Below are 220358 nucleotides of genomic sequence, written 5' to 3' on the forward strand. Positions count from 1 at the left end.
CCACCTGCAGCTGTGGTCGTTTTCGGGTTACGGCTCGGTGGCCGGCGAGGACGCCCTGGCCGGTATGGCGACCGAGCAGGTCCGCGACTCCTACGAGGAGCTGGCCCTCGACTGGAAGAGTACCCACAGCAAGTAGTCTCCGGGCTGGCCCGCCCCAGTCGTTGACACAACGCGAGCACAGCGCGCCCTGCGGTCGGGCAGGGCGCGCTGTGCTCGCCGAAATGGAGTCAGCGGCGGTTCAGCTGCACTTCAAAGCGCTTGCCCTTTTGCTTCACTTCCAAGGTGGCGCTGGACGTGCCCTTGCGGAATTCTCCGCGAATGTGATTGCCGGTCTGGCGCATGCTGACCTGGCTGTAGCCCTCGGCGCGGACACGGGCGGCGAACTCGGCGTACACCTCGCCGAGGTTCCCGCTGCGCTCCACGGTGGTCTGCCACTCGCGTCCGGCAGGCAGGGGCTGCGGGGTATTCGTGGGGGTGGCGGGCTGCACGGTCACCGACAGGGCCGAAGCTTTGGGGGCGACGGGTTGAATGGGCGTGCCGCGCGGAGGTGGAGCCGTGGCCGTCTGGGCCGCTGTTGCGGGCGTCTGCAGGGGAGCGGCCGCGCTGGGCTGCGCCACGTTGTAGTAGGCCGTTGCGCTGATCCAGTTTTCGGCGGGCACAGGGTTGACCACGATGCTCAGCGCCTGCGCCAGCTTTTCCTGGCCCTGCAGGTTCACGGTGGCGAAGCTGTCTTGCTGCGCCTTGAACGTGGCGATCTGGTCGAGCTTGAGAGGCGTGCGGCTTGCCAGCGCCAGTACCTTGTTCAGACCGTACGGCGCGGCAATGTTGAAGGTAAAGGGGTCGCTGGCCGCCGGAAAGGTCCGGGTGGTGTTGGCCTTCAGGAAGTTGCCCCCACCCTGAAAACGGTTGGGCAAGATCAGGTCCACATGACCCTGGGGGTCCACGTTGAACAGGTACACGTAGGCGTCCTGGTTCACGCTGGTATAAAGCCGGATGCGCTCGCCCGGCACGTATCCCGGCACTTGCGTGCCGCTGCCGCGGTCCGTCCACACCTTTACCGTCAGGGTGGTCTGCGCGGGGTTCACGATGATGCTCTGGGCACTGATCACGGGCGCCGCGCCAGCCGCACCCAACAGCAGGCCGGTTCCAACGAGGAGGGGAGAGAGAGACGTCATGGCCCGCACTCTGCGCGCTCCGGGTGACCCCTGCCTGACCCGCACCGGCGCAGAGGGTGGATCAACCTTCACCCTTTTCTCAAATCACCGGCGGTGCAGGGCGGGGGAAGGGCGGGACCTGCCGAGAGAGGGATTGAGGAGTTCTTCCGCGCCCTCTAGAGTGGGGCGTGCGCCTGCGAGTCCTCGTTCTGCTGTCGCTGGGCCTGGGAAGTGTGGCCTGGGGTGTGCCCCGCAGTTCGCTGCCCATGGCCTTTCCCTATGTGCGCGGTGGGCAGGCCATGTCCGCGCCTCAGCCCGGCGAGGGCGTGCTGCTGACGCTGGAGGGCCGCGCCCGCCCGCTGCGCCTCACCCGGGCGCAGTTGCTTACGCTGCCCACCGTGCGCTACACCACCCACCACGCGCAGCTGGACCGCACCTTCACCTATGAGGGCGTCCCGCTGCGGGACCTCGCCGTTCTGGGCGGCTTCGGAGGCAAGGACATGCGGCTGTACGCGAGCAACGGCTACGTGACGACCCTTCACGCCCGCGACTATCTTGAGGCGCCCATCATGCTCGCGCATACCGCGAACGGTCACCCCATCTCCGTGCTGGAAAAGGGACCGCTGACGGTGGTGCTGCCCGATGACCCCGCGCGGTTTCCGCGCAAGCAGTACGGCTCGGCGTGGGTGTGGTTCGTGGAACGCATCACCCCCGCGCCGTGACGACGAAGCGGACGCCGCAAGGGCTACCGGAGCGGTCTCCGGGCCCTCGCCCGCCGGGAGCGGTGCGGCGTTGGGTGGTGTGGCGCGAGGCGCTGCTCGCCGCGCTGCCCGCGCTTATGGCGGCGGCGCTGCTGACGCTGGCGGCCCGGCCGGCCTACGACACGGTGGTGCGGCGCAGCAGTGGCTGGAGTCCCTACGCCTACCAGGGCCTCGCGCAGGACGTGCAGGCGTACCAGGTGGCGCTGCTCGATCCAGAGGCGTCGGCCGCCGAGCGGCAGTTGCGGCGTGACATCGTGCTGTCGAGCCTCAATGCCCCCGGACAGTTCTCGCTGCTGCCCGTGGTGGAGACCTACGGGGAAGCGCGGCTGAGTCACATCCGCGCCCTGCTGCGGCGCGGCACACCCGGTTCGGCCGCCGCCGCCGCCCGCGAGGCGGTCATGCTCAACGCCCAGGCGAGCAGCCTGACGCACGACACGCAGGCGCAGGCGCTGGAGGTCCTGACCTTTCTGCGCTGGGTGCTGGTGGTGGCCGCCGCCTTGACCGGCCTGCTGAGCATGTTGCTGACCGCCCGGGCCCTGCTGCGGTGGCGCGCCGAGCGTGAGCGTCAGGCCCACCGCGAGGCCCGGCAGCGCGAGGCGCTCGACTTTGCCAGCCATGAACTGCGCCGTCCCCTGCAGTCACTGCTGCTTGCCAGCGACCTGCTGCGGCAGGCCGAGACGCCCGAGCAGCGCGCACATCTGCTGACCCTGATCGAGGACAGCGCGGGCCAGATCGCCAGCCGGGCGGACCTGAGCCACCTGCAGGACCTCTATCTCGACGCTGTGCTGGACGTCACGCAGCTGGATCTGCGCTCCCTGGTGGAGCGGATGGAGGCACCCCGCGTGAGCGTCGAGGTGCCCGCGCAGCCCCTGGTATGGCTGGTGGACGCCGCCCGGCTGCGTCAGGTGATCGAGAACCTGGTGGAAAACGCGCTGAAATACACCGGCGGTCCGGTACAGGTGCGCCTCGCCCAGGTGGACGGCCGGCCCGAGATCACCGTGCAGGACGCGGGCCCTGGCATTCCCCCCGCGCTGCGTGAGCGCCTTTTCTGGCCCTTCGAGCGCGGACAGGGCCACGCGGCGGGCGGGCAGGGGCTGGGCCTGACGCTGGTGCGCCGCCTGGTCCGCGCCCACCGGGGCGAGGTCACGCTGGAAGACGCCCCGTGTGGCGGCACGCTCGTGCGCGTCACCCTGGGTGGGCCGCGTGGCGGGAGCGGGGAGGCGTAGGGGAGAGGCGGCTCAATCCGCCGGAGTGGCAAACACCTGCGTCCAGTAGTGGGTGTATTTCGTGTAGGGGCGGCCCACGTACGACACGCCCATGTGGCTAAAGTCTCCCATGATGTTGCGGCAGTGCCCGGGACTGCGCAGCCACGCCCGCACCACCTCATCGGGGGTGGCCTGCCCGGCGGCGATGTTCTCGCCGCTCGCCTCTGCGCGCACCCCCGCCGCCTCCACGCGCGCCGCGGGGGTGCTGCCGTCCACCGCACTCAGGTGATCGAAATAGTCGTTCAGGGCCATGCCCGCTGACTGGGCGAGCGCCGCCACCTCCAGCTTGGAATCGCGGGTCAGCGGTGCTCGGGCCGGACCGCCCTCCTTCAACGTCGTGCAGTTCCAACCGCGCGCCCGCGCCCGGTTGGTCAGCCGCAGCACCTCGGTCTCGAAGGGCACGCTGGCCGTCAGCGGGGCCATCCGGAACCGAACGCTGCGGCTGAGGTTGCCACCCTCGCCGCTCAGGTGAAGGCTGGCCCGGTACTCGCCCGCCACCACCTGCACTGGCCCCGCGCCCACGGGACGGTCATTGAGGGTAAAGGTGGGCGTGGTCCGGCGGTACACCACGCTGCCCGCCGCCGAGAAGCGCACCTCGCCCCGGCCCAGCAGCACCACCATCTGGGCCCGCTCGCTGCCTGCGCTCTTGACCTCCAGCGTGCCGGTGGCCCGCGAAAGCACCTGTCCGGTGGCCGTGCGCAACGTTGAACGCACGGTGTAGGTCCCGGGCCGGTAGTAGGTGTGCGTCTGGGTCTGGCCCTGGCCCGCCGTCCCGTCCCCAAAGTCCCATTCCACCCGCTGCTCGGGGCGTGCCCCCCCCTGAAAGGTGACCTCCAGCGGCGCGAGCCGGTCCTCGTTCATGGAGAACCGGACCTGAAAGTCGCCCGCCGCGGCCTGCGCGCTCACCAGCGGTTCCCACGGCGCGGCCGCCAGCAACAGCGCCAGCAGCGCCCCCCGTCTTTCCGTTGCCCCCATGCGTCCAGGCTAGCGGGGAAAGGGGGCAACGCGCCGTGAGGAGGCGCACGAGGCGTGGCCGCGCAAAGAGCGCAGGGGATGGGCCCGCTTGAGCGGGAACTTCTCTGGCCTTCGGCCCTGCGCCGAGCGCAGTTGTCCGAATGGCGCCGCGCGTGGAGGGCGCAGCCCTCACGGCGCCCCATCCTCCCCCATGCGCATTGCGCTCGCCGGGCTCGGTCAAAAAGAAGTTCACACGTTGACAACTGCTCTAAGTGCACCGTAGTTGATCTTTAGATCAACCGAGCGGAGTGAGAAGCGGAAAATGTGCAGCTCACCGGGAGTGGAGACTTTTCGGTGCCCTCCTGAAAAGTCGCAACGTTAGGTGCGGTGTACTTAATTCACGTCCGCCACGCCTGAGAGCAGCTCTGCCAACTGCTCCTTGGCCCTAAACACGCGGCTCTTGGCTGTGCCCACCGCCACGCCCTGAATGCGGGCGATCTCGTCATAGGCGAGGTCTTCGACAAAGCGCAGCACCACGGCCTCGCGGTATTCCTCGGGCAGCTGCATCAGGGCGCGCTGTACGCGGTCTTGCGCGTCGGCGCTCTCGGCGTTTTGCACGGGCGAGCGTGCGCCGCTGGTGACCTCGAAGCCCACCTCCTCGCGCGCCTCTTCCAGGCTGAAGCGCTGGAGCTGCTTGCGGCGGTGCGACTCGATCTGGGTGTTGCGCGCCACCTGGTACAGCCAGGGCAGCACCCGCTCGCCGGGCCGGAAGGTCCCGATGCTGCGCCACGCCCGGTAAAACACCTCCTGCGTCAGGTCCAGGGCGTCTTCCGAGTTGCCCTCCAGGCGGTACAGGTAGCCGTACAGGCGCCCCTCGTAGGCGCTGACGAAGCTGTACCAGGCCTCTTCCTCGCCGCGGCCTAAGCGGGCAAGCAGTTCGGGCGTCAGGACATCCGGCTCGGCATTCACGTCGCTTCCCACCATACCGCCTCACCGCGGGGGAAGCGTCAGCCTTTTGGCGGTGGCGCTGAGTGGCGGCGCTGGGCGGTGGGCGCGCTACCATGCCCCGCACGTGTCTGCGCCGCCCGACTCCTCCGTTTCCCTCCTCGACGCCCTGCGGCCCCTCCTGCCCGATTTTAGCGTCGGCGCGCTGCTGGGCTTTGCCACCGGCCTGGCCCTCAAGAAGGTGGGGCGCGCGGTCCTCCTGGCCCTCGGCCTGCTGTTTATCGCGCTGCAACTCCTCGCCTATTTCGATCTGGTTACGGTCAACTGGCCGCGCCTGCAGGCCCTTTCCGAGCCGTGGTTGCGTCAGGGCGGCGAACTGGGCAGCCGCTGGCTGATGCGCGTGCTGACGGCCAACCTCCCCTTTGCGGGGGCTTTTACAGCGGGCCTGCTGCTGGGCCTGCGCGCGCGGGGCTAAGCGGGCTTCGGCCTGATGGGGGGGACGCTCACGGCTGCCTCGCCGAGTTGACCGAACTGCTGGAGGGCTTGGGGTACGAGGTTCAGGGCGCGGGGGTTCACGCTCCCTCAGGGCGGCAGGTCTTTGTGGGGGATCTGGTGGACCGTGGTCCCGGCGTACCCGGTGTGATGGCCCGGGTGATGGAGGCGGTGGCCGACGGCGTGGCCCTTTGGGTGCAGGGCCACCACAACCGGCGGCTGGCGCAGGCCATGGCGGGGCGTCTTCCAGCCCCGACGTTTTCCTGCGGCAGTCACCGGTTGTGGTTGAACACGCCGTCAAGGAGGTGCGGAGCGCGCTCTCGGCCTTGCCCCCACGGCTTGAGCCAGGCGGCGAGCGGCGTGTGGTCCACGCGGGCGATCTTTCCGGGGCGGCCGCCGACGTGCGGGCAGAATACAAATACACGGGCCGGGGAGATGCGCACGGCGTGCGCGAGCGGGCCGGCTGCGTGGGAATGTCCGCCGGACAGCCCCCATCCTTGCGGGCGCTTGACGGCCCTGCATTTTCCCCAACGGGAAGTGTGTTCCGCTCCTGCCGCGAGGGCCGACGCGCAGGGAAGCGCCGACCGGGCACAACGAAAGACCCTGGCCTCCAGGCCAGGCTAGAGGTACGCCAGCGCCCAGTCGCTCGCTCCATGGGCCTGCCCCGCCCGCAGCAGCGCCAGCCCGTCCGGCGTCACGTCCCCCAGGTGCGGAAGTTCCGCCGCCAACGCCCCGAATTCCTCCAGCGTCTGCTTGGTGGGAGGGTGGATCACCCGGGCCACCACTCCGCCCGCCACCCCGTACACCGCGCCATAGACGTTGCCGCGCCGAGCACCGAGCGATACGGCCACCGCTCCGTCTTCTGCGCCGCCCACCAACGCTTCCAGCGTGGGCACGCCGCGCACCGGCGCTCCCCAGACCCGGCCCAGCCCCAGGGCATAGCTCGCCCCAACGCGCACGCCCGTGTAGGACCCTGGCCCGGTGCCAATCACGATTTCCGAAGCCCGGAAGGGCAGGCCCGCCTCCGCGAACAGGGCGCGCACGCCGCCGGGCAGCCGCTCGGCGTGCAGTCGGCCCACCTCCTCGGCCGACTGCACCGCGCCGCCCTCCCAGGTCAGCGCCAGCGTCAGGAAAGGCGTGGCGGTATCGAGGGCGAGCGTGACGGCGGCGGGAGGGGCGGACATGCGTGGCATTGTAGGGCCCGCTTCCAGGCGCGCTGTCACCGCTGCGGGAACGTGACACGCAGGCGGAATTGGAGGCCCGCCCCCCGGTGGTATGGTAGGCGCAACATGACCAATACCGCCAACATCGCCAAGGGGCTGGAAGGCGTTCTGTTCACCGAGTCGAAACTCACCTTCATCAACGGCTCGGAGGGCATCCTGACGCACCTGGGCATTCCAATTCAGGAATGGGCCGAGAACAGCACCTTTGAGGAACTGTCGCTGGCGCTCCTCGAAGCCCGGCTGCCCACCGCCGAGGAACTCGCCCGTTTCGATGCGGACCTCAAGGCCAACCGCGCCGTGCCCCAGTCCCTCCTCGACGTGATTCAGGCGATGCCCCGGGGCGTTCACCCCATGCAGGCGCTGCGCACCGCCGTATCGTACCTTGGGCTGCTCGATGCCCAGGCGGAGGAAACCACCGAGGAGGCCCGCCGGGCCATCTCCGTGCGCATGATCGCCCAGTTCGCCACCGTGATCGCGGCCATCAACCGCGCCCAGGAGGGCCAGGAAATCGTCGCGCCGCGCATGGACCTGACCCACGCGGGCAACTTCCTGTACATGCTTACGGGCAAGGAGCCGACGCAGGAGCAGGCCCGCCTGTTCGACATTGCCCTCGTGCTGCACGCCGATCACGGTATGAACGCCAGCACCTTCACGGCGATTGCCACCGCCAGCACCCTCAGCGACATGTACTCGTGCATCACCTCCGCCATCGGCGCGTTGAAGGGACCGCTGCACGGCGGAGCCAACGAGGCGGTGATGGACATGCTCGACGAGATCGGCACGCCGGAAAAGGCCGCCGAGTACATCGGGGGCAAGCTCGACCGCAAGGAAAAGGTCATGGGCGTGGGCCACCGCGTCTACAAGTACTTCGACCCCCGCTCCCGCGTGCTGCGCGACTACGCCGAGCACGTGGCGAACAAGGAAGGCAAGAGCCAGTACTACCAGATCCTCGAAACCATCGAGCGCGTCGTGGTGGAGCGCATCGGCTCCAAGGGCATCTACCCCAACGTGGACTTCTACTCGGGCACGGTGTACTCGGATCTTGGGATTAAAAAGGAATACTTCACCCCGATCTTCGCCCTGGCGCGCATCAGTGGTTGGTGCGCCTCGGTGATCGAGTACACCCGCGACAACCGCCTGCTGCGCCCCGACGCGCGCTACATCGGTGAGACGGATCAGCATTACGTGCCGCTTCAGGAACGCTGAGCGCGCAGAAAACCGGGAGCAGAGCGCAAAAAGAAGCCGGGGTGCAACTGCCCCGGCTTTTCCCGTTTGCCCCTCTGTTCTCGGCCTTCTGCCCTCTGCGCGCCGTCAGGCGCTCATGCCCTTGCTGCCGTGCAGCGTCCGTTCCACCGCTTCCGTGACCTCAGCTTCGAAGCGGCGCAGGTGTTCGCGCAGCCGGGCCAGTTCGTCGGGACCCAGGTCGCGCAACCACAGCACGGCGCGGCCCAACACGGCGAAGGTCAGGGGGCTGTCGTCGTCCGCGTCTTCGTCTTCCACGGGGTCAAGGTTCAGCGCGCCGTAGTCCAATCCCTGGTTCATCAGGTTCATGCCCATCAGGATGTCGGGGAGGGCGTCTTCCTCCACGAACAGGTCGAGGTCGAGGTGCAGCCGCACCACCACGCCGCCCGCGGGGTCAGGTTCCGCGAACAGGGCCAGCCGGGTTTCGCCGTCTTGCACGAGCGCGCCGTCCTCCACCGCTTCGACGGTCAGTCCACTGTCCTCCAGGGCGCGCATGATGCGCTGAAGTTCTGTCTGCGAAACCGTCATGCGGGCGAGTATAGAGCGGGGCGTGCAGACAAACGGGCCGGGTGGCACGCTCGGAGCCCCCGGCCATCCGCCCTCTGCCTTTACCCGTGGTACACCCACGCCTCCCCTTGCCACGTTCGGGCGAGTTGCCCCAGCAGGCGCAGGTGTTCGGCGTGGGCCAGCGTCTCGGCCAGGGCAAAACGCCGCCCAGCCATGTTGAGCTCTCTCGGAAACATGGCGAGCGAGAGTTCGTAGGCGCTGCGGGCCTCGCGCCCGGCCTCGGCGCGGATAAAGTCCAGCCGCTCGTGGTGGTGGGCGCGCAGTTCGCGGGCGCGGGCCTGCACCCCGTCCATCACCGGACCGTGGTGCCCCACCACCGCGCGGGCGGGGTTGAGGGCTTCGAGTTTGCCCAGCGTCTGGAGGTAATCCCCCAGTGGATCGGGACGGGTGTAGGCGTACAGACCGATGTTGGGGCTGATGCGCGGCAAGACGGCGTCCCCGGCGATCAGCAGGCCCCCGCTCTCATTCCACAGGCCCAGGTGCCCGTCGGCGTGGCCAGGCAGCCACAGCACCTCCCACTCGGCCCCTGCCAGGGGCAGCATCGCGCCCTCACGCAGGGGTTGGACGCGGCTGGCGGGTTGCACACGGGCGCGGGTGCGGCGGCTGTCAAGTTCCAGGGTATCGAGCAGTTCCTGGGGCAGGCCGTGATCCGCCATATGCTTGAGGTGGCCGGGCAGCCACTCCTCCCACAGGTGCCAGTAGCGCTCTCCGCGCCCGATCTCCACGTCCAGCATCTGCACCGCCGCGCCGCTGCGTTCCTCCACCAGCCCCGCCAGTCCGTAGTGGTCCGGGTGGTGGTGCGTGATAATCACCCGCTCCACGTCCGGCCAGTGCAGCCCCAGCGCCGTCAGGCCGTCCTCGATGGCCGCCCGCGCCTCAGGCGTGTCCAGCGCTGTATCGATCATCGTAACGGGGGCCGAGGTATCGATCATCACCGTGACCGTCTTCATGGGGTAGGGGATCGGCACCTGCAGGGCATGCAGCGTGCCGTGAACGCGCTGGAGGGTGGAAGGGGAGGAGGTCATGCCCGGAGGCTAACACCGGGGGGAACACTTCGCTGGACTGCCGGCCCCGGACAGGGACGAAGGCAAAGTGACGATCCGGGCGAGAAGCCGTTCCGCGGGATGCCGTTTCCATTCAGGCCGTTTCCGCACCGGGAAGGATGCCGCTGCGCTCACCCCTTCAAGGCTTGAATTTCCGGACGGCCGCCCCGCCGACAGACGTGAAGAAATTGATCATGTTGCCGTCTGGGTCCCGGAACAGCAGCCAGCGGTTGCTCCATGGGTGGGTGGTCGGCGGCAAGGCCACGTCGCCGAGAACCGGCCTGGTCCGCGCGTATTCTGCGTCGCCGTCATCCACCTGGAACTCGGTGATGGCGCTGTGGTTGTCGGCGGGGTGAGCGGCCCCTGCGCCGAACAGGGCGGTGGTGCGCGTGCTGGCAATGGTCAGGGTACAGGGCGGCGCGACCAATTCGGCAAACTCTGGGGTGGCCCAGAGGGCGCGCGGCCCACGCACATGGTTTCCGGGGAAGCCGTTCCATCCCCTCCGCTCCGGTGATTCCACGCCTCTCCGCCTGCGTTTTTCCTGCTCGCTCTGCTGCGTAGCGTTGCCCGTCCGCTCGGGTTGGCCAGTGGTTTCATCACGGATGAACCGGAATTCTGATGATTCCTTCCCCGCTCCCAGCCTTTATTCCAGCAGTGTCACCGGCTCCACGCGCACCTGTGCCTCCGCCACATGCAGCCACGCGCAGGCGACGGGCAACCGGAAGCGGCGCGGCCCCACCGAACCTGGATTGAGGGACGTCACCCCGCCCCGCTCCTCCAGCCGGGGTACGTGCGTGTGCCCGCTGATCACCACCCGGATGCCGGCCACTTCCGGCGAGAGGTCCAGCGCCTTCAGATCGTGCAGCAGGTAGATCCACACGCCTTCCAGCTCGAGCAGCAGCGTTTCGGGCAGCCCTGAAAGGGGAGGGGAACGGTCCACATTTCCCCGAATGGCGTGAACGGGACCGGCCGAAGCTCCGCGGAGCGTCTCCAGCACCTCTACTTTGCCCACATCTCCGGCGTGCAGCACAGCGTCCGCCTCCCGCACGAGAGCCAGCACCTCCGGGCGCAACAGACCGTGGGTATCGGAGAGAACAAGGACGCGCATGGGGAAAGTGTAAAGGGAGCCGTCGGCCACCGGGAGTGTGCGGGGAACAGCCAGACGGCCGAAGGCGGACCCCTCACGGCGCCATGAAAACGCCCCCACTTCGGTGGGGGCAAGACGTTTTGAATGACGTTTACAGGCGGCTCTTGATCGCCTGCAGGCTGGAGCTGTCGGCCCACGCCATGCCCTTGTCCACGTACATGGAGGCCGTGGCCTTGTCGCCGCGCTGCAGGGCGAGGTAGGCGAGCTTGGCGGCGGCCAGCGAAGCGTACTGCTTCTCGGTGTCGTTCAGGTCGCCGAGGCGGGTCCAGGCGTTATAGGCGTTGATCCACCACTGGGTCTTGGTGTACAGCTGCGCGAGGTACGCCTGGTAGTCGCGGTTGCCCGACTCCATGTTGGCGGCGTAGTACGCCGAATTCACGGCGGCCTTCCACAGCGTGCGGTCGTAGAAGGGCACGGGGTAGGCCACGTCGGCCTGCACAGCGTACTCCTGGGCGCGCGTGAAGTTGTCGCCGGCGCTCATGGTGGAGGGATCAGCCATGTTCATGTTGTCCATGCCGGTCCCCGCGTCCGTCGTGGTGGCGGTATCGGTGGTCGTGCTGGTGTCGGTCGTCGTGCTGGTATCCGTCGTCGTGCTGGTGTCGGTCGTGGTGCTGGTATCCGTCGTCTCGGTGGTGCTGGTGTCCGCCGGAGGCGTGGTGGTGTCCTGCGCGGCGGCGAGGCCGGCGAGCGCGAACGCAGTCAGCATGAGAATCTTTTTCATAACCAACCGCATCTTAGGACGCTACCCTTTGGGCCGTCCACGCGACGCCCTTCTCATAAAGGCAATGTAAAGGAGCTTACCTTCAGATGAGGAAACCTCTTGCGGTTATCACCTTGACACTCCTGGGCAACCTGGCATTTGCCCAGTCCCAAAAGGCCCCCCAGGTTACCTGGTACAAGGACCTGAAAGTCCTCTCGCCCGTCGCCGTGACCGACGCGGGTGACCTCGTGTTCGTCGGATCGGACGCCCGCATTCACCGCACCGACGCGCGCGGCGTCGAGAAATGGAACTTCGCCACCGGCGATATCGGCCGCGCCCACCCGGTGATCACGCCGCAGGGCAACGTCATCGCCGCCTCCTACGACGACACCGTGTATGCCCTGGACCCGTCGGGCAAGCTGCTGTGGAAGGCCAAGCTCGACGGCGACGTCTTTGCCAGCCCAGCCCTGCGCCCCGACGGCAGCGTTATCGTCGCCACGGCGGGGGGCACCGTGTATGCCCTCGGTCCCCAGGGGCAGCCACTGTGGAGCTACAAGGTCGGCGCGCCCGTCTTTTCCAGCCCCGCCGTCGCGGCGGACGGCACAGTCTATTTCGGTGCGCAGGACTTCGGAATGCACGCCCTGACGGCCGAGGGCAAGCCGAAATGGATTTTTCGCGCGAAGTCCCTGGTGTTTTCCAGCCCGGCGCTCGACCGTCAGGGCAACGTGTACTTCGGCTCCAGCGACCGGCAGGTCTACGCGCTCGACCAGGGCGGCAAACTGCGCTGGAAACGGGCCACCGGCCTGTTTGTGAACGCGAGCCCCATTGTGACGGGCGGGGACCTCGTGGTGGTGGGGAGCTATGACGGCACCGTCTACGCGATCAACACCACCGGCGAGGACGAGTGGACCTACAAGGCCGGGGCTCCGGTGGCGGCGGCGGCAGTGGAACTGGCGGACGGCTCCATTGTGGTGCCGGACCTCGCCGGAACCCTGCACGCCATCAGCAAGGCGGGGCAGACCCTCTGGGAGATCAAGACGGGCAAGAAGATCGACGTAAACGTCTCGGTCAGCAATCAGGGCACCCTGTACTTCGTCACCGAGGGCGGCGGCCTGAGCGCCGTGGCGAAGCAGCTCCCACTGGCCGACGGTCCTTGGACCACCTTCCGGGGCGTGCCCACCGGCTGGGGCCGGATGCTGAGTGCGTCGGAGGCGCAGGCGCTCACGCAGTTCCGCAGGGCGGCGGCCGCGGCGGTGCTGGGGCAGCGTCCCACCCCGCCCACCCCGGCTCCATCCAGGCCAACGCCCACCGCGCCGCCCAAGCCCGTCGCGTCCCCCCCGCCGGTCCTGACTCCCGAGCAGAGCGCCCAGGCCGCGGCGCGCGGCGCGCAGGTTCTGGGCGGCGCGGTGTTCTTGCCGCTCAGGGAAACGGTGGGCGCCCTGGGCGCGCGGCTGCAGGTCCTGACGCCCCGCACGGCCACGTTGGCTTGGAACGTTGCGGCGGGTGGTGCGGGCAGCGTGGTGTCCCTGCCAGTCCGTATGGTGAAGGGCAGCGCCTTCGTCCCCCTCAGCGCCCTGACGAAACTGCCTGGGGTGCAGGTGGCCGCGCGGCGCGCTCCGGCGGGCCTGACATTTACCCGCGCGGGGCAGAGCGTGACCTTTCCGGTGAACGTTCCGGCCCTCACGCCGCTGAAACGCCAGCCCGAGTTTCCACCCGTGCTGGGGCAGTAGCCGCCGCGGCAAAGAAGCTGGGCCAAAGAAAAAGACCCGCCTGTGAGGGCGGGTTTTGTGTGGTGGAGTCGAGGGGGATCGAACCCCTGACCTCGTCATTGCGAACGACGCGCTCTCCCAGCTGAGCTACGACCCCACGTCTGCAACTTCTTGAAAGACGGGCACCCAAATGGGCGAGGCAGAATCTAGCATGGCTTTGTTGGGCGCGCAAGGGGGCGAGGGCCGTTCCTGCCGGACAGGCCACGGTGTTCCACAGCCCCCGAGGGTAGACTCGGGTGCATGAGCGCTCCCGCCACGCCTGCCCAACCCGTCTCTGCCCCCACAGAAGACCGCTTCGCCTACAAGTTTGCCCAGGAGGGGATCACCTTCGACGACGTGCTGCTGCAGCCTCGGCACTCCACGGTGTTGCCGCACGAGGTGGACGTGTCGGCCCAGCTGACCCGCCGCGTGCGGTTAAACATTCCCTTCGTCTCGGCGGCGATGGACACGGTGACCGAGACGAATATGGCCGTGGCGATGGCGCGTGAGGGCGGCATCGGCGTCATTCACAAGAACATGCCCGTGGACGCCCAGGCCGAGATGGTCCGCAAAGTCAAGCGGTCCGAGAGCGGCATGATCGTGGACCCCATCACCCTGCCTCCCAGCGCCACTGTAGGCGAGGCGGACCGCATGATGGGTGAGTACCGCATCAGCGGCGTGCCCATCACGGACCCCACCGGCAAGCTGCTGGGCATCATCACCAACCGCGACATGCGCTTTGTGGACGACCTCTCCACCTCCGTCAGCGACGTGATGACGCGCGAGAATCTCGTCACTGTGCCCGTGGGCACCACGCTGGAGGAAGCGCAGGCGATCTTCAAGCGCCACCGCATCGAGAAACTGCTCGTGACCGATGCCGAAGGCTTTTTGCGCGGCCTGATCACCATCAAGGACCTGACCAAGCGGGTCAAATACCCCCGCGCGGCCAAAGACAGCCTGGGCCGTCTGCGCGTGGCCGCCGCCATCGGCGTCTCAGCGGACCTGATGGACCGGGCGGGAGCGCTTGTGGCCGCCGGGGCGGACGTGCTGGTGCTCGACAGCGCCCACGGCCACAGCCAGGGCATCCTGAACGCATTGACGCGCGTGAAGGAGAACTTCGACGTGGACGTGATCGCGGGCAACGTGGCGACGGGGACTGGAACGCGGGACCTGATTGCGGCCGGGGCAGACGCCGTAAAGGTGGGCATCGGGCCCGGCAGCATCTGCACCACCCGCGTCGTTACGGGCGTTGGTGTGCCGCAGATCACCGCCATCTTCCAGGCCTCGGAGGCCGCAATGGAGGCGGGCATTCCCATCATCGCCGATGGCGGCATCAAGCAGACGGGCGACGTGCCCAAGGCGATTGCCGCCGGAGCGAGCGCCGTGATGATGGGCTCCATGCTCGCGGGGACCGACGAGGCCCCCGGCGAGACGATCCTGCGCGACGGCCGCCGCTACAAGAGCTACCGGGGCATGGGGTCCCTCGGCGCAATGGACCAGGGCTCCAGCGACCGCTACTTCCAGAGCGGCAGCCGCAAGTTCGTGCCCGAGGGCATCGAGGGCATCATCGCCTACCGGGGCACGGCAGGCGAGGTGATTTACCAGTTTGTGGGCGGCCTGCGCAGCTCCATGGGCTACTGCGGCGCTCCAGACCTCCAGACCCTGCGCGACGCGGCCCAGTTCGTGCGCATCACGGGGGCCAGCCTGATCGAGAGCCACCCTCACGGCGTCACCATTACCAAGGAAGCGCCGAACTACGGAGGGAAATAACGGCCCCCTGAATTCCGTCCCAATCCCCACGGCGCACCCCCTCGTGCCCCTTACCCTGGAGGGGTGAAGCGCCTCCTCACTGCCCCCCGCGAACCCGTCAATGCCCTGACCCACTGGGCGGGGGCCGCGGCGGCTCTGGCGGTGCTGGAGCCGCTGCTGTCATGGGCGCACGGGCGGGGGCTGGCCCTGTGGCCCTTCGTGGTGTTCGGCCTGAGCATGGTGGCCCTGTATGGGGCCAGCGCCAGCTACCACTCGTTTCGCCCGGGTGAGCGCGGACTGCTGTGGCTGCGCAAGTTGGACCACGCGGGCATCTTCTTGCTGATTGCGGGCAGCTACACGCCCGTCGCGTATTGCGGGCTGGAGGGCGAGTGGCGCGGTGCGGTGCTGTGGTTGGTCTGGGGCATCGCGGCGGCGGGGGTGCTGCTCAAGGCCTTCACCATGAACCTGCCGCGCTGGGTCAGCACGTTGCTGTACGTGGGCATGGGTTGGCTGGCGCTGGCCTTCTTGCCGCAGCTCAGGCGCAACCTGCCGCCCGCCGCGCTGCTGTGGTTGGCGGCAGGCGGCGCGCTGTATTCCATAGGTGCGGTGATCTACGGCACCAAACGCTGGAACCCCCGCCCGGGCTTCGGCTTTCACGAGATCTGGCACCTGTTCGTGCTGGGCGGCACCGGCGCACATGTGGCGATGATGTTTCACCTCCGCTGAGGGGCAAAAGCAGCGCCCCCGGGGTTGAGGCCGGGGGAGGGTGCTGATCGCTGAGGTTACAGGCCCACCAGTCCCTCCACCCACCCCTGCACGCTGCCGATGATGCCGTCAATGGCGTCGCGGGCGATGAAGATAAACAGCATCACGATCACGAAGCTAAACGGCTGGGCCTCGAACTGCGCGAGGCTGCGGCCCAGCGAGGGCACCAACGCGCCCAGAATCCGGCTGCCGTCCAGCAGCGGAATGGGAATCAGGTTGAACACCGCCAGCACCACGTTCACGCTGAGAATGACCGCGAGGATCTCCGCGGCATAGGGCACGCTCACCAACATCCGCATCAGCAGACCCGCCAACACGGCGATGAGCAGGTTGCTGATCGGTCCCGCTGCCGACACCCACAGGGTGCCCCAGCGGCCCAGGTTGCCCGGGTTGATGGGCACCGGCCGCGCGAAGCCGAAGCCCGCGAACAGCAGCAGCAGCACGCCGAAGGGATCCAGATGTTTGCCCGGGTTGAGGGTGACGCGCCCGTAACGCCTCGGCGTGGGATCCCCCAGGCGGTCTGCGGTCCAGGCGTGGGCGAACTCGTGGACGGTCAGCGACAGCACGAGCGCCACCGCAATGATCACGAACGCCACGGGGTTCGTGGTCAGGAGATTGATCAGGCCCATAGGGGTGCATTCTACGGGCCACCGGGGAAACTGACCGGATGGCGGATGGGCCGTTACGGGGAGGAGGATCCCTGCAGGTACGCCGCCAGGGCCGCCCGCTCGTCCTCCTGTGACCGGAAGTGCCCACTTCGCCGCAGCTCTGCCAGGTGGGCCAACGCCGCCCCCACCGCCCGGCCGGGAGGCACGCCCAGCGCCACCACATCCCGCCCCGTCAGGGCCGCGTAGGCATCCGGGCGCAGCAGCGAGCGGAGAACCGCTTCCGGACTCCCTTTGGCGGTGGGGACGTCCGCGCGCGCGCGGGCCAGCAGGCCCCCAGGCTTTTCACCCAGGCCCAGCCGACCGGCCAGCGCGGCAGGCTCGGGCGAGGCCGAGAGGAGGGCCGCCGCGTAGACCTGCGCGGGGAGCTTCTCCCCGGCGTCCTGCTGTCTGTCCAGGGCTTCGAGCCGTTCCACCGTTCCATTTGGAAGGAGGGAACCTGCGCCCCACTCCGTCAACTTCCGTGCGGCCCGGCCCGGCCTGGGCTCCTGAAGCAGCAGCCGGAGTTCGGCCCACAGGCGGGGCGTGCGCTGCGCCATCTCCAGCGCGTCCGGCACCTGCCGGAGCAGTTCGGGGGCGGCCTCCAGCGCCAGCCTGCCACCGAGCCGCGCGGCCCGGACGAGGCGGCTGGCGTCCTCACGCAGTGACCCGGCGTGCAGGGGCCGCAGCACGCGCGCGCTCAGGTCCTTCAGGCCGCCCGCCTCGTCGAGCAGGGTCACGCTTCCACCGGGCCCGATCTCCATGGCCAGCGCATTGAGCCCGAAGTCACGCCGCTGCAAGTCGTCCTGCAGGGTACCGGGAGCGGGGACGGGGTTGTGGCCCGGAACCGGATAGTGTTCCCGCCGCGCCCGCACGAGGTCCGCGTGCCGCCCGTCGGGCAGGGTGACGGTGGCGTTGCCGAAGGCGGGGTGGACGAGAAAGGGCAGACCCGTGGCCACCGCAAGCGCTCCCGCGTCCGTGCCCTCCACCACCACGTCGAGGTCCAGCGGCGTCTGGCCCAGCAGGGCGTCGCGCACGGCTCCGCCGACGAGGGCCACCCGCGCTCCCGGTCCCGTCAGGCGCGCCAGTTTGGTCAACCAGGCGCGGTCCCGGGGCTGAAGGTTGGCCCAGGCGGGGGCTCCCGATGGGTCGATCACTGAAAGGAACTCCCGTCGAGCGTGACCTTTACGTCGCGCGCCTTGCCTGCGCGCGACACCTTCAGGGTCACGCTGTCGCCCTCGCGCTTGTCGATAAGCGCCGCCTGCAGGTCTTCGAGGGCGTCTACCGGCGCGCCGTCGATGCCCACGATTACGTCGCCGCCCGTGGCCACCTGGCCGCCTCGGAAGTCCTGCGTGCCGCTCCCTCCCCGCAGTCCAGCATTCGCTGCGGGAGAGCCGGGCGTCACCTTTCCCACCACCAGGCCCGAGTCGGGGAGGCCGAGTTGCCGCTTGCCCTCGGCCGTGAGGGTGCTTAGGCCCACGGGCACGATCTGGCCCTGGCCGCCCTGCACCACCAGGCCGGGCTGAATCCCGATGCGCGGCGCCGAGACCGCCCCTCCCTTCGCTGCCTGAAGCCTGGGCAGCAGGTTCTTGGCCGTGTTGATGGGAATGGCAAAGCCGATGCCCGCGTTTTGCCCCACGCCGGACGCCGCGCCGCTGGGCGAATAGATCTGGGTGTTGATGCCGATCACGCGCCCGGAAGAGTCCAGCAGCGGCCCGCCACTGTTGCCGGGATTGATCGCCGCGTCGGTCTGGATGGCCTTTTGGGTGATGCCCTGGCCCGTGGCGGAAAAGCCGATGGGGATCTGGCGCTGGGTGCTGCTCACGATGCCCTCGGTCACGCTGAAGTCCAGGCCGAAGGGCGCGCCCATCGCAATCGCCTTCTGCCCCACGCCCAGCCGCGCGCTGTCGCCGAGAGGAATGGGCTTGATCTCGTTCTGGCTCAGGCCCTCGGGACGAATCAGCGCGAGATCGTACTGCGGCGCGAGGCCGATGATGCGGGCAGGTACGCCCTCTTTGGCATTCATCACCCGGACCTGAATGCGGGTGCTGGGGTCCGGCGCACCCCCGCCCTCACCCGCCACCACGTGGTAGTTGGTCAGGATGTCGCCCCCTTCGTTCACGAAAAAGCCGCTGCCCACGCCCCGCTGCACTTCCCGCTGCCCCTCTTGCCCGAACATCCAGCCCATCGGGTTTTGCTCCACCACCTCCTGCTCGGTGGAGATGTACACCAGCCCCGGCTCGTAGCGGCGCACGATGTCCATGGTGTTCTGCTCGTTTTGCAAGCGGGAGGCGGCTTCGGCCTGCACCTGCGCGGTTTCGCCCGTTGGGGACCATGCGTCCGAGACGGGCACCGCGTCGCGCAGAACGGTGGCCCCCAGCCCCAGACCGAGGAGAACGAGCGTGACTGCGAGAACCCGGCGTTTCATGCGGCCCATTATCCGCAGCCAGATGGGGAGAATCGGGAGCGCCGGGCCGGGCTTTCTAGTGAAGACGTTCACCCTTGCGTACAGCCTCCGTCACATGCGCGTGACGTGGGAATGGGAGCCGTGCTCTGCTGGTCTGTGCCCATGCCTGACCTGTCCCTGGCCTCTTTTGACCTGTCCCGTGCCCTCGGCTCCGTGCTGGACCGCTCCGGAGCGGAAGGGCGTCTTTCACGTCACGCTTGGTGGTCCCGGCAGCGCGCCCGCCCTGGCCGATCTGGACGTACCCGAGCCGCATCTGGACTTGCTGCCGGAGACACCGACACCCGAGCAGCAGGCGCTGCTGACGGCAGACTGTGGGGCCGCGGGGCAGTACCGGGGCGTCTTTGCCCGTGAGGGCCGGGAAGCCGCTGACAAAGCGCGCAAGGCTGGCGCCCTCGCGCACCACGCCCGCGGCTTTGCCCCCGTGCGTTTCGTCGCTGAGGAGTTGGGTCCCCTCGGACAGCCCCGGATGGTTGCCGGGGGACTGACCCTTGCCGGGGGACTGGCCCTGGACCTGTTTCTGGGGAATCCACCCGTCCCCACGATGATCTGGACGTGGTGTGGCCCCGCGCGGCGCAGTTTCAGGTTCGTGACGCCCTGGCCGCGCAGGGCTGGCGGCTCGACGCCTGCGAGATCTGGAACGCCCCGATCGAAGCCCCCGCTTTTCAGGCCCACGCCCGGCACCCCGACTTGCCAGGCGCCCTGTTGCTGGACCTGATGCTGAGCGATCTGGAAGGTGGGCTGTGGCGCTACCGCCGTGCCCCCCGCGTGACCCTGCCGCTGGAGCGGGCGCGGCACATCTCCCCGGAGGGCTTGCCCCACCTCGTCCCCGAGACCGTGCCGCTGTTCAAAAGTGGCGCGGGCGCGGTACCGGGGACAAGGACGCCCGCGCCACTTTCGCCGGGTGCTTTCAGCTCTGGGAAATGACCGAGGGCCAAAGGTACACGGCCATCCGCCCCTGCCGCCTCCCTTAGGCCTGCGCCCGTTCCCGGGGCGCGTCGAGGCCCGCGATCTCGCTCGGGGTCATCTGGTAGTGCTCGCCGCACCAGTGGCACACGATCTCCTGGCCGCCTTCGTCGATCATCTCCTGGCGCTCGTCGGGGCGGAAGAACTTCAGGCTGTCCAGCGCCTTTTCACGGGAACAGCGGCACTGGAATCGGGCGGCCTGGGCCTCGTCGGCCAGCGTCAGGTCCAGGCCCGCTGCCGCCGTCTGCATGGTTTCGAGCAGGCTGCCTCGGCGCAAGTGGTCCGTCAGTTGTCCCATGCCGCGAATGTTGGCCTCCAGCTGCGCCAGTGTCTCGTCACGAACACCGGGCATCGCCTGCACGAGCAGCCCACCCGCCCGGTACACCCGTCCGCCTTCCTCGTACACGCCGAGCAGCACCGCGTTGGGGATCTGTTCGGACACGCCCAAGTAGGTGCTTACGTCCTCGGCGATCTCGCCGCTCACCAGTTCCACGCTGCCGGTGTAGGGCTCGCCGTTGTCGAGGAGCCGGGTGACGGCCAGTTCGCCGTCTGTGCCCACGACGCCGCTCACGTCGAGCTTGCCGTCACGCTCGCGCAGGGGCAGGTCTGCACCGGGCTCACGCACATAGCCGCGAATCTGCCCGTCCACGCTGCCCTCAGCCACGATCCAGCCCACCGGGCCGCCGCCCTGGATGCGGACGTTCACGCGGCTGTCACCCTTCTTGCCCAGCACGGCGGCCAGCAGCGCCGACGCCGCCAGCGCCCGTCCGAGCGCCGCGGTGGCCGTCTTGCTGAGGTTGTGCCGCAGGCGGGCGTCTTCCACCACTCGCGTGGCGTCGATGCCAACAAAGCGCAGGGTTCCCCCCGCCGCCGTGCCGCGCAGCAGGAAGGAAGGGGAAATGGCGTCCAAAGTCATTAGGAAACCTTACACTGATGCGCTCAAACCCGGTGTGGGAGGGCTTTCAATCGGCGGGAACAGCGGAGGACGGAGGCTGGGGTGGGGGGAGCGGCATGGAGAGGCGCTCAGTTTGCGCCCGTGCCCGTTGTTGGCACACCTCGTCTCTTTCTGACGGACAGCTGTGGTCTGAGCGTTTCCTTCTTGTCAGGGAACGCGGGATACCCTCATCGCAAAGGGCTAGTCTCACGGCGTTTCCCCAGGGTGAGAGCGGTGCGGCCCGGGCGCCTTGCATGGTGTTCTGCTCCGCCCGATTGGGGTCGCCCGCGCCGTGGGGACTGGCCCTTGTTCCCGCTGGCCCTCTCCGTTCTGCCATGGTCGGACGTCTTCCGGCCGGTTCATCTCGTTCCCTGCGGGTCTCCCGGCCCTCTGCAAAGGAGTTTCATGTCCCTTCCTTCCTCCCTTTCCCGCCGCTCCCTGGGCCTGCTGGCCTTGCTGCCCCTGACCGTCATGCTGGCAAGCTGCAACAAGAAGGCCGATGCCAACGGCGGTCCCGTCCTCGTGGTGCAGGAAAGCGCCGATATTCCCACCCTGGACCCCGGCACCAGCTATGACACGGGCAGTGGACAGATTGTCGAAAACATCTACGAGACGCTGGTGACCTACAAGGGCAGCAGCCTCAGCCAGTTGCAGCCCATGCTTGCCACCGAGTGGAGGGTCAGCAACGGGGGCAAGACCTACACCTTCACGCTGCGCGACGGCGTGAAGTTTCACTCGGGCAACGATTTCAAGTGCGCGGACGCCGAATACACCTTCCGGCGCAACCTGGTGACCAACACCAGCCAGAGCGGCAACTGGTTCCTGTCCGAGAGCCTGCTGGGCACCGGGGCGAACGCGAACGACGACAAATCCATCACCTGGCAGAAGATCGCCGGTGCCGTCAGGTGCGACGGTGAGACGCTGGTGTTCACGCTGCCGCAAGGGGACCCCGCCTTCCTGTCCAAGCTGGCCTACCCGGGCCAAAGCGTCGTGGACAGCGCCCACGCCAAGAAGATCGGTGAGTGGGACGGCACGGAAGCCACCTGGAAGGCCGCCGTGGGCAAGGACCTGACGGGCAGCCCACTCTCGAATGACCCCAGCGGCACCGGGGCCTACCGCCTGGCGGGGCGCGACGCCACCAGCCTGCGCGCCCAGGCCTTCGGCGACTACTGGGGCGAAAAGCCGAAGATCCCCAATGTGCTGATTCAGAAGGTCTCGGAACTCGCCGCGCGGCAGCAGGCCTTTCTGAAGGGTGACGCCGACATCATCGAGGCGGGTACCCGCGCCAACATCGAGTCGGCCCTCAAGGGCAAGCCCGGCGTCGCGGTTCTGGATGATCTGCCCGACGTGTCGGCCTTCGGTATCTTTATGAACCAGTCCATCAAGGGTGGGCAACTGGGCAGCGGCAAGCTCGACGGCAAGGGCATCCCGGCCAACTTCTTCAGCGACGCCGACGTGCGCCGGGGCTTCGTGTCGGCCTTCGACGTGCCCACCTATGTTGCGCAGGTGCAGGGCGGGCAGGGCCAGCCGCGCAACTTCCTCTTGCCCGAGTCCTTCCCCGGCTACAACCCCGACATTGCTCCGGCCGAGTTCGACCTTGGTGCTGCCCGCGCCGCTTTCCAGAAAGCCTGGGGCGGAGAGTTGTGGAAGAGCGGCTTCGTTGTGAACGCCACCTACCGCGCAGGCAGCGTGGGCGCGCAGACGGGAATGGAACTGCTGAAAAAGAACATCGAGTCGCTGAACCCGAAGTTCAAGGTCAACCTCCAGGCCAAGGAGTGGAGCCGCATCCTGGACGACGCCGACAAGGGCCGGGAAATCCTGATCATGACCGGCTGGGCTCCCGACTACGCGGACCCCGACAACTTCGTGAACACGATGTACAGCTCGACCGGCTTTTACCACCCCCGCGCCAACTTTGTGGATCCGCAGATCGACGGCTGGATCGCGGAGGCCCGTTCCACCGACGATGCCAGCAAGCGCAACGAACTGTACGGCAACATCGCCCGCCGCGCGCTGGAGCAGGCGTACTACATCGTGATGCCCAGCAATCCCGGCATCCTCGCCTACAACGACAAGCTGACGGGCATCAGCAAGGACGACTTCAACCCCATGCTGTCTTTCCCGGCGGGAGCACGCTGGAAGGACCTGAGCAAGTCCTGAGGCGCTGCCGGTCCCCGTTGAGGCAAGACATTTCGGGTCAGCCGCTTCCCTCTGTGGAGGCGGCTTTCTCCCGTTCTGGCCCGGGGGCGCGTATTCTTGGGGGCATGGACTCTGCCGAAGGCACGCCCACCGATCCCATCCGGCCCATCCGCTTGTTGCTGGTTGACGACCACCCGGTCGTGCGCAAGGGTACCCGCGAATTGCTGGAGGGCGAGGCGGACCTGCGGGTGGCGGGCGAGGCCGAGAGCGGCGAGGAGGCCATCGTGCGGGCACGTGAACTGAAGCCCGACGTGATCTTGATGGACGTCTCCATGCCCGGCATGAACGGCATCGAAGCCACCCGCGCCATCAAGGCCGAGCAACCGGGCGTGGGCGTGCTCGTGCTGACTTCCTACGACGACGACGCCTATGTGTTTGCCTTGCTGGAGGCGGGTGCGGCGGGCTACCTGCTGAAAAACACGTCCGAGGATGACCTGCTGGGCGCAGTGCGGGCGGTGGCGGCGGGGGAAAGTGCGCTGCACCCCAGCGTCGCGCGCAAGGTCTTGGAGCGTTTCAGCGCCCAGCAGACGCCCACACCGCCCGAGGACGCCCTGAGCCCCCGCGAACTCGAAGTCTTGCGCGTGGCCGCCACGGGCCGGACGAACAAGGAAATCGCTCGCGACCTCGACATCAGCCCGCGTACGGTGCAGGTCCACCTCGCCAACATCTTTTCCAAGCTGGGCGTGGGCAGCCGTACCGAGGCTGTGCTGTACGGCATCAAGCGGGGGTGGATCGATCCGAAGACGCTGTGAGGCGACGCGGAAACGGTCCAGGGGAAGGCGCCGTAAGCGGCCCCACTTGTTGATTCCCCAGCAATCCTGCCGCCCCGCCCCCTGGGAGCACCCCCGCCCATGACGCTTCCCCCCTTCCCCCCCGAACTCAGCGCCGCGCCCACTGTCCGGGCGTTTGGCACGGCCCTCGCGTCGTTCGCCTGCCACAACGTTCGCGCGCACGGCGTGCAGGTCTGGGCGGTGACCGGCGGCTCACTCACCGTGGTGGGCGAGGAAGGACGGGGCCTCGGCCTGAGTGATGGCACCCTGGCCGCGCGGGCACTGGCCGGGGGGCAGCCCGTGGAGGAGGGGATGCTCGCCTGCCTGCCCTTCGGCACGGGGGTGCTGGAGTTCGTGGGGGCGGACCCGGCGGGGGTGACGGCCCTCTCCGGCCTGGGTCCGCTGCTGGGGTTGGCGCTGGAAGGCGTGCAGGCCCGCGAGGCGCGGCGGGGCCGGGGCCGGGTGGCCGAGACGGTGGAGCAACTCGTCCGGCGGCTGGGCGGCAGCCTGGATCTGCCCGAGGTGTTGACCGCCACCGCCGAGAGCGCCGCGCACGCCCTGGGCTTCGGGCGGGCCTTCGTGGGGTTGTTCAGCGAGTTCGGCGAGCAGGGCGCGTATACCGGCGAGGTCTTTACCTATGGCCTGGACGAGGGCTTCACGGGCGGCATCAAGATCGGCCCGGTGTCCTTCGAGCGGTTGGTGATGCACGGCGAGGTCATCCGCTACGAGCGGGTGCGTGACGCGGGCACGCCCCTTGCCCAGGGCCTGTCCGAACTGGACCCCGAAGTGGCCCTGATCGCGCCGCTCAGCGCGCGGGGCCGTCCGCTGGGCGTGCTGTATGTGGACAGCCGCTCGCGGGGCGCGCGGGCCAGCGAGGACGACACCTGGCTGGTGCTCGCGCTCGCCGAGCAGGCGTCCCTCGCCATTGACAACGCCCGCCTCTACGCCACCGAGACCCGCAAGCGCGAGGCCGCTGAGGCGCTGCGCGAGGCGGGGGCGGCGCTGGCCGGCAGCCTCCACCTCCCCGACACGCTGGAGCGCATTCTGGAACGGGGCGTGTCGCTGTTCGGGGCGGACGCGGCGGGCGTGTACGAGCTGCAACCCGACGGCCGGACCCTCAATATCCGCAGCGCTGTGGGCCTGCCCAGCGAGTACGTGCTGCGGGTGCGCGCCAAGGTGGGCGCGGGCGTCACCGGGCGAGCGGTGGAACGGCGTGAGATCGTCACCGCGCTGGACCTCACCCGCGAGCATCTGGGGGGCGGCAGCCGCTACACCCGGCAGTTGCTCGCGCAGGGGAAGTATCCGTACCGGGGCGTCGTCGGCCTGCCGCTGGGGACGCGGGCGGGGGTGTTCGGAGCGCTGACCCTCTACTGGAAGGAGGTGCTGCCGCTGGTGGGCGACGAGCTGGCCCTCACCGAAGTCTTTGCCGCCCAGGCGTCCCTCGCCATCGAAAATGCCCGCCTGTACGAGGAAGAGCTGCGCCGCGAGCGCGAGGCGGCGGTGCTGCTGAACGTCGGGCGGCTGCTGGGCGAGGACCAGGGCGACCGGACGCTGGCCGAAGCGGCGCGCCTCGCGACCCTGGCCCTCAACGCTGGCCGGGGGCTGATCGCGCTGACGGGTCCGGATGGCCAGGTGACCCGCTGCGCGACGTATAACCTCCACCCGCCCTCTGAAGCCGAACGCGCCTCGCTGCTCTCGCAACTCGGTCGGGGGCCCCGGCCCCTGACCCGGCGGCACGCGCTGCCCGTGGCCGGAAGCGCCCTGATCGTGCCGCTGCGGGGCGACGCGGGGGGCGATCACCTGCTGGGCTTCTTGTACGCGGACGATCCCGGCACCGAGGCCCCCAGTGACCGCGTGCTGGCCCTGGCCCGCTCGGTGGCCGATCAGATGGCGCTCACCCTGACCCGCGAGCGGCTGCTCTCGGCGCTGGCGCGCGAGGAGGCGCGCTACCGGCAACTGGCGGAGGGCGCGCACGATCTGATTCTCAGCGCCGATCCGGCCGGAACCATCACCTACGTCAACCCGGCGGCGGCGAGGTTGCTGGAGCCGCTCAGTGGACTGCTGCTCGGCGCGAACCTGCTGACCCTGCCCACACCCGCCACCCGCCCTGCCCTGGCCGCCGCCTGGGACGCCGCCCACACCCAGAGTGCCGGGGGCCGCGCCGAGATCGAGGTCGGGCCGCACCGGCTGGAGGTGCGGCTCAGCGCCGTGCGGCAGGCGGGGGCACCGCACAGCGTCCTGACGGTGGCGCGGGACCTTTCCGAACTCCAGACGCTCGCTGCCGAGATTCAGCGGCGGGGCCAGGCGCTGGAGGCCGCCACCAGCCGCCAGACCGAGCTGCGGACCTACCTCACCCTCTTTACCCAGGCGCAGGAGGAAGAGAGGCGGCGCATCAGCCGCGAGCTGCACGACGACACGGCGCAGGTGCTCATCGCCACCACCCGGCGCGTGGCCCGCCTTGCCCGCGAACTGGAGGGCCCGCAGCGTGAGCGGGCCGACGACATCCTCCTGGACCTCAACGCCGCCATCGAGAGCGTGCGCCGCTTTGCCCGCAACCTGCGCCCCAGCGTGCTCGACGATCTCGGGTTGCTGCCTGCGCTGGAGTGGCTCGCCACCCAGGCCCAGACCGATACCCGGTTGGAGGTCAGCGGCACTGAGCGCCGCCTCACGCCTGCGCTGGAACTCACCGTGTTCCGGCTGTCGCAAGAGGCCCTGACCAACGTGGACAAGCACGCCCGCGCCCATTCGGCGGCGATCCGGGTGGCCTTCGAGGACGGCTGCGTGCGCGTGGCGGTCAGCGACGACGGCCAGGGCTTCACGCCCGAGCAGGCCCAGGCCCGCGCCCAGGCCGGGCACCTTGGGCTGATTGGTCTGCGCGAGCGCGTCACGCTGGCCGGGGGTGAGCTGGACGTGGAAAGTGAGCCGGGGCGCGGCACGACGCTGAGGTTCACGTTTCCGGGCTAGCCGCGCTCAGTCCGGAAAACCGCCCCCTCCTGCTGGGCTCCAGCGGTAACGGCCAGTGCCGAGAAGACGTCGATCAGGGGGCGCTGCTCACCCAGCCGCTGGACCAATTCCACGTCGCTCGTCACCGACACGCCCCGTAGGGGAAGGCAGGCGAGGGAGGGAGGCGCAATCTGCGCCACGCACGCCGGCGCGATGGAAACGCCGAGTCCGGCGTCGATCAGCTGGAGGATCGTCAGCCAGTGCGAGGCCTCCTGGGCGATGCGGGGCCGAAAACCATGGGTTTCACACAGGCTCAGCGGTTTCTCAAACGCCCGCGCGCCCGCATCGCGCGGGTAGTAGACGAAGGGCTCGTCCTTCAGGACCGACGCGGAGATTTCCGGCTGTGAGGCATACGGGCGGTTGCGGGGCACCACGGCGACGAACGGTTCGGAAAACAGGCGGGTCACTCCGATCTCCTCGGCCGGATCGCTGTCGCGTACCAGTCCGGCGTCCAGCGTTCCTTCCCGCAGACCCGCCATGACCTGCGCGGTAAAGGACTCCTGCAACTGCAGCTGCACGCCCGGAGAGCGCGCGCGGTAACGCTGCAGCAGCCCTGGCAGGATGGTGAGGGCCACCGAGCTGCTGAAGCCCAGCCGCAGGCTCCCCTGTTCCCCCCGGCCGATCATACGGGCCTCGGTCACATCGTCTTCGAGGGTGCGCAGGGTGCGGCGCGCCCGTTCCAGAAACGTGGTCCCCGCCGCCGTGAGCTGTACCGAACGCGAGGTGCGGACCAGCAGCGCGCAGCCCACGATGTCTTCCAGCTGCCGGATCTGTTGTGAGAGGGGCGGTTGGGCGAGGTGCAGCCGCGCGGCCGCGCGGCTGAAATGGAGCTCCTCCGCCACCGCGACAAAGTAGCGCAGATGACGCAGCTCAAGCCTTCGGTCCATATGCTGACCATCTTAATGGCCGCCGGCAAGATATTGGACGTCTGATTCCGGGCCTTCCATACTTTGAAAAGAGGACCCCCATGACCCATCTGGATTCGACGCGAGGAGAGTTCACCTTCGGCCCCCTGCACACCCTGGAAGACATCCGCGCCTTTCGGACGCTCAACGAGGAGTGGATCACCCGGCTGTTCTCGCTGGAAGCGGCCGACGAGCGCACCCTGGGAGACCCGCAGGGACAAATTCTCGACCGGGGCGGCCAGGTGTACATGGCCTGGCGCGGCCAGGAACCTGTCGGCTGCGTGGCCCTGCTGCCCATGGGCGAAGGGGTGTTCGAGGTCTCCAAGATGGCGGTTGCGCCCACCCTTCGGGGTCAGGGGGTGGGCCGCCGGTTGCTGTCATACGCGCTGAACGAGGCGCGGAGCCTGGGCGCGAGGCGACTTTTTCTGGGCAGCAGCACCCGCTTGCCCGCCGCTGTACATCTCTACGAGTCGCTGGGCTTCAGGCACCTGCCGCCCGAACGCCGCCCCCAGTTGCCTTACGCCCGGGCCGACGTCTTCATGGAACTCCCGCTTGAGCGGGCGTAGCGCCGTTGTCAAAAAGGGACCTGCCTTTTGACCCAGCAGGGCGGGGAAAACGCACAGGGCGGTTCCATTTGCCCAAACGCCCTGTGCGCTTTCCCGCCTGTTGCGGAACCCGGACCCCACGTTCTGGTCCACCGCTTTATAGAGCATTTGTCAGAAAGATGCCTTCTTTTTGATCGAACAGAACGGGCTTGAATGCGCATGGGGAGGATGGATCTGTGAGGGGTGCCCTTCCTCGCGTACGCAGCCCAATTCAGACAAATGCTCTAAGGGTTCCGGAGAGTCGTTCCGCTTGCTCTGGTGGTTCCGCGCCTCTCCGTCACTGCTTTTCCTGCTCGCTCCGCTCGGGTGGGTCCGTGATTTGATCACTGATTCACCCGAATCCTTATTACCCGTGCCGCGCCAGAAACGCCTCCCGCTCCATCCACGCCAGTTTCGGCTCGGTTTCGGAGGGGGCGTTTGTGGTGCCGTACACGAGGCGCATCACGCGAAAGCCCAGGCTGTACAGCCGGGCACGGGCAGCGGGCAGGGGCACGAGCGTGAAGCCGTGCTTTTCCAGCGGACCGTGAAAGAGGGTCACCGCGTAGACCAGCTGGGCATTCGCCAGTTCGGGCCGCTCACGCAGGGCAGCGGCCACGTCCCGCAGCGAGCGGTGGTAGGCGCGGTAGGCCCCCAGGGCACTCCTCGCGGCCAAACCCACGAGGCGCGGGCTGTGCAGGTGCAGCTCGGCGGCGGGCGTGCCGGGGGTGAGCGGCGTGCCCGCCGGCGCAGGCTGCGCGGCCACCCGCATCACCGCGTCTGCCCGCTCGGTCAGCGGCACCACCCCGTGCGCGCGGGCGAAGCGTTCGTCCACCAGTTCTCGGTAGACGCGCATCAGCAGGTCACGGGGGCGGGCGGGGCGCAGGTCAGGCAGTTCCCGCACCCGCACGGGGCGGTAGCCGAGGGCTTTCAGGCGCGGCAGGGTGGCGGCCAATTCCCCAGGTGGGACGCGCAAGGTCAGGCCCAGCTCCGGCACCGGCGAGGGGACGGGCAGGGGCCGCACGCTGCGCGCGGCCAGGAAGCGCAGGGCCGCTCCGGTGAGGTTCCTCTCCTCCAGCGCCCAGGCCGTCACCGGCTGTCCTGCCACCGCCTCCAGCAGGGTCAGGTCCTCTGGCGGGCCGTTCCCGGCCACCTCATGCCCCGCCTGCGTAGCGGCCCGCACCTCCTCGGGGCACTGCCGCGCCAATCTGGGCGGAAGGAGGAGGGTGGCCCGCACGTCCGCCGCCCTCAGGGCGCGCAGGGCGGGGGACAGCGCCCCGGCTTCGGGGATGGGCACCGTCAGACCGATGCGCACGTCTCCGGGGTGACCGCCATGCAGGGTCCCGAAGGCCCCGGCGCGCATGAGGGCCCGCCAGAAAGGGAGGGAAGAACGGGGCAAGCGAACCATGAGACGACTCTAGCCTCCGGCCAGGATGTGGGGAAGCGGGCCAGGCGCGTGGAAACGCGCGACGCCCTCCGGAGTGTGCCGGCCCGGGCGCGCGGATCAGGCGCAACTCTCATGCTCGGCGTCGTATGCTGCCGGGCAGTGATGCTTCAGCCTTCCTTTATCCAGGCCACCCGCGCTCGGCGCACCCCCGCCGGGCAGAGGCGAGCAGCATGAAGCCTCTTCGCATCGGCCTCTTTACCGACACCTTCTTGCCGGACCAGAACGGCATCGTGACCAGCGTCGGGCTGCTCAGCGACGAACTGCGCGCGCGCGGGCATCACGTGGATGTGGTGGCCCCCTTCTTTCCCGAGCAGGTGGACGACCGCGCGGACGTGCTGCGGGTGCCCAGCGTGCGCTACGTCTTCCTGCCGACCTACCGCCTGGCCTGGCCAACGCGCAAGGACTTCGAGCAGAAGTACGATCTGATCCACACCCACACGCCGCTGACGCTGGGGCTGGCGGGCGCACGGCTGGCCCGCAAGTGGAACGTGCCGCACGTGGCGACCTACCATACCCATATCGAGTCTTACACCCACTACGTGCCGGGCCTGCCGCTGCTGCAAAAGCAGACCCGCATCGTGACGCGGGTGATGGGCCTGTATTACGGCCGCGCGCACGCCGTCATCACGCCCACCGCCGGAATGCTGGACGTGATCCGCGAAATGGGCGTGCAAAACCCCGTCGTCATTCCCACCAGTGTTGAGCCGCAGGTGTTGCGCTCGGCCCCGGCCATCGAAAGCCCCTGGCCTGCTGGAACGCGCCGCCTGCTTACCGTGGGGCGGCTGGCCCGTGAGAAGCGCTTTGACCTCGTGCTTGATACGCTCGCGGGGCTGCCGGATGGGCACCTCGTGGTGCTGGGCGAGGGCCCGGAACGCGAGCACCTCCTTCAACACGCCGAACGCCTGGGTGTGGCGGAACGGGTGACCTTCCTGGGCGTACGGCCCTGGACCGAGATCGGCGCGTACTACCGCCTGGCCGAACTGTTCCTGTTTGCCAGCGACACCGAGACGCAGGGCCTGGTGCTGCAGGAAGCGCAGCTTATGGGCGTGCCGGTGGTGGCGGTGGGAGCGCGCGGGACGCTGAGCGGTGTGGACCACGGAAAGAGCGGATACCTCGTCTCGCCCGGCGACGTGGCGGCCCTGACCCGGCACGCGTCCGAGATCCTGGCGAGCCCGGCGCTGTGGACGCGGCTCTCGCGCGGCGCGCGGATCTTCGGCACCGCCTGGACGCCCGGCAATGTGGCCGAGCGGGTGCTGGACGTGTATGCGGGAGCGCTGGGCCTGTCGAGCGGGATGCCCTTTCTTGGCGAGGCCAGCGCCCTGGGGCACGCGGTGGTCAGTCCCCGAAATACCCTCGTCTATGACCGGTGAGGTTAAGCAGGTGCCGCCACAAGAAGGGCACCCAGCCGCCTTCAAGCCGCCGGGCGCTCGTCTCCACCAGGGCTCCGGGCACATAGGCCACGTTCCCCAGCTCTCCCAGGGCCCGTCCCAGCAGCACGTCCTCGTAGGCCTCGACGGCCGGATACCCTCCGGCGAGCAGGGCCGCCTGGCGCGAGAAGGCCATGTTCGCCCCAGCGAGATTGGGGCGTCCCGCCAGCGCGCAGGCGTGCAGGAAAGCGCCGTACCCCAGCTCAGACAGCACCGTGACGGACGTGGAGACGCCACAAAAGCGCATCGGGCCATACAGGGCGACGCGGCCCGGCTTTGCGGCCTCGCTGAGCCGCGCGAGCCATTCGGGGTCGGGCAACGAGTCCGCGTCGGTGGAGGCGATCCAGGGCGTGCGGGCGGCGTCCACGCCCGCCTGACGCGCCCCGGCGATGCCCGGCACGGTGCAGGCCACCACCCGGGCCCCCCAGGCGCGGGCGACCTGCGCGGTGGCGTCAGCGCTGGCGTTGTCCACCACGATGACTTCCGTGGGGAGAAACGTCTGACGCTCCAGGGCGCGCAACGTCAGGGGCAGGTACGCTTCCTCGTTGCGCGCGGGGATCACCACCGTGAAGTCCGGCACCGCGCCAGGGTAGCAGGCCGCCGCCGCGTCTGCACCTGCTCTCCATTTTCCGGAAGGCCCGGAACCGTGCAAAGGGTGGCCGGGCCACACGTGGCGGGACAGCAGGCCAGAGTGTGGGGCTTGTGACGCGCCGCCTGCCGCCACTGCCGCTGCGCCCGGGGACGGTGGGTGGGGTTTCCGCGGCGGCCCTCGCGCTCGCCTGCGGGGAGTTCGTCCGCAGCGGGCTGTACGCCGCCTACCTGCCCCAGTACGCACCGCACGTGCTGCACCTGCCCGTCACGGCCGTGGGGGTGGCCTGGACGGCCCACTTCGTGGCTGACACCCTGATGCGCGGTCCGGCGGGTGCGCTTATCGCGCGGCAGGGGCCACGGCTGGTCATGCTGGGCGGCTCGGCGCTGAGCCTGGGGGCGCTGGCGCTGCTGCCGCTGGCACACAACCTGTGGACGCTGCTGCTGATCGCCGCGCTGCACGGAGCCGGGTTTGCCACCCTGTGGCCCGGAACGATGAACCTGACGGCCGACGCCTCGCGTGAGGGGTACCAGGGCCGTGCGCTGACCCTCGTGAGCATGACGGTGGTGCCGCTGATCGGGGCGGGCTTCCTGCTGTTTGGGGCGTTCGCAGACCGCCCGGACGCCTGGCCGCTGCTGATCGCGCTGGGGGTGCAGGCCCTGGGGGTGCTCGCCGCGCTGGTGGTGCCCGTCCGCCGTCCCCGTGCAGCGGGGGCCGGTGAGGGGACCGAAACGGACGCGCCTCCGGCCGCGCGCGCCCGCACGGCCCTGCGCGCCCTCGCGCCGCTGTTGCCCGCCGCCTTTATGCAGACGCTGACCATGACGCTCCTGGGACCGCTGCTGTTTACCCTCGCGCCCCGTTTCGGACTGAACTACTGGGGCATGGTGGGCGTGCTGGTGCTGGGCGGCGTGGTGGCCTACGCCAGCTTTCCCCTCACGGGCCGAATGGCGGACCGTGGGCACGCCCGCCTCGCCGTCACGGTGGGCTTCGCCCTGCTGGGCGTTGCCCTGGGCCTGCTCGCCACCACGCCGCCCGCCTGGGCTGTGTACGCCTTGGCGGTGCCGGCGGGGCTCGCCTACGCCTTCATATCGCCGGGCTGGGCCGCCCTGGTGAGCGGCACCCTGCCCGAGGCCGAACGCCCCGCTGCCTGGGGCGCGCTGATGACGGTCGAGAATGCGGGCACAGCCCTGGGACCGCTGGTGGGCACCTTCGCCTTCGAGCGGCTGGGCGCGCCCGGGCCCTTCGTTACGGGCGCGGTACTGGCCCTGATCACCGCGAGCGGCTACGTCTTTTTTCGCCGGGCCTTTCCCCGCCAGCAGGGCACTGGGGCAGCATGAGGTGGGGGAGGTGGCTGCTGGGCGCTGTGGGCCTGGCCGCCTTGCTCGCCGACGTGGCCGGACGCGCGGCGGGGTGGGGTGCCCTCGGCCCGGGAGAGCGGGTGGGCCACCGGGTGGCCCTTACCTTCGACGATGGCCCCAGTGAGCGCACCGCCGAACTGCTCGCGGTGTTGGCCCGCCACGGGGCCCAGGCCACCTTCTTCGTCACGGCCCCAGCGGTCGAGGCCCGGCCGGACGGCCTGCGGGCCCTGATGGAGGCTGGGCACGAGATCGGGGCCCACGGGCGCTGGCATGTCCCAGCCCTGCTGCTGCCGCCCTGGCGCGAGTGGGCCCAGGTGCGCTGGCATCCCCGCGCCGGCGGACCCGGGCCATACCTATACCGGCCGCCCTACGGCGGACACAGTCCCCTGACCCGGCTGCTGGCCGGCCTCGCCGGGCGGCAGGTGGCCCTGTGGGACGTGGAGGGCCGCGACTGGACCGATACCCCCGCGCTCACGCTGGCCGCGCAGGCCCTCGCCCAGATACGCCCCGGCAGCGTGGTCTTGCTGCACGACGGCCCCGCTGTCACGCCCGAGTTGCTGGAGCGGCTGCTGAGCGGCCTGCGTGGGCAGGGCCTGACCCCCGTGCGCCTGCTCGACTTGCCGCCCCGGCCCATCGGCCTGCGGGCAGGTCTGGCGAGGTTGCGGGCGAGTTACGGGCGCTGAGGACGGACGTCAGCCCCGTTCTGCCAGCAGCCCCCCAAGCTCCGCAGCGATGACCGGCAGCGCTCCCGCTGGGCCGATGCGCTCCAGCCCCGCGCGGGCCGCCCGTGCCCGCCTCGCTCCGTTCTCCAGAAGGGCGCGTACCTCCGCCGCCACCGCGTCGGGTCGGGCCGGAACCACGCTCAGCGCCTCGCCCAGCAAGCGGGCCTGCCGACGCGCGAAACCGGGTGTAAATTGCGGCCCCCCGGTGGCAAAGGCCACCACCGGTACGCCCAGACCAGCGAGCTGCTCGTTGGCGGTGCCCGCCGTGCCCACCGCCACGTCCGCCGCCCGGGCCACTGTGCCGAATGCGCCGCGCAGCAGGGCCGCCCGGGTGCCCTCGCCGCCCGCAAAGGCGGTCTCGCCATCCTCCACGCTGAGGTGCCAGCCCCGGGGCAGGGTCACGGCTTCCCAGCTGTGCGGCCAGGCGACCAGAGAGGCCACGCCCGGCACCCGCGCCGCCGCTTGCAGCATCAGGGGCAGGCTCTCGCGGTGGTCCTCTCGGGAGCCGGGCAGCAGGGCCAGTACCCGCCTTCCAGCAATCAGTTCCGTGAGGTCCCGTTCGGGCGGGGGCAGCACGTCCATCGCGAAGCTGCCCACCCAGCGCGCCTCCACGCCTCGTTCGCCGTAGTAGCGGTCGGTGGCCGCGTCGCGCACGTACACCGCGTGGGCACGCGCAGCCAGGCGCAGCTCGTAGGGCAGTGGCACGTTCGCTCCTATGGCATTGGGTTCGGTGAGCAGGCCGCGTGTGCCCAGTCCCTCCAGGTAATGCGCGCTGAGCAGCGGTTGCAGATGCAGCAGGGGCACACCCGCGCGCTGCGCCGCCAGCGTGCCCACCATCAGCGCGTAGGCATCGCCCACCACCACCACCGCTCCAGTTCCCCGTGCCGCGCGCGTGGCCTCCCGCCACTGGCCGAGCGAGGCCCCGATAAGTCCGGCCCGCAGGTCCGCCCGCAGGTTCGCCAGACTCCCGAAGGGAAAGCCGCCGCTGGGCAACTCCAGTGCCCGGCCCAGCCGCGTCACGCCCGGCACGTTCCGGTAGGCGTGCCCCGCGCCCACGAGCGGCAGCACCCGGATCCGCGTGCCGGGAAGTTGCGCGGCGAGGTAACGCAGCAGCCGCGCCCCGATCATGTCTTCAGCGGTGCCGTTGGAGAGGAGCAGCGCGGGGCGGGGGAGGGCAGCGGCAAGGCTCACGCCGAGCAGGATAGCGGCCGATCGGCGTCCCCGCGCACCCCGTTTCCAGTGCCCGGGGCGTTCTCCCGGTGAAAAGGACACGGACGCTTCCGCGGTTCGTGTGGTAGGAATAGGCCGTGACGGATTTCGATGCGCTGCAAGCCGCCATCGAGCGGTACGCGCACGAGCGGCAGGCCGAGCAGCGCGCCTGCGAGGCGTTTCTCAACGCGCTTTATCACGCCCTGCGTAGCGCGAGCGGCCCAGGGCTGCCGCTGAACAACGTGGCAATGGAGCCGGTGGCGGACTCCCAGACCCGCCTGCGCCCACCCCCTCCCGGCAGCTGGCACGCCGTGTGGCTGCGGCTGGGGCTGTGCGAGGTGCTGGTGCGTGTACGGCGGGACGCGGGCGCGTTTGTGGGCGAGTACGGCCAGAGCAGCGCTTTTCGTCTGACGTCGGTGGGTGAGAACGACCTGCTGGTCCTCGCCCGGCGCCTGCTGCGCGATGTGGCCGCGAGCTACGCAGGCGGGACGAACCCGAGCCTGACGGGCACGCGGCTTAACTGAAAAGACTCAGGAGTTCCCCGGTCTCGTTCGTCACGCTCGCCGACAAATCAAAACGGTCGTGAGAAGGAAGAGGGGAGTATTCGGGCGCTGGTGGTCTTCTTATGGGGAGGCTGTTTTTCTCCAAGGACTTGGAAGTGTAGGGGGAAACCGCTCCACCGCACTCCACTCAGGCATGAATCTACATAAAAACCCTGTGTTGGGGGCGGATATGTTACGAGCGACGAAAGGGACCGAAGTCCAAAAGGTTCTGGCTGTACAGAAGGCCTGGCTGGCCTGAAGCAGTGGCTTGGGCAACAGTATATGTTGCGATTTTGAAAGCGCTGGGGTGGCCTAAAAGTAGGCACAGGCATATTAAGCGGAGAATTCAATCTTGCTCGCCCAGGAATGAAGAAGGCGGAAAAAATTCATTCAGATACCGAGAAACTTAATTCGGCGACGGCAACCAATGAGTATAACGGAGGGATGCACAAAAAACCCGCTCTCTACGATGCAGACCACTGTTAAATACACGATTTGTTAGAGTCTCCTGCTCGCGTATTCAAAAACTTGTCCTTTGATGCGGTCAGGGCGTGAAATTCAATGGGTGGCGAATGTGCCGTCACAGGTGGAGGGCGGAGGGTCGGCCCACCTGTGGCAAATTTGCCCTCTCGGTATCACAGCGCGTGTCACGATGATGTCATGTCCGAAGATGCCCACGCCCAGGCAAATGCCGAGCAGGTTCGGGTATTGCAAGAAGCGCTCGCGGAGGTCTCCCTCTCCCCCAAGGGCGCCATTTTTCCTTCCGTGGAGCAGGGCGAGGGCTCCATCCCGGTCACAGGCGAGCTTGAGATCAGCGTCTCCTGAAGTCTGCCCCGGCCTGCGTTGAGCCTCCGCTCACCCCGCACAGAGGCCCCCAGCGCACCCTGGAGTCATGCCACACAAGGACAACTACAACAAGGGCGAGCGTGACCACAGCCCCAAACCCGGCTCCAACCACGGCAGTGCGGACGACAAGGCCGGTGACGGCCAGCGCAACGGCAGTGAGAGCGGTGGGGGCAAGGACGGCGGCAAGGGTGACAGCGGCAAGGACAAGAGCTGAGGGCGGAGCGCCAGGACAGGGGAGACGGGGCAGGGTCCGTTTCCCCTTCTGCTGCCCCGGTTGCTCTTCCCCGGTCTCAACTCCCCTGAAGTTCCGCCTCACCCAGGCGGTCTTCCGCTTGCCTACGGTGGGCGGATGACCCAGGACCGAATCCAGAACAGAGCCTTCACAATGGTGTTGCCCGGTGGGCGCGTGCCTGCCCGTTTCGTCACGCTGGAAGACGGCACACCCGGCGTGGAGGTGGAGGGCGTGACGTTCCCCCACGTCACCGACGAGGTGCCCCACGGCATCAAGGGCAACACCGACGAGCAGCGCCGTGTGGTGGACGAGCTGCGCCTGCGCTTCCGCATCACCTCCGAGCCCACCGTCTTCGCCTTCGAGGTGGAGTAACTGTTCCCGCCGCCCCTCCCCGAGGCCCATCTGCGCGTGTTGCGGGCCCTACAAAGCGGTGCTGACATGGTGATGCACCGCCGCCCAACCCGTGGACCCTACTACACCCTCGCCGGACGCCGCCTGAGCGTGCTGCTGTTCAAGGAATTGGAGGCGCGCCGGTTGATCTCGCCGGCCACGTCCGGCCGGGAAAAGACCACTTACATTCTGAGTGCCGCGGGGGAGCAACTCCTCGCGGAACAGGGCCGGACCGAGGGCCTGCAATTGCCGTAACGGAGCGGGTGGGGCGGCCCAATCCCCCTTGACGGCCCCTTCATTTACCCCTGCAGCCGACTGAAAGGGCCTGGGCCTGCTTCAAACCGCTCCACGCCGCTCCGCCGGCATACTCGGTGCAGCGTTCCTGGGGAAACAGACGACGCCCACCTGCTCAAAAACGGGCGCGCAAGCGGGGATGGGTCCTGGGTAGGTTCAACTCCAGCGGCTCCCGTTGCGGGCGGCTGGGGGCTTTCGCGGCCTCCTGTCTTTTTGCCTGTTCCTGTCTCCCGTCCTCCCAGCGCTTGTGCTGCCCATGTCAGAGTCGGCACTTTACCCTTCAACCATGCCCCGCCCCGTCTCTACCCCCCTGCTGATCCTTCTTCTCCTTGCGGGGGCGCTCCTGACGTTTCAGGCCGTGACGGGAGGCGTTCTTCAGGGGTAGGGCCTCTGTTTCGGTAGAAAAAGACCCCATTTGGCAGTACGGCAGGCGGGACACTTTGATGGCAACGGTATTGATGTCCGCAAAAGGCGGCACATAGAAAATCAGTCACCATTTACTGCGAGAGTCACCCTTGCGGTGAGCGGCGACGCTGTTTGTACGGTTTCCTGAAGGTGGAGCTGGCCGCCGCATATACGGCCAGCTCCACCTTCAGGTGTGGCCAGCTCTCCCAGATCAGGAAGGCGAAGGCCTCGTTGGGGATGGAGAGGATGGCGGGGCAGGCGGGTCGACCGGGCGTGAATGCGGGACTTTCGGCCCAGGTCTCCAGCAAGAGCTGGGGTCTTCTGCTGTGGATGCGGCGGCTCACCGCCTCACGAGTGCAGCGTCGGTGTACATCAATCCCTCTGGCGGGGAACAGGCAAGGCGCCCTGACCTCCGTGGACGACAAGAGGCGGCCCCCGCACCCGAGGTTTTGGAGGAAAGTCAAGGGAATAAGTAGGCGGAGGTCAGGTGGGCCAGTCAGCAGAAGCCACCGCGAACTCCATCAGGGCGAGCATGGATTTCAAGACGTCTCCTTCCTCGACCCGGAGGAGTCGCCCTCCTGGATGGCTTCCAGAATAACTTCGGGATTGCTGACCTGCTGCATCACCTGGGCATCCTCGTCATACCGGTTGCGGACGTTGGGCAGGTCCCGTCTCAGCTCCTCCAGCAGCGCAATCGTCTTGGCCGAGCGCTGTTCGGTCAGCAGCACGATCTGAAGTTGCAGCTGCGCCCGCTGTTCGGCGAGCTGCCCTTGCCGCGCCTGCCCAACGAGAACGGTGGTGGTCACGATGAGGCCCAGCAGGCCGATGAGGCCTTGCAGCCAGTAGAACGGGGCTTCGTCCCAGGGTTTACGGCCCAGGTGCTTGAGTTCCAGGTTGAGGGCGATCCAGAGGAGGAACAGGACCAGGGTGGTCACGATGAAGCCGGGGTGGCTCAGGAACATGCTCATCCGTTCCAGGGGGCGGTGGAGGTGGGTCAGCTCGCGTTCGCTCTGTTGCTGGAGGAGGGTGTGGATCTCAGCGGTTTCGTGGACGAGATCGTTGAGCCGGTCGTGTTCAGGTAAGGTCATTGTGCTTCCATGCTGATGCCTCCGACCCCTGCAGGCTGGACGTTTCCTTTCACTCGTCCATCCGAAAGAGGATTTCGACCACTTCCTGACTTCGCCCGTTTGCAAAATCACGCTCTTGGCCGTACCCGATGAATCCGCACTTCCTCAGGACGCGGTGGGAAGCCGCGTTGTTTGGTACGGCGCGCCCGTAGAGAGGTCGCTGCGGCTCCAGCGGTGAACTGACCGAGGGCTGCCATCGCCACGCCACGGCCCCAGAAGGACCGGTCAACCCAGTACTTGACCTCGCGGTCATCCCCATGGTCAAAGGCCCCGGTGTCCCGCGACTTCCCCTCAGGCCAGAATCGTGAGGGTCAACATTGGACTGTTGGTGCGGATACGCCAGAGCGAGGTGTGCCTGGGCGGCCGTGTCATGGCGCAGATCACGCCTGTCAGCAACACACTTTTTAGAGCGCAACCAGCACGACGACAAAGAAGAGAGAGGAGCCTTTCGACTCCCCCCGTGTGTTCAGTTTCCCGGGTGTGCCCCGTTCGTCTGTTCGCGCGCCCGTCTTTACCTCTGAGGTGGACGCCACCCTCGTGTGCTGTGGACTGCACGACTCTTGCGAGCCAGAAAAACAACTATACAGCTTCTCCTTAGACATAACAAGGGGCCAGGGCGGCCAGCGTGGTCACCTCAGGTTCCGGCCAGCAAGCGTCCCTGCGGTCAAGGCCAGGACAATCCCCAAGGAGCTGCCGAGGACAACGCTATCCAAGACGTTGCTTAAAGAAATGCTCATGCCTATGCCCACGCAGAGCCAACTGACGAGGGCTTCCTTCTTGGTCTCCATGTTCCGGAGTGTAGTTGCCCTAAGTCTGATGTCCGTCAGCCAAAAGTAGGCCGTACATCCACCGTTTTGATTCTGTTGCTCGCCTCGCGCGCCCGGGGGCGCCGCACTTGTCTGCTCCCAAACGCACCCTTCCCGTGAACTGGCGCAAGCTCCGCACGCTGGAGGGCGCCCGCACTGGCTCCGTGAGCAGCAGAGCAGCGCGAAGCCAGGAACCAAGCCGAAACGCTGGTACCAAGCCCTCCAGCGCCAGGAGACCGTCACCCGTGGCGCGGAAGTCCCTCACAGCACCCACCGCGGCAGCGGCCCTGCAAGCGCAGCGCCGATCGCTGCCTCGGTGGCGCAGCAGGTCCTCCTGCCCCCGCAATCGACAGCCAGGTTCCTGCTGCTCCCGGGGCAATCGCCGCCTATGCTGTTCAGGCGGTGTCCACGTCCGCTGCGGCAATTTCGAGCGCTGTAGGTGCGGCTGTAGCATCGGCAGCGGCCGCCATTGCCGATGCAGTCACCGCTGCCCTGGCCAATCCCTTTCCCCAGCCCCTCCGGTCGACAACTCGCCACGGCCTATTGCTCCTCTCACTCCCCGAACTTGAGTGCCCGGCGCGCCACGTACAGCGGCGTAAAGGAAAAAAGGCCCCACCCGCCGTGAGGCACGGGTGGGGCCTTTTTTGCATACAGGGTGGGGAAGAGGATGTGGATAACCAAAGGACTCTTTTGCGTTTTTTACCTGTTTCCCCTCCCCGACCTTAATCCGGCTGGGGCGTTCTGCTGCCCTGCCACGCGCGGCCCAACTCTTAAGCCGTGCGCGGCCGCACTTTCTTCCTGCCCAAGTTCACCCCGGTACCGGGCACTTCGCCATACTGGGAGAAAAGGTACAAGAAGGCAGCTGGTTGTTGTCTTACTGATGGAAATCTCGTGCTGGAGGTCGCAAAAATATTCAACCATGCAACTTTTGCCCTCTTTGGTGTGGGCTTGGATCGCGTGAAATGTGCTGGCCCTCCTGGGCGTGGGAACCCGTGCATGGCTTCGCCGAGATGGGCCCGTTCCACCCCACGACGGGTAATGACACTCTTCCTGCCCCCAGAAGGGGAGCCTTGATGTGGTGACTTGGTCACGCCAGTCTGGTGTCCAGGGTTTCTGTGGCCGCTTCGGCTGAGCACGAGTCGTCGCCCATCTCCCAGTCCTCCACCTCTTCGCGCGGCTTGAACCATTGTTTTGGCCGAATGTATCGGTCCACACGCCGTGTAGACCAGATCAATTCGTCTGCTACTTCCAGCTCCACGCCCAAGTCGCTCGCCCTGATGATTCAGATAGGTGAGTCGATCGTCGTCAGCTTGATCAAGCTGTGCCCTCCCAATGTCCCCTGTCCCCGGCGCGGTGGGGTTCTTGCTGCTAGGACGGCGGTTCGGCGCAGAGCGTCAAGCCCAACGGTGGACCAACCAGGGCACGCCCTCCTGCACGGGGCGGCTCAAGCGGTAGACGTGCCCAATCACGTCCTCCCAGACTTCCACGTACTCCGTCTTACGTCCCCCATCCTGAATGAACTGGTGGTTGTAGCGCTTCAGACACTGAATGAGGCGAATGGTTTTCCCTTGGCTCTCCACGACCACCGTATTTCCGTAATGGGCCTGTACCTGCATCGCTTTCAGCGTAGGGGAAGTCTCCTTTCCGCGCCGTGAACAACCCATCTTTCCCGCCAGCGCTCCGGCCCGCTTTTGTAGGGACGCCGACAGGTCCACCGGGCCTTGCATGACACTGTGCCGCATGGCATTTAAAGTTGGAGACCAGGTGAAGTGGAACAGTCATGGGGGCGAGGCGCACGGGAAGATTGTGCAGATCGCCCACGAGGACGGCGAGGTCAGCGGATTTCACTACAAGGCCAGCAAGGACGAGCCCCGCTACATCGTTGAACTGGAGGGCGGCAAGCATGCCGCGCACACGGAGAGCGCGCTTTCGAGGATGTAGCCCGCCAACGCCCAACCCAGCCCCCGCCCTGCGTGGGGGGGGTGTCATTCGGTCTGTCACGCCCGGCCCGACGCTTAGCGCATGTGTCGACGTGCGGACTTTTAACCGAGCCCGGCGAGCGAAATGCGCGTGGAGGAGAATGGAGCGCCGTGAGGGTGCCCCTTCCACGCGCGGCGCCCCATTCGGACAACTGCTCTATTGATCCCGGCGTAAGTTCGCACCGGTTCTACCCGACTTGAGGCATGAGGAACCTGGCCAGCACACATGACGTTCCACCGTGATCCATACCGGTTTATGCCGGGATCAATAAAGTGCGTCTGAAAAAGGTCAGGGTGGACCTTTGGCCAAACGGCGGACCATCAAGCGGATCCTCACCTCGTAGACAAGGTTCTCAGCCGTCTCCGGCAGCGCTTCATCGTCCCCGGCCATGCGCCTGGATTTCCAGGGCCAGGCAAAGGTCCGCTCCACGACCCGGCGCCGTTTCAACACCACAAATCCCGCAGGCACCTCCACGACGTGTGGAGGTGCGCCCTTCGGTGCCCAGGTGGTCTGCCGGCCTGACCAGGGATGCTTCACGATCTCCAGCGTCCAGCCGAGAAACGTTCCCTGTTCTCCTGCCAATTTTCCGGTGTGTCCCGCATCCGCCCACGGGTGCTTCATTCGGGGAAAAACATTCGGCGCCCCCTTGCAGGAGGAGGACCGCGCCCGCGCGGGGGAAGGATATCCGCTTCATGCACTTTGATCGCCATGACGAGGCAGGGCGTATCCACGAGCAGATCACGCTTCCTTCCATTGACCTTCTGACCGCCGTCGTCACCACGTGGCCCCCCCACCTCGGTGGTTATGACCGATTGGCTGTCAATCATTCCAGCACTTGGTGTCTCAGGACGTCCTTCTCGCACCCGGACGACCTTCACGCAATTTGATCTGCAACGTTTCCCACACGCCTTGCCGCCTCCACATCCTGTGCGCGTGGTCGGTTGTTTGCCAGGGGGAAAGATCGTGAGGCCGTCGCCCGCCAGGCCACGACCTCCGCGGAGGACGGAGAAGATGCTCTCCAGAATTTCTTGCAAAGACCACTTGCGCGGTCGACCCACAAGCGATTCAGGTGGGGTCAGCGGCTGGAGGACGTTCCACTCGGCATCGGTGAGGTCGTTTAGGAGGTCACGCCCGCGTCACGCGCGCACCACCTCCGCCCTATCATCCCTCCATCCTCTAAGCAGGTAAAACCCGTTCCAGCACGTTTTTCAGACGCACTTTAGGCCATGCGCGTCCTCAACCTCTTCCTGCCCAGGTCCACCCTGGCACCTGGGCAGTTCGTCATGCCGGGAAAAAAGAGGCCCCCCTTGCGTGCATCCTTCCGCCGTTCCACAGCGGCTCTGCTCGAAACCCCTGGGAAACGTTCGCTCTTGTCTCCGCTGACTTTGGCGTCATCGTTTACGGCGGCTTGTCCTACCCCAACGTCTACTCCGTCTCAAAGGGTTACGCCGTCTTGGTTCACCTCGTCGCCACCCGGTACGGTCGGCCTGGCCAGGTTCTGAAGACGCAAGTGGGGGAGAAGCTGTATGTCACGGCGGCCTCACAAGACGACCTTACGGAGGCTGCAGCGCGTCCTCGCGCCTTGCCACCCCTGGAGGGCTCTACACGCTTGTGCCGGGCACGGCAGGCTTCTGCGTGATCCTGGACATCTACCTACACGCCCACTTCACCGGTCGGGAAGCGCCGATCATGGGTGGCGAGCTGTCGACGGCGGTTCCCGCGATGCTTGGCGTCCATACCCTGCGCGGGATCGGCGCGGACCGAGCGAATGCGGCCAGTGGCATCGCGCCAGTCCCGGTGGACCCACAGAGCCAGTGCAGCGGGTGACGACCCCCTCTCCCCAAGCGGGCGTGCTGCCTGATCTGCGGCCCCGCCATTAGGGGAATGGCATAACTTCCATGACAGTCATGGTGCAGCCTGTTACGAGGATCTGTACGCATCGGCAGTACCTTTCCTCATGGTGGAGTCTCCATGGCGCTAGCCCCCTTTTCCCGTAAGCTCACGCTAGAGGACGCCGCCCATCTGTTGCGGCGCACATCTTTTGGTGGAACGGACGCCCAAATTCGTGCGCTTGTAGGCGAGGACGCCCGGCAGGCAGCTAAAAAATTGCTGTCCTTCGATCAGACCCGAGCGCCAGGAAATCCATTCGATCCGTCTCAAGCAGTTACGCCTTCTGCAGGCATTGAGCTCACGCGGGCTGGGTGGCTGTTCGAGATGCTCTACGGTCCCCACCCTCTGCGTGAGAAGCTGGCCCTAACTTGGAGCAACCACTTCGTCATCGGCACGGACAAGGTACGCAACATGCCAGCGCTAACGCAGTATCTCAACTTGCTCCGCGCCAATGCCGCCCCCATCAGTTTCTCGGCGTTCGCTCTGGCAGTTGCCCAATCCCCGGCCATGCTCAACTATCTGGACAACGATCAGAACAAGAAGGGCAAACCAAACGAGAACTTCAGTCGCGAACTGCTGGAGCTGTTTACCACGGGAATCGGTCACTACACTGAGGACGACGTACGCGAGGGAGCCCGCGCTCTTACGGGCTGGACCTACGAGGGTGGGCGTGGTGACGATAACTTTCTGCAAACCCCTCGCTTCATTTTTCGTCAAGAGCAATATGACGCGGGTAAGAAGACCTACCTGGGACAGACGGGTCACCTGAACGGTGAGGATGTGGTGCGCCTCGCCACCACCCACCCGCAGGCTGCAGTGTTTGTGGCGCGTAAGCTGCACCGCGCCTTCGTCGCAGACACTCCTGATGAGAAGGCCGTTGCGGGCAGTGCTGAGACGTTCCGGCGAACAAACGGCAACGTTCACGCTGTATTGGAAGAACTGCTGTCCAGCGAAACTTTCTACTCCATCCGCGGCAGCATCATTCGGAGCCCGATGGACTTCATTGTGGCGGCGATACGGGCACTGGGAGGGCCGGCACTGGAGGCCAAGCAGATCATCGGCCTGACGTGGACGGCTGGCAAGATGGGCCAGTTGCTCCTCCAGGCCGATACAGTGAAAGGCTGGGAGGGGGGACGCGAGTGGGTCAGCGATTCCACGCTACTGGTCCGGATGCAGTTGGCCGCAGCCTTCGTCCTCTCCAAAACGGCTCCCAAGCCTCGGGTGATCCCTACATCCCTCGTGCTGTTGGGCAGCGAGCGTACCCTATTGCGCGCAGCTTTGGATGGACTGGATGACAAGCAACGTACGTATCTAACGTTGATCAGCCCTGAGTTCCAGTTGGTCTGATGGGCAGGAGGTGTCTGGCTGCCGCCGTTCACACGGGCGCTCAAGGCTGGTGCAGTGCCTGGGCTGGAAGTTCGGTACAGGGCCGTGGTCAAGAAGCGGTGGGCACCGGACAACCCGTGCGCATACGCCCCCTCTTTCCTCGGCTGTTCGCAATACTGGAACGCATGAAACGGCTCGCGCTGCTGGCCCTGCTTGGTGGGACGATAACTTCATGCTCCACCCTGCCGCCTCGCCCTGCCCTGCGCACACTGAGGGTGGTCACCTTGGCGACGGCACAACCAGTCCCCCTTGTGGTTCGCAACATCACGAGGAATAAGGTGGTGTTCGAGGGTTCAGTAACAGGGTCCAAGAAGATTTCCGCGTTGCCTGGGGACGAAACGTATTTCGTGATTCCACAACCTGTTGAGGGATATGCCGTACCTGCAGGACAGCAGGTGGTGTTGACCAGCGACATCACGATAACCTTCGCCTATACCGTACCTGTTTCCCGTTGAGTAGGAGGATGAGGTTCTGACTCTCGGACAACTTGTGCCAAATGAACGGCCCCACCTTGCCTCCCGCGGGTGACACCTCTGTCAGTCAATGAGGCATAGCTTCCAGGCATGCCGCGTCCCTTCTCGACTCCAATTCTGGTCCTTCTCCTGGTAGCAGTGGCGCTCCTCACGTTAGACGCCGTGAGGAGTGCCCTGCTCTCCATCTGAGGCGCGGACAGCTTTCGCGTTTGGGTTGCTCCCGTTCCAGGGCATCGATCAGCAGGCGCGTGAGCCATCGGCCGGTAGGCCAATGCCGCTACCCGCTTCCGAAGCCCTCCTCGTCCCCTCGAAAGAACACGTACCCTGGAAGAGTGAGTTACCGAATTCCCATCAGCAGTGAAACCTTCCGTGGTCTGAAGGCCGAACTCTACGCCATCTGCAAGGTGAGCAACCAACTCGTGCAGGGTCCCGCTGGGGGAACGCCCAGCTTCCGTGAGGTCTACACCGATACCGGGACGCGTCAGATCAAATTCACGTTGGAAAACGACAGTGTGGTGCTGGAGCCGGGCATCCTCTCCTACTCGCACGGTCGGCTTCAATTCGAGGTGATGCAACAAGACCCAAGCCGCAAGGCGGGTTTTCTCAAGCGGGCCGTCCAGAGCGCAGGAACGGGAGAATCGGCCTTCGGCACCCGTGTGACCGGCACGGGAGAAGTCTGGACCGAGCCCACCCGGCAGCATTTCATCTTCGCCACCCTTGAAGGGGGCGACAGTATGCTCGTGGACGACAAGGCGTACTACGCTGCCCAGGGCACCGTGAAGCTCAGCACACACACCCATAGGAACTTCCAGGGAGCCGCCAGCGGCAACGGTCTGGTGCAGCCGCGCCTCGACGGCACTGGCTTATTTGTCATTGAGTCTCCGGTCAGCGTGCACGAGATCGAGGTGCTGGACATCCGGGCGGGTGAGAGCGTCGTTATCGATGGTGACATGATGCTGATGTACACGGCGAGCATGAATCCTACGCTGTCCGCGTTGGGAGGCGGTGTGCGCAGTGGCGTGCGCAGCGGTGAAGGCCTGGTCTACACCCTTACCGGCCCCGGGCAGGTATTTCTAACGCCCACACATATTTCTGCAGGCAGCCTCGCTTAGCTGTACTTCGGGGAAATTTAGAGGGGGACCAGGGAAGCCAGCATCAATGCTGGCTTTCAGCTCTGCCGCGTTCTGTACCCCCTTGGACCCGACACTTTCCGACCTGGTTTGCGCCCTTTCTGACGCACTTTCGCCACCGGGCCCAGCGGGCTTGGGCCCCTCTGTACGTCCGTGGGTTGTGAAGTACGGTCGACCGAAAAAGCATGCAGCCCTTGGCAGGCGTCGTCGCGCCTGGGAAAGGGGACCATCTCCAGCAGTTCATCACGGACAGCCCCTGGTGGACCGAGCCCTTGGAAATCCTGCTCGCTCAGCGGGCCCAACAGATGATTGGCGGCAAAGACGCCGTGCTGATCATTGACGACACGTGTCTGACGAAGTTCGGCACCAAGTCTGTCGGCGTCGCCCGTCAATATTCTGGGCAGCTCGGGAAAGTGACCCCCTGTCAATGCCTCGTTTCCTTGACGTTGGCCCAGCACGACGTGCCAGTCCCCCTGGCCTTACGGCTCTTTTTGCCGCAGGAGTGGACCAGCGATCCCGCTCGACTCACGGCAGCTGGTGTTCCACAGGAACACCAGCTGCCACAAACCAGGTGCGAACTGGCGCTGAAAGAATTGGACCGGGTACGTCCACATGTCACCTTTGGCGTCGTCTTGGCGGATGCTGGGTACGGCGTGAACGCTCGGTTCCGGCAGGCACTCACCGAACGAGGCCTGCTGTGGTCCGTGGGCATCACCCGCGCACAGACCGTCTACCCCAAGGGCGTTCGCTTGATCCCTCTCCCTCGGTTCTTCCGAGGGAGAGGGACCAAGGCGCCCCACTCCTTCTGAAGACCGGCAGTCGGTGGAAGAAGTGCTGGCGGGTGCTGCGTGGCAGCACCTGGTGTGGCGGCACGGGACCAAGGGCCCGCTCTCAGGACGCTTCGCAGCCGAGTATGTTCGCCTGGCGGATGGGGAGGAATACGCTCGGAGTCGACATCTTCCTGGTCAAGCGGCCTGGATCATCGGGGAGCAGCGGCGAGGTGAAGAGCGCAAATACGACGTCTGCAACCTGCCCCCTGACACGCCGTTATCGCGGTTGGTGGAAGTGACCCAGTGCCGCTGGGCGTGTGAACTGACCCACCGGGAGCTGAAGCAGGAAGTGGGGTTGGACCACTTCGAGGGCCGGTCCTGGAAAGGTCTGCACCATCACGCCGTGCTGTGTATGGTCGCCCTGACCTTTCTCCAATGGCTTCCCTCACCCAGCCTGACGACCTCAGAGGCGACACCGTTCCCGCTATTCGAGCGGAGGTGGCGGGGGTAAGTCCCCGGCCACCTCCATGCCAATTCTGTCCCGCCTGCACAGCTCTATTCAGTGGTCGCTGAATCTCCCCGAAGTACAGCTAGTGGGTCACTTGGCATGGTTGTAGGTATTCACTGGACGACCTGAAGGGTCGTCGCGCCAGACCCACCTAGAGGATGTCGCCTCGCATAGGCTCGCTGACGGCGAGCCCTTCTTTTTCCTCCCCAAACGAACGGGGTCGGGTGCGCATTCCATCCTCGAGCCGCCCTCTCCAACCACTGGATGATTTGAGTTGGGCTGCTCGGACATTGACCTGCCAACGCACGACGAGCCAAGATGCGCTGAATCGACTCCGCCATATTGAGCCAACTCCCGGCCACAGGGGTGTACAGCGGCATGATGCCCTGCTCCATCAACCAACACACCAGTGCTGGCGTCTTATGTCCGATGAGATTGTCGAGGATCAGCAACATGCGAAGAGGCGGCAAGGTGTCGAGCAGCGTGAACTTGACGCACAGTCCTTCCTGCCACCTTTCCCACGCGCCACGGTTGTCTGCCGGTGGCAACACCGTTGCCACCGGCAGGGGTTGGAGTACTTCGGAGAGGGTCTGTCGCATCCAAGGGTGGAGCACGGCGTTCGTGCAACGGGTCACCCCACGAACACGCACCCCACCACTGGCGGGGTGGAAGAGGGTCAGCAACTTTGCTGTTCCCGCCCGGACATATTCGTGTGGAAGACGCGTCGGTTGCCCTGCGGGTTGCCAGGCGCTGCCAGGCTGGGGAATCGTTTGGTAGGGTCCAGCTTCATCCTCGACCCACACGGCCAGACCACCTTGCTCACCTTCAAGATAGCCCCGCTCAATCAATTTTTTTTGGCCTCGGTATCTGGGTCCCGCACCACGACAACGCCTGTTTTGCGTTGTCGTTTGGCGTTTCCTGTTTTGCACCAGGTTCGGTCCCGTTGCGAGGTGAGCCCCGCGTCGTGTCAGACACCCAAGATGGTAAAGGTGCTCAAGCGTTCGAATCCGGCCTCACGGCGCAGCACCTTTTGCAAAGTCACCAGAGACCAGGTCGCTGTGCCGTCCTGCTCCCGATCTGGGGCACGACGTGCTGTTTCTAAAATACGGTTCCGCTCTGCGGAACCGTAGACGACGGGAGGACGCCCACCTGGACGAGTTTCGAGTGCTTTTAACCCGTGTTGATTGAAGCGGGAGACCAGACGCGCGACCCCCTCACCGGATCGTCGTCCACACCATCGAGCCGCTTCGGTATAGGTCATGCCAGTCGATACGGCGAGGATCGTCTTTGCCCGTCCGACAATGATCGCGGCGGTGTGATGCGACCGGCTCAATCGCTCCAACGTCGCGCGCTCCTCTTCGGTCAGGGAACGCAGCGGGTTTTTCTGGACACGAGGCATCCTGAAAGCTTATTGGTACTCCGTTGAGTCTGAAAGTGCTGGCGAAGAACACGGGGGATTCCCACTCTTTCCGTACCGCGCTGACCCCAGAAACACGGGCGCCATCCATCAGGTTCCCGCCAGTCAACGGAGTACCATTATACGGAATAATAATTATTCTTGCTCATATGGTTATGAGAGTCATATCTATTTAAGTCGTCCTAGACGTGATAGGTATCCTCGTCATACATCTAGCTATATGCAGGAATCAAAGTGATTCCGTGTTACACCTATGGCAAGTGACCTACTAGGACAGAACTTCGACCTGCACATCGGCTTCATCCATATTCTCACCGGCCCAAACAACTTTCAGGACGCGAAAGCGCCCGTAGCCATCTACGAAAAGGGTGTCACCGGGCTGACACAGCAACACGCCTGGCTGGAGGTACAGGTGGCCAGGGATCTCGTCCAGCACAGCCTTTCGGACACGTATACGGGGCAAGGAATGAAGCGCCATCTGAGCAGTCAAGCACAGGTGAGCAGGAACTTCGAGGCCACCCGTATCGCACCCGCTCAGGGCGGACAGGAAGGCGGTGCGCTGTGACCTCAGGCTTTGCGGACTTGAACGCGCACTTCACCGATGCTGGGAAGCACCTTGGTTACTTTCCAGGTATCGGTCGAACCGATTAGGAGGTCACCAACTTCGAGGCGCCCAATTTCCAACACCATAGTGAGTTCTGTCTGCCCCTCATTGAGATGCTTGATACGCATCAGGTGCGTGTCGGGCAGGAAGAAGTCCATGGACGCAGCTTAAGCGTGAGGGGGAGATGCAATTGGTATCAGGGCGGTGCCTCGTGACGCCCTCGCTATTTGCGGATGCGGTACAACCCCTGACCGACGCGTTCAATCAATTTGCGAATGACCATGTCGCCTATGGCGTAGCTGAACCTGCTGTTTGTCCCACTCGGATGACGGATCTGCATTTCTTTGACGATGTCGCGGGCCCGGACAGTGCGTTGAGGGTGGTCGCGTTCGAGGCCACGCATGAGTTGGAGGATTTCGTGCGTGTACAGCATCAGGTGCTCAAGTTAACGCAACGGCCCCTAACGCTACTGGTACCGTCCGGGCAAGATCAGTGGGGTGCCTCGCGACGCCCTCTCTGACAGTCTGGCCACCTTGATGCGGACGGCCGCGCGGCCAGCAAGGACGAAATGCACCTGCTGGAAGAAGTGCACGCCGAGGTCGAATCCCACAGGTGTGTCTCAGCGCCCGCAGCTCAGTCGGACGTGCAGGCCAGTTTGGAGGATGCTGGAAGAGTGGGAGGAGTGTCCCGAGGAGGACATTTCCGGGGCCTGGCGGTTGGTCGAGGCGCTCATGCGGGGCATTGGGTACACCGACCCGCAGGAAGCCGCCCTCAAGGTGATCCGGCGGGAACTGCGGTTTGTCAGGTGCTGCTGGGCCTGACGCAGGCCTCACCTCCCTGGGCGGAGAGGGCTGATGTCAGGCAAGGACGCCTGGACCAATCAGCGGCGCCGCGCCTACAAGCGGCCGGACGGGAAGTACGACGGCAAGAAGCTCGCGCCCATCGTTCAGGGCGACCGGGAACGCCGCATGACTCTCCGGGAGGTGGCCGCGCACATGAGCCTGTCCGTCGCTGTGGTTCGGAATGCCACCTTTCATGCGGCTGGCGCCCCTGCACGTGGAGTGCCCACGTCGCGCCTGCTGACCGAGTTTGGCGTAAGTGACAGCACCGTGCGGGATAACATCAAGAGTTGCGGCCTCGGTTTTACCCGGTATGGAAGGCAGATCGTTCTTGACGATGCTGCCGAGAAAATTACGGCGCACTTCCGGGCCCAGGTGCCAGCCAAAGGAGCGGACGATCCCAGCCTGTGGTGGAACATCGCGCAACAGGCGGCCTTCTTTGGGGTGTCTTTCGGGACGATGCACCAACGCTTGCGGCGCTCGCCGTATGGCTCGATCCGCCATGCCCAGCTGCAAGGGGCAGGGGGTGTACCCACCGTTACCGGGTGGAGGATGCCCGTCGTGTGGCCAGTCAACTGTCTATCGGGCTCACCTTGCCGCCCGCGGGCACCTGGAGTGCGATTGCAGATGGCGGACGTTTTGGGCGTGACGTCCAGCACTGCGCGGGTATCGGCGGACGAGGGCGCACCGCATGCCCGCGTAGGGCAGGGGAGATTCACCCTGCGTACTTTTACCCGGACCGGCTGGCGGTGTGGTTGCAGGGCCAGCGCAGCCCCGTGCGCCGCAGCCTGGGCAAGACGCTCGCCAAGCACCTGGAGCAGCAGAGGGAGGCCGCATGACACGGTAGGTCAAACCACCGGTCCACGTGAGCCAGCATGCCTATGGGTGGGGTGCTGGAGCAGGACTGCCCCCGCTGGTTGTCCCGCACTTCAGTGTCAGCGTGATGACCTCCTGGCGGTACATGAAGGCGGGTGAAGCCCTGGACGCGGGCAGAAAAGCCAACCGGAATTTGACCGGCCTGGCAACCGAGCAGCTTGAACAGCAGCGAACGCCGGGGCCAGCGATCGACTGGAACCAGGATGCGTCAGGAAACGTGGCCTCTATGTGGCTATAGTGCCCGAATGCGAGGCAGCAGAAGCTTCCTGCCTGCTTTCGCCAAGAAAGCAGGCTGTTGATGACAAGCACCAAGTACAGCCCCCTTGCTCGTACCGCGACTCCGAAAATTCTAGAGCTTCTCGAAAATAAGCTGGCCTGGGGGGCAAGTGAATTGATGGCGGTCCTGAACCTTCCAGCGCCTGTCTTCAAAGAATCGATCTCCGATCTCATCGGTCAAGGGAAGGTTCGTCAGCGCTTTTCTAACCCCTTTGCCTCTCCGCCTGTTGAGGCGACGTACAGTCGAGTTGCGGGGACGTTTTTGCCAGCTTCGGGGTATGTCCTTTCGTCCGGAGAGGAGCAGGTGTTGGAGTGGCTTGTGGGGCGCAAGGAAACTCTGGCGACCATCTCAACTGCTTTACGCCTTCCCAAAAGGGAGATCGCTGAAACGTTGGTCCTACTCGACGAGAAAGGGTTGATCGTCTGTAGGTACGTCAATCATCTCCCTATTTTTTCTCTGGCATAGTTGCTTTAATGGCCTGTTCGCGCCCTCCTGGGTGCGTTTTTCGTCACTCCAGACGTCACACTGAGAGGGTATGACAAGCACGCTCAAGGGGCGCGCTGCCAGGCCACTGGCAGTGAATCCACCACATTCGCTGAGGCCCTGGAACAACTGATGGGGATTCCAATTCATCAGTTATGAAATAACGGGCCAACCCGAGCGGAGCGAGCGGGAAAAATGGGGACAGGTGGGCGTGAAATCACCGGAGCAGAGGGAATGTAACGGATGATTTGGAAAACATATCAACACTCGGCGCTGCGCTTTCGTGCAGACGTATTTGAAGCGGCCTAATGCCACACGGGCCGCTATCAAAGCTGGGTACAGTCCACGCAATGCCTACAGGTGTCCTCTCTTCTCAAAGGGCAGGACGTCAAACTTGCTCTGAAGCCCGACTGGGCGGAAAATGGGCCGTTTCCTGAAGAGGTCATCGTCCGAACCACGGAAGTCATGCGTGCCAGCGTCGAAAACTTTTACAGTTTCGAGCAGCGGCAGGTCCGTCCCTAGCTGTACTTCGGGGAAATTCAGGGACCACTGAATAGAGCTGTGCAGGCGGGACAGAATTGGCATGGAGGTGGCCGGGGTAAGTCCCCGGCCACCTCCACTCGAATGGTGGGGATGGTGTCGGCCCTAAGGTCGTCAGGCTGGGTGAGGCGAAGCCATTGGAGAAAGGTCAGGGCGACCATACACAGCACGGCGTGATGGTGCAGACCTTGCCAGGACCGGCCCTCGAAGTGGTCCAACCCCACTTCCTGCTTCAGCTCCCGGTGGGTCAGTTCACACGCCCAGCGGCGCTTGGTCACTTCCACCAACCGCGATAAGGGCGTGTCAGGAGGCAGGTTGCAGACGTCGTATTTGCGCTCTTCACCTCGCCGCTGTTCCCCAATGATCCAGGCAGCTTGACCAGGAAGATGTTGACTTCGGGCGTATTCCTCCCCATCCGCCAAGCGAACATATTCGGCTGCGAAACGTCCTGAGAGCGGGCCCTTGGTCCCGTGCCGCCACACCAGGTGCTGCCAGGCAGCACCCGCCAACACTTCTTCCACCGACTGCCGGTCTTCAGAAGGAGTGGGGTGCGTTGGTCTCCTGCCTCGGAAGAACCGAGGGAGAGGGATCAAGCGAACGTCCTTGGGGTAGACGGTCTGTGCGCGGGTGATGCCCACGGACCACAGCAGGCCTCGTTCGGTGAGTGCCTGCCGGAACCGGGCATTCACGCCGTACCCAGCATCCGCCAAGACGACGCCAAAGGTGACATGTGGACGTACCCGGTCCAATTCTTTCAGCGCCAGTTCGCACCTGGTTTGTGGCAGCTGGTGTTCCATTGGAACACCAGCAGCCTGGAGACGCGCCGGATCGCTGGTCCAGTCCTGTGGCAGGAAGAGCCGGAGGGCCAGGGGAACAGGGACCTCGTGCTGGGCTAAGGTCAGGGAGACCAGACACTGACAGGACGTGATCTTGCCCACCTGTCCCGAATACTGGCGAGCAACCCCCACGGATTTCGTCCCAAATTTGGTCAGGCAGGTATCGTCAATGATCAAGACGGCGTCTTTGCCTCCAAGCATTTGCTGGGCCCGCTCGGCCAGCAGCGTTTCCAGGGGACGAGTTGGCCAGGGACTGTCGGTGATGAAGTGCTGGAGGTGGTCTTCTTTTCCAGGAGCCACCACAGCAGCCAGAGGTTGCATGCTTTTCCGGGACGCACCGCTGCACAGTCCACGCACGTACAACGGTGCCCAAGTGCGCCCTGCACGGTGGCGAAAGTGCGTCAGAAAGGGTGCGAACCAGGTGGGAAAATGTCGGGTCCAAGGGGGCAAAGAACGTGGCATAGCAGGAGGCCAGCATCACCGATGCTGGCCTCCCTGGTTCCTCCTGAATTTCCCCGAAGTACAGCTAGAGGCTGCCAAGATCACTCTCCAACTTGAACGGTATGATTTTGGTATTTGCGTAAACACTCGACCCAGAGCGTGTTTTCTTGGTGGCCAGCGAATGGGCATTCGAGCAGATTTGAGCACCCTTCCCCACTCTCTTCTGCCAGATCGAATATGGAATCGAGGAACTGGAGATGCGGCCACTTGGTCATCAGTAAACGTCCTACCCGTACTTTTTCAAGTCTGTTTGTTCGCTGACAACAGAACCAGACACCCTATTTTGGATGGACATCTTTTCAGCCTCTACATGTACCGCCCCGTGCGAGAACTGCTCACCAAACTCTTTGCAGAGGTCGACTTTGAGGAGCGTTTTGCCGAGTGGGCGGGGTTGGCGAAGAAAGAGCTGGAGGCCCATCAGAAGGCGCAGGCGTTTCGCCGTCGGGAAGCGCTCCGCCTGGAAATGGAGCTGATTCCCGACGCTGTGCGGTGGGTGTCAGGACTGCCGGTCATCCGTGAAGAGGAACGGTTGGACATTGCCAAGGCGTGTGAACTGGGCGTATTGCATCTCGCAGAGGCCATCAAGCGGACGAAGTTCGGGATGGCTGTGGAGCTGTATGACGGCCAGCACGCCCGTGAGATGATCGGGGAGATGTACGGCCTCTGGCGTGAGGACGATGACGGCGGAGGTGATGCCTCCGGCCTTGATGACTTCGTGAAGCTCATGCCCGACGCGACGAGGAGCGCAGCTGCTGTATGCGCCCATCGAGGTGACACCTGAAGATTCAATCCTGGACTCAGACGCCCGCTTCAACATTTGGGGCGGCCCCGTGCGGTCCGGCAAGACGGTTCACAGCATGATGCTCCGGTGGATGATCGGCAAGACCCTGGGCAGCCTGGAACGCAACATCCTCGCGCCTTTGCGGGGGTTGACCAGCGCGGCTTTCGGCTACTCCTTCTCGCAGGGCAAGACGTAGGTGGGCTGCCGGGAGCTGTACATCATCGGGGGGCCAGCAACAAGGACGGGGAAGGGGGTATTCGAGCTAGCACGGCGGCCGGCTTCTACGGAGACGGGCTGACGTTGTGGCCTGCGAACGTATTCCGGCAGTGCGGCATGCGCGTGAGTGTGGAAGGCGCGAAGCTGTTTGGGACCACGAACCCGGACGGCCCCTTTCATTGACTGAAGACGGACGACATCGACAAGCGCCGTACCCGGGAGGATCCCGACGGCCTGGGCCTGAACTACTTCACCTCGCCGATTGATGCGAGCACGACGCTGCCTCAGGCCTACGCGCAGGACGTGCATAAGGGAATATGTGTGCCTGTGGTTCAAGCGGTTCATCCTGGAGGTGGGGGTGCCTGCTGAGGGCACCGTGGACCACTTCTGGAATGAAGACATGCACGTCATTGAGGACCACCCGGAAGCGGATTACCACTATGGGTCCATCGACTACGGCACGGGCAACGCGACGTGCGCAGGCCTGTTCAGCATGCGGCGCGTTGCTCCGATCCTTGGGACCAGACGGCCGCCGCCTCGCGTCTGGCTGAAGGCCTCCTACTCCAATGGGCGCGAGACAGGCCGGCAGAAGACAGACGGCGAATACGCTGATGACCTGGTGGTGTTTGACCGGGGAACAGGAGTGAAGTACCTGTATCTGGACCCGAGCGCGGCCAGCCTCACGGCGGAACTGCAGCAGCGCGGCTTCACAGTGTTGGCTGCGCACAAGGACGTGCTGAACGGGATTTGGAGGCAGGCGCAGATGCTACGTAGCGGGGAGTACCAGGTGTGCGTGGAATACGCAAGGGATCCGGGAGTATTCGGCGTGCCTGTGGGATGAGAAGGCGAGTGCCAGAGGTGAGGACAAACTGTGCAAACAGTACGACCACGGCAAGGACATGGAGCGCTACGCCCTGATAAGCGAGTTTCCTCCGGAGGAGCCGGAGATGGAGTACGGGGTACCAGGCAGCTGCTCCTATGGGTTCAGGCAGGGGTAAGTTTCTGTATGCTCAATAGATGAATCAAGATCGTGGCGAGCACAAAGGCGTTCCGTATTCCTGGCAGATCAAGCCCGCTGCGTCACAGCAGGTAGGAGGTGTATCCATATTCACGCCTGAGCGCCGCCAAGTCATTATTGGCGGGCGAAACTTAACGCATCACTTTTCCTATTCGGCAATCAATGCCTCGACACTTCCAAATCTAATCAAGAATTATATAGAAGAGAACCTATCGTTTGTGACCGTGTAGGCCTCCTCTAATTTTTCATCGACACCTAATACGGAGTAATAATGATTCTCGCTCATATATTTATGAGAGTCATATCTATTTAATTCCTCTCAGGCATGATATGTATCCCCATCGTACATCTAGCCATATACAGGAATAACTTTAGTTCAGTATAATCGGTAAACCCCACCCGCGGGCGGGGTTTCCGTTTTTCTATTAAATGAGATCCCCTTGTGGATGATGGCTCTCTTTGTGTTTTTTCGCGCGTAATATGGAAGCAAGAGTCACGGCATTTCTCAGCAGTCGGAGATTGACTACAGTATCGCCCTGTATGTCTGACTTTATTTCATTATACTTTATGCGCATAAAGTATAATGGCGCACCCTTTTCCAGTCTCATATGGCAAGTAGTAGAGATGGACCACTTTTCAAGTTGCAGTAAAAAGGCGTCCGCTTGAGGCCCCAATTCCTGCCGCACATCTTCCATAGGGACTTCAAATTCGACCATACTCCACCTTTACATAAAAAGGTATCTCCTATTGGCTGTGGGGCCGGTTTTCCCCGTCATCCCTCCGGCTACCCTTGAGGCATGACTGTGCTGCCCTCATTGTGCCCCCGTCGCGCGGCTCCTGAAGGCCGCCCAAGGTAAGCGGGCTGACGACCAGGACCCTGAAACTGTCCGCAGAGCTTTATGTTGGCGACCTATGGGCCGAGGGCAAAGGCTGGAGCGGCCCCAGACTTGACCCAACAAACGGCGAGAACCCGCTCAATGCGGCAAAAGTGGGCCTCGAAATTGAGCGGTCCTTCGTCTTGCGCAACCCCGCCAAAGCCATCAGCGACCGGCATCAGGCGGGCGTAACCGGGCGTGAGCCATTGCTGACGCTGGCCTCTCGCCGACTGCTGAAGAAGGGCGAGAAGCCCAAAGCAGAAGAGCAGAAGAAGCTCGGTGAGTACCCGGGGGCCCTCACCAATTGGTGGGACGAGGCTAATGCCTGGGCACCCATCCAGGAAGCGGTGCGGACCTGGGCGGCTTTGTGGATCGCACGATCCTGAACGCGCAGATGCCCGGTGTCTGGAAGGAAGATGCCAGCGCATCTGGCGCCAAGCGGTTTGTGCCGGACCCCTGCAGCGTGGACGTGGGGCTACAAACTTCCTGGATGGCGTGGCAGTGACGCAGCGGGACGAGAAGGGCAAGATGGCCCCGAATTTATCCATCAAGGCCCTCAAGCAGGAAGTCCTGGCCATGACTGATGCCTCCCTCAGCCTCCCGTGGACACGCAAAATGGCTGGCTTAGAGCATTTGTCAAAAAGGTGATTTCTTTTTGACCGAACAGAACGGGCTTGAATGCGCATTGGGGAGAATGGATCTGTGAGGGGTGCCCTTCCTCGCATGCGCAGGGCAATTCAGACAAATGCTCTAATGCGTTGAAGTGACCTGAAGCAGAACTTATCGGTCTGTTATTGGGCAGCTCACTTTAGGATGGACCGGATAAGATCGAGCACCAATACGCGGCTAAAGCTCGAAATCGAACCAAATTCGGTGTGTCCCATCACCGTCGATTGCCATTCCACCCTCCCCATGAATTCCCTTTAAGTCCTCTGTGCCACTCCCAAAGACTATTGAAAAGAATTCATCCGTTCGATTATTTCCTTGTGTAGAAGCGGAGTGAATGAAGTTAAAAGCACCATTTTTGTTGAGTAGTGATCCTGAGAACGCCTCTAGAGCTATATAGCTACCAATTCCACTTGATAGATCAAAGGCGGCAGTAAACAAAGTGGATGAGTGACCCGTAACATCGCCAGAGTAGACCTTTTCCATATTGGAAACGCTGCTGGGCAAAGCCGTTTCAATCATCGGGACGAGTGTAGTTGTAGTTGGTTTGAAATTCTTGGTTGTGAAGGTACCTTGTGCGCGCATATTCATAATATAATCCACCAAATCTGTCAGAACATGACAGATTTGGTGGATGACGGGGAATGATGCTGTTCTCAATCCAGGCGTTCAGCACTGCACCCCGCTCAGGCCCTGGGCAGGCTTCCTTTGTTCACGGCCCTAGAGGGGAAGCTCACAGTAGGTCCATCAGTTTTCGATAAGCTTTGGGACCAATGGAACACCTCTCCTCCGGCCTGATGGCCTGGGGCGGATTCAATGCACTTGTTCTGGCTGCGCTGGGACTCGCTGTATTCGTCCGCCGCCACGAATCTGTAAGCGTTGACGACGCGTAACCCCGCTCCCCCGCCTCGCGCGGGGCTTTTTCATTCCCCACCGTTCGCGGCGCGGTGGGGTTCTCGTTTGCCTGGAGAAGAGGTGCCCATGTCCCCACAACTCCGCACCTGGCCCACACACTTGCGTGCGCATCTCCACGACCGCTACATCCTCGCCCGCTTGCTCATCGCGGGGCATACCCCCGGGTTCGGGCTGATCTTCCTGCTCCAAAAGGACGACTTGATTCACAACCCCCACCGGCAAGAGCTGCGGCCGCATGGCCTGGTTGCCGCAAGTCGTCTGGGCTGGGGGCCGTACTGACCGGCCTGACGCTCGAGCTCAGCGCCGCAGACCTGGGCAGACGCACCGCAGACCTGCTGGCCTCCTTCTGCTGGATCGGCGCTGGGCATTTCCTCATGGCTATTTCGGGAGGTGTCCTCGCCGGAGCAACATTCATACTGATTCGGTTTTTCCTTCTTAAACAGAGGCTTGGCTGAGCAGTTTCGGTGGCAACAGTTAAAGGTCCCATCTTGCCTCGCGGGGGTGGGGCCTTTTTTAATCCTCTCCCTGTGTTGGCCTGAAACTGATGGTGGGCGAGATGTTCTGCAGCTGTGATGGAAGATCAAACTGAGCCATACGGGGATTTATATTTGAAGGTATACCTAGAAGATTTATCTATTTGAAGCGGCAAGTATACGTGTATCCTGTTCCATTATTATGATATGCAATGGTGACGCCTGATTTTGTGGTTGAACCCATGTATGCCATGTACAGATCTTTTTGAGCAAATTTACTTTTAAAAATAATTTTTCCACCGGATTGATTTGCCACCGACTGAAAGGAGTGGTCAAGAGCATTCATTGAAGTTTGAAAGTCTTGTAGGCTGAGTCCGGCGACGGGTTCTTTGGCATCTACTCGAGCGCAGTGTTTTCCAGCGAAAGCAAAAGCTTGAGTATCCACGCTTTTGAATATGACTTGACTAACGGGAAGAGCCAGAGTCATTGAAGTGCCAAGCAGGAAGCATGAAATGCTGAAAAATATACGCATAGAATCATGCTAATGAGAAATTCATCACCTTTTTCTTACTGGCTTTTGAAAGTTGCCGTCGCTGAAGCCAAGCTCAGCCTCGTCTTCGTTTGGCGCCACACCGGCTTAACGACTATTTTTGTTTATAGGGCGGGGTAAACCTGTGCACAAACCTCAGTCGTTCAGGTACTCTTCCGCATCAATCCCTTCCATCACGTTCCCCATCATCTCGCCGGTATCCTTGCGCACGTCGCCCGGCTTCTCCGGCTTCCACCCGTCGAATCGAATCTCCTGGGCACGCGCCCTGCTCCCGCTCCAATGCCTCCATCAGCAGGCGCGTCAGCTAGGGGCCGGTGGTGACCTCGTGCGGCTTCCTGTTCCAGGGGCTGCCGCTGTAGCTCGCGGCCATCCAGAGCCGCCCGTACTCCACCAGGGCGGCCCGGTCCGTCTCCACCCTGGGCAGCAGCTCGGCCATACGCGCCCGGCGCTCGTCAGACGTCACGCCAAGCCTCCCCAGGTTCCACGTGCCGCCCGGTAGGCAAGGGAGACCCCACACAGGTCCCGCTGGTACTGGGCCGCATCCCAGGCGATCAGGAGGGCACCGGTCCGCCCAGCCCAGCACCGCCCGCTCATGTCCCGCGCCCGGCTCACGTCGCCACTTCCGCATTCACGTTCACGAGGATCAGGCTCTCGTCGGTGGCCCGGCACGGTGCCACCTCCACCGTCATGCCCTTCAACTCGAGCAACGCTGCGAGGAGGGAGGCGCGCATCTCCGCACCCTCTCCTTCGGCGGCCGCCGCCAGGTGAACCATGCCTCCGGCCTTCCAGCCGGCGAGGGTCACGCCCATCAACTCGATCTGCTTCACACCGCCACCTCCGTCTCCAGGCCGAGCTGCCCGAAGGCGTAGCTGCGCACCGTGGCCGCGTCCTCTGCCGCGAGCGCCGCGAGGCCGGTCACCGTGCGGCCCAGGACTTCGCTGGCCAGGGCGGAGTGGCTGCGGTCGCCCAGGCGGCCGAGGGTGCGGTGCCCCTGGTGAGCCGTGGGGTTCCCGATGAGAGCGGGCGTGGGCAGGATGACTTCTTTTCTCGACGTGGGAAGCGCGGCCCAGCAGGTGGGAGGCCTCCACTTCATGTTCTCGTCGTCCACGATCTTGCTCGGGTTGCCGTCGTGGTCCCACCCCAGCGTCACGAGTTGGGCGGCGCGAATCACGCTGTACTCAAGGTCGGCAATGCGGGCTTCGTCGGCGACTGTTTTGGCGGGGGGTGGTAATGTTCATGGTGCTCCTTTTGCTCACAGGTGATGGAGTCAGAAGAGCAGCTGCTTTTCGAAGGGGAGTGCCTTTTCTGCTGAGGTGAATATGATACCCAATAATATGTTGGCGAGTATCATATGCGTGTTAATGTCATGGCATGGAAGACCTGGCTGAACAACTCCGCCAGGCCCTTAAGGCAAAGGGCATTACGCAGGTACAGCTCGCCGAGCACCTCCAAACCACTCAACCCGTCATCAGCCGCACACTCAAGGCCTCTGTCGTCAATGACCGGAGTCACTGGCCAGCCATCCTCGAACTACTTGGTCTGGAGCTTGTGCTTCAACCCAAGCTAGATACACCTATTGCCCTCGCCGAAGAACTCGAGCGGAGGTAGTACAGCCCCTGCTTCAGCCCAGGCAGTAGCCATAATGAAAGGAACCCCCACTGCCAGGTATGCAAGTGGGGGCCTTTTTTGTCCACAGGGTGGGGAGAAGTTGTGGCCAGCCAGGGGACTATTTTGCGTCTTCTACAACGATATGATGATCCGGCATTAACCCTACAACGGCTTAAACTCGTGTAGCACAGTAATCTCTAGCCTCTCAGGCCCCTCCAGACCCAGGTACAGCCGCGCGTGCCACGTATTGATCACCTCGCGCCGCTCTTCCAGGGTCTCCAGACTCGGCAGGTAACCCGCCCGCCATGGCCTGCGCCAGCTGCGTTACGTCCGGCGTGAGCTCAGCAGGGCGGGGGACAGAATCTCGCCCGAGTGTCCGTAGCTCCTCTCGCAGAGGAGCGAGGGCCGCATCAAGCACGTCAGCCGGCAGGTTAGGCGTCACCGCTCGCCGTACCGCCTCAGCCATGTGCCGCCGCAACTCGCCGATCCGTGCGCTGTGATCCGGGGCAGTCGGCGCGTTCCGGGTAACGGCCGCTGCCAGGAAGGCAGGGTCCTGCATCGCCTCCACGAACAATTGCCACCCTGCCTCATTGATGCTCGTCACAGTTCATCGCGCCGCGCAGCACTCCACCCCCACTCAGCCCGCACCCCGGTGCGTGAAGAGCAGGCCACGGTCAAGTGGCCGGCCTGATCAACAAAAACGCAGAGCCCTTAGGCCCTGCGCGTTCGGAAACCCTACACCTGCTGATCCAACTGGCCGGGGAACCAGGATCGCAGGCTCCGCTCCCAGGCGAGGTCTCAGATGCACTGTACTCCCCCCCTCATGCAGCCAGAAATGAGCAACCGTCGCTCATTCGCGCGCTCGGCCCGCCGGGCCATCTGCCTCACTCAGTCCGCGCCCGTAGCGCGTAATCGCTGGACAGCCCTGGCCGACGCCCTGGGCATGGAGATCGTGCTGCAGCCCAAGAGGCAGGAGCAGTGACCGACGGCCCTAAGGGAGGAATCCGAATCACCGGCCAAATGAGCGTTGGCATGCCAGACGGCCCCATTCGCCTCAAGGACTGGCTGGCGCTGCTCCCAGAGGAGGTCAAGCCCAGAACTGCATCCGGTGAAGCCGGTCTTCTCGTCGCTGATCGCCACGCCTTTGGGGTGTACGTCATCGCTGAGAAAGGGCAACAGCGGCGTGCTGAGGTGCAAGCCCTGCTGGCGAAGCAATGAAATCGCCCAACCCCTTCATGCAGTAACCGAAATCGAAAAACCCCCCACTCCCAGGTATGCCGGTGGGGGCTTTTTTTGTGCACAGGGTGGGGGAGAGGCTGTGACGACGAAGCTAGAATTGTGTCACGGTTTTACAACGATATTGATGATCGTAAAAGTCGGCACATAAGAAAATGGCTGCTGTGAACGGTGATTTCCACCTTCTCTGCTCCCTCAGGACCAATATGCAGTCGCACCTTCCATGTGTCCAACGCAGCCCGGCGCTCTTCCAGGTCCAGGGCGGATGGTCTGAACTACACCAACTACACGACCCGCCGCCCGTACTTCGGTGAGATTGACTGCGTGAGTCGGCACAGCGGTCTGGATAATGACAACGACAACGGCAGCACGTCACACGATGGCTGTATTGGCTTCAGAGTGAACGGCGTGTACTACGGCAACAAGGGACCGAATGAGGTGGATGTAGGAGCAAGTAGGACCTTCAACATCGGTTGCACGGCACACACCAGCACCGCCGTCGGAGCAACGGCAAACGCGAATTTCTACATTGCGACCGGGGGCAGCAGCGTGTTCCCAGGTACGGCTGCTATGTGGCTGCATGACTGCAACCTATGACCTCGTTGCTGCCACCAACAGCGCATGTACGTGAGGGACACGCCGTACATCACAGGCAGCGTCGGCGCTCTGAGCGCGTACTGACCCCAGCCCTTATCTACCCCGGAGTTCACTTCTCCGGGGGATTCGGCCCCTTTCCTCACCCCGCTCAGACCCCGGTCCTAGGCGGGTTCTCGTTTCGCATCAGGAGAGAAGGTAGTCAATCTGACAAAGACTCGCTAGGCTTGTGCCGTGAAGCGCTCCTACCGTAAGTACCTCTGGCATCTGAAGCGCAGCGACACCCCTGTGATGGCGGGTCTCGCGTTCGGTGTCATCGCGTTTACCCTCCTGATCATGCAGTTCTTGATGCGCTGATCCCACTGCAATCCCATCTACCCCGCCTCGCGCGGGGTTTTTCCATCCTTGCTCAGGCCCCAGCCCTAAGCGGATCATCGGTGGCAGAAGATGAGGAAGGCCCTAACGCCTTTTCAAGCACTGAGAGACGATAAACAAGCATTTTTTTACGAAATTTTTGTGCGGATATTGTCACTATGAATCATGATTCAGTTCCCGAACCCCTTCCAGCGGTTGGCGGTGGTAGTCCACCGCCCGGTTCCCACTGCGCCTGTTGTTCAAGCAGGCGTGGTGGTTCGGGAACAGGCACAACAGCCTGTGATGCCTCTTCAGGCACAACGTCCTATTGACTTTGACGACGTGATGCGCGCCTTTGGCTGCGAAGGCTAAATCACCTCAAACATCCGCTGCCCCCGCCTCGCGCGGGGGTTTTTCATTCCCCACCGTCTCCGGCGCAGTGGGATTGCTGCTGCCGGGAGAAAATGGAATCAAGCGGATTGACGCCAACGCACGCTCCAGCGTATGTCTTTACCTCCGCGGCTCACACGTACCTGGCGGCCGTCTTCAAGCTCCCAGATTTCCACGTACTCTGTAGGCTTGAGCCACTTGCCCGGCTTCGTGTAACGGTCTACCCGTCGTGTCGCGCGAACCGTTTCTCCACCTACACTCAGTTCAAGGCCAAAGTCGCTGTACTGAAGGATTTCCATTCCTCAGCCTAGTGTTTAATTTCTTACGTTTTAATGTCTTCTTAATGTAATTCGTACACTTAGTCAGCGCCCCTGCCTTCTTCCCACCCAGGTCTACCCCGGCCCCTGGGTAGTTCGTCATGCCGGGAGAAGAGGTGGCCATGCCCTCATTACTCCGCACCTGGCCCAAGCGCTTCCAGACCCACCTGCACGACCGGCACATCCTGGCGCGCCTCCTCATCGCGGGGCACACCTTCGGGTTTGGCCTGGTCTTCCTGCTGCGAGGCGACCTGATCCACAGCCAGACCAGCAAGAGCTACGGCGGCATGGCCTGGATGCCCCAAGCGGTCTGGGGCTGGCTGGCCGTGCTCACAGGCCTGACCCTCGTCCTCAGCGCCACGGACACGGGCAGACGTATTGCCTACCTCCTGGCGCTCTTCTGGATCAGCGTCGTCGTCTCGCTGATCCTCGGCTCAGGCACGATCTTGACCGGCACAACCACCTACGGCTGGACAGCCATCATCGTCTACAAGCTCCTGGCGGCCAGAAGCATCAACGAACCCGGGGAGCAGCATGGCCCCTGACTCCGCGCTGGTCACCGCGACCATCGGCACTGTAGGGACAGTGCTCATCGGCTTCCTGGGCTTCCTCAACGTGCGGATGACCAACGCCAAAACAAGCGAGCAGGCGCTCATTGACCGGCTTGAGAAGCGCATCGACAAGTTGGAAGAGAGCCTTGTCCGACGCTGAAACCAAAATCGCGCTGTTACAGCAGAAAAACAACAGTCTCGAAAAGGAGAATGACTCCCTCAAGGACCGCGTGCGCCTGCTGGAAAAAGGCGGTGCGGCAGCAGAACACCACAACCTCCGTCTGGCGGCCACCATCCAGCAACTGCAGCAAGAGAAAGACGCCCTCAACCGCGAGAACGGCGAACTGCACAGCCAACTGGCCGCAGTGGCCACCTGCCCCACGCAGGGCTGCCAGATGCGCGACATGGCCCGCCAGCTGGCCGATGGAGGCACCGTATGAACCTCACCCTGCAACCTGAGCACATCCGCGCGGTGGCGCCGCGCAACCCAGATCCGCAGGCGGTCGTCGATGCCCTGCCCTGCGGCCGGTGCTCGAGCGCCACGGCATTGACCGCAGCCCTGAGCGCCTGGGCATGTTTCTGGCACAGTGGGCGCACGAGTCTGAGTTCACCGGCGTGCGCGAGAACCTGCACTACTCTCAGGCCTCACGCATCTGCCAGACCTGGCCGCGCCGCTTCCCGACAGTGGCGAGTGCGAGCGCGGCCCCATTCGCTGGCAATCCGCAAGCACTGGCAAACCAGGTCTACAACGGACGGATGGGCAACCGGCCGGGCAGTAATGATGGCTGGACCTACCGGGGTGGCGGCTGGCCACAACTGACCGGACGCGACGCCTACCGCGCCTACAGGCAGCGCACCGAGCTGGACCTGGAAGGCAATCCCAACCTGATCCTGCAGGCCAGTGTCTCGGCCCAGGTGTGCGGCCTGTTCTGGACAGACCGGGGCCTGAACGCCGCAGCGGATCAGGGCGACATGGTGACGATCACGCAGCGCATCAACGGCGGGCAGAACGGGGCACAGGACCGCCTTGACCGCTACCACCGGGTGATTCCCATCCTGCGTGATCAGCAGGCGGCCCTGGCCGCCCAGGAAGAGCTCGTCCGCCCTTCGATTCCCTGGAAGCAGCTGTGGGTGAACGGGAGACAGATGGACCCGGCCACGGCCCGGGGTACACCTCGGGGAAGGCCGTGCCCGCCGTGGCAGGGGACATCCTCCTGGCTTCGGTGGGGATGCTCGGCGTTCATACCGCGAGGGGCATCAGTGCGGACCGGGCGAACGCTGCAAACAGCATCGCTCCGGTCCCAGTTGATCCGACAGATCCGGTACAGCAGGTCCCCACCCAGACCACTTCCCAGACGGGCGCCCTGCCCGATCTGCGGGCCCGCGATTAGGAGCACCCATGACCCCTCCTCCCGGTTCTGATCTCGTGAAAGCCAGCCTCGAAGCCCGCCGCAAGGCGGGCACCGTCATCCTGCAGACGCCGGCCCCAACGGCTACGCTGCGGCCTGTGCCGCTCTCTACAGGCCCCATGCCCACTGGCCAGCTTGTACCCATGCCTACGGGTCCAATGCCCTCCGGTCGCCCTGTGGGCCTGCCTGACCTCCCGGCTCCATCCCCACCTTCACCTGCCCCGCTTGATGGCACAGACCTGGCAGCCCTACTCACGCGCCTGCTGCCCCAGGTGCTCGGTGGCATCGATCAGATCAAGGCCGCACTCGGGGACAGACGGCTGAGCTTCCCCGAGGCCTTAGTCCCTCGCTACGACGGTGGCCGGAGTGGTGCGCTTGGCCGTGCGCGACGGGGCGCCGCTCGTGAAGGGCAAGAGCGCCGACGCCCTGGTGGTGCTGATCTTCGGCGTGGTGTTCGACCGGTATGCCGTGCCGTTGCTGCCCGTCTGGGTCCGGCGGTTTGCACCGGCGCTGAAGGTTGGGGCTGTGGCTGGATTGGAGATGCTGTACCGGGCGGTGGTGGAGAAGCGTTGAACAGATACAACTTAAGATTCAACCTGAAAAGAGGGTTTTTCACAGTAAGGCCCCCGTTAGGGGAAGCGACGCAATGTGATCTTCAGAACATAGACGAGGAGGAATGTATGCGACAGCAGTTGAGCAAGGCCATGGCAGCGTTACGCCGGAAAGTGACGGTACAAACCCCTCCACAGGTGAGCGTCATTCAGGCGAGAAGTCAGCCATCGACAACTGCCGTCAGCATGACGGACGTCCTTCGTGCGATGGGCTGCGAGGGCTAGAGAAAAGGTCAGAAGCACATTCTGACTTAATGTAGAAGCTGTAATGGAGCGTTAATGGGACATTTTCTAAGCTGACGTCCATGACTCCCATCAGCAGCGAGAAGCGGACAGAACTCCCCCCGAGCCTTGCCCTCCTGTTCATGATGGCGCTGACCTACTCCGCTTTGAACGCGTATTGGATTTCATTTGGTCTTCTCGGGCTGCTCGGCGTTTCCTTCTTAGTTGTTACGGCATTCGAACAAGTCCTTCTGCTGTGGGAAGCGTGGTCGCCGCAGACCTCCCTGCCGGCGTTAGCTGTCGAGGTGCCCTCGCTTCCTGAGACGGTGGAGGCGACGGGACTGGTACCCCAACTGGCATAAGCTGATTCATCCTCAGTCACTCCATAGGGCGGCCGTAAACACCCTCTCGCTTGTGGTTCACGTACAACTTACACCAGACGAGCGACCCCACCTTGCCTCGCGGCGGGTGAGACCTTTTGCGTGGTTGGGCTGGAGGCCCTGTACCGGGCCCTCGTCAAGCGAAAGGAGTAGGCTGGACTTGCGCGGAGGAACCCTGACTGTCTCTCCCCAAGCCCTCCCAGGTGTCAGGCCTGTGGAGGGGCGCTTTTGAGGCGCGGACAACTTGCGTCACTCGGCCCCACCTCGCCTCTCGGCGGGTGGGGCCTTTTTCGTTTACCCTCTCCCCATTCGGCCCGCCTCTGTAGACGATTTCAAATGTTCTTAACAATCTCTTTCTACCCTTGCAGCAGTTATGGCTCCCTCTGCTCGCCACGCCACGCTTACTGCACTGCGAAGCCTGTCCTCGAGGCGTCCACGCCTGGTCGTCGATCGACCTCAGGAGACTCCCCCAAGCTTGGCCCTTCTGCTCTATATGCTCCTGGCCTACGGAGCGCTGAACGCTTCTTGGGGGTTCTGCGGGGGTGTGGTTGCGGTGATGATCATCACCGTTGTTCGTGAAGTGATGTGGGCCAGACGCCCTTCCAGGGACCCCATCATCATGCTGGGTATGGATGGGATTGTTCCTGGGCCAGAGGGAGAAGCTGTGACTTCTCCTACGTAAAAGACTCCCCAAGGGGCGGGGGCTTTTTTGCATAGGAGTTACCCTGTTTCCCATGCGCCCCGCTGACCTGACCCCCGTGGAGATCGCTGACCAGCTGCACGCCGCGTACCAGGAGGACCGCCGTCTCGCTCCTGCTGGACCGGACGAGGAAGAGCGCCTGGCCCTCGCGGACTACCTGGGTTGCCATGAGGAAGCCAGGGCTGAAGCGTGGGAAGCTTGGCACACCGTATTGGAGTTGGAAGGGCATGACGTGGGCGACGCCGAATACTGGCTGGATGTTGAGTTCGTCGAGCCTTGCCCAGAATAAGAATGCTTCCAGTGCAGGGTCCGCAATGCTCCTGCTGCCCGTCTGGGTCCGGCCGTTCGCACTAGCGCTCAAGGCTCTGGCTGGACTCGAGGCGCCGTATTGGGCGGTGGTGAAGAGACGCGGGTGACACGTTTGTCAGTCAACGGGGCATAGCTTCTGGACATGCCACGTCCCTTCTCGACTCGAATTCTGGTCCTTCTCCTGGTCGCGGGGGCCCTCCTCACGTTGGACGCCGTGAGTTCTGGACTGCTCTCCATCTAAGGCACTGGCAACTTGCGCCAAACGAAAGGCCCCACCTTGCCTTGCGGCGGATGGGGCTTTTTTTCATAGCTGGTGGATTGTCATGTATTACTGTGGTGTCATAATGCAACTTCCTGGCTTTGCATTCTCGGTATCAATACGTCTGCGTGACCCGGCGTAGGAGGAAAACTCTTGCTTGTATTCGAACAAAACGCCTTGAAACTCACCGGATGTTCCCTTCTTTGTGGGCGCGTCGATGACGCACTCCAAGATTGTTCCCACGGGAGATCCAAACTGACCGCTGGCTTGTGTTGCGGTCAAAGTTTCGCCGAATACGTCATTCTCATAGTAAAAATCGCTTAGTTCTACGCCAGATGAGGTCTTGGCAACCTCATTATAGTAATGGAAAAATGACTTACCTTCCTTCTTAGGAGTGCTCACGTAACCAGTCCAATTAACGTTCCTGCCTTCGGCGGTCTTGCCTTCTATGCGCCAAGTCTGTCCTGGTTTGATGGGGGCTTTTTCGGCCCCTGTAGGCAGAGCGTTCGGGGCGCATGCGTTTAAGGCAACGGCGGTGGCAGTAGCGAGCATAGGAAAAAGAAAACGCACGCGCGCACTGTACAGCATCCCCCCTGTTTCCCAATGCTTGAAATGAGCAAGGAATGTCTATTGATCCCGGCATAAGTTTGGAGGAGTAAATTGTGGGGTATGGCTGGATGGATGCCCTCCAAACGGACACGCGCACAGCTCGAAGAACGCCGCCTCGCGGCCCTGGAATGGATCAACGCTGGACAGCATAAACACCAGGAAATCGCGGATCATTTCGGCATTTCGCTGCGCACGGTGGAGACGTGGAAAGAGCGGCTGAAGAAGCAGGGCCACTGGAGTGCCACGGTGTCGACAGGACGTCCCCGTCAGATGACCGAGGAGCAGCGCGAACAGTTGCGGGCCCTCCTGCAGGAGGGCCCGCGGGCACACGGCTTTGCGGACCCCACGTGGACGACGCCGCGTGTGCGGGAAGTGCTGGGCTTGCTGGGGATCTGGCATCACCGCGACCATGTGCGGAAGGTGCTGCACGGACTGGGTTGGACACCCCAGAAACCGGAGAGCCGAGCCCTGGAGCGTGACGAGAAACGCGTGATGACTTGGGTCGAGACCGTACGACCCGAGGTCGAAAAAAAAGGTGGCCCAGGGGACCACGCTGGTCTATCTCGATGAGGTGGGCTTCAGCCTCAAGGGTGTCAAGAGGAGAACCTGGTCGCCCAGGGGCGTCACGCCCCTGGTTCCCTTGCCTGCCAACTGGGAAAAGCTTTCGACGATTGGCGCCATCGCCTCTTCAGGGCACTTTTTTCAGCACACCAAAGCACGCGCGATCCGAGGAGACGATGTCATCGCCTTCTTCAAGCACCTTCTCAAGCATCTCCAAGGGGACTTGGTCATCGTCTTGGACAACGCGGGTATTCACCGGACGAAGGCCCTTTTGGCCTTCGTCGAGCAGACCCCTCGCCTCTCGCTGGTGTATCTGCCGCCGTAGGCTCCTGAACTCAATCCCATCGAGCGCGTTTGGGCATACGTCAAGCAGCACCTGCTCGGGAACTTCTGTGCCCGGACCCTGGATGAGCTGAAGAAGAAGCTGCCCCCTGCTTGGCACGCGTTCGGCACACCCGCCTCCCTGCTCGCCTCCTCGCAACTCAAACTTAAGCCGAGATCAATAGGATGGAAATAACGCTTACTGCCTCCAAGTTCCACGTGCCGCCCGGTAGGCAGGGGAGACCCGGCACAGGTCCCGCTGGTATTGGGCCGCATCCCAGGCGATCAGGAGGGCACGGGTGCGCCCAGCCCAGCACCGCCCGCTCATGTCCCGCGCCCGGCTCACGCGGCCACTTCCGCATTCACGTTCACGAGGATCAAGCTCTCGTCGGTGGCCCGGCACGGTGCCACCTCCACCGTCATACCCTTCAGTTCGAGCAACGCTGCGAGGAGGGAGGCGCGCATCTCCGCATCCTCTCCTTCGGCGGCCGCCAGGTGAACCGTGCCTCCGGCCTTCCAGCCGGCGAGGATCACGCCCATCAACTCAAGCTGCTTCACGCCGCCACCTCCAGGCCGAGCTGCCCGAAGGCGTAGCTGCGCACCGTGGCCGCGTCCTCTGCCGCGAGCGCCGCGAGGCTGGTCACCGTGCGGCCCAGCACCTCGCTGGCCAGGGCGGAGTGGCGAGGGTGCGGTGCAGCTGGTGAGCCACGGGGTTCCCGATGGGAGCCGGGGTGGGGAGGATGACTTCCTCGATCTTCTTGACCTGGGAAGCGCGATCCAGCAGGCGGGAGGCCTCCACGAAGTTCGCGTTCTCCCCATCCACGACCGCGCTCAGGTTGCCACTACGCCCTGGCCAGCGTCACGAAGTGGGTGGTGACGTTGCGGATCACGCCGTACTCGACATCGGCGATGCGGGCCTTGTAGGTGATGGTTTTGGCGCGGGGAGTGGTAATGTTCATGGTGCTCCTTGTGCTAGGTGCTGGGGGAGTCAGAAGGCCGGGGATTCTTCGCGGGAACCCGGCTTTTCTGCTGTCCTTATAATAACCGCACGGTTAACTATCGTCAATAACCGTGCGGTTAACTATGCTGGGCGTATGACCTGGAGTGAACTCGAACAACTGCTGCGAGAACACGCGAAGAAGCAGCCGCGTGGATTCCAAGCAGCGCTCGCCAAGAAGTTGGAAGTCAAACCGCCTATGGTCGCGCAGGCGTTGGCGGGCATCAAGCGTATCCCCCCCGAATGGCTCGGTCCCATGACAGAGTTAATGGGCCTGAAACTCGTGCTTCAGCCCAAGCTGGATGCACCTATTGCCCTCGCCGAAGAACTCGAGCGGAGGTAGTACAGCCCCTGCTTCAGCCCAAGCAGTAGCCATAATGAAAGGAACCCCCACAGCTGTGAGGCAGCAGGCGGGGCCTTTTTTGTTCACGCAGTAGGGGAGAGGTTGTGAACCAGGAGATCAAGCGGAAACAGATGCGTGACACACTTGTCATTCCGGGGGGCTTACCTTCGTGGAATGAGGTCGAAACGTGGGGGCGACATTCGGATCATTGACCAAATGATTGCCGTCATGCCAGACGTCCCCATTCGCCTTAAGGACTGGCTGACACTTCTCCCCGAGGAGGTCAAGCCCAGAACTGCATCCGGTGAAGCTGGTCTTCTCGTCGCTGAGCGCCTCGCGACCCGTGATCGCCACGCCTTCGGGACGTACGTCATCACCGAGAAAGGGCAACAACGCCGTGCGGAGATGCAGGTCCTGCTGGCGAAGCAATGAAATCGTTCAAACCCCTTCAGGCCATAGTCATAATGGAAAGAACCCCCACTGCCAGGTATGCAAGTGGGGGCCTTCCTTTTGTCCACAGGGTGGGGGAGAGGCTGTGGACAATCTAGGAATTTATTTCGCGTCTTTTACAACGATATTGATGATTCGCCCCGGTACGTAAATCTCCTTCACGGTCGTTTTGCCCTCCGTAAAGCGGGCTACGTCGGGATGAGCGCGGGCGGCGGCCAGAGCTTCTTCTTGCGTTGCCGTCTTGGCGATGTCCACCTGGCCACGCACCTTGCCGTTCACCTGCACGCCGATGGTCACCGTGTCGCGGGTGGCCGCCGCCTCGTCCACCTCAGGCCATGCCTGGGTGTGGACGCTGCCCTCTCCGCCGCGCTCGGTCCAGATCTCCTCGGCGATATGCGGCACGAAGGGAGCCAGCATCAGGTTCAGGACGTTCAGCGCTTCGTCGTAGGCGGGTGTCTGCCGCACCGGGCTCCGCTTGGCGTCCAAAATCGCGTCGGTCAACACGTTCAGTGAGGCGAAGATGGTGTTGAAGTCCATGCGCTCGTAGTCGCCTGAGACTTTTTTCAGGGTGGAGTGCACAGCGTAGCGCAGTTCGGCTTCCGTCGTGGCGCGGGCCGGGCCGGGGGCCTCCTCCTCGAAGTACAGCCGCCACACGCGCGACAGCCAGCGCGAGGGACCCTGGATGCCACTGGGGTCCCAAGGTCCGCCGTCCTCCCAGGGGGCGATGGACATCAAATAGGCGCGCACCGTGTCCACGCCGTACTCGCGCACCAGATCGTCGGGGTCCACCACGTTGCCGCGTGACTTGCTCATCTTCTCGCCGTCGGGACCCAGGATCATGCCCTGGTTGCGCAGCCAGCGGAAGGGCTCGCTCTGGGTGGTCAGACCCATGTCGCGCATCGCCTTGGTCCAGAAGCGCGAGTACAGCAGGTGCAGGATGGCGTGCTCGATGCCGCCCGTGTACAGGTCCACCGGCAGCAAATGGCTCTGGGCGGAATCGAAGGGCCGCGTGTCGTCGTGGGGCGACAGGTAGCGGTACATGTACCAGCTCGAATCCACGAAGGTGTCCATCGTGTCCGTATCGCGCTCGGCCTCGCCGCCGCAGACGGGACAGGCGGTGCGGGTCCACTCCCGGTCCAGCTTCAGCGGGCTCTGGCCGGTGGGCGTGAATTCTACGTTTTCCGGCAGGCGGACGGGCAACTGATCCTCGGGGACGGGCTGCGCGCCGTGCTCGGGGCAGTACACAATCGGGATGGGTGTGCCCCAGTAGCGCTGGCGCGACACCAGCCAGTCGCGCAGGCGAAAGGTGGTCCTGGCCTTCGCCACCCCCCTCTCTTCCAGCCGCCCGGTCACGGTGGCGATGCTCGCTTTGCCACCGGGCAGGCCGTCAAACTCGCCGGAGTTCACGATCAGGCCTTCGCCGACGTAGGCCGCCTCAGCATGCTCGCCCATACCCTCGCTGCCTTCCGGGCGGATAACCTCCCTGATCTCCAGTCCAAATTTGCGCGCGAAGGCGAAGTCGCGTTCGTCGTGGGCCGGCACGGCCATGATGGACCCAGTACCGTACGTGACCAGCACGTAGTCAGCCACCCAGATCGGCAGTTGGTGCCCGGAAACCGGGTGGGTGGCGTAGCTCCCGGTAAACACGCCTGTCTTCTCGCCCGCGTCCTGCTGGCGCTCCACGTCGGTCTTGCGTCCAGCAGCGGCGACGTAGGCTTCCACCTCGGTGCGCTGCCCATCGGTGGTCAGCGCCGTGACCTTGGCGTGTTCGGGGGCCAGCACCAGGAACGTCGCGCCCATCAGGGTGTCAGGCCGGGTGGTAAAGACCGTCTCTGGGCCAGCGGGGGTGCCGAAGGTGATCTCGGCACCCACCGATTTGCCGATCCAGTTGGTCTGCATCAGGCGCACGCGCTCGGGCATGTCTGCGTCGCCGAAGTCCAGCAGTTCGTCGGCGTAGTCGGTGATCTTCAGGTACCACTGGCTCAGGTTGCGCCGCTCTACCGCTGCGCCGCAGCGTTCGCAATGGCCGTTCACCACCTGCTCGTTGGCCAGCACGGTCTGGTCCTTGGGGCACCAGTTCACCAGGCCACCCTTCTTGTAGGCCAGGCCACGCCGGAAGAACTCGGTGAAAAACCACTGGTTCCAGCGGTAGTACTCGGGGTCACAGGTGGCGAAGCGGCGGCTCCAGTCGATCATGGTGCCCATGCGTTGAAATTGCCCGGTCATGTACTCGATGTTCGAGTAGGTCCACTTGGCCGGGTCCACTCCGTTTTTGATCGCCGCGTTCTCGGCGGGCAGGCCAAAGGCGTCGAAGCCCATAGGGAAAAAGACGTTGTAACCGCGCATCCGCATCCAGCGGGCGCGGGCGTCGGGGGCCACGTTGGCGTACCAGTGGCCGATGTGCAGATTTCCGCTGGGATACGGAAACATGGTCAGGGCGTAGTGCTTGGTCTTGGATGGGTCCTCGCGGAAGGTGTACAGTCCGTCCCGTTCCCAGCGTTCCTGCCACTTGCTCTCCGTGGCGTGGGGATTGTAGCGCTCGCTGCGGGGTTCGGCGATGTCAGGTTTTGTCACGTCGGTTCCTCCAGGTTTTGAACTTTGGGCAAAGAAAAGCCCCGGCCTACACACAGCCGGGGACACACGCTCAAGCTTTTGCGGCTAGGCGAGTCGTCCCCGGGTGGTAAGCGCAGAGCGGATCATGTCGCCCAGTGTAGCCCAAGCGGGCAGCGCTGTGCAGCCTCACGGAGAGGCAGACTTCTAAAAAAGGGCTGGAAGTCTCACGAGAGAACTTCCAGCCCACCTCCTTGCCGATCAGCGCAGGTTGGGATTGGCTTTTTCCTGCGGCTCAATGACGCTGCCCTGCGCCTTGGCCTCCACCACGCCGACGGGTGTGGGGAGGACGCTGCTCTTGTGACCCGCCGCCGAGCTCCCGGTGGGGATGGTCTCAGCGCTCGCTTCGGCCTCGGGGTGCTTCTTGAGGAAGGAGGCTGCGCCCCCGCCCGTCACCGCTTTGGGGGGGACGGGCTGAGCGGGGCGGGGTTGGGGAGACTGGGTTTTCGCGCCGACGTCGTGCTTGTGGCCGTCCGGCCTGTGCCCTGGCTGACCAGCCTTGTCGAGCAGGTTGTTCGCCATTTCTTCCAGGCGCGGCGTGATCACCTTGTCGTTCAGCGCCCGGAAGGCCAGGGTGGTCAGCGTGGCGACAAGCGCGCCGCCCACGCCGCCCTTACCCTTTTCCTTCTTCTGTGCCTTGATGAGGGCCTTTTGCTCCTTCTCAGGGCTGTAGGCGTCCACGTAGACCTTCTTGCTGCGCTTGAGCTGTCGCCCCGCCACCAGGCCCACCACGGCCCCGACGGCCGAAGCGCCGCCCAGCAGCTTGAGGGGTTCTTTCTGCATCTGCATCTGTAGGCTGGCCTGCTGCGCCAGAACGTCTACACTGGCCTTCAGTCGGGCGCGGGCTTCCTCGCGTTCGTCGCGGTATTCACCTTGGTGGGTCATCAGTATCCCTCCTTTTTCATGTCCTCGCGGAAGGTGGGGGTGGTGCTCACGCTGATGCCGGGCTCGTCTTTCAGGACCACCGGGTGCTGAATGTTGGGGTCATGCTTCTTGTCGTGCCCGCCGTGGCCGCCATGCCCGGCGTTATGCGTCTCGGAGCCGTCGAGCTTCTTGTTCAGGCCGTTGCCGTACACCTGGGGCGAGCCGTCCTCGTTGGCCTCGTACACGGGCAGACGCACCTGTCCGGCGTCGGTGCCGCGTAACTCGGTGCCGCTGGGCACGCCCTCGCGCACCGTCAGGCTGTCCTGCAGGCCCTGGCCCTGATCGCGCACATTCACGCCTGGATCGCCCGCCGTGAAGCCCGAGGTGCTGACGCCGGACCGCACTGTGCCGCGCGCCACGTCTCCCGCCATGCCGATGGACTCGGCGCTCGCGCGGGTGCCCGAATGGAAGGGGCCGCTGGAGGCGATGTTGTCGCGTTCGTCACCGGTCATGGGATAGCGCTTCTCCCCGAAGTCTCCGGTCTGGAGGGTATCGCCCTGCGCCCGGCCTCCCCGCACGGCGCTCCCCATGACTGAAGCGTCGTGGGCGGCGCCCAGCCTCACGGAACCCGTTGTGCCGGAGCCAGATGAGGCGGAGCCAGACGTGACGACCACGCGGGGGGCGTTGCCATCCACCACGGTGGAGGAACCTGCGGTATGGCCCTGACTGCGTCCCCCGGTCTCGTGAGGGGCAGGACCTGTGCTCACGCTGACCGGGCCGTGCGCCGTGGTGGCGCTCACGCGGGCGGCGTTCGCCTTGGCAGCCAGTTCGGCCTGGTACTGCGCCTCCAGACGCTCGTCCTCGCTCACCGGACCCCGCGGCAGGCGCGGCTCGTCGTTCGGCACCTCGGCCCCGAGCTTCTTGATGCCCATCAAGACGAGCGCTCCAGTCAGGGCAAAGGCCACCAGCGCGATCAGCAGGGCCGCCGCCCAGGCCCCCAGTCCCAGGCGCATTAGGCCGTAGAACACCGCCAGAATCAGGAAGATCAGGCCCATCAGCAGCGGTCCCACCGCGCCCAGCAGCAGCACCAGCCCGAGGCCCTTGGCCTTCGCCACATTGCCCACCTGTCGGCCCACCGCGCGGATCTCCGTCTTGACAAGCGTGACGCCCGCGTCGAACACATCGACGAGCGCCCCTCCCAAACTCTTGCGTTCTTCGTGCATGCTTTCCTCCGGCATGATGTGCTCCCACCACGCGGCAGGAGCAGACCAGTCTCGCCCAGCATAATGAACGTCATGAGCGGCCCGTTCCAGAGCCAAGAAACCCTCAACCCCGCAAAGCCGCTCACAATGGCCTCCCTTACCCTCGCGCAGCGGAGCAACCGCTGGCCAGTCACTGCCGCCGGATACGCTGCCTGGCGGGCACAGGCGCTGACGCTCCTCTCGGGGCAGCCGTTCTCGTTGGCGCGTGAGGCCGCCCTCTTTCGCCGCCTCTGCGGGCCCCAGCCGGGAGAGACGTGGCTCGACGCGGGCACGAGTACGGGGTTTTATGCGGGCGTACTCGCGGGGCAGGGGTGCCGCGTCCTCGCCGCCGATCTCAGCGCGCCCATGCTGCGGGAGGCGCAGAGGCGCGAGTCCCATTCGGGCATCGACTGGATGCTCACCAATCTGGAGGCGAGCGGGTTACCTGACGCCGCCTTCGACGGCGTGACCATCGGCGCCACCCTCAACGAGACGCACCACCCCGCGCGCTTTCTGGCCGAACTCGCCCGGCTCATCCGGCCTGGCGGGCAACTCTGGCTGATGTACGTGCCGCGCACCGGGGGGCCGCTGCAACGCCTGCTGTCCCGGCCGGTGCTGGGGGGCCTCACCTTCCCCGATCCGGCCTGGGTGGGGCGGCAGCTTCCGGGCTGTGTCCGCACAGACGGCTTACGTATGGGGGCGGTGGCGTTTGAGCGGTACGTGAAGGAGAACTCTGGGGTGCGGAGAGGTTTCTGTAAGAAAGCGTGACGTTCTGCGCCTGGGACGCCCTTACACTCGCAGGCAGAGGAGATAGACTGTGCCCACCCCTGCCCCCCCAATTCCTGCCGCCCCTCCATCCGGGGCCACCGAACATTGCCGGGACGTGACGCGCCAGCACAGCCAGACCTTCTACCTGGGCTCGCAGTTCTTTCCCCTCCGCGAGCGCCGGGCGGTCTGGGCCGTTTACGCTGCTTGCCGCGAGGGCGACGACTGCGTGGACGAGCGTACAGGGAAGGATGCCGAGCAGGCCCTCGCCGCGTGGTGGGACCGGGTGCAGGCCGCCTACGCGGGCCGCCCCGCGCCGGACCCCATCTCGCAGGCGCTCGCCTGGGCGGTGGCCCACTGGCCGGTGCCCCTCTCCGCGTTCGAGGAACTGCACGAGGGCCTGCGGACGGACCTTCAGGCCCACCCGTACCGCAATATGGACGACCTGATCCTGTATTGCCGCCGGGTGGCGGGGGTGGTGGGCTTTATGGTGGCCCCCATCTGCGGCTACCGGGGCGGCGAGCGCACCCTCTACGCGGCGCTGCGGCTGGGCCAGGCCATGCAGCTCACCAACATCTTGCGCGACGTGGGCGAGGACCTGGAGCGTGGGCGGGTCTACCTGCCCGACACACTGCTGCGCGAGTACGGCGTTACCCGCCCCATGCTGGAGCGTGGGCACGTGACCCCCGAATACCGTGCGCTGATGCGCCACCTCTCGGCGCTGGCCCGCGACTGGTATGCCGAGGGCCGCATGGGGATTCCCTGTCTGAACGGCTCGGCCCGGCTGGCTGTGCAGACGGCCGCCCGCTCCTACGAGGGCATACTGGACGACCTCGCGCGCGGCGATTTCGACAACTTCCGCCGCCGGGCACACGTGAGCGGCACGCGCAAATTGCTGATGCTGCCGCAGGCGTGGTGGGAACTCCGGCTGGCAGGGAGTGTGGGGGTGTAAAAAGCGGTCAGCTTTCGGGTGGCAGCAAAATTTACAGAGGGGGCTTGAGGTGCGCCTCTTCCCCTTCCCCTTGATGGGGGACCGGTACAACTCGCACCGCGAGAGGCCAGAGGGGGTGAGCGGGCCGGGCGTTCCGGGCCCTCTGAAAGCCAACACAGGCGGGCCACCTTCGGCGTCCACCCCCTTCCCAGCCCTCTCCACAAAGCGGAGGGAAAAAATCCTCGCCCTCTTTTCACTGTAAGGATTCTCCATGTCCACCTTCCCCATGACGGACCCCTCTCTCCCGCCCGCCCCCTCCAGACGGAAAAAGGCCCTCATCATCGGCTCGGGCTTCGGTGGCCTGAGCCTTGGTATCCGGCTGCAGAGCCTGGGCTTCGACACCACCATTCTCGAAAAGATGGACGGCCCAGGCGGGCGGGCGTACCAGAAGCGCACGCCGGACGGCTACGTGTTTGACATGGGGCCCACCGTCATCACCGTGCCGCACTTCATTGAGGAACTGTTCGCGCTGGAACGGAACGGCGGTCGGCTGGACCAGCCCGATTACCCGCCCCACGTCCTGACGGGCGAGCGCGTTCGGGAAGGGGAGAGCGGCGGCCCGCGCACCCGCGACTACGTGCGGCTGGTGCCCATCTTGCCCTTCTACCGCATCTATTTCGACGACGGCACGTACTTCGACTACGACGGTGACCCGGGGAGCACCCGCCGCCAGATCGCCGCACTCGCGCCGGAGGATCTCGCTGGGTACGAGCGCTTTCACCGCGGCGCTCAGGCCATTTTCGAGCGTGGCTTTCTGGAACTGGGCTATACGCACTTCGGTGACCCCGCCACCATGTTCCGCGTGGTGCCGGACCTGCTGCGGCTGGACGCGGTTCGGACGCTCTTTTCCTTCACGAGCAAGTATTTCCAGTCGCCCAAGATGCGGCAGGTCTTTTCCTTCGAGACGCTGCTGATCGGCGGCAATCCGCTCTCGGTGCCCGCGATCTACGCGATGATCCACTTCGTCGAGAAGACCTGGGGCATCCACTATGCGCTGGGGGGGACGGGGGCCCTCGTGCGCGCCTTTGTCCAGAAGTTTGAGGAACTCGGCGGGCGCATCGAGTACGGCTCGGAAGTGGAGAAGGTGCTCGTCACGGATAACCGGGGCCGCCCGGTGCGGGCGCCCATTGGAAGGCGTGTGGCGCGCGGCGTGCGGTTGCGCGGCGGCGAGGAGATGCACGCGGACCTCGTGGTGAGCAACGGCGACTGGGCCAACACGTACCTCAAGCGGGTGCCCCGGGCGGCGCGACTGGTGAATACGGACCTGCGCGTCAAGGCCGCCCGCCAGAGCATGAGCCTGGTGGTGGTCTACTTCGGCTTCCGCGACGACCCAGCCCGCCCGCTGGACCTGCGCCACCACAACATCATCCTGGGGCCGCGCTATGAGGAACTGCTCACCGAGATTTTTGGCCGGAAGGTGCTGGGGGCCGACTTCAGCCAGTACCTGCACGTTCCCACCCTGACCGATCCGAGCCTTGCTCCGCCCGGACACCACGCGGCCTACACGCTCATTCCTGTGCCCCACCACGGCGGGGGGATCGACTGGAACGCCGAGGGGCCGAAGCTGGTGGATAAGGTGCTCGCCTTTCTGGAGGAGCGCGGATACATTCCGGCGCTACGTGAGCGGCTGACGCATCTGGAATTCGTTACGCCCGATTACTTTGCAAACACCCTCGACAGCCACCTCGGCAACGCCTTTGGCCCCGAGCCCATGCTGGCCCAGAGCGCCTACTTCCGCCCGCATAACCGCTCGGAGGATGTGCGTAACCTCTACCTGGTGGGCGCGGGCGCGCAGCCCGGGGCAGGGACGCCAAGCGTGATGATGAGCGCCAAGATGACGGCGCGGCTGATCGCGGAAGATTTTGGGTTGCATCCGGAGGTGCGGAGCGGTGGAGTCGCGCGCGCAGAGGGCCAAGGGCAGTAGAAAAAACCCGCCGGAGGAGGCGGGCCTTGGGTTCGGCGGAGCGCGCGCTTCAGCGCGGGTACATGAAGTTGATGGTGGACTTGTCGGTGGTGCTGTAGCCGTTTCGCTGTCCCATGCGGTTCAGGTCTATGGCGCTGTTGAGCGGCTTGATCGCCAGTTTGCCGTTGAAGTAGGCGGGGTAGTGCATGATCGAGTCGAAGTCGTAGGGGCCGTAGCCCTTGGAGCCGCTGCGAATCTGGTACTGGCTCTGCCAGTCGGCGGGAATGTTGTTCCACTGGATGGCGACGTAGGAGTCGCGGTCCGGGCGGGTCTGCTCGTGAAAGAGGCCCATCGCGTGGCCGAACTCGTGCATGATGCTGCCCACTGTGCAGCGGTCCGCCAGCGTTAGCGTCTGCCGCCCGCCCACCATCCCGAGACTGCTGGAGCATTCGGTGCCGGTGTTGTAGGTGATCTGCACGTAGTTCGCCTGGCTGGTGCGCGGCGTGACCACGACGTTGGTGGTATTGCGAATGTTGGCGGCGGCCTGGTTTACCCGGTCGCGCACGGCCTGGGGCACAGTGCTGGCGAAGGTGTAGGGAATGGTGCGGCCCGTCCAGCGGTAACGGGTATCTACCACATAGGTGCCCTGGGGCCCAAGCGCGTTCACGTCGTCTGCGGCGATGATGTCGTCTTCGAGCAGCAACATGCCGTCACGCACGAAGGCCGTCACGGTCTGGCGGCTGCCGTCTTCCAGAATCAGGGTCACGGAGCGCGTGTCGGGTCTGGCGGCACTCATCCCGCCGTTCGGGCCGGTAACGCTCCCGACCGCCTCCTGGGGAGCGGTGGAGCAGGAAGCGAGGACGGCAGACAGCAGGGTAAGCAGGGGCAGGGTGCGGCGCATGGGTAAAACCTCCGTATGGGATGGAGGTGCAGCCTATCCGCCCAGGGGTGATGAAGCCGTGATTGCGCTGTGTCCCGCCCTCCCAGGGTCAACCCGTGCGCTGACTCCGCTTCCGCAACCACCCCAGGATCAGGGCCAGTACCTCCGCGCGCGGCTCGTCGTTCAGCAACTCGTGATAGCCGCCCTCCACGAGTTGCAGCGTTTTATCGGTGGCGGAGATCAGCTGTATAAACCGTTTGGACCCGTTCACATCCGTCACCCGGTCGGCCGTTCCGTGAACCACCAAGGTGGGCAGCGTCCAGCGCGGGTATTTGGCCCACAGTTCGCCGCTCAGGCGCAGCATGGACGCGCCCGTCAGCGCAGGTACCCGGCCCTGATAGATCAGCGGGTCCGAACGGTAGGCCGCTTCCTCCTCGGCCAGGCGCGACAGCACGCCTTCGCCCAGATCGGTCACGGGAGCGGCGGGAGCGAGTTTCGCCAGCATGGGGGCCAGCGCTTTGAGCCACTGGGGCTGGTCCTCCCCGATCAGGAGGGCGGGGCTGGAAAGAATCACGCCTGCCAGTCCCCGGGGATCTCGCGCCACGCTCGCCGCTGTCACCAATCCGCCCAGCGAGTGCCCGAAGGCATAGAGGGGCAGGGGCTGAGCCCGCAGCGTTTCGCGCACCCGCAGGTGGTCTTCTTCCAGTTGCGCCGTGTCAACCACCGCCCGCCGCCCCTCCGAGCGCCCGTGTCCCCGTTGGTCGTAGGCGTACACCGTGAAGCCTGCCCCCACCAGCGCGGGAATCAGGCGGTGGTACCGCTCCACGTAGCGCCCGGCGTGCTCGCCGAAGCCGTGGGTGAGCAGCACGGCGGCCAGCGGCCCATCGGCGTGCCAGACGTAACCGGTGACGGGCGTGCCCGCGTTCCAGGGAGACGGCTCCCACGTTGCGTTGTGCATACCCGGCAGTCTAACCCTCACGGCAGATCAAGGGATTTCTTACGCAATCGGGGAGCGGAATGGCCAGACTGGGCCCCATGGCAGATATTGCGCGCAAGGCGAGCGCCCACTGGACGGGCGATCTGATGAAGGGCCAGGGCACCGTGAGCACCGGCAGCGGCACCCTCAAGGACGCCCAGTATTCCTTCAAGACCCGCTTTCAGGAGGGTGTGGGCACCAACCCCGAGGAACTCCTCGCCGCCGCCCATGCGGGCTGCTTCACCATGCAGCTCTCGGCGCTGCTTGCCGGGCACGGTCACGATCCCCAGGACCTGCGGACCGAGGCCACCTGCGAGATGGTGCGCGACGGAGCAGGCTTCAAGATCAGCACCATGCGCCTTACCATTCGGGGCAAGGTGGGCAACATCGATGGTGCCGAGTTCGAGCGCCACGTGGGAGAGGCGGCCAAGCTGTGCCCGCTGAGCCGTGTGATGGCGGGCAACGTGGAAATCGTTCACGAGGCCGTGCTCGAGGGGTAAGCCTTCGGCAGTCCGCTTGCAGCCCTCAGCATTTCAAGTCCCTGTTCCGGCGGGGGCTTTTTCTGTTGAGGGAACAGTCATTTGGCCGATGTGCTGCGTCCTGACGCCCGGTACGGTGAGTCATGAGCCACCTGTATTACCTCGTCGGCCCGCCTGGATGTGGCAAGCGGACCGTAGGCCAGGCGCTGTCACGGCTGACGGGCGCGGCGCTGCTGGACAACCACCTCGCCAATGATCCGGTGTTCACGGCCTTTGGGCTGGACGGCGTCCGCCCCGTGCCCGATCACGCCTGGCCCTTCGTGGCCCGCATTCGCGCCGTGCTGCACGAGGCCGCGCTCGCTGCCCCGCCCGAGGTGAGCCACATCTTTACCAACTACCTCGCCAACCTGCCGGGCGAGGCGAACGCGCTGAACAAGCTGCGGGAACTGGCCGCTGGTCGGGGCGCCGTTTTCGTGCCCGTGTGGTTGGGCTGCCCGCTGCCCGAACTCGAACGGCGCGTCACCCTGCCCGAGCGGCGCGAGCGGTTGAAGCTGCGCGACCCGGCAGGCCTGCGTGACCTGCTGGAACGGGCTGGAACGCTGCCCCCGCCTCCAGATGCCCTGCTGCTGAACACCGCCACCTTAGAGCCCGCCGAGGCTGCGCGGCAAATCTTGGCCTTTGCCCAGGCTCCAGCGCAGGTCGCGGGTTGAGGCCCGCGGTGCTGCTGGACAGCCGTCTCTTTCAGGACGCCGTGTACAGGCCCCACGGTGCGTGATCCGGCCACCTTACGCGAGACGTTGGCGAGCATCGGCGACCCTGCCCCCACCCCCCGCGCCATCCGCCTCGACACCTCCGCCCTCTCGCCTGCCAATGCGGCGCTCCCGATCGCATGGCCCTGGGAAGCGCTGTTCTGATCATCCCCTCAATCCAGCTGAAAGCGGACCGGCTCGGTGTCTTCGCGCACCACCTGTTCGTCGGGTTCCAGGCCGTGACTGCCAAACAGTCCACCTGCCACCTGGCTTACGCCCAGGGGATCGCCCAGCCGCCGGTCCCGGTCCAGGGGGCGGATAAAGAACGACAGCACGATCAGGCCCAGCGGCAGCACGAGAAAGATCAGGATGGCCGTCATGCCTCATCGTAGAGAACTGCGGCCAACGGTGATGTGACGGACGCCGGGGCTGCTTAGGCGTCCGAAGGTGGGAGGGCCCAGCCCACCCTGTCTGCCCAGTCCTCCGCCGCCGCCACGATCAGGTCCATAACTGGGTTTTTGACCGCGTAGTAGGCGTCCACGTCGCCACCGTGCAGGTGGGCGAGTTGCACCTTGACCCCACCGTAAGCCGCCGCCGCGCCCGCGTTTGCCCGCAGGTAGTCGCGCATGAGCAGGGCGTAACGCTGGTTTGCGCGCCCCAGCTCGCGGAGATGCACGTGCGTTCGCCGCGGTTCGCTCGCATAGCGCTTGGCGAGTTCGCTTTCCGGCCAGTTCAAGCTGGGGCGCGCGTCGTCCGCCTGCACCTCCGACCGGGTCTGCAGGCCCAACGCGGCAAGTTCGGGCAGCCACAGGTCCGCGTCTTCCAGTCGGCGAACGGTGACCTGCACGTCCAGCACGTCCTTGGCTGCGAGGCCAGGCACAGAGGTGGAGCCGATGTGGTGAATGGACAGGGCCCGTTTTCCGAGCACCTCACGCAATCTCTGCGCGAAGGTCTGGAAACGGACGGGCCAGCCGGGATCGGCGGAGACAATCTGGAGGCGTTTGGGCGCGAGCGGCCCTGTCAACGGCTCCGTCACCCGGCGCAGCGGTGTTCGGGCGTGTCGTCCTCGTGCAGGTGGGTACGGCCCCAGCTGCCGATGGCGTCGATCACGGCCTGGAGCTCGCGGCCGGCGGGCGTCAGACCATACACGCTGCGGGCCAGCTTGCCGTGGCTGTCTTCGGTGCGCTTGGTGATGAGGGCCAGGGCTTCGAGGTGTTCCAGGCGTTGCGTGAGGGTAGCGCTGTTGCAGCCTCCAACGGCCCGGGCCAGCTCGTTGAAGCCTTTTTCACCGTCCAGCAGAGCGCGGACAATGTGCAGCACCCACTTCTCCTGCAACACGCCGATGGCCCGGTAGACCGGGCAAAAATTGGGGTGCGCGCTGCTCATATGCAGACTATACACTCCCTGACCGGGCAGACTGCGGCGTGAATCACACCGCTTGACTTTTCAAACCACTTTGCTAATATTGGCCCATGACCACGAACTCCACCCTCACCCGCCCCCTGACCGCCACCGAAGCCATCGAGAGCCGCCGCAGCATCCGCAAGTTCGTGCAGGAACCCATCAACCAGGAAGACCTTCACGAGATTCTGCGCCTGGCCAGCCTCGCTCCCAGCGCGTGGAATGCCCAGACCTGGCGCTTTGCGGTGGTGCAGAACCCCGAGATCAAGGCCCAGCTGCGCGAGGCCGCCTACGGTCAGGCGCAGGTCACCGACGCCCCCGCGGTCATCGTGGTGTACAGCGACATGGAAGACACCCTGCAGACGGTGGAGGAGACCGCTCACCCCGGCATGGGGGAGGCCGGGCGCACCGGTCAGCGCGGCACCTTTGACCGCGCGTTCGGTACGCAGGAGGTGGCGCAGCGCGGCGCTTGGGGTCTGACGCAGGCCAACATTGCCTTCGGCTTCCTGATGGTCGCTGCTCGCGGCCTGGGCTACGACACGGTGCCCATGCTCGGCTTCCAGCCCGACAAGGTCAAGGAAATCCTCGGCCTGCCCGAGCACGTGCAGTTCGCGGGTCTGCTGCCCGTCGGCAAGCGTGCCGAGGAAGGCTTCCCGCACCACCGCCACAGTGTGGACCGCATCGCGAAGTTCTACTGATCTCCCGAAGATCGGCAAATTGGAGGGGCCGCCGGGGTGGATATTCCGCCCGGCGGCCCCTCCAATTTTAATTGAAGGGTTGGAGCTTTGGCGGCTGGGGCACGTATGGCGGGTCACCCACCCCCTGCTGGGGCAACGCTCAAGCGCTGGACCCGAAAAGGGGCACCTCGCTTTTTTCTGTTCGGCTTTTTGCGGGTGATGAAGGTGCAGACAACGCCGGGGCCATCGCCACCAAGCGGCGCAGGGCCCCGGCGTGCAGCGCCCGGAGATTCATAAGGATTCCGGTGAATCCATCATGAAATAACGCGGCAACCCAGGCGGAGTGAGCAGAAAAAACGGTGACACAGAGGGGTGGAATCACCGGAGCGGGCGGAACGGATGACCTGGAAACCGTATGAACTCGCCCCACAGTCTCGTGCTGTCCACCCAGGGCGGCGGGGCGTACCTCTGTACGTGAGCGAGGCCAACCGCATGAGCCGTTATCCCCACGCCGGCGGCGTGCCGAACGCTTCCGCTGGGCAGGTGATCGTGTCGGGTCTCTCCGATACCAGCTTGCCCGAGCTGCGGGGCAACTCCAGGCACGCGCCGAAAAACATCGCTCTGACCGGACAGGACCATTTGCGCGGCCCGCTTCACCATCAGGATCTCGGTAGGCTCAACACGGGTTTTCCCCCTATGGGCGAGCGCACCCGCGCGGATGCCGTTCCAGGGGAGAGGACGCAAGTCCCAGACTTCCCCTTGAAAGAACGGCATCCGGACCCCGGGCCAACCCGGACTGTCGGGAACAGGGTAACCCTGCCCGGCCTGGAATATGGGTCAAAGTGCGGACTTCTTTTTGACCGGGCCAGGCGGGCGAACTTGAATAGGTATGGGGGAGAAGGGGGAGCCCTGGGGGCTGCCCTTCCACCTGTTTCGGGAGCGGATCACGGCTCCCTCGCCCCCCATTGGGAGCCCACGCTGCGCTCCAGTCGAAGGGGAGGACCCAGCCATCAGCAGATGAGCCGCGGGCGGGCGCTGGAGGCCCTGAAGCGGCTGGAGGAGGCCCATGTAGGGGAGGCCTCACCGCACTGAGCTGCGCGGTGGACGCCCTGGGCGCCGGCAATTCGGCGCTCGAAGCGGGGCGACCCGTCCTGACCCTGGCAACTCGCCCGGCTGGGTCATGGTGTCGGTGTGGTCAAACGCCCATAACTTGCCCAGATTGCCCGCCATCACCGCACACGGGCTCAACCGCAACGTGCGCCCGGCCCGGCTGGACCTTTACTCTGGTGGCCGAGGGACGGGCCGAGTCCTTCGCCGGCGGGGTGTGTGGCCTGGGTTCCTGCACCACCACGCTGGGCCTGGAGGAGTTGCGGGGACTGTGGCCCCGACATCAGGCGAGGTTGCACGGGCAAGACTTCGGCGTGGTCCGCGGGTACATCCTCGGCGGCGTGGCGCTATGGGAAACCCAGCACGGTGGGCCTTTCCGGTGACGCCGGATTCGCCCTGGGCGAGCGCGTGGTGCGGGATGACCCCGTCCGCACGGGCCGCAGCGCTGCTCAGGCCCTCTCCGAGCCCTGGCGGCAGATCGAGGAGGAATCGGGGCTACTCGCGCCGACAGGTGAGCAGCGCCAGCAAAAAGATGGCGGTATTGACCAGCACGATGGTCGCTCCCGGAGCGGTATTGGCGTAGTAGCTGATGTACAGGCCGGTCACGCCCCCCAGGATGCCCAGCGCGGCGGCGAGCACGATCATCTTCTTCAGGCTGCGGGCCATCAACCGGGCGGCGGCGCTGGAGGTGATGAGCAGGCTGACGCTGAGGGTGGTTCCCACGAGTTGCACGGTCAAGACCACCACCAGCCCGATCAAGATCAGCAGCAGGTTGTTCAGCCGCCCCACCGGAAGCCCGATGGCCCGCGCCTCGGTGGGATCGAAGGCCGAGAGCAGCAGCTCCTTTTGCACGGCGGTGAGCAGCGCCCCCACCACCACCGTGACGCCCAGCGCGCCCCACAGGTCCGCCGGGGTCACGCCCAGCGGATTGCCAATCAGGAAACTGGCGAGGTCGGTGGTAAAGGTGGATGCCCGGGACAGCATAACCACCCCCAGGGCGAACATGCCCACGAACACGATGCCGATGGCGCTGTCCTGCTTCAGGCCGCTGCGCTGCCCTATCGCCCCGATGCCCAGTGCCGTGAGCACAGCGGCCAGGAGTGCGCCCACCAGCAGGTTCCCTTTCGTCAGAAACGCCCCCACGATGCCCGGCAACACCGCGTGGCTCATCGCGTCCCCGATGTAACTCAGGCCCCGCAGCACCACCCACGCGCCCACAAGCGCGCACAGCAAGCTGACGAGCACGACGGCGGCGAGCGCCCGCACGAAAAAGTCGAACTGGAGGGGATCGGTCAGCATGGGGAGCCTTCGGCCCGCAGCGCGGAGCGCAGAGGGGTAAAAAAGCCCGCGCGCGCTCCTGCGGAGCTGTTCAGGTCTGCCCTCTGCATCATGCCTCCGCGTGCGTGTGCCCAAGGTGACTGGAGCTGAACGTCGCCTCGATGTTGTGCGGCGTGTAGACGTGCTCGGGCGTGCCGTCCGCGATGATGCGGCGGTTGACCAGAACGAGGTGATCGCACCAGCGCCGGGCCTGCTCCAGATCGTGGGTGACCATAACCACCGAGCGGCCTCCATCGGCCTGTTCGCGCAGCAGGGCCATCAGTTGCTCCTGCGTCGTGGCGTCCACGCCGGTGAGCGGTTCGTCGAGCAACAGCACCCGTGCGTCCCTCGCCAGCATCCGCGCGAGCAGCACGCGCTGGCGCTGGCCGCCGCTGAGTGCGCCGATGTGCCGTCCGCGCAAGTCGTACACGCCGGTCTGGCGCAGCGCACCGGCCACCTGCTCGCGGTCGGCCCGGCCTGGCCAGCGCAGCCAGCCCAGGCGTCCGGTGCGGCCCATCATCGCCACGTCCCACACGGTGACCGGAAAACCCCAGTCCAGCGTCTGCTGCTGGGGCACGTAGGCCACGTCGTCCCGGGCACTGCCGCCCCCCGAAAACGTCACCTCACCTGAGGACGGCGTGGTCAGGCCCACCAGCGTCTTGAGCAGGGTGCTCTTGCCCGCGCCGTTGGGCCCGATCACGGCGCTGAAGGTACCTGGCGCGAAGCGCACCGTCGCGCCCTCCAGCGCCGTGTGCGCACCGTACCGTACCGTCAGGTTCTCCACGCCCAGCATCGGGTCAGGATACTCCGACGGGCCTTGATACTGCGAGGACAGAATCAACTGCGAGGACGTCACCGGAGGGCCTTCACCATGAGGTCCACATTGGCCCGGAACGCCTTCAGGTAGGTGTCGCCCGTGCTGCCTGCCAGGCCGAGGGCGTCGGTGTAGAGGGGTGGGGCCACTTTCGCGCCTGTTTCCCGCGCCAGCGTCTGCGCGAGGCGGGCGTTGACCGTGTTTTCGGTAAAGATGATCCGCGCGCCGCTCTTTCTCACCGTCTGAATCAGGCCCGCGAGTTCACGTGCGCTCGGTTCGCGCTCGGTACCCAGGCCGGGAATAACCACGCCGACGAGCCGCAGGCCGTAGTGGTTGGCAAAGTAATGCAGGCTGTCGTGGTTGGTCACGATCTGGCGGTGGGTGGCGGGCAGGGTGGCGAACTGCTTGGTCGCGTAGGCGTCCAGCCCGATCACCCGTTCCACGAAGCGGTTCAGGTTGTCCGTATACGTTTTTTTGCCTGCTGGATCGAGTTTCGTCAGCGCCACCGCCACGCCCTTCGCGTAGCCCACGGCCAGTTTGGGGTCCCACCAGGCGTGGGGATCGAACGCGCCGTGGCCGTGGTCCTCGCCGCCCTGTGCGTGCCCGGCTTCCTCGTGTTCCTCCTCGCCCGGCCGCAGCTTCAGGCCCGCCGTCAGCGTGACCACCGGAACGCGCGGCGCGGCGGCGGTGACTTTGGGCAGCCACGGCTCCAGCCCTGCGCCGTTGATAAACACCACACGGCTGCCGCTCAGGCCGCGCATGGCGGCGGGCGTGGGCTGGAAGGTGTGGGTGTCGCCTCCCGGGGGCACGATGACGTTCACCTTGACCCGGTTGCCGCCCACCACCTTCACAAAGTCCCCGATGATCGTGGTGGTGGCGCTGACGGTGAGGGGCGCGGCGTGGGCGCTGGCCCCCAGCAGAACGGCAGTCAGGAACAGACGCTTCATGCGAGTTCGGTTCCCCGGACAGGGCCGCGTGCCAGGGTTCGCAGCGTGTGGACACTCAGCCACACCTGCTTAACCACCCCGTTTTCGCGAATGCCCCACTTGTGCAGATTGGCCTTGTGCATCCGCTTGACGGTGCCGGTGGCCTTTCGGCCTACTCCGCCTGCCGCGCGGGCCTTGCCGCGGCGCGTGACGCTGTTGACCGCCGTATTTTTCTTCCCCGTCGGGAAACGCTCTCGGTTCATATTGATTTCTCCTTATCACGAATTGAGAAGGGCAGACTGCAGGCGGCTCCGGATTCAAGTCGGGGTGCTGTCCAGCAGGGCGCCGAGGCCCAAGGGATCCAGCCGCCGACCGATACGGTCTTGCTGAAGGCCTCTCCGAGGTCCAGCCACTTCCCTGCCGTTTCCAGGGCCAGGTGCCGTCCGGTGTAATTTCGCAGGGCCTCCGCGCCGTTTCCAGACGCAGCTGTTGGACGGTAGGGTGATCTGATCGTCAAGACCGGCGATCAGGTTGGCATCCACTTTCACCGTCCCGAACCCACTGACCACCGCGGCGGCCCTCCATCTGGGCAAGCAGGCGGTTGAGCAGCGTTGTCTTGCCCGCGCCGAGAAAGCCGCGCAGCACGGTGGTGAAAGCAGGAGGAGCAACCATAGGCTGATAATGATATTCTAATATCAGTACTGTGGCAAGGTTGACTGGAATCTCCAAGAATCTCTTCAACGCAGCGTTCTGATTGCTGGGCTTGGACGCAGGTGCAGGTCCTGTTGTGGCGGCGTCGCCTCTTCTTCGGGCAGTAGCCTCTATGGCCTCGGTCCCCTGAGCCGCCACAGCGCGGAGCCGACCCCATTCAGGTCCCAGGGGGCACCCTCCGCTTCTTGCGGCAGTGGGGCCTGTTCACGCTCAACGGCGTGCCTCTGCCCGGGGGCTGGAATTCTGGAGGCCGAGACTGGGGGAATACGAAGCCTGACGGAGCTCTCGGACGCCGACGTGAGGGAGGAGCAGCTTCGTTCCCACCGCCTGCTGCCCGTTCGCCGGAACCTGGCGCTCCTCATGCGTCCCTCTGGCACCGATTCCAGTCCTGACCTTAGACTGCCCTCCATGACCCAGACCACCCCCACGCCCGAGTGGTACAAGAGCGCCGTCTTCTACGAACTGTCGGTCCGCACCTTCGCCGACGGCAACGGCGACGGCAAGGGCGACTTTCCCGGCCTGACCGGACGGCTGGATTACCTCAAAGACCTCGGGGTGGACTGCCTGTGGCTGCTGCCCTTCTACCCCAGCCCACTGCGAGACGACGGCTATGACGTGGCCGATTACGTCAGCATCCACCCGGACCTCGGCACCATTGAGGATTTTAAGGTCTTTCTGCGCGAGGCGCACGCGCGGGGGCTGCGGGTGGTCAGCGACCTCGTAACCAACCACACCTCCTCCGACCACCCCTGGTTCCAGGCCGCGCGGCGCGGCCCCACCCTGCCCGACGGCACGCACAACGAATACTTCGACTACTACGTCTGGTCCGATACCGGCGCGGAGTACGCAGGGGCCCGCATCATCTTCACCGATACCGAGACGAGCAACTGGACCTTTGACGAGCAGTGCGGCAAGTATTACTGGCACCGCTTCTTTTCTTCGCAGCCGGACCTGAACTACGACAACCCGCAGGTTCAGGAGGAGATTTTCAAGGCGGTGCGCTTCTGGCTGGATTTGGGCCTCGACGGCTTCCGGGTGGACGCAGTGCCCTACCTCATCGAGCGCGAGGGGACCAACTGCGAGAACCTGCCCGAAACCCATATGATCTTGCAGAACATGCGCGCGATGGTGGACCGTGAGTACCCGGGCCGCCTGCTGCTCGCCGAGGCCAACCAGTGGCCGGAAGACGTGGTGGAGTACTTCGGTACCGAGGAGAAGCCCGAGTTCCACATGTGCTTCAACTTCCCGGTTATGCCGCGGCTGTACATGAGCCTGAAAAAGGAAGACGCCTCCTCCATCCGCGAGATCATGGGACGCCTGCCCGAGATTCCTTCCTTCGGGCAGTGGGCCACCTTCCTGCGCAACCACGACGAGTTGACGCTGGAGATGGTCACCGATGACGAGCGGGCCTTCATGTACGCCGCCTACGCGCCGGACCAGCGCATGAAGCTGAACGTGGGCATTCGCCGCCGCCTCGCGCCGCTGCTCGGCAATGACCGCCGCCGCCTCGAACTGCTGCACGCGGTGCTGTTCGCCCTGCCCGGTAGCCCGATCCTGTACTACGGCGACGAGATCGGCATGGGCGACGATCTGGCCCTCAATGACCGCAACGGCGTTCGAACCCCGATGCAGTGGAGCAGCGGCTTTAACGGCGGCTTTTCCACAGCGGCCCCGGAGCAGTGCTTCTTCCCGCCCATCACCGATATGGTGTACGGCTATAGCCGGGTGAATGTGGCGAGCCAGCAACGTGACCCGGGCAGCTTCCTGAATTGGCTCTCGCGCCAGATCGAGCTGCGGCGCAACCACCCCGCCTTTGCGTATGGGGACCTCACCTTTATCGAAACCGGTAACCCTGCCGTCCTCGCCTTTACCCGCCATCACGGTGACGAAACCATCCTGATCGTAAGCAACTTCGCTGCCTCGGCCCAGGCTGCTGGGCTGGATCTCTCGGACCACGTGGGCCGGGTGCCCATCAGCCTCGCCGGGGGCAGCCACTTCCCAGCGGTGGAGGAGGGCCAGACCTACCCCATGATGCTGGGCAAGCACGACTTTTACTGGCTGAAGCTGAGCGGCGTGCGCTAGACTTTCACGCACTTTATGCTGGAGGCCCTTTCCGTCACGGCAGGGCCTCTTTTCTGTGGACACAAGAGGCCAGATGGCCTACTTTGATTTATAAAGCGGTGTGTGGTTCAATGGATGGATGTTCCGCTTCCTGATTCCGTCTCTGCCGCTGGAGGTTTGCCCGTGACGGCCCTCGCCGCTGGGAGCCGCGCGCCCTCGCTGGGCTTCACGCTCGTGCTGGGCATGATTATGGCCGTTGGCCCCCTGACCATTGACCTGTATCTGCCCGCCTTTCCCGCCATTGCCCGGGACCTTGCCGCCACCGAGGGCCAGGTGCAGTACACGCTGGCAGTTTACCTGTTCGGCATGGCGCTGGGTCAGGCTATTTATGGCCCTATCACCGATAAATATGGGCGGCGTGCGCCCCTGCTGGGCGGACTGCTGCTGTACGTGCTGGGGGCGATGCTGTGTGCCCTTGCGCCCAGCATCGGCCTGCTGATTCTGGGGCGCATGATTCAGGCGCTGGGTGGTGCGGCGGGAGCCGTCGTTGTCAGTGCCGTTGTCCGGGACCGCTACGAGGGGCGGGCGGCAGCCAGCCTCTTTTCCACCCTGATGCTGGTGATGGGCGTCGCCCCGGCCATTGCCCCTACCCTGGGCACCTGGATTCTGAACCTGCTGAACTGGCGGGCCATGTTCATCGTGCTGGCCGGGTACGGACTGCTGGCACTGCTGCTCACGGCCCTGCGTCTGCCCGAGACGCATCCGGTGGCTGCCCGCGCCGGAATGCGTCTGCGTGACACGGCGGGCGTGTACGCGGGGCTGGTGCGTCGGCGGCAGTTCATCGCCTACGCGCTGGCAGGCGGGTTCTCGTTCGGAGCCATGTTCGCCTACATCACCGGCTCGCCCTTCCTGTTTTTGCAAGAGCTGCACGCCACACCCGGGCTCTACGCCCTGCTGTTCGGCGTGAATGCGGCGGGGCTGGTGGCGGCCTCCCAGGTCAACCGCGCGCTGCTGCGCCGCTTCGAGCCCGGCCAGATTGCCCGGTGGGCAGGACGCGCGGTGCTGCTGATTGGCGGGTTGCTGCTGGCGGGCGCGTTGCTGGCCGTGCTGAGCATTCCGCTTGTCGCCACGCTGTTTTTCGCCCTGCTGTGCAGCACCGGCCTGCTGTTTCCCAACAACGCCGCCCTGGCCCTGTCGAGCGTGACCCAGCGGGTGGGCAGTGCCAGCGCCCTCAACGGCACCCTGCAATCGGCCTTGGGCGCACTCTCGGGCACGCTGGTGGGAGCCTTGGGCGGCGGAAGCTCGGCAATCATGGCCGTGATCTTCGGCTATGGACTGTGCGTGGTGCTGTGCCATGCGGTGGCGCGCCGGGCAGGGGACTGATAAGGATGCGGCTTGATCGGTGATGAAATAACGGATGAAGCCGGGTGGAGCGGGCAGGAAAAACGGTGACGCAGAGGCGTGGATTCACCGAAGCGGTCGGAACGGATGCTCCGGAAACCGTATGGGACGAGGGGAAGTGAAGAGGGCCGGGGCAACCCCCCGGCCCTCTTCACTTGTCTCCTTCTGCGCTTGGATTGAGTCGTTTGCGAAGTGCTTCAATCCGAGTGCGGCTCAGTTCCGGCTGCTGCCGCTGAAGAGCCGCAGGATAAACAGGAACATGTTCACGAAATCCAGGTACAGCGCCAGCGCCCCGTTGATCGCGGCACGCTCGGCCATTTCGCCCTGTACGCCGCTCAGCGCAAGATTGCGTAGCATCTGGGTGTCGTAGGCAGTGAGGCCCGCGAAGAGCAGCACACCCACGGTACTGATGCCGAAGGTGAGGGCGCTGCTCACCACAAACAAGTTGACGAGGGTGGCGATGATCAGGCCGATCAGGGCGAAGAGGAAGAAGCGCCCCATGGCGCTGAGGTCGCGCTTGATGGTAAATCCCGCAATGCTCATGGCCCCGAAGGTGCCCGCCGTGGTCAGGAAGGCGGCGGTGACGGCGCTGGGGCTGAAGGCGTACAGCAGGCTGCTGAACGTCAGTCCTGTCAGCGCGGCGTAGGCGATAAAGAGCAAACCGGCGACGGCGCTGTTCAGCCGCTGTGCTGCCAGACTGAGGGTAAAGACGATGGCGAGTTGCGCCAGCAGCAGCGGCATTCGCAAGTCCATCACCTGATAGGCGAGTTCCTGGTTTTGCGCGGTCAGGTAAGCGACGCCCGCCGTCAGCGCCAGCCCGGCGGCCATCCACGAGTACGTCCGCGCCATGAAGGTGCGAACCAGGTTTTCCGTTCGGGTTGCAGTTAGTTGCATACGTCTGTCCATACGGGGAAAAGGAGAGAAAGGTTCCCGGCAATGCCCTTGGCTGTTGGCCTGCAGCCGGAATCCCCATAAACGCCTGTCCGGAGGTTTTTTTGAGGGGTGCGGGTTTGCACCAGAGCAGGAGGCAGGCCTTCCACTGGGCAACGGTCTTGACGCTTCTCCCGGCGCACCTGAGGCGAGTGGGCCAAGCGCCCGCCCACCACCGCCGTGGGTGGGCGTTGCGGATCACCAGGAGCAGGAATGGGCTGCCCTGCCCACGATGTGCGCGGCCAGGCCCTTCATTCACGGCCAAGGAACGACACGCGGGCCGGACCCGCGGTCGGGCAGCGCCGAGGGCGTCCAGGAGCACCGTGCTGTCATGGCGCCAGTCGCCATACAGCGCAGCTGAGCGTGCAGTGCCTGTGGCGCCGGGGGGAAGCGTGCGCGCCCCCGGCTTTGCCCCGGTTGGTGGGGTTGCTGCCCAGGGCTTCCGGCGCACCAGCCCCCTTTCTCCCAGCGGGGCTTTGAGCATGCGGCTTGCTCCCAGTGCCAGGCCGCACTCCCGCGCGCATTCGTGTGCCACCACGGCGCACAACCGTTCGTGGACAGTGGATTCCGGGCCGTCTCCCAGGCGGGGGCACGCTCCACTGGCTGCCAGTTCGGGCCAGCCCGCTGCCCCCCCCGCTCTTATTCAGGGCTTGACCGATCACCAGCAGAGGGGCTGGGCGCCTCCAGAGCCCTTCCGGTACCTCCCACACCGTGGTCATTGACCTTAGATGGGCCCGAGTCGTCCACTCGCCCTCCCCCGACCAGCGGCTTCTGGAGACGCTCTACGCGCCAAGGGCTAGCGGTTCCTCACCAGCAGGGCCAGCGGGAACTCCTCCAGCACCTTCGCCACCGGCACCTTCTCGCCCCGGAAGCGGAAGGTTTCGCCCGTCAAGACGTTCTCGTAGGTTCCGGCGCGCGGCAGGGTCAGCTGCCGGTTGCCCCAGGTTTCGCCCAGCGCCCAAGGCGTGCGCTCGCGGGTAAGGGTGCAGGTAAAGCGGGGGGCGACGGTCACGGCCACTTTGCCCTCATGCTCTCGGGCGAAGGAGACGAGGTATTTCCCGGCCTCCAGCGGGTGGTAGGTGCCCAGGCGGAAGAGGTCTGGCTCGGCGGCGCGGGCTTGCAGGATGGCCCAGGTAACCAGCAGCTTCACGCCGCCGTCCTCGTAGCGGGCCAGCAGTTCGCGGGCGAGTCGCAGGCGGTCCTCGTTCCAGCGCTTCTCGATGCGGGAAAGAAGCCGGGTGCGCCACGCGTAATCCACCGGGCGGCGGTTGTCGGGGTCCACCAGACTCTGGTTCCAGCCTTCCGTGCCCTGGTAGGTGTCGGGGACGCCAGGGGCCGTCAGGCGGATCAGCGCCGCCGAGAGCCCATTTTGCGCGCCGTACGGGCTGATGCGGGCGTGCAGTTCGCGCAGGCCCCCGGAGAAGCGCTCGTGGTCCAACAGCCCGCGCACCATGCCTTCCAGCGCCGCCTCGTAATCGGGGTCGCCCGAAGCCCAGCTCGTCCGCAGTTTGGCCTCGCGGGCGGCCTTGAGCAGGTAGGCGCTGAGGCGGTCGGCGAAGTCGTCCATCTTGCCGTCGAGCGGGTAGGCCCCCAGGGCGTTCTGGAAAAGGGCGTAGGCGTCGAGCGCCGTGGGTGCCAGCCCGAGGTCTGAGGTCCGTTGCAGGCCGTGCAGCAGGGGCAGCCACGTGCTGAGGTACGCTGCCCAGGTCTGCGGAATTTCGGAAAGCACGCTGATGCGGGCGCGGGTGTCCTCGCCGCGCTTGGTGTCGTGGGTGCTCAGGCCCAGCATGGCGGCGGGCCAGCGTTCGGCCCGCTTTCGAGCTTCAGCGTGAAAACTCTTCAGCGGGGTGCCGAAATGGGCCGGATCACCGCCCACCTCGTTTAGCGACACCAGGCGCACGTAACGGTAAAAGGCCGTGTCCTCCGCCCCCTTGGCCGTCACGGGGCCGGTCAGCTGCTGGAACTTGAGGGCGAATTCAGCGTAGCGTTCGCGGGTGGCCTCGTCCGGCGCGTCCAGCTTCAGCACCGCTTCCAGAAAGTCGAAGAGGCTGGGGTCGAGTTCGGTCCGGCTCTGCGCCTTCGCGTCGCGGATGGCCTGCTCGATCTTGGCGTTGTCGCCTGGTTCTCGTGCGCCGTCCGCACGGACATAGGTGCGGTACACCGGAAAAACGGCGATGACCTGCCGGATCGCTTCGCGCAGCGCGGAGAGGGTAAAGTCCTGAGAACGCAGGTCTGCCTCCGCGATGCGCTCCAGGTGCTCTGCCAGCACGTTGACCTCGCCGGGCAGCGAGGCGCGCTGAATCAGCAGTTTGCCCCGGTACAGGTGCTGGGAGTACGGCTCGCGGTCTCCGGTGAAACGCCGGTAGATGGCGGTGACCTCCTCCTCGTTGGTGCTGTCCACGAACAGACCGTTCAGCTGCGCGAGAAAATCGTACCCGGTGGTGCCGTGAATGGCCCAGTCTTCGGGCAGTTGCTCGCCGGGTTCCAGAATCTTCTCGGCCACCACGTAGAGGGGCAGTTCATCCGCCGTCTCTTGCCGTCCCAGCGCGTGCGCCGCACTCTCCTGCAACGCGCGGAAGTAGCCCGCCGGATCGAAGAGGCCGTCGGTGTGGTCCAGGCGCACCCCCTGAACCACACCGTCGCCGATCAGGTGCAGCAGTTTGGAGTGTGCCCAGGCAAAAACGCGTGGGTCTTCCATCCGCAGGGCGGCCAGGTCATTGATGTCGAAAAAGCGGCGGTAGTTGATCTGCTCGGCAGCCACCCGCCAGGAGGCCAGGCGGTAGTTCTGCTCCTGAATCAGGCTGTCCAGGCGGGCAGAGTTGGCGTTCACCGCTTCCACCAGCTTGTCCAGCGCCCCTGTGAGGCGTGGAGACGCTTCCAACAGCCGCGTGAAGCGGCGGGTGATGACTTCAGATTCCTGCGCGCGGGCCAGGCGGTCGTCGTCGGTCAGATGCCCGCTCGTGCTGCGCGGCAGGTGTTCGGCAGCGCGGGCCACCGAGGCGAGTTCAGCCCGGGTATCTGGGTCCAGCTTCGCCCCAATTTCCCCTGCCAGCGCGGTGAGCAGTGGCCCCAGCGAGCGCGGCGAGACGGGCAGGCGGCGCTCCCAGTAGGTCAGGAAGAAGTGCCCCCCTTCCCGGTTCAGGTGCAGTTCGCCCCGCTCCAGAATCCGCCCGTACTGATCGCCCAGCACGGGAAGCAGCACCTTGTTCTCCAGCGCCCGCTTGAGGGGCTGCCACGAGATGTCGAAAAAGTGCGCGTAGCGGCTGGCCTGCCCGTGGGTCAGCACGTCTTCCCAGTAGGGGTTGTGGCCCCCCTGGATGCCCATATGGTTGGGCACGAAGTCCACCAGAATCCCGAGTTCCAGTTCCCGCGCCCTGGCCGAGAATCGCCGCAGCCCGCCTTCGCCGCCCAGTTCAGGGTTGACGCGGACATGGTCCGTCACGTCGTAGCCGTGGGTGGAGCCGGGAGCGCTCGTCCAGATGGGCGAGAGGTACACGTCGGTCACGCCGAGGCGCTTCAGGTAGGGCAGCACCCGCCGAGCCGCCGCAAAGTCGAAGTCGCGGTGCAGTTGCAGGCGGTAGGTGGACGACGGGGTGTGGGTGGTGGGGAGTGTGGGGGAGATGGAGGCCACCAGCTCGCTCATACTCCCGACCCTAACAATGCGGCCTCGCCGGGTGCCAACACCTTCTCTTCACGGCCCTCGGAATGCCGCAGCACCGAGGGCGGCAGCGTAAAGGAGAGCGACAGACGTTCGGGGTCTGCGGTTTCCTGCCCCAGGTTCCACAGCAGCACGCGCTCGCCGTCCGCCCCCAGATGGCGGACCCACAGCACGTCTCCGGCATTCCCGGCTTGGATGTTCTTGCGCGTGCGGTGGCGCAACACAGGGTCTTCACGCCGCAGCCTCAGCAGCTCGCGGTACAGGGTGAGCGTGACCGCGTGTTCGCCCCCTTCACGCTCGGCCCAGTTCAGTTTGGCCATCTCGAAGGTGGCGTCCTCCTGGGGATCGAGCACCTCGCCCGCCGAGAACGACTCGAAGTAGCTGAATTCCTTCTTGCGGCCTTCCGAGACTGCCCGGCCCAGTTCTCCGTGGTGGTCACTGAAAAAGGGAAAGGGCGAGGACGCCGCCCACTCCTGGCCCTGAAACAGCAGGGGCGTTGTGGGCAGGGTCAGGAGTAGCGTGGAGGCCCCCCGAAAGGCGGCGGGCGAGACGTGCGCGAGGTGGTGCATCCGGTCCCCCACAGCCCGGTTGCCGATCTGGTCGTGGTTCTGAATGCAGTACACGAAGCTGGGGGCGTTTAGGGCGTCCGCCGGTTCACCCCGGTGGTGGCCGTCGAGCGGCCAGGGCTGGCCCTCGAAGACCCAGCCCCGGTTAATGACGTGGGCGAGCGCCGCAGCTCCCCCCATAAAGGGAGCGTAATAGCCCTCGCGCTCGCCTGTCAGCGTCACGCGGACCTCATGGTGAAAGTCGTCAACCCACAGGCCGTCCAGGCCGTCTTCGGTCACCAGGCGGGGCAGGTTGCGGTGGTCCTCGGCCACGAGCAGGTGGTGGCCGCCCAGGGCGTGAACCTCCTGCGCCAGTTCCCGCAGGATGTGGACGGGACTGTCGTCCTGCATCTCGGCGGTGGCGTCCAGCCGCAGGCCGTCGAAGCGGTAGTCGCGCAGCCACATGCGGGCGTTTTCGGTGATGAGGCGGCGCATATGGGGCTCGGCGTAATCCAGCCCCGCACCCCAGGGGGTATGAAAGCGCCCGGTGAAGTACGAGGGACTGTAGGCCCCCAGGTAGTTGCCGTCCGGCCCAAAGTGGTTGTACACGGCGTCCAGAAACACCGCCAGGCCGTGGCCGTGCGCGGCATCGATAAAGGCCATGAGGTCTTCTGGGCGGCCGTAGGGGGCAAAGGGCGCGTACAGGGCCACGCCGTCATAGCCCCAGCCGCGCTGACCCGGAAAGGCCGCCAGCGGCATCAGCTCGATGGCGGTTACGCCCAGGGCGGCGAGTTCGGGCAGCTTCTCCATTGCCGCCCGGTAGGTGCCCTCCGGCGTGAAGGTGCCCACGTGCAGCTCGTAGAACACGCACCCAGAAAGTTCCAGGCCGCGCCAGTCCGAATGCGCCCAGCGGTAGCCGTGCAGGTCCACCACCTCGGCCTCGCCGTGGACGCCGTCCGGCAGAAAGCGGGCGTAGGGGTCAGGGCGGGGTTCACCGTCGAGCACAAAGAGGTAACGCGCGCCGGCCCCCACGGGCAGCCTGGCTTCAAAGAGGCCGTTTCCGAGCGACTCCATGGTGTGGTTCTGGCCGTTGACCCGGACGTCAACGGTCTGCGCTGCGGTGCTCCACGCCCGGAAGACGGTGCTCGACGCGCCCGGTTGGAGGTGGGCGCCCAATGAGGGACCGGAGGAAACGGTGGAGGCAGAAAAGGAGGCCGGATCAGGGCCAGGATCGGAAATGGCGTTCGGGCCGGCCGGAGCCGGGCCGGAAGCGGAAGTATGGGTCATGGGGTACTCCTTCCATGCGGCGCGCCCGCAAGGGGCAGCGGCGGGTGGGTCAGGCTACGTGAGGAGAGGCGCTCCTCCGGTGAGAGGAACCTCAAGGTTCGGCCGTACGTGCCCAGGGGCCACCAGAGAGAAGAAGAAGAGAGGCATAAAAAAGCAGAGGGCCGGGAGGAGCGTTCTGCCCTCAGCCCGGCCCGGTGACCCGGCTTTAGGCCTTGGCTTCGCCGCCGCCGTCCTCTGTCCTCGCGCACGAGTAGAGCTTGACGCTGCGGGCCCTGAGGACCGTTTCCTCACCCGCCTTGATCTGCTCCTCGGCGTGGTCGTCGCTGGTGTCCACCAGGAGCCGCCAACCACCGCAGCCGCCGAGCTCGGGCAGGCGGAAGGGCAGGTCCACGTGCGAGGCCGAGAGCATCAGCAGCAGGTGATCGTCCACCAGCCGCCGGCCCTCGGCGTCCATGTCGTCCAGGCCGTCGCCGTCGAGGAAAATACCCAGCGATTGGGTCTGGGGATTGTTCCAGTCGGCGTCGCTCATCTCGGCTCCGTCGTACCGGAGCCACACGATGTCGCGCACGTCCTCGCCGCGAATGGTGCGCCCCGAGAAGAACTTGCGGCGGTGCAGCGACGGGTGGGCCTTGCGCAGGGCGATCACCTTGCGCGTAAAGGCGAGGAGCTCGGCGTCCACGTTCCCCCAGTCGTACCAGCTGATCTGATTGTCCTGACAGTAAGCGTTGTTGTTGCCCTTCTGGGTACGTCCCATCTCGTCGCCGCCCAGCACCATCGGTGTGCCCTGCCCCAGGAGCAGCGTCGCCAGGAAATTGCGCTGCTGCTGAGCGCGCAGTTTGCCCACCGCCAGATCGTCCGTCTCGCCCTCCACCCCGCAGTTCCAGGTGATGTTGTGGTTGTGGCCGTCCTGGTTGTTCTCGCCGTTGGCCTCGTTGTGCTTGTGCTCGTAGGTCACCGAGTCGCGCAGGGTAAAGCCGTCGTGGGCCGTCACGAAGTTGATGGAGGCGTAAGGCTTGCGTCCGTCGCGCTGGTACAGGTCGCTGCTGCCGGTCAGGCGGTAGCCGATTTCGGAGGCCAGCCCACCCTCACCCTTCCAGAAGGCGCGCATATCGTCGCGGTAGATGCCGTTCCATTCGGCCCAGTTCACCGGGAAGTTGCCCACCTGGTAACCGCCCTCGCCCACGTCCCAGGGCTCGGCGATGAGCTTGACCTGACTGATGACCGGGTCTTGGTGAATGATGGTAAAAAAGCCGGACAGCTGATCCACCTCGTGCAGCCCGCGCGCCAGCGTGGAGGCGAGGTCAAAGCGGAAGCCGTCCACGTGCATTTCCGTGACCCAGTAGCGCAGCGAGTCCATGATCAGCTGCAGCGTCTGCGGGTGCCGCACATTCAGGCTGTTGCCCGTGCCGGTGTAATCGAAGTAGAAGCGCGGGTTGTCAGCCACCAGGCGGTAGTAGGTGGGATTGTCGATGCCCTTGAAGCCCATTGTGGGCCCCATGTGGTTGCCTTCCGCCGTGTGGTTGTACACCACATCCAGGATTACTTCAATCCCCGCGTCGTGCAGGGCGCGGACCATGTTCTTGAACTCGGGCACCGCGCCCGCCGGGTCACCCCGCCGCGCCGCCGCCGAGTAGCGCACGTCGGGCGCGAAGAAGTTCAGGGTGGAGTAGCCCCAGTAGTTGCTCAGGCCCTTGTCCAGCAAAAAGGGATCGTCCACATGTTGATGCACCGGCAGGAACTCGATGGCCGTGATGCCCAGTTCGCGCAGGTACGTCAAGACGGGCTCGGTGGCGATGCCCGCGTAGGTGCCCCGCAGCGCCTCGGGCACGTCCGGATGGGTCATGGTCAGGCCCTTGACGTGCGCCTCGTAAATCACCGACTGGTGAAAGGGCACCTTCGGCTTGCGGTCCCCCACCCAGTTGAACAGCGGATCGATCACGATACCCAGGGGTGCGCCGCGTTGTTCCTCTTGCTGCATCACCCGGTCGTCACCGCCCGGCACATAACCGAAGACGCCGCGGTCCAGCTGCTCGGTGCCGTCCAGCGCCTTGGCGTAGGGGTCTGAGAGCACCACGTTGGGGTTGAAGCGCAGGCCCTTTTCCGGCGCGTACTCGCCGTGAACACGGTATCCGTAGCGTTGACCAGGGCCGACGCTGGGCAGATACCCGTGCCACACGAAGGCCGTCTGCTCGCGCAGGGGATAGCGCGTTTCTGCGCCCGCCTCGTCGAACAGGCACAGCTCCACGCCGAAAGCGTTTTCGGAGTACAGGGCGAAGTTGGTGCCTTTGCCGTCCCACACCGCTCCCAGTGGGTAGGGGCTACCGGGCAGGACGCGGGGGGAATCGGTTGGGGAAGCGGGGGAAAGGCGGTCTGGGGTCGTCATGGCGTTCTCCACGGGCACGGGGCCCGTCGCGGGTGGACTGGAAATGAGACACGAGAAGGCGGCGGCTTCGGGGCCTGCTGGTACTCAACCCGTGAAGTCACCGCCCGTAGGTGGAAACGTTACCATGCCCCTCTCATCAGGCGGAGACCCGGCCTCACAGTCCGCCCGCCTCCACCCGGACTCTTAAGAGGCGGCAAAGCGGGTGGGACTTCGGGGCTCAGAAACCCAGCTGGGTGCGGGGCTTTTGCAGCTGCCCCAGCCGTTCGGGCGTCCACAGCTCGTAGGTGTACATGGGGTATTGCCGCTTGAAACGCCCCACCCGGTCCCAGACTTCGCGCGACTCGAAAGGCACCACCAGAATCAGCCGGATCACGCTGTCCTCGGCGTCATAGATGTAGAAGTCGAAATAAAAGGATTGTTCGGTGCCACGCTCAGTGAACAGTGGAAAGGGAAAGGCCCGGTAGCGCCACGCCTTGTTTCGCTCCGTCAGAATCTGTGCCGCCACCCGCTTGAGGTTGCTGTCGGGAAAGGTCAGCCCCTCGCCGTCGCGGTCCCGAAACACCTTGCCCGGGTCCGGCGCGTCGAGCTGCACCCGCTTGAGTTCGGGCAGAGGCTTTTTCTTGTCCACTCGGGGCGGGGCTTTGCGGTCCGTGCTCGATCTGCCTGCGCCGAAGCGGAAGGTCCCGGCCCCCCCGCCCCCACTGCGTCCCTCGCCCTCGCCGGCTTTGCGCCGTGCGGGGTTGCCCTCGCCGCTCCGCGACCCGCCACCTCCCCGCGCACCGCTTCCAGTCTGCCCAGTTTTTGCCGTTCCGGTACGGGCGGGCCCCGTCTTGCCCTGTTCTGCCGCCTTGCCGCGCTCGGAACGCTCGCCTTCCCCTCCCGAGCCGCGCGGTTCGCGCACCGGACGCGTGCCCTCGCGCGTGATGCCGCCGCGTCCCTGCGCGACGTTGCGCTTGGGTGGGCGGCCTCTTGAGCCTTTTTTGGGTCCTGTCATGGGAGGTAGTGTAGCGGTCAGTTGCCAGCGGCCAGCAACCAGCAAGGCAAAAGCCCCAGCGCGGGGCCAGGGCTGCTCCAGGCAAAAGGCCAGGGGCTACTTGGCCAGCCCCCGCACCACGCTCAGGTCCACGAACCTATTCAGGTCAGGCACGTCGCGCGCAAAGCCAGCCTCCTTGTTGAGCTCGGCGTACTCCGCCAGGGTTTTGAGGTTGATGTCCCAGGTGACCCGGGTGCGGGCGAGGGCCCTGAACAGTTCGGCCGTGTTGGGGCGTTTGCCGGTAAAGGCGGCGATCTGGTCTGCGATGGCCTTTTGCGCGCCCGCGTTGCTGGAGGCGATGAACTTGATGGCGGCGAGGTGACCGCGCAGCAGGTCTTTCACCGCTTCCGGGTTCTGCGCGGCGTACTTGGTGTTCACCACGAGCACCGTGGTGGTGTAGTTGCCCCCCGCCCAGATGGCCTTTTCGTTGGCGATCAGCCGCGCGCCCTGCGTTTCCATCACCGCACCCCAGGGTTCTTGCACGAGGGCGGCGTCCACCTGCTTGCCCGCGAAGGCGGCAGGCATGTTGGCCGGATCGATGGGCACGATGGTGACGGTGCCGCCCTCGTCGGTGGCCTTGAGGCCGTTCTCGTGCAGCAGGTGGCGCAGGCTGATGTCCTGGGTGGAGCCGCGCGTGGGTACGGCCACCTTCTTGCCGCCCAGGCCCTTGACGTTCCGCACCCCCGCGTCCTTACGGGCCACGAGCACCGCGCCCGCGTTCGCCGCACCCGCGTACACCTGAATGGGCACGCCACGCATAAATGCGTTCATGGCCGGGCCAGGCCCGACGTAGGCGGCGTCGATCGCGCCCGCCGCAAAGGCTTCGTTGATCTGCGAGCCGTTGGCAAATTCCTTGACCACCAGCTTGACGCCGCCGAGTTCCTTCTGAAACAGGCCGCGCTGCACACCTATCAGGCCCGCAGCGTGGGTGATGTTGGGGAACACACCGAGCCTCAATTCTCGGGCCTGCTGCGCCTGCGCGCTGCCCAGCGCCACGGTGAGAGACAGGAGAGAAAACAAAGTCCACTTCATAAAACAAAGCATAGCAGTTCAGTTGAGAAAGATTGTCAACTTATCCGTCCACCCAGCAGATCGTGTGCTCGGTCCCTTCCCTGGAGCCGTGAAGCGCCTCGCGCTCCTGCTCTCTCTGACCGCCCTCCCCGCGAGCGCTGCGCCCACCTCCTTTGCGTACCGCACCTTTCACTCCGTTGGCGCCGGCCGGGGGCAGGAGATTGACGTGTCCTGCGTCACCTCCCGTCCCAGCGCGTCGGGCCGGCTGTACGGACTGGAATGGTGGGCGGCGCGCGGTGAAGCCACGCCCAGCGCCTTTACCGGGCCCAACACCCGGCAAACGGGGGTGCTGCTGACGGGGTGGGAGGGGCAGCGCTCGCGGGGAGGGCCTGCGGACTGAATAGACCGGCAGAATGTGGCAGGCGAAGGCTTCTGCTGTTCTCCGGAGGGACGAACGCGGCGGGCGGCCGCCACAGCGGCGGTAAGGGCCCCGGCCACCGCTTCCGGGTGGGTGTGGGGAACGGCGCTGGACCGCCGTGCCTGCTCGCTTCACCACCCGCGCCGTGTCCGCGGCAAAAAAGGCTCCGAGGGGTCCTGCGCGGCATGGCGGAGCGGTAAGCCCCTGTTTGCCAAGGGCGTTTCCCACGGTGGCCCACCAGTCCGCCGCGTCACGCAATTGACGCGGCGCGCGTTGCCTGGACCGACCACGACCGCGTGAGGGACCGAAACGCTCGCTCCGTGGGCTTGCAAAGCGGCGACGACGGACAGGAGCATCTCGGTGTCGCCGGTCCAGGACCACGGCCCTGGAGGGACACGCCTGCTGGCGAGGGCCTCCTCGAATTCTCCCAGCAGGAAGCGCTCCGAAGGCGGTCGCCCACGCTCCGTCCCCGGAGAGGCAGCGCGCGGGAGAGGGCCTGCACACCGTTTCTGGACATTTCGCCCAGTGGAGTAGGGATGGCGGCTGCGTCTCCGGCGCCCCTTACGCCCCACCCAGCATCTTTCTGCGCAGTGCCAGTTGCCCCACGTGATAGGCGTTGTGGTCCGCGAGGAGCAAGAACCCGCGCAGCCAAGTCTGTCCGCCGCCACCCTCGCCCGTTCCGTTCGGCACCACCGCGAGGAGGTCCACCGCCGGGTCGTCCAGCAGGGCCAGCACTTCCCCAAAGTCATGCCAGAACGCGTGCACCTCCGCTTCCCAGTCCTGCGCCGCGTCCTCTGCCGGCCAGTAGTCGGCGGGCCAGCGCGGTTCAGCGTACGCCCCATCCCGCACGAAATTCAGAATGTCGCGCTGGGTGAAACGCAGGTGCCACAGCAGTTCCCAGGCGGAAGAGGGAACGCCCTGGACGCGGGTATGGCGGTGCTCCTCGGGAAAGTCATTCAGCACCGCGTCCAGAGTGAGGTGCGCCTGCGGCAGGGTCAGCAGGGCCCGGACGTGGGCGCGCAGGGCGGCGTCGGCTTCGGGCGTCATGCCGGTGGTCATGGGAGGACTGTACTCCACACCAAACCCTGAACCGACGGCGAACAAGCTGCCGTTTCCCCTTCACCTCTCCCGCGTACAATCTTCCGGTGACGGTCGCCGCCCCCAACCTCTCCAAACTGCTTCAGGCCGCGCCTGTCGGAAACGTGCTGCTGCTGCCCCAGGTGGCCCGCGCGGCCCTGTTTGCCGCCCACCCCGGCCCCACCCTGCTGCTCACCACACCGGACCGGGTGGCCTCCTACGCCTCGGCGGGCGCGCTGGGTGCGCCGGTCACGGTCAATCCCGGCCTGCGCGACTGGGACACCCGGCACGAACACGTTGTGCTGGACGTGAACACGGCCCTGGACCTGTTCCCCGCACACCCGGAAGAACACGCCCTGACCCTGCTGGTGGGCCGCAACGTTCCACGCGAGGAACTGCTCTCCCGCCTGGAGCGCCTGGGCTACGAGCGCCTGGACGATCCCGAGGACGACGAGGCCGGGTACACGCTGCGCGGCGACACGTTGGAACTGCACCTTCAACCCGGCTCGGGCGTCCCCGAAGGCGAGGAGGCCCTGCGAATCCGGGCCGAGTTTTTCGGTGACGAACTCGACACCCTGCGCCGCCTCGCGCCCGGGGACCTGAAGGGCGAGAAGATAGAGCGCTTCACCCTCGAACCCACCGCCGACTACCTGACGGCCACGAAGTGGGACGCCACCCGTCTGGAGCTGCTGCCGGGCCGCGTGTTTCTGGACGCTCCCGAGTTCTACGCCTCGGCCCTCGGGCCGCTGGCCGACACGTTGTGGCCCCGATTGCGTGGGCGGGAAGTGACCAGCTTTGGCCGCGCGCCGCTGGACCTTACCGACTTCGAGCTGGACCTTAAGGGTTTGCCCTTCTACCGCGCCCGGTTGTCGGACCTCGCGCGGGACGTGGAGGAGTGGCGGGAAGCCGAATACCGCGTCCTGATCCTCGTGCGCCATGACCGCACCGCCGCGTACCTGGCGGACAAGCTGCTGGGCACCCACGAGATTCCCTGGTTGAGCGTTCCCCGGGTGGAGGAAGGCGGCCTGGGTTTTCTGCGCGCCCAGGGTGAGGGCGGTTTCGTCATCCCCGAACACCGCATGGTGGTTCTGACCGAGGACCTGATCTACGGTTTTCAGGGTGGCTCGGCGCTGCGGGGCAAGAAGCTTGCGGGGAAACCGGTCACCGACGCGCTTGGCCTTCATGTGGGGGACTATCTGATTCATCCCGAACACGGCATCGGGCAGTTTCAGGGCCTGGAGACTCGGACCGTTCTGGGCGTGACGCGCGACTACCTCAACCTCGAATACCGGGGAGGTGCACGCCTCAGCGTGCCCATCGAGCAACTGCCCGTGCTGCGCCGCCATCCCGGCACCACTGACGACCCACCCGTGCTGTCGTCCTTCGACAAGAAGGACTGGGCCAAGGCCAAGGAAAAGGCCCGCAAGAACGCCGAGCAGGTGGCGGCCAAACTGCTCGTGCAGTACGCCGCGCGGCAGGTCACGCCGGGCAACAGCTTTCCCGCTCAGCCCGACTGGGACCAGCAGGTGGAGGCCAACTTTCAGTTTGAACTCACCCGCGATCAGCGCACGGCCCTCAAGGAAACGTTGAAGGACCTGGACAAGCCCAATCCGGCGGATCGCCTCATTTCCGGCGACGTGGGCTTCGGCAAGACGGAGGTGGCCCTGCGTGCCGCCCACCGCGTCGTCGGGCACGGCAAGCAGGTGGCGGTCCTCGTGCCCACCACGCTGCTGGCCGAGCAGCACACCTCCACCTTCGTGGAACGCTTCAAGAACCTGCCGGTGCGGGTGGAGGGCTTGTCCCGCTTTACCGGCGACAAGCAGGCCAAAGCCATCCTCGCCGATCTCGCGCGGGGCAAGGTGGACATCATCATCGGCACCCACCGACTGTTGAGCGGCGACATCCAGTTCAAGGACTTGGGCCTCATCATCGTGGACGAGGAGCACCGCTTCGGCGTGGGGCAGAAGGAAAAGCTGCGGGCCCTGCGCGGTCTGCCCGAAGTCCCCAAGGACGGCAAGATCGACATTCCCGAGGGCGTGAAGGCGGTGGACACCCTGGCCCTCTCGGCCACGCCCATTCCGCGCACCCTGTACATGAGCATGGTGGGCCTGCGCGACATGAGTTCCATCCAGACGCCGCCAAAGGGCCGCAAACCTATCCAGACCATCCTCGCACCCTTCGACCCGGTGACCGTGCGCGACGCGATCATCAGCGAGATCGAGCGCGGTGGCAAGGTCTTTTACATCCATGACCGTATCGCCTCTATCGGGGCGCGCAGCCTGTACCTGCGTAACCTGATTCCCGAGGCCCGCATCGGTGTGGCGCATGGCCGCATGAACGAGGAAGAACTCGAAGAGATCATGCTCGGCTTCGAGCAGGGGGCCTTCGACGTGCTGCTCTCCACCACCATCGTGGAGACGGGGCTGGACATTCCCGAGGCGAACACCATCCTGATTGAGCGGGCGGACCGGCTTGGCCTTGCGCAGCTCTACCAGCTACGGGGACGTGTGGGGCGGCGGCAGCAGACCGCCTACGCCTACCTCTTCTACCCACCGCGCATGACCGAGAACGCCCAGCGCCGGCTGTGGGCCATTGCCGATCTGCAAGACCTCGGCTCGGGGCACCTGCTCGCCGAGAAAGACATGGAGATTCGCGGGGTGGGCAACATCCTGGGCGAGGAGCAGCACGGGCACGTGCAGGCCGTGTCCATCGATGTGTATACGGAACTGCTCGCGCAGGCCGTCGCCCGCCTGAAAGGGGAGACGGTGGAGACGCCCGCCACGGTCTCGATCGACCTCCCCATCAACGCCCGCCTGACGCCCGAGTATTTCGAGCGCAACGAGGAGGAGCGCATCGCCACCTATGGCCGGTTGTCCGAGGCGCGCACTCTTCAGGCCATCAGCCGGGTGGAGCGTGACCTGCGCAAGAAGTACGGTCCACCCACGCCCGAAGTCCAGAACTTTATCGACCTTGCCAAGCTGCGCCTCACTGCCGTTGCCAAGCGCGCCCTGAGCATCGGCGAGACGATGACGCACCTTCAGGTGACGTTCGCCTACAAGACGCTCGATTACGACGCGCCGGGCCTGAAGCGCTACCCGCACAAGACCGAAGTGAGCACCTTCCCGCCTGGCGTCAAGCTGGAAAAACGCGGCATCAGGCCAGACGATTACGCGCGGACCTTGATCGATCTGCTGGGGTATTTCGGGTAACGGGCTCACGCAGCCCAGAGCTGGGAGGGCGCTTCTCCTTCGGACGTGTGCTACTGCGCTTCAGAGGAGGCGAGATGCGCCGGCCCGGTACCTGTGCCGAACTTCCCGCGTTCTACACCCCCTTCCCGTTCAGGCAGCGCCCTGATTGCGGCAAGGCGGAGGTGATCTACGCGCGCCGCGCACAGGTCTCCCGCATCTCTCAAGGAGCGCTGGAAAAGAGGGACCCGTTCTGGACGAGCACGAACACCGTGAAGGCCCGGGGTCAACCGCTCGCGGTGGTGTTTCCGGCCTTTGCAGTCGGTGGGGCAAGTTCAGCTCCGCCCATAGAGGTTCCGGCGAGTCCATGATGAAATAACGGGTTCACCCGAGCGGAGCAAGCAGGAAAAACGGTGGCGGAGAGGCGTGGAATCCCCGAACCCGAGGGCATGTAACGGACGTTCCGGAACCCGTTTCGGTGCCTTGGGCACCCTCCCCGCGCTGACCCCGCAGGTACGCGGAGGCCACCGGCGGCGTGCTCACGGCACTGGCGGGAGGAGGACAGCGCGCGGGGGCCGCTGGGGCGGTAAAAAGGCTTTGCCGAGCAGGTCACTGGCGCAAGCTTCAAAGACCGCCGCTCCAAAGCAGGCGGACAAAGATCACCCTCGCTGGACTGCAGCGCCGAAGGTGTGCTCCCCGCAAAGATTGAGGGCATCTGGCACCACCGGCAGGGGCAAACGACCCACAGCGGATACCAGTTTGCGGAAAGCTGGCCCCTGGCGCCGAAGGACGGCTGGCTTTACCAAGGCCTGCGCGCGCGCGCCTCCTTCGGATCTGGATGTGATGGTCTCCCGGAAGAACGCGCCGCAGCAGTGGCGGTGCTGGAAGCGTCAGGATCAGAACATGCTGGAGTAAGGTCTGAGAACATGTGTCAAGAAGTGGACTTCTTTTTGACCGGGCCCGGCGAGCGAAATGCGCATGGGGGAGAATGGGGCGCCGTGAGGGCTGCGCCTTCCACGCGCGGCGCAACTCGGACAACTGCGCGAAGAGCGGGGGGTGGAAGGCCTTTCGGGGAAAGTGCACCCTTGCAGCAAAGCCGGGTAAGCGCCTGAACATCACGGTGGAGCGCAGCTGCGGCCACGCCCCCGCTCGCGGCGGCTGTGGTGGTACGTCTCGACCGCCCTGAACGTCCTCTCCGGCGGGCACGTTGAGAAAGACGCCTTTGGCATTGGCGGTGCGGGCGTGGTCGTCACGCGGGTGTAGCGCGGGGGCCACGGCTGTCGCCGAAAAGGACGGCTGCTCGGGGAAGCAGCTCTTTCAGCGCTCAGGTAGCGGAGGGGGCATGGCAGGGGAAAGTTCGCGTTCCCAGAAGTGCGGCGCGGAATACCGAGGGACCGACGACCTGGACGGGCATACCGCAGAATTCCATGACGAGAATGGCCGGTGGAGCCCAGGCAGCTTTTTTCTGGAATACCGAGAAGAAAGGCGTGCTCATCGGAGGCGTGAGGTGCCTGCCGCCCTCGGACTGAACCCAGGTCGTCTGCGGACGAAGCGGTGCGGTACTGGCGCTCTCACCGCCACGTCTGGATCAGCGCTGCTCAGCCCTTACGCGCTCGTCCTTACCACCAGGCGGGGTTCGAAGCGGCGGGCGCGGGGCGGTCCCCGGTGGCCGCTCAGGCGGGTGAGCAGCAGCTGGGCCCCCTCGTAGCCCATCTGCTCGACGGGCTGGTGCAGGGTGGTCAGGCCCCGGGCGGCGGCCCAGGGCTGATCGTCAAAGCCGATCACATACACGTCCTTGCCTGGAGTCAGGCCCCGTGCCTGCACCTCGTCGAGGAGCACGCCCGCGAGTAGATCGGCGGAGGCAAAGACGGTGCAGGGAAACTCGGCTCCGTCCAGCAGGGCCGTCGCGACATTGCGGGCGGCCAGGGTATCGAAGCTGGAGGTGTACTCGGCCTTGACCTGGCGGCCCCCCGCCTGCACGGCCTCCATAAATCCGGCGCGGCGCTCCTCGAAGACGCGCGTGGTAAACAGCTGGTCCAGTTCGGTTTCCACCCAGATGGCGTGCAGGTTTCCGGGCAGGGTCACCGCGTATTCGCCGGCCATGCGCCCGCCCGTCACGTTGTCCATGTAGGCGCAGTCGGAGTCCTCGGCGTGGGCATCCACCAGGACCGTCGGCTGTTGGGTCCGCACCTGCCGCTCGGTGAGCAGCTGGGTGAGGTTGTACGTCGCCATAACCAGCCCGTCGGCCTGATACGCCAGCGTGTGCGAGCGCAGGTAGCGCTCCAGCCGGGAGCGGTCCAGCAGCGGAAAGATCGCCACGTCGTAGCGGGCTTCCTGAAAGGCGTGCTCCAGCCCGTCGAGCAGGCGCACGTAGAACTCGGTGGTCAGCACGGGCAACAGGACGCTGATGGTGTAGCTTTTGCCGCCCGCGATGCGCCGGGCGTGCGGGTTGGGGGTGTAGTCAAGGTCCGCGATGGCCTTTAAGACCGTCTCGCGGGTCACGCCCTTAACGGCCGCGTGGTTGTTCAGCACCCGGGAAACGGTGCCGACCCCCACTCCTGCCTGACGGGCGACATCCTGAATCGTGGGTTTGCGCATAGCTGCCCCCACCATACTCGCCCCGTGGAAGGCGTTCCACTTTGGGGCGGTCACCCATCCGGACAAGCACCGGGGGAGGAGCCGGGGGACAATTCGGCCCCGGCCTGCGCCTAGACTTTGGGCTGACTCGGTTTGGGTCCCGCCTGGTCCAGATCGGAGACCGGGAAGGTCCCGAACCCACCTCGAGGAGGCCGCACGCCCAGCCATGTCCAGACCCACCCCCCTGATTACCTCGATGGCCCTCGCGGCGGCCCTGTTGCCCGCTGTGGCGCAGCACACGGGCCATACCCCCCCAGCGCCGCCCAAACCCGCGTCCCCCGCCGCTCCGCTTTCCCTGACCGTACGCGGGGCGCGCGTGGTCGCTGTGCCTCCCGGCGTAACCGAGACGAGCGCTTTTATGACCCTGAAGAACACTGGAGCCGCCCCCGTGGTGCTGACCCGGGCGATGGGTGAGGTGGCGGGAAGCGCGATGCTCATGAGTACCCGGCGGGACGCGAAGGGCCTCACGGGAATGCGGATGGTGCCTACCCTGACTGTGCCAGGCCGGGGAACGCTGACCCTCAGCGAGAGTGGCGATCACGTTATGCTGATGGACCTGAAGCGGCCCCTCAAGGTGGGTGAAACGCTGCGCCTGCGGCTGGAGACGCTGGACGGCCACCGCCTGAACGTGCAGGCCGTGGTTCGCAAGCCCTGAATCCGGCTTCCGGAGGTACCCCGTGACTGACCTGCCCACTCCCACTTTCCTTCCAGCCCGGCCCTGGTACGTCTCGGCGTTGTGGGCGGCGCTGGCTGTGGTGCTGGTGCTGGGCGGGGCCTGGACCTTCGCCCGCCTGCGCAGTCCCTTTCCCTTTTACGGAACGGCCTACACGCCCGCCCGCACGGCCCAGTCCCTGACAGGCATCGACCAGAACGGCCGTCCCTGGGCCTTCCAGCCGGGGCAGACCGGAAAGGCCACCGCCCTCTTTTTCGGCTTCACCCACTGCGCCAACATCTGCCCGCTGACGCTGGCGTACCTCAACAAGGCGCGCTCGGCACTCCCGGAGGCCGAGCGGAGCAAGCTCGACATCGTGCTTGTCAGCGTGGACCCGGAACGTGATACGCCGGCCCGGCTGAAGGACTACGTGCAATTTTTCGGCAAGGGGGCTGGCGTGCGGATCCCTGAACCCGAACTCTCACGGGTGGCGCGGGCGTACGGCGTGGCGTACCAGAAGGCCGGTGTGACGGGGCCACAGACCTATCAGATCAATCACACCACCGCCTCGTACCTGATCGACGCTTCCGGCAAGTTGCGCGTGCTGTGGGACTACACGCAGCTGCCGCAGGTGGAGCGGGTGGTGCGCGACCTGCGCTTCGTTCTGGAGAACCCGTCGTGAGCGCTCCCCTCAACCTCAATCCCGGCCTGGGCGAATTGCTGGCCCTGCGCTTCGACGTGGGGGTATGGCTGCCCGTTCTGGTTGTGAGCGGCCTTTACCTGTGGCGCTACGCCCAGGTCAGGCGTACCCCCCAAGGGCAGGCCCGCTGGCCCATCTGGAAGGTGGTCCTCTTCCTGCTGGGCCTGGCGCTGCTGCTCCTCGCCACCCAGAGCCGGGCCGTAACGATGACCCGCAACAGCATGGCCCTGTACATGACACGCCTGATGGTGCTGGCCGAAGTCGTGCCGCCGCTGCTGGTGCTGGGTGTGTCCCGCGGTGTGGAGCTGGACCCGCGCGGCGCGCTGGGGCGGATGCTGGGCGTGCTGCTCGATCCCTGGGTGGCGCTGGCGGTGTGGGCCGCCGTCATCATCTTCTGGAACGTTCCCGCCGGGTTTAATGCGTCCGTCGTTACAAATACGGCTTCCGCGTTGCTGCCCGCGCTGTACCTGCTGAGTAGCCTGCTCGTGTGGAGCGTGGTGTTGCGGCCCCTGCCCGCCGTACAGCAGGCGCACATCGGCGCTCGCGGGTGGTTCGGACTGCTCGCAGCCCTACCGATGATGTCTGTGGCGGCCGTATGGCTGTATTCGCCGCAGGTGCTGTACACGCCTTACGCCTCTGCGCTGTGTTTGTGGAACCTGACGCCGCTGCAAAACCAGCAGATCAGCGGGTGGATCATGATGCTGGCGGGACTGCCGGCGATGGGGCTGGCGTTTATTCAGCTGATGGCGTGGTTGATTCGGCTGGCGGATGGAGAAGGGGCTTCGGCCGGGGAGTAGCTTGGGGGCTGGGGGTCTTGCTGCGGGTTGCCCCAGCCTCCATCCCCGGTAGGCAGGGCCCGTTGCGCTGGTGGGCGGGGGTTCTTTACGGCGCGCAACGTTTGATTTTGCGCTGTACCCATCTGGGCCACCGCCTCGCTTGCGCGGGCCGACGTGGCTGAGGAGCCGTCCGCCAGAGCCGTGGGAACGGCTGGGGCAGACGGCGAAGCTGTCCCTGCCTTCTCGCCTTCCCTACACCTCCCCGTCGACCGTTCCCCCCACCGCCTCCAGCGTTTCCTCCGGCCTCGCGTCCGGCACTTCAGGAAGTAGGCGGCTCTCGATGGCACGGGCGTGGGCTTCCAGGCCCTCGGCGCGGGCGAGGAGGGCAGCCGCGGGGCCGATGCGGCGCAGGGTGGCCTCGTTGACGCCCACCACCGAGATGATGTTCTGAAAGTCGCGCACGTTGACCGGGCTCATAAAGCGCGCGGTGCCGCCGGTGGGCATGACGTGGCTGGGACCGGCCACATAGTCGCCCAGGGCCTCCATGCTGGCCTCGCCCACAAAAACGCCCCCGGCGCGGCGCACCTGCCCCAGCAGGCTCCAGGGATCGCGGGTCAGCAGGCACAGGTGCTCGGGCGCGTACAGGTTGGCGAGGTCCAGGGCTTCGCCGAGGTCCGCCGCCAGGACCACCTTCATCCGCTCCGCCACGCTCTCGCGCGCCCAGGTGCGGTTGGGTTCGGGCAGGGCTTCGAGCTGTCCATTCAGCTGGTTTTGCACCTCCACCAGCAGGTCCTGGCTGGTGGACACGAGCACGGGCTCGGCCCCCAGGTGTTCGGCCTGGGCCAGCAGGTCGGCAGCCACGAAGCGGGGGGAAGCGCTGTCGTCGGCGACCACCAGGGTTTCCGTCGGACCGGGGAGGCTCTCGATCCCCGTCTGGCCGTACACCAGCCGCTTGGCGATCACGACGAACAGGTTTCCCGGCCCCGCGATCTTGTCCACGGCGGGCACAGTTTCCGTTCCGTAGGCCAGGGCGGCAATGGCCTGCGCGCCGCCTACCCGGAAGACCCGCTCAATGCCCACTTCCCGCGCGGCGACGAGAATGGCCGGGTTGACGCTGCCGTCCTTTGAGGGGGGCGTGGCGACGACGATCTCGGATACCCCCGCCACCTGCGCGGGCACCGCTGTGTGAATCAGGGTGCTGATGAGGGGCGCGAGGCCGCCGGGCACGTAGACGCCCACCCGTCCGAGCGGGCGCACGAGTTGACCGAGTGCTCCATCCGGCCCATGTTCCAGAAAGCCGTGGGCGGGCTGCTGCTGGTAGAAGGCGCGCACACGCCGAACTGCCAGGCGAACCGCGCCGTGCAGGGCAGGGTCAATCTGCGCCGCCTCAATCTCCTCGCGCGAGACTTCCAGCGACTGTGGGCGGATGCCGTCCAGCCGTCCAGTCCAGTCGCGCAGGGCCTCGTCACCCCGGGCCCTGACGTCGGCGAGAATGCGTTCCACCACCTGCGTGGGCGTGAGGCGTTCGCCGAACAGCGCCTCGTTGCGGTCCAGCACGTGACTGGGCACGGGAATCTCGTCGAAGGAACGGGTCAGGGCCGCGCGGGCGGCGTCACCTTGAAAGATTTGCATGGGATCTCCTCGAAAGCCTGAGGGCGAAAGGCCAACGGCTCAGCCCGAGCGCAAGCGGCGGCGGGTGGGCTGAGCCTTACGCGCAGGCAGCAGCGCGCCCTCGATGGGGCCGAAGTCGGTGGGCTGGATCAGGCGCAGCAGGCGGTGGGGCGGGGCCTGTTCCACATAGACGTAGGCTCCGCCGGGGCGTAGAAAGTAGGCGCGGGCCAGGTCCTCGCCCACCTCGGTGTCCGGGAGGCGCTGAATCAGGACGTGGCCGCCGGTCAGCTGGACCTGGCTGCGCTCCACGTCGCCCAGGGTTCTGAGGTACAGCAGCAGCGACACCGGATCGAAGTACTCGGTGGTGAGCGGCGCGCTGGCCTCGTCCTTGCCCTGACGCAGCGTGACCAGCCCGGCGCGGCGGTCGAACGTCACCTCGAAGCTGGCCTTGCCGCGTCCGTCGCCCTCGGTGTAGTGCAGCGAGCTGAGGTGGCGGGGATGCAGCCGACTGGTCTGCACCCGCCGCAGCTCGGGAAGCACGCCGCCGAAATCGGTCTGTACCCGCGCCACCACCGCGCTGCGTTCGGGGTGCAGGGTCCACACCTGCTGCCCCGCGTAGCGCCCGCCCAGCGTCAGGGTGAGTGTAAAGGCCTCGGGCAGGGTCAGAAAGTCCGCGCCGTTTCCGTCCGGGCCAGTCATTTCAGCTGCGGCCAGAAGCTCTCCCCCGGCCCGTCCCAGCCCGCACCCAGGGCTTCGGCGGCGGTGGCCCCCAGGTCCGCGAAGGTGACCCGCTCGCCCAGGTCCACCGCCGCGATGCCAGGACGGTAGGCCAGCAGCAGGCCATGTTCGCGGGTGTGGTCCGTGCCGTGCCAGGTGGGATCGTTGCCGTGGTCCGAGACGATGATCAGCGCTCCCCCTTGCGGCACCGCCGCCAGCAGTTCCGGCAGGGCCGCGTCAAACTCGGCGAGCGCCCCGCTATACCCAGCAGGATCGCGACGGTGGCCGAATTTGGCATCGAAGTCCACCAGATTGGTAAAGATCAGCCCGTCCCCGCCCGCCCGCATCCGCGCCAGGGTCTTCCCAATTCCGTCCGCGTTGTTGTCGGTGTGAATCTCCTCGGTGAAGCCCTGGTGGTCATAGATATCGGGAATCTTGCCGATGCCGACCACGTCCCGGCCCGCCTCTTTCAGGGCGTCCAGCACGGTGTGCGGTGGAGTCAGCGAGAAGTCCTTGCGGTGTTCATTGGCCCGTTCGAAGGGGAATTCGCCCCGGAAGGGCCGGGCGATCACGCGGGCCACGGCAAACTCACCCTGCAAAATCTCGCGGGCGGCGCGGCACCACTCGTAGAGCGTTTCCAGCGCCACCAGGTCCTCATGCGCGGCGATCTGGAAGACGGAGTCGGCGCTGGTGTACACGATGGGGAAGCCGGTGCGGCGGTGTTCCTCGCCGTAGTCGCGGATCACGTCGGTGCCGCTGTACGGCCTGTTGCACAGGTGGCCCCGGCCCGTGGCGGCGTCGAAGCGCTCCATCACGGCCGGGGGAAAGCCTTCGGGGAAGACCTGGAAGGCGTGCTGAAGCTGCACGCCCATAAATTCCCAGTGACCGGTGCTCGTGTCCTTGCCGGGGCTCACCTCGCGCATCCGGCCGAACGCACCCTGAACGTCACCCGCCGGAATGCTCTGGGGCGAGGTCTGTACCGTGGGAATACGCCCCAGGCCCAGGCGCGCGAGATTCGGCAGGGTCTGTGGGGCCACTTCCAGCGTGTGGTTGAGGGTGTGTGCGCCCACGTCGCCAAATTGGGCGGCGTCGGGCAATTCGCCCACCCCCACGGAATCGAGCACGATGATGTTCAGGAGCATGGCGCCCAGTCTACGGCGCAGGTGGGCGAAGACGCACAGAACCCTGCAGGGCTGAGTGCAGGGGGGGGAGGGCGCTGGGGCCGGATGCACTGGCGGCACAATCCTGATCCACCTGACGGGTGCCGGCGACCATACGCAGAACTGGAGGAGGCTGCGCGCAGCCTCCTCCGTTTTCGTTTTCTCGCCCCGTTTTCGCTTCGAAGGAGGGGGTGTTCGTGAAACTCCTCGATCTCTTCACGCTGCTCGTTGCCGCCGCCCTCGCCTTTCTCAAGGCCCAGTTCCCGAAGCTCCCGGCCTCCATCGGGGCAACCCTGGGCGGGGCGCCCGTCAGTCTGGCGCTTCTGGTTCTGGTGACGCGCCAGGTGCCGCTGGCCGTCCGGGCTGTGGACCTGGTGCGTGAGGTCGACTTCGCGTTTCAGGGCGTGCTGCCGTTCCTGCTGTTTGCCGGGGCGCTGGGGCTCAACTCACACGCGCGCTGAAAATTGCGCGGTCCGGCGCTGGCCTTCGCGCTGCTGTCCACGGGCCTCTCCACCGGACTCGCGGGGGTAGGCGTGATGGGTCTGCTCCACCTCTTCGGGCTGCTGGTTCCCCGGATCTCCGGCCTGCTGTGCGGCGCGCTGATCAGTTCCACCGGTCCGGTGGCTGTGCTGGGCACGCTCAAACAGACGCGGGTGCCCCGGCGCACCGAGACGGTGGTGGCGTGCGAAAGTCTGTTCAACGACGGGGTGGCCTTTGCGGTGCTGGCGGGGATTCAGGACATGGGGATGGTCCGCAAACGGACGCGGGGAGCGTGCTGGCCTTCTTGCTGCGCGGGGCGCTGGGGGCCTTCGGCGACGTCGCCCTTCGTGCGGTGAACGACTTCGTGTTGGAGGACTCCCAACACGCTGGGAGTCGTGCTGGCCGGCACGGCCACCGCGTCCCACCTGCACGTCTCCGCGTCCCTGGTTGCGGTGGCCGCTGGTCTGCCCATCGGTTCCCTGGCGGGGCGCCTGCCCGCCGCGCTGTCCTGCTGCTGGGAATTCGGCGGCTTCTGGCGTCTGGCCGACGAACTGCTCCGTATCTTTCTGTTCGCGCTGCTGGCGCGTAAGGGGGTGGCCGTGCCCGTCCGCGCGTCCCCGTTGCCGCTGGGTCTGCTGACCGTGCCGCCACCGCCGCTGATCTGCGCCCTCAGCGTGCAGGTGCCTGTGCGGCTGTTGCGCCGACACAACTTCTCGCCCTACACCCGCCGCCTGATGGTCTGGGGTGGTCTGCGCTGCGGTGGGCCATCAGCGTGGCGCTGGCCTTTTACGGTACCCACCGGTGCGGAGCGTGACCTTTTGCTGGCGATGACCCACCTGGTGGTGTTCAGCATTGCGGTGCAGGGACCGACGGTAGGGCGGCTGGCAGAGCGGGCGGGACAGGCGACCGAGGCCTGAGGCCTGTCCCGCCCGCTCTGCGCCTTTCCTCACCGCCGTTCACAGGGGTGCGTGCTACGCTCGCAGGCGTGACCGCCCCCGCCGCCATGCCCCCCGTCACGGCCACCTCCCAGCGCCCCGAACTCACGGCCCAGGGGCTGACCAAGAGTTATGGGCGGCGTCCGGTGGTGCGCGGAGTGGATTTCACGGTGCGGCCCGGCGAGATCGTGGCCCTGTTCGGGCCCAACGGGGCGGGCAAGACCACCACCTTCTATATGCTGGTGGGCTTTATTCGTCCGGGGGGAGGCCGCATCATGCTGGGCAGCCGCGACGTGACCCGCATGCCCATGCACGAGCGGGCGCGGATGGGCTTGGGCTACCTGCCGCAGGAGCCGAGTGCCTTTCGCAAGCTTTCCGCCCGCGACAACCTGCTCGCCATCCTGGAATACCAGGGCCTGCCGCGCGCAGAGCAGGAGGCCCGCGCCGACGCCCTGCTGGCCGAGTTTGGCCTGACGCATTTGCGTGGCAACCTGGCCTACCAGCTTTCTGGGGGTGAGCGCCGCCGCCTGGAACTGGCCCGCGCGCTGACCACCGATCCCGACTACCTGCTGCTCGACGAACCCTTTACCGGCGTAGATCCCAAAAGCATCCGGGAGATTCAGCGCCTGATCCGCGAACTGCGGGACCGCCGCGGAATAGGCGTCTTTATCACGGACCACAACGTGCGCGAGACCATCGCCCTGACCGACCGGGTGTACCTGATGTTCGACGGTGAGGTGAAGTTCTCGGGCACGCCGGCCGAGTTCGCGGCGGACGAGGACGCCCGGCGGCACTACCTCGGCGAAGACTTCGAGCTGTAAGCGGGGAAAGGGGGAGCTGGCGGCGTGCTGTGGCTGTTTTTGCCCTTTGTGGTGATTTTGTCGGGGGTCGTCGCCTATGCGGCCGATACCATCGCGCGCAAGGCGGGGCGCAAGCACCTGCGCTGGTTCGGCCTGCGGCCCAAGAGCACGGCGCTGCTCGTGGCAGTGCTGTCGGGCATGGGCATCAGCGCGGCGAGCCTGGCCGCCTTCTTGCTGCTCAACCACTCGGCCGTGAACACCATCGCGCAGGCCGACCAGTTGCGGCCCCAGATCAATGCCCTGCGCGATGAGGTGAAGGCGGTGCAGCGTGACCTGAACGGCGTGCAGCGCGAGCGTGACACGGCCCGCCGGGAAGCCGGAGTCTTGCGTCAGGAACGCGAGGTGGCCCAGGCGGGGCTGATTCAGGCCACTGGAGATCTGAAAGCGGCCCAGGAGGCGCGAGACACGGCGCAGCGGCAGGCCCAGACCCTGCAGGCCCGTGTGACGGAACTGACCCGGCTCCGGGAGACGCTGGAAAAACAGGCCGAGGAGAGCCGCAAGAGGCTGGCGCAGTCGGAGGCAGATCTGGGCGCGAGCCGGGAACGGGCCCGCGTGCTGGGGGGCCGGGTCCAGGCCCTGGACGCGCAGCTCGCGGCCCTCGACAACCGCGCCGCACAGGCGGAGGCCCGCGCAGGGGAAGCGGCGCAGCGGGCCGCCCAGGCAGGGACGCGGGCGCAGGAGGCGCAGGCCCGGGTCACGAAACTCGACGAGCAGGTGCAGGTCCTGGAACGCTCGCGGCGGGAGGTGCTGGGGCAGCGTGACGTCCTGGCCCGTGAGCGCGACGCAGCCCAGACCGCCCGGGATCAGGCTGTGCGGGCGCAGCGGCAGGCCGAGACAGCCCGCGCGGGCGCTGAGGTGCAGCGGGCCTCGGCCCAGCGCGAACGGGACCGACTGGCGGGGGAGCGCAACCGTCTGGCAGCCGAGCGCAACCGTCTGGCGGCCGAACGCAACCGCCTCGCCGCTGCCCGGGACCGGCTGCAGGCCGAGCGCGACGCGGCGGCCCGGTCCCGTGACGCCGCCGTGCGCGCCCGCGACGCGGCCACCCAGGCGCAGCAGGCGGCCACCGCCGCGCGGGACGCGGCCGTGAGAACGCGGGACGAGGCGGTGCGCGCCCAGCAGGCGGCAGCCCAGGCGCAACGCACAGCCACCCAGGCCCGTGACGCAGCCACCCAGGCCCGTGACGCGGCCACCCAGGCCCGTGACGCGGCCACCCGCGACCGAGACGCGGCCCTGAGCGAGCGGGACCGGGTGCGCGGTGAGATTGCGGCGCTGCGCAAGCAGCAGGCGACCCTGACCCAGGCCAACGCGGACCTGCGCAAGGCCAATGAGTCGCTCGCCAGTGACCTCGCCACCACCCGCAAGAGCCTGGGCAAGTTGCAAGACGAGTATTCCAGCGCCCGCACCGAACTCAGCGCCAGCCGCAGCGCAGACCTCGCCTTTCTCAAAAATGACTTCGTGTACGCGGGCGTGGTGCCGGGGGTACGCAACCTCGACACCTTCTTGCAGGGGGCGGCCTCAGCGGCCACAGGCCGGGGCGCGGGCGGCGCTCCGGCGGCGCGCCTGAGTGCCCCGGCCCGCTCAGCGCTGGAAACCAAGCTGCGTGGCCTGAACGCCAGTACCTTCGTACAGTGCCGGGCAACCAGCAACACGGTGGTGGGCACGCCGGTGGACCTCTCCTGCGACGTGCGGCCCAACCGGGTACTGTACCGGGGCGGGGTGCCCATCCGCCGCGCGGCGATCACCCTGGGCGGAGACACCCGCGCCGTTCAGGCCCAGGTGCAGAACCTCGTGCAAGACGCCGTGGTGGACCTGACCGCCAAGGGTGTGCCGGGCGAGTACATCACCAACCAGGGCCTGGACGTCAACGAGTTCGTGGACCTGCTCACCCAGCTCTCGGCCCGCTCGGGACCCAGCGCCACCGTGGGCATCGCTGCCCGCGACGACGTGCGGCCGGGCAGTCGGGTGGACCTCTACCCGGTCTTTCCCTGAGCCTGGTTTTTCTTGCGCCTGACCGCTCCATCAGGTGCGGCTGACAGGCGGCCGCTATCCTGTCCCCATGCGTCCTCTTGCCCGGTTCCTGCTGCTGCCCCTGCTGCTGGGGAGTGCGGCGGCCGCTCCCATCAAGATCGAATTCTGGCATGCGATGGAAGGCGTGCAGGGCACGGTGGCAGGGTACGCCCAGGCCTTCAACCGCGCGCAGTCGCAGTATGAGGTGGTGCCGAGATCGGTGGGCAACTACCGCGAACTGCTGCCGCAGCTTCAGGCCGCTGTCAAGGCAGGCAAGGCTCCGGCCCTGGCGCAGGTGGAATTTACGCAATTTCCCCGGCTGGTGGCGGACGGGGCGCTCGCGGACCTGACGCAGGAGGCGGCCGCGCTGTCCAGCGACCTCCTGCGGGACCTGTACGCCCCGGTGTGGCGAGCGGGAGAGGTGGGGGGCAGGCGTTACGGGCTGCCCTGGAACGTCTCGGTTCCGGTTTTGATGTACAACGCAGGTACACTCAAACGTGCGGGGGTCGGTGCGCCGCAGACCTGGGCCGAGGTGGAGGCCGTGAGCCGCAAGCTGGCGACGGGCGGACGTCAACCCCTGGTGGCGGCGGCAGACGCCTGGACCTTTGAGGCGAACGTTACCTCGCGTGGAGGCAGCCTGGTCGTGAATGGTAAGCCCAACCTCAACGGGCCGGAAGCGGTGGAAGCCCTGACGCAGATGTCGCGCATGACCTCCGCCGGACTGGCCCAGCCGCGCAACCTGTCGGAAGCCGTGCGCGCCGCCTTCGACTTTGCGCGGGGGCACAACGTCTTTGTGCCCGCCAGCGTCGCCAACTGGACCGACGCGCGCAAGCTGCCGTTCTTTCAACTGGGCATCGCGCCCTTTCCCTGCGAGAAGGTGGGGACCTGCACCGTGCCCCTCGGCGGCGCGCACCTCGTCGTGCCAAAGGGCGCTTCGGCCAGCCAGCAGGCCGGGGCGGTCGCTTTCTGGCAGTTCCTGATGGATCCGGCCCGCCTCGCCGACTGGGTGAAAACCACCGCCTACGCGCCCCCCCGCCGCGCGGTGACGCCACTGTTGGGCGACTGGTACGCCAGAAATCCGCAGCTGAAGGCCGCCCATGCCCAGCTTGAGCGCGCGGTGCCCCGGCCCACCGCCCCCGATTACGGCGAGTGGACGGGCTACCTCGAAGAGGCCATCGCGGCGGCCACGGGCGGCAAGCAGAGCGCCAAGGCCGCCCTGGATGAGGCGCAGCGAAGGGCGGCGCGGTAGGGGAGGGGCCAAAGGCAAAGGCGCAGCACCCAAAGAAAAAGGCCGCCCGGTGGAGGCGGCCTTTTTCTTTGGGTGGGAACAAACTCAGCCCTTCACGGCCCCTGCCGTCAGACCCGAGACGATGTTGCGCTGGAAGATCAGCACGAGGGCGATCAGCGGCACCGTCACCACGATGCTCGCGGCCATGATCGGCCCCCAAGGTTGCTCGTACTGCGACGCACCAGAGTAGTTCGCAATCACCACGGGCACCGTGCGGTTGCTGCTCATAAACGTCAGCGCGAACAGGTACTCGTTCCAGGCGTTGATAAAGGCCAGCAGCCCTGTGGTCACGAGTGCGGGCATCATCACCGGAAACAGCACCCGGAAGAGGGTTTGCAGTGGCGAGGCGCCGTCCACCAGCGCGGCCTCCTCCAGTTCACCCGGAATGTCGCGGACGAAGGAAGTCAGCACCCACACTGTAAAGGGAATGGTAAAGATCAGGTAGCTGAAAATCAGGGCGATGGGGTTGTTGTAGGTGTTGGTGGCCCGCACCAGCGTGAACAGCCCACCCAGCACGGCAATCTGCGGAAACACGCTGACCGCAAGAATGATGTACATGATCAGGCTCTTGCCCCGGAACTTGAACCGTCCCAGCGCATAAGCTGCAAAGGATCCAAACAGCAGGCTGACCAGCACCGAGAAGACGGCGACCAGGAGGCTGAACGCCAGGCCGCGTTGAAAGCTGGAATTGGCAAACACCTGCGCGTAGTTGCTGAGGGTTGAGGGCGCGCGCACGAAGTCCAGGGGCTGCAAAAAGAGGTCGCCCGAACGCCGGAAGCTGGTCAAGACCGCCCACACAAAGGGAAAGAGCAAATAAAAGGCGATGACGATAACGAGCAGGTAAAACAGGCTGCGCTGAAGGAAATACAGGGCGGGGTTGGTGCGTCTCAGGTTCATGGGGCCTCCTCAGTCGAATTTCACGCGGAAGGCGGTCACGTACATCACCACGATCACCATGATGATGAGGAAGATGGCGACGGCCACGGCGCTGCCCATCCCGAGCAGGGAATTGTCGATCATGGCCTGCCGTGCGTAGCCCGTCATGGAGGTGCTCGACGCGTTGACGGGCCCCAGCATCACGTACATCACGTCAAAGACACGCAAGGCGTCCAGGCTGCGAAACACCAGGGCCACCAGCAGGGCGGGGCGCAGCAGCGGCAGCGTCATGCGCCAGAACTGCGTCCAGCGGCTCGCGCCGTCCATGTCGGCGGCCTCGTACATGTCGCCCGGCAGACTCTGGAGCCCTGCAAGAATCAGCAGGGCCATAAACGAGGTGGTCTTCCACACGTCCACCGCGATCAGGGCCCAGATGGCACTGTCGGTGTTGGCAAGCAGCGCTTGGCCGCCCAGCAGACCGCGCCCCACCAGCCCAAACGAGTCGTTGTACATATAGGCCCACATCTGCGCGCTCACCACCGTGGGAATCGCCCAGGGAATCAGCATGGCCGTGCGCAGAAAGGTACGGCCCTTAAAGGCGCTGTTGACCACCAGCGCGATGATCATGCCCAGGACCGTTTCCAGAAAGACGCTGACCACCGTAAACAGCATCGTGTTCTTGACTGCCATCCACCACTTGGGGTCCTGCAGGAAGCCCAGGGCGATTCCCTCATCACTGACTGACCAGAAATTGCCCAGACCCAGGAACGTGCGCTGGTCAGGCGTGGTGAGGTTGGCGTCGTACAGCGAGTAGAAGATGGTGCGGTACAGCGGATAGCCCGCCACCAGCGCGATGGCGATCAGGGTGGGCAGCAGCAGCCAGAAGGCCTGGCGGGCCCGCGTCGCCTCGATGCCGCGCCGACGGATTGGGGCCGTGGTGGGGGGAGTGGTCTTGGTGGTCATGATGTGCCCCTTGTGGAGTTGCGCTGTGTGGTTGCGGTGGCCCGGCCGGCGGGAGGCGCAGCGGCCGGGAAGCGGACGGAGGCGAAGCGGGCGGGCGAAGGCTCCCGACACCAACAATAAAAGAGGGGAGCCGTCCATGGATCGGACGGCCCCCAGAAGATGCTCAGGTGCCGGAGGAGGCCGGTACCCGTCCGTCTGTGCTTACCAGCCACGCCCCTTGATGCGGGCGAGGTCGGTGGCGAGCTTGGCGACGGCGGCCTGACCCTTGCTCTGGCCGTTCAGCACGCTGCTCACGGTGGTGCTGAAGGCCTGTGAGACCTGGTTGTACTTGCCCTTGGTAGGGCCGGAGGGGCGGGCCACCGCGCTGGTGAAGACGTTGTACAGGCTGCCGAAGAAGGGCACGGCCTTGAGCACGTCCTTGTCCTTGTACAGCGCGGGAAGCGTGGGGTTGTACGAGCCCTGGATCGCGCGAATCTTCTGCTCGGCAGGGCCGGTAAGGTAGCGCACGAGGTCGATGGACGCCGCCTGGTTCTTGGAGTACTGGCTCACGCCAAGTTGCCAGCCGCCGAGGGTCGCCGCGTTGCGCGCGCCGCCGCTGGGCAGGGGAGCCACGCCGATCTTGCCCCTGACCTTGCTGCCCTCTTCCTGACCGCGCGCCCAGGCGTAGGGCCAGTTCCGCATGAAGGCCGCGTTGCCCGCCTGGAAGATGCCGCGCGCCGCTTCCTCGTCGTAGGTGGTGATCCCGGCGGGGCTGATCGACTTGACCCAGCTCGCCGCCGTATCGAGGGCCTTGGCCGCCTGGGCATTGTTGATGCTGATCTTGCCGCTGTTGTCCACGATGGTGCCGCCGCCAAAGCTGGCAATCCACTCCAGCGCGTCGCAGGTCAGGCCCTCGTAGTTCTTGCCCTGGAAGACGAAGCCCGTGAAGGCCTTGTTGGCCTTCTGCTCGCCGTCCTGAATCTTCTTCGCCATCAGGGCGAGTTCGGGCCAGGTCTTGGGGGCACTGGTGAAGCCGTACTTCTTCAGCAGGTCGGTGCGGTAGTACAGGACGCCCGCGTCGGTAAACCAGGGCATCGCCACCAGCTTGCCGTTCACGGTGTCGGCCTCAATGATGGCGGGGAAGTGCGCACTCACTTCACCCGCAGGAACCTTGCCCTTCAGGTCGACGAAGTGCTCGGACAGTTGACCGGGCCACACCACGTCGAGCTGGTACACGTCGATGTCGCTGCTCTTGGCGGCCAGCTGCTGTTGGTACAGACCGAGGCGGTCATTGGTCAGGGCAGGGCTTTCAAAGATCTTTACGGTGTTGCCAGTCTTTTTGGCCCAGCGCGCTGAACCTTCCTTACAAAGTTGCAGCTCGATACCGACGGTGCCGCACGCCAGCGTGACGGTGACGGCTCCGGCCTGGCTGGCAGCGGCGAGAACAGAGGTGATGCCGATCAGGGCAATGGCTTTCTTCATGAATCCCCCTTGAAGGCCCCGGTGGGCCAGTGTGGTTGTATACGGAAGCGTTTCCAGATGAAGCTGAGATTGCGGTGATCAGAGGCTACACCGGGGCCCTGAAGCTGTCAATCTTTACCGGTAAAGAAAGAGCTGTAGACGGGAATTCTGCCTGGACAACTCCTTCCGATTGAAAGGCCTGGGCCCTTCGAAACAAAGAGTCGGGAGGAGATTCAAAAATGGTCACCGGGCTCGGGAGCGCTATTGCGGCGGTCGGTAGCTGGCGTCGCGGGTGCCCGAGCCACCCCGGACCAGGTGGCCTCCCAGCACCAGGTGGCGCAGGGCCCGCCACGCCTGCTGGGCGCTGACGCCGCAGGCCTCGCGCAAGTCGCAGTTGCGCACCACGCCGCGTTCGCGTGCCAGCGCCAGGGCGACGGCCCGGATCTCGGCAGTGTTGGGACCGGTGTCGGAGGCCACGCGGGCGACGCGCGGCGAGCGGACGGATACAGGGGGAACGGGTACAGGGGCGGCTGGGACCGGTGGGGAAAACGCAACGTCTGCCGGACGCGCTTCGCGGGGAAGCTGCGCCTGCCCCCGCCCCAGCGCCCGGCACACCTCCTGCGCGAGGGTGTAGGCGATGCCCCGGCCCACCCCGGAGCGGGCGATCAGGCCGTGTTCCTCCATACCGCGCAGCAGCCTTGGTGTGCGGTCCTCGGGCAGTTGCAGGGCGCGGGCCAGGTGGGCGCGGGTGGCCTCGCCCTCGCGCGCGAGCAGCGACAGCACGATCAGCACGTCGAGGGAGAGGGTCTGCATCTCTTCTTGCTTGCGGGCCACGAAGCGCACAAAGTCGGCGTCAAAGCCCGGCGAGTGCAGCGCGACCGTCACGGCATCGGGGTAGGTGGTGTACTCCGGCGGTTCCTTGCCGTGCCGCAGCAGCAGGCCGTACATCTTGTCCACCCCCACCCCAGCGCGCTCGACGAGCCCCAGCCGCGCCAGCACTTCCGCCAGCAGCGGGTTGCGGCGCTTGGGCTGGTGGCGCAGGATGTTGCCCGGCGTGATGCCCCCCGGCAGTCCACCCGGATTCATGATTTCCAGCCGGTCTGGGTAGTGGTGGACGTGTACGGCGTCGCGCAGGGTGTAATCGCGGTGGGTCAGGGCGTTGAGCAGCGCCTCTCTGTAGACCGACTCGTCCTGGTCCCAGACTTCGATGCGGAACAGACCGACCTGCACTGGAGTGAAGCGGTTGCGGGCCTGAATCAGCTCGGCCAACCGCGTCAGCAGCGCGGGAATGGGCTTCAAGAGGTCTTCCCGGAACTGAAATTCCACGTCGCTGCTCTGGTGGTGGTAGAAGCAGACCTCCGCCTGCGGCACATGGGCCCGCAGCGCCGCACCCGTTCCTGCGAGCAGGATGGCGGCCAGCGTGGGCCGCAGCGCGCCCTGGGACGGCAGAATCAAGCCCAGCTCGCGCAGGAAGTCGAGGTCCGGCAGGTGGCCCAGGCCGCCGCGCTGTCCCAGCCCCCGCAGCCGCGCCACCTCGTGCGGATCGAGGTCCGCCAGCGAGGCGTCGGGCGGCACCACCGCCGTATAGTCCTGCTGGGGGGTGGGCTCGCTTGTGGCGGGCGTGACGGGGACGAGGTGGGCTCCGTCCCAGGCGAGCACTGCGCCGTCGGGGGCGGCGAGCACGTAGGGGGCCTGGGGTACGAACACGGCGAGCACCTTCGCGCCGCCCGGTTGGCGGTGGTGCTGCACGTTTACGGTCAGCCGTCCCCCCGACAGCTCGAAAATCGCGTGGGTGACCATCAGGGGATGCAGCTCGGCAGCGTCCCGCTCGGCGGAAGATTCGGCCCCACCCGCGCCTACCAGGACCGTGCCTCCGCGCGCATTGGCCAGCCCCACCGCGTACCGGGCGAGGTCCTGCGGAGTGACGGCCAGCGGCAGATGCACGCACGATGGCCCGGGTGGAGGCAGCACGCCCAGCGGAGAGATGGCGTCGGGGGAAGTCACAGGGCAGAAGTATAGGCGGGGGGGCCTGGCCAGTCGCCGTGAGCGGCTTGGGCGACCAGCCAGTACCGCTCCAGCCGTACACTTCGGCCCTCCCCGCTTAGCCACACGGGCGCGGCGCGTCCCCCGCAGCACGGCGGCCTGACCGAACGCCGCTCCCCCCTTTCCGCGGCCTGCCCCAGCCTCGCTCGGGGTACGGTCAGGGCGTCCTCGCGGCGCTCGCCCTCCCCGTTATGGGCGGCGTGGGCAGGGAGGCCGCAGGGGGCGACCCACCGCCGCATGGCCTGCGCTGCCCGCAGATTGTCGCCATGCGGCTGCGGCCAGCCCCCCGGATTCCGCCCGGTGGCGGGCCGTGTTGTCACCCGCGCTGAGAAAGGCGGCGCGCTGGCCGGGGATCAGGGAGAATGGACGACCACACCCACGTTGAGCACCTGCATGTTCGTGAAGCGCAAGGCCAGCTTGAGGCGCTGTCCAGGCCGGAACTCGCCGCTGACGACCACGCGGTAGGGCGTTTCCGGCCCCAGTTGCAGCACGCCGGAGAAGGGCACGGTCTGCACCGTGGTGCAGCGCGGCTGGCATTTGAGCAGCCGCGCGCGGCCCTGCGGGCTCCAGACGCCGGTCAACTCGTTTGTCGTGCCCGCCGTGACGCGGCCCACGAGCATTGCCCCAGCAAAGGTCGGGTGCAGGTCCACCTGCGCGGTCGGTGGCCCGGCCGCCAGCGCCGCCCCCAGCAGCAGGGGCAGCAGCCGGGCCAGCCGGGGAAGGGTCATGCCCCCGCCCCCACTTCTTCCGCTCCGGCCTCCTCGTCCTCGGGGCCTTCGCCCGGCGCGTCCACGTCGGTCTTCATCAGTTCGCGCAGGACGCTGGTGGCAAAACTGCCCTTGGGGAGGGTGAAGCTCACGGTGTAGCCGTCCTCCTCGGGCCGCACCCCGGCGTCGGCCGCAAACACGCGCGTCAGGCGACGGTCACCGCGGCGCGAGGCGAAGACCTCGGGACTCAGGCCAAAGGCCCCCAGGGCCTCGCGCTCCAATTCGCCCGCTTCCAGCGTCAGGGGTTTGGCCTTCTTGCCAAACAGTGTGCCCGTGGCGCTGACCTCGCCGCGCGCTGCCCGGAGAGATTCCGCCTCTGGGTCCTCGACGAGAAAGACGCCGCCAGTGTCGTGCTTTTTGGCCATGTCACCCGCCAGCAACTGGTCGAAGAGGCGGCGCGCGAGGCGCAGGCTCAGGAACCGGTTGAACACCACGCTCTGCACCGAGGTGGTCAGGAAGCGGCGAACGCGGGGATCACGCAGCCGCGACTCGCCGCGCAGCACCCGCAATCCTTCCTCGGCGTTCAATCCGCCCATCCCGAAGCGTTGCGGCCCAAAATAGTTGGGCACGCCCCGCGTGAGCAGCTGGGCCAGCGTGGCCTCGGCCTGCGGCGCCGTTCCCGCCGCCTCACGCACCCGCACCGCGAAGCGGTTGCCGTGCAGATGCCCCAGGCCGAGCTTGTTGCCGTGCCGGACCGCCTGCAACACGCGCACGCCGTCCATCTCGAATCCGGCCACGCGGCTTTCAAACTTTGCGGGCACGCTGATCCACTGCGTGGTGACCGCATGCCTGTCTTTCAGGCCCGCCACACCCACGTCGCGGTCGCGCACCCCGAACTGCAGGCCGAGTTCCCGCAGGACATGGGCGGTGGTGTGCCCGGTCTTTTCGAGCTGAAGGAAAAGGTGTTCGCCCTCGCCGGAAAGCGGATAGGCGGGCACCTCCTCTACCCGGAAGTCTTCGGGAAGCGTGCGAAGACGTCCGCCCGTTCCGGGCGTGTCCGTCAGGGCTTGGAGGGCCGACCACTCGAACACCAGATTCACGTTAAAAGCCACCATACGCCTCCACGCCCGGAGAGGCGTGAGAGGCCGTCAGGGGTGGAGGGGGGCCCGGCGTCACCCCGATCAGTTCAGCACCCGGGTACCCGCGTAGCGCTGCGGCGTCCAGTCGGCGCGAAACAGCCGGGCCTGTTCAGGGGTCCGGGCGGGAACGTACCACACCCGCACGCCGCTGTGCTGCTCGCCCAGGGGCAAAAAGGCGCTCTGTCCCCGGTCCAGCGTGTTCAGCCGCCGCCCATTCTCTGTTCGGACCGGCAGCCAGGCGTTCAGGTCCGCTGGGGACCAGCCCGCCAGCCACAGCGCCTGGCCCGAGACGTTTTGCAACTGCGCGCCCCGCTCGGTCACGGTCACGCTCAGGTCCGGCCACTCGGGCAGTTGCACCGGGGCGAAGCGCAGCTCCAGCCCTGGGGCCCGCCGCGCGGCCGGCAGCGAGAACAGGGCGGCCGAGAGCAGTCCGCCCAGCCCGGCGAGGCTCGACGTCAGCGCGAGGGCCAGCGAAAGCCCGCCGCTCCCGTGCAGCGCCGCCAGGGAGAGTGCAGCCAGGCCGAACACCACACCCACCGTGGGCCACGCCCAGCCGGGACGAGCGCGTGCCGGGCGGTAGGCCAGCGGCCAGAACTCCGCGAACAGCAGCATGGCTGCGCCCAGGCCAAACAGCGCGTCGGCTTCGGTCAGCGGCGTGGCCCACAGCAGCGCCACGCCCGGTACCGCCCACCACGCCATATGGGGCGTGAGCCGACGCCGCGCCGCCCACGCCACCCGCAGCAGCCAGTACCCGGCGATCAGCCCGAGGGCGAGCGCATAGGCCGGGGTGATGGAGGCGATGGGTCCCGCTTCACTCACGAAGCTGTTCTCCCCTGGGTTGCCCCTGCCGCGCCACCTCGAAGGCGAGGTGCCCGAGCTCATTGCGCAGCAGTCCCTCCCAGGCGGTCCGCACGGCGTTGAGACTGCCGGGCAGCGCGAACAGCAGGGTATGTCCGGCCAGGCCACCGACCGCGCGCGAGAGCATGGCCGCGCCGCCGACCTCGCGGTAGCTGAGCATGCGGAACAGCTCGCCGAAGCCCGGCAGCGGTTTGGTGATCAGCGATTCGACCACGGGCACCGTGACGTCGCGCCCAGTGATGCCGGTGCCGCCGCTGGAGATCACCACCTCGGCCACGCCCATCAGCTCGGTGAGGGTGGCGCGGATGCTCGGCTGGTCGTCGGTCACCACGCGGTAGCCCACGACCTCGTGCCCCGCCACCCGCAGCTCGGCCAGCAGGTACCCACCGCTCTCGTCGGTCTCGGGCGTGCGGGTGTCGCTGACCGTCAGCACCGCCACCCGCACGGACCGGGGCGCTTCGGCGTGGTGGACGGTGGTGGTGGCCGCAGAGGGGGTGAGGTCCGTCATGGAGTCACGATACGCCCGGAAATGGGGGAGTAGAGGTGGATGGGGTCACGGTCCGGTTCGGCTTTCGTTTGGGGACTTTGGACTGGGAGAAGATAAGGTGGGCGCGCCGCGCCACATTTCGCCCCTATACTCTTTGATTGTGAAGTCCATCGGCCCCTACGTGGCCGCCCGGGAATTGACCGGGCAGCGGCCCCTCAGCGTGGTGCGGACGCTGCATGCCACCGATCGCCTCACGGGGATGCCGGTGCTGCTGCACGTGCTGCCCCACCCGGTGCCGCTCCCCGCCCTGCCCGCCGACCCCGCCCTGCTCGCCCCGAGCGACGGCGGCATCACGGGCGAGACGGCCTACCTCCTGACCGAGTTGCCGCCCCATGCCCGGCCCGCCACCGATCCCACCCTGGCGGCCCGGGGAGGACTGCGCGCCCTCGCTGCGTTGCACGGAGCCGGGCTGACGCACGGTGGCGTCAGCAGCGCGCAGCTGTGGGAGGTGGACGGCCGCGTGGTGCTCGTCGGTGCGGGCCTTCCATGGGGCGGCGAGTCCTCGCCCGCCGCCGATCTGCGTGAGCTGCTCGTGGCGCTGGAAATGCTGGGTGGGGTGCCCCCGGCCCTGCAGCGTGTGGCGCTGGACGACACCTCAGCCCGGGAACTGCTGGAAAGCTTTGACGCGGTGCCTGCTGGCCCGGCCCCGGTCCTCGGATCCTTGCCCCCCACCCGTGAGGCGCCCACGTCCCGTCCCGCGTCCACCGCTCGCCCGCCCGCGCTGGTCACCCTCCCCGACCCCGAGCCCGCTCTCCCCGCCCACGACGGCTCTCCCATCGTCCTTAGTGGCGCGCTGGCCGATACCCTGTGGAACGCGGAAAACGCGCCAGCCAAGCCGCCGGCACCGCCCCCGCCTGCGGTGGAGTCGCCCTTCACGCCCGATACCCTGATGGAGGACTCGGCCCTGCTGGTGGTCACGCCCGCCCCTCCCGCTCCTGCACCGGTGGGGCGCTCGGACCCGCCGCCTGGCCCAGCCGAACGAGAGCTGCTTGCCGGGGACCAGGGCAAGCTGCCAGAGGACACCCACCGGGTGATCCGCGCCGTGGGGGAGGGCGCAACCGCGCCGCAGGTGGCCGTGGGCAGCGCCCGCACCGCCGCCCGGCGGGTCGGCGGCGAGCCGGTCCGCATCGTGTGGAACCCCGACGGCACCCGGCGGGTGGTCAAGGAAGGGGTGGGCGGGCCGCCCCCGCCCCGGCGTTACGGCCCCGCCCGGTTCCCGTGGCCACTGTTGGCTGTGCTGGCGCTCCTGCTCGCGCTGGGCGGAGGCTTCTGGGCCTGGAAGACGCGCGCGTCCGTCTCTCCGTCCCGCCCGGTGACCCTCACGCCGAGCGCTTCCCGGTGCTGCCCGGTGACCTTCAAGGTCAGCGGCAACGCGGGCGTACCCGTGCGCCTGGAGGCCGTCTCGACCCCAGCTGGCACGGGGTGGAAGCGCGGAGACAAGATCGGGCGTGCGCCCGGCACCGTCCGCCTCCCGCAACCGGGAACGTACGTCCTGCGCGTCTCGGCCCAGGGCTACCGCCCCGTCACGGTGACGGTTCAGGTGCCGGAGGACGCGGTGGTGCCCATCGGGCTGGCGCCCTGAGCCGGAGGAGGGACAGGGGCAGAGGGCCGGGAGAGAATTCGCCGTCCCCTGCCCCCTGCTCAGCCTGCCCGGACATCTGCCCGGCTCCACATGACACAATCGGGCCCGTGAGTGTCGTCATTCTCGACTTCGGCAGCCAGTTCACGCGCCTGATCGCCCGGCGCTTTCGCGAACTTGGCGCGTACAGCGTGATCTTGCCGGGCAATGCCAGCCTGGAGCGCATCGCGCAGGAAAATCCTCAGGGCATCGTGTTGTCGGGCGGGCCCAGCAGCGTGTACGACGCTGCGGCCCCGCGCCCCGCACCCGGCGTGCTGGACCTCGACGTGCCGATCCTGGGCGTGTGCTACGGCATGCAGTACCTCGCCCACGAGGTAGGCGGCGACGTGAAGCGCGCGGGCAAGCGCGAGTACGGCAAGGCGGACCTGACCCGTTACGGTGGACAGCTGTTCGCGGGCATTCAGGGCGAATTCGTCGCCTGGATGAGCCACAGTGACTCCGTGACGCAGCTGCCCCGCGGCTATGAGGTGATCGCCGAGACCGAGGACACCCCCGTCGCGGGCATCGAGAACCCGGTCACCCGGCGCTACGGCGTGCAGTTCCACCCGGAAGTGGTTCACACCCCCAAGGGCGGGCAGATGCTGGCGAACTTCCTCGAGATCTGCGGTGTGGCGCGCGACTGGAACGCCGAACACATCATCGACGAGCTGATTGAGGGCGTGCGCGCGCAGGTGGGCGAGGGCCGGGTGCTGCTCGCGATCAGCGGCGGGGTGGATTCCTCCACGTTGGGGTTGCTGCTCGCGCGGGCCATCGGCGAGAAACTCACCGCCGTGTTTATCGACCACGGCCTTTTGAGGCTCGGCGAGCGCGAGCAGGTGGAGGCGGCGCTGCGGCCTCTGGGCGTGAATCTGGTGACGGTGGACGCCCGCGCTGAATTCATCGGGGCCCTCTCGGGCGTCTCGGACCCCGAACAGAAGCGCAAGATCATCGGGCGCGAGTTTATCCGGGCCTTCGAGCGGGAGGCGCGCGAGTACGGGCCCTTCGATTTCCTCGCGCAGGGCACCCTCTACCCGGACGTGATCGAGTCGGCGGGCGGCGAGGGTGCGGCCAACATCAAGAGCCACCACAACGTGGGTGGCCTGCCCGAGGACCTGGCCTTCAAGCTCGTCGAACCCTTCCGCACCCTCTTCAAGGACGAGGTGCGGGAAATCGCGCGCCTGCTCGGCCTACCGGACCACATCCGGATGCGTCACCCCTTTCCGGGCCCGGGATTGGCGATTCGCTGCCTGGGCGCAATCAGTGAGGAAAAACTCGACATTCTCAAGCGGGTGGACGACATCTTTGTCTCGGGGCTACGCGAGTTCGGGCTGTACGACGGTTGTAGCCAGGCGCTGGCGATCCTGACGCCCATCCAGTCGGTCGGCGTGATGGGCGATGAACGCACCTATTCGTATACGGCGGCGCTGCGGGCCGTGACCACCGACGACTTCATGACCGCCGAGTGGGCCAGGCTGCCCTACGACTTTCTCGCCACCATGAGTAACCGCATCGTCAACCAGGTCCACGAGATCAACCGGGTCGTCTACGACATTACCGGCAAGCCGCCTGCCACCATCGAGTGGGAGTGAGGCTGCGGGGGCCACACCGTTTCTCAATCCAGCCCCGCCCTGCCCGCGGCGACGATTTAACATGGAGCGGTGCGTGGCATGTTCAAGAAACGATCTCCGGCGCCTGACCCTGAGCCGCTGCGAAAGACCGCTGCGGGACACACCTCCGTGGAGCAGACCTCCGGGAGCCGGACCGCGGTGGGCCAGACGGCCGTGACCGCGCCGGACCGCGCCATACCCGAGCGGCGGATGCGGGTTGGGGACCGCTTTACCCAGGCCCTGGAAGAAGCGCTGGCCGGGCGGCCCTACCAGATCATGCGGCACGTGCAGCTGCGCGGTTTTCATGCCTTGACGCCCGAGGGTGAGCTGGCCCGGCGCGGCTGGGTCAAGGTCGATTACCTGGTAATCGCCCAGTTCACCCGGGTACCGGTGGTGGCGATCCGCCTGACCAACGTGACCTACGGCCGCGACCGCCGCCAGTCTCCCGAGCGTGAGCGGTACACCAGCCTCACGGGCAACAGCATCATCACCGTGCTGGACCTCGATCCCCACGTCCTGCTGGGCCCGGGGGCCCTGCTGCCGGTGTTGCGCCCGCACCTCTCGTAAGGGGCAGGTCAGATCTTGAGCAGCCCGTGGGGCGGGGTCGACCCGTCCCCAGCGGTCTCAGGGGACCCAGTCCACCGAAAGCGTTCGCGCAGGAAGCGGCCCTGCGTCAGCACCCGGTCCGCCGCCTCATGGTCGAGGCGCAGCGCGTCCTGTACGCCCTGGTCCATCAGGGCCAACTGCTCGCCGAGCAGCGCCTCGGGGTTCAGGCCCTGGGCTTCGAGCTGCCGCCGCGCGCCACCCTGCAGGTTGACGTAGCCGCGCAACGTCTCAGGCAGGTACTCGCCCTGCGTCTGCGCGATGATGTACCGGCTACGGGCATCGAGCGAGGCGGGGGCGTCGGCCAGCCGGGACAGCAGGGCCAGCGCCGCCGAGCGCTGGGGTTCGGGGAGCTGCAGGGCCAGCACGGGGGCGGCGTGGGGATCGGCCACAGGCACGGCCGGGGGGAGCAGGGGACGCTGCGCCTCGGCGAGAAGCCGCTTCTCGCGCAACACCTGAATCCTGTTGCGCCCCGAGACGTGAATGATGCCCATCACCCCGCCGAAAATGCTGCCGAAGGTGGCCAGAATGATCAACACCGCTTCTTCCAAGAGCTGTCCTCTCCCTTCCCGCCCTGCCCGGACTTCACGCGTCATCTGAGCATACCGCGTGCGGCCCGCGCGTCCTCCTTTAGAAGGGGGCGGGGAAGAGGAGCGGACCGGTGGCGCGCAGGATCAGGTGTCGCCCGCAGGGTCCCCCAGCGCTTTGCCCTGCTGCAGGGTGACCTGGGCCCGCTGCTGGAGCGAGGCGGGGTCCGTGCCGTCGACGGGAAAGAGGGCCACGCCCACGGACGCTGTGACCCTCAGCGCCTCTCCGCTGACCTCAAAGGGCGCGCCAAACACACCGAGAATCAGGGCCGTGACCCCGCGTGCATCGCTCCCACCGGGCAGGTCCTCCACCAGCACCATGAACCCGTCGCCTGAGCGCCGCGCCACCGTGTTGGGGGGACGCACCACGTCCTGAAGTCGGGCGGCCACCTGCGTGAGCAGGGCGTCGCCCGACGCGCGGCCATATCGCCCGTTCACCTCCGTGAGGGAGCCGATGTCCACGAGCAGGAGCGCGAAGGGCGCGTGCGTCGCCCGGCTGCGCGCCACCGCCTGACGCAGCCGGTCGTCGGCCAGCAGGGCCGTGGGCAGGCCAGTCAACCCGTCGAAGGGTGCGGCCATCTGCGGTTGTTCCCGGGCGTGCCGCAGCCCCTCCAGCGCGGCCATCGCCTGAAATGTGAGGGCTTCGAGCCACGCCACCTCGTCATCGCTGAAATCGCCGGCCTGGGGGGTGTGGATAACGGTGAGGGTGCCGTACACCGCGCCGTCCAGGAGCAGCGGCAGCACCACGATGCCGCCGCACTGGGTCTGCTGCCGGCGCGCCTGCACCGCCGGGCTCTCGCGCGGGTCGAGGTAGTTCGCGGGCGACACCGCGACCCGGCGCTCTCGCAGGGCCCAGCCGGTCAGGCCACCCTGCAGTTCCTCCCAGTCGGGCCGCTGCACGTACCGCGCGCCCGGCCCCGCCACCAGAAAATGCCGGACCAGCTCCGCTTCCGGGTTGAGCGTGATCAGAACTGCCCGGTGAACCCCCAGGAGTGTGGTGGGGGCGCTGACCACCCGGTGCAGCACGTCGTCTTCAGAGCCCGCCTGGGTCAGGGTCCTGGCCAAGTCGTACAGCGCCTGGGTCCGCAGGAGCGCCTGACGGGCGAGGGCGAGCACGCGCGTGGGACCGTCCATGGTGCTCCCATGATGCACCCTGGCCCTCTGGACTTCAGCTGTCCGCGTGCTCGGGCATACTCGCGGTCACCGCCGGGTCTACCCCGTCCTCGAAGCGCCCAAAGTTGTCGCGGAACATGCGGGCCAGCTTGCGGGCGGTGCGGTCATAGGCTGCGCTGTCGGCCCAGGCGCCGCGCGGGTTGAGCACCTCCGCGGGCACGCCGTTCACCGCCGTCGGGATTTCCAGGCCGAAGAAGGGCTCGCGGACAAAGGCCGCGCTGTCCAGCGCACCCGAGAGCGCAGCGTGAATCAGGGCGCGGGTATGTCGGATGCTCATGCGCGTGCCGGTGCCGTACTGACCGCCGCTCCAGCCGGTGTTGACCAGCCACACCCGCGCGCCGCTTTCCCCGATCTTGCCGGCCAGCAGCCGCGCGTACTCGCCGGGGTGCCGGGGCATGAAGGGCGCGCCGAAGCAGGTGGAGAAGGTGGGGATGGGCTCAGTGACGCCGTCCTCAGTGCCGGGAATCTTGGCTGTAAAGCCGCTGATGAACTGGTACATGGTCTGTTCAGGCGTCAGGCGGCTTAGCGGCGGCAGCACCCCGAAGGCGTCGGCGGTCAGGAAGATAATATTCCTGGGGTGCCCGGCGCGGCCCTCGGGCACGCTGTGGGCGATCTGGGTGATCGGGTAGGCGCTGCGGGTGTTCTCGGTGAGGGAATCGTCGTCGAGGTCCGGCGTGCCGTCGCGCCGCAGCACCACGTTTTCCAGCACCGTACCGTAGGTCTGCGTGGTGCGGAAGATGTCGGGTTCGGCTTCCGGGTTCAGGCGCACCACCTTGGCGTAGCATCCGCCCTCGAAGTTGAAGATGCCCGCGTCGGTCCAGCCGTGTTCGTCGTCCCCGATAAGGCGGCGGCTGGGGTCCGCCGACAGGGTGGTCTTGCCAGTGCCCGACAGGCCGAAAAACAGCGCCACATCCCCCTCGTCGCCGACATTGGCCGAGCAGTGCATGGGCATCACGCCCAGGGACGGCAGCAGGAAGTTCAGCACCCCGAAGATCCCCTTCTTGTTTTCGCCCGCGTACTCGGTGCCGCCTACCAGGATCATGCGGCGGCTGAAGTTCACCAGAATGAAGGTGTCGCTGCGCACACCGTCCGTCTCAGGATCTGCACGAAAGGAAGGCAGGTTCAAGACGGTCCAGTCCGGCTCGAACTCGGCCCGCTCGGCGTCGCTTGGCCGCACAAACATGTTGCGGACGAACAGCGAGTGGTAGGCCATCTCGGTCACGGCCCGCACGCCGAGGCGGTATTCGGAGTCTGTCCCCGCGAACACGTCCTGTACGAACAGCTCGCCTCCCGCCGCGTGGGCGGTCATCTTCGCCAGCAGCCGGTCAAACACTTCCGGCGAGGCAGGTGTATTGAAGCCGCCCCACCACACCTGATCGCGCGTCAGCTCGTCCTCGACGATAAACCGGTCTTTGGGGCTGCGGCCCGTCTTGTTGGTGTGGACCGTCAGCGGCCCGCTGGCCGACTGAACGCCCTCGCCCAGCCGCAGCGCCGCTGCGTACAGCTCATCGACGCCGAGGTTGTGGTGCACGGTTGCATTCTGGATACCAAGTTTTTGCAGCAGGGGAGTTCGGGTCAGGCTCATGCAGAAGGTTCCTTCCTTACGGGTCGGGCCCGCGAGCGGGGATCATGTCTAGAGGTCTAGAGGTGCTGAGACCCATCGTGGAACAGGAACCGGTTCCAAGCCAACCCTCTTGTTGTCACGCTGGGGGAAACAGTCCAGCCGACCGGAACACCGTAAGCGGAGCAACAAAGCTCGCCGCTGCGAAACAGGGCCGCGAAAAAAGGAGGCAGGAGCGCGGCGGCCCTGCCTCCCCAGCTGCGGGAGCCTCAGCGAACAGGGCGGCCCTGGGGATCCACAACGCGCACGTCGCGGTAGATCCCCGGAACGCGGATGACCGTCCAGGGAGTCGTGAGGGCCTGCGTCGTAATGCTGCCCGCTCCGGGGGCCTGAAGGCTTACGGTGACGGTGAGGATGCCGCCCTGGGCGCTCACGTCGGTTACCCCGACGCTGTAGCCGCCCGTCGAGCGCTGACCCAGGAACACGCCCACCAGCGTTTCGTTGCCCGAGAGGGTGGGGACGGAGGGAATTCCGGTCTGCCGTCCGTAGGCCAGACCCAGCAGGGCGCGGGCCGCCGCCTGGGTGGTCGCCACCTGCACATCGGCTTCGGTCACGCTGGCGTTGGTACCGCTGGCGACTTGGCTGAAACTCACGCGTCCTCCGGGGGTGGGAGTGGGGGCAGGCGAGGTCACGCCGCCCAGGGCAGAAACGGTGAGGATGCCCGGCAGGACATACAGCGCCGTGCGGCGGTATTCACTCGGGGCGGGTTCCACGGTCAGGGGTCCGTCCGGCACCTCGCCCTCGTTTAGCACGGCGACGGCCAGCGGTCCCTGCCCCAGCAGGGCGCTCCCGAGCGCCTCGGCCTCGTCCACGGTCAGGCGGCCGGCGTCGCGCAGGCCCGTCACGCCTGTGCCGCGCACGCCCCGGCCCGAGGTCCCGTTGAGGCGGGTCCAAGTGCGGCCGTCCGTATAGTAGATGGCCTGCACCCCGTGACTGAAGTTCACGTCGAAGAGACCCGCCGTGTCGCGGACCAGCGACAGCTTGGGCGGCAGCGCTGATGTGGGCAGCCGGTAGGTGGCCTTGCCATTCACGCTCAGCGTTCCGGGCACCGCGAGGCGGTCTTGGACCTGGGCGCGCAGGTCCAGCGCCGCGCCGCCGAGTTTGACGCTGCTCGCCGTGCCGGACCCCATGTTGCCGTAGATCCAGGCGATACGCTCCTGGGTTCCGCCGTAGAGCAGCGCCTCGTGGACGCGCAGTTGGCCGCTACCGGTCATGCTGCAGCCTGAGAGAAGGGCCGCGCTCAGGGCAAGCGCGGCGGTCAGGGTTTTGTTCATGGGGTCAGCTTAGGCATGGGGGCTGACCCTGGACTGAAGCTCGCCTTGATGAAACGCACAGAGAGGGGGGCGGGTTCACGGCCGGATGGGGCGTGTCGGTGGGCCAGGAGATTTTCGGGCAGGGGCACCCGTCGCGGTTCTCCCCACTCCGGCCGGGGCAGGGGAAAGCAGCGCTGCGCCCGGCGAAGACCGTGGGAAGTGCCGATAGGCTCGGCTCCCTCGCGTGCGTGAAGGCGTGGCTGTGCGCGCGTGCAGTTCAAAGAGGCCCGTGCGCTGCGCGTGGGGCGGCCTGGGAAGGTGGGGTGAGGCGGCCGACTCTCTTTCCCGGCGACGCGCAGCGCTCGGCAGGGAGAGAGGGCCTGGCGCAGCCAGAGGTGACGGGCACAGCCCGAACAGAGGGGGCCACCCCATCACCTCCGTCCTCACACCCCGGCCGCAGGCGGCGTAACGTCAGGGGAACCGCCCGGCGCTTCCTCGCCCCCCCCGATCTTCGCCGTGAGCAGCAGCGCCAGCGCCAGCAGGACGGAGCCCGCGCCTGCCCCGAGGGTGGCCGAGGGGCCCATCCGCGAGTAGAGCTGGCCGGTGGCGAGTGGGCCCACGGCCTGGGCAAGTTCGCCCATCGCCTGCGCGCCGCCCTGCACCCGGCCCTGTTCGCCTGCTGGAATCGCCAGTGACAGCAGGGTGGAGAGGCAGGCGGAAAAGACGCCCTCGCCCAGAGAGAAGACGAGCACGCTGAGGTAGACGAGGGCCGCGACGGGTTTCAGGGGCACCAGCGACAGGCCCACCATGCCGATCAGGCCCACGCCCAGGCCCAACTGCCCCAGGCGGCGTTCGCCGAGCAGGCGGATCAGGTGCGGCAGCAGCACGCCCTGCATCACGATATCCACCACGCCCGACACCATGAACACGGTGCCGATCTGTGCTGGGCCCCAGCCCAGGGTGTCGCGGACGGTCAGCGGGAGGACGATCTGCATCAGCGAGAGGGGCAGGGTGAACAGCACGCTGACGCCAACGAGGCGGCGCACCACCGGACGCTGCAAGGCGTGGCCGAGCTGCAGGAAGGGATTGAGATGCGTGGCGTCGAAGTGCCGGTTGCGCTGATCCCGGGGCAGGCTCTCGGGCAGGACGAAGTGGCCCCACAGCAGGTTGACGAGGGTCACGCCCGCCGCCACAAAGACCGGGGCACTCAGCCCAAAGCGGGACAGGAACCCGCCCAGTGCCGGACCGACGATCATGGCCGCGCCTACCGTCGCGCCGATCATCCCGAAGACCTTGCCCCGGTCCTCCTCGTCGGTGGAATCGGCAATGTAGGCCATCAGCGCGCCCATCGCACCTGAGGTCAGGCCCTCGATGACGCGGCCCAGAAACAGCACCGTCAGGCTGCCGCCGATGCCAAACAGCAGGAAGCCCAGCGCGCTGCCCAGCAGGCTGAGCATGATGACGGGCCGACGCCCAAAGGCGTCGCTGACCGCGCCCAGCACCGGGGCGGAAAAGAACGATACCAGCGCGAACACGGCGGCCAGGCCCCCGATCACCGCGCCCTGCTGAGTCGCGTCGGGCACGTACCGCGCCACCAGAAAGGGCAGCACGGGAAACACCAGCGACATGCCGATGCCGAAGAGAAAGGTGGTGACGAGCAGGAAATAAATCGGAGGTGTCTGAGGCGCCTTCATGGAGCGCAGCGTAGGGCGAGGGGTGGGGAAGGCTCTTGTAAAAATGCGACGCCCTGCGTAAAGGGCTCAGCGGGGCACCCAGCCTTCCAGCGGCGTGTCCTCCAGACGCCGGGCTGAGAGTTCGGCGAAGGCGCGGGGGGTCATCAGGGTGAGGGCCCTGAACTCCTTGATGAGGTGCGCCTGATCGAAAAAGCCCAGATCGAAGGCCAGATCTGCCACCGAGGTATCGGGAGCCTGACGGATGCGGAAGTGGGCCTCCTCGAAGCGCACGAGGCGCGCGAGGGTCTTGGCGCTCACCCCCACCTGTCCTGCGAACAGCCGCTCCAGTTGCCGAGGACTGAGGTTCAGCTCCTCGGCCAGATCGGCCACACGGACCTTGCCCAGTGCGCGGTAGATCCGCTCGGCGGCCTCCACGCCCTTGCCCGCCTCCGCGGCATGCCCGTTGAGCAATGACAGCAGCCAGGCCTCCAGGACCTGCCGGGCCGCTTCCCACTCGCCCAGTTCCAGGAGGGCCACAATTTCTCGGCCCGCAGAGGTGCCCGAAACGAGCGCGTCCAGCTCGGCCTGCGGCGTCGCGGCGTTCCAGCCCAGCAGTTGACGCGCGCCCCAGGGGTACAGTTCGGCCACAAGCGCCCGCACCTCACCCAGTACCACAGAGGGCTGGGGTTGCAGAATCAGGCCCGACAGGGTGGCGGGCGGTGCTTTCACCCAGGACTGCCCCACCTGCCGCCAGCTGTGCCCGGTAGCGAAGGTCAGCCGGATGGAGCGCTCGGGCAGGGTGTGGTGCTGCTCGTGGTGGTCCAGCACCACCTCGTCCATCTCCCAGTAGTCCTGCACCAGCCCGCGCAGCCGGGCGTCCGGGGCATAGTTCCTGAACCGCACCCCTTCACTCTGACAGGTCGGTCGCTACCGGGGCGGCTCGGCCTGGCCCCGGACGGAGGCGGAGGGCAAACCCTCCGCCTCCCGCCCCGACAGCAACTCCCGCGCGTGCGAGATGGCCGCGTCCGACGTATTGCCGCTGAGCATCCGGGCGATCTCTTCCAGGCGCTCCTGCGGGCCGAGCAGCCGCACGCGGCTGACCGTTCGCCCACCCTCCAGCTGCTTTTCCACCTTGTAGTGCTGGTCCGCGCGGGCGGCGATCTGGGCGAGGTGGGTCACGGCCAGAACCTGCCGCTCCCGGGCCAGCCGCGCGAGCTGCGCCGCCACCGCCAATGCCGCCGCGCCGCCGATCCCCGCGTCCACCTCGTCGAAGACCACAGCGGGCGTTTCGGCCCCCAGCACCGTGCTGATGGCCAGCATCACGCGCGACAGCTCACCGCCCGAGGCCACGTCCGCGAGCGGTCCCAGGTCCTCGCCGGGGTTGGCGGTGAAGTACATCGCCACGTCGCTCAGGCCGTGCGGTCCGGGCTGGCCCAGGGGCGAGAGGCGGAATTCCAGACGCGCGTGGGGCATCCCCAGCTCGCGGATGACCGCCAGCAGACTGGCGGCGAGGGGACCCGACGTGCCCGTGCGCGCCCCGTCCAGCGCCCGCCCGGCGCGGCGCACCTCTTCCAGCAGCTTCTCCACGTCGGCTTCCAGCGTGCCCGCATCCTGCTCGTCGCGGGTCAGGGCGGCGAGTTCCCGCGTGGCGTCGGCATGGAAAGCGAGCACGTCCTCCAAGGTGGGCCCGTACTTGGCGCGCAGCTTGCCCAGCGCCGAGAGGCGGCCTTCCACCCGGGCGAGTTCCTCCGGGTCTGGAGCGCTGTCCTCGGCCACGCCGCGCAGTTCGCCCGCCACCGCCTGCACGCTCTCCAGGGCCTCACGCAACTCGTTCTGGAGCTGGGCGCTCGTCTCGTCGTATTTCGCACCCGCGTTCAGCGCCCGGACTGCCTCGCTGATGAGGGCCGCCGCGTTCGCCTCGCCTTCCGAGAGCAGTTCCAGCGCGCCCGCCGCTCCCTGCGCGATGGTTTCGAGGTTCGCCAGGCGGCCCAGCTCCGCCGAGAGGGGTTCTTCCTCGCCAGGCTGCGGGGCCACCTCCGCAATTTCACGCACCTGGAAGGTCAGCAAATCGAGTTGCCGCGCCCGCTCGCGCTCGCCTGTACGCAGGGCCTCCAGACGGTTCCTGGCCTCGGTCCAGGCGCGGTACGCTGCCACGTAGGCCTCCACCTCGGCCCCCACCTGGCGGTCGAGCAGGCTGCGCTGGTTGGCTGGGGTCAGCAGGCTCACCGCGCTGTGCTGCCAGTGGATGGTCAGGCGGGGCGCGGCCCACTCGCCCAGTTCGCGCACGCTGACGACCTCGCCGTCGAGCCGGGCGGTGCTGCGGCCCTGGGCGGTCACGCGGCGGCTGGCGCTGATGTCCTCGCCCTCCCCCCAGAAGCCGGTCACGAGCAGGTGCTCCTCGCCCGTGCGAACCAGGTCCGTGTTGGCCCGCCCCCCCAGCAGCAGCCCCAGCGCGTCCACGATGATGCTCTTGCCCGCGCCCGTCTCGCCGGTAAAGGCCGAAAAGCCCGGGCGAAACTCGAGGGCCAGGTCCCGAATCGTCGCCAGGTTGCGGACCTCCAGCCGGGAAAGCAGCGGCCCCGCCCCCTGTGGTGCGGTGGGCGCGGAGGGAACCAGGGTGGGGGCAGGAGCGGTGGTGGCGCGGGCCTTGCGGGTCACGCCCCCGAGTTTAGAGCGTCCCGGGTGGGGGAGAGGGGCACGCGGCTCACGGTAGAGCAGTCCACGTCAAGGTCCTACCATGAAAGCCACGTTACGTTTCACCCATGTTCCGCAGGGAAGCGCGCCGGACAATGGGCGCGATGGGCTTCCCCGGGTTCGGCCTGGCGGGAGCGCGAAAGGAGCACCACATGAGTGACAAGGACTTGGGCGTGGACGGCGGCAAGTTGCTGCTGCTGGGGGCCCTGGGGGCCCTGGCCCTGAATGCAGAGGCGCGGCGCAGGCTGATCGGCGGTACCCAGGGCGTGCGGGACACCGCCCACGACACCCTGGAAGGTACGGTGAAGCCCGCCCTGAGCAGCGCGGCCTCGCACGCCGAAGACGCGGCGCAGGTGGTGGGAACGGCGGCCACCGCAGCCGCGCACGTTGCCACCCACAGAGGTGTCCAGACGCTGGGCATCGCCCTGGAGACCGCGCGCGGGGAGGTGCCCAGCCGCGGCCGCGCCCACGCCCTGCTGGAAACGGCTCACGACGTGGCGGGCACAGTGGCGGGGCGAGTGACCGAACTGACCCACGACGTCCGCGGGTCGGCGCAGGACATGGCGGCCGAGCGCCGCAAGCGGGCAGAACAGGCCAGGAAGGAAGCCGAAAAGAAGGCCCACAAGGCGGCGGGCCAGGCCCGCAAGGTGGCCGAGCGCGAGCTGAAGGACGCGAAGAAGGTGGCCCGGGTGAAGGTGGCCGAGACCAAGGGGCAGGCCAAGGCCCACGCCGAGAAGGTGCAGGACCTGTTCGAGTTGCAACGCCGCGACATCGAGCGTGAGCTGGGCCGTGCCCGGGCAGACGCCGAGAAGAAGTTGCGCGCCGAACGGCGTAAGTGGGACGCCGCTCGGCTGGAGCGCGAGGTGGAAAAGCGCGTGACCCCGGCCCGCAAACAGGCCGAGCGGGACCTCGCCAGGCTGCGCAAGCGCGGCGGAGCCGAGTGGCGACGCGCCGAGCCCATCCGTCTGGAGGCGAGGGGTGAGGACGAGGGCGGCAGTGGGAGCTGGATCACGCTGCTTCTCCTGGGGACGGTGGCCGTGGTGCTCGCCCGCGTACCCAGCGCCCGTCAGGCCGTGTTGAAGGCCGTCAACTCGGTGAATCCCGATGCTGCCCAGAGCCTGCACCAGGCCAGCCGCAACGTCCGCAACATCGTGGGGACCATGTGGCTGGAGGGCATCGAGGAAAACGCTCCACCCGCTCCCGCCCCTGCCCGCGCCACCCAGGCGGGCACCACGGGCGGCACCTGGGGTTCCTCGCCTGAGCCCCGCGCGCCCAGCAGCAGCGCGGGCGCGGCCGGCAACGCCCCCGCCACCAGCGTGAGCATTCCGGGAAGCCCCGCCGTCCCCACCACGACGGCCGCCAACCCTGGGCCGGCCGCGACCACGGCGGCCACGCCCGCGACCACGGATCTGGCGGGGGGCAGCGCCCCGAACCAGGGCGACACGGCCAGCAAGAGCAACTGACCTTTCCCACACGCCTCTCCGGGCCGTTGACCGGGGAGGTCTTCTCATGACCTCCCGGTTCTGGAAAGCCGCGCGGTACACTGGGCGCGATGTCCGCCCCCGACGCGCCTCTCGCCCTGATCGGTTATCCCTCGCCCACCGCCCGCGCGCTGCGGGACCTCGGTTTGATCGCCGTGGGGGTGCCCGTAGACGATCTGCCCGCGGTGCTGGAAGCGTGCCGCGTGCTGCGCTTCACGGGCGCGCTCGTCCACCCCTCGCAGGAGCGGGCCGTGGTGGGAGCGGTGAGCCCCGATCCCGACGCGCGGCGGGCAGGTCGGGTGGACGCGGTGGTCCTTACGGGAGGCGTGGGCGGTGGCGGCGCGCACGGCACCTACAGCCTCACCGACGCGCTGATGGATACGGTGGAGGCCAGCGGCTACGCGGCGCGCGGCGCGTCGGCCCTCTTCGTGGGGAGTGGCACGGACCTCTCGCAGGCGCTGCCGCTTGTGCGCCTCGGCTTTGCGCAGGTGGGCCTCGCCGCTGACACCGTGCCTGAGGCCGAGCGCCTGGCCCGTGACCTGCCCGCCAGTGTGCGCGGCTACGCCCTGAGCCGCCGCGACCCCACCCTGCGCTCGCTCGCCGAGCGCGCGGACCTGATCGTCCTCACGGGCGGCACCCTGCCCCCCGGCCTCCTCCAGCCCTACCACACCCTCGCAGACCTCACCGGGCACGCCCAGACGGGTGCCAGCGGAGCCGCCCGCCTGGACCTCTCCGGGCTGCCCGGTCTGCGCCTCTCCCGCCAACTGCTTCAGGCCACCGGACAGCGCTTTCTGCCCGAGGCACTGGGCGGGGTGGTGGGCGTTTTGGGCTAGCGCATGGGGGGGAATGGGGCCATTCCCCCCATGCCGGTTCATGCTCGCTCGCCGGGCTCGGTCAAAAAGAAGTCCGCACTTCGACACCTGCTCCAGGTGCCAAGAGCAGAAGGCAGAGAGCCCTTCAGGGCTCTCTGCCTTCTGCCTACTGCGTCCCTACTGCGTACTGCGCGGGTCCATTACGTCTCGCAGGCCGTCGCCGAGCAGGTTGAAGCCCAGCACGGTCAGGAAGATGGCGAGGCCGGGAAACACCATTGTCCACGGCGCGTCCACGTAATACTGGCGCGAGTCGCTGATCATGGTGCCCCACTCCGGCAGGGGCGGCTGCGCGCCGATGCCCAGAAAACCCAGCGCGGCGACCTCGATGGTGGCGGTGGCGATGCTCAGCGCGCCCTGCACGATCAGCGGCGAGAGGCTGTTGGGCAACACGTGCCGAAAGATCATGCGGCTCTGGGTGGCCCCCAGCGCGCCCGCCGCCTGCACGAACTCGCGCTCGCGCACGCTGAGCACCACGGCGCGGGCCAGGCGCACATACACCGGCACCTGCACCAGCGACACGGCCAGCATGGCGGTCACGAGCTGCGGGCTGTGCAGCGCAAACAGCTGGTCCATCCCCCGGATCAGCAGCGGTGGGTTGTCGCTGGAAAAGATGCTGGCAAAGCCGATGGCGAGCAGGATGGACGGAAACGCCAGCATCACGTCGCTGAGGTAGCCCGTGAGCGCGTCCAGCCACCCGCCGAAGTACCCCGAGACGGTGCCCAGCAGCGTGCCCACAACAAGCGCCAGCAGGGTGCTGAGCACGCCCACCTTCAGGCTGAGTTGCGCGCCGTGCAGCACGCGTGTGGCGACGCTGCGGCCGAGGTTGTCTGTGCCAAAGGGCGCGGCCCAAGCGTTTACCTGCCCGCTCACCGGATCGCGGTAGATGTCTGCGGTGTCCTTATTCCACAGCGCCTCGACGGACGGCGGCTTGAGGTTCAGGCGGTAGTTGCGGTCTGTGGTGGGATCGTAGGGCTTGATCACGGGGGCGAGCAGCGCCAACAGCGCGAACAGCGCCACAATGACAGCCCCCGTTTTGCCCGGAGTGGAGCGCCGAAAGCGCCGCCAGAAGATGCTGGGCTGCCGCTTTGGCTTGGCCTGGGGAGGGGAGAGGGTGGTCATGGGTACCTCATTACCTGTATTGAATCCTGGGGTCCAGCGTCGCGTAACTCAGGTCCACCAGCAGGTTGACCACGCTGACCACCAGCGCCGCGAAAATCACGCCGCCCTGAATGATCGGATAGTCGCGCTGGCTGATCGCCTCGTACACCCACGAGCCCAGGCCCGGCCACGAGAAGATGGTCTCGGTGAGCACCGCGCCGCCGAGGAGGGCCCCGGCCTGCAGGCCGATCACGGTCACCACGGGCAAGAGGGCGTTTCTGAGCGCGTGCTTGAGGGTCACGGTGCGGCCCGTGAGGCCCTTGGCGCGGGCCGTCCGCACGTAGTCCTGCCCCAACACCTCCAGCAGGCTGGCGCGGGTGATGCGCGCGATAATCGCCAGCGGAATGCTGCCGAGCGCGATGGCAGGCAAAATCAGATGCCGCAGTGCGTCCCACGCCGCAGCAGGTTGACCGCGCAGCAGGGCATCAAGCACGTAGAAATTGGTGATGGGCTGCAGGGTGTTCTCATTGCCCAGGCGGGCGCTCGGGGGCAGCCAGCCTAACTTGACGCCGAAGAAGTACGCCAGCAGCAGCCCCAACCAAAACACCGGCATGCTGACGCCCACCAAGCTAATGGTGGTAGCGATGTTGTCCCAGATGCTGTTGCGCCGCAGCGCGGCCAGAATGCCGGCGGGCATCCCGATCACGAGGGCGAACAGCAGCGCGGCAATGCTCAGCTCCGCCGTGGCGGGAAAGCGCGAGGCCAGCTCGTCGCGCACGGGGATGTTGCTCTTGATGCCGGTGCCCAGATTGCCACGCGCGAGTTGCGACACGTAGCGCGGATACTGCGCGTCCAGCAGGTGCGCGGGGTCTTTGTAGTTCACAAACCAGGGTTTGTTCAGCCCCAACTGCTCGCGGAGTTTCGCGGCAGCGGCGGGGGTGGCGCGCTCACCCAGCATGGCGACGGCCGGGTCACCGGGAATTGAGCGCACGAAGGCAAACACCACCACGCTGATGCCCAGCATGACGAGCAGGGTGCGCAGGATGCGGCGGATCAGGTAACTGCCCAAAGGCGGGCCTCCTTTCTGATAGGCGGACACGCGGGGCGGGGCCATCTCCGCGCCCGCGTCCCGCGTGTCTTATGCCGGAGGAAAAGAGGCCAGGTCGCCCCTCTTCCTCCAGTCGGCGTTACTTCTTGCCCGTTACGGTGATGGTGTTAAACGCCTCGCTGCCCAGGGGGCTGGGCACCCAGCCCTTCACGTACGTGCGGGCGGCAGCCAGGGGGTTGGAGTGGACCACCGGAATGCGGTAGTTCTCGCGGTAGGTGATCTCGTGCAACTGCGAGTAGATCTTGGCCTTCTCGGCCTGGCCGACAGCGGCGCGGCCCTGCTGCAGCAGCGTCTCGACGTTGGCGGGGTTCCAGTTGATGTCGTCACTGGCGTTCGCGCCGTAGTAGGCGCTGTAGAAGTTGTCCGGGTCGCCGTAGTCGCCCGTCCAGCCGATCATGTACATGTCGAAGCCGGGTTCCTTGTTGCGGTCGTCGAGGTACTTGGCCCAGTCCTCGGTCTTAAGGTTGACCTTGATGCCAATCGCGCTGAGGTCCGCCGCAATCGCTTCCGAGATGGGCTTGGGATTGGGGAAGTACGGGCGGCTGACGGGCATGTACCAGAAGTCCAGGGAAAAGCCGTTGGGGTAACCCGCGTCCGCCAGCATTTTCTTGGCCGCTGCCGGATCGAACTTGTAGTCGGCGGGCACGTCCTTGGAGTTGGCCCAGCCGAGCACCGGGGGCAGGAAGGAGGCGTTGCTGGTGCCCAGTCCGTTCCAGAAGGCGTCGGCGATGGCCTTCTTGTTGATTGCCATGGAGATCGCCTGACGCACCTTGTCGTTTTTCAGGTACTGGTTGCGGTTGTTCATGCTGACGATGCCCACGTTGAACGAGGGCCGTTTAACCGCCACGAGGTTCTTGTCGCTCTGCACGCTCTTCAGGGCGTCGGGCGTCAGGTCGTTGGTAAAGTCGATGGTCCCCGCTTTAAGTTCGTTCAGGCGCTGCGACGCGTCTTTGATCGCGCGGACGACGAGCGAGTCCACGCGCGGCTTGGCTCCCCAGTAGCTCTTGTTGGGGCTGAGGATCACCCGGTCACCCGTGCGCCACGACTGGAAGATGAAGGGCCCGGTGCCCACGGGGGTGCTGGCCGGCGTGCCGTATTTGGCGCCGTCCTTCTTGATTGCCGTGGGGCTGGCGATGCCGAAGTACCCGGCGCCGATCACGCTGGGGAACACGCTCGAAGGCTTGTTCAGGTCGAAGCGCACCGTGTAGTCGTTGACCTTCACGATGTTCTTGATAACGGCGGTGGCGTCGCCCTTGAAGCCGCCGAGCAAGTCGCCCATGATCTCGAAGGTGCGGCCCTGGTCGCGGAAGCCGTAGGGGTGGCTCTTGTCCCACCAGCGGCTCACGTTGAACACCACGGCGTCAGCGTTGAACGGCGTGCCGTCGTGGAACTTTACGTTGCGCCGGAGGTTGAAGGTCCAGCTCGTCGCGTCCTTGTTGGCCTTCCAGCTCGTCGCCAGGCCGGGGGTGGTGTCGGTGGTGCCGTCTTTGAAGTCCACCAGGGTGTCGTAGATCTGGCGCTGCACCAGGATGGAGATGCCGTCGGTGATGTTGCCGGATTCCAGGCTGACGGGGTCGCCGTTCGCGCCGAACACCAGCGTGGCGGCCCCGGCGGTCGGGAGGGTGGCAAGCAGGGCAGTGAGAAGCAGTTTCTTCATGAAGCCTCCGTCTGCCGCATTCACGCGCCGTGCCCCTGACCCTGAGGGGAAGAGGCAGCGGAAAGTGAAGGGCAGGTCAAAAACACAGGTGTGCCCCAGCGTAGGGGTCTGTCTATAGGACTGTCAAGGTGAGCACGCCGAGAAAACGAAGCAGGCGGGTGAAAGCATATGCACGGCCAGGACGCTTTTTTCACTCCTCTTTCCAGGGTCTTGCCGCCTCAGGGGGAGGTGTGGGCGTCCACACCGGCATACAGGAAGAGACCCCCACGGGAACGGGGGGCGCACAGCCTCCCGTCCACTTTGCAAGTATGCACTCTAGACGGTGGGCGGATTGCTCGGCGCCGGCGCCGGGGCGCCCCACCCCTTGCGCAGGCAGATCAGGGCGCCGGCGTCAAGTCGCCCAACTCCACCTGCGGCTGGGCCGGTCCCAGCGTGGCCTGACGCTCGGCGCCCGCCTCGCCCGCCTCCCCGTAGATGCCGTTGGCGTTGCGGTCCCGCCCAGCGGTCACGGTAAACGTCGCGTCGGGCAGGTAGGCGCTGAAGCGCCCGAGGTTGTCCAGGGCGGGCTGGAAGGCGTCGCCGCGGTCACTCTGCAGCCGCAGTCCCAGCGTATCGCTGACGGCCGGAGCGCCCAGCGCCGCCGCCGGATCGATCATGCCGAAGCCGAAGTCCTCGTCGCGTCCCCTCGCCCCGAGGTCCGTGGCGGTGGCGGTCATGCGGGCCAGCGTGTCGCCGCGCCCCTGCGTGACCCCCTTGCTCAGCAGCAGCGCGGCCAGGGCGCTGACCTGCGGCGCGGCCTGACTCGTGCCCACGTGGCTGTCGTAGATGGGCTGGTTCTTGGTGTAGTCCCACTCGGTGGAAAAGATCTGATCGGGGTAGGGCTTGTCGTTGAGGGTGCCGCCATTGTACGTCGTTCCCGCGTCGCTGCCGCCCGGGGCCGAGAGCATCACCTGCGGGTAGCTGTTGCTGTAGCGGGCGTGTTCCGGTGCGCTCGCGCCCGAGAGGGTCACCGCGCCCACCGCCACCGCGCCCTCACAGGCGGCGGGGTAATAAGGCTCGCTGCTGTAGCCGTTGCCCGCCGCCACCACCACCAGCGTGTCCCGGGCACTGACCTCCGCCACGGCCTCGCACATGGGCCTCGCTTCGGCCACGCTGATTGCTCCGCCCAGGCTGAGGTTGATGACCTGCGCCGGGTGCGGGTTGGTGAAGGTCTTGCCCTCCAGCGTGACGCTTATGCCCGAGGCGTAGCGCAGCGCGTTCACCACATCGGCCACCTCGGCGTTGCCGGAAGCGTCGATCACGCGCACAGGCAGCACCTTGACCGGGGCCCTATAGGACGCGCCCACCACGCCGCTCTTGCTGCACGCGTCGCAGCCTGGAAACGCCGCGTTGGTGCCCCAGCGCGCGGCGATGATGCCCGCCACGTGGGTGCCGTGGCTGCCGCCCGTCGTCCGGTTCGGCGTGCTGGGATCGGTGGGATCGGTGTCGGCCCCGTCGTCATCGCCGTTGGCCGTGTTCGTGAGCACGTCCAGCGCGCCCTCGCCCGGTCCGTACAGCTGGCCCTGCAGGTCCGGATGATCGAAGCGCACGCCCGTGTCGATCACGGCCACCGTCACCGGCTTGTTGTATGCGCCCGACGCCATGTCCCGCCACACCGCGCCGTAGCCCAGCAACTTGAAGCCCCACTGCAGCCCCGCGTACTGGTCCGGGGGAACCACGGGCGCGGCCAGCGCCTGGCTGCCCAGTTCTTGCGCGCCCAGCACCGCATTTGGGACGGCGTATTCCACGTTGGGATCACCGCGCAGCACCTCCAGGGCGGCCTCCACGTCCGTCACGTCCAGCGCCACGCGGCGGCCCCCGAGATCCTCCCCCGCGTTGGTGGTCAGCCCCAGCCGGGCGAGGGCCGAACGGGTGGAGGAGAGGGCCGCGTCGCCCGCGCTGCTCACCCCCAGCCGTCCCAGCGCGGTGGCCTGCGCCGCTGCCGAGCGGTACTTGACGATCACGCCCCGCGCGTCTTGCGGAGCCCGCGCATTCACGCCGGTGCCCTTCCCCACGTCGCTGCCCTGGACCGTGGCGGCGTCCACGACGCGGCCGCGCAGCACGTACTGGTCGGCGGTGACGTTCCAGGTGCTCGTGCCGCTCGCCCCGCCCTGGGTCCAGTTCACCCGCACGGCGGCGCTGAGTTTGGCCTGATCGGCGGTGGTGGGCGTGCCCTGCGCGCGGTCGGCGGTAAAGGTCAGCGTGATGGGGCCGGTCCCGCTTGTCGGGGTGACCTTCAGCCAGGCGGGCAGGCTGCCCGTATCCACCCGCCAGCTCACGCCCGACACCTGCGTGCCACCGCCGGTGAGGGCCGTGCCCAGGTTGACGTCCGGGCCGTCGGCGGTGGGCGAGGCGGGCATGGACGGCGTGCAGGCCGTGACGAGCAGCGCCGCAGTCAACAGGGCAAGCGGGAGTTTCATGTCCCTCCCAGCATGGCGTATGGCGGCTGACGGGAGATGAAGCGCCCGCGACATCCTCCCCATCTGGCGGGGCACAATGGCGGGCGTGCCCAGTGGACGCGTTCACAACCTCATCAACATCGCCGCCTACAGCGTCCTCGCCGCCGGGGTCCTCGTCGCCACCCGGCAAAGCCTCGTGGCAGTCGCGCCTGCCCAGGCCCTGAACTTCACCCTGGGCTTTTTTGCCGGCACCTTCTTGCTCTCGCCGGACCTGGACCTCGCCGACGGGCAGGTGGACAGCAAGCGGCGCTGGGGGCCACTGGGCGTCCTGTGGGTGCCTTACGGCCGGATGTTCAGTCACCGGGGCCTCTCGCACACCTGGTTGCTGGGGCCGCTGACCCGGCTGGTCTACCTCGGCCTGATCGTGGGCTTTGCCGCGGGGCTGCTGCGCTTCGCCTGGCCGCAGATGCCGCTGCCCGCCCTCACGCTGCCGCAACCCCTTGGCCTCAAGGTGTTCGCGCCCCTGCTGCTGGGGTATTACGTCAGCCAGTGGCTGCACCTGATGGCCGACGGCGTGCGCCCGGACCACGGGATGCGCCACGGCATGAAAAAGGTGCGTCAAGTGAGGAAAAGGCTCTGAGCCGGAGGGCCTGCGGCCCGGAGTTCCGGCTCAGACGGGCCAGGTTCCGGGCCCACTTCCCCGCACCGGCCGTTCGTCTGGACCCAGGCGCCGCTGTCCTTCCCGGTGGCGCTGGCCGCCTTGCTGGTGACGCGGGACCCGCTGCGCGTCCTGGCCCGAACTGCCGAAAACAGCAGGGTTCGGGACCCGCTGGAGAAACGGTCCTGACGGGCAGGACGCGCCTCACTCCACCCGCGTCTGGAAGACCATCACCTCGCTCGCCTCGGTCACGGGGCCGCCCTGAAAGCTCCCCGTCACGCGCGGCGGTCCGAAGCCTGCGCAGCGCAGCAACCACTCGACCTCATAACGGGTGTAGTAGCGCTGGGTCAGGGTATAGGGCCGCCGGGTGACTGCGCCGCCGGGGGCCGTGGTGTCCACGAAGTATTCGGTGGTCAACATCTGGTGGGGCGCGTCGTGGCGCTGAATCAGGAACACGTCGGTCCTGGCCCCATCGGGGTGGTAAAAGGTCTCCCCCTCGTGCCGCAGCGTGTTCATCGCGCCCAGACGGGGCACATACAGGTCAAAGACGAACGCGCCGCTGGGTTGGAGATGCTGGCGGACGTTTTGCAGCGCTTCCAACTGCTCCCCAGGCGTGTACAGGTGCATCAGGGCATTGAAGGGTGCGATGACGAGGGCAAAGCGTTCCTCCAGCCGGAAGGTCCCCGCCTCGCCCTGCACGAAGTCGAGCCGCAGGCCCTCTGCCCGCGCCCGTTCCTGCCCGCGTTCGATCATGCGCGCACTCGGCTCCAGCCCCAGCACCGAGACGCCCCGCCGCGCGAGAAAGGCGGTCACGCGGCCTGTGCCTGCGCCAATTTCAAGCACCCGCCCGCCCACCCGCTCGGCCACCCCCGCGTAGAAGTGCAGGTCATCGCGGTACACGTCGTACTGGCGATCATAAAGCTCTGCGAAGTCGTCGTAGTTCACGGCGTGTCCACCAAATGGGGCACGCGGCCCAGCTTGTGCAGCAGCGCCGCCGCCGCCCGGTCTGCCGCGTCGGGCACGCCGAGGGCGCGGGAGGCTGCACTCAGCCGGGCGTGTTCGTCGCCGTCGAGGGCCCGCAGGACTGCGGAGCGCAGCCCACCGATGTCCTGCGCCCAGAGGGCCGCGCCGTGCCGCACGAGGTAGGCCGCGTTCTTCTCCTCCTGCCCGGGAATGGGCTCGTGAAGCACCATCGGCGCGCCGAGCGCCGTTGCCTCGGCCACCGTCAGGCCGCCCGCCTTGCCCACGACGAGGTCCGACGCCGCGAGCAGTTCGGGAAAGTGGAGCGTGTAGCCCAGCGAATGCACCGTCGCGCCGCCAATTCGCCGGACTCCCCGCTCGGTCGCTCCCGCGAGCACAAGCACCTGCACGTGGCGGCCCAGATTGCTCAGTTCGGCCAGCACGCGGGCCTGGGCATGGTAGATGCCGGTGCCACCGCCCGACAGCAGGACCAGGGGCAGGTCTGGGCGCAGACCGTGTTTTTCCCGCAGTGCTCTACGGTCCGCGCCCAGCAGCCCGCGGTACACCGGGCTGATGGGAATGCCCGTCACGGCCACGTTCTCGTCCCGGATGCCCCAGCGCGCGGCTTCCTCGCGGCCCTCGGGATTTGCCACCATCAGCAGTTGGGCCTCGTGCCGCGCGGAGTGGTGATGAACGTAGTAGTCCGTGACGATCAGGGCAATGGGGAAGTCGGCCCGGAGCCGCCGCCGCACGCCGTCCGCCACGCCCACGGGGGTGGGGTGGCCGCACACCACCACGTCGGGCCGCAACTCGCGCAACTCGGGCAGCATGCCGCGCTGGCCCAGCCAGTTAAAGGCGTTGGCGAGAATCCAGGGCTCGTCTTCCCGGTCCATCAGGTGGTAGAAGCGGCGGTAGACGCCCGGCGCGTACTTCAGCCAGGCGTGGTACAGCCCCACCGTCACGGCCTTTTCCCAGGCGTTGCCGTAGGTCACGTAGTCGCGGTGCCGCACCCGGACGGGGGCGCCCGCGTGCCGCAGCGCTCCTTCCAGCGCCTCGTTTGCCTGCTTGTGCCCGCTGCCGAAGGAGGCCGAGAGGATAAAGACGTTCAGGTCCGGGCCGGGCGACGTGGCCCTGGAGAAGGCCTCGGGCCACCTTCCCCGGTTCGCGCCGTCCCCTCTGCCTTTCATCACGCCCGCCTCAGCTGCCACAGGCCCAGCGCTGCGAACAGCACGTTCGCCAGCCACACGCCCACTTCCGGCAGGGCGGGCATGGCTCCGGCCAGCGTCAGTCCAGCGAAAAAGACGAGGTAGTACCCCACGGCGATCAGGAGGGCGATGCCCAGGCTGACCCCCAGCGTGCGCCCGTAGCGCAGCGCGAACGGCAACGAGGCCAGCGCCAGGACCAGATTGGCGAAAGGCAGCGCCACCTTGCGGTTGAGCGTCAGCCGCGCCTCCTGCCGGTCCACCGGCGTGACCCCCGCCGCCGTCAGCTTGCGGTGCAGTTCCGGCCAGCCCTCCATGTCCGCCCCGATGACGTCCGCGTACTGGGCGATGGCCTGCTTGCGCGACATCCCCGTGTCGAGGTTCAGCGCCGCCTCTGCGGTTTCCGGCACCACCACGTTCTCAAAGACGTTCTGCACCGCTGTCCGGAAGGCCGCCGGATCGTTGTCCGGCACCCCTGCGAGTTTGGCCGCCTCCCCGTAGTTCACGGTAAAGACCTGATACCCGTACAGGCCCAGTTTCCGGTTCTCGAAAGTGCCCCGGTCCGCGAAGATGACCGTGCCTCGGCGGGGATCGTCACGTTCCCAGCGCTCCACCCTCACCCCCTGAAGCTCGCGCTTCTGGTGGTCATACCCCCGGATAGAGACGGTCAGGTTGTTGCCCAGGTCCACCGTCTTGCCCACGAGTTGCGACAGTCCCCCGCCTGTCAGTACGTCCCAGTACAGGCCGCGCGTTTCGAGGTTGGCGTGGGGCGCGGTCCACAGGCTCAGCCACACCGCCAGCGCCGTGACGAAGGAGGCCACCACCGCCACGGGCCGCGCGATGCGCCCCAGCCCAATTCCGCCCGAGCGGATGGCGATCAGCTCGCGCTCGGTGGCGAGGCGGCCAAAGGCCACGACGGTCATCAGCACGGCGGCCATGGGCAGCACCTTCACCAGCGTGTCGGGTACCTGGTACGCGATCCACCGCCCGATAAGGGACAGCGGCACGTGACGCAGCCACTGGCTGGAGATGAAGAAATACCCGAAGCTCAGCACCGACGTGAACAGCAGCGTGCCCGCCAACAGCGGCGGCAGCAACTCCCGGGTGACGTAGCGGGTGAGGCGGGTCACCCCATGCCCCTGGTGCCGGGCGTGGAGCGTGGAGGGCGAAGCGTGGAAGGTGGAGCCGCCCCCGCCCCCGCTCTCCACGCTCCACGTCCCACGGCCCTCACCCCTTTGCCACCGCGAAGAGAATCGTCGCCTCCGCCGCCACTTGTCCGTCCACCTCGGCGCGGCAGGTGGTCTTGCCCAGACCCCGGCGCAAGAATTCCAGCTTTGCGTGCAGGTGCAGCTGGTCGCCGGGAATCACCTTGCGCTTGAAGCGGGCTCCCTCCACCCCCGCGAGGTAGCCGATGGTGCCGGGTTCCATTTCACCGTGCAGGCAGAACATACTGGCCTGCGCGAGCGCTTCCACAATCAGTACGCCGGGCATCACGGGTTCCTGCGGAAAGTGACCGGGGAAAAAGGGCTCATTGACCGTCACGTTTTTCAGCGCGTGGACCTCGCCGCCCTCGGCGCGGAGGACCCGGTCCACCAGGACGAAGGGAAAGCGGTGGGGCAAGATTTTCAGTACGTCCTGAATCAGCATGGGTTCCATGACTCGTTCTCTCCTGCGGAAGCCAGATGTGGAGGGTGAGAAGCGGAAGCCCCTCGCGCCCTCCGGCGGCCAAAACGCCCTGAGGGTAGCACGCGTATCTGACGCTGCCTGCGCCGCTTTTTGGCCGGACGTTCAGCTCCTGGGCTTGACGTAGGCCGTCAGGGCCGCGAGCAGGCTGGTCAGGACGGTCAGGCCCAGCGCGCGGGAAAAACCAACCGTCTGGCTCAGGCCCGCCTGGCCGGTCAGCAGCGTTTCCAGGGTGCCCACCGAACGCAGCCACAGCGGCGCGCCCGGGTTGAGGTTGGCGAAACTCCCCAGGGTAAACACGGCCAGCCCCAACGTGACGAGGAACAGCAGGGCGAACCCCAGCCAGTTCAGAATCCGCACGGTTGTGTCCACCTTGCCTGCGCCCTCAAGCCCATAGATGCGCGGCATTCTAGCGGGCCCGGGTGCGCTTCGTCCTTTCCATTTCTGCGCAGGCCGCGTCGCCAGCCCCCAGCTCTTATGATCGGGGAGGGCCGCAGTCGGTGGCGTTCCCCCGCGGCCTGTTCAGAACGGCAGCTGCCGCAGCGCGTGACGTGTACCCGCCGACTCCCCCGAGGAGAACCCATGACCCTGCCCGCGCCCTTCGCTCCGGAGGTTCTCGACCTGCGCCGCGCCACGGAGACCGAGTACCGAGAGTTGTATGCCTTTGCGGAAGCCATCCGCCAGGAACGCTCGCCTGACGATCCTCCAGTAACGTTCGGGGCGTTTCAGGCCCAGTTCGCCGCCATTCCGGACTTCGCGGAGGTGTGGGCGTGGCGGGTCCGCGACCGCGAGCAGCTGGTCGCCTTTGCCACATGCGTGGTGCTGAACCTGGACCACAACCGGCACGTGGCGGACGTGTCGGTGGAGGTGCTTGCCTCCTACCGCCGCCGGGGGCTGGGGCGCGCCCTGTTCACGGCAACTGTAGACGCGGTGGAGGCCTGTGGCCGGACGCTGCTGCTGCTGAACACCAATGACCGCATTCCCAGTGGCGTGCGGGCGCTGGAGCGGGTGGGCGCCGAGTCGGGACTGGCGCAGCACGTCAATCAGCTCGTGCTCGCGGAGCTGGCCCCAGACCTCCTGGACCGCTGGCTTGCGCGGGGGGCCGAACGGGCCGGGGCCTATGGGCTCATGGTGATCGACGGCCTGTATCCCGAGGAGCACTTCCCCGCCCTGGTGGACCTGATGGCGGAAAACAACACCATTCCGCGCGGCGACCTGCAGCTGGAGGACTGGAAGACCGACGAGGAGATGTTGCGGACCATGAACGCCCAACACGCGGCTTCGGGGCGGCGTCGCCTGCTCGTGGCGGCCCAGCACCGCGACACCGGGCGGCTGGACGGATACTCGGAACTCGGCTGGCACCCCGACCGGCCCGCCATCGTGAGCCAGGGGGGAACGGTGGTCCGTCCCGAAACGCGCGGGCTGGGCCTCGGGCGTTTGCTGAAGGCCGAGAACCTGCGGCTCCTGCTGGCCGAGAACCCCGGAGCGCGCTTTGTGCGGACCACAAACGCCGACACGAACGCCGCCATGCTGAGCATCAACGCCGAGCTGGGCTTCCGGCCCTACCAGGCCACCACCATGTGGCAGCTGCCGCTGGACCGGGCGCAGACCTACCTGCGGGCCGCCGTAGCCGGGGTGTAGCGGAGCGGGACTCCCCTTCCCCCGCCAATTTCGCCCGCGCTGCCTGCCTGAGCGGGCGCTACACTTCGGCCCGTGACCCCGCCCTCCGGTCTGCCCGCCCGCGTCCGCGTGACCACCCCGCCCCTGCCCCTGGCCCCGGCCCTCGCCAGGGCCGCGGCCCGGCTCTGCCCTGAAGCCCCGCAGGAAGTCACGGGCGCGGCCCTCGCCATCGCGGGCGGCTCGGTGATCGGCGCGGCCCTGCGCTGGACAGGTGGCGGGGCGCTGGGCGTAGACACCGGCTGGCGCGGGCGCGGCATTGAGGAGGCGCTGGGGGAGGCGTTGGGGAACGAGGGCTGAAGGGAGGTCGCAGGAGGTCTGGCCGGAACAAAGGGCGTTTTGCTTTCGTCTTACCTAACGCCCGTTTGGTAGCCTGAACCCATGACCACCCTGACCACCGCCGCCGAAGCGGGCATGGCCTTTGCCCTGTCGAGCGATCAGCGCATGATCGTGCAGCACGTCCGTGAGTACGCCCGCGCCGAGATCGCTCCCAAGGCTGCGGAGTATGACCGCAGCGGTGAGTTTCCCCAGGAGCAGTTGCGCGGCCTGGCCGAGATGGGCCTGTTGGGCGCGACGGTGCCGGAAGCGTGGGATGGGGCGGGCCTGGACTCGGTGACCTACGCCCTGTGTCTGGAGGAAATCGCGGCGGCGGACGCGAGCGTGGCCGTGATCGTCTCCGTGCAAAATGGTCTGCCCGAGCAGATGATCTTGAAGTACGGCACCGACATGCAGCGCGAGAAATACCTCAAACCTCTGGCACGCGGCGAGAAGATCGGGGCCTTTTGCCTCACCGAGAGCAGCGCGGGCAGTGACGCCGCCAGCCTACGCCTGAAGGCCGAGCGGGACGGAGACGGCTGGGTCCTGAACGGCTCCAAAGCCTGGATCACGTCGGGTGGGCAAGCCGAGACGTACCTCGTTATGGCCCGGACGGGTGGCTCCGGAGCGCGCGGCGTGTCGTGCTTTATCGTCGAAAAGGGAATGCCGGGCCTGAGCTTTGGCCGGCCCGAGGAGAAGATGGGCCTGCACGCCGCCCATACCACCACCGTTACCTTCGACGGCGTGCGGGTGCCGGACGAGAACCGGGTGGGCGAGGAAGGCCAGGGCTTGATTGTGGCCCTCGCCAGTCTGGATGCGGGGCGCATCGGAATTGCCATGCAGGCCCTTGGGATTGCCCGCGCCGCGCTGGAACACGCCGCCCGCTACGCCGCTGAGCGCGAGCAGTTCGGCAAGAAGCTCCGCGAGTTCGAGGGCGTGTCGTTCAAGGTGGCGCGCATGGCCGCCCGCATCGAGTCGGCCCGGCTGGTGGCGCTGAAGGCCGCGTGGCTCAAGGACCAGGGGCAGCCCTATGGGAAGGAGGCCAGCATGGCGAAGCTGCTGGCCTCCGAGGCCGCCGTGGACGTGACGCGGGACGCCATCCAGATTTTCGGAGGCAACGGCTACAGCCGCGAGTACCCGGTGGAACGGCTGTACCGTGACGCCAAAGTGACGGAGATTTACGAGGGAACCTCGGAGATTCAGCAGCTGGTAATCAGCCGGGCCGTGTTTGCCGAGTACGGGGAGTAGGGGTTGGGAGCTTGTGGAGCAGGAAGGGGTTTGTCGCTGCGCTGGGGGGGCCGGAGGGAGATTGGTTTTGCCCCGGCTGCGTTCCCCGCTGGAGCATTTGTCAAAAAGGAGACTTCTTTTTGACTGCGCCCGGCGAGCGAACTTGAATGCCCACAGGGGAGAATGGGACGCCGTGAGGGCTGCCCTTCCGCGCGGCGCCCCATTCTCCCCTGTGCTCGAGAAGGCGCGGCGGTGGGCCGCGTTCAGGTGGACAGGCCCCCGCGCTGCGCAGCAGCGCGGGCCTGGCGAAGCCAGGGGTGAGGGCCACAGCCCGGAGGGAAGGGGCAATCCAGAGGACTCACCCTCACTCCACAGCTTCCAGCGCCCCCTGCAGCCCCGCCAGCATCTCCTCCATCTCCCCGTCCGTGACGCTCAGAGGCGGTCCGAGCAGGAGGTGATCGCCGCGGGTGCCGTCCACCGCGCCGGTGCCCGGGTACGTGATGAGGCCCCGCTCCATCGCCGCCCGGGCCACCCGTTCAGCGGTGCCGGGTGTAGGGAAGGCCTCGCCCGTGGTCGGATCGCCCAGCACCAGCCCGAGCAGGAGGCCTTGGCCGCGCGCTTCCAGCACGTTGGGGTGCCGCTCTTGCAGTGCGCGCAGGCCGGCCAGCAGCTTCTCGCCCTGCGCGTGTGCCCGCTCGGTGAGGTTCTCGCCCTGCACGATATCCAGCACAGCGAGGCCCGCCGCCACGCTGACCGGGTGGCCCGCGTAGGTGAAGCCGTGCTTGAAGGCTCCCGAGCCGTTCATCACCGTGTCGTAAATCTCAGGGCTGACCGCCAGTCCGGCCAGGGGTGCGTATCCGGCGGCGAGGCCCTTGCCCAGCACCACGATGTCGGGCGTCACGTCGTCTTGCAGCCGCACGGCCAGCGGGGAGCCACAGCGGCCCATCCCGCTCATCACCTCGTCGGCCACGAATAAGACGCCGTACTTTCGGCAGATCTCGGCAATCCGGGCGTGGTAGCCAGGATTCGGCGACAGGGCGGCGTCCGACGCGCCCACGACCGGCTCAGCGATGAATGCGGCCACCGTCTGCGGCCCCGCTTCCTCCAGCACCGCGCGCAGGCGTTCAGCGTCCTCCTCACCGGACAACCTGGGATCGGGCTTGGGCATCTTTGGCCAGGCGGTTTCGTTCAGCAGTGGTGAGTAGATCGCCCGGCGTGCGCCCATCCCTGAGGCGGCGAGTGCGCCGAGGGAGGCCCCGTGGTAACTCGGCACCCGCGTGATCACCTTGTACCGCTCCGACTCGCCCCGTTCCACGTGGTATTGCCGCGCGAGCTTGATGGCGCTCTCGTTGGCCTCCGAGCCGCCCGACACGGCCCAGAAGCGGAAGCCAGGCAGATTGAGAAACCGCATCAGCCGCGCGGCGTACTCCTCCAGCACAGGCGAGGTGAACTGCGAGCCGTGGACGAAGGGCAGTTCTCGCGCTTGCCGCGCCATCGCCTCCGCCACGTCTGCCCGTCCATGCCCGATATTCGCGACCAGCGCTCCCGAGCAGCCGTCGAGGTAGCGGCGGCCCCCGGCGTCGAACAGGTACACCCCCTCCCCGCGCACCGCGGTGGGGTAGGGCTTGTGGGAACGGTAGAAGACGTTGGACATGGGAAAACTCCTGGGAAGGGTGGTGGGGTGGTGTGGCCGTGGCCGTCCTGCCGCCTGGGGCCTGCGCCGCAGCTGTGGCCGTCTGGGTGAAAATCCCCTGCGCGGTGCGGTCGCCGGCCCTCGCGTGAAGGGGCGCGCCGCCAAGGTGATGCAGCAGAATGTAGATGTTGCCGCCGTTGTGCGGGTTGGAGCAGAAATCCGAAATCCACGGTCCCCACGGTGTTGGTCATCATCACCGCCCGCATCCGGCGCAGGAGCGGGGATATACCGCCACGTACCCGTCCGCCTTATCGGCTCTGACGTCTGTGCCGGAGCGTGTTCTTTCCCCCGGTTCCGACGGGAGGTCCGTGGGTGTGTAGCAGTCGTGTCCAGCGGAACGCCTGGGCCCACGGTGGGACAGCCGAATATCCACCTCCGGGTGCTTGCGGTGCCGCTCGGCCACCACTTCAAGGTCTGCGCAGTTCAGGCGTCGTGGGTCACCTCCTGGGAATCGGCATAGGCTGGCAGGGTCAGCCAGTCTTCCAGCGGCGGCGAGCCCTGGCCAAGATCGGGGAAGGGGAGGCGTTCACTGGACGCGGCGCGCGGTGCTCGGCCATGGTCCGGCCCGGGCAGCACCTCCCAGCGCGCGAGGCCCAGTTCCGGCAGGGCAAAGGCCGAGGCCAGGTCCACCAGCGAGAAGGGCTTGCGGCAGATCATGCGCGTCTGGCGCGTTGAGCGCATGTGTCAAAGTGCGGACTTCTTTTTGACCGGGCCCGGTGAGCGAGCCGGAATGCGCATGGCGGAGAATGGCGCCGTGAGGGGTGCCCTTCCACGCGCCGCGCCATTCGGACAACTGCGCTCGGCCCTCCAGCGCCCGCGCGCAGGAGACGTTGGCTGGACCACCCCGAAAGCGCTTGCCCACGGCTGCCCCAAAGGCTGGGGCGGACCGCCAACGGTTGAAGGCCCGCTCACCACGTGTCGCCCCCTCCGGGAGGCGGCCACGCCCCCAGTGCCTGCCGCACCGTCACCACTTGACCGAAGTGGTGGGCGGTGTGTAGGGCGAAGTCCGCCAGCAGTTCCCCGATGGTCTCGTCGTGGTTGACGGGGTTGGAGAGGTCCGGGCGGGCGGTGTGGGTGTCCACGCGCGCCAGCAACTCGTAGAACTCGGCCCGGACGCGGCCCCAGTCCTCCGCCGCTGCGGCAGGCCAGGTGTCCGCCGCGTGCTTGGGGTAGGGCATGGCCTGCCCGCCCTCGATCACGTCCAGCATCCAGCGGTTCCACCAGTTGACGTGCGCGACGAGTTCGGCGACAGAGTGGGGCAGATGTTCGGGCCGCTGCGCCGCCACCTCAGCATCCAAGCCGCTGAGGGACGCCTCCACGCCCACGAACGCCTGCCCGCCCCGAAACAGCTTGGGCAGCAACCGGGCAAAGGCGAGCTGTGCCCGTTCATTTCGGTCCTGTTGGGAGTCAGTCATACGGCCAGTTTCGCAGAAGGAGGGGTTTGGTTACCTTGCGGGGAGGATGAAGAGCCTCCCCGAGATCAAGACGGTGCGTGAACTGGGCCTTTCGCTGCGCGCAGCGGCAGACGTCAGCGAAGTGCTGGGCGCAGCCTACGGGCTGGACGGCCTGCTCCTGACCGAACCGGACCTGTCGCCCGAGTTCTTCCGCCTGAGCAGCGGCCTGGCGGGCGAGGCGTTCCAGAAGTTCACCAATTACCGCCTGCGCGTGGCGCTTGTGCTGCCGGACTTCGCGGCGCATGGCGAGCGTTTCGCGGAGTTGGCGCGGGAACACGCCCGCCACCCGCTGATTCGCTTTGTCCACACGGAGGAAGAAGGGCGGAGGTGGTTGGAGGCCGGCCAGTAAGGGGAGAACAGGTTTGGCCCTTGGGTCCTCCGCCCTCCGCATCAATACTTCTGCGCCACCGTCTTCGTCTGGAGGAACCAGAACAGGTAATCCGGGCCGCCCACCTTGGCGTTCGTGCCGCTCATGCCGTAGCCGCCAAAGGCGTGGGTGCCGGACAGTGCGCCCGTGCATTTGCGGTTCACGTACAAGTTGCCCACATGGATGAGGCGGCGGGCCTCATTGATCTTCATGGGGTCCCGGCTGTAGAAGGCGGCGGTCAGGCCATATTCCGAGTCGTTGGCGAGTTCGATGGCGTGTCGCCAGTCGCGCGCCTTCGTGAAGCTCAGCACCGGCCCGAAGATTTCTTCCTGGAAAAGGGGGTCACGCGGGTCCACATCCGCGAAGATGGTGGGCTGCACGTAGCCGCCCTCGCGGTCCCCGTTCTGCGCCCGCTCGCCGCCAAGGACGAGGCGGGCGGTGCCCTTGCCCCTCTCCACGTATTCCATGATCCGCTTGGCACTGCCCTCGTGAATCACCGGGCCGAGGGCAGCGTTTTCCTCGGGGAGGCCCACCTTGATTTCACCCGCGAGTGTGGCAACCTTCTCCAGCAGCTCGTCATATACGCTCTCTTCGGCGATCACGCGGCTGCACGCGGAGCACTTCTGTCCCGAGTACCCGAAGGCGGCCTGCACGATGCCCCGCGCCGCATCGTCGAGGTCGGCGTCGGCGCAGACCACCGTGGGGTCCTTGCCGCCCATCTCGGCCATCACGCGCTTGAGCCAGCGCTGGCCAGGCTGCACCTTCGCGGCGCGCTCCATGATGCGGCAGCCGATCTCCTTGGAGCCGGTAAAGGCGATCATGCGGATGTCCTTGTGGTCCACGAGCGGATCGCCCAGCACGTCGTCGGGCCCCGTCAGGAACTGGATCACGTTGCGGGGAAGTCCCGCCTCGAACAGCAGTTCCACCAGCAGGAGGCTACTCAGCGGCGTCTCGCTGGCAGGTTTCCACACCACCGTGTTGCCCGCCGCGATGGCTCCCAGCGCCATGCCCAGCGGAATGGCCGCCGGAAAGTTCCAGGGGCTGATCACGGCCACCACGCCGACCGGCTCATACACCGTCGTGACGTGTTCGTCGGGCATGGGATAGACGGGCTTGCCCTGGGCCCACTTCAGCGCCTCGCGCGCGAAGACCTCGAAATGGTCCACGCACTCGGCCACCTCGCCGTCGGCCTCGGCCCAGTTCTTGGCGTTTTCCAGGCCCATCACGGCGTTGAGCTCCATGCGCCGGGCGCGCAGCAGTTCGGCGGCCCGCTTGAAGATCGTCGCGCGCTGCATGGGATCCGAAAAACGCCACTCCCCGAAGGCCTGCTTGGCTGCAGAAATGGCCTGCTCCAGTTGCTCCGGCGTCGCCTTGGGAAAGTGCCAGGCCACCTCGCGCGTATCCGCCGGGTTGCGAACTGCAAACGTTTCGCCGCCCTCTACCCGCTGCCCGCCGATGTACAGGGGGAAGGCTTTGCCGAGGAACTTCCCGCGGACCGTGCGGTAGGCCTCGCGCTGCTTCGCCGCGATTTCTTCCTGCCCGAAGTTGAAATACGGCTCGTGTTCAAAGGGGAGGAACCCCTCCATCAGTGTGCCCGTCATGTCTGGCCTCCTTAGAATTAAGGGGAGGCTAACACGGGGTCCGAAGGCCCTGCAAATGCGCTGTCAAGCGCAAAAAATGGTTGTTGGAGGGGTGGCGGGTGGAGGGCTTGTTCACCCCAAAACCTTACAGATGTAAGGCCTCTTTCTGGGCCCACAGTGCAGCTCCAATCAGGCCTGCGTCCGCCCCCAGTTCGGCATGAACGGCTTCCGGTTGGTAGCGGGCTGGAAAGTGGGCGAGGGCGGCCCGAAGCTGGGCGAGATAACCGGGACGCAGGCCCACGCTGCCGCCCAGCGCCACGCGGGTCACGCCCAGCAGGGCGGCCACATCCGCGGTTTTCCAGGCGACGAGGGCGGCGGAGTGGTTTTCGGCGGCGGCGGCCACCGCGTCTCCCGCATCCGCTGCGTCACACAGGGCGCGGGCGTCGGTGAAGCCGAGTGTCTGCGCCCGCTTGCCCAGGGCCGTGCCGCTCGTCTCGAATTCCAGCGGTCCGAGGGGCCCGAGGGGAGGCACTTCCGTTCCCGCATGCCATACGGTGGGGACGCTGACAAAGCCCAGCTCGGCGTCCAGCCCGTTGGCGGCGAGGTGCAGCCGCCCACCCAGTACAAGGCCCGCCCCGAGTCCCGTACTGACCGTCACAAACATGAATTCCGTCGTTCCGCGCCCCGCACCCGCCGCGAACTCGCCCCATGCGGCGGCGCGGGCGTCGTTGAGTGCCGAGCAGGGCAGTCCCAGCTCTTCCGAGAGCCGTGCGGCGAGGGGAATACCGGTCCAGCCGGGGAAGGTGTGCGCCGCCGTTGCGGTCACCCGTCCTCCAGCCACCGCTCCGGCGCAGGCCACGCCTACAGCCAACGCCCCCGCTGTCAGTGGGCGGGCGAGGTCCAGGGCGGCTCGCAGCACGGCCTCCGGGGCAGCGGGTCTCGGCGTCCGCACTTCCCGCCGCTCGGTGATGCGCCCACCCTCCACCCGCGCGGCGCGCATGGACGTTCCCCCAATATCGAGGGCGAGGAGGGGAGAGGCCGCCGGGAGCGAAGCTGAGGTCACGCTCCCTGTTCTACCGCCCCAGGCTACTGCGCGGCCTGCACTTGTCCGCCCCGTCCCACCTTCCAGCGCACGCCTACTCCGCGCGTCACGTAGGTGTTGGCGAGCCCGGGATCCTGCATCCCGTCGAAGGTCAGCGCCGCCCCATTGTCGCGGCCCACTTCCAAGGGCACGCGCCACGTCTGCCCAGGGGCAAGGCGCGCCTGTTCGGCGCAGCCGCCCACCTGAAGGCAGACGCGCAGGCCGATCAGGGCCTTGCCGCTGCGGTTTTCCACCTCCAGGTCTGTAGGTGGCAGAAAGGTGGCGTAGGCCCACGCTCCCAGTCCCAGCAGGCTGAGGACCAGGGCAGCGGGCAGAAACAGACGCGGAAGCAACATGGGCAAAAGTGTGCCCTTTCACTCAATGAGGAATCATCCGCCTTTAGGCGGAGTCGAGGTGTCCATCTGGCCCACCCCGCCGGACCTGCTCGGCGTGCCAGGCGCGGAAGGTCAGATACGCAGGGTTGACGGGGTCGTTCCCGCCGTCGGCCGTGAAGCCCAAGAGGGTCGCCGGTGACCCCACCGCCAGGTGCAGAGTCGCCGCCCCTCTTGCTCAAGGACCGTTCGCGGCTGAAACCCACCTGCACCACTTTGCCATGCCCGCACCAGGCCGCGAAGTCGCGCAAAGGCGCTTTCTGAAAGAAGTGTTGGCTGCCTTCGGGGAGGCCGGTTCCCACTCCCATCCTTTACAGGGCGTGCGGCCCCCTCTTCAAGGCGGGCAGAGCGCCTGGAACGGGATTCGGGATCATATCCCAAGTGGTGGCTGTCCTTGGGCCGATTGACATCGCCATGGGCCCTGTCGGTCACGGCCGTGTGCAGGCCGTCAAGCGCCCCTGGTCGCTGGTGGGCCGGGTCTCGCCTCTGAAATGAAGGAGGGTTCCGGCTGACAACACGCTGCCGAAGCCGCGGCGGAGCGAGATCCCAATCTCTGCTCTGGGCTACGCCTTTGGGCTCCAACCCGGAGGTGAAGGAAAGGCCGTCGTCCGGGTCTCCCTCTTCTGCGAACCGAAGCCACAGCGTGTACTGCTGGAGGAAGCGCGCATCACCGACAAAGCCGCTGAATTCGCCGTACTGCTTCTCCGCACCGTATTGGCGCATGTGTCAAAGTGCGGACTTCTTTTTGACTGAGCCCGGCGAGCGCACTTGAATGCGCGTGGGGGAGAAGGGCGCCGTGAGGGGTGCCCCTCCACGCGCGGCGCCTTCCGGTCGACTGCTCCAAGTCCACATCCGCCGGGTCTGTGGGTCACCGGCGCGGTGGACGCGAACCCAGGAGGAGCCGAACGCTTCGTAAGGATTCCGGTGAATCCGTGATGAAATAACGGGCCAACCCCAACGGACGTGCAACGCGGCGCAGCAGAGCGGCCAGGAAAAAGGTGGCCGAGAGGCGTGGAATCACCGAAGCGGAGGGGATAGAACGGATGATCCGGCTTCCGGATCATCCGCCCGCACCTGCCCCTGAAACAGCCAGTCTTGCCCTTCTGGAGCGGTGCGGCCGCACGTCCAGCCGCACGATCTCGAAATAGGAGTGATGGTGTTGGACGCGTGCCTCAGCCCTCCCGCACCCGCAGCGGAAACACGCCTGTGAACAGCCGGGGCCAGGCCAGATGCGGCTCACCCAGTTCCAGGGTCAGCGCCCGGCCCGCAAAGTGCCGCGCCCACAGGTCCTGAATCCTTGGCGCGATGATCTGGCGCAAGTGGGCCTCTGCCGCTCCCCGCTGCTCCGCCAAATCGAACGGGCTGGGGTTGTCCAGCCGTCCCCGCACCTCTGCCCGGGCGAACGCCTGATACAGCGCGTCGTCGACGAAGCGGGCGAACAGGGCCTCGGCATGGTCTGCCGGACGCTGCGCCAGCGGGGCGAGCTTACCAAAGGCCACGGCCGAGCCGAGCGTATTGCCCGCCGTGTTCCAGGCCGCATATCCGGCGAGGTCCGCCAGGGGCAGCGCCTGCATGAGCGTCCACAACCGCCGCTCGCTCCCGTTGGGATAGGCGATGTCGGCCAGAGTGACTGTGCGCCCCGCCGCCAGATCGTCCCGCATCCGGTCCACAAAGGCGGGGAGGTGGCGGTGCGGGGTATCTACTGTGGCGAAGTCGGGCTGGAAACTTGCTTGGCGGATTCCCGGGGTGTTGACGGCCAGGACGAAATCGGCTTCACCGGGAGAATCGGCCAGTACGCAGCCGGCCGCCCGGAGGTGCGCCCGCACGAGTTCTCCAGCGGGGCGGTCCTCGTAGATCAGTTCGGCCCCTGCGCCCAGCGTGCCGGAGTACGTGACCCAGGCCTGCACCCGCTGGGGGCGCAGCGCCTGTGCGATCAGGGCGCAGGGCACCTCGTCCGCACCGGGGTATACGTCCAGCCGGTCCCATACGCCCAGTTCGTCCGCGCGGGCTTCCAGCATCCGGCGGTCAAAGGCGGCGAGGCCATACGGGGTGGTGTCGTCCAACGTCAGGCACAGCTGCGTCAGCGTGCCGCTCGCCAGCAGGTCCAGTGCGGTGAGGTGCAGGGCGCGGTTGCGCTCGCGGGTGCCTACCCAGTCGGCCAACACTTCGGGGGGCAGGGCGACGCGGGCGGCCTCCAGGGTGGGGTGCTCTGCGGCCCCATGTCGGGCGTGGCGATCAAAGGCCGTGGAGTAGGTCCGCAGCGCAGCGCCCCACTCGCCGTAATAGGGCTTTTCCTCGTGTGGGTCGTTGTCGTGGGCCACCCGAACAATCACGCCGAAGGCGTAGATGCGGAGCTTCGGGTTCAGCGCTCGCGCCTCCCGCAGCACATCAAGGCGCTCCAGCACCACGTTCAGCGAATCGGACACCCGCCGCGCAGGAATCATGCCCCCCAGGGTCAGTGTTTCCAGACAGACCACCAGGGCGCCGGCCTCCTGCGCTTCGTCGAGCAACCATGCGCGCAGCACGGCCGTATCGCCGGGCGTAAAGAAGTGGGGTAGGGCCTCCGGCGGCGGCACACGGACTTCCGCCCCCGTCATCCGCGCGAGTTGGGCAGGGTGCTCCAGCGTGGGTGGGCGCGTATCGGGTGGGATAAGCAGCAGGCGGGTCATACAGTCAGTCTGGCAAAAAGAACTTCAACACGGCGTCGCGCATCCCCCGACTCGTGTAGTGCCCCACGCCGGGAAAAATCTGTTCCTGAAAAGCCTCCGGGCATCCAGCCCGCGCATAGGTTTCGCGGTAGGCCGCAGCGGTGAGAACGTGGTGGGCGTTCAGCGGAAACGTCGGGTCACTGTCGCCGCTCGCCAGCAAAAGGGGCGTGGGCGGCGCGTCTTTCGCGTGTGTGATGGGACGGTGTTGCTCCAGAAAGGCGCGTAATTCGGGCACCCGCACTTCGGGTTCCTGCCACACGCCGGAAGTGATGAGCGCGGCGGCACGTACCACCCGTTTCTCCGTCCGGGCCAGCGTTTGCGCGACGTAGCCTCCCATGCTCGAACCCACAGTGGAGACGGGAACGGAGCCAAACAGGTCTGCGAGGGCATTCAGCAACGCCGGGGCCTCGGCCACCGTGCGCCGCACGCTTTCCCAGACGTACTCGCGGGCGTTTAATCCGTGGGGAGCATCCGCGGTCCGCTCGCCGTGCAGCGCCGCGTCCGGAATGACCACGGCCCAGCCCTTCGCCGTCAGCCCCGAGTACGCGCCCAGCTTGCCCTCCTTGGCGGCCCAGGCCCCGTGGTAGACGAGGCAGATGGCCCGCACGTCCGCCACCGCGGCAGGGCGCTCGATCAGCAGGGGCACTCCGGCCGGCGCCCGGCGCTCAATCAGGTAGGGCGTCTCCCCGTACATGGGCGTGGCGTGGGGATCGGCAGGATTAAAGCTGCGTTCGGCAGTCACGGGTACACCTCCAGGCGTTCGGCCCGGCCGCTGGGCTCCAGCCTCCGCACGTCGGGGTTGCCGAGGGCGGCCCAGCCCTCGAAGTCCAGGCCGAGCGCGAGGGCCATCAGGTTGCCGTGCGTGAGCACCACCGTGAGTCCGCTCCGGTCGCTGGCCTCCTCCAGCGCAGCGAGGATGCGTGCCCGCGCCACCTGACCCGACTCGCCGCCGGGCAGGGCAAGCGCGGGATCGGCAAAGCTGGCACGCAGGTGCGTCCGCCAATCAGCGAGGTTCACGCCGCTCAGCACCCGCTCCGTCAGCCGCTCATCCGTTTCGATCTTCAACCCCAGCCGCTCGGCCAGTGGCCGCGCCGTTTCTACCGCCCGCGTCCACGGACTGCTCACGATGCGGGTAACGCCCCGATGTGCCAGCGCTTGCGCCAGCTGCGCCGCCCCCAGTTCTCCCTGAGCAGTAAGGGGCGCGTCGGGGGCCTGCCCAGCGGCCCTGGCATGGCGGACGAGGAGGAGCGGGCCATTCACACTTTCTCCTCCGGTACGGCGATGTTGCGGATCAGACGCATCTGGCCCCGGTAGCCGGCCTCATCTTTCATGACGTGAAACCAGGCCCGGTGGTGGGTGTTACCGAAGTCCGGAACCGTGAGGTGCGGGGCGGGCCAGGCGCCGCCCTTTGTTGGCAGCGTGGAGGGGGCTTTTGCCCAGGCCGTTTCCAACCCGTGCGGATACGGGTCCAGCGGCTGCCCGCGCACCGGCTCGCCCTCCTCGCCCAGGGTCGGCCAGGCGCGGTAGGGCGTGAACCCGGGCACGTCCCGTTCGTCGCGGCCCTTGAAGGAGGGGTGCTGATCCTCCTGTTCCACCGCCGCGATGCGCGCCAGCAGCATGCCGGTGGAATTGCGGGAACGGGGCGGCGTGGCGCCGAGCCGCTCTACCGTGAGGTCCCCATCCGCATGCAGGGCGGTGCGCGTGTAGGTCGGCACGTCCACCAGCGCCCCGATGTGCGGCGTGAAGGGGGCCTCCGGCGCAATGCCGTACCAGCGCGTCTTGTCCTCGGTCCGGCCTGGCTGGGTGAGGGTCATGGGGAGAGGTTACACATTCCCGCCCCATCGCCGCATCTCCCGCTGCAGGGCCGCCACATCCACCGCCCGCACGTCTGCGCCGTGGTCCCGCGCGGCCCACGCTGCCGCGATGCCCGCCGCCTCGCCCATCGTGTGGCAGTTCTGCTGTACCCGAATGGCCGACTGTGCCTCAAACGTGCTGCTCGCCGCCCGGCCCGGCACAAGGACGTTTCGGAGCGTGGCCGGAATCAGCGCCCGGTACGGAATTTCGTGGTAGGCGTCGGGGGCAAAGTAGGGTGCGGTGCCCTCGCGCTCGTGCAGTAGGCGCGCGCCTCCTTTGACGGAGTGAATATCCACCGGGTAGTGGTTGCGGCAGATGGAATCGGAAAAGCGGCGGCAGTCCAAAATGTCGTCCAGCGTCAGCGTGTAGTCGCCTTTGACGCGCCGCGTCTCACGCACGCCCACCATTGGGGCCACCGTGCCGATATACGCCCGCTCGCAGCCAGGCAGGAAGGTGCGGCAGAAGTCGGTCAGTCGGTCAATGGCCGCTCGCCCGTCCGTCTGCGCCGCCGAGAGGTGCCAGGGGTCCGCGCCGTCGTTGAGATCTGCCCGGATGCGCGGGCAGTTGAAGCTGATCTCGCCGGGACGCCCCGGCACGCTGAAGCCCTGGAAATAGTCGCCGTCGCGCTCCTCCAGCACGCCCGCCGCCACAGCTTCGCGGAACAGCGGCTCCAGGCTCGATTTTTTTCCCCACACCATCCAGAAGTGCAGGAAGTCGGGTGAGCTCTGCCCCTGACCGTTGGCGTTCAGAAACTCGGCCAGTTGCCCGGTATCCACCCCCGCCAACGAGAAGCGCAGGCTCATGGCCTGATGCACGCCGTCCTCGTCCCCGGCGTGGAAGGGCGCTCCGGCGCGCACCGCCACATCGGCGTCGCCCGTGGCATCGATGATGACCCCAGCGCAGAAGGCCTGCAGCCCACCTTTGTTGTGGAGAATGAGCGCGGAGAGGTGTGTTCTTTCGCTTTCTCCTGCGAAGCTGTGCCCGTTTGCGCTCGGCTCTGTGCCCTCTGCCGCCAACGTCGCAACGACGTGCGTGTGGTACAGCACCTCGCCGCCCGCCTCCAGCAGCATCTGCTCCAGTACCGTTTTCATGCCCTCGGGATTGAACCAGTTGTCGTTACCGCCGGGGTCCGTCGCGCCGTCGCCCCGCGCGTGCAGTCGGGCCTTGAGTTCGTCCGTCAGGCCCCGGTTGAGGTTCTGCCCTCCGGAGACGTTCCGCATCAGCGGCGTCACCCAGGCGTTCGTGCCCGTGCCGCCCAGGCTGCCCAGCGCCTCCACGACGAGGACCCGCGCTCCGGCCCGCGCCGCCGCAATTCCAGCGATGGCTCCGGCCGTGCCACCTCCCGCAACGATGACTTCCCAGGTTCGGGGTGCGGTGACGTAGGAGAGGGTCATTTGAGCGTGACCGTACCTGCCGGTGCCACGGCACGCGGCAGGGCCAGGAGGGCCAGTCGAAGGGATGTCCAGTTCATGCTTCTTTCCCTCTCAGGTAAAACCTCAGCGCGCCCTGCGTCAGCCAGTCAAAGCCGTCCGGCTGCGTCTCGAAGCGGCGGCAAAGTTCGGCCAGCGCGAGCCACTCGTGCCCGCCCGCTCCGTCGCCCCGCTGCGTCAACTCGCCCGCAGCCCGCACGCGGAAGAAAAAGCCCACACTGTCTACCGGACCGCGGGTGGTCTGGTACACGAAAGAGGGGGTCAGGCACTCCACCTCTCCGCCCGGTGCGTCGTTCGCCGTGCGGTTTGTTCCGTCCAGCAGTTGCGTGACCTTGAGGCCCGTTTCCTCCCGTACTTCGCGCTTCAGGGCGTCCAAAATCCCCTCGTAGGGTTCCAGTTGTCCGCCCGGAAACTCCAGCCGCTGGGGCTGGCCACGCTTCTGACGGCGTTGAAGCAGCACCTCGGTGCCCTGCGGGGTCTCGCGTTCAATAATGGCGCGGGCGTTGACGTAGAAGGTGGTTTTCTTACGAAGCATGGCGGCCATTTGACGCTGACCTTGCCCCAGGATTTGCCGTTGACAATGATCTCAAAGGGGTGGTGCGGGCGGGGGCGCCGGGATCGGTGTAGGTGGGGGTCTTTCGTATGGAGGCGGCGGGGCAGGCGAGACCGGCGCGCCGGAAAACCTTCTGCGTCGCGCTGGGCCGAAGTTGACGCGCTGTCCGCCCAGGCACACCCAGGTGCTGATCCTTCGCCATGCAGTTCCCGACGACTCGCAAGGCGGTGGCCACCTCTTCGGTAGACGTGACGCTGGCCGGGAAGGAGACGTCCACCAGGTACATCGGCCTGGTCTTTTCGGACGGCTCCGCGGGTTGAGAACAAGCCGCCAGAGGCAGAACGAGGGTGAGTGCCGTCAGAAATCTGCTCATACGCTTATCCTTTCACCCCCTTGACTTTTGCCGCAGCTGCCTCACCCCTTCACTGCCCCCTCGATGCCCTTCATGAAGTAGCGCTGCCCGAAGGCGAAGATCACCAGAATGGGCAGCACGGTGATCACGGCCCCCGCCATCACCGCCCGCGAGTTGGTGGAGAAATTGCCCGACAGCTCCAGCAGCCCCGCCGAGAGCGGCATCAGTTCCTTGTCGCGCAGCACAATTCGCGCCCACAAAAATGAGTTCCAGTACGCCACGAACTCCAGAATCGCAAAGGCCACGATGGTGGGCAGCGCCAGCGGCAGCATGATGCGGCGCCAGATGGTCAGCTCTTTTGCGCCGTCGATGCGCGCGGCCTCGATCAGTTCGGTGGGCACGCCCAGATACGCCTGGCGCAGCAGGAACAGCCCGACGATGCTGGCGATGCCCGGCATCACCACGGCGGCATACTGCGCCAGCACGTTGAGAATGGGGTTTTCCTGCCGCAAAAACCCCAGCTTGACGGTGGTGATGTAGTTGACGATCAAGCCCGCCTCGTTGGGCAGCACCATCAACATCAAGATGGCGTAGAAGATCAGGTCCCGGCCCGGAAAGCGCATCTTGGCGAGCGGATAGGCGGCCAGCGCCGCCAGCGTAACGGTTAGGGTCACGCCCAGCGTGCAGATGACGACGCTGTTCAGGATCAACCGCCAGAAGGGCACCGTGGTGCCGGAAAAGACCTCGCGGTAATTTTTCAGGCTGACGCCGCTGGGCAGCAGTTTGGCGCTGTAGATGTTGCCGGTGGGCTCCACGCTCGTGATCAGCGTCCAGTAGAAGGGATAGAGCATGATCAATGCGATCACGATCAGGACCGCGTAGGCGAAGAAATTGGCGACGCGGTCCCGCTGCCGCCGCTGCGCGCGGAGTCGGGCCGACGCGAGGGCCGTTTCCTCACGGCTGACGGCAGGAGAGGCCGACGTTTTAAGCATCGGCCCGCCCTCCCCGCGTCAGCCGAAAGTTGATCAGGCCGAAAATGATGCTGATAACCGCGATAATCAGGCCGCCTGCCGCGGCGAGGCCATACTGGAAGTCCACAAAGGCGCGGGAATAGGTGTAGAAGAGCGCGGTGTACGTGCTGCCTGCCGGCCCGCCCTGGGTCATCACGTAGATCTCGTCGAACACCTTCAGGGCGCTGATGGTGGACAGCAGGCTGCACACCAGGACCGTGGGGCGCAGCCCCGGCAGCGTGACGTGCGCGAAGACCTGCCAGCGCGTCGCGCCGTCGATCACGGCGGCTTCCTCCAGCTCTCGGCCGATGGCCTGAAGGCCCGCCAGATACAGCACCATGTAGTAGCCGATGCCCTTCCACAGCGTCACGAACATCACGGCGTACAGGGCGGTGAGGGGGTTGTTCAGCAGACTGCCCTTCTGGTGCAGCCCCAGCGCCCCCAGCACGGTATTCACGGGCCCTTCCTGCTGGTACAGCCAGTTCCACATCAGGCCCACGATGGCGAAGCTGGTCACCACGGGTACGTAATACACGGTGCGGAAAAAGCCAATGCCCCTCAGCGGCCGGTTGACCAGCATGGCGACGGCGATACTCAGAAACTGGATCACCGGCACCACCAGGATGTACTTCAGGCTGTTGCGCAGGCCGGACCAGAACTGCTCGTCGGCGGCGAGTTCGCGGAAATTGTCCAGGCCCACCCACTGCGGCGGCGAGAGGATGTTGTACTTCGTGAAGGCCAGGTACGTGCCGAAAAACACCGGCCAGGTGTGGTAGGTCACGAGCAGGATCAGAAACGGCAGCATAAAGGCGTAGGCGAGCAGCGTGTTGCGGGCCGTCACCTGTGCGCCCGTGCCGCCCTTCTCATGTTCTTCCCGGCGCGAAGCGCGCCGCGACTTTGTGGTCATGCCCGGCAGTCTACGCAGCCGGGCGGACCAGGGGGATGAACGTTGGGGGACAGGCGCCCAATGTCAAACGGTCTGAGGCTCTGGCCGCTTTGCGGTTCCTGAATCTTTTCCCCTCTCCGCGCATGGGAGAGGGCCTTGCGAAAGCTTGCGGTGACCGGCCCAGACCGGAGGGAGGGGGCATCCCCCAGCAAGGAAACCGGCCTCCCGTGTGGAGACCGGTTTCACGCACCTGCGCTGCTGCACCGCCCTTCGCGCATCTGTCAAAAAGAGGAGCTCTTTTTGGCCGAGGCCGGCGAGCAGACTGGAATGCGCATGGGAAAAAATGGAACCGTGAGGGGTGCCCTTCTGCGCGGCGCAATTCGGAAAAATGCTCTAGTGACCGTCGCCGTCGCTGGCTTCCTGCTTGCCCTCGGCGTAGTTGGCGTCGGCCTGAAGGTTGTGGACTTCCGCCTTGGCGCGGTCTTCCATCGCCTCAGCCTTGTGCTCCACGTGGGTGCGGCCCGTCGTGAGATCGCTGACGGCCTCGTGTCCGGCGGCTCCCAGGCGGTCCGCGCCCTCCTTCAGCTTGGCCCCGGCGGCGTCCACCATATTGCCCAGCGTGCTCTTGTCTTCACCCATTTGTGCGGACCTCCTGCAATCTGAATTCCCAGAAGTGGGTGAGGAAATCATCTCCCCATCCTCCTCGAAACAGGTGAAGGCGGGCTTGATGTGTTCTACGAATTTTTGGCCTCTAGGGCAATTTGAACTGCGTCCATACCGTTCGGGTAACAGACACACTATTTCGCCCTGCTTGGCGGTGGGGGTAAAGTTGGACCGTCATGACGCAGAACTCCCATATCCAGGTCCCCACCCAGGGCGAAAAGATCACCATGCAGGGCGATAAGCTCACGGTGCCCAACCACCCCATCATCCCCTTCGTGGAGGGTGACGGCACCGGCCCCGACATCTGGCGCGCCTCCGTGCGCGTGCTGGACGCAGCCGTGGAGCAGGCCTACGGCGGTGAGCGCAAGATCGAGTGGCTCGAAGTCTACGCGGGCGAGAAGAGCGTGCAGGTTTACGGCGAGGGCGAGTGGCTGCCCCAGGAGACGCTGGACGCCTTCAACGAGTACCTCTTCGGCATCAAAGGACCCCTCACCACGCCCGTCGGCGGCGGCATCCGCTCCATCAACGTGGCGCTGCGCCAGGAGCTGGACCTCTACGCCTGCGTGCGCCCCGTCCAGTACTTCGAGGGCGTGCCCAGCCCCGTCAAGCGTCCTGGTGACGTGAACATGGTGATCTTCCGCGAGAACACCGAGGACATCTACGCGGGCATCGAGTACAAGGCGGGCACCCCCGAAGCCGATAAGGTGCGCGAGTTCCTGACCGGCGAGATGGGCGTGACCAAGATCCGTTTTCCCGGGAGCAGCTCTTTCGGCGTGAAGCCGGTGTCCAAGGAAGGCACCGAGCGCCTCGTGCGCGCCGCGATCCAGTTCGCCATCGACAACGGGCGCAAGAGCGTCAGCCTGGTCCACAAGGGCAACATCATGAAGTTCACCGAAGGTGGATTCCGCGACTGGGGCTATGCGCTCGCCAAGCGCGAATTTGGCGGCGTGGAACTTGACGGCGGCCCCTGGCTGCAACTGCCTGGCGGCATCGTGATCAAGGACGTGATTGCGGACAACTTCCTCCAGCAGATCCTGCTGCGGCCCACCGAGTACGACGTGATCGCCACCCTGAACCTCAACGGCGACTACATCAGCGACGCCCTCGCCGCGCAGGTGGGCGGCATCGGCATCGCTCCCGGCGCGAACATCAACTACGTGACCGGCCACGCCATCTTCGAGGCCACCCACGGCACTGCGCCCAAGTACGCGGGCAAGGACGTCATCAACCCCTCGTCGGTGATCCTCTCCGGCGAGATGATGCTGCGCTACATGGGCTGGACTGAGGCCGCGGACCTGATCCTCAAGGGCCTGGACCAGACCATCGCGCAGAAGACCGTGACCTACGACTTCGCGCGCGGCATGGAAGGCGCGACGGAAGTGAAGACGAGCGAGTTCGCCGACCGAATCATCGCCAACATCAAGGGCGCGTAAGCCGCAGAGGCAGAGCGCCGAGCGCGGAGGTTTGGCCCTCTGCGCCCGGCGCTCCGCCTTGTGTCCCAAAGTTGTCTTGCCCCGCGCCCCCTGCCTCAAAAGCCCGCCGTGTAGTCTGACCTGCGATGAGGTACATCAGCACACGTGGGGGGACTGCGCCCGCCGGATTTATCGACGCGGTTCTGATGGGCCTGGCCGACGACGGGGGCCTGCTCGTACCCGACGCTATGCCCCAGCTCTCGCCGGAGACGCTGGAGGCGTGGCGCACACTCTCGTATACAGACCTTGCGGTGGAGGTCTTGAGCCTCTTTACCGGGGATGACCTCACGCGGGAGGAGTTGCAGGGCCTCGTTCGGGGTTCCTACGCCACCTTCCGCCACCCGGAAGTCACGCCCGTGCAAAAGATCGGGGACAACCTGCACGTCCTCGAACTGTTCCACGGTCCGACGTTCGCGTTCAAGGACGTGGCGCTGCAGTTCCTGGGCAACCTCTACGCGCACATCGCCGCGAAGACGGGTTCGATCATCCATATCCTGGGGGCCACCTCCGGCGATACGGGCGCCTCCGCCATCGAGGGCGTACGGGGCAAGGAGGGCATCCACATCTGCATCCTGTACCCGCACGGCAAGGTGAGCCGGGTGCAGGAACTCCAGATGACCACCATCCAGGGCGAGAACGTGTTGAATCTGGCGATTCGGGGTACCTTCGACGACGCTCAGCGCATCATCAAGGAGATCTTTGCGGACGCCGCGTTCAAGCGCGAGTACCACCTGCGCGCCATCAATTCCATCAACATCGCGCGCATCCTCGCGCAGGTGGTGTATTACTTCTACGCCTACTTCCGGGTGTCGGGAGAAGCGGATGGGCGGCGGGTGAATTTCAGCGTCCCCACCGGCAACTTCGGGGACATCTTTGCAGGCTACCTCGCCAAACAGATGGGGCTGCCCATTCACCGCCTGATTCTGGCGACGAACGAGAACGACATCCTGACGCGCTTTGTCAATACCGGGCTGTACCGGCCTGCCGCCTTCCGCAGCACCCACAGCCCCTCTATGGACATTCAGGTGGCGAGCAACTTTGAGCGTTACCTGTATTACCTCCACGGCGAAAAGCCGGAGATGGTGCGTGAACTGATGGCTGGATTTGGCGCGCAGGGCGAGGTGCGTGCGTCCGGCGAAGTGCTGGCCCAGGTTCAGGCCGACTTCTCCGCCTACAGCATCGAGAACGAGGCGTGCCTGAACACCATTCACGGGCACTACCACGGCAGGGCCTACCTGCTCGACCCCCATACGGCCTGCGGTGTGGCGGCGGCAGAACTCGGCGCGGTAGAGGGCGAAGTGACCGTCGCGCTCGCCACCGCACACCCAGCCAAGTTCGACGAATCCATTCGCCTGCGCGAGATCACGCAGACGTTCCCGGAATCCATTCAGGCCCTGTTCGAGTTGCCCCAGCGGCAGACGGTCGTGGAGGCCACAGCGGAGGCGGTGCGGCAGAAGCTGGTGCCTTTTTTCGGTGGGGAAGCCGGGGGTACGGAAGCGCAGGGGAAGGCAATCACCTCAGCGTAGACGCAAGGGGGAACGTTCTGCTGCCCCTCTTCCCTGGAGGGAGGGCGCGCGTGACCAGCGGCGCCACGCCACAAAGCCAAATGACAGGAGTTGCGCCGGCCTGAGAAGGAGCCTGCCGCTGCCCTTTACCCGAACAGCGGCCCCAGGTCCGTCATCACTCCCGTCGGCACCGCTTCCCGGAACTCGTATCCGCCGAAGACTTCCAGAAAGGTCGGACGCGAAAGCCGCCGCGTCTGCCCGCTCGGTCCGGTGGCCTGTACGTTCTCGCCACGCACCGTGAGGCGGTAGATGCCCACTTCGTACAGCCGCGTCTTCTTGCCCCGGCCCTGGCAGGTGCAGGCGGTGACGGCGAACTCTCGCCCACCCCGGGCAGTCAGGTAAGCGAGGAGGTCGTCGGGGGTCACGGGGACGGAGAATAGGGGGTACGGACGCGCCCGTCAAACCGTCTGACGCCCAGGACGTTCTTTGCGGTCAGGCGGTTCGGCGGCGGGACGGCTGGATCGCGGCGCAACGCCCTCAGCGCACCACCGTTCCCGCCCCTCCCAACGCCGCGCTGATGGGTGCTCCGGCGCGGGCATCTCCGAAAATCACGCGCCGCACGCCCCCTGCCACCGCTTCCGCCGCGCCCAGCACCTTCTTTTTCATGCGGTCCTGGGCAAATTCCAGGTAGCTTTCCACGTCGTCCGCCGGAATCTCGGGAATCAGGCTGCTCTCGTCGGGGTAGGCGCGCAGCAGGCCAGGCACGTTGGAGAGGAGCAGAAGGGCGTCGGCCCTCAGGGCCACCGCGAGGGCCGCCGCCGCCCGGTCACCGTCCACGTTGATCGCCACACCCTCATAACTGGCGGCGGGTGGAGTCAGCACCGGGAGGTAACCTGCCCCCAGCAGCAGCCGCACCAGGTCCACGTTCACCCGCTCCACCGTGCCAGTGTGGTCTCCGCGCAGCACCTTCACCTTGCCGTTCTCCACGGCGCGCACGCTGTCCTTGTGGCGGCCCTCGAAGATGCGGCCGTCCAGGCCTGACAGGCCCACGGCGTTTACGCCCAGGCGTTGCAGGCGCTCCACCAGGCCCTTGTTCATCTTGCCGCAGTACACCATCTCGAAGATTTCCAGCGTCTGGCGGTCTGTGAAGCGCGAGGTGTATCCGCTGGGACTCGTCACGAATTTCGGTGGATGCCCCAGGGCCTCGGCCACGCGGTTCGTCTCGCCGCTGCCGCCGTGGACCAGAATGACAGGCTGCCCCGCCTTCCAGAGGGCCGCCAGATCCGCACATACCGCGTCATAGTCAATTCCAGCACTCCCGCCAACCTTCACCACAATCATGGAGAGAAGGTAGCACATGGAAAGCCAAAGGAGCACTTTTTTTTCAATTGCCAGGAGCCAAGCCTGACCTGCTTGTCTTGATGCCGATGAGGAGCAGCGCTCCGGCGAGGCCGGCAGCGAAAATGGCCCCAATGCGGAAGGCCGGGCTGACGTCCGTGCCCTGAACGAAAGGCTGGGCCAGCAGCGGAGACAGAAACTGGCCCAGGAAGATGCTGGCCGAGAGCCCGCTGAGCACGCGTCCGCGGGCGTGCGCCGGAGCGAGGGCGGCCAGGAAGGTGTTCAGATTGGGCGTGACCATCCCCGCACCCGCCCCACCGATCATGAGCCCTGGCGCCACCCACCCGGCTCCAGGCGCCAGACTCACGATGGCCCAGCCTGTGCCCAGGGCAAGCAGGCTGAAGCCTGCCGTTACCGCGGGGCGCTTTGTTCCCCCTCGCCGCGCGAACCACAGCGCCGCAAGTGCGCCCGACAGGGTACTGATACCCATCACAAAGCCGACGCTTGCGGGAGGCACGCCCAGGCCCTCCAGGCGGTAGGGCAACTGGGTGGGCATCAGGTAGAAGACCACCATGTACGCCAGGGCCACCGCGTAGGCGGGTCCGACGAGTCGCCACGGAATGCCCGCCGCTTCCGCCACTCCCCCCGGAGCGGTCACTTCGCCCCGGGGGAGCCGCAGGGCCAGGGGCACGATGAGGAGGGCCGAGAGATACACCGCGAAGGGCGCGCGCCATCCCACGCCCGCCAGCAGGCCACCCAGCGGCAGAAACAGCACGCCGCCCAGGCTGGTAAATGCGCTCTGAAAGCCCAGAAAGCGCGCCCGCGCCTCACCCACGAACAGGTCTGCCGCCAGGGCCGAACCTGCTGTCATCGTCGCGCCTACCGCCAGGCCCAGCAGGACGCGCCCGAGCATCAGGGCCGGGAGATCGGGAGCATACAGGCCGCTCGAACCGGCGAGCGCGTACAAAACCAGCGCAGCCACCAGAACACGTTTGCGTCCGATGCGGTCGGTGAGCCAGCCGCTCAGCGGCGCGCTGAGCGCGATGGCGAGGCCCACCACGGTCACGGTCAGGCGCACGAGCACAGCGGCGTTGGGAAGCGCTGCGAAATGCTGCTGCATGGCCGGCAGCGACGGCGCGATGGTGGCTCCACTCATGATGGTGAGGGCCGCCGTCAGGAGCAGGGTCACGCGGGTCAGGAGGGGGACCGCAGTGGGGGAAGGAGGGGAGGAGGAGGCCATCATGTTCCGAGCCTGCGCCTTCCGGAGCCAGGCAGTAAAGCCCTGTTTCCGACGCGGGAACAAAGAAAAAGGGGCGAGGAGTTCGTTCCTCGCCCCCGTACGGAGAAGTGGGATCAGTTGCGCTTGCGGCGGCGCAGACGGTCCATGGCGGCCGAGAGGCTCAGGCGCATGCGCTCCAGGGCCTGCGCCAGGTCACCGATCTCGTCGTTGCGTCCGAGCTGCACGGGCTTGCTCAGGTCGCCCATCGAGATGGCGTCGGCCACCTTAACGAGCTGTTCGATGGGCTGCACCACGCGGCGGGCGGCGCGGACCGCGAGGATGGTGGCGAGGGCCAGGGCCAGCAGCGAGACGCCCAGCACCAGCAGCAGCGTGTTGCGCAGGTTGGCGGCGGCCTGGGTGTTGGGAACGCCCACCGAGATGCGGTAGAGCATGTCTGCGTTTTCCTGGGTGGCGGGAGCCACCGAGCGCTGTCCGTTGCCCGCGTCGGTCACGCCCAGGCGGCGAACGATGTAGGCGGTGTTTTCCGAGCGCTGGTTGTCGGCCTTGTCGGCCAGCTCACGCAGTTCCTTGGCCTGGGGCGAGTCGCCGGCGCCCACGGCTTCGAGCTGCGCGAGCTGCTCCTTGTAGGCCTCGGCAGCGCTGCCGCGGTTGACGAAGGTGCCCGTCTCGGGGTTTTTCTGGAGGAAGGTGGCGACGCGCCCCTGCAGCGTGCCGTCAAGCTGCGGGTTGCGGCTGCGGAAGTACGTGGTGCCGTCCGGCAGCTCCACGCGCACAAAGCCCACCTGCGAGCGGCTAAGCAGGGTGTCAAGCTGCTGGTTTACCGTCTCCTGGTCGCGCGTGTCCAGGCTGGTTCCCACGGCCACGGCCACGGCTTCAGCGTTTTGCAGCACCAGTTGCTGCTGCAAGCGGGGCAGAATCACGGACAGCAGGCCCAGCGTCATCACGGTCGACAGGGCCAGCGGCAGCAGCGCGCCCACGGTCATCTGCCGCGCCAGGCTGCCACGCCGCTTGGGCAGCACGCGGCTCTCGTCGGGCACGGCGGTCAGGAACGCCTCGGAGTTGGTGACCGTCTCTTCCTGCGTCTTGGTGTCGGTGATGGTCAGCGCGCCGGTAAAGTCGGCCCAGCTGTCGGCGCTTGACACCTCGGCCGCACTCGGAATGGCGGTCACGGCCGCGGCAGTGTCACCCACCAGGCCGCCGGTTCCCCCAAATCCGGAATCAGCACCCAGGCCCCCGCCCATACGGACGCCGCCCGGTTCGGCCCCGATCACCAGCGGCGCGGCGAAAGGATCGGCCCAGGCATCCTGGGGCGGCAGCGTCAGCACGCCTGTGTCGGCGGCGCGCGCCGAGGCCGCCACGTCGAGGCCGGCGGGCGCCGCGTCAAAGCCCCGGAAGTCGCCCATCGGAGCCGAAGCGGGCGAGGCGAGCGCCACGTCGTCCGCGGGATCGGCCACTGACGGGATAACACCGCCCACGGGAGGCACGATCTGAAACGGCTCAGAGACGATGTCCGTCTCTTCGCGGACTTCTTCGAGCGCCACCTGCGCGCCCACGTCCTGGTACACGCGCAGCAGGAGGTCGGCGCGGGCGCGGCCAGTGGGCTTCATCAGGCGGCCCGAGCGGCGGCTGGCGAGGCGCTGCGCCTGCTCGGCCGATAGGCCGAAACGCTCCACGAGCTGCTGTTCCAACGTGGGACGCACCTCGTCCGGGACGGGTTGACGGATTACGACGGTGTACTTCATGCGTGGCCTTTCCGGGCGACCGCAGCGCAGCCGCAGCGGCGCGTGAGGGGAAGAGAGGGAAGGAGAAGCGCGGGAGCAGGGCTCATGCCAGGCCCTTGGCGCGCAACTGGCGCACGAACGCCTGAACCTGGGGTTCGGTGAGCTGGGCGGCCAGGTTGGACAGCAGCGCTCCCAGGGTGGTGCGGTTGCCCAGGTCGTCCAGGGCGTCGTCCACCATGAATTCGCCCATCGGGCCCAGCACTGTGGTCAGACACTGCGAGACTGTCTCGGCCTGCGCCTTGGACACGTGCTGGCTGCGCAGGGCGGCGCGGTTGGCCCAGGTGGCCACCTGCGACAGCACCGGGGCGACGTCCTGCACCCCGATGCCAGCCATCTGCGCGATCTCTTCCACCGTGCGCCGCCCGTTGACGTGGTGCATTACGCGCCACAGGGCGTAAGGCAGCGGAGAGTCATCCTTGAGTCCGGTGGGCCAGGTGGGCCGGGGGCCATTCATTCCGGGAGCCGTCATGCAACCTCCAGTCCGGCCGCGGTCCATTCCGGCCGCGTCCGCAGTTCAGCCACCGGCAGGTCTGCGAGGCGCAGGCCCAGCCGGGCAAGGGTAGCTTGATACGCGCTCAACAGCGCCGCACTCATCTCGTCGGGCGCGAGTTCGGCTTCCACGTGCAGTTGCCCGCCCTCCACAAACACCTCGTGCGCAAACGGGTCCAGGCAGGGATGGTGCTCGGCCAGCCGCACGCTCACGAGCCGCCAGGTTTCGTCCAGCGGTGTCACGCGGTGGGTGGCCGCGATCAGGTCCGTCCAGAAGGGCAGCATGGAAGCGGGTTCAGGCGCCGAAGTGGCGGCCGGGGGCGCGGCCGGAGCGGAGGCCCCGAGTTCGGTCAGCAGCGGCAGCGCCAAGCAGGTCGCGCCCTCTGCGGGACGCTCGCCGCCAACCACCTGCCCCCCAGCCCAGAAGCTGACGGTCTCTCCGCACAGCAAGACGCCAGAAAAGCGGTGGTGCGCCAACGCGGCCTCGTGGGTGGGCCAAACCCCGTCGAGTGCCTGCAGCGGCACGGCGCGGCTGGCCCAGATGAGTTCGGCCACCACTGGATCGAGGGCCGTCAGCGTGACGGCGGCGCGGGGCAGGCCCACCATCGCGGCGGGCCAGCTCACCTCGCTGCTGGCCGTGAAGCCGCCTTGAAGCGCTCCCCGCACCCACACGAAGCGCGCCCACTGCTCGCCCTGCTGCATATCGAAGACGGCGCTCAGGCCCTGCGCCTGCCGCATGGCCAGGTCCAGGGTGACCTCGGCCCACGGGTAGTAGTCGGTGTGCAGCCCGGTGTAGGCGGCCTGTTGGGGGGGAACGGCAAGGCGGGGATAGGGCATGGCAGTGGGGTCCAGAAGGAGGGCAGAGAAGCGGGGGGTGGCTGAGCGTGGTCCGTACCCGGAGCCTCACGCCAGCGCGAACGTGGACTCCTGCATGTAACAGCTTGGCCTCTTACCGGGTGCTTACAGAAATGGGGGTGGGTAGTCAAACCCTTGCCTTTGCCCCTAGAATGATCGATCCCTATTTCTTCAGCGTGCAGATCAGCCTTCGGCAGCCCAGCCAACAAGAGGGCCGGGCCACATGGGCGAGGAACAGGCGTGGCAGGACGATTTTCCTCCTGCTGCACGCCTGCGCCGCCCTGCCGAGGGGTGCGGGTCATCACGACGCGTGCAAACCCAGAGGCCCACATTTTAGCTCAGCATTTCCTCACCGTACAAATAAATGCGCGCATGGCCCGCACCGGTCATGGGGACCGGGCGGGCCAGGGGGAAGAGGCGCGACGTTAGCCGAGGTCGGCAAGCAGTTCCGAGACGCGGGCCTTCAGGTCCCCGCGCTCCTGAGGCGCGCCAAGCTGGTGCAGTCCGCCGTGGTAGGCGTCAGGGTCACCGAACAGGCGTGAGAGCAGTTCGAACTCGCGCTGGCTGCGAAGTGAGGCGTCGTCGCGGAAAAGGGTAACGTACTGGTCCTGAAAGGCCCACTCGCTGAGCTGGCCGTCGAGGTACGCCCGCATCAGTCGGCGGTAGGGCTCCACGTTGTCGCCCTGGGCCACGCTGGCCTGGCCCTCACGCTGCGGGACCTGCGCAGAGAATACGGGCGCGAGCGCCTGCGGCGTGATATCCCAGTTGTTTACCTCGAACTGGGGCTGCCCGTCCCGGAACAGGATGAACTGCGGGCTGTGGTGCTGGATGCCGGTCGTCTCGGCCACGTGGTTGCTCGCGGGCCGCCAGTCGACCACACGGATATAACCGACGGGCAGCTCGTGGCCCTGCAGGAAGGTTTCCAGCACCCCGAAGCCCTGCATGGTCTTGTGGCAGGTCCCCGCCTTGAACACGGCGGCGAGCGGGTACTCCTTTAGGAAGGCGTCCACCTCTTCGGGCGTGGTAAGGGGAACGAGCACCTGCTGCTCCTCGGCGGCCTGCGCGGCGGAGGTCTGGGAAGTGGAGGCATTCTGCGTCATACCCTCAGCATACCCCCCACTTTACAAAACGAAGTGAGGCGGCACACATGGGTCAGTTCTCCTGGCGTGTGCCGGAAGCCGCCAAGTTCGTTCATTTCGTGCCGATCAGCGCCGTTGTGCCGCCCGGGAACTCGCCCGCATCAAGGCGGGCGAGTTGCTGTGGCGGGTGACAGCGGTTCACGGCGACGTGGGTGAGAAAGTGGCTCGGGGAGACGCGGCCTATACGCTGATGGGCGGTGAACGGTCGCCGTTTGTGCCTGCCCGGGAATGGTTCTGTCCGAACGGGCGTCAGTCCAGGGCCCACACCAGCGCTTTCAGGTGCGCCGCGCCGGGGTAGTCCTCGCCCGCGCCGAGACGTTGGGTCACTGCGCCGCGCCGTCCTGCCTGATCCAGCCCCGTTCCCCCCATGCCCTCGAAGCTCCGTGGAGAGACGCCCGCATGATTGGTCACGGCGAGGAGCTGACCTCCCGGCTCGACCACCCTGGCTGCCAGCGCCACCAGCCCGGCGTAATCTCGCTCGGCCCGCCACATACCCGACTTGCCGCGTGCAAAAGAGGGTGGGTCCAGAATCACCAGGTCAAATGTGTCGCCCCGCCGCGTCAGTCGCCGCAGCCACTCGAACACGTCGCCATATAGAAAGTCGGTGTTTGGAGCGGCGAGGCCACTCAGGGCGTAGTTCTGCTGTCCCCACGCCAGCACCTTGCGCGAGAGGTCTACGTTCTTGACCCCCTCGGCCCCGCCCAGCGACGCATTGAGGCCAAAGCCGCAGGTGTAGGCAAAGGTATTCAGGACCCGTCCGCCCACGGGAGCGTGTTCGCGAACCCAGGCCCGCAGGGGACGGGCATCGGGAAAAAGGCCAATGCTCAGGTCCGCGCCAGGCCGCAGCAAGAAGGGCACGCCGCCCTCCAGCGCCGTCACCTCGGGCCGGGCCTCTCCCCACACTGGGTCCGGCGGCGAGAGCCACTCGCGCGCCACATTGGCCGCGTGCCTGGCTTCCACCGGGCGGCGCTTGAGGTACGCGCCCGCCACGCCGGGCAGGTGACCCACCGCGTCCACGAGCTGCCCTTCTTCCTCAGCCGTCACGTCCACATACAGGCTCAGCACCGCTGCGTCTCCCACGAGGTCGACCGCAAACTGCCCAGCCGTTTCAGTGGTGTGGGCGACGCGAAAGACAGTGGTGCCCTCGTCAGGCAGGTGGGCGCGGCGGGCGAGAAGGACGGGAAGATCGGGAAGAAGCACAGCCGGAGTGTAGAGTGGCGGACCGCTTAGCGCAGTTGTCCGAATGGCGCCGCGCGTGGAAGGCGCTGCCCTCCCGGCGCTCCATTCTCCCCCACGCGCATTTCGCTCGCCGGGCTCGGTCAAAAAGAAATCCGCACGTTGACGCATGCGCTATACGCCCGCCAACATGAGGGGTTTGGTCCGCAGGCGTGGACCGGGCGTGCGGTTGCCCGGCAGGCCGCCCTTGGCGGACGTATTCCCACAGCATCAGGCTGCCGTGGAGGTGAAGGGGAAAGCGCTTCCCAACCCCCTCATACAGGTTCCGGATGATCCGTTCCATCCTCTCCGCTCTGGCGCTTTCATGCCCTTCGGTCGCCGTTTTTCCTGCTCGTTCCGCTCGGGTTGGCCCATGACTGCATCGCCGGTCAACCGCAATCTTTATCAGGGGTGGCTGCAGGGCCAGGCAGGCGTTCCGGATCCCCGAAGGAGGCGAGTAGGAAGGCAACGTGACGGTGGCGCCCATGCCGGGGGCTGGCGCGCCACCGTCACGTTGCCTTCCCTGTAGTCCTGCGTCACCACTGCGGGTGTGAAGGGGACCGTGAGGGCAGCGCGTGACGCCGCGAGGATGGACGGGGCCCAGGCCACACGCCCGGGCCTTGTGTGACCGGTTTGCTTCTGCGCCGGTCCGAGGAGGGGCGGCGTCCTCCATTTCCCGTAAGAAACGGCGCAAGGCCCGGTGTTCCCCAGCCCCAGGTTGTGACGGCCGGGAAGGGGTGCGTCAGCCGGCGTATCTCCGCGAGGTTGTGCCCCAGGGCCTCGGAAACGGCCTGGAGATCTGCCCTGAGGTCCTCCCGAGCACCTGCGGGTCCGCGGGCTGCAGGCCAGGCGTCCGAGCGGTCAGGACGGAAGGTCAGCCGAAGACGGTTTTGCCCGCGCTGTAACCGTAGGGAGAGGTGACGGGCGAATTGGTGCGCGTGCAGTTGCGCGGCGAAATACTGCCCGTTGGGAAACTGTCGGTCGAAATAGGGCCGCCCCCGCAGCGCGAACTCGCCCGGGTCACTCCTGAGCATCAGGTTCTGCCCAGATCAACCGAAGGGAATGGACCGGGCTTCATGGCGCCCGGTCCATTCCGCCCAGGTCCGGACCCCGCTGCACCTGGGCCGCGCGGGTTTGCCCCCGGTGTGGTCCGAAGTCCAGCGTGTCCGTGACCCACCCCAAGCGGTGGGCAGAACGCGCATATGGGCCGTGTCACTTGGGCTTGAGAGCCTTCACGGCCTGCCGCCCAGCAGCCACCACACCGCCGCGGTGGCCACCGCCGTCACCACCCAGAAGCGCAGGGTGACGTGGGTTTCGGGCCAGCCGCTCAGCTCGAAGTGGTGCTGGATGGGGCTCATACGAAAGACCCGCTTGCCCCGCGTCTTGAACGACACCACCTGAATGACCACGCTCAGCACGGCCACGACGGGGATGATGGCGGCCAGCGGCAGCAGCCACACGTCGGCGTACAGCACGTAAGCCCCCGCTGCGGTGGCCCCGATGGCGTGGCTGCCCATGTCACCCATAAAGACCCGGGCGGGGTGGGCGTTGAACCACAGAAAGCCCAGCAGCGCGGCCACCAGCAGCGCGGAGACGGGCGATACGGCCAGCAGCGGCAGCAGCACGATCATGGCGACGCCCGCCAGCAGGCCGTCCAGCCCATCGGTGAAGTTAAATGCATTCACCGCCCCCACCATCACCAGCGTCAAGAGGATGATGTCGGGAATTTGACCAAGGCTTGGAAAGAGTTCGTGGCTGGCGAGCGGAACAGCGAAATACGCGAAGACCAGCCCCACCAGAAATTGCAGCGGGAACTTCTCGCGGGCCAGAAGCTCTTTCTTTCCCTTGCCGCGCATCCGCGAGACGACCTTGAGGTAGTCGTCGATGCCGCCGATCACGCCCATCGCCAGCGCCGCGAGCATGATGAGGAGCTCGCGCTGCCCACCCCCGTGTCCAGTGAAGTGCAGCGGGAAAAACACGGCGGCGAGCGCCAGCACAAAGGCCACGCCACCCGCTGTCGGGGTGCCTTCCTTTTGCAGGTGGGTCTGCGGGCCGTCTTTGCGGATGGGTTGGCCCCAGCCGCGCGCCTTGCTGAGGCGGATAAACAGGCCCACCAGGAGCCACGACAGCAGGGCACAGATCACGGTCATGCCCGCCCCCCAAAGGACCGGATGGAGGGCAACAGAGTGGCAGTCAGAAGCGGCATCTCAACCGGGGAGCCTACCACGCGGGCCGCAGCGGGGAATCACGACAGGTTCTGAAAGGCACCTGCTCTGGGTTCAGGAGGCCGGTTGGCCTTGGTTGCCCCTCAGGAGAACCATGACCCGGACCGAACAAATGGCCACCAAAGTCGCTGCCACGCCTGCCCTGATGACGCCCGAAGCGCTCCTCGTTCCTCTGGCAGGGGCACCGGAGCCTGACCCGACGGGTTGATCGAAGCGTTTTTCCGGGAAGGCCTCTTCCCCTTTGCCGTGGGCGGAATGCGGCCATTCGGCGAACTCGCCTGGGAACTGTTGGGCCTCGCCGACGACAACGTGAAGGGCTTGCGAACGGGTGACTGGGCCTGGACGCGATGCACAGAAAAACCCGCCCATAGTGGGCAAGCCTGCTCGCTGTCTGGAACGCGCAGACGCCCAAATTGGAGGGCGTGCTCCCCGCCTTCCCCGTGCCCGGGTACCTCACCCGGCGGCAGGTGGCGCGGGGGAAGCTCTCGCCGTTGGAAAGCGTGTTGTACGGCATCGACAACGAGATTCACCACCGGGGTCAGGGCGACGTGTACCTGCGTGCGCTGGGTGTGGAGCCGCCCGCCTTCTACAGCCGCTGGGGGGAGAGGAGCGTGCCCCCTCTTCGTAAATGTCCTTTGGGAAAATCAAAAAACAGTAGTATCTCCCGCTTTTTAGACTGCCGTGACCATGACTTCCCATTCGCTGCGCGATCCTGCCCGGCCTGGCCCTGACCTTCAGCAGGGGGGGCTGCGGCAATTCTGGAAGAACAATGCCCTCTCCACCGTGGTGTTCGGGCTGTTCCTCCTGTTCTGGTGGGGGCAGAGCCTGGTGGGATGGCACAACTACAACGGCGATCAGGTGGACCACGGGCAAAGGGCCGTGGCCTACGCCCATTACCTCACCACCAGCCACTTCTGGGAAGCCACCGCCGAGAACTGGGAGAGCGAGTTTTTCCAGATGGGCTTTTTTGTGATCCTGACCGTGTACCTCAAGCAGCGGGGCTCGGCGGAGTCCAGCAAGTATCCCGACGAGGAAACGCCGGGTGAGGGTTCAGAACAAAAGCCGGGGCAACGTGCCGGGTTCCTGTACCGCAACTCCCTGTCGCTGGCGCTGATCGGTCTGTTTCTGGCCTCGTTCGCCGTCCATGTCTGGAGCGGCGCGCTGGAGTACAACCACGAGCAACTGCTGCACGGAGGCCAGCGCGTCTCGCCCCTGGCCTTTCTGGGAACCTCAGAACTGTGGTTCCAGTCTCTGCAAAACTGGCAGAGCGAATTCCTCGCCATCGGGGCGATGGTGGTCCTGACCATCTCCCTACGTCAGGAAGGCTCCTCCCAGTCGAAGAAGGTGGACGCACCGAACGGGCAGACGGGGGACGAGTAGGAAGCAAAGGGCAGCTGGGAACCCATTGACTCTCCTTCCCGCTCTGCTTGGATAGAACCGCTCCGCAAACGATTCAACCGCAGTCCGTCCGATGAGCATTCCGCTTCATCAATAATGAAATCCCTGCTTGACCCGAGCGGAGCGAGCAGGAAAGACGGTGATGGGGCGGCGTGAAATCCCGGAGGGACGGAGCGGAGAAGCCGAACACTGTATGAGACGGAGCGCAGAGGGCTTTTACGGCTCTCTGCGCTCTGCTTTTGGCCCTCTGCCTCAACGCAGCTGGGCAATTACCGCATCCGTAAACTGCTCCGTGTTCGCTGTGCCGCCCAGGTCACGGGTGCGCGGGCCTTCTGCCAGGACCGTATTCACCGCGTTGTCCAGCTTGCGGGCCACGTCGTTCGCGCCGATGTGGTCCAGCATCAGCACGGCGGCGAGGATGGTGGCGGTGGGGTTGCTGACGCCCTGTCCGGCAATGTCGGGGGCCGAGCCGTGGACGCTCTCGAAGATGCCGAATTCGTCGCCCACGTTGCCGCTCGCCGCGATGCCCAGGCCGCCCACGAGGCCGGCGGCGAGGTCCGACAGAATGTCACCGAACATGTTGGTCATGACCAGCACGTCAAACTGCCCCGGATTGCGAACGAGCTGCATGGCTGCGTTGTCCACGATCATGGTCTCGGTCTTGAGCCCCTCCACCGTGGCGGTGTGTTCCAGAATCGTGTTCATGAAAAGGCCCTGCGTGACGGGCAGCACGTTACTCTTGTGCACCACGGTCAGCTTCTGGCGGCGCTTCATGGCGAGGGCAGCGGCAAAGCGGCCGATGCGGTCCGAGGCGTCCTTGGTGATGACCGTATCGGCGATGGCGGTATCGCCGTAGCGGCGCTCCTGCTCCACGTACAGGCCCTGGGTGTTCTCACGGACGATCACGAGGTCCACGTTCTCGTAGGCCCCAGGCACCGGGCGGGTGCGTGTGGGCCTGACGTTGGCGTAGAGGCCGTACTTGCGCCGCAGGTGGCGAATCGCGCCGAAAAAGCCAGCGGGCTTCTCGCCGCTGGGGCTGGTCGCCGCACCGAAGAGGGTGGCGTGGGCGCTCTCGATGGCCTCGTACGTCTCTCCCGGCACGCTGGTACCGTGCTCCAGGAAGTACTCGTAGCCCGCCTCAGCGGTGACGTATTCGGCGTCCAGGCCAGCGGCCTCCAGAACGCGGCGGGTGGCGGGAACGACCTCGTGGCCGATGCCGTCGCCCTCGATCAAGCAGATGCGGTACTTCGCCATAATGAAGCCAGTCTAGACGCTTCTCGCTTCCCCGCAGGTTCTCAACACGTCACCCGCCACGTGACGCCCCAGCAGCGGCCCCAGAAGGAAGCCCTTGCTGCCCAGCCCCGAGAGCTGCCAGCCCCCCCATTCGGCCCGGCCCACCTGCAGCCCCGAGAGGCGGGTGCCGCTCCAGCGCCCCGCTACCTGGGCTCCGGAAAGGTCCGTCAGCGCGTCCGCTTTGCCCAACAGCCAGCACAGCGAGGAGAGGGGAAGCGCGGGTTCCCGCCACCCCGGCGTGGGGGCCTCGAACGTGGCGCCGAGGACGCTGCCCCGCGCCGCTGGAGCGAGGTACGCGCCGAAACTCACGGCCACCTGCGTCACCGCGCGGTTTAGCGTGAGCAGCGTTCCGGCACGCACGGTCTGCGTCATTCCAGTCCAGCCCGCACCCACCGCCCCGCCGCACCACACCACGGCGTCGCCGTGCAGAACTTCGCCGCCTTCCAGCGTGACCGAGTGGGCGTCCCACTTCGTCGCCCGCGCCCGCACCACCTCGGCCCGTGCCACGTTCAGGAGGCCCACCGTAAACGCCGCGCCGTCCAGCCAGCCGCCCTCCGGCAGCCATAGGGCGTGTGGCCAGCCGGGGCCGAGGGGTGTCGGAAAGTCACCCGGCGCGAGCCACGCGTGGGGCAGGTCCACCGGAAGGTTGCGCTCGAACTTTCCCCGCGTGTGCCCATCGGGCACGGGGCGCAGCACGCCGCTTTGCCCGTGAGGGATGTCTACCCCCGCCTCTCGCAACCTGCCTACGAGGGCCCAGGTCAGGCGCAGGCCCTCCAGCCCCTGCGGGTCCACCCGTCCCGACTGCCCGCGCACGGGATTGATCAGGGCCGAGGGCACGCCGCTCGCCGCGTGTTGCCCGGCGTCTACCACCGTGACCTGGGCCCCGCCCTGCACGGCAAAATACGCGACGGCCGCGCCCGCAACGCCTCCGCCGACGACGACAACGTGGGGTGCGGTCATCCCTCCCGCTCCGCCCGCATGCACTCGCGCTTGCCGGGGGGACCGGGACGGCGCTCCACCCGCAGTCCGGCGGCGGCGAGCGCCCGGCGAACGTGCCCAGCGGCGCTGTAGGTGGCGAGCACTCCCCCAGGTGTGAGGGCTCCTGCCAGCCTCTCCGCAAACTCCGGCGTCCACACGTCCGGGTTATGCGCGGGCGAGAAGCCGTCCAGGTAAACGGCGGTGGCCCAGCCCTGCGGCAGCGTGGCCGTCAGAACGTTTTCGAAGCGGACCGTTAGCGTGACGTTCTCCGCCTCCACGTGCAGGCGAGAGGGCGCGCCCCAACCCTCCAGGAGCGCCGCCCAGACCGGATGGTCCGAAGCCTCACCCCCCTCCGCCACCGCCCGCAGGACCTCGGTTGGAGCGGGATCAAACTCGTAGGCGAGGTAGCGCAGGGGCACCCCCCGCGCCGCCGCATCCGCCAGCGTCGCCCGGAAATTTACGCCCAAGCCAAAACCTACCTCCAGCACACGCGAGGCGTCTTTGAGGTGCGTGTTCGTGCCCTCCACAAACACGTGCCGGGCCTGCGCCGCTGCTCCATGCCGGGAACCGTAGGCCTCGCCGAACCGCGCGCTCATCGCCGTGCGCGAGCCGTCCGGCGTCTCGATGATGTCGCCCGCCGGGCTGCTTCTCTCCACGGGGAAGAGGATAGAGCGCCGGCGGGCGGGTCAATGGGAAGGCTTTAGCGGTTCGTGTCGTCCACCCGGACGGTGGTGTTTCCCGAGATGCCCCCTTGCGTGACGGTGGTGTGAACATTTTCCACGTTCAGCACGTCGCTCGGAACCTCCACCTTCTCCACGTCGAGTTCCTCGCGGCGCAGGGTGATGTTCTCGGTCTGGGTAAACGCCTGAAGCTGCTTGGCGATGGTGATTTCCTGAAAGGGGTAGACCCGCTTCTGGACCTCGGCGCGTTCCTCGTACATTTCGAACTCGTAGGTGCGCCCGACTTCAAGCGGCTCACCGTTCAGGACCACGCTGCCGTTGCCGCCCTCAGTCACCGTAATTTCCACCACCTCGCGGCGCAGGGTGATGGGCACCACTTCCTCGCGCTCGGTGACCACGCGGCGGATCACCACTTGCCCGGCCCGCTCGCGTTCGATCTCGACCTGGGCGCGTTCCTCGTGCAGCACGAGGTGATTGAGGATTTGCCGCCCCTCGCCCCGCTCAACGAGCCGCTCTGCCTGCACAGACTGTGGGGTCAGGCTCTGCAGGCCGGGCGGACGGCTTTCCTGGGTGTGGGTGCTCACGCTCTGTGTACTCGCGGTCTGGGTACCCGCGCCCACGCGGGCTTCTACCCCGGCCTGCGCGAGGGTACGCGCGAGTTCACCGGTGTCCAGCACGGCCTCTCCGGTGTGGGTCTCGGTGCTGCCCGTACGGGTGGTCACGTCGCGCTCCGCGATGGCCTGATCGGTCAGGGTCTGCGCGATCAGCGTTTCCGTGGTGGCTTCGGAAGGGACCCGCTCCACCTGCCCCTCCTCAATCGTGTCGCGCTGCAGCGCGTCCCGCTTTTGCTCGTCCATGGCCTTGCTCCTTTCGGTTCCGTGCCGCTTCGCCTGACCCGGCAAGCGCGACGTTCGCCCTTCTCCCGCTCCCTGCTTTCCGCAAGGAGGTGTGAAGCGTTCCTCAACAACTTGACAAAAAGGCGAGGAAATGTGCCGATCTGGCTGAGTGGTGTCACAGCCTGGCGGCCCTGCTCGGCTGCACTCCGACAACGAAGCGGGCGGGGTTGCCCCCGCCCACACTTCATGCCCGGATCAGCGGCCCGTGCGGTCGGTGTCTGTCAGGTCGTTCGTGGTGGTGCTCGTGCGGGTCGTGGTGCTGCCCGACACGTCGCCACCCTCCAGGTGCACCTCGCCCGTCTTGTTTACGTCCAGCACTTCGCGTCCGATGGTCTCGGTCACGGTCTGCTGCTCGGTCACGGTGCGCTTACCGATCTCGACTTCCTCGGTAACAAAAGCCTGCTTGCTGACGTTGGCGCGCTCGGCTTCCAGGTCCACGCGCACCGTCTCGGTGGCGGCTCCCAGGGTGACGTTGCCCTCCACGGGGCGGGCGTCGGTCACGGCGTGGCGCTCGATGACGACTTCCTCACGCAGCAGGGGGACGTTCACGGTCTCGGTGTGGGTCTCGACGTGCTTGCCGATCTCCACAGCCCCGGCCCGGAAGCGCTCCTTGTTCACCAGCAGGCGTTCTTCGAGCAGCTGGAGGCGTTCGGGGGTGCGGAAGGCGTTCTCACGGTAGGTGGTCTCGTCCACCGCCGTGTTCGCGGCGCGCAGGACGCGCTCGTCGGACGCCAGGCTCTGGTGGTCACTGGTGTAGCTCTGCTCGTAGCGGTACTCGCTGAGGTCGCGCACTTGGTCCTTGGTCAGGCTGTCGAAGTACACGCCGTCTTCGGCCATACGGGCCTGCCCGATGGGAATCATGACTTCCTTCGAAGAGAACCAGCCGCCCACGTCCACGATCAGGTAGCGCACGCGGCCTGAGGAGGAGTCGACCAGGGCGTCACGCACGGTGCCGACCTTCTCGTTGTTGTAGCCGTACACGGTGCTGCCGGTGGGGTTGTACGCGCCCGAGTCGCCGAGGTCAAGCTGGTAGTCGCGGTCGAGATCCGACAGGCGCATCAGGGAATTCTGGGACTGAGTCATAGGAAACCTCCATTACAACGTTCGAAATGTCCAGGTTGTTCCCGGTACGCTTAGCAGTGTGCTGTCCGACTTTGGCTACAGGCTGAGCTGACCCTAAAGTCCCTCCTGATCAGACCTTGATCACAACGTTAGGAAGCCGACGATTGGCAGGGGGCAAAGGGCAGGGGGCCAGAAGTGGCGTCACGGTTGACGACGGGAATGGGTTTTCCGGCTGGGTGTAGCGGGCCCGGCGCACGCCTCCAACCTCCACTCTTTGCGTTCCGTGCCATTTGCCCCCCGGTCCTCTGCTCTAGCATTTCCCCATGACTGCCCTTCCCGAACTCCAGCGCCGCGTGCTGGCCGACTTGCGCTCCGATACCGTTACCACCCCCACTCCTGAGATGCGGGAAGCCATGGCCCAGGCCCCGGTGGGCGACGACGTGTATGGCGAGGATCCCACCGTCAATGCCCTGCAGGCCGAGGTCGCGCGCCTGACCGGACACGAGGCGGGGCTCTTTATGCCCTCGGGCACCATGACCAATCAGGTGGCCATTGCCCTGCACACCCGCCGGGGCGAGGAGGTCATCTGCGCCGAAGGCTCGCACATCTACGAGTGGGAACTGGGCATGATGGCCACCTTCAGCGGCGTGGTGCCGCGCTTCGTGCCCGCACCGCTGGGGGTACCCGATCCTGCGGGGGTCCGCCTCGCCGTGCGCCACTCCATCCACCAGTCGCCCACCGGCATGATCAGCCTGGAAAACACCCACAACAAGGCGGGAGGCACGGTCATTCCGCTGGACATACTGGCCGCCATCCGCGCGGTGGCCGATGAGGAGGACCTGCCCCTGCACCTCGACGGCGCGCGGGTTTTCAACGCGGCGGCGGCGTTGGACGTGCCCCTGGCCGACATTACCCGGCACTTCGATACCGTCAGCGTCTGCCTGAGTAAGGGGCTTGGCGCGCCGGTCGGCAGCGTGCTCGTGGGCTCGGCGGCCCAGATGCGGCAGGCCCACCGCTACCGCAAGATGATGGGCGGCGGTATGCGGCAGTCGGGCGTACTCGCGGCGGCCGCGCTGGTGGCCCTGCGCGACGGCCCGGCCCGCCTGCGCGAAGACCACCGCCGCACCCGTCAGCTGGCGGACGCCCTGGCAAACGCCGGGTACAGCGTGAATCTGGCCGCCGTGCAGACCAACATCATCTACGTGACCCTACCCGACGCTGCGGCGCAGGTGGCCCACTGGGCGCAAGCCGGTGTGCTTGCGAGCGCCCTGGGCCCCGATTCGGTGCGGTTCGTGCTGCACCACCAGGTCAGTGACGGGGCGCTGGAGGAGGCGATCCGGGTGCTGACGGCCTGAGTGGACCCCGGCGCGGAGGTCCGCCGAGCCGTTCCAGGGTTTTGTTGGCGGCTCCCGTGTGCGGCGCGGTACGCTGCGGGCATGACCGCCCCGGACGCCGCGCCCGCTCCCGTGTCTTCCATGCCCGCACCGGGCATTCGCGCCGTGGACGGCAACCGCGCCGCGCTGACGCTGCTGGCCGTGCAGAACCTGGCTTCCGCTGTGTTCGCGGCTTCCATTCCGCTGCCCCTGCCGGGAAGGACCGTTCGGGTGGGCCTGGGCCTGCCGCTGGGCACCGCGCTGCTGCTCACCTTCGTGACGACGGTGCTGGTCGGGTTGTTGGCCTTCCGTCCCGCGCTGACTGCACTGGTGCGGGACACCCGCTGGCGTACACCGCCCTCATGGGGTACGGCGCTCGCGGCCTTCGTGCTGGCCTTTCTGGCCTCGCGCGCCTTTGCCGTGGCGTTCGTGACCCTCTTTCCTCAGGGAGCTGACGCGATCCCCCGATTCCTGGGACATGGACCGGACCTGTGGGCGCTGCTGCTCGCGGCGGGCGTGCTGGTGCCCTTTGCCGAGGAGGTGGCTTTCCGGGGCCTGATGCTGCGCGGGCACGAGCGGGCAGCCGGGTTCCTGGTGGCCGCCCTCGCCACGAGCTTCGCCTTTGGCCTCGCGCACGGGGTTCCCGCCAGCGTGGTGGGCATTTTGCCAATGGCCTACGCCCTGGCGCGGCTGGCCCAGCATACGGGCAGCCTCTGGAACGGCGTGATTGTCCACGTCCTGAACAACACGCTGGCGGTGGGGCTGGGCACCTTTCTGGCGGGCAGCAGGTTTCCGGACGCGGATCAGGCCACCATCCTGATCAAGAATCAATCGCTGGCCCTGCCCCTGGCCCTGGGCGCGCTGCTGTTTGGGGTGGCCGTGCTGGCGGTGCTGCACCTGTGGCTCACGCCAAAAGAAGACCCACAGGTGCGCGCAGCGCCCGGGCCCTGGCTTAGCGCGGCGTACGTCGTCATCGTGCTGTTCGGCCTGCTGACAGCGGCGTTGACCCTGCCCACGGTGCAGCAGGCCCTGACCCATTTGCAGGGGGCCATGCGCTAAGGGACGGAAAGACGGCGCTGCGTTCTCGGTCTTGGGAAAGGGCCGCCGGGTCTCCTGAACTGGCGGCCAGGGCATCCCACCCATTTCGCCCCCGCTAGAGTGACTCCACATGGCCCGCCGCCCACCACATTCTCGCCCCGTCCCGCCGCCCCCACCTCCGGAAGCGCCACCCGCCGCCGAACTGCTGCGCTCGCCGACAACTTTTTTCGGACGTCTGCGGGCCGTCGCGCCCCTCGCGCACCGCTACGCGGCTCCCATGCTGCTTACGGCCCTACTCGCCGGGGTGCTCTACGCCCTGCTGATGCGTCCGGTGGTGGGCACCCTGTCCGGACAGGCCCACGCGGCCCCCGCCTTCGCCGCGCAGGCCACCAACGTCTTCGGTACTTTTTTCCTGACGGTGGTGGGGGCGGCGCTGATGGCGGGTCTGGGGTTCCTGGGGGCGGGCCGTGAAGGCCGGGCGGCCGAGGTCTACGGGGCCACCTTCGTGCTCCTGCCCCCCGCTTACGCCCTGCTCGCGGCGCTGCTGCTGGTGCTGCCCGCGCCGGAGATGCCCGCCCTTCCGCCCGGCCATGACCTGCTCGCCGCGCAGCGGGAGTCCCTGCGGGCCGTGGCCGTGGCCCCACTGACCCGCGTGACCCTGTTCGCGATGGGGCTTGGCACGCTCGCCCAGTTCGCCCTCGCCTACCGGGGCTTCCGGACGCTTGTGGGTCCGTCCTCCCGCGCGCTGCTGGCCACCCTGCTGCCCCTGCTGCCCGTCCTGGCCCTGACGGCGCTGGGGCTGTGGCCGATCCTGGCAGCGCTGAAGTGAGGGGAGCCGTTGGCCCTCGGCGTTTGGCCGCTGGGGATCAGCAAAGACAAGGGGAGCCAGGGCTCAGCCCCCCTCTGCGTCCCACTCAGCCCACGAGGCTCCGCGCCGGGTCCCACAGCCGCCACAGCTCGTACAGGCCGATCAAGAGGTGAAGCACCAGCTTGGCGGCGAGGCCCGTCAGCAGCCCGACGAGCGTGCCCCACGCTGAGCGCAGCGCTTCGGCCAGAGGCTTGCGGACGATGAAGAGTTCCGCGATCAGGGCTCCGGCCAGCGGTCCCAGGATCAGGCCGAAGGGAATGACGGGCAAAATCCCCACCAGGCCGCCGATCACAGCTCCCCACACGGCCTGCTTGCTGCCGCCGTACTTGCGCGCACCCCACGCCGAGGCCACGTTGTCGACCATGCTGATCAGCACGGCGATCACCGCGAAGGTGGTCAGAAAGGGCAGGTCCGGCCAGACCTGAAAGCCGTCGATGAGGGTGGCGGCCACGGTACCCGCGAAGATGATGACCGTGGCGGGCAGCGCCGGAACGAAGGTGGCGGCCATGCCCAGCAGCCAGACCACCAGAAAGGCGAGAAAAGCGAGGCTCATACGCCTTCCGGTACGCGGAAGTGCAGGCGGGGGTTCCAGCCGTGAGGCAAACGCCCGTTAGGAGCGGTGCGCTAAGCTTCCCGTATGACCACAACGGATGAGGCGGCCCGCATCTCCTTCCTGCCTGTGCCAGACGGGTCTGAGGTGCCAGAAGGTGTGCGCAGGCTGTGGAGCAAGGCGCAGGACAACATTGGCTTTGTGCCCAACGTGTTCCGCGCGCAGGCAGTCAACGGCGAACAGTTCCTGGCATGGTGGAACTATTTCAACCTGCTGCTGAACAAGGAGGGGCACCTGAGTAACGCCGAGCGCGAACTCGTGGCTGTGGTGGTCAGCAGCGTCAACCGCTGCCTGTACTGCGCGGTCTCGCACGGTGCGGCCCTGCGAGGGTATTCGGGCGACGCGGTGAAGGCCGACGCAGTGGCCGTCAACTGGCGTCACGCCCGCCTCTCTCCTCGCGAGAACGCCCTGGCCGAGTACGCCGAGAAACTGACCCTGCACCCGGCTGCGGTGACGGAAGCGGACCTTGCGCCCCTGCGTGCGGCGGGGCTGGATGATCACCAGATCGTGGAACTCGTGCAGGTGATCGGCATGTTCAACATGACCAACCGGGTGTCAAGCGCGCTGGGCTTCGTGCCAAACGCGGAGTATCACGGGCAGGGGAGGTAGGGGGCCGTCAACGGTCGGCTTTTTCAGCGAAGACAGGGAGGCGGGCGTGGGCCCGCCCTCGTCCGGTTGCCCAGCTCTGCTCGTAACCCGTGGCCCGCCAGGTGCAGCCGCCGCGGGCGAGGAGCACCCCCCCGGAACGTCTGGCCCATGACCTTGCTGCTGAGGCGTTCCTCGCCATGCAGGCTGATGGTGCCCGTCACCTGCGCCCTGCCGCCACTTACCTGCGCCTTGCCCTCCTCGGCCGTGTTTTTCGCCGCGGTGCGGACGGTCTTGGCATCGGCCTGGGCGGAGGCGGTGCATCCGGCATAGGCGGCGTTGCCCAGGGCCAGCACCGTTCCCGTCAGGGCGAGGCCCAGCGTTTGGCGCAGTTGTCCGAATGGGGCGCCGCGCGTGGAAGGGCATCCCTCGCGGCGCCCCATTCTCCCCCATGCGCATTTCGCTCGCCGGCCCCGGTCAAAGTGCGCGTCAGTGCGGGTCGGCGTCAGTAGGTATAGAAGCCTCGCCCACTCTTGCGGCCCAGCAGCCCCGCCTGCACCATCTTGCGCAGCAGGGGACTGGGACGGTATTTGTCGTCCCCAAGGCCCTCGTGCAGCACTTCCATGATGGCGAGGCAGGTATCCAGCCCAATAAAGTCGGCCAGCGTCAGCGGCCCCATCGGGTGGTTCATGCCCAGCTTCATGACCGAGTCGATGGCCTCGGGTGCGGCCACCCCTTCCATGACGCACTGGATGGCCTCGTTAAGCATGGGCATCAGGATGCGGTTGGACACGAAGCCGGGAAAATCGTTGCACTCCACGGGCGTCTTGCCCATCGCCCGAGCTGCCTCCGTTACCCTTTGCGCCGTCTCGTCGGAGGTGGAGTGGCCGCGAATGACTTCCACGAGCTGCATCAGTGGCACCGGGTTCATAAAGTGCATCCCAATAAAACGCTCGGGCCGTCCCGAGGCCGTGGCGAGGCTGGTGATGGGAATGGAGGACGTGTTGCTCGCCAAAATCCCATCGGGTTTGACGATTTCGCCGAGTTGCCGGAACACCTGCGCCTTGATCGCCTCGTTTTCCACGATGGCTTCCACCACGAGGTCACAGTCGGCAAAGTCTGTCAGCTCCGTCGTGAACTGAATGCGTCCCATGACTTCGGCGGGCGTCCCCATCAACCTGCCCTTCTCGTGCAGCTTGGCGAGGCTCTTTTCCACCGAGGTCTGCCCACGCGCCAGAAACTCCCGCTTCACGTCCTGGACCACGACGTCAAAGCCACTTTGCGCGGCAACTTGCGCGATGCCGCCGCCCATCTGTCCTGCTCCAATGACTCCGAATTTCATGTTTTCTCCTTAGGCTTTCAGCCTAAAGTCATCAGCTCCAGGCAAAAAAACTGACGGCTGACCGCTTATTCCACCAGCGGGACGCCTTCCAGCATCACGGCTTTGCTCCGCTTGACCGGCGTGAAGGCCGTGTACGTGTACGCCGAGCAGCCTTCCAGCACAAAGGGGTCCGCCTTGAACACCTCTTCGAGTTGCTCCTGGCTCTCGGCCTGGGCCAGGAGCACGCCGCCCGTGCCGTCCACCTTGCGGCCCGAGGTCAGGAAAAGGCCGGAGACGTAGTGCTGGTCCAGCCAGGCACGGTGCCGGGGCGTGACGGCGGCGAGTTCGTCTCCACCCTTGAGGTAACGGCTCTGGATAATCCACAGGGTGGGGGCAGCGTTTTGGGTCATGCGTCCAGCTTACGAGAGACGCCGGACGCTGAGGGCCAGACCGTTGCCGCCGCCCATGCACAGCGTCGCCACGCCCGTCTCCTTGTCCTGCTGCTTCAGCGCGTGCAGCAGCGTGACGAGAATGCGCGCACCCGACGCGCCGATGGGGTGTCCCAGCGCGACTGCGCCGCCGTTCACGTTGACGCGCTCCGGGTCCAGACCCAGCTCGCGCTGCACGGCGAGGCTCTGCACACTGAAGGCTTCGTTCAGCTCCCACAGGTCCACGTCCCCGACCCCCAGGCCACTTTTTTCCAGCAGCTTGCGTGTGGCGGGTACGGGCGTCATCATTACCCACTCGGGGGCGAGGCCGCCCGTTGCGTAGGAGGTGATCTCGGCCATTGGGGTCAGACCGTGGGTTTTGGCCGCCTCCTCGGACATGACCAGCAGGGCGGAGGCTCCGTCGTTCAGGCCGGGCGCGTTGCCCGCCGTGACGGTGCCGTCCTTCTTGAAGGCGGGCTTGAGGCGGCCCAGCGTTTCGGGGGAGGTGTCGGCCCGCGGTCCCTCATCGGTGTCCACCACCACGTCGCCCTTGCGGCCCTTCACGGTCACGGGCGCGATCTCCTCGCTGAAGCGTCCGGCCTGCTGGGCAGAAACGGCCTTCTGGTGGCTGCCCGTGGCGTAGGTGTCCTGCTCGTCGCGCCCGATGCCGTACTTCTCGGCCACGCGCTCGCCGGTCAGGCCCATCCCCTCGTCGTTGATTGAGCACCACAGCCCGTCGTGCGTGTTGGCGTCCAACACTTGCGCGTGCCCGAGGCGGTAGCCCTTCCTGGCTCCTGGCAGCAGGTGGGGCGCGTTGCTCATGCTCTCCATGCCGCCCGCCAGCATGACCGTCTGGTCCCCCGCGCGGATGGCCTGCGCCGCCAGAATCACGGCCTTGAGGCCCGAGCCGCACACCTTGTTCACCGTCAGCGCCCCCACCTCGTGGGATAAGCCCGCCTTCAGCGCTGCCTGCCGCGCCGGGTTCTGGCCGCTGCCCGCCTGCACCACCTGACCCATGACGACTTCCTCGACGAGTTCGGCCGGGATTCCCGCGCGCCGCAGCGTTTCGCGCAGGGCGGTGGCCCCGAGGTCAACGGCACTCACGTCCTGCAAGGTCCCCAGAAACTTCCCCGTCGGTGTGCGGGACGCCGAGACGATCACAGCTTTGTTCATGGGGGCAGTCTAGCGCGAAGAAGCTAACGGGCGTTCGTTTGGTCGGGGTTGTATTCCATCCACACCCGCTCCTCGAACCCGCCCCGTTCCGCCGCCTTCTTCGCCCGCAGCGTTTCCAGAGTGCCCGGCATCAGGCCATGGAAAGCGGCCAACGCGTGCAGCACTTCCAGCACATCGGCCAGCTCCTCCGCTGTCCGGTCCGCACGGTATTCCTCGACTTCTTCCGTCAATTTGTCCAGCAAGGCCGCCGCGTACTCGGCCTCATCCAGCTTCCGGTAGGTGCCCCCAGGGAAGCGTTCGGGTATACGGTCACGCACCAGCTTGGCAGGCATGGGGGGAGGCTACACCAAGCGTTTGCCCGACGCGCGCTAGACTCGCCCCATGTTTGAGGCCCTCGGGAACAAGTTGCAGGACATCCTCGACCGGGTAGGCCGGGAGAGCAAACTCACCGAAGCGCAGGTCAAGGCCACCATGCGCGAAATTCGTATGGCCCTCCTCGAAGCCGACGTGAACTTCAACACGGCCAAGGACTTTGTGGCGCGGGTCAGCGAGAAGGCGGTCGGCCAGGAGGTCCAGGGCTCCTTGAGCGCCGGGCAGACCATCGTGAAGCTCGTCCACGACGAACTGATCGAGACCCTGGGCGGCGAGAGCAAGCAGCCCACGCTAAAAAACGACGGCAACGTCTGGTTTATGGTGGGGTTGCAGGGCGCGGGCAAGACCACGAGTACCGGTAAGCTCGCCGCCTTCTACAAGGGCAAGGGCCGCCGCGTGCTGCTCGTGGCCGCCGACACCCAGCGTCCCGCCGCGCGTGACCAGCTCGAAGTGCTGTCCAAGCAGGTGGGCGTGCCGGTCCTCAAGGTAAACGACGGCGAGACGCCGCAGGAAACCAAGGGCCGCCTCGACGAGTACCTGAAAAAAGACTTCCGCGACCTCGTGATCGTGGACACAGCGGGCCGCCTCCAGATCGACGAGGCGCTGATGGACCAGCTCGCGGACCTCAAGGCCGAACTCGCGCCCACCGAGACGCTGCTCGTGGTGGACGCGATGACGGGTCAGGAGGCGCTGAACGTGGCCCGCGTGTTCGACGAGCGGGTGTCACTCTCCGGCCTGATCATCACCAAGATGGACGGCGACGCACGCGGCGGGGCAGCGCTCTCGGCACGTTCGGTCACGGGCAAGCCCATCTACTTTGCGGGCACCAGCGAGAAGCTGGCCGGCCTCGAACCTTTCTACCCGGACCGCGTCGCCGGGCGCATCCTGGGCATGGGCGACGTGCTGGGCCTGATCGAGCGGGCCGAGCAGGCGGACCTCAAGGCGATGGAGGTCAAGAAGCCGGGCGAGTTCGACCTCGAAGACCTGTTGCTGCAACTGCGCCAGATTCGCAAGATGGGACCGTTGGGGGATCTCCTCAAGTTGATTCCCGGCATGAGCCGCGCGCTGCCCGAGGGCTTCAACGTGGATGAGGCGCAGATTCAGCGTATCGACGCCATGATCTCGTCCATGACGCTCAAAGAGCGGCACAACCCCAAGATTATTGACGGCCGACGCCGCAAGCGCATTGCGGCGGGCAGCGGGGTGGAGGTGCAGGACATCAACCGGCTCCTGAAAATGCACGAACAGATGAAGGACATGATGAAGATGCTTCAGCGCTTCTCAGGTCCAGGGGGCAAGGGGATGGGCCCGGGCATGAAGCCGCCGAGGCTGCCAAACAATCCGCCGCGCGGAAGGTAAGTCCCATCCGCGTTGACACACCCGAGTTCCGCCCGTGTACTCACTCCCGCTGACCTGAACAAGGCAGCGGGAGAAGAGTGCGGCACCAGCGGGACGTTAGCTCAATCGGTAGAGCGGCTGACTTTTAAGAGGCTTTTGCCCCAGCACGTGCCAAGCGCAAAGACACGGGCTTCACCGCATCCTTTGAATGGATGAACCCAACAATCAGTCGCTCCCCTGGCCCTGGTGGCGGGGAGTGATTTGCTATGGAATTGATGCAGTTGCACGAGGCGCACGCACGTCACCTGAAGGCCCTCCGACGCTCTAAAGAGACCACGCGGTTCTATAGGCAGTGACGGACCTGAGTAGATTCGTTGAATCACAAGAGCGTCAGCCTGCAGTCTCTGAGATCACACGCGCTGTCCTGATTCTCTGCCAGGAAGCCATGTTCGAGCGAGGAATGAAGGTGGGCGCAGTTGCAGCCATGATGCGAGGTTTGAGGGCAACATTTCGGTGGGCGGTCGAAGAGGAGCTCCTCAAGCGGGACCCGACAAATAAGCTGCCGATGCCCAGTGCAAAGGGCGAGCAACCCCATGCCATCACGCCGGATGAGGTGCGCGAGTGCCTCCGAGTGGCGCGCGAGACGCCGCACCCTCTGCGCATCCAGCGAAAGGCTGCGCGCGCTGAAACCACCAGGCGGGCTGCCCCCCGGTCAATTCAATCTCGGCCAGAGAGGTGGGCTGGTCATCCGGTGATACGAGCATCCGCTTGGTGAACGCAAAGGCCCGCTTGAGCGCCGCGTCCCCGTGTGGACCCGTGGGAAGGGCGAGCAGCACCTCCAGGCAGCTGAGGAGCAGCAGGCGCGTGCCGATGTACTGACTGGGGGCACCGTCCGTGCTGCAAATTTCATCCTCGCAGAGCAGGGCCGGCGGACGGGCGAGTTCCGGAAAAGCTGCGGCCACGCCCAGATGAATGTGCCCGAAGGTCAGGGAAGTCATGGACGGACCGGGAGGTCATATACGCTAACCGCCACATCCTGGTCTGCGAGTTTATCGCGGATGATGCCCTCGAGGATCACCCAGTCTCCGCCCGCCAGTCCTGCGCCGATGCGGGGCATATGCACGCTCGCCTGATGTTCCTGGGCAAAGTCACGAACATGGGCCAGACCTATGCGGACGGCCTCGTACCGAACAGGAGGGAGGTCCGTGCGGACACCTTTGCGCGAACGGCACGTCACCGGGTTCTTTTGCCCAGGCCCGGTAGGCTCTTTCCGGTTCTGGCCACCGGCGGGAGAGTGGCACGACGAAGCCGGCGCCCCACGCGCCGATGTCCTTGCACACGTGGACAATGACCCGTGTACCTGTGCCAGTGGGTCTGGTCGCGTCTCCCGTCTGATAGGTCAGCATGGTCGCTGGTCATCCTGCCATGGGCGCGACTTGCGTGCTGTCCGCCAGGCGGTGGAGGGGTCGGGCGCAGCGCTGGCCCGGAGGGGAAGAGGGGCGAATACCGCACTTTACCCGCGCGACCCACGTGTTTTCCCCGCGCGAGTCACGCACTTTACCCGTGGAGCCGACACCTTTTCCCCGCCGGTTCGACGTACTTTCCCCGTGTATCCAGGGTTCGAATCGGGCGTTCTGGCAGCTTGCCACGCGGGGAAAGTGCGGTCCTTTTGCGGGCAAAGTGCGGTATTCGCGCGGGGAAAGTGCGGAATACAGGTTGTATAAGTACCTCCAGAACGGCGTATACCCACTCCTTTGATTGATCATCAAATCAAAAGGGATCTTTTGGAGTTGATTACAATCAGGTAATGCAGAACCCGCGCATCAGCGAACTGGACCTGGCCCGCGCCGGCATTGTGAGCGCTTCACAGGCAGCGCCCAGGGAAAAGGAGTGGATGGCGGAGTTTGAGGCCAATGGCGTGTGGTACGCCGTGGCGGGGCATGCCCACCGGGGAAGGCCATACGGACTCGACGGTGACATCCTCGTGGCGTTGCAAACGCTCTTTTTCCGGGCGGGCTGTCCGGAGAACAACCGCCTGCGTGTTCCCCCGGGGGTGCTGATTGGCATGGTGGGGCTGTCGCGCTCCAGCAAGGATTACGTCCGCTTGCGCGAAGGCGTGCTCCGCCTGGCCTCGGTCCGCTGGGAGATGACGGCGCGCTGGCAGGGGGGCGGAGCGAAAGCGGAGAGCCGCACAGTTTCGACGGGACTGATTTCGGACCTGTGGCTCGATGACGACGCGCAGCTTTCCGATACGGTGGGCGTTCAGGTCAGCCCGGATTCACTGATTGACGTGGTGTTCACGACCACGTTCGCATCACTGATTCGCGACGGGCTGTACCAGATTCTGGACGGTGACCTGATGATGCGCCTGGGCAGCAGCCCGAGCCGCGCGCTGTACCGCTGTCTGGCCGCTCACCGCATCCGTGGGGATCAACTGGCCCAGGAGATGCGCGTCAACTTGCGCGACTGGCTGCTGGCCTGTGGGATCAATGGACGCATGGACACCGTGTTGCGGGGGCTTGACGCAGCGCACGAGCGGTTGATTGAGGAGGAGTACCTCTCAGTGGTCGAAGACGGGGGGCGGGGAGGCAGCCGCACGCTCACCTACCGCTTCCGCTCCGCTGCCCGCCCTGAACTGGTGGAGCAACTTCAGCGGCGTGGCGTGATTTCCAGCGTTGCGGCCACACCTTCAGCGGACTACCCGGAGCGCATCCTCCCGGCGATTCACGCGGTCGAGCACCGCATTCAGCAGGGCTGGAAGCCCAGGTCTGTGCCTTCGGCAGTGGTGGACGCCATCAAAAATCCTCAGAAGTGGGATTACTCGCCTCAGCTTCAGAAGCCCGTTGTTGCGCGCCTCCCTCGCAAGCCGGTCACACCCAGAGCAGCCCCGGCAGAAGTCGACGTGCCGATCGACCCTGCCCAGACCCTGCGTGCTCTGCTGCGGGTCAAGCTGAACCGCCCCTTGTCTGGTGCCGCCGCTCAAGCGTTGGAGAACCTGCCCCCGGAGGGCCTCCCGGCGCTGATTCACGCGCTCTCGGTCAGGCCCAGAGAAGAAGCCCTGGCGTTCACTGCTGTAATGCTGGGCACGCCGCTCTAAGGTTTCTGGGGGACAGGCCGACTCTGAGCAGGTGCCGCTTTCCTGGAATGGGGCCACTCGCTTCGGCAGGTAAGCGGCCAAGCTGCGGTCCGGACAACCACTGGCTTATCTCCGGGCACCAGTGGCTGGCACGACGATCGGTGAACCTGGCACGGGCTATAGAGTTGCGCGGTGACGCCCCACGTATTTGCAGACGGGGCCGTGGGGCCGGATGGACGCGGTGCATGGGGTGCGTACTTTCCTGGAGAGCCTGCGTACCGTCTTTTTGGAGATGTGAACACGCGGGAGTCGATGTCAGTCGAGGCGTACGCGGTGAAGGTGGCAGTAGCGCATGGACCTGTCTGCGATCAGCTTCTTGTGCACACGGATGCCAGCAGCCTGGTGGATCTGTTCCGGCCAGAGTCCGGAGGGGCGCTGGCCAGAGGGAGTCCGGCCGGACCTGCAGAACCTGAGCGCGAAGACCCTGGCCATCGCTGAACGCCGGGGAACGGCGCTGAAGTGCGTCTGGAATCCCCGGGAGAGTGCGCATCAGGGACGGGCACACCAGCTGGCCTCTCTTGGCCGCGAGAGGTTGCGCCTGCCCGCCACGGCCCATAGTGAGCTCACTGATGCGCACGTGCGGGGGCGCCGGGGGAGTAGACGGATCACGCGCGAAGTGAGCCTGCGTCTGACCCATCAAGCGGATCTGGTTGCGGCCTTGCCTGAGGTGCTGACGCCTTTCACGGTGGTCGACGTGCAGGCGCTGTCGTCGAGTCCCGCACCGTTTCAAGTGTGGCAGGCTCCGGAGGCAGCCGCGAGCAATGCGGGGCTGAAGTTGAGGCGAGTCCAGGCAGAGGAGAACCCCCAGGCTTTCACCTGGGGGCTGTTGGTGGAGGTGGGCGGAGTCGAACCGCCGTCCAAAGGCTCTTCGCGTTCAGCTGTCCTACGAGCGTTCCCATCTAATTGGATTTCCGTCGTGCAGTTCCCCAGTGGGAAGGCCCCGCACGCTTGGCCCTTGGGATCTTTGCTGGGCTGTCAGGGCAGCAGCTTCAGCGCATCTCCGTCACTTCCGCGGGGTCTCGGGGCACCTGAGGTGCGGCGATGTCCGCTTGGTGTTCGCCCCGGAGCGGGGCAGCCTTTTTTAGGTTCACCGCATCAAAGCCAAAAGGCCAAGCTCTGCGCAGTGCTCATGGCGATTAAGCCGCGAGAGCGTAGTTCTGGTTGCCAGTTAAAGGCGTTGCCCATTGTTAACGAGGCCTTGGGCGCCCCGGCTCGCTGCTTCATGGTCTGCAACCCCTGTCGAAACCGGGTCACCCCCATCACTGCTTCCCCAGTAGGTTATCCCTATTGGGGGACTAAATTTATCATAGCGACCATACATCATTGAGGTGATTGTTACAAAGTGGCTTGATTGGATAAATGGGGTCTTCGGGGGAGCGCCGATCATCACTGAGCTCCCCTGCCAGGCCTGAGGAGAGATCTGTCCAGTGTGGAAATCTCTCCTGACGGCCCTCGTCGACCGCATCACCGTGATCGCTGCGCCATTTGGTGCCGACTCTGCCCTGAAAAGTGTCCCTCTGCCCGACGCGTCGGGGCGGCCCCCGTCGCGTCAGCTCGCGTTGGGCAAAGCTGCTCGGGTGAACATCATTCCCTGGAAACGCCTTGCCTCTGAACTGCTCGCCCAGGCTCCCGCCGACTCCCATGTCAACCAAAGAGCAGTTGTGGAGACCCATTTGAGGATTGATTCCAGTGTGTAGTTGCATCCAGATCGAGAGCACGGGGAGCGATCCTCAGGGACGACTGAAATTCCCCTGATCCCCACCTGTGGCGCGGGGTACGGGGAGAGTCATCCCTCAACCCTGCAGCACAGGGTGGAGACCGCCAGCGCCCAAGCGGCACCACGCCCTGCGCCTGTTGCCAGCCTCTTGCCCCGGTCTCCGCGCCTGTGGCCACCCACTGATTCAGGCAAGCTCGACCGCTTTTGAGCAAAGTCCCTCGTAAGGGTGTGTGAGGCAGGAGCCCAGCTGGTAGCAACTTGCTGGCGACGATCAGCCGCTCTTCACGCCTTGCAATCCCTTGCACGACTGGCTATAGTGCTCCAGCCACGAGGGCCCGAGCACGTGCAGAGGCAAAAAATCGGGCATATCCACCCTGGGGACGTTAGCTCAATCGGTAGAGCAGCTGACTTTTAATCAGCGGGTTGTAGGTTCAAGTCCTACACGTCCCACCAAGAAAGACCTCGGCCCAGCCGGGGTCTTTTCATTTGATCTGCTTACGTTGACGTCGCCCATAGGGCCACCGCGTCTCAACCCCGCCATTTGAGCAAGCTCAGGAGCTGCACCTGCAGAAGGAGGGGCAGAGCTCGGTGGCCGGGCCTCCCCCTCCCCCCTACGGGTTGGGAGGCGGTGAAGTTTGTGGCGTTGGGTACGAGGAACGGGGCGGGGCCGCAGGTGGCAGCGCGGCGCGCTGGGAAAGAAGGCGGCGTGCCTGAGGCCGGGCTGTGCCGCACGCCTCTTTCCCGTCCGTTCTCCTGCTTCTCGCCACCACCCCGGGAGCGCCCGCCGTAGGCGAGGTGGGCATGCTGGATTGGGATGGGGCCTCCTCAGACCATTCGTTTCTTCTCGGGGAGAGCTGCTGCGTCCCGGTACCTCTGCTCCATCGCCCTCCATGGCTGCTCAGAGGGTGGGAAATCAACGCTCCGCCTCCGGGGAGCCAACCCCCTGGCTTAGCGGCCTTCGCGTGCGTCGGCCAGCACTTCGCCGGTCAGCGCCAGCGCGGCGGGGCCCAGGGGGCTGAGCGTCACGCCCATCAAAACGCCCAGCTTGTCGCGGCGGGCGCTCGAAAGGTAGGTCCAGCGCTCCAGGTCCGCACGGTGGGTACGGGCCGTCTCGTCGCGCAGGTAGCGCACCGCTCCATCGTAGTAGCCGCTTTGAAAGGCCGCGCGGGCGCGCTTTTCCTGCTCCACCAGTCCCAGTCCCCGCGTAGCGAGCAGTACCCGGCGTGCCTCGGCCTCGCCGCCAAAGCCGTACAGACCGTCGAGGTGATACACCGCCTTGGGAAAGCGCAGCCCGGCCGACACGTGCCAGGCGTGGGGCAACCGGATCTCGAACTCCGGCCAGCGGTGGATGTGGGTCAGCAGGGCCGGATAGAGGAGGCTCACGGCCACTTGCCGGGCTTCGGCCAGGGCCAACAACTGTTCCTGCGCGCCGTGTCCGGGGCCGGTGTAGGCCCGCCGGGCTGCGTCCAGCCGCGCCGCAGCCTGGTTCAGGAGGTCCTCGCGGTGCGCCGCGAGGCGCTCGGCATTCAGGTTCCAGAGGGTGCGCTGAATGCGGCCGAAATTTCCGGTGGGGTCGTATACCACGCGGCTGGTGGCGAGCAGGGCGATGGGCGCTTCCTCGCGCGCCGTCTCCCAGTCGCGCCAGGCTTCGAGCTTCTCGAAGGGGTAGCGCTGCACCTTTACGCCGAGCCGCATCTCGGTGAGTGGCGAGAGCAGGCCCCGCTCGAAGGCCACAAAAGTGGGCTGGCTGCCCGTCCAGGCTTCTTCCGTGCCGTGGCTGCCGGCTTGGGCCACCGCCCGCACCTTGCGGTCAGCGACCAGCCGGTCTTGAATTTTCTCCGAATCCTGCAAGCCTGCCCTCCGGCTCCAGCATAGCGGCAAGCCCGCGTGTTCCCGGAGACGCCCGGGCAAAGGTTCAGGCTTGATCTGTATCGAGCAGCAGCCTGGGCCGAAACTTCAGGCTGTCGGCCGCCACCAGGCAGGCGGGAATATCGCCCACCTGCCGCAGGGCCCGCTCGGGCGGCACGCCGTGCAGGTGGCCGTACACGACCAAGTCCGGCCGCGCAGTCTCGATCACCGCCGTCAAGGGATTGGGCGGATACGGCGGGCTGGCCGGCGGATAATGCAGCATCAGGATGAGGTGGTCGCCGGGCTGCCGCAGCCGAGCCGCCGCCTGGGTGCTCATCTTCAGCCGCTCGGCCTCGCGCAGCAGCAGCCGCCCATCATCCCCCGAGAGGGGCTCGTGCCCCGGCGTCAGCCAGCCGCGTGAGCCGCACACCACGACGCTCCCCACCCGCACGGCGTCGTTTTGCAGGGCCAGCATTCCGGGCGGCAGGGCCGCGCGCAGCTTGCCCACGCTCGTCCACCAGTAGTCGTGGTTGCCACGCAGCAGCACCTTGGTGCCGGGCAATTCGGCCACCGGCGCGAGGTCTGTCAGGGCGTCAGGCAGGCGCATGGCCCACGACAGGTCGCCCGGCAGCAGCACGAGGTCATCTGGACGCACCTCCTCGCGCCAACGCGTAAAAATTGCCTCCGGGTGTCCCGCCCAGTTTGGCCCGAAAACCGTCATCGGCTTGGGCGTCACGGTGGCGAGGTGCAGGTCGGCGATGGCAAACACACGCATGGCACCCTCCACGGTAGAGCATTTCCCCCGGGCGGCGGGCCAGCAGGGGAGGAAACACCAACGAACAAGGCCTCCCGCGGGGGGAGGCCCTTGTGGTCGGGGCGAGAGGATTCGAACCTCCGACCCCGTCGTCCCGAACGACGTGCGCTACCAGGCTGCGCTACGCCCCGCCCGACCACGGCAAGCGGGAAGGGGGCCCTCCCGTGCGCCCGGTAGTCTACGCGGCCCCCTGGGGGGTGTCAAGCGCGCCCACGCCCACGCCTACTCCAGTTCGAACTCCGCGTCCGGGACGTCCCCGGCAGCCCCGCCCAGCCGGGCGCCCACCTCGCGGATGGCGGCCCAGATCGCGCTTCCACCAAAGCCGCGCCGGGCCAGAAAGGCGTAGGCGCTGGCGCGGGGGTCGCGCTTGCGCGAGAGGGCGGTCCAGCGGCGCTCCAGCAGGGCAACGGCCGCTTCGCGCTCGGCCTCGGGATCGCGGGCAGCGAGGGTGTCCTCGATCAGCTCCTCGGCCACCCCCCGGCGCTTGAGGGTCTGGCGTACCCGGAAGCCGCCCACCCCGCCCCGCTGGCCCTCGGCGCGGGCCACCGCTTCGTCGTTCTGATAGCCCAGTTCCTGTACCCGGGCGAGCACTTCGGCGGCCAAGGCTGGGTCGTCCGTGCGGCGCAGCAGGCGGGTTCGCAGCTCGGCCTCCGTCAGCGCCCGGCCCGCCAGCGCCCGGAAGGCGTAGGCCAGCAGGTCGTCGCGGGCTTTTTGCCGCTCCTGCTCGCTCTGCCGGGGGCCGCCTTCTCCGTCTCTTTCCATCACCCTCCAAGTATGCCGCTTGCGCTGATCGCCTCCCAGCCGGTACACTCTTCAGGTTGTCCCATCTCCGGGTGGGACGCCACGCCCCGCACGCTGCGGTGGCCGTGCCGCGCCGTCCGAGCCCAGTTGATGGGCCCAGTTGATGGGCCCATCTTTCGGCGCATCGCGTTCCTCCCCAGACTGGGGTGGGAACCGCCCCGCACCTGCGGGAGAAGGAGTACTCACATGGCCCTTCGCCACAAGTCCGCCCAGAAGCGTCACCGCCAGAGCCTCAAGCGCCGCCTGATCAACCGCAGCCGCAAGAGCACCATCAAGACCTTTACCAAGAAGGCCGTTGCCGCTGCCGGAGGCGAGAACGCCGCCGAGATGCAGCGCAAAGCCGAGAGCCTGATTGACAAGGCCGCCAAGGGCAGCACCCTGCACAAGAACGCCGCAGCCCGCAAGAAGAGCCGCCTCGCCAAGGCCATCAACAAGGCCGCGGCCGCGCAGCAGGCCTGAATTCAGGCGCGGCGACGAAGCCACCTCCAGTACGGGGGTGGCTTTCCGTTTGGTCCCTTTCGTTCCCCTGGGGGAACTTGATTTGGGGCGGCGTTAGCGTTTGACCGTGTTGCGCGATTCATTGAGGTCCATCACGCCGGTGTACCGGTCAAAGTTGATGTAGAGCTTGTAAAAGCCCTGCTGGCCGTAGCCCGTCAGTTGCAGGGACCACACGCCTGGAACGCAGGTCTGCGTCGCCACCTGCTTGCCCGAGGGATCGAGCAGCCGCAGCACGGCGCGGCCCTCACGTACCCGGCAGGTGCCGGTGACGCCGACGCTCTGGTTGTCCTCGAAGGCCTCGAAGCCGTAATGGTTCTGTCCATTCGCGTTGTAGAGCTGGGTGGGCATCAGGGTCACGTAGCCCAGACGCAGGCCAACGGTGAAGTACAGCAGCACGGCGGCTGCGATCACGACCAGGAAAACCAACCTCACTCTCCCAGTGTAGCGCCCGGCGGCGGAGGGGGCCTGTCCGGTTCTTCACGTTGGTGCCGGCCTGCCAAACATCCGCGCCAGCCGCGTCACCCCTTCGCGCAGTTGTTCCGGCGGCAGGTGAGCGAAGGCGAGCAGCACCGCCGGGGGGCGAACCAGCCGGGCGAGGGGAGAGGCTGGCGTCAGCGCCACCCCAGCCCCGGCTGCGCCGAGGACGGCCGCCGCCTCATCCAGTCCGGCGGGCAGGGTGACGTGCAGGTGCAGGCCCGCCCGGGTTGGGGTGAGCTGCCAGGTGGGAAGGCGGACCTGCAGGGCAGAGCGCAGCACCTCGTGGCGGTGAGCGATGGCCTGACGCGCGCCGCGCAGGTGCCGGGCATAGGCCCCTGAGGCGAGCACGTCGGCCAGGGCCAGGGCGTCCAGGGTGGCGGGGGCGCGGTCGGTCAGCGGGCGTGTTCCGGCCAGCACCCGGATAACCGGGGCTGGAGCCACCAGGTAACCGCTGCGGGTGACGGGCGCGAGGCTCTTGCTGAACGATCCCAGCAAGATCACCCGTTCGGGGGCCAGGCCCTGGAGGGCCGCCGGGGGCCGCCCAGCGTGGTGTAGGTCGGCGGCGTAGTCGTCTTCGAGCAGCAGGGCGTTTGCGCTCCGCGCCCAGGCCACCACTTCCGCCTGCCGTGCGGCGGGCAGGGCCACGGTGGTGGGGTACTGCGCGCCGGGGGTGAGGTAGAGCAGCGTGGCGGCAAAGGGCAGGCCGGCCGGATTCAGGCCACCCGCGTCCACCGGTACGGGCCAGAGGGCCGCGCCCGTCGCGCTCAGCGCTGCCCGCGCCCCCGGGTACGTTGGGTCTTCGAGCGCCGCCACCCGGCCCTCTTCCAGAAAGAGCCGGGCCAGCGCGTCCAGGGACGCCTGGGTGCCCCCCGTCAGCATCACCATGTCGGGGGTGACCCGCGCCCCCCGTTCGGCATTGAGGTAGGCGGCCAGCGCGCGCCGGGTTTCCAGCGGCCCGAGTTCGGCTTCCAGACCGGAGGGACGCGCGGTGCCCTGCGCGGCGGCCTGGGCCTGACGCGCCAGGGCCTGCGCCCACGCGCCCGCCGGGTACAGCTCAGGCACCGGTTGCCCCACCCGGAAGTCCACCTCGTAGCCGCCCCCCGCATCGGGCACGTGTCCGGCGAGGGCGCGCGTGGCCCAGGCGCTGAGCGGCAGGGGCGTATCTGGAGGCTGGGTCGTGGTAGATGGGAAGGTGGCCCCGGGCACGGCCACCCGCGTGCCACTGCGGGTACTCGCGTGGACGTACCCCTCGGCCTGCAACTGGCCGAGTGCGTCCACCACCGTGTTGCGCGACACGCCGAGCTGCGCGGCGAGGGCGCGGTGACCGGGCAGGCGGGTGCCTTCGGGCAGGTGCCCCGCCAGAATGGCTTCCCGGAGTGTTCGGGTGACGCGGGCGTGCAGGGCTTCGCCGGGCAACGCGTCGCGAAGCGGTCCCAGGCCGTCCGTCAACGCTTGAACTCGCGCTCCAGCCACGTGGGCTGGCCGCCCTCGGCGGCGAGGGCCTGCCCCGCCAGCGTGAGAAAGCGGTCCCGGGCTTCCCCGGCCTGTGCGTGGGTCAGGCCATACTTTCCCGGATCCGAGAGCAGTTCGCGCAGCAAGGGAAAGACGGGTGTATCTCGGTGGACTTGCCCCGCCACCGTTACGTCTGCCCGCCACTTCAGCAGGTAGTCCAGCGCGTAGGGACCGGGTTCCAGCACGCAGCCGCCAGGGTAGGGAATGCGGCCGGGAGCGGGAAAGGTCACGGCACAGGATAGGGGGTCAGTCATGCGGACAGGATGCCCCGTTTCACCTCACCTGAAAGTGCGCGGCGGGGAGGTGGCCCGGGCGCTTATCATGCCTTCTCATGGACAGTGACGCGCTGGTGCGGGCGTACCGCGAGACCCTGCCGGAGTACGAGACGCTGCGGGACGCGGTGGTGCGGCACGTCACCGAACTGCTGACCCGGCAGGGGCTGAACATTCACCACGTGACCGGACGGGTCAAGCGGCCCCTGAGCCTGGCCGACAAGCTGAGGCGCAAGCCGGGCCGCTACGACACCCTCACCGACGTGACGGACCTCGTGGGCGTGCGCGTCATCACCTACTTCGCGGACGACGTGGACGTGGTAGCCCGCCTGATGGAAGCCCATCACGTCGTCGACTGGGACAACAGCATGGACAAGTCGCGGATGCACGACCCCGACCGCTTCGGGTACATGGGGGTGCATTACGTCCTGCGGGCCGAGCCAGACCTCGTGCCCGCGCTTGCCGGAACGCGCTACGAGGTGCAGATTCGCTCCATCCTCCAGCATGCCTGGGCCGAGATCGAGCATGACCTCGGGTATAAGAACCCCCAGGCCGTGCCCCGCGAGGTCCGCCGCCGCTTTTACCGACTGGCGGGCCTGCTGGAGATGGCCGACGAGGAATTCATGGTGCTGCACCGCCTCAGCGGCGACTACGCGGCTACCCTGCCTGCCCGGCTAAAGGAAGGGCCAGACAGCGTGTTTATCGATGCCCAGAGCATGACCTACCTGCTCGGCGTGCCCCCCATTCACGGGATGGACCTGCGGCTTTCCGGCATCCTGAAGATTCCCCTGTTGACCGGCTGGGCCGATCCGGAGCGCCCGCAGCGGATCGCCAGCCTGCTGCATTACGCCGGGGTGCACTCGGTGGGACTGCTGCAAAAGGAACTGGCGCGGCACACGGTGGAGATCGAGCGGTTTGGCGCGGAAGTGATGCGGAGGTTGCCGCAGCTGTGGGCCCCCATCGGGGGGCTGCGGCCTGGTATCAGCGTCGTGCAGTACGTGCTGTTGCGGGCCTGCGCCAATGCCAGTCTGGACCCAGGGCGGGTGGTGGAGGTGCTGGACCTGAGCGGTTCGGAGACGGTGGAGGAGATGGCGGGGACCGTGAGGGCGGTGTATGCGGAGGTGGTGGGGAAGGCGGGGGGTTAGGTGTCTTTTCCCGGTTTTCCCCGCCCCAGACCCGCAAAGCTGCGAAGCAGAGGGGGCAGGGGCGCAGCCCTGCGCTGGGCAGAAGCGTTTGGAGCAGGTGTCAAAGTGCGGACTTCTTTTTGACCGAGCCTGAAGGCACATTGGGGAGAATGGCGCCGTGGGTGGAGGGTCACTCCTCACGGCGCCATTTGCACAAGTGCTCCAAGGGCGTCTTTGGCGCTTTCCGCCTCACCCTTGTTCCTGTCTCGCGAGCAGTTCTCGCGCAAGGCCTCGGACCTGGGCGGAGTTCTTGGGCCTGAAGGGCGGGCGTGGGCACCCCGCTCCAGAAATTTGGAGAAGGCGAACGCTTTTTGGCCTCGACCGGCTGTTCCGGCCTCATTTCCTGACCCCCTTCCCTCGCGGGCCCCGCAGAGCTCCGCAGGAGCGAGGGCCCGGCGAAGCCAGGGGAAGAGGGCGTGCCGGGCGCGCCAACCCTTACCCCTACCCCCGCCGCGCCCGGTACCGCCGGATCAGCGCATTCGTGCTCGAATCGTGCCCCAGCTCCGGCTCGCCCTCTGCCTGGAGCTCGGGCACGATCTTGCCCGCAAGCACCTTGCCGAGTTCCACGCCCCACTGATCAAAGGAATTGATGTTCCAGATCGCGCCCTGCACGAAGACCTTGTGCTCATACAGGGCGATCAGCGCGCCCAGGACGCGTGGCGTCAGGCGGTCCGCGAGCAGGGTGTTGGTGGGGCGGTTGCCCTCGAAGACGCGGTGGGGGGCAAGGTCGGCGCCCACGCCCTCGGCCTGCACCTGCTCCAGCGTCTTGCCGAAGGCGAGGGCTTCGGTCTGGGCGAACACGTTCGCCATCAAGAGGTCATGGTGGGGTGGCAGGGGGTTGAGCGTTTGGCAGAAGCCCAGGAAATCGCAGGGAATCAGCGCCGTGCCTTGGTGGATCAGCTGGTAAAAGGCGTGCTGGCCGTTGGTGCCGGGCTGGCCCCACACCACAGGGCCGGTGTCGTAGTTCACGTGTTCGCCCGTCAGGGTCACGTGTTTGCCGTTGCTCTCCATATCGAGCTGTTGCAGGTACGCCGGGAAGTAGGCGAGGTATTGGTCATAGGGCAAGACGGCGTGCGTCTGCGCGCCGAAGAAGTTGCGGTACCACACGCCCAGCACGCCCAGCAGCACGGGAAGGTTCTCCTCCAGCGGCGCGGTGCGGAAGTGCTCGTCCATGTCGTGAAAGCCTGCCAGCAACTCGCGGAAGCCCTCAGGCCCAATGGCGATCATCAGCGACAGGCCGATGGCGCTGTCCATGGAGTAACGTCCGCCCACCCAGTCCCAGAAGCCGAACATGTTGGCGGTGTCGATGCCAAACGTAGACACCTCGGTGGCGTTGGTGCTCACGGCGACGAAGTGTTTGGCGATGGTGGCGTTCTCGTCCTGCACCTTGCCCAGGCCGGCGAGCAGCCATACACGGGCGCTGCGGGCGTTCGCCATCGTCTCCTGCGTGGTGAAGGTCTTGGAGGAGACGATAAAGAGCGTTTCCTCCGGGTTCAGGTCCCGCGTCTTTTCCACGAGGTCCGTGCCGTCTACGTTGGACACGAAGCGCAAGGTGAGGTTCCGGTCCGCGTAGTGCTTGAGGGCCTCATGGGCCATCACCGGGCCGAGGTCCGAGCCGCCGATGCCGATGTTCACGATGTTGCGGATGGGTTTGCCCGTGCTGCCCGTCCACGTTCCGGCCCGCACACCTTGCGCAAAGTCGGAGAGGCGGTCCAGCACCTCCTGCACGTCGGGGACCACGTTTTGCCCGTCCACCTGGACGGTCGCGCCGCGTGGAGCCCGCAGGGCCGTGTGCAGCACCGCCCGGTTCTCGGTCACGTTGATGCGCTCCCCGCCAAACATCGCATCCCGCCGCGCCTCTACGCCCGCCTCTCGCACGAGTTGCAGGAGCAGGCGCAGCGTCTCGTCCGTCACCCGGTTTTTGGAGTAGTCGAGGTACAGCCCCGCTCCCTCGGCCGTCATGCGCTCGCCGCGCGCTGCGTCCTGGGCGAATAAGCCGCGCAGTTCAAGGTTCTCAACCTCCGCGAAATGCACCTTCAGCGCCTGCCAGGCGGGAAGCTGCGTCAGTGGAAGCCGTGCGGAAGGAAACTCGCTCATGTGGCGGAGCATACCAATGGCCCGTGGGCTCTCTTGAGCGGGTATCCAGACGTGAAGAGGCCCAAAAGACCCTCTCACCTCACACTTGAGAAGTCGTACGTTCCAAATGACAGGCCGTACGTCTGGAAAAGCGGACCGGGGGAGCGCTTGAATGATTGTCGCTGTCATTTCCTGCTTTTGCCCTTCCACGAAAGGAAAATTCCCCATGTCCCAACCTGCCCGCCCGCTGCAAGACCGCGATGTGGTCATCGTCTCCGCCGTCCGTTCGCCCGTGGGGGCCATTCGCGGTTCTCTGTCCTCCGTCCGGCCCGATGACCTCGCTGCCTTTGTGGTACGCGAGGCGGTGATCCGCTCGGGCGTACCCGTGGAGGAAATCGAGGAAGTCATCCTCGGCTGCGCCAACCAGGCAGGCGAGGACAACCGCAACGTGGCCCGCATGGCCGCCCTGCTCGCGGGCCTGCCGCAT

228 protein-coding genes, 3 tRNA genes, 1 other RNA gene and 2 pseudogenes (2 of these 234 only partly in view) are annotated in these 220358 nt (G+C 66.5%); 100 read left to right on the forward strand and 134 right to left on the reverse strand.

Annotated features, from left to right (window positions below):
* Positions 1–136 carry the 3' end of a hypothetical protein gene (locus tag B9A95_RS17870; RefSeq protein WP_084048535.1) on the forward strand. The gene continues 371 nt to the left of window position 1, outside the view, so the window shows 136 of its 507 coding nt (coding positions 372–507); the start codon falls outside the window, past its left edge; the stop codon is at positions 134–136.
* Between the two features lie 91 nt (positions 137–227).
* On the opposite strand, the gene B9A95_RS17875 is transcribed toward B9A95_RS17870, so the two are convergent.
* On the reverse strand, positions 228–1175 hold the full coding sequence (locus B9A95_RS17875; RefSeq protein WP_084050806.1) for a DUF4384 domain-containing protein: 948 nt from the start codon (positions 1173–1175) through the stop codon (positions 228–230).
* Positions 1176–1342: 167 nt separating this feature from the next.
* On the opposite strand from B9A95_RS17875, the gene B9A95_RS17880 reads away from it, so the two are divergent.
* The gene (locus B9A95_RS17880) at positions 1343–1876 is read left to right on the forward strand and encodes a putative pterin-binding protein (protein ID WP_245808363.1); all 534 of its coding nucleotides are present in this window, start codon (positions 1343–1345) and stop codon (positions 1874–1876) included.
* A complete protein-coding gene (locus B9A95_RS17885) occupies positions 1873–3141 on the forward strand; it encodes a sensor histidine kinase (protein ID WP_245808364.1) in 1269 nt (422 codons plus the stop codon). Before B9A95_RS17880 ends, B9A95_RS17885 begins: the two co-directional genes overlap by 4 nt.
* 12 nt (positions 3142–3153) lie before the next feature.
* Here B9A95_RS17885 and B9A95_RS17890 read toward each other — a convergent pair whose 3' ends face one another.
* Entirely contained in the window at positions 3154–4155 is a 1002-nt protein-coding gene (locus B9A95_RS17890; protein WP_084048536.1) for a CAP domain-containing protein, read from the reverse strand.
* A 372-nt stretch (positions 4156–4527) separates the two neighbouring features.
* Positions 4528–5118, reverse strand: coding sequence for an RNA polymerase sigma factor (locus B9A95_RS17895; RefSeq protein ID WP_084048537.1), 591 nt, complete (start codon positions 5116–5118; stop codon positions 4528–4530).
* A gap of 88 nt (positions 5119–5206) precedes the next feature.
* Between B9A95_RS17895 and B9A95_RS17900 the strand changes: the two genes are divergently transcribed.
* Together B9A95_RS17900 and B9A95_RS32430 are read left to right on the forward strand one after the other, a co-directional pair.
* Positions 5207–5554, forward strand: coding sequence for an FUN14 domain-containing protein (locus B9A95_RS17900; protein ID WP_084050809.1), 348 nt, complete (start codon positions 5207–5209; stop codon positions 5552–5554).
* Positions 5555–5601: 47 nt separating this feature from the next.
* On the forward strand, positions 5602–6195 hold the full coding sequence (locus B9A95_RS32430; RefSeq protein WP_139806858.1) for a metallophosphoesterase family protein: 594 nt from the start codon (positions 5602–5604) through the stop codon (positions 6193–6195).
* Here B9A95_RS32430 and tsaB read toward each other — a convergent pair.
* A complete protein-coding gene (tsaB, locus tag B9A95_RS17905) occupies positions 6192–6755 on the reverse strand; it encodes a tRNA (adenosine(37)-N6)-threonylcarbamoyltransferase complex dimerization subunit type 1 TsaB (RefSeq protein WP_139806859.1) in 564 nt (187 codons plus the stop codon). The two genes, B9A95_RS32430 and tsaB, sit on opposite strands and share 4 nt — an antisense overlap.
* A 105-nt stretch (positions 6756–6860) precedes the next feature.
* On the opposite strand from tsaB, the gene B9A95_RS17910 reads away from it, so the two are divergent.
* Positions 6861–8000, forward strand: coding sequence for a citrate/2-methylcitrate synthase (locus B9A95_RS17910; RefSeq protein WP_084048539.1), 1140 nt, complete (start codon positions 6861–6863; stop codon positions 7998–8000).
* 105 nt (positions 8001–8105) lie between these two features.
* On the opposite strand, the gene B9A95_RS17915 is transcribed toward B9A95_RS17910, so the two are convergent.
* The 5 genes from B9A95_RS17915 to B9A95_RS33895 all read right to left on the reverse strand — a co-directional run bounded on the left by B9A95_RS17915 (position 8106) and on the right by B9A95_RS33895 (position 11514).
* Positions 8106–8564, reverse strand: a complete 459-nt coding sequence (locus B9A95_RS17915) for a hypothetical protein (RefSeq protein WP_084048540.1) — start codon at positions 8562–8564, stop codon at positions 8106–8108.
* An 80-nt stretch (positions 8565–8644) separates the two neighbouring features.
* Positions 8645–9628: an MBL fold metallo-hydrolase gene (locus B9A95_RS17920; protein ID WP_084048541.1), complete on the reverse strand. Its 984-nt coding sequence runs from the start codon at positions 9626–9628 to the stop codon at positions 8645–8647.
* 157 nt (positions 9629–9785) lie between these two features.
* Complete coding sequence (locus B9A95_RS17925) at positions 9786–10118, reverse strand: VOC family protein (RefSeq protein WP_139806860.1); 333 nt, start codon at positions 10116–10118, stop codon at positions 9786–9788.
* Positions 10119–10289: 171 nt separating this feature from the next.
* Positions 10290–10754 (reverse strand): metallophosphoesterase family protein, encoded by a 465-nt coding sequence (locus B9A95_RS17930; RefSeq protein ID WP_084048543.1) that lies wholly within the window; start codon positions 10752–10754, stop codon positions 10290–10292.
* A 130-nt stretch (positions 10755–10884) separates the two neighbouring features.
* Complete coding sequence (locus B9A95_RS33895; RefSeq protein ID WP_245808365.1) at positions 10885–11514, reverse strand: hypothetical protein; 630 nt, start codon at positions 11512–11514, stop codon at positions 10885–10887.
* 86 nt (positions 11515–11600) lie between these two features.
* Between B9A95_RS33895 and B9A95_RS17940 the strand changes: the two genes are divergently transcribed.
* Positions 11601–13223 (forward strand): outer membrane protein assembly factor BamB family protein, encoded by a 1623-nt coding sequence (locus tag B9A95_RS17940; RefSeq protein WP_084048545.1) that lies wholly within the window; start codon positions 11601–11603, stop codon positions 13221–13223.
* Between the two features lie 60 nt (positions 13224–13283).
* On the opposite strand, the gene B9A95_RS17945 is transcribed toward B9A95_RS17940, so the two are convergent.
* Positions 13284–13359 (reverse strand) — tRNA-Ala (locus B9A95_RS17945).
* Positions 13360–13502: 143 nt separating this feature from the next.
* Here B9A95_RS17945 and guaB point away from each other — a divergent pair.
* Both guaB and trhA read left to right on the forward strand, forming a co-directional pair.
* Positions 13503–15011: an IMP dehydrogenase gene (gene guaB / locus B9A95_RS17950; protein WP_084048546.1), complete on the forward strand. Its 1509-nt coding sequence runs from the start codon at positions 13503–13505 to the stop codon at positions 15009–15011.
* 63 nt (positions 15012–15074) lie between these two features.
* Complete coding sequence (gene trhA / locus B9A95_RS17955; RefSeq protein WP_084048547.1) at positions 15075–15716, forward strand: PAQR family membrane homeostasis protein TrhA; 642 nt, start codon at positions 15075–15077, stop codon at positions 15714–15716.
* Positions 15717–15772: 56 nt separating this feature from the next.
* On the opposite strand, the gene B9A95_RS17960 is transcribed toward trhA, so the two are convergent.
* The 3 genes from B9A95_RS17960 to B9A95_RS17970 are packed head-to-tail and all read right to left on the reverse strand — an operon-like array spanning position 15773 to position 18827.
* Positions 15773–16384: a site-2 protease family protein gene (locus tag B9A95_RS17960; RefSeq protein WP_084048548.1), complete on the reverse strand. Its 612-nt coding sequence runs from the start codon at positions 16382–16384 to the stop codon at positions 15773–15775.
* A 53-nt stretch (positions 16385–16437) separates the two neighbouring features.
* Positions 16438–17556, reverse strand: coding sequence for a tRNA nucleotidyltransferase/poly(A) polymerase family protein (locus B9A95_RS17965; protein ID WP_245808366.1), 1119 nt, complete (start codon positions 17554–17556; stop codon positions 16438–16440).
* Positions 17553–18827, reverse strand: a complete 1275-nt coding sequence (locus B9A95_RS17970; protein ID WP_084050810.1) for a S1C family serine protease — start codon at positions 18825–18827, stop codon at positions 17553–17555. Before B9A95_RS17970 ends, B9A95_RS17965 begins: the two co-directional genes overlap by 4 nt.
* 591 nt (positions 18828–19418) lie before the next feature.
* On the opposite strand from B9A95_RS17970, the gene B9A95_RS17975 reads away from it, so the two are divergent.
* Entirely contained in the window at positions 19419–19790 is a 372-nt protein-coding gene (locus tag B9A95_RS17975) for a hypothetical protein (RefSeq protein ID WP_139806861.1), read from the forward strand.
* Between the two features lie 43 nt (positions 19791–19833).
* Here B9A95_RS17975 and hslO read toward each other — a convergent pair whose 3' ends face one another.
* Complete coding sequence (gene hslO / locus B9A95_RS17980) at positions 19834–20745, reverse strand: Hsp33 family molecular chaperone HslO (RefSeq protein ID WP_084048550.1); 912 nt, start codon at positions 20743–20745, stop codon at positions 19834–19836.
* A 423-nt stretch (positions 20746–21168) separates the two neighbouring features.
* Between hslO and B9A95_RS17985 the strand changes: the two genes are divergently transcribed.
* From B9A95_RS17985 to B9A95_RS17995, 3 genes are all read left to right on the forward strand, one after another.
* Positions 21169–22923, forward strand: coding sequence for an ABC transporter substrate-binding protein (locus tag B9A95_RS17985; RefSeq protein ID WP_084048551.1), 1755 nt, complete (start codon positions 21169–21171; stop codon positions 22921–22923).
* 104 nt (positions 22924–23027) lie between these two features.
* Positions 23028–23714, forward strand: coding sequence for a response regulator (locus B9A95_RS17990; RefSeq protein WP_084048552.1), 687 nt, complete (start codon positions 23028–23030; stop codon positions 23712–23714).
* Between the two features lie 99 nt (positions 23715–23813).
* Positions 23814–26696: a GAF domain-containing protein gene (locus B9A95_RS17995; protein WP_084048553.1), complete on the forward strand. Its 2883-nt coding sequence runs from the start codon at positions 23814–23816 to the stop codon at positions 26694–26696.
* Here the strand turns inward: B9A95_RS17995 and B9A95_RS18000 are convergent.
* On the reverse strand, positions 26693–27622 hold the full coding sequence (locus B9A95_RS18000; RefSeq protein WP_084048554.1) for a LysR substrate-binding domain-containing protein: 930 nt from the start codon (positions 27620–27622) through the stop codon (positions 26693–26695). The genes B9A95_RS17995 and B9A95_RS18000 overlap by 4 nt on opposite strands.
* An 80-nt stretch (positions 27623–27702) precedes the next feature.
* Here B9A95_RS18000 and B9A95_RS18005 point away from each other — a divergent pair, with 80 nt between their 5' ends.
* Complete coding sequence (locus B9A95_RS18005; RefSeq protein WP_084048555.1) at positions 27703–28206, forward strand: GNAT family N-acetyltransferase; 504 nt, start codon at positions 27703–27705, stop codon at positions 28204–28206.
* Between the two features lie 385 nt (positions 28207–28591).
* Here B9A95_RS18005 and B9A95_RS18010 read toward each other — a convergent pair whose 3' ends face one another.
* The gene (locus B9A95_RS18010) at positions 28592–29629 is read right to left on the reverse strand and encodes a YkoP family protein (protein WP_084048556.1); all 1038 of its coding nucleotides are present in this window, start codon (positions 29627–29629) and stop codon (positions 28592–28594) included.
* Positions 29630–29838: 209 nt separating this feature from the next.
* On the opposite strand from B9A95_RS18010, the gene B9A95_RS18015 reads away from it, so the two are divergent.
* Complete coding sequence (locus B9A95_RS18015) at positions 29839–31038, forward strand: glycosyltransferase family 4 protein (RefSeq protein ID WP_084048557.1); 1200 nt, start codon at positions 29839–29841, stop codon at positions 31036–31038.
* Here the strand turns inward: B9A95_RS18015 and B9A95_RS18020 are convergent.
* On the reverse strand, positions 31004–31675 hold the full coding sequence (locus B9A95_RS18020; RefSeq protein WP_084048558.1) for a glycosyltransferase family 2 protein: 672 nt from the start codon (positions 31673–31675) through the stop codon (positions 31004–31006). The genes B9A95_RS18015 and B9A95_RS18020 overlap by 35 nt on opposite strands.
* Before the next feature lie 122 nt (positions 31676–31797).
* Between B9A95_RS18020 and B9A95_RS18025 the strand changes: the two genes are divergently transcribed.
* Together B9A95_RS18025 and B9A95_RS18030 are read left to right on the forward strand one after the other, a co-directional pair.
* The gene (locus B9A95_RS18025; RefSeq protein ID WP_084050812.1) at positions 31798–33021 is read left to right on the forward strand and encodes an MFS transporter; all 1224 of its coding nucleotides are present in this window, start codon (positions 31798–31800) and stop codon (positions 33019–33021) included.
* Positions 33018–33725, forward strand: a complete 708-nt coding sequence (locus tag B9A95_RS18030) for a polysaccharide deacetylase family protein (RefSeq protein ID WP_084048559.1) — start codon at positions 33018–33020, stop codon at positions 33723–33725. Before B9A95_RS18025 ends, B9A95_RS18030 begins: the two co-directional genes overlap by 4 nt.
* 9 nt (positions 33726–33734) lie before the next feature.
* Here the strand turns inward: B9A95_RS18030 and B9A95_RS18035 are convergent, their stop codons facing one another.
* Entirely contained in the window at positions 33735–34955 is a 1221-nt protein-coding gene (locus B9A95_RS18035; RefSeq protein ID WP_281255879.1) for a lipid-A-disaccharide synthase-related protein, read from the reverse strand.
* 116 nt (positions 34956–35071) lie between these two features.
* On the opposite strand from B9A95_RS18035, the gene B9A95_RS18040 reads away from it, so the two are divergent.
* From B9A95_RS18040 to B9A95_RS18050, 5 genes are all read left to right on the forward strand, one after another.
* Positions 35072–35497, forward strand: a complete 426-nt coding sequence (locus tag B9A95_RS18040) for a hypothetical protein (RefSeq protein WP_170928695.1) — start codon at positions 35072–35074, stop codon at positions 35495–35497.
* Between the two features lie 678 nt (positions 35498–36175).
* Complete coding sequence (locus B9A95_RS33900) at positions 36176–36340, forward strand: hypothetical protein (protein ID WP_170928696.1); 165 nt, start codon at positions 36176–36178, stop codon at positions 36338–36340.
* Between the two features lie 67 nt (positions 36341–36407).
* Positions 36408–36575, forward strand: coding sequence for a hypothetical protein (locus tag B9A95_RS33905; protein ID WP_170928643.1), 168 nt, complete (start codon positions 36408–36410; stop codon positions 36573–36575).
* A gap of 135 nt (positions 36576–36710) precedes the next feature.
* Positions 36711–36965, forward strand: coding sequence for a hypothetical protein (locus B9A95_RS18045; RefSeq protein WP_084048560.1), 255 nt, complete (start codon positions 36711–36713; stop codon positions 36963–36965).
* A gap of 66 nt (positions 36966–37031) precedes the next feature.
* A complete protein-coding gene (locus B9A95_RS18050; protein ID WP_245808367.1) occupies positions 37032–37238 on the forward strand; it encodes a hypothetical protein in 207 nt (68 codons plus the stop codon).
* 548 nt (positions 37239–37786) lie between these two features.
* On the opposite strand, the gene B9A95_RS18055 is transcribed toward B9A95_RS18050, so the two are convergent.
* From B9A95_RS18055 to B9A95_RS18070, 4 genes are all read right to left on the reverse strand, one after another.
* Positions 37787–38026, reverse strand: a complete 240-nt coding sequence (locus B9A95_RS18055; protein ID WP_139806862.1) for a hypothetical protein — start codon at positions 38024–38026, stop codon at positions 37787–37789.
* Between the two features lie 195 nt (positions 38027–38221).
* The gene (locus B9A95_RS18060; protein ID WP_084048563.1) at positions 38222–38770 is read right to left on the reverse strand and encodes a DUF1003 domain-containing protein; all 549 of its coding nucleotides are present in this window, start codon (positions 38768–38770) and stop codon (positions 38222–38224) included.
* A gap of 668 nt (positions 38771–39438) precedes the next feature.
* On the reverse strand, positions 39439–39597 hold the full coding sequence (locus B9A95_RS33910) for a hypothetical protein (protein WP_170928697.1): 159 nt from the start codon (positions 39595–39597) through the stop codon (positions 39439–39441).
* Positions 39598–41009: 1412 nt separating this feature from the next.
* On the reverse strand, positions 41010–41231 hold the full coding sequence (locus B9A95_RS18070; protein WP_084048565.1) for a hypothetical protein: 222 nt from the start codon (positions 41229–41231) through the stop codon (positions 41010–41012).
* 124 nt (positions 41232–41355) lie between these two features.
* On the opposite strand from B9A95_RS18070, the gene B9A95_RS18075 reads away from it, so the two are divergent.
* Positions 41356–41556, forward strand: coding sequence for a hypervirulence associated TUDOR domain-containing protein (locus tag B9A95_RS18075; protein WP_084048566.1), 201 nt, complete (start codon positions 41356–41358; stop codon positions 41554–41556).
* A 327-nt stretch (positions 41557–41883) separates the two neighbouring features.
* On the opposite strand, the gene B9A95_RS35540 is transcribed toward B9A95_RS18075, so the two are convergent.
* Positions 41884–42216 (reverse strand): transposase, encoded by a 333-nt coding sequence (locus B9A95_RS35540; RefSeq protein ID WP_245808368.1) that lies wholly within the window; start codon positions 42214–42216, stop codon positions 41884–41886.
* A 990-nt stretch (positions 42217–43206) separates the two neighbouring features.
* On the opposite strand from B9A95_RS35540, the gene B9A95_RS18085 reads away from it, so the two are divergent.
* The 5 genes and pseudogenes from B9A95_RS18085 to B9A95_RS37230 all read left to right on the forward strand — a co-directional run bounded on the left by B9A95_RS18085 (position 43207) and on the right by B9A95_RS37230 (position 47817).
* Entirely contained in the window at positions 43207–43422 is a 216-nt protein-coding gene (locus B9A95_RS18085) for a hypothetical protein (protein ID WP_084048567.1), read from the forward strand.
* A gap of 144 nt (positions 43423–43566) precedes the next feature.
* Entirely contained in the window at positions 43567–44832 is a 1266-nt protein-coding gene (locus B9A95_RS18090) for a DUF1800 domain-containing protein (protein ID WP_084048568.1), read from the forward strand.
* Between the two features lie 164 nt (positions 44833–44996).
* Positions 44997–45326: a hypothetical protein gene (locus B9A95_RS32440; protein ID WP_139806863.1), complete on the forward strand. Its 330-nt coding sequence runs from the start codon at positions 44997–44999 to the stop codon at positions 45324–45326.
* Between the two features lie 350 nt (positions 45327–45676).
* Complete coding sequence (locus tag B9A95_RS18095) at positions 45677–46456, forward strand: AIM24 family protein (protein WP_084048569.1); 780 nt, start codon at positions 45677–45679, stop codon at positions 46454–46456.
* 62 nt (positions 46457–46518) lie between these two features.
* Positions 46519–47817, forward strand: a pseudogene (locus B9A95_RS37230) (IS701 family transposase).
* Between the two features lie 48 nt (positions 47818–47865).
* Here the strand turns inward: B9A95_RS37230 and B9A95_RS18110 are convergent.
* Together B9A95_RS18110 and B9A95_RS18115 are read right to left on the reverse strand one after the other, a co-directional pair.
* The gene (locus tag B9A95_RS18110) at positions 47866–48681 is read right to left on the reverse strand and encodes a transposase (RefSeq protein WP_342744597.1); all 816 of its coding nucleotides are present in this window, start codon (positions 48679–48681) and stop codon (positions 47866–47868) included.
* A gap of 38 nt (positions 48682–48719) precedes the next feature.
* On the reverse strand, positions 48720–49151 hold the full coding sequence (locus B9A95_RS18115; protein ID WP_245808369.1) for a helix-turn-helix domain-containing protein: 432 nt from the start codon (positions 49149–49151) through the stop codon (positions 48720–48722).
* A 271-nt stretch (positions 49152–49422) separates the two neighbouring features.
* On the opposite strand from B9A95_RS18115, the gene B9A95_RS18120 reads away from it, so the two are divergent.
* Entirely contained in the window at positions 49423–49734 is a 312-nt protein-coding gene (locus B9A95_RS18120; protein WP_084048573.1) for a hypothetical protein, read from the forward strand.
* A gap of 2 nt (positions 49735–49736) precedes the next feature.
* Here B9A95_RS18120 and B9A95_RS18125 read toward each other — a convergent pair whose 3' ends face one another.
* Positions 49737–49931 carry a hypothetical protein gene (locus tag B9A95_RS18125; protein WP_084048574.1) on the reverse strand — a complete coding sequence of 65 codons (195 nt, stop codon included), beginning with the start codon at positions 49929–49931 and terminating at the stop codon, positions 49737–49739.
* Positions 49932–49996: 65 nt separating this feature from the next.
* Entirely contained in the window at positions 49997–50206 is a 210-nt protein-coding gene (locus B9A95_RS18130; RefSeq protein WP_084048575.1) for a hypothetical protein, read from the reverse strand.
* 229 nt (positions 50207–50435) lie between these two features.
* On the opposite strand from B9A95_RS18130, the gene B9A95_RS33915 reads away from it, so the two are divergent.
* Complete coding sequence (locus B9A95_RS33915; RefSeq protein ID WP_170928698.1) at positions 50436–50594, forward strand: hypothetical protein; 159 nt, start codon at positions 50436–50438, stop codon at positions 50592–50594.
* Positions 50595–50630: 36 nt separating this feature from the next.
* Here the strand turns inward: B9A95_RS33915 and B9A95_RS32445 are convergent, their stop codons facing one another.
* The gene (locus B9A95_RS32445) at positions 50631–51038 is read right to left on the reverse strand and encodes a hypothetical protein (protein WP_139806865.1); all 408 of its coding nucleotides are present in this window, start codon (positions 51036–51038) and stop codon (positions 50631–50633) included.
* Positions 51039–51175: 137 nt separating this feature from the next.
* Between B9A95_RS32445 and B9A95_RS18135 the strand changes: the two genes are divergently transcribed.
* The 3 genes from B9A95_RS18135 (at position 51176) to B9A95_RS37235 (ending at position 52651) form a co-directional block, all read left to right on the forward strand.
* A complete protein-coding gene (locus B9A95_RS18135; protein ID WP_084048576.1) occupies positions 51176–51451 on the forward strand; it encodes a hypothetical protein in 276 nt (91 codons plus the stop codon).
* Positions 51452–51786: 335 nt separating this feature from the next.
* Complete coding sequence (locus B9A95_RS18145) at positions 51787–52230, forward strand: hypothetical protein (protein WP_084048578.1); 444 nt, start codon at positions 51787–51789, stop codon at positions 52228–52230.
* A 301-nt stretch (positions 52231–52531) separates the two neighbouring features.
* Positions 52532–52651 carry a terminase small subunit gene (locus tag B9A95_RS37235; RefSeq protein WP_425429957.1) on the forward strand — a complete coding sequence of 40 codons (120 nt, stop codon included), beginning with the start codon at positions 52532–52534 and terminating at the stop codon, positions 52649–52651.
* A 136-nt stretch (positions 52652–52787) separates the two neighbouring features.
* Here B9A95_RS37235 and B9A95_RS18155 read toward each other — a convergent pair whose 3' ends face one another.
* Positions 52788–54086, reverse strand: coding sequence for an IS701 family transposase (locus tag B9A95_RS18155; protein WP_084048580.1), 1299 nt, complete (start codon positions 54084–54086; stop codon positions 52788–52790).
* Positions 54087–54435: 349 nt separating this feature from the next.
* On the opposite strand from B9A95_RS18155, the gene B9A95_RS18160 reads away from it, so the two are divergent.
* The 4 genes from B9A95_RS18160 (at position 54436) to B9A95_RS32450 (ending at position 56370) form a co-directional block, all read left to right on the forward strand.
* Positions 54436–54906 (forward strand): hypothetical protein, encoded by a 471-nt coding sequence (locus B9A95_RS18160; protein WP_084048581.1) that lies wholly within the window; start codon positions 54436–54438, stop codon positions 54904–54906.
* Positions 54896–55102 (forward strand): hypothetical protein, encoded by a 207-nt coding sequence (locus tag B9A95_RS18165; RefSeq protein ID WP_084048582.1) that lies wholly within the window; start codon positions 54896–54898, stop codon positions 55100–55102. Before B9A95_RS18160 ends, B9A95_RS18165 begins: the two co-directional genes overlap by 11 nt.
* A 378-nt stretch (positions 55103–55480) precedes the next feature.
* Positions 55481–55963: a hypothetical protein gene (locus tag B9A95_RS18170; protein WP_139806866.1), complete on the forward strand. Its 483-nt coding sequence runs from the start codon at positions 55481–55483 to the stop codon at positions 55961–55963.
* A 176-nt stretch (positions 55964–56139) separates the two neighbouring features.
* Positions 56140–56370 (forward strand): hypothetical protein, encoded by a 231-nt coding sequence (locus B9A95_RS32450; protein ID WP_139806867.1) that lies wholly within the window; start codon positions 56140–56142, stop codon positions 56368–56370.
* Between the two features lie 195 nt (positions 56371–56565).
* Here the strand turns inward: B9A95_RS32450 and B9A95_RS32455 are convergent, their stop codons facing one another.
* On the reverse strand, positions 56566–56856 hold the full coding sequence (locus B9A95_RS32455) for a hypothetical protein (RefSeq protein WP_139806868.1): 291 nt from the start codon (positions 56854–56856) through the stop codon (positions 56566–56568).
* Positions 56857–57128: 272 nt separating this feature from the next.
* Between B9A95_RS32455 and B9A95_RS18175 the strand changes: the two genes are divergently transcribed.
* Positions 57129–57401, forward strand: coding sequence for a hypothetical protein (locus B9A95_RS18175; protein WP_084048584.1), 273 nt, complete (start codon positions 57129–57131; stop codon positions 57399–57401).
* 460 nt (positions 57402–57861) lie between these two features.
* On the opposite strand, the gene B9A95_RS18180 is transcribed toward B9A95_RS18175, so the two are convergent.
* A complete protein-coding gene (locus B9A95_RS18180; RefSeq protein WP_342744598.1) occupies positions 57862–58272 on the reverse strand; it encodes a DUF3224 domain-containing protein in 411 nt (136 codons plus the stop codon).
* Between the two features lie 390 nt (positions 58273–58662).
* Here B9A95_RS18180 and B9A95_RS18185 point away from each other — a divergent pair, with 390 nt between their 5' ends.
* A complete protein-coding gene (locus B9A95_RS18185; RefSeq protein ID WP_139806869.1) occupies positions 58663–58875 on the forward strand; it encodes a hypothetical protein in 213 nt (70 codons plus the stop codon).
* Positions 58876–59229: 354 nt separating this feature from the next.
* Here the strand turns inward: B9A95_RS18185 and B9A95_RS32460 are convergent, their stop codons facing one another.
* The 4 genes from B9A95_RS32460 to B9A95_RS18195 all read right to left on the reverse strand — a co-directional run bounded on the left by B9A95_RS32460 (position 59230) and on the right by B9A95_RS18195 (position 60790).
* Positions 59230–59601 (reverse strand): hypothetical protein, encoded by a 372-nt coding sequence (locus B9A95_RS32460; protein ID WP_139806870.1) that lies wholly within the window; start codon positions 59599–59601, stop codon positions 59230–59232.
* Between the two features lie 322 nt (positions 59602–59923).
* Complete coding sequence (locus B9A95_RS33920) at positions 59924–60082, reverse strand: hypothetical protein (protein ID WP_170928701.1); 159 nt, start codon at positions 60080–60082, stop codon at positions 59924–59926.
* Between the two features lie 145 nt (positions 60083–60227).
* The gene (locus tag B9A95_RS18190; RefSeq protein WP_084048586.1) at positions 60228–60446 is read right to left on the reverse strand and encodes a hypothetical protein; all 219 of its coding nucleotides are present in this window, start codon (positions 60444–60446) and stop codon (positions 60228–60230) included.
* Positions 60443–60790, reverse strand: coding sequence for a hypothetical protein (locus tag B9A95_RS18195; RefSeq protein WP_084048587.1), 348 nt, complete (start codon positions 60788–60790; stop codon positions 60443–60445). Before B9A95_RS18195 ends, B9A95_RS18190 begins: the two co-directional genes overlap by 4 nt.
* Positions 60791–60990: 200 nt before the next feature.
* On the opposite strand from B9A95_RS18195, the gene B9A95_RS18200 reads away from it, so the two are divergent.
* Entirely contained in the window at positions 60991–61227 is a 237-nt protein-coding gene (locus tag B9A95_RS18200; RefSeq protein WP_084048588.1) for a helix-turn-helix domain-containing protein, read from the forward strand.
* 205 nt (positions 61228–61432) lie between these two features.
* Here the strand turns inward: B9A95_RS18200 and B9A95_RS32465 are convergent, their stop codons facing one another.
* Positions 61433–61831 carry a hypothetical protein gene (locus B9A95_RS32465; protein ID WP_139806871.1) on the reverse strand — a complete coding sequence of 133 codons (399 nt, stop codon included), beginning with the start codon at positions 61829–61831 and terminating at the stop codon, positions 61433–61435.
* A 231-nt stretch (positions 61832–62062) separates the two neighbouring features.
* Here B9A95_RS32465 and B9A95_RS33925 point away from each other — a divergent pair, with 231 nt between their 5' ends.
* The 10 genes from B9A95_RS33925 to B9A95_RS18245 all read left to right on the forward strand — a co-directional run bounded on the left by B9A95_RS33925 (position 62063) and on the right by B9A95_RS18245 (position 68280).
* Positions 62063–62209: a hypothetical protein gene (locus B9A95_RS33925; RefSeq protein WP_170928702.1), complete on the forward strand. Its 147-nt coding sequence runs from the start codon at positions 62063–62065 to the stop codon at positions 62207–62209.
* A 50-nt stretch (positions 62210–62259) separates the two neighbouring features.
* Entirely contained in the window at positions 62260–62445 is a 186-nt protein-coding gene (locus tag B9A95_RS18205; RefSeq protein WP_084048589.1) for a hypothetical protein, read from the forward strand.
* Between the two features lie 846 nt (positions 62446–63291).
* Complete coding sequence (locus B9A95_RS36355) at positions 63292–63414, forward strand: hypothetical protein (protein WP_281255880.1); 123 nt, start codon at positions 63292–63294, stop codon at positions 63412–63414.
* 826 nt (positions 63415–64240) lie between these two features.
* Positions 64241–64663, forward strand: a complete 423-nt coding sequence (locus tag B9A95_RS18215) for a hypothetical protein (RefSeq protein WP_084048591.1) — start codon at positions 64241–64243, stop codon at positions 64661–64663.
* Positions 64653–64829 (forward strand): hypothetical protein, encoded by a 177-nt coding sequence (locus tag B9A95_RS33935; RefSeq protein ID WP_170928704.1) that lies wholly within the window; start codon positions 64653–64655, stop codon positions 64827–64829. The genes B9A95_RS18215 and B9A95_RS33935 overlap by 11 nt, the downstream gene beginning before the upstream one ends.
* The gene (locus B9A95_RS18220) at positions 64816–65109 is read left to right on the forward strand and encodes a hypothetical protein (protein WP_084048592.1); all 294 of its coding nucleotides are present in this window, start codon (positions 64816–64818) and stop codon (positions 65107–65109) included. Before B9A95_RS33935 ends, B9A95_RS18220 begins: the two co-directional genes overlap by 14 nt.
* Positions 65110–65197: 88 nt before the next feature.
* Entirely contained in the window at positions 65198–66091 is an 894-nt protein-coding gene (locus B9A95_RS18225; RefSeq protein WP_084048593.1) for a glycoside hydrolase family 19 protein, read from the forward strand.
* Between the two features lie 353 nt (positions 66092–66444).
* A complete protein-coding gene (locus B9A95_RS18230; RefSeq protein ID WP_139806872.1) occupies positions 66445–66651 on the forward strand; it encodes a hypothetical protein in 207 nt (68 codons plus the stop codon).
* Between the two features lie 343 nt (positions 66652–66994).
* A complete protein-coding gene (locus B9A95_RS18235) occupies positions 66995–67273 on the forward strand; it encodes a hypothetical protein (RefSeq protein ID WP_084048595.1) in 279 nt (92 codons plus the stop codon).
* 752 nt (positions 67274–68025) lie between these two features.
* Positions 68026–68280, forward strand: coding sequence for a hypothetical protein (locus B9A95_RS18245; protein WP_084048597.1), 255 nt, complete (start codon positions 68026–68028; stop codon positions 68278–68280).
* 348 nt (positions 68281–68628) lie between these two features.
* On the opposite strand, the gene B9A95_RS32470 is transcribed toward B9A95_RS18245, so the two are convergent.
* Positions 68629–69129: a hypothetical protein gene (locus B9A95_RS32470; protein WP_139806873.1), complete on the reverse strand. Its 501-nt coding sequence runs from the start codon at positions 69127–69129 to the stop codon at positions 68629–68631.
* Between the two features lie 99 nt (positions 69130–69228).
* Between B9A95_RS32470 and B9A95_RS34685 the strand changes: the two are divergent.
* Positions 69229–70221, forward strand: a pseudogene (locus tag B9A95_RS34685) (IS630 family transposase).
* A gap of 171 nt (positions 70222–70392) precedes the next feature.
* Here the strand turns inward: B9A95_RS34685 and B9A95_RS18255 are convergent.
* Together B9A95_RS18255 and B9A95_RS18260 are read right to left on the reverse strand one after the other, a co-directional pair.
* Entirely contained in the window at positions 70393–70608 is a 216-nt protein-coding gene (locus B9A95_RS18255; protein WP_084048598.1) for a hypothetical protein, read from the reverse strand.
* Between the two features lie 82 nt (positions 70609–70690).
* Entirely contained in the window at positions 70691–70873 is a 183-nt protein-coding gene (locus tag B9A95_RS18260; protein WP_084048599.1) for a hypothetical protein, read from the reverse strand.
* Positions 70874–71144: 271 nt separating this feature from the next.
* On the opposite strand from B9A95_RS18260, the gene B9A95_RS18265 reads away from it, so the two are divergent.
* Positions 71145–71390, forward strand: coding sequence for a helix-turn-helix domain-containing protein (locus tag B9A95_RS18265; RefSeq protein ID WP_084048600.1), 246 nt, complete (start codon positions 71145–71147; stop codon positions 71388–71390).
* Positions 71391–71564: 174 nt separating this feature from the next.
* Positions 71565–71822, forward strand: a complete 258-nt coding sequence (locus B9A95_RS18270; protein WP_139806874.1) for a hypothetical protein — start codon at positions 71565–71567, stop codon at positions 71820–71822.
* 120 nt (positions 71823–71942) lie between these two features.
* Here the strand turns inward: B9A95_RS18270 and leuS are convergent, their stop codons facing one another.
* From leuS to B9A95_RS35545, 3 genes are all read right to left on the reverse strand, one after another.
* Positions 71943–74414, reverse strand: a complete 2472-nt coding sequence (leuS, locus tag B9A95_RS18275; RefSeq protein WP_084048602.1) for a leucine--tRNA ligase — start codon at positions 74412–74414, stop codon at positions 71943–71945.
* Between the two features lie 237 nt (positions 74415–74651).
* Positions 74652–75335 (reverse strand): hypothetical protein, encoded by a 684-nt coding sequence (locus B9A95_RS18280; protein WP_084048603.1) that lies wholly within the window; start codon positions 75333–75335, stop codon positions 74652–74654.
* On the reverse strand, positions 75335–76537 hold the full coding sequence (locus B9A95_RS35545) for a phage holin family protein (protein ID WP_245808371.1): 1203 nt from the start codon (positions 76535–76537) through the stop codon (positions 75335–75337). The genes B9A95_RS18280 and B9A95_RS35545 overlap by 1 nt, the downstream gene beginning before the upstream one ends.
* A 72-nt stretch (positions 76538–76609) precedes the next feature.
* Here B9A95_RS35545 and B9A95_RS18295 point away from each other — a divergent pair, with 72 nt between their 5' ends.
* The 3 genes from B9A95_RS18295 (at position 76610) to crtI (ending at position 80235) form a co-directional block, all read left to right on the forward strand.
* On the forward strand, positions 76610–77323 hold the full coding sequence (locus B9A95_RS18295; protein ID WP_245808372.1) for a class I SAM-dependent methyltransferase: 714 nt from the start codon (positions 76610–76612) through the stop codon (positions 77321–77323).
* 49 nt (positions 77324–77372) lie between these two features.
* Entirely contained in the window at positions 77373–78272 is a 900-nt protein-coding gene (locus tag B9A95_RS18300; RefSeq protein ID WP_084048605.1) for a phytoene/squalene synthase family protein, read from the forward strand.
* A gap of 265 nt (positions 78273–78537) precedes the next feature.
* Positions 78538–80235, forward strand: a complete 1698-nt coding sequence (gene crtI / locus B9A95_RS18305) for a phytoene desaturase family protein (RefSeq protein WP_084050816.1) — start codon at positions 78538–78540, stop codon at positions 80233–80235.
* A 49-nt stretch (positions 80236–80284) separates the two neighbouring features.
* Here the strand turns inward: crtI and B9A95_RS18310 are convergent, their stop codons facing one another.
* The gene (locus B9A95_RS18310) at positions 80285–81115 is read right to left on the reverse strand and encodes a M12 family metallopeptidase (RefSeq protein ID WP_084048606.1); all 831 of its coding nucleotides are present in this window, start codon (positions 81113–81115) and stop codon (positions 80285–80287) included.
* A gap of 88 nt (positions 81116–81203) precedes the next feature.
* Positions 81204–82052: an alpha/beta hydrolase gene (locus tag B9A95_RS18315; RefSeq protein WP_084048607.1), complete on the reverse strand. Its 849-nt coding sequence runs from the start codon at positions 82050–82052 to the stop codon at positions 81204–81206.
* A 77-nt stretch (positions 82053–82129) separates the two neighbouring features.
* Here B9A95_RS18315 and B9A95_RS18320 point away from each other — a divergent pair, with 77 nt between their 5' ends.
* The 3 genes from B9A95_RS18320 (at position 82130) to B9A95_RS33940 (ending at position 83463) form a co-directional block, all read left to right on the forward strand.
* Positions 82130–82570, forward strand: coding sequence for an OsmC family protein (locus B9A95_RS18320; RefSeq protein WP_084050817.1), 441 nt, complete (start codon positions 82130–82132; stop codon positions 82568–82570).
* A 122-nt stretch (positions 82571–82692) separates the two neighbouring features.
* Positions 82693–83259 (forward strand): hypothetical protein, encoded by a 567-nt coding sequence (locus B9A95_RS18325; protein ID WP_084048608.1) that lies wholly within the window; start codon positions 82693–82695, stop codon positions 83257–83259.
* Between the two features lie 57 nt (positions 83260–83316).
* Entirely contained in the window at positions 83317–83463 is a 147-nt protein-coding gene (locus B9A95_RS33940) for a hypothetical protein (RefSeq protein WP_170928705.1), read from the forward strand.
* 8 nt (positions 83464–83471) lie between these two features.
* On the opposite strand, the gene B9A95_RS18330 is transcribed toward B9A95_RS33940, so the two are convergent.
* The 3 genes from B9A95_RS18330 to B9A95_RS18340 are packed head-to-tail and all read right to left on the reverse strand — an operon-like array spanning position 83472 to position 84684.
* Complete coding sequence (locus tag B9A95_RS18330) at positions 83472–83678, reverse strand: hypothetical protein (RefSeq protein WP_084048609.1); 207 nt, start codon at positions 83676–83678, stop codon at positions 83472–83474.
* A gap of 53 nt (positions 83679–83731) precedes the next feature.
* A complete protein-coding gene (locus B9A95_RS18335; protein ID WP_212648345.1) occupies positions 83732–84334 on the reverse strand; it encodes a GrpB family protein in 603 nt (200 codons plus the stop codon).
* Positions 84331–84684, reverse strand: coding sequence for a winged helix-turn-helix transcriptional regulator (locus B9A95_RS18340; protein WP_084048610.1), 354 nt, complete (start codon positions 84682–84684; stop codon positions 84331–84333). The genes B9A95_RS18335 and B9A95_RS18340 overlap by 4 nt, the downstream gene beginning before the upstream one ends.
* 86 nt (positions 84685–84770) lie before the next feature.
* Between B9A95_RS18340 and B9A95_RS18345 the strand changes: the two genes are divergently transcribed.
* The gene (locus tag B9A95_RS18345; protein ID WP_084048611.1) at positions 84771–85397 is read left to right on the forward strand and encodes a nitroreductase family protein; all 627 of its coding nucleotides are present in this window, start codon (positions 84771–84773) and stop codon (positions 85395–85397) included.
* 1265 nt (positions 85398–86662) lie between these two features.
* Positions 86663–86866 carry a hypothetical protein gene (locus B9A95_RS18355; protein WP_084048613.1) on the forward strand — a complete coding sequence of 68 codons (204 nt, stop codon included), beginning with the start codon at positions 86663–86665 and terminating at the stop codon, positions 86864–86866.
* A 112-nt stretch (positions 86867–86978) separates the two neighbouring features.
* On the opposite strand, the gene mntB is transcribed toward B9A95_RS18355, so the two are convergent.
* The 5 genes from mntB to B9A95_RS35550 all read right to left on the reverse strand — a co-directional run bounded on the left by mntB (position 86979) and on the right by B9A95_RS35550 (position 90212).
* The gene (mntB, locus tag B9A95_RS18360; RefSeq protein ID WP_084048614.1) at positions 86979–87782 is read right to left on the reverse strand and encodes a manganese ABC transporter permease MntB; all 804 of its coding nucleotides are present in this window, start codon (positions 87780–87782) and stop codon (positions 86979–86981) included.
* A gap of 88 nt (positions 87783–87870) precedes the next feature.
* A complete protein-coding gene (mntA, locus tag B9A95_RS18365) occupies positions 87871–88593 on the reverse strand; it encodes a manganese ABC transporter ATP-binding protein MntA (protein ID WP_084050819.1) in 723 nt (240 codons plus the stop codon).
* Between the two features lie 59 nt (positions 88594–88652).
* Entirely contained in the window at positions 88653–89561 is a 909-nt protein-coding gene (mntC, locus tag B9A95_RS18370) for a manganese ABC transporter substrate-binding protein MntC (protein ID WP_084048615.1), read from the reverse strand.
* Complete coding sequence (locus B9A95_RS18375) at positions 89558–89803, reverse strand: L28 family ribosomal protein (RefSeq protein ID WP_084048616.1); 246 nt, start codon at positions 89801–89803, stop codon at positions 89558–89560. The genes mntC and B9A95_RS18375 overlap by 4 nt, the downstream gene beginning before the upstream one ends.
* 250 nt (positions 89804–90053) lie before the next feature.
* Positions 90054–90212: a GTP-binding protein gene (locus B9A95_RS35550; RefSeq protein ID WP_084048617.1), complete on the reverse strand. Its 159-nt coding sequence runs from the start codon at positions 90210–90212 to the stop codon at positions 90054–90056.
* A gap of 447 nt (positions 90213–90659) precedes the next feature.
* Between B9A95_RS35550 and treS the strand changes: the two genes are divergently transcribed.
* Both treS and B9A95_RS18390 read left to right on the forward strand, forming a co-directional pair.
* Positions 90660–92333, forward strand: a complete 1674-nt coding sequence (gene treS / locus B9A95_RS18385) for a maltose alpha-D-glucosyltransferase (RefSeq protein WP_084050820.1) — start codon at positions 90660–90662, stop codon at positions 92331–92333.
* 162 nt (positions 92334–92495) lie between these two features.
* Positions 92496–93695: a multidrug effflux MFS transporter gene (locus tag B9A95_RS18390; protein WP_170928706.1), complete on the forward strand. Its 1200-nt coding sequence runs from the start codon at positions 92496–92498 to the stop codon at positions 93693–93695.
* 231 nt (positions 93696–93926) lie between these two features.
* Here B9A95_RS18390 and B9A95_RS18395 read toward each other — a convergent pair whose 3' ends face one another.
* From B9A95_RS18395 to B9A95_RS18420, 6 genes are all read right to left on the reverse strand, one after another.
* Positions 93927–94607: a Bax inhibitor-1/YccA family protein gene (locus B9A95_RS18395; protein WP_084048619.1), complete on the reverse strand. Its 681-nt coding sequence runs from the start codon at positions 94605–94607 to the stop codon at positions 93927–93929.
* Positions 94608–95439: 832 nt separating this feature from the next.
* Positions 95440–98286: a malto-oligosyltrehalose synthase gene (treY, locus tag B9A95_RS18400; protein ID WP_084048620.1), complete on the reverse strand. Its 2847-nt coding sequence runs from the start codon at positions 98284–98286 to the stop codon at positions 95440–95442.
* Complete coding sequence (treZ, locus tag B9A95_RS18405) at positions 98283–100133, reverse strand: malto-oligosyltrehalose trehalohydrolase (protein ID WP_084048621.1); 1851 nt, start codon at positions 100131–100133, stop codon at positions 98283–98285. The genes treY and treZ overlap by 4 nt, the downstream gene beginning before the upstream one ends.
* 205 nt (positions 100134–100338) lie before the next feature.
* Positions 100339–102516 carry a glycogen debranching protein GlgX gene (gene glgX, locus B9A95_RS18410; RefSeq protein WP_084048622.1) on the reverse strand — a complete coding sequence of 726 codons (2178 nt, stop codon included), beginning with the start codon at positions 102514–102516 and terminating at the stop codon, positions 100339–100341.
* Positions 102517–102733: 217 nt separating this feature from the next.
* A complete protein-coding gene (locus B9A95_RS18415) occupies positions 102734–103510 on the reverse strand; it encodes a hypothetical protein (RefSeq protein WP_084048623.1) in 777 nt (258 codons plus the stop codon).
* 96 nt (positions 103511–103606) lie between these two features.
* A complete protein-coding gene (locus tag B9A95_RS18420; protein ID WP_084048624.1) occupies positions 103607–104581 on the reverse strand; it encodes an ABC transporter substrate-binding protein in 975 nt (324 codons plus the stop codon).
* Between the two features lie 88 nt (positions 104582–104669).
* Between B9A95_RS18420 and B9A95_RS18425 the strand changes: the two genes are divergently transcribed.
* Complete coding sequence (locus tag B9A95_RS18425; RefSeq protein WP_139806877.1) at positions 104670–104960, forward strand: hypothetical protein; 291 nt, start codon at positions 104670–104672, stop codon at positions 104958–104960.
* Positions 104961–105539: 579 nt separating this feature from the next.
* On the opposite strand, the gene B9A95_RS18430 is transcribed toward B9A95_RS18425, so the two are convergent.
* Entirely contained in the window at positions 105540–106037 is a 498-nt protein-coding gene (locus tag B9A95_RS18430) for a DinB family protein (protein WP_212648346.1), read from the reverse strand.
* Positions 106038–106123: 86 nt separating this feature from the next.
* On the opposite strand from B9A95_RS18430, the gene B9A95_RS18435 reads away from it, so the two are divergent.
* Both B9A95_RS18435 and B9A95_RS18440 read left to right on the forward strand, forming a co-directional pair.
* A complete protein-coding gene (locus tag B9A95_RS18435; RefSeq protein WP_084048626.1) occupies positions 106124–109264 on the forward strand; it encodes a DEAD/DEAH box helicase in 3141 nt (1046 codons plus the stop codon).
* 74 nt (positions 109265–109338) lie between these two features.
* Positions 109339–109611, forward strand: coding sequence for a hypothetical protein (locus B9A95_RS18440; protein ID WP_084048627.1), 273 nt, complete (start codon positions 109339–109341; stop codon positions 109609–109611).
* A 1234-nt stretch (positions 109612–110845) separates the two neighbouring features.
* On the opposite strand, the gene B9A95_RS18445 is transcribed toward B9A95_RS18440, so the two are convergent.
* Positions 110846–111838 (reverse strand): LacI family DNA-binding transcriptional regulator, encoded by a 993-nt coding sequence (locus B9A95_RS18445; RefSeq protein ID WP_084048628.1) that lies wholly within the window; start codon positions 111836–111838, stop codon positions 110846–110848.
* A gap of 205 nt (positions 111839–112043) precedes the next feature.
* On the opposite strand from B9A95_RS18445, the gene B9A95_RS18450 reads away from it, so the two are divergent.
* From B9A95_RS18450 to B9A95_RS18460, 3 genes are read left to right on the forward strand one after another with little or no spacing between them, the layout of a single operon-like run.
* A complete protein-coding gene (locus B9A95_RS18450) occupies positions 112044–112532 on the forward strand; it encodes a copper chaperone PCu(A)C (RefSeq protein WP_084048629.1) in 489 nt (162 codons plus the stop codon).
* Positions 112533–112554: 22 nt separating this feature from the next.
* Complete coding sequence (locus B9A95_RS18455; protein ID WP_084048630.1) at positions 112555–113211, forward strand: SCO family protein; 657 nt, start codon at positions 112555–112557, stop codon at positions 113209–113211.
* Positions 113208–114026, forward strand: a complete 819-nt coding sequence (locus B9A95_RS18460; protein ID WP_084048631.1) for a cytochrome c oxidase assembly protein — start codon at positions 113208–113210, stop codon at positions 114024–114026. Before B9A95_RS18455 ends, B9A95_RS18460 begins: the two co-directional genes overlap by 4 nt.
* 231 nt (positions 114027–114257) lie before the next feature.
* Here the strand turns inward: B9A95_RS18460 and hisD are convergent, their stop codons facing one another.
* Genes hisD through B9A95_RS18475 form a run of 3 tightly spaced genes read right to left on the reverse strand, consistent with a single transcriptional unit; the run spans position 114258 to position 117475 of the window.
* Entirely contained in the window at positions 114258–115637 is a 1380-nt protein-coding gene (gene hisD / locus B9A95_RS18465) for a histidinol dehydrogenase (RefSeq protein WP_084048632.1), read from the reverse strand.
* A gap of 39 nt (positions 115638–115676) precedes the next feature.
* Positions 115677–116315, reverse strand: a complete 639-nt coding sequence (locus tag B9A95_RS18470; protein ID WP_084048633.1) for a DUF3108 domain-containing protein — start codon at positions 116313–116315, stop codon at positions 115677–115679.
* A complete protein-coding gene (locus B9A95_RS18475; RefSeq protein WP_084048634.1) occupies positions 116312–117475 on the reverse strand; it encodes a phosphopentomutase in 1164 nt (387 codons plus the stop codon). Before B9A95_RS18475 ends, B9A95_RS18470 begins: the two co-directional genes overlap by 4 nt.
* Positions 117476–117690: 215 nt before the next feature.
* Here B9A95_RS18475 and B9A95_RS35555 point away from each other — a divergent pair, with 215 nt between their 5' ends.
* The 6 genes from B9A95_RS35555 to B9A95_RS18495 all read left to right on the forward strand — a co-directional run bounded on the left by B9A95_RS35555 (position 117691) and on the right by B9A95_RS18495 (position 123024).
* Positions 117691–117954 (forward strand): hypothetical protein, encoded by a 264-nt coding sequence (locus B9A95_RS35555; protein WP_245808374.1) that lies wholly within the window; start codon positions 117691–117693, stop codon positions 117952–117954.
* A gap of 3 nt (positions 117955–117957) precedes the next feature.
* Positions 117958–118329: a cation:proton antiporter domain-containing protein gene (locus B9A95_RS35560; RefSeq protein WP_245808375.1), complete on the forward strand. Its 372-nt coding sequence runs from the start codon at positions 117958–117960 to the stop codon at positions 118327–118329.
* 39 nt (positions 118330–118368) lie between these two features.
* Positions 118369–118890 carry a cation:proton antiporter gene (locus B9A95_RS35565; RefSeq protein WP_245808376.1) on the forward strand — a complete coding sequence of 174 codons (522 nt, stop codon included), beginning with the start codon at positions 118369–118371 and terminating at the stop codon, positions 118888–118890.
* Between the two features lie 68 nt (positions 118891–118958).
* Positions 118959–119729, forward strand: coding sequence for an LPS export ABC transporter ATP-binding protein (lptB, locus tag B9A95_RS18485; protein WP_084048635.1), 771 nt, complete (start codon positions 118959–118961; stop codon positions 119727–119729).
* A 24-nt stretch (positions 119730–119753) separates the two neighbouring features.
* Positions 119754–121757, forward strand: coding sequence for a DUF3084 domain-containing protein (locus B9A95_RS18490; protein WP_084048636.1), 2004 nt, complete (start codon positions 119754–119756; stop codon positions 121755–121757).
* 67 nt (positions 121758–121824) lie between these two features.
* Positions 121825–123024 (forward strand): ABC transporter substrate-binding protein, encoded by a 1200-nt coding sequence (locus B9A95_RS18495; protein ID WP_084048637.1) that lies wholly within the window; start codon positions 121825–121827, stop codon positions 123022–123024.
* An 84-nt stretch (positions 123025–123108) separates the two neighbouring features.
* Here the strand turns inward: B9A95_RS18495 and B9A95_RS18500 are convergent, their stop codons facing one another.
* The 8 genes from B9A95_RS18500 to B9A95_RS18535 form a co-directional block, all read right to left on the reverse strand.
* On the reverse strand, positions 123109–123960 hold the full coding sequence (locus tag B9A95_RS18500) for a carbohydrate ABC transporter permease (protein ID WP_084048638.1): 852 nt from the start codon (positions 123958–123960) through the stop codon (positions 123109–123111).
* 9 nt (positions 123961–123969) lie between these two features.
* Complete coding sequence (locus B9A95_RS18505; RefSeq protein ID WP_084048639.1) at positions 123970–124902, reverse strand: carbohydrate ABC transporter permease; 933 nt, start codon at positions 124900–124902, stop codon at positions 123970–123972.
* 201 nt (positions 124903–125103) lie between these two features.
* A complete protein-coding gene (locus tag B9A95_RS18510; protein WP_084048640.1) occupies positions 125104–126363 on the reverse strand; it encodes an ABC transporter substrate-binding protein in 1260 nt (419 codons plus the stop codon).
* A 240-nt stretch (positions 126364–126603) separates the two neighbouring features.
* Positions 126604–128346, reverse strand: a complete 1743-nt coding sequence (locus B9A95_RS18515) for an AlbA family DNA-binding domain-containing protein (protein ID WP_084048641.1) — start codon at positions 128344–128346, stop codon at positions 126604–126606.
* A 392-nt stretch (positions 128347–128738) separates the two neighbouring features.
* Positions 128739–129113, reverse strand: coding sequence for a hypothetical protein (locus tag B9A95_RS18520; protein ID WP_084048642.1), 375 nt, complete (start codon positions 129111–129113; stop codon positions 128739–128741).
* The gene (gene truD / locus B9A95_RS18525; RefSeq protein WP_084048643.1) at positions 129110–130207 is read right to left on the reverse strand and encodes a tRNA pseudouridine(13) synthase TruD; all 1098 of its coding nucleotides are present in this window, start codon (positions 130205–130207) and stop codon (positions 129110–129112) included. The genes B9A95_RS18520 and truD overlap by 4 nt, the downstream gene beginning before the upstream one ends.
* Before the next feature lie 66 nt (positions 130208–130273).
* Entirely contained in the window at positions 130274–131050 is a 777-nt protein-coding gene (locus tag B9A95_RS18530; RefSeq protein WP_084048644.1) for a hypothetical protein, read from the reverse strand.
* The gene (locus tag B9A95_RS18535) at positions 131043–131597 is read right to left on the reverse strand and encodes a MogA/MoaB family molybdenum cofactor biosynthesis protein (RefSeq protein WP_084048645.1); all 555 of its coding nucleotides are present in this window, start codon (positions 131595–131597) and stop codon (positions 131043–131045) included. Before B9A95_RS18535 ends, B9A95_RS18530 begins: the two co-directional genes overlap by 8 nt.
* A gap of 139 nt (positions 131598–131736) precedes the next feature.
* Here B9A95_RS18535 and B9A95_RS18540 point away from each other — a divergent pair, with 139 nt between their 5' ends.
* The 3 genes from B9A95_RS18540 to B9A95_RS18550 all read left to right on the forward strand — a co-directional run bounded on the left by B9A95_RS18540 (position 131737) and on the right by B9A95_RS18550 (position 135428).
* Positions 131737–133218: a PEGA domain-containing protein gene (locus B9A95_RS18540; protein WP_170928707.1), complete on the forward strand. Its 1482-nt coding sequence runs from the start codon at positions 131737–131739 to the stop codon at positions 133216–133218.
* Between the two features lie 107 nt (positions 133219–133325).
* Complete coding sequence (gene guaA, locus B9A95_RS18545; RefSeq protein ID WP_084048647.1) at positions 133326–134843, forward strand: glutamine-hydrolyzing GMP synthase; 1518 nt, start codon at positions 133326–133328, stop codon at positions 134841–134843.
* A gap of 78 nt (positions 134844–134921) precedes the next feature.
* Entirely contained in the window at positions 134922–135428 is a 507-nt protein-coding gene (locus B9A95_RS18550; RefSeq protein ID WP_084048648.1) for a hypothetical protein, read from the forward strand.
* 8 nt (positions 135429–135436) lie between these two features.
* On the opposite strand, the gene B9A95_RS18555 is transcribed toward B9A95_RS18550, so the two are convergent.
* The 7 genes from B9A95_RS18555 to recN form a co-directional block, all read right to left on the reverse strand.
* Positions 135437–136060: a hypothetical protein gene (locus B9A95_RS18555; RefSeq protein ID WP_084048649.1), complete on the reverse strand. Its 624-nt coding sequence runs from the start codon at positions 136058–136060 to the stop codon at positions 135437–135439.
* Positions 136061–136138: 78 nt separating this feature from the next.
* Complete coding sequence (locus tag B9A95_RS18560; RefSeq protein WP_084048650.1) at positions 136139–137185, reverse strand: sensor domain-containing diguanylate cyclase; 1047 nt, start codon at positions 137183–137185, stop codon at positions 136139–136141.
* A 34-nt stretch (positions 137186–137219) separates the two neighbouring features.
* Positions 137220–138809 carry a phosphoenolpyruvate carboxykinase (ATP) gene (pckA, locus tag B9A95_RS18565; protein WP_084048651.1) on the reverse strand — a complete coding sequence of 530 codons (1590 nt, stop codon included), beginning with the start codon at positions 138807–138809 and terminating at the stop codon, positions 137220–137222.
* A 245-nt stretch (positions 138810–139054) separates the two neighbouring features.
* Positions 139055–140119, reverse strand: a complete 1065-nt coding sequence (locus tag B9A95_RS18570; RefSeq protein WP_084048652.1) for a protease complex subunit PrcB family protein — start codon at positions 140117–140119, stop codon at positions 139055–139057.
* Between the two features lie 422 nt (positions 140120–140541).
* Positions 140542–141792 carry an MFS transporter gene (locus B9A95_RS18575; RefSeq protein WP_084048653.1) on the reverse strand — a complete coding sequence of 417 codons (1251 nt, stop codon included), beginning with the start codon at positions 141790–141792 and terminating at the stop codon, positions 140542–140544.
* Between the two features lie 66 nt (positions 141793–141858).
* Entirely contained in the window at positions 141859–142674 is an 816-nt protein-coding gene (locus tag B9A95_RS18580) for an AraC family transcriptional regulator (protein WP_139806879.1), read from the reverse strand.
* Positions 142675–142698: 24 nt separating this feature from the next.
* Complete coding sequence (recN, locus tag B9A95_RS18585) at positions 142699–144429, reverse strand: DNA repair protein RecN (protein WP_084048654.1); 1731 nt, start codon at positions 144427–144429, stop codon at positions 142699–142701.
* 188 nt (positions 144430–144617) lie between these two features.
* On the opposite strand from recN, the gene B9A95_RS18590 reads away from it, so the two are divergent.
* Both B9A95_RS18590 and B9A95_RS18595 read left to right on the forward strand, forming a co-directional pair.
* On the forward strand, positions 144618–145928 hold the full coding sequence (locus B9A95_RS18590) for a hypothetical protein (protein WP_139806880.1): 1311 nt from the start codon (positions 144618–144620) through the stop codon (positions 145926–145928).
* 89 nt (positions 145929–146017) lie between these two features.
* Positions 146018–146779: a shikimate dehydrogenase gene (locus B9A95_RS18595; protein ID WP_084048656.1), complete on the forward strand. Its 762-nt coding sequence runs from the start codon at positions 146018–146020 to the stop codon at positions 146777–146779.
* Between the two features lie 156 nt (positions 146780–146935).
* Here B9A95_RS18595 and B9A95_RS18600 read toward each other — a convergent pair whose 3' ends face one another.
* The 4 genes from B9A95_RS18600 to B9A95_RS18615 all read right to left on the reverse strand — a co-directional run bounded on the left by B9A95_RS18600 (position 146936) and on the right by B9A95_RS18615 (position 153140).
* Positions 146936–147937 (reverse strand): ABC transporter permease, encoded by a 1002-nt coding sequence (locus tag B9A95_RS18600; RefSeq protein ID WP_084048657.1) that lies wholly within the window; start codon positions 147935–147937, stop codon positions 146936–146938.
* Positions 147938–147947: 10 nt separating this feature from the next.
* The gene (locus B9A95_RS18605; RefSeq protein ID WP_084048658.1) at positions 147948–148985 is read right to left on the reverse strand and encodes an ABC transporter permease; all 1038 of its coding nucleotides are present in this window, start codon (positions 148983–148985) and stop codon (positions 147948–147950) included.
* Between the two features lie 118 nt (positions 148986–149103).
* Positions 149104–150681, reverse strand: a complete 1578-nt coding sequence (locus B9A95_RS18610; protein ID WP_084048659.1) for an ABC transporter substrate-binding protein — start codon at positions 150679–150681, stop codon at positions 149104–149106.
* A gap of 377 nt (positions 150682–151058) precedes the next feature.
* Positions 151059–153140 carry a S8 family serine peptidase gene (locus B9A95_RS18615; RefSeq protein WP_084048660.1) on the reverse strand — a complete coding sequence of 694 codons (2082 nt, stop codon included), beginning with the start codon at positions 153138–153140 and terminating at the stop codon, positions 151059–151061.
* Positions 153141–153225: 85 nt separating this feature from the next.
* Between B9A95_RS18615 and B9A95_RS18620 the strand changes: the two genes are divergently transcribed.
* Positions 153226–153759: a metal-binding protein gene (locus tag B9A95_RS18620; protein WP_170928708.1), complete on the forward strand. Its 534-nt coding sequence runs from the start codon at positions 153226–153228 to the stop codon at positions 153757–153759.
* A gap of 222 nt (positions 153760–153981) precedes the next feature.
* Here B9A95_RS18620 and B9A95_RS18625 read toward each other — a convergent pair whose 3' ends face one another.
* The 5 genes from B9A95_RS18625 to B9A95_RS18645 form a co-directional block, all read right to left on the reverse strand.
* Positions 153982–154722: a class I SAM-dependent methyltransferase gene (locus B9A95_RS18625; RefSeq protein WP_084048662.1), complete on the reverse strand. Its 741-nt coding sequence runs from the start codon at positions 154720–154722 to the stop codon at positions 153982–153984.
* A complete protein-coding gene (locus B9A95_RS18630; RefSeq protein ID WP_084048663.1) occupies positions 154719–155924 on the reverse strand; it encodes an MGDG synthase family glycosyltransferase in 1206 nt (401 codons plus the stop codon). Before B9A95_RS18630 ends, B9A95_RS18625 begins: the two co-directional genes overlap by 4 nt.
* The gene (locus B9A95_RS18635; protein ID WP_084050823.1) at positions 155924–157069 is read right to left on the reverse strand and encodes an LptF/LptG family permease; all 1146 of its coding nucleotides are present in this window, start codon (positions 157067–157069) and stop codon (positions 155924–155926) included. Before B9A95_RS18635 ends, B9A95_RS18630 begins: the two co-directional genes overlap by 1 nt.
* 97 nt (positions 157070–157166) lie before the next feature.
* Positions 157167–157595, reverse strand: coding sequence for a 3-hydroxyacyl-ACP dehydratase FabZ (gene fabZ, locus B9A95_RS18640; protein WP_084048664.1), 429 nt, complete (start codon positions 157593–157595; stop codon positions 157167–157169).
* Positions 157596–157727: 132 nt separating this feature from the next.
* The gene (locus B9A95_RS18645; protein WP_084048665.1) at positions 157728–158030 is read right to left on the reverse strand and encodes a hypothetical protein; all 303 of its coding nucleotides are present in this window, start codon (positions 158028–158030) and stop codon (positions 157728–157730) included.
* A 174-nt stretch (positions 158031–158204) separates the two neighbouring features.
* Between B9A95_RS18645 and B9A95_RS18650 the strand changes: the two genes are divergently transcribed.
* The 3 genes from B9A95_RS18650 (at position 158205) to B9A95_RS18660 (ending at position 160862) form a co-directional block, all read left to right on the forward strand.
* Positions 158205–159263: a GNAT family N-acetyltransferase gene (locus tag B9A95_RS18650; RefSeq protein ID WP_170928709.1), complete on the forward strand. Its 1059-nt coding sequence runs from the start codon at positions 158205–158207 to the stop codon at positions 159261–159263.
* A 72-nt stretch (positions 159264–159335) separates the two neighbouring features.
* Positions 159336–159599, forward strand: coding sequence for a hypothetical protein (locus B9A95_RS18655; RefSeq protein WP_170928710.1), 264 nt, complete (start codon positions 159336–159338; stop codon positions 159597–159599).
* A gap of 81 nt (positions 159600–159680) precedes the next feature.
* The gene (locus B9A95_RS18660; RefSeq protein WP_084048667.1) at positions 159681–160862 is read left to right on the forward strand and encodes an acyl-CoA dehydrogenase; all 1182 of its coding nucleotides are present in this window, start codon (positions 159681–159683) and stop codon (positions 160860–160862) included.
* Between the two features lie 343 nt (positions 160863–161205).
* Here the strand turns inward: B9A95_RS18660 and B9A95_RS18665 are convergent, their stop codons facing one another.
* The 3 genes from B9A95_RS18665 to B9A95_RS18675 form a co-directional block, all read right to left on the reverse strand.
* Positions 161206–162495: an aminotransferase family protein gene (locus B9A95_RS18665; RefSeq protein ID WP_084048668.1), complete on the reverse strand. Its 1290-nt coding sequence runs from the start codon at positions 162493–162495 to the stop codon at positions 161206–161208.
* A gap of 462 nt (positions 162496–162957) precedes the next feature.
* Positions 162958–163215: a hypothetical protein gene (locus tag B9A95_RS18670; RefSeq protein ID WP_084048669.1), complete on the reverse strand. Its 258-nt coding sequence runs from the start codon at positions 163213–163215 to the stop codon at positions 162958–162960.
* A 227-nt stretch (positions 163216–163442) separates the two neighbouring features.
* Positions 163443–163949 (reverse strand): DinB family protein, encoded by a 507-nt coding sequence (locus tag B9A95_RS18675; RefSeq protein ID WP_084048670.1) that lies wholly within the window; start codon positions 163947–163949, stop codon positions 163443–163445.
* A gap of 46 nt (positions 163950–163995) precedes the next feature.
* Between B9A95_RS18675 and B9A95_RS18680 the strand changes: the two genes are divergently transcribed.
* Complete coding sequence (locus tag B9A95_RS18680) at positions 163996–164337, forward strand: DUF4180 domain-containing protein (protein ID WP_084048671.1); 342 nt, start codon at positions 163996–163998, stop codon at positions 164335–164337.
* A 41-nt stretch (positions 164338–164378) separates the two neighbouring features.
* On the opposite strand, the gene B9A95_RS18685 is transcribed toward B9A95_RS18680, so the two are convergent.
* The 13 genes from B9A95_RS18685 to B9A95_RS18735 form a co-directional block, all read right to left on the reverse strand.
* On the reverse strand, positions 164379–165956 hold the full coding sequence (locus tag B9A95_RS18685; protein ID WP_084048672.1) for an L-glutamate gamma-semialdehyde dehydrogenase: 1578 nt from the start codon (positions 165954–165956) through the stop codon (positions 164379–164381).
* A gap of 124 nt (positions 165957–166080) precedes the next feature.
* The gene (locus B9A95_RS18690; RefSeq protein ID WP_281255881.1) at positions 166081–166998 is read right to left on the reverse strand and encodes an ROK family protein; all 918 of its coding nucleotides are present in this window, start codon (positions 166996–166998) and stop codon (positions 166081–166083) included.
* A 23-nt stretch (positions 166999–167021) separates the two neighbouring features.
* On the reverse strand, positions 167022–167372 hold the full coding sequence (locus B9A95_RS32480) for a hypothetical protein (RefSeq protein ID WP_139806881.1): 351 nt from the start codon (positions 167370–167372) through the stop codon (positions 167022–167024).
* Between the two features lie 43 nt (positions 167373–167415).
* Positions 167416–167556, reverse strand: a complete 141-nt coding sequence (locus B9A95_RS33945; RefSeq protein ID WP_170928711.1) for a hypothetical protein — start codon at positions 167554–167556, stop codon at positions 167416–167418.
* Positions 167557–168580: 1024 nt separating this feature from the next.
* Positions 168581–170077 carry a DUF4127 family protein gene (locus tag B9A95_RS18695; protein ID WP_084048673.1) on the reverse strand — a complete coding sequence of 499 codons (1497 nt, stop codon included), beginning with the start codon at positions 170075–170077 and terminating at the stop codon, positions 168581–168583.
* Positions 170078–170081: 4 nt separating this feature from the next.
* Complete coding sequence (locus B9A95_RS18700; protein WP_084048674.1) at positions 170082–170858, reverse strand: alpha/beta hydrolase family protein; 777 nt, start codon at positions 170856–170858, stop codon at positions 170082–170084.
* Positions 170855–171376, reverse strand: coding sequence for a histidine phosphatase family protein (locus B9A95_RS18705; RefSeq protein ID WP_084048675.1), 522 nt, complete (start codon positions 171374–171376; stop codon positions 170855–170857). The genes B9A95_RS18700 and B9A95_RS18705 overlap by 4 nt, the downstream gene beginning before the upstream one ends.
* Positions 171373–171930, reverse strand: coding sequence for a DUF664 domain-containing protein (locus tag B9A95_RS18710; RefSeq protein ID WP_139806882.1), 558 nt, complete (start codon positions 171928–171930; stop codon positions 171373–171375). The genes B9A95_RS18705 and B9A95_RS18710 overlap by 4 nt, the downstream gene beginning before the upstream one ends.
* A gap of 9 nt (positions 171931–171939) precedes the next feature.
* Positions 171940–173364: an FAD-dependent oxidoreductase gene (locus B9A95_RS18715; RefSeq protein ID WP_084048677.1), complete on the reverse strand. Its 1425-nt coding sequence runs from the start codon at positions 173362–173364 to the stop codon at positions 171940–171942.
* Between the two features lie 73 nt (positions 173365–173437).
* A complete protein-coding gene (locus tag B9A95_RS18720; RefSeq protein WP_170928712.1) occupies positions 173438–173935 on the reverse strand; it encodes an NUDIX domain-containing protein in 498 nt (165 codons plus the stop codon).
* 432 nt (positions 173936–174367) lie between these two features.
* Positions 174368–175297, reverse strand: coding sequence for a carbohydrate ABC transporter permease (locus tag B9A95_RS18725; protein WP_084048679.1), 930 nt, complete (start codon positions 175295–175297; stop codon positions 174368–174370).
* Positions 175290–176222: a carbohydrate ABC transporter permease gene (locus tag B9A95_RS18730; RefSeq protein WP_084048680.1), complete on the reverse strand. Its 933-nt coding sequence runs from the start codon at positions 176220–176222 to the stop codon at positions 175290–175292. Before B9A95_RS18730 ends, B9A95_RS18725 begins: the two co-directional genes overlap by 8 nt.
* Before the next feature lie 372 nt (positions 176223–176594).
* Complete coding sequence (locus tag B9A95_RS18735; RefSeq protein ID WP_084048681.1) at positions 176595–176840, reverse strand: hypothetical protein; 246 nt, start codon at positions 176838–176840, stop codon at positions 176595–176597.
* Between the two features lie 200 nt (positions 176841–177040).
* On the opposite strand from B9A95_RS18735, the gene icd reads away from it, so the two are divergent.
* Together icd and thrC are read left to right on the forward strand one after the other, a co-directional pair.
* Entirely contained in the window at positions 177041–178297 is a 1257-nt protein-coding gene (icd, locus tag B9A95_RS18740; protein ID WP_084048682.1) for an NADP-dependent isocitrate dehydrogenase, read from the forward strand.
* A 125-nt stretch (positions 178298–178422) separates the two neighbouring features.
* On the forward strand, positions 178423–179862 hold the full coding sequence (gene thrC, locus B9A95_RS18745) for a threonine synthase (RefSeq protein WP_084048683.1): 1440 nt from the start codon (positions 178423–178425) through the stop codon (positions 179860–179862).
* A 125-nt stretch (positions 179863–179987) separates the two neighbouring features.
* On the opposite strand, the gene B9A95_RS18750 is transcribed toward thrC, so the two are convergent.
* The 9 genes from B9A95_RS18750 to B9A95_RS18790 all read right to left on the reverse strand — a co-directional run bounded on the left by B9A95_RS18750 (position 179988) and on the right by B9A95_RS18790 (position 190048).
* Positions 179988–180266, reverse strand: a complete 279-nt coding sequence (locus B9A95_RS18750) for a hypothetical protein (RefSeq protein WP_084048684.1) — start codon at positions 180264–180266, stop codon at positions 179988–179990.
* 112 nt (positions 180267–180378) lie between these two features.
* The gene (locus tag B9A95_RS18755) at positions 180379–181182 is read right to left on the reverse strand and encodes a [LysW]-aminoadipate kinase (RefSeq protein ID WP_084050826.1); all 804 of its coding nucleotides are present in this window, start codon (positions 181180–181182) and stop codon (positions 180379–180381) included.
* A 43-nt stretch (positions 181183–181225) separates the two neighbouring features.
* Positions 181226–182422: an MFS transporter gene (locus B9A95_RS18760; protein WP_084048685.1), complete on the reverse strand. Its 1197-nt coding sequence runs from the start codon at positions 182420–182422 to the stop codon at positions 181226–181228.
* Between the two features lie 110 nt (positions 182423–182532).
* Entirely contained in the window at positions 182533–184161 is a 1629-nt protein-coding gene (locus B9A95_RS18765) for a HAMP domain-containing protein (RefSeq protein ID WP_084048686.1), read from the reverse strand.
* A gap of 82 nt (positions 184162–184243) precedes the next feature.
* The gene (locus tag B9A95_RS18770; RefSeq protein ID WP_084048687.1) at positions 184244–184669 is read right to left on the reverse strand and encodes a DUF8082 domain-containing protein; all 426 of its coding nucleotides are present in this window, start codon (positions 184667–184669) and stop codon (positions 184244–184246) included.
* Positions 184666–185526: a hypothetical protein gene (locus B9A95_RS18775; protein ID WP_084048688.1), complete on the reverse strand. Its 861-nt coding sequence runs from the start codon at positions 185524–185526 to the stop codon at positions 184666–184668. The genes B9A95_RS18770 and B9A95_RS18775 overlap by 4 nt, the downstream gene beginning before the upstream one ends.
* 443 nt (positions 185527–185969) lie before the next feature.
* A complete protein-coding gene (gene abxC, locus B9A95_RS18780) occupies positions 185970–186644 on the reverse strand; it encodes a monothiol bacilliredoxin AbxC (RefSeq protein WP_084048689.1) in 675 nt (224 codons plus the stop codon).
* A gap of 288 nt (positions 186645–186932) precedes the next feature.
* Positions 186933–187883 carry a class I SAM-dependent rRNA methyltransferase gene (locus B9A95_RS18785; RefSeq protein WP_245808377.1) on the reverse strand — a complete coding sequence of 317 codons (951 nt, stop codon included), beginning with the start codon at positions 187881–187883 and terminating at the stop codon, positions 186933–186935.
* Positions 187884–189130: 1247 nt separating this feature from the next.
* The gene (locus B9A95_RS18790; RefSeq protein ID WP_084048691.1) at positions 189131–190048 is read right to left on the reverse strand and encodes a phospho-N-acetylmuramoyl-pentapeptide-transferase; all 918 of its coding nucleotides are present in this window, start codon (positions 190046–190048) and stop codon (positions 189131–189133) included.
* 497 nt (positions 190049–190545) lie between these two features.
* Here B9A95_RS18790 and B9A95_RS35570 point away from each other — a divergent pair, with 497 nt between their 5' ends.
* Positions 190546–190854 carry a DinB family protein gene (locus tag B9A95_RS35570; RefSeq protein ID WP_245808378.1) on the forward strand — a complete coding sequence of 103 codons (309 nt, stop codon included), beginning with the start codon at positions 190546–190548 and terminating at the stop codon, positions 190852–190854.
* A complete protein-coding gene (locus B9A95_RS18800) occupies positions 190811–191503 on the forward strand; it encodes a DUF6766 family protein (RefSeq protein WP_245808379.1) in 693 nt (230 codons plus the stop codon). The genes B9A95_RS35570 and B9A95_RS18800 overlap by 44 nt, the downstream gene beginning before the upstream one ends.
* Before the next feature lie 270 nt (positions 191504–191773).
* Here B9A95_RS18800 and B9A95_RS18805 read toward each other — a convergent pair whose 3' ends face one another.
* The 5 genes from B9A95_RS18805 to B9A95_RS18825 all read right to left on the reverse strand — a co-directional run bounded on the left by B9A95_RS18805 (position 191774) and on the right by B9A95_RS18825 (position 196451).
* Positions 191774–192775 (reverse strand): isocitrate/isopropylmalate dehydrogenase family protein, encoded by a 1002-nt coding sequence (locus B9A95_RS18805; protein ID WP_084048692.1) that lies wholly within the window; start codon positions 192773–192775, stop codon positions 191774–191776.
* 12 nt (positions 192776–192787) lie between these two features.
* Positions 192788–193774: an FAD-dependent oxidoreductase gene (locus B9A95_RS18810; protein WP_084048693.1), complete on the reverse strand. Its 987-nt coding sequence runs from the start codon at positions 193772–193774 to the stop codon at positions 192788–192790.
* Entirely contained in the window at positions 193771–194448 is a 678-nt protein-coding gene (gene mnmC2 / locus B9A95_RS18815) for a tRNA (5-methylaminomethyl-2-thiouridine)(34)-methyltransferase MnmC2 (RefSeq protein ID WP_425429960.1), read from the reverse strand. The genes B9A95_RS18810 and mnmC2 overlap by 4 nt, the downstream gene beginning before the upstream one ends.
* Before the next feature lie 44 nt (positions 194449–194492).
* Positions 194493–195329: a YsnF/AvaK domain-containing protein gene (locus tag B9A95_RS18820; RefSeq protein ID WP_084048694.1), complete on the reverse strand. Its 837-nt coding sequence runs from the start codon at positions 195327–195329 to the stop codon at positions 194493–194495.
* Positions 195330–195563: 234 nt separating this feature from the next.
* Positions 195564–196451, reverse strand: a complete 888-nt coding sequence (locus B9A95_RS18825) for a PRC and DUF2382 domain-containing protein (protein ID WP_084048695.1) — start codon at positions 196449–196451, stop codon at positions 195564–195566.
* A 302-nt stretch (positions 196452–196753) separates the two neighbouring features.
* Between B9A95_RS18825 and B9A95_RS18830 the strand changes: the two genes are divergently transcribed.
* From B9A95_RS18830 to B9A95_RS18840, 3 genes are all read left to right on the forward strand, one after another.
* A complete protein-coding gene (locus B9A95_RS18830; RefSeq protein ID WP_084048696.1) occupies positions 196754–197785 on the forward strand; it encodes a threonine aldolase family protein in 1032 nt (343 codons plus the stop codon).
* An 81-nt stretch (positions 197786–197866) separates the two neighbouring features.
* Positions 197867–198862: a CPBP family intramembrane glutamic endopeptidase gene (locus B9A95_RS18835; RefSeq protein WP_084048697.1), complete on the forward strand. Its 996-nt coding sequence runs from the start codon at positions 197867–197869 to the stop codon at positions 198860–198862.
* A 109-nt stretch (positions 198863–198971) separates the two neighbouring features.
* Positions 198972–199670, forward strand: coding sequence for a YIP1 family protein (locus B9A95_RS18840; protein WP_084048698.1), 699 nt, complete (start codon positions 198972–198974; stop codon positions 199668–199670).
* An 85-nt stretch (positions 199671–199755) separates the two neighbouring features.
* On the opposite strand, the gene B9A95_RS18845 is transcribed toward B9A95_RS18840, so the two are convergent.
* Complete coding sequence (locus B9A95_RS18845; protein WP_084048699.1) at positions 199756–200262, reverse strand: DUF456 domain-containing protein; 507 nt, start codon at positions 200260–200262, stop codon at positions 199756–199758.
* Between the two features lie 84 nt (positions 200263–200346).
* On the opposite strand from B9A95_RS18845, the gene B9A95_RS18850 reads away from it, so the two are divergent.
* Positions 200347–200928 (forward strand): peroxidase-related enzyme, encoded by a 582-nt coding sequence (locus B9A95_RS18850; protein WP_084048700.1) that lies wholly within the window; start codon positions 200347–200349, stop codon positions 200926–200928.
* 23 nt (positions 200929–200951) lie between these two features.
* On the opposite strand, the gene B9A95_RS18855 is transcribed toward B9A95_RS18850, so the two are convergent.
* The 5 genes from B9A95_RS18855 to B9A95_RS18875 form a co-directional block, all read right to left on the reverse strand.
* A complete protein-coding gene (locus B9A95_RS18855; RefSeq protein ID WP_084048701.1) occupies positions 200952–201347 on the reverse strand; it encodes a hypothetical protein in 396 nt (131 codons plus the stop codon).
* 62 nt (positions 201348–201409) lie between these two features.
* Positions 201410–202246 carry a 3-hydroxyacyl-CoA dehydrogenase family protein gene (locus tag B9A95_RS18860; protein ID WP_084048702.1) on the reverse strand — a complete coding sequence of 279 codons (837 nt, stop codon included), beginning with the start codon at positions 202244–202246 and terminating at the stop codon, positions 201410–201412.
* A 65-nt stretch (positions 202247–202311) separates the two neighbouring features.
* On the reverse strand, positions 202312–202635 hold the full coding sequence (locus B9A95_RS18865; protein WP_084048703.1) for a YciI family protein: 324 nt from the start codon (positions 202633–202635) through the stop codon (positions 202312–202314).
* Positions 202636–202644: 9 nt separating this feature from the next.
* Positions 202645–203826 (reverse strand): thiolase family protein, encoded by a 1182-nt coding sequence (locus tag B9A95_RS18870; protein ID WP_084048704.1) that lies wholly within the window; start codon positions 203824–203826, stop codon positions 202645–202647.
* Positions 203827–203849: 23 nt separating this feature from the next.
* On the reverse strand, positions 203850–204158 hold the full coding sequence (locus tag B9A95_RS18875) for a nucleoside triphosphate pyrophosphohydrolase (RefSeq protein WP_084048705.1): 309 nt from the start codon (positions 204156–204158) through the stop codon (positions 203850–203852).
* 49 nt (positions 204159–204207) lie between these two features.
* Here B9A95_RS18875 and ffh point away from each other — a divergent pair, with 49 nt between their 5' ends.
* Positions 204208–205557, forward strand: coding sequence for a signal recognition particle protein (ffh, locus tag B9A95_RS18880; RefSeq protein ID WP_084048706.1), 1350 nt, complete (start codon positions 204208–204210; stop codon positions 205555–205557).
* Between the two features lie 578 nt (positions 205558–206135).
* On the opposite strand, the gene B9A95_RS18885 is transcribed toward ffh, so the two are convergent.
* Both B9A95_RS18885 and B9A95_RS34695 read right to left on the reverse strand, forming a co-directional pair.
* A complete protein-coding gene (locus tag B9A95_RS18885; protein WP_084048707.1) occupies positions 206136–206534 on the reverse strand; it encodes a hypothetical protein in 399 nt (132 codons plus the stop codon).
* Complete coding sequence (locus B9A95_RS34695; protein WP_212648347.1) at positions 206531–206773, reverse strand: macro domain-containing protein; 243 nt, start codon at positions 206771–206773, stop codon at positions 206531–206533. The genes B9A95_RS18885 and B9A95_RS34695 overlap by 4 nt, the downstream gene beginning before the upstream one ends.
* A 570-nt stretch (positions 206774–207343) precedes the next feature.
* Between B9A95_RS34695 and B9A95_RS18895 the strand changes: the two genes are divergently transcribed.
* Positions 207344–208633 (forward strand): replication initiator protein A, encoded by a 1290-nt coding sequence (locus tag B9A95_RS18895; RefSeq protein ID WP_084048708.1) that lies wholly within the window; start codon positions 207344–207346, stop codon positions 208631–208633.
* Positions 208634–209499: 866 nt separating this feature from the next.
* On the opposite strand, the gene ssrA is transcribed toward B9A95_RS18895, so the two are convergent.
* Positions 209500–209930: a transfer-messenger RNA gene (ssrA, locus tag B9A95_RS18900) on the reverse strand.
* A gap of 169 nt (positions 209931–210099) precedes the next feature.
* Here ssrA and B9A95_RS18905 point away from each other — a divergent pair.
* Positions 210100–210369, forward strand: a complete 270-nt coding sequence (locus tag B9A95_RS18905) for a hypothetical protein (protein ID WP_084048709.1) — start codon at positions 210100–210102, stop codon at positions 210367–210369.
* Positions 210370–210766: 397 nt separating this feature from the next.
* Positions 210767–210842: transfer RNA gene (locus B9A95_RS18910), tRNA-Lys, on the forward strand.
* Between the two features lie 495 nt (positions 210843–211337).
* Here B9A95_RS18910 and B9A95_RS18915 read toward each other — a convergent pair.
* The 4 genes from B9A95_RS18915 to B9A95_RS18930 form a co-directional block, all read right to left on the reverse strand.
* The gene (locus B9A95_RS18915) at positions 211338–212240 is read right to left on the reverse strand and encodes a hypothetical protein (protein ID WP_084048710.1); all 903 of its coding nucleotides are present in this window, start codon (positions 212238–212240) and stop codon (positions 211338–211340) included.
* Between the two features lie 64 nt (positions 212241–212304).
* Positions 212305–213012: a metallophosphoesterase gene (locus tag B9A95_RS18920; RefSeq protein ID WP_084048711.1), complete on the reverse strand. Its 708-nt coding sequence runs from the start codon at positions 213010–213012 to the stop codon at positions 212305–212307.
* A 93-nt stretch (positions 213013–213105) separates the two neighbouring features.
* Positions 213106–213182, reverse strand: a tRNA-Pro gene (locus B9A95_RS18925).
* 91 nt (positions 213183–213273) lie between these two features.
* Complete coding sequence (locus B9A95_RS18930) at positions 213274–213813, reverse strand: RecX family transcriptional regulator (RefSeq protein ID WP_084048712.1); 540 nt, start codon at positions 213811–213813, stop codon at positions 213274–213276.
* A 225-nt stretch (positions 213814–214038) separates the two neighbouring features.
* Here B9A95_RS18930 and rpsT point away from each other — a divergent pair, with 225 nt between their 5' ends.
* Positions 214039–214311: a 30S ribosomal protein S20 gene (rpsT, locus tag B9A95_RS18935; protein ID WP_084048713.1), complete on the forward strand. Its 273-nt coding sequence runs from the start codon at positions 214039–214041 to the stop codon at positions 214309–214311.
* 93 nt (positions 214312–214404) lie between these two features.
* On the opposite strand, the gene B9A95_RS18940 is transcribed toward rpsT, so the two are convergent.
* From B9A95_RS18940 to B9A95_RS18950, 3 genes are read right to left on the reverse strand one after another with little or no spacing between them, the layout of a single operon-like run.
* The gene (locus B9A95_RS18940; protein WP_084048714.1) at positions 214405–214782 is read right to left on the reverse strand and encodes a hypothetical protein; all 378 of its coding nucleotides are present in this window, start codon (positions 214780–214782) and stop codon (positions 214405–214407) included.
* A 45-nt stretch (positions 214783–214827) separates the two neighbouring features.
* The gene (gene pdxR, locus B9A95_RS18945) at positions 214828–216276 is read right to left on the reverse strand and encodes a MocR-like pyridoxine biosynthesis transcription factor PdxR (RefSeq protein WP_084048715.1); all 1449 of its coding nucleotides are present in this window, start codon (positions 216274–216276) and stop codon (positions 214828–214830) included.
* Complete coding sequence (locus B9A95_RS18950; protein ID WP_084048716.1) at positions 216273–216593, reverse strand: hypothetical protein; 321 nt, start codon at positions 216591–216593, stop codon at positions 216273–216275. The genes pdxR and B9A95_RS18950 overlap by 4 nt, the downstream gene beginning before the upstream one ends.
* Positions 216594–216670: 77 nt before the next feature.
* Here B9A95_RS18950 and B9A95_RS18955 point away from each other — a divergent pair, with 77 nt between their 5' ends.
* Complete coding sequence (locus B9A95_RS18955; protein ID WP_084048717.1) at positions 216671–217756, forward strand: GTP pyrophosphokinase; 1086 nt, start codon at positions 216671–216673, stop codon at positions 217754–217756.
* Between the two features lie 480 nt (positions 217757–218236).
* Here B9A95_RS18955 and pgi read toward each other — a convergent pair whose 3' ends face one another.
* The gene (gene pgi / locus B9A95_RS18960; protein WP_084050829.1) at positions 218237–219892 is read right to left on the reverse strand and encodes a glucose-6-phosphate isomerase; all 1656 of its coding nucleotides are present in this window, start codon (positions 219890–219892) and stop codon (positions 218237–218239) included.
* A gap of 205 nt (positions 219893–220097) precedes the next feature.
* Between pgi and B9A95_RS18965 the strand changes: the two genes are divergently transcribed.
* Positions 220098–220358, forward strand: partial view of a thiolase family protein gene (locus tag B9A95_RS18965; RefSeq protein ID WP_084048718.1) — the start only. Its footprint extends 1020 nt past the window's final position; only the first 261 of its 1281 coding nucleotides appear in the window; it begins with the start codon at positions 220098–220100; its stop codon lies off the right edge, out of view.

The sequence above is a fragment of the Deinococcus hopiensis KR-140 genome (genome assembly GCF_900176165.1).
GTDB lineage: Bacteria > Deinococcota > Deinococci > Deinococcales > Deinococcaceae > Deinococcus > Deinococcus hopiensis.

Bases quoted from the DNA above. Each gene is read 5' to 3' on its own strand.
- B9A95_RS18145 (WP_084048578.1), top strand. From the start codon at position 51,787: ATGACAAGCACCAAGTACAGCCCCCTTGCTCGTACCGCGACTCCGAAA.
- B9A95_RS17895 (WP_084048537.1), bottom strand. From the start codon at position 5,118: ATGGTGGGAAGCGACGTGAATGCCGAGCCGGATGTCCTGACGCCCGAA.
- B9A95_RS33925 (WP_170928702.1), top strand. From the start codon at position 62,063: ATGAGCAACCGTCGCTCATTCGCGCGCTCGGCCCGCCGGGCCATCTGC.
- thrC (WP_084048683.1), top strand. From the start codon at position 178,423: ATGAGGTACATCAGCACACGTGGGGGGACTGCGCCCGCCGGATTTATC.
- B9A95_RS18180 (WP_342744598.1), bottom strand. From the start codon at position 58,272: ATGAATATGCGCGCACAAGGTACCTTCACAACCAAGAATTTCAAACCA.
- B9A95_RS18205 (WP_084048589.1), top strand. From the start codon at position 62,260: ATGCCAGACGGCCCCATTCGCCTCAAGGACTGGCTGGCGCTGCTCCCA.
- B9A95_RS18870 (WP_084048704.1), bottom strand. From the start codon at position 203,826: ATGAACAAAGCTGTGATCGTCTCGGCGTCCCGCACACCGACGGGGAAG.
- mntA (WP_084050819.1), bottom strand. From the start codon at position 88,593: ATGCTGGGCGTGGAGAACCTGACGGTACGGTACGGTGCGCACACGGCG.
- B9A95_RS18060 (WP_084048563.1), bottom strand. From the start codon at position 38,770: ATGACCTTACCTGAACACGACCGGCTCAACGATCTCGTCCACGAAACC.
- B9A95_RS18850 (WP_084048700.1), top strand. From the start codon at position 200,347: ATGACCACAACGGATGAGGCGGCCCGCATCTCCTTCCTGCCTGTGCCA.
- B9A95_RS17995 (WP_084048553.1), top strand. From the start codon at position 23,814: ATGACGCTTCCCCCCTTCCCCCCCGAACTCAGCGCCGCGCCCACTGTC.
- B9A95_RS17990 (WP_084048552.1), top strand. From the start codon at position 23,028: ATGGACTCTGCCGAAGGCACGCCCACCGATCCCATCCGGCCCATCCGC.
- B9A95_RS18475 (WP_084048634.1), bottom strand. From the start codon at position 117,475: ATGCTCCTGAACATCATCGTGCTCGATTCCGTGGGGGTGGGCGAATTG.
- B9A95_RS35550 (WP_084048617.1), bottom strand. From the start codon at position 90,212: ATGGTTGCTCCTCCTGCTTTCACCACCGTGCTGCGCGGCTTTCTCGGC.
- B9A95_RS17890 (WP_084048536.1), bottom strand. From the start codon at position 4,155: ATGGGGGCAACGGAAAGACGGGGGGCGCTGCTGGCGCTGTTGCTGGCG.
- B9A95_RS18295 (WP_245808372.1), top strand. From the start codon at position 76,610: ATGAGCGGCCCGTTCCAGAGCCAAGAAACCCTCAACCCCGCAAAGCCG.
- B9A95_RS18865 (WP_084048703.1), bottom strand. From the start codon at position 202,635: ATGACCCAAAACGCTGCCCCCACCCTGTGGATTATCCAGAGCCGTTAC.
- B9A95_RS18495 (WP_084048637.1), top strand. From the start codon at position 121,825: ATGCGTCCTCTTGCCCGGTTCCTGCTGCTGCCCCTGCTGCTGGGGAGT.
- B9A95_RS18115 (WP_245808369.1), bottom strand. From the start codon at position 49,151: ATGCCTCGTGTCCAGAAAAACCCGCTGCGTTCCCTGACCGAAGAGGAG.
- B9A95_RS18610 (WP_084048659.1), bottom strand. From the start codon at position 150,681: ATGAAGAAACTGCTTCTCACTGCCCTGCTTGCCACCCTCCCGACCGCC.
- B9A95_RS18630 (WP_084048663.1), bottom strand. From the start codon at position 155,924: ATGAAAGGCAGAGGGGACGGCGCGAACCGGGGAAGGTGGCCCGAGGCC.
- B9A95_RS32455 (WP_139806868.1), bottom strand. From the start codon at position 56,856: ATGGTCGAATTTGAAGTCCCTATGGAAGATGTGCGGCAGGAATTGGGG.
- B9A95_RS18855 (WP_084048701.1), bottom strand. From the start codon at position 201,347: ATGGGGCGCCGCGAGGGATGCCCTTCCACGCGCGGCGCCCCATTCGGA.
- B9A95_RS18680 (WP_084048671.1), top strand. From the start codon at position 163,996: ATGAAGAGCCTCCCCGAGATCAAGACGGTGCGTGAACTGGGCCTTTCG.
- truD (WP_084048643.1), bottom strand. From the start codon at position 130,207: ATGGTGGCTTTTAACGTGAATCTGGTGTTCGAGTGGTCGGCCCTCCAA.
- B9A95_RS17960 (WP_084048548.1), bottom strand. From the start codon at position 16,384: ATGGGCCTGATCAATCTCCTGACCACGAACCCCGTGGCGTTCGTGATC.
- B9A95_RS18955 (WP_084048717.1), top strand. From the start codon at position 216,671: ATGGACAGTGACGCGCTGGTGCGGGCGTACCGCGAGACCCTGCCGGAG.
- B9A95_RS18235 (WP_084048595.1), top strand. From the start codon at position 66,995: ATGACTCCCATCAGCAGCGAGAAGCGGACAGAACTCCCCCCGAGCCTT.
- B9A95_RS18590 (WP_139806880.1), top strand. From the start codon at position 144,618: ATGAGTGACAAGGACTTGGGCGTGGACGGCGGCAAGTTGCTGCTGCTG.
- B9A95_RS18845 (WP_084048699.1), bottom strand. From the start codon at position 200,262: ATGAGCCTCGCTTTTCTCGCCTTTCTGGTGGTCTGGCTGCTGGGCATG.
- B9A95_RS18185 (WP_139806869.1), top strand. From the start codon at position 58,663: ATGTCCCCACAACTCCGCACCTGGCCCACACACTTGCGTGCGCATCTC.
- B9A95_RS18445 (WP_084048628.1), bottom strand. From the start codon at position 111,838: ATGCGCAAACCCACGATTCAGGATGTCGCCCGTCAGGCAGGAGTGGGG.
- B9A95_RS18930 (WP_084048712.1), bottom strand. From the start codon at position 213,813: ATGGAAAGAGACGGAGAAGGCGGCCCCCGGCAGAGCGAGCAGGAGCGG.
- B9A95_RS18535 (WP_084048645.1), bottom strand. From the start codon at position 131,597: ATGACGGACCTCACCCCCTCTGCGGCCACCACCACCGTCCACCACGCC.
- B9A95_RS18005 (WP_084048555.1), top strand. From the start codon at position 27,703: ATGACCCATCTGGATTCGACGCGAGGAGAGTTCACCTTCGGCCCCCTG.
- B9A95_RS35545 (WP_245808371.1), bottom strand. From the start codon at position 76,537: ATGCACGAAGAACGCAAGAGTTTGGGAGGGGCGCTCGTCGATGTGTTC.
- B9A95_RS18510 (WP_084048640.1), bottom strand. From the start codon at position 126,363: ATGAAGAAAGCCATTGCCCTGATCGGCATCACCTCTGTTCTCGCCGCT.
- B9A95_RS17940 (WP_084048545.1), top strand. From the start codon at position 11,601: ATGAGGAAACCTCTTGCGGTTATCACCTTGACACTCCTGGGCAACCTG.
- B9A95_RS18650 (WP_170928709.1), top strand. From the start codon at position 158,205: ATGACCCTGCCCGCGCCCTTCGCTCCGGAGGTTCTCGACCTGCGCCGC.
- B9A95_RS18070 (WP_084048565.1), bottom strand. From the start codon at position 41,231: ATGCAGGTACAGGCCCATTACGGAAATACGGTGGTCGTGGAGAGCCAA.
- B9A95_RS18755 (WP_084050826.1), bottom strand. From the start codon at position 181,182: ATGATTGTGGTGAAGGTTGGCGGGAGTGCTGGAATTGACTATGACGCG.
- B9A95_RS18395 (WP_084048619.1), bottom strand. From the start codon at position 94,607: ATGCAACTAACTGCAACCCGAACGGAAAACCTGGTTCGCACCTTCATG.
- B9A95_RS18860 (WP_084048702.1), bottom strand. From the start codon at position 202,246: ATGAAATTCGGAGTCATTGGAGCAGGACAGATGGGCGGCGGCATCGCG.
- abxC (WP_084048689.1), bottom strand. From the start codon at position 186,644: ATGACGCAGAATGCCTCCACTTCCCAGACCTCCGCCGCGCAGGCCGCC.
- B9A95_RS18280 (WP_084048603.1), bottom strand. From the start codon at position 75,335: ATGACCCACCAAGGTGAATACCGCGACGAACGCGAGGAAGCCCGCGCC.
- B9A95_RS18790 (WP_084048691.1), bottom strand. From the start codon at position 190,048: ATGACCGTGATCTGTGCCCTGCTGTCGTGGCTCCTGGTGGGCCTGTTT.
- B9A95_RS17970 (WP_084050810.1), bottom strand. From the start codon at position 18,827: ATGAAACGCCGGGTTCTCGCAGTCACGCTCGTTCTCCTCGGTCTGGGG.
- B9A95_RS33910 (WP_170928697.1), bottom strand. From the start codon at position 39,597: ATGGAGACCAAGAAGGAAGCCCTCGTCAGTTGGCTCTGCGTGGGCATA.
- B9A95_RS18875 (WP_084048705.1), bottom strand. From the start codon at position 204,158: ATGCCTGCCAAGCTGGTGCGTGACCGTATACCCGAACGCTTCCCTGGG.
- B9A95_RS18825 (WP_084048695.1), bottom strand. From the start codon at position 196,451: ATGACTCAGTCCCAGAATTCCCTGATGCGCCTGTCGGATCTCGACCGC.
- mntC (WP_084048615.1), bottom strand. From the start codon at position 89,561: ATGAAGCGTCTGTTCCTGACTGCCGTTCTGCTGGGGGCCAGCGCCCAC.
- B9A95_RS18820 (WP_084048694.1), bottom strand. From the start codon at position 195,329: ATGGACGAGCAAAAGCGGGACGCGCTGCAGCGCGACACGATTGAGGAG.
- B9A95_RS18505 (WP_084048639.1), bottom strand. From the start codon at position 124,902: ATGACCACCAAGACCACTCCCCCCACCACGGCCCCAATCCGTCGGCGC.
- icd (WP_084048682.1), top strand. From the start codon at position 177,041: ATGACGCAGAACTCCCATATCCAGGTCCCCACCCAGGGCGAAAAGATC.
- B9A95_RS18810 (WP_084048693.1), bottom strand. From the start codon at position 193,774: ATGACCGCACCCCACGTTGTCGTCGTCGGCGGAGGCGTTGCGGGCGCG.
- guaB (WP_084048546.1), top strand. From the start codon at position 13,503: ATGAGCGCTCCCGCCACGCCTGCCCAACCCGTCTCTGCCCCCACAGAA.
- B9A95_RS18665 (WP_084048668.1), bottom strand. From the start codon at position 162,495: ATGTCCAACGTCTTCTACCGTTCCCACAAGCCCTACCCCACCGCGGTG.
- hisD (WP_084048632.1), bottom strand. From the start codon at position 115,637: ATGCAAATCTTTCAAGGTGACGCCGCCCGCGCGGCCCTGACCCGTTCC.
- B9A95_RS18695 (WP_084048673.1), bottom strand. From the start codon at position 170,077: ATGACCCGCCTGCTGCTTATCCCACCCGATACGCGCCCACCCACGCTG.
- B9A95_RS18330 (WP_084048609.1), bottom strand. From the start codon at position 83,678: ATGACGGCCATCCTGATCTTTCTCGTGCTGCCGCTGGGCCTGATCGTG.
- B9A95_RS18160 (WP_084048581.1), top strand. From the start codon at position 54,436: ATGTACCGCCCCGTGCGAGAACTGCTCACCAAACTCTTTGCAGAGGTC.
- hslO (WP_084048550.1), bottom strand. From the start codon at position 20,745: ATGACTTTGGACGCCATTTCCCCTTCCTTCCTGCTGCGCGGCACGGCG.
- B9A95_RS32440 (WP_139806863.1), top strand. From the start codon at position 44,997: ATGAAACGGCTCGCGCTGCTGGCCCTGCTTGGTGGGACGATAACTTCA.
- B9A95_RS33895 (WP_245808365.1), bottom strand. From the start codon at position 11,514: ATGAAAAAGATTCTCATGCTGACTGCGTTCGCGCTCGCCGGCCTCGCC.
- B9A95_RS18840 (WP_084048698.1), top strand. From the start codon at position 198,972: ATGGCCCGCCGCCCACCACATTCTCGCCCCGTCCCGCCGCCCCCACCT.
- B9A95_RS18570 (WP_084048652.1), bottom strand. From the start codon at position 140,119: ATGAACAAAACCCTGACCGCCGCGCTTGCCCTGAGCGCGGCCCTTCTC.
- B9A95_RS18270 (WP_139806874.1), top strand. From the start codon at position 71,565: ATGAGGTCGAAACGTGGGGGCGACATTCGGATCATTGACCAAATGATT.
- B9A95_RS18130 (WP_084048575.1), bottom strand. From the start codon at position 50,206: ATGCTGTACACGCACGAAATCCTCCAACTCATGCGTGGCCTCGAACGC.
- B9A95_RS18215 (WP_084048591.1), top strand. From the start codon at position 64,241: ATGCCCTCATTACTCCGCACCTGGCCCAAGCGCTTCCAGACCCACCTG.
- B9A95_RS18715 (WP_084048677.1), bottom strand. From the start codon at position 173,364: ATGACCCTCTCCTACGTCACCGCACCCCGAACCTGGGAAGTCATCGTT.
- B9A95_RS18670 (WP_084048669.1), bottom strand. From the start codon at position 163,215: ATGCGCTCAACGCGCCAGACGCGCATGATCTGCCGCAAGCCCTTCTCG.
- B9A95_RS18500 (WP_084048638.1), bottom strand. From the start codon at position 123,960: ATGAACCTGAGACGCACCAACCCCGCCCTGTATTTCCTTCAGCGCAGC.
- B9A95_RS18800 (WP_245808379.1), top strand. From the start codon at position 190,811: ATGACTTCCCATTCGCTGCGCGATCCTGCCCGGCCTGGCCCTGACCTT.
- B9A95_RS18730 (WP_084048680.1), bottom strand. From the start codon at position 176,222: ATGACCACAAAGTCGCGGCGCGCTTCGCGCCGGGAAGAACATGAGAAG.
- B9A95_RS18920 (WP_084048711.1), bottom strand. From the start codon at position 213,012: ATGCGTGTGTTTGCCATCGCCGACCTGCACCTCGCCACCGTGACGCCC.
- B9A95_RS17920 (WP_084048541.1), bottom strand. From the start codon at position 9,628: ATGACCTCCTCCCCTTCCACCCTCCAGCGCGTTCACGGCACGCTGCAT.
- crtI (WP_084050816.1), top strand. From the start codon at position 78,538: ATGACGGACCCCTCTCTCCCGCCCGCCCCCTCCAGACGGAAAAAGGCC.
- B9A95_RS18045 (WP_084048560.1), top strand. From the start codon at position 36,711: ATGACCCAGGACCGAATCCAGAACAGAGCCTTCACAATGGTGTTGCCC.
- B9A95_RS33905 (WP_170928643.1), top strand. From the start codon at position 36,408: ATGCCACACAAGGACAACTACAACAAGGGCGAGCGTGACCACAGCCCC.
- B9A95_RS18310 (WP_084048606.1), bottom strand. From the start codon at position 81,115: ATGCGCCGCACCCTGCCCCTGCTTACCCTGCTGTCTGCCGTCCTCGCT.
- B9A95_RS18320 (WP_084050817.1), top strand. From the start codon at position 82,130: ATGGCAGATATTGCGCGCAAGGCGAGCGCCCACTGGACGGGCGATCTG.
- B9A95_RS18030 (WP_084048559.1), top strand. From the start codon at position 33,018: ATGAGGTGGGGGAGGTGGCTGCTGGGCGCTGTGGGCCTGGCCGCCTTG.
- B9A95_RS18125 (WP_084048574.1), bottom strand. From the start codon at position 49,931: ATGGACTTCTTCCTGCCCGACACGCACCTGATGCGTATCAAGCATCTC.
- B9A95_RS18720 (WP_170928712.1), bottom strand. From the start codon at position 173,935: ATGCTTCGTAAGAAAACCACCTTCTACGTCAACGCCCGCGCCATTATT.
- B9A95_RS18710 (WP_139806882.1), bottom strand. From the start codon at position 171,930: ATGACCCTCACCCAGCCAGGCCGGACCGAGGACAAGACGCGCTGGTAC.
- B9A95_RS18775 (WP_084048688.1), bottom strand. From the start codon at position 185,526: ATGCCCTATCCCCGCCTTGCCGTTCCCCCCCAACAGGCCGCCTACACC.
- B9A95_RS18575 (WP_084048653.1), bottom strand. From the start codon at position 141,792: ATGAAGGCGCCTCAGACACCTCCGATTTATTTCCTGCTCGTCACCACC.
- B9A95_RS32480 (WP_139806881.1), bottom strand. From the start codon at position 167,372: ATGTTGCTTCCGCGTCTGTTTCTGCCCGCTGCCCTGGTCCTCAGCCTG.
- B9A95_RS18895 (WP_084048708.1), top strand. From the start codon at position 207,344: ATGCAGAACCCGCGCATCAGCGAACTGGACCTGGCCCGCGCCGGCATT.
- B9A95_RS18675 (WP_084048670.1), bottom strand. From the start codon at position 163,949: ATGACTGACTCCCAACAGGACCGAAATGAACGGGCACAGCTCGCCTTT.
- B9A95_RS18560 (WP_084048650.1), bottom strand. From the start codon at position 137,185: ATGGACGGTCCCACGCGCGTGCTCGCCCTCGCCCGTCAGGCGCTCCTG.
- B9A95_RS18725 (WP_084048679.1), bottom strand. From the start codon at position 175,297: ATGCTTAAAACGTCGGCCTCTCCTGCCGTCAGCCGTGAGGAAACGGCC.
- B9A95_RS33900 (WP_170928696.1), top strand. From the start codon at position 36,176: ATGTCCGAAGATGCCCACGCCCAGGCAAATGCCGAGCAGGTTCGGGTA.
- B9A95_RS18660 (WP_084048667.1), top strand. From the start codon at position 159,681: ATGACCACCCTGACCACCGCCGCCGAAGCGGGCATGGCCTTTGCCCTG.
- B9A95_RS18155 (WP_084048580.1), bottom strand. From the start codon at position 54,086: ATGCCACGTTCTTTGCCCCCTTGGACCCGACATTTTCCCACCTGGTTC.
- B9A95_RS18430 (WP_212648346.1), bottom strand. From the start codon at position 106,037: ATGACCACCGGCATGACGCCCGAAGCCGACGCCGCCCTGCGCGCCCAC.
- B9A95_RS18550 (WP_084048648.1), top strand. From the start codon at position 134,922: ATGTTCAAGAAACGATCTCCGGCGCCTGACCCTGAGCCGCTGCGAAAG.
- B9A95_RS18830 (WP_084048696.1), top strand. From the start codon at position 196,754: ATGACTGCCCTTCCCGAACTCCAGCGCCGCGTGCTGGCCGACTTGCGC.
- B9A95_RS35540 (WP_245808368.1), bottom strand. From the start codon at position 42,216: ATGAAGCACCCGTGGGCGGATGCGGGACACACCGGAAAATTGGCAGGA.
- B9A95_RS18555 (WP_084048649.1), bottom strand. From the start codon at position 136,060: ATGACGCGTGAAGTCCGGGCAGGGCGGGAAGGGAGAGGACAGCTCTTG.
- B9A95_RS18770 (WP_084048687.1), bottom strand. From the start codon at position 184,669: ATGACGGCTCCCGGAATGAATGGCCCCCGGCCCACCTGGCCCACCGGA.
- ffh (WP_084048706.1), top strand. From the start codon at position 204,208: ATGTTTGAGGCCCTCGGGAACAAGTTGCAGGACATCCTCGACCGGGTA.
- B9A95_RS32460 (WP_139806870.1), bottom strand. From the start codon at position 59,601: ATGCGTATATTTTTCAGCATTTCATGCTTCCTGCTTGGCACTTCAATG.
- B9A95_RS18885 (WP_084048707.1), bottom strand. From the start codon at position 206,534: ATGACTTCCCTGACCTTCGGGCACATTCATCTGGGCGTGGCCGCAGCT.
- B9A95_RS17910 (WP_084048539.1), top strand. From the start codon at position 6,861: ATGACCAATACCGCCAACATCGCCAAGGGGCTGGAAGGCGTTCTGTTC.
- B9A95_RS17875 (WP_084050806.1), bottom strand. From the start codon at position 1,175: ATGACGTCTCTCTCTCCCCTCCTCGTTGGAACCGGCCTGCTGTTGGGT.
- mntB (WP_084048614.1), bottom strand. From the start codon at position 87,782: ATGCTGACCGATCCCCTCCAGTTCGACTTTTTCGTGCGGGCGCTCGCC.
- B9A95_RS33915 (WP_170928698.1), top strand. From the start codon at position 50,436: ATGCTGGAAGAGTGGGAGGAGTGTCCCGAGGAGGACATTTCCGGGGCC.
- B9A95_RS18050 (WP_245808367.1), top strand. From the start codon at position 37,032: ATGGTGATGCACCGCCGCCCAACCCGTGGACCCTACTACACCCTCGCC.
- B9A95_RS18950 (WP_084048716.1), bottom strand. From the start codon at position 216,593: ATGACTGACCCCCTATCCTGTGCCGTGACCTTTCCCGCTCCCGGCCGC.
- B9A95_RS18765 (WP_084048686.1), bottom strand. From the start codon at position 184,161: ATGAAGTACACCGTCGTAATCCGTCAACCCGTCCCGGACGAGGTGCGT.
- B9A95_RS18760 (WP_084048685.1), bottom strand. From the start codon at position 182,422: ATGATGGCCTCCTCCTCCCCTCCTTCCCCCACTGCGGTCCCCCTCCTG.
- B9A95_RS18075 (WP_084048566.1), top strand. From the start codon at position 41,356: ATGGCATTTAAAGTTGGAGACCAGGTGAAGTGGAACAGTCATGGGGGC.
- glgX (WP_084048622.1), bottom strand. From the start codon at position 102,516: ATGACGACCCCAGACCGCCTTTCCCCCGCTTCCCCAACCGATTCCCCC.
- B9A95_RS18450 (WP_084048629.1), top strand. From the start codon at position 112,044: ATGTCCAGACCCACCCCCCTGATTACCTCGATGGCCCTCGCGGCGGCC.
- treS (WP_084050820.1), top strand. From the start codon at position 90,660: ATGACCCAGACCACCCCCACGCCCGAGTGGTACAAGAGCGCCGTCTTC.
- B9A95_RS18315 (WP_084048607.1), bottom strand. From the start codon at position 82,052: ATGCACAACGCAACGTGGGAGCCGTCTCCCTGGAACGCGGGCACGCCC.
- B9A95_RS18440 (WP_084048627.1), top strand. From the start codon at position 109,339: ATGCGCCGGCCCGGTACCTGTGCCGAACTTCCCGCGTTCTACACCCCC.
- rpsT (WP_084048713.1), top strand. From the start codon at position 214,039: ATGGCCCTTCGCCACAAGTCCGCCCAGAAGCGTCACCGCCAGAGCCTC.
- B9A95_RS17915 (WP_084048540.1), bottom strand. From the start codon at position 8,564: ATGACGGTTTCGCAGACAGAACTTCAGCGCATCATGCGCGCCCTGGAG.
- B9A95_RS18015 (WP_084048557.1), top strand. From the start codon at position 29,839: ATGAAGCCTCTTCGCATCGGCCTCTTTACCGACACCTTCTTGCCGGAC.
- B9A95_RS33935 (WP_170928704.1), top strand. From the start codon at position 64,653: ATGGCCCCTGACTCCGCGCTGGTCACCGCGACCATCGGCACTGTAGGG.
- B9A95_RS32450 (WP_139806867.1), top strand. From the start codon at position 56,140: ATGAATCAAGATCGTGGCGAGCACAAAGGCGTTCCGTATTCCTGGCAG.
- B9A95_RS18685 (WP_084048672.1), bottom strand. From the start codon at position 165,956: ATGACGGGCACACTGATGGAGGGGTTCCTCCCCTTTGAACACGAGCCG.
- B9A95_RS18010 (WP_084048556.1), bottom strand. From the start codon at position 29,629: ATGGTTCGCTTGCCCCGTTCTTCCCTCCCTTTCTGGCGGGCCCTCATG.
- pckA (WP_084048651.1), bottom strand. From the start codon at position 138,809: ATGAGCCTGACCCGAACTCCCCTGCTGCAAAAACTTGGTATCCAGAAT.
- B9A95_RS18265 (WP_084048600.1), top strand. From the start codon at position 71,145: ATGACCTGGAGTGAACTCGAACAACTGCTGCGAGAACACGCGAAGAAG.
- B9A95_RS18345 (WP_084048611.1), top strand. From the start codon at position 84,771: ATGACCACGAACTCCACCCTCACCCGCCCCCTGACCGCCACCGAAGCC.
- B9A95_RS18735 (WP_084048681.1), bottom strand. From the start codon at position 176,840: ATGGGTGAAGACAAGAGCACGCTGGGCAATATGGTGGACGCCGCCGGG.
- B9A95_RS18645 (WP_084048665.1), bottom strand. From the start codon at position 158,030: ATGCCGCGCATCTATGGGCTTGAGGGCGCAGGCAAGGTGGACACAACC.
- B9A95_RS17930 (WP_084048543.1), bottom strand. From the start codon at position 10,754: ATGCGCGTCCTTGTTCTCTCCGATACCCACGGTCTGTTGCGCCCGGAG.
- B9A95_RS18595 (WP_084048656.1), top strand. From the start codon at position 146,018: ATGTCCGCCCCCGACGCGCCTCTCGCCCTGATCGGTTATCCCTCGCCC.
- B9A95_RS18375 (WP_084048616.1), bottom strand. From the start codon at position 89,803: ATGAACCGAGAGCGTTTCCCGACGGGGAAGAAAAATACGGCGGTCAAC.
- B9A95_RS18520 (WP_084048642.1), bottom strand. From the start codon at position 129,113: ATGACCCTTCCCCGGCTGGCCCGGCTGCTGCCCCTGCTGCTGGGGGCG.
- fabZ (WP_084048664.1), bottom strand. From the start codon at position 157,595: ATGGAACCCATGCTGATTCAGGACGTACTGAAAATCTTGCCCCACCGC.
- B9A95_RS18340 (WP_084048610.1), bottom strand. From the start codon at position 84,684: ATGAGCAGCGCGCACCCCAATTTTTGCCCGGTCTACCGGGCCATCGGC.
- pgi (WP_084050829.1), bottom strand. From the start codon at position 219,892: ATGAGCGAGTTTCCTTCCGCACGGCTTCCACTGACGCAGCTTCCCGCC.
- B9A95_RS18470 (WP_084048633.1), bottom strand. From the start codon at position 116,315: ATGACTGGCCCGGACGGAAACGGCGCGGACTTTCTGACCCTGCCCGAG.
- B9A95_RS18000 (WP_084048554.1), bottom strand. From the start codon at position 27,622: ATGGACCGAAGGCTTGAGCTGCGTCATCTGCGCTACTTTGTCGCGGTG.
- B9A95_RS18245 (WP_084048597.1), top strand. From the start codon at position 68,026: ATGCGCCCCGCTGACCTGACCCCCGTGGAGATCGCTGACCAGCTGCAC.
- tsaB (WP_139806859.1), bottom strand. From the start codon at position 6,755: ATGTCCGCCCCTCCCGCCGCCGTCACGCTCGCCCTCGATACCGCCACG.
- treZ (WP_084048621.1), bottom strand. From the start codon at position 100,133: ATGACCCATACTTCCGCTTCCGGCCCGGCTCCGGCCGGCCCGAACGCC.
- B9A95_RS18835 (WP_084048697.1), top strand. From the start codon at position 197,867: ATGACCGCCCCGGACGCCGCGCCCGCTCCCGTGTCTTCCATGCCCGCA.
- treY (WP_084048620.1), bottom strand. From the start codon at position 98,286: ATGAGCGAGCTGGTGGCCTCCATCTCCCCCACACTCCCCACCACCCAC.
- B9A95_RS18325 (WP_084048608.1), top strand. From the start codon at position 82,693: ATGAGCCACCTGTATTACCTCGTCGGCCCGCCTGGATGTGGCAAGCGG.
- B9A95_RS18415 (WP_084048623.1), bottom strand. From the start codon at position 103,510: ATGACAGGACCCAAAAAAGGCTCAAGAGGCCGCCCACCCAAGCGCAAC.
- B9A95_RS18200 (WP_084048588.1), top strand. From the start codon at position 60,991: ATGGAAGACCTGGCTGAACAACTCCGCCAGGCCCTTAAGGCAAAGGGC.
- B9A95_RS18805 (WP_084048692.1), bottom strand. From the start codon at position 192,775: ATGGCGAAGTACCGCATCTGCTTGATCGAGGGCGACGGCATCGGCCAC.
- B9A95_RS18120 (WP_084048573.1), top strand. From the start codon at position 49,423: ATGGCAAGTGACCTACTAGGACAGAACTTCGACCTGCACATCGGCTTC.
- B9A95_RS18420 (WP_084048624.1), bottom strand. From the start codon at position 104,581: ATGAAGTGGACTTTGTTTTCTCTCCTGTCTCTCACCGTGGCGCTGGGC.
- B9A95_RS17985 (WP_084048551.1), top strand. From the start codon at position 21,169: ATGTCCCTTCCTTCCTCCCTTTCCCGCCGCTCCCTGGGCCTGCTGGCC.
- B9A95_RS18600 (WP_084048657.1), bottom strand. From the start codon at position 147,937: ATGACCACCCTCTCCCCTCCCCAGGCCAAGCCAAAGCGGCAGCCCAGC.
- B9A95_RS18090 (WP_084048568.1), top strand. From the start codon at position 43,567: ATGGCGCTAGCCCCCTTTTCCCGTAAGCTCACGCTAGAGGACGCCGCC.
- B9A95_RS18615 (WP_084048660.1), bottom strand. From the start codon at position 153,140: ATGAAACTCCCGCTTGCCCTGTTGACTGCGGCGCTGCTCGTCACGGCC.